We start from the raw sequence: 230,686 nt of genomic DNA on the forward strand, positions 1-230,686 counted from the left end.
GGAAAGCGAACAATTGGAAGCCATCGTCAAGTACAGTACATACCAGAAAGAAAAGTCGAAGAAGTGGCAGCAAGATATTAGCAAGCTAGACAATTGGCAGTACGATGAGCCCGAAGATACATGGACGTGTGTGGCTGGTCGTAAACTGCTGTTTCGTTATGAATCAAAGGAAACGACAGAGAGCGGTTATGAAATTCGGAAACGGCATTACCGAAGTGCAAACTGCGAAGGTTGCCCGTTAAAAGAAGCTTGTACAAAGGCGCAAGGAAATCGTGAAATTACCGTAAGTATGAAGTACCTGCACTACAAGCGGGAGGCACGAGAGAAGCTCCAAAGCGAGGAAGGGTACGCCTTGTCGGTTCGGAGGATGATCGAGCCAGAAAGCGTATTTGGACAAGTAAAAAACAACCGGGGATTCCGACGTTTCCTGCTTCGAGGCCTGCCCAAGGTAAGCCTTGAGGTCGGGTGGCTTTCGCTTGCCCACAATTTGCTTAAGAAAGCCGCAATAGACCAAAAGCCAAAAATGGCGATGTAGGGATAACCTCCCTAGCATCGCCATTTTTTCGTTTTTTGCAACTATTCCATCCTAGCGAGCTGTCTCCTCTAGTGAGCACACCTACTTTTGAGACAGCCCCGTCTTGTCCTCCAGAGCTCTACCTAGCCGGCGCAGCTCATCCTTCTCAGCTTGGGACAGGAGCTGCTCGAAGTCCTGCACATAGATATCGCCCTTAGGACTTGGGATGACTGGCTCAGCCGCTTGAACGGTTGCTGATATTCCGAACCATAGGACGAGCAGCAGCGGAACCGTCCGCAGCATGCCCCTGATCAAGATCAGCTTCGCAGCAGCCTCGAGCCCGCTCATAACACGATGTCCCAGCTGGCTCTATTTGGATGGATAGTGCCTGCTTCGTCTGGAGAGGTATTGAAGTCTACCTTAGGCGCATCCTCGGCACCTGACGACGGCCTGAAGTATTCCTTGGCGTCGAAGCCCGTCATTCCAGCTATGAGATTGCCGGGGAACCTCTTGATGAGCCGATTGTAATCCGCCACAGCGTCATTGTAATCGCCCCTCGCGACCGCAATGCGATTCTCTGTGCCGGCAAGCTCATCCATCAGCTGTATGAACGCCTTGTCCGACCTCAGTGTCGGATAATTCTCGAAGATGACCAAGAGGCGGCCCAATGCGCCGGACAGCTGCTCATCTGCCTCAGCCTCTCATCTGGTGTGCGAGCTCCTCCAAGTGCTGCTCGAGCATCCGTTACTTCCTTTATGACTTCCTTCTCCTGCTTGGCTATGCCCTGTACCGTCTCAACCAAGTTGGGAATAAGATCATATCTGCGCTGGAGATCCACATTCACTCTTCCCCACTTCTGATCAACGGTCTCCTCTGCACTGACGAACTTGTTATAGCTGCCAGCCAGCATTGCACCTACTATGACGACAATGACCACCAATCCGATTATGGGCAGCAAGCAGCCCTTACCTCTCACATTCACACGAACACCCTCCTCGAGATCATTTTATTCTATGTATACCTTTCCCCTATCTCACTCTAACCAACACGAGGCCCCGGCTATATCTATACAGATTCACACCGAGGAACGGGAACGTCTATTCTACTCCTGTCACGAATCTGTTAATATAAGAGGCGGAAAGGATATGATCCTCCTATGAACAGACAACCAACCGATGAGAATCGTATAGCGGATGACCTAATCGAATTATTCTCCGGGAAGCAGGAGAGAACGATTGGCCCACAGCGTTCCTTGGCAGATCATCGCGGAGCCATCCATGTGGAAGTGACCCTTCGTCCATTCATCTGCGGCTTCGACAAGCAATGGTTCGGCGTGGAGCTTAGACTCGGTCCTCATCCTAATAAAATGTATATCGTTCACCGCATCCGTGACTTCCTCCGCTGCGTGGAACGGAGAGTTCCTTACGTGATGACCAGGCACTTCACATATGAACCCGAGCTGCATCGCTTCGATGAGGCGGATGCAGCCTTAATCAATGAGCTGTCGAAGGTGTATGCTTACGAATTAATGTATCGAGATACACTCTCCGGCCAAGTTCCAGGTTCACGTGCGGTGAGCGGGGATCGGATGCTGCTCATTCCTTCATTCGCTTGGGGAGACATGGAGCCTATGCTGTCAGATGCACCGAACGTCCTGCTTGCTAGTGAGAAGAATAGCGTGATGGAATGGGCGGTCACGGATGAGCCGTTGCCCCTCCTCTTCACTATTGATCAAGGGGAGCAGGAGCCCTATCAGCTTGCGATTGACGGCTTGGACCCTCTCATCTTAATGGATGACTACAGGCTGGTGCTGAACGAAGGCAAGGTCCACCGAATAGCTGCGGAGCAGAGCAAGAGGCTGCGGCACTTAATGAAGACACTAGGCTATGCAGGACAAGCTAAGATCTCTCTAGAGGCGAAGCAGATGGAGACCTTCATGCATAGTGTCATTCCAGGTCTGATGAAGCTGGGCCGTGTTGAGATGGCCGATTCCGTTGCTGACCGCATGCTGCATGCCCCGCTGAGAGCTAAGCTATATCTGGATCGTGTACGGAATCGCTTGCTAGCCGCGCTTGAATTCCAGTATGGAGATATCGTCATTAACCCCATTGAGAGCGCGGCATCAACGAGAGGATCGGAGCTCATCCTCGTGCGGGATGCAGAGGGGGAACGAGCGATTCTTGAGCTGATGGAGCAGGGTTCCTTCAACGTGACGGAATCAGGCTTCATGATGGACAATGAGGAATCGGAGTTCGACTTCCTGACGACCATTGTCCCTAAGCTGGAGGAGCGTCTGACCGTCTATGCTACTTCAGCTGTACGCTCTAGAATCCATACCGGACCTATGGATCTGGAGATTAAGGTTGAAGTGGATGAGCGGACAGACTGGCTTGACTTCAAGGTGGACATGGGTACGATCTCTGAATCGGAGATCCGTCAGCTGCTGAAGTCACTTCAGGAGAAGCGGAAGTACCATCGCCTCTCATCAGGAGCCTTGCTGCCGCTGGATAATGAGAGGTACCAAGCCATCATTCGGTATCTGAACGAGGCAGGACTGAAGGGCAGTGACTGGAGGGAAGGCGGCATTCGTATTCCAGCCGCTCGCGGTCTGGCCTTCCTGAACCTGCCCCTGCCTGACAAGGGAATTAAGCTGGGCAAGTCCTTCCGCAAGCTGCTGGACCATATGCGAAGTCCCGATCATCTTGACTTCCCTATTCCAGTTAATCTTGCTCCTGTGCTTCGCGACTACCAAGCGTATGGCTACCAATGGATGAAGACACTGGCCCATTATCGGTTCGGCGGCATCTTGGCCGATGATATGGGACTTGGCAAGACCATTCAGAGCATCGCCTTCCTTGTCTCCGTCCTGCCGCAGATGCGAGAGCGCCGAACCCCCTCTCTCGTCATTGCCCCTTCTTCCCTCATCTACAACTGGCACAACGAGCTGAAGCGATTCGCTCCAGAAGTGAAGGTGCTGCTGATGGAGGGATCGAAGCAAGAGCGTACGAGGTTGTTCAAGACATCCATTCATGAGAAAGCAGATGTCATCATCACCTCGTATCCACTGCTGCGACAAGACTTGAGCCACTATGCCAAGCTGAGCTTCCATACGCTCATTCTAGATGAGGCACAAGTGTTCAAGAATGACTCGACCTTAACGGCGCAAGCCGTCAAGTCCATTCAAGCTGACTATCGTTATGCACTGACTGGGACACCGATAGAGAATTCCCTCGTCGAGCTATGGTCAATCTTCGGGGCTGTATTCCCTGAGCTGTTCCCAGAGCGGAGAGAGTTCCAAGAGCTGTCGAGAGAGTCAATCGCGAGGAAGATTCGTCCCTTCATGCTTCGCCGCCTGAAGTCTGATGTGCTCAAGGAGCTGCCTGACAAGATTGAGACGATACAGTCGTCTAAGCTGCTCCCTGCGCAGAATAAGCTCTACGTCGCCTACCTGGTCAAGCTGCAGCAGGAGACGCTGAAGCATATGGAGGAGAAGTCGCTTGATCAGAATCGGATTCGCATATTGGCAGGAATTACGAGACTCCGCCAGCTGTGCTGCCACCCTGCTCTATTCGTCGAAGGCTATGAAGGCGGTTCTGGCAAGCTGGAGCAGCTGCTTGATGTTATCGAGGAATGCCGGAATGCCGGCAAGCGGGTGCTGATCTTCTCCCAATTCACAGAGATGCTGGGGATGATTAGCCGAGAGCTAGGGTACCAAGGGGCAGCTCACTTCTACTTGGACGGTCAGACACCTGCCCGTGAGCGCGTCCAGCTGTGCAGCAGGTTCAATGAGGGGGAACGTGAGCTGTTCCTCATCTCCCTGAAGGCCGGGGGAACGGGCCTTAATCTGACCGGGGCAGACACCGTTATTCTATATGATCTGTGGTGGAATCCAGCTGTTGAGCAGCAAGCAGCTGATCGCGCCCATCGTATCGGACAGAAGAAGGTGGTTCAAGTCATTCGGCTGGTTGCCCAAGGTACAATCGAGGACAAGATGTATGAGCTCCAGCTGAAGAAGAAGAATCTCATTGATGAAGTAATCAATGAGCCGGGCCATGAGTCGATTACCTCTTTTTCGGAGCAGGAGTTAAGGGAGATTCTGTCGTTGGAGTGAGTGGGGAATATAAGAACGGCGATTGTCCCTAGAGTCATACCTCAGGAGGAACAATCGCCGTATGTTGTGTTATTGGAATAAGACATTCCGTCTTCTATGCTTAAGCAGTTCGGGAAGAGCGACGCCTAGCAGGACGAGACCGACCCCAATCCACTGTAGTGAGCTCACGTGCTCACCTAAGACGATGGACGAGACAAGGACAGCTACTGGGAGCTCTGCCGCACCAAGTATACCAGCCATCCCCTCTCCCACATGGGGCACTCCAACAGCGAAGAGTACGGGTGGGATGAAGGCTCCGAACAAGCCCAGCAGCAAGCCGTAGAGCAGCAGACTATCCAGCAGCAGACCATTGAACAAGAAGGCCGGCGGGAACAAGATGAACACCAGCGCCATACCGCCCCCAAGCATCCATACACTGCGGTATGCTGCATGAACCTGTGGCATGACCTTACCGCTGAATAGGATGAATAGGGTGTAGCTTACGGCAGACAGCAAGCCCAGGACGACACCCATGAGCTCCAGTCTCCCTGTCCCCTGCTCCATAATTCCAGCTGCAAGCAGTGTGCCTCCGAACAAGACGAGAAGGGTAAGCAGCATCATGCCATTGGGCCTCTTCCGCTGCGTAATAGACTGAATGAGAACGCCGATCCAGGTGAACTGGAACAGCAGGATAATGGCAAGTGATGCTGGAATGTACTTCAATGATTGATAATAGAGCAAGCCTGTTACAGCTGTCGGTGTTCCTGCCGCCATGAGCAGCAAGCGATGCTTCCAATGTAGTCTTACGGGAGCAGCAGCTGACTCTTCGTGCCGATTCGAGGCAAGTTGACTTCTCTGACGAAGCTTCGTATAGAACGCAAGTCCGCAGGCTAGAATAAATCCTACGAACAGCTGGCTTCCTACCACCTCTCCAAGCGTATAGCCTTCTCCATAGGCGAGCACGACAATCGTAGATAGAATGCCATAGCTGACGGCTCCAAGCAATACGGATAACCTGTACTTCATCTTGATGATGAACCTCCTTCTGTTAATCTCATAGTTGTCTATAGATAACAAAAAACCTAACTCCGAATAGGTCAATGCTATGAGCAATGATCCATCTTCGTAGTTAGGAAGTTAAGGCTTCCCGTAGAAACCCTCACCCTGATGCTGCAGCTGTGCTGCCGTGAGGTTATACGATGAAATATTCAATTAGTCGTTGAGCACAACGCTCCATATATTACATGACAGGTTAGCTTATGTCAATGTTAAGTAATTGGTAAGGGCATTCTACCGTAAGCCTGTCTTCGGTATGCACGTCCGGTTATTGTGCCCGGAAGCCATACCCGCCAACGGATGCAATAGGATCGGAATCGGGCAGCAGCCCGGCGCTCTGACTTCGCATCATGACATCAACAAGCCATCTTGTGAATGGAGCGACATTCATCTCAGCCATAGCTTCCAGATCATAGAATCCAGCAGCATCTACTTCGATACCGTCTGGCTTAGGCTCCCCTGAGCTATATTCCATCGCAAATGCGATATACACGTTATGAACCACCCGCGGCTGGTCCCTGACCGCCACAATTCGGGTAACGACGGCTTCTACTCCCGCCTCTTCAAGCACTTCTCGAGCAATCGTGTCATGAATCATCTCGAGCTGCTCCACATAGCCGCCAGGATTCGTCCAGTATCCCTTGCCTGGATCTTGTGCCCTGCGGACGAGCAGGATCTTGCCATCTCTTGTGACGAGCGCCCCTGCCCCAATGCTGTAATTGCCCCAGTGAACGAAGCTGCAGCCTGCTCCTGTACAGGCTCTGCGGATGATTCCATCAATCTCTCTTGACTCTAGCGGCAGCCCGCATGTCATACAGAACTTAGCTTCCATTCCTTAACCCGCCTAACTAAGAAGTATAATGGTAGATGAGTAATTAGATGATCTAGTATAATGAGCGTTGTTAACGATTGCGTGAGATGAGCTTCGTCAGCAGCCGAATCGTCATCCAGAATCCGGATAGTCCGCCGAGAATCAGCCGAAGTCCGAGCCTCCTGGAGCGATAGTGGCGATACAGCGCCAGATGCGTATTCGACAGCGTCTCCACGCTTCTCTTCAGCTTAACGTGGAACGGCAGGCTCTTCCAAGTCTGAAGTCCAATACGATAATCCCTGTCGAAAAATCGCTTCATCTCCTCTATTCTCTCCTGCGGAGAGCCCTCAAGAGATAAGCTCTCGTATGCCTGCAGCGCTTCCTTCCCTACATGAGGCAGCTCCTCTCGAATGATGCAATCGAAGCGCTCCGCCTTCACCTGCATGATGAATGACTCCCACTCCATCTGCTCTTCTGCCGACAATGGCTTACTCTGAAGATAGGACTTCCCCATATAGGTAATGAGTATATCTGCGGTATCCAGCCTGCCCCACATGAGATCATTGGCGCGCCAGCGGCGATCCAGGAATCCTGCGAAGGCCGCAAGGTCATCGCTCACGAGCTTGGCGCTGCCGCTAAGGCCGAGCGTTGCTGCGTCCGACGAGCTGATTCGGAGCAGCTGGAGCTTGTTCATCTCCCCTTCATGTCCAAGCATGAGCGGGAATGCGAAGACGTCAATGGAGATGAATCTCCTTAGTGCTTCCTTCAGCTGAGGCCAGAGAGGGAGGTTGCCGTCCATCCCAAGTGCCTCAGCTATGGCCTTCTTGTGGCCGCAGCTCTGAATCGTATGCTCGATAGAGCTTGACAGACGATCGATTAGACTTCGGACCGCAGATTCAGACGGCTGCCCCCCGCATAGCTGCTGGAGCGCATCTTCCCAGCCTCTGAAGGTCCGCCGGTTACCCGATGATACGTGCCACCATTGCTGCTCCAGTTGACGAAGATCGTCGACGGCCGCCCAGAGCGCGGTTTTGTACCGAAGGAGAAGCGTAGTCTCGGTCTGCTCCTGATCGCTCAACTCCGACAGCCGCCCATTAATCTTCTGAATATGCAGCGTGAAGTAACGACAGATGAAGGAGATATCCGGTATTCTCATTCCGCCGATGAGCAGGCCAAGCTGCCCGTTGTCCTTCATTGCGGTTAGACTTGTCTTCACCGTTTGCAGAGCTGGCTCAAGTCCGCTTAGCTCAGAGCGATGTACGGTCTTAGCAAGGTAATAAGCTTGTAAGGATTCGAGCAGACTCTGCTCCCACTTCTCCATCCGCAAGCGGCAGTAAGGCAGGTAGGCTGCTATCTGTTCGACTTCCTGACTAGCATCTGCCTTAGCGATTGCCTCAAGAATACTCTTGAAGGAGTCTGCACGAGCTCGTTCATTCTGAATCGCGATGAGGTGATCGTAGATGGATTGGTATCGGGGTATTGCAAGATAACTGCTGAGCGCCTCCATCAGATCAGGCTTGGAGGTGTAGCGCTCCTCATTCTGGTTCAGATGGGTATCGGTTGGGGTCGGGTCCAGGAACAGCAGCCACCTGTCGACCTTACGATCAGCTGAGCGGCTGAAGATCGTATCGAGGACAGGCGCGAACGGCTTGTTATCTGTTAGCAATCCATCGTGAAGGTAGACCTGATCTCGGGGATCGTACTTGCTTGCATCGGGGTATACTTCATCCATGTCGAAGGCCTGTTCGGGAAAAGCCGCCGGCATTGCCGATGTTGCACGAGAGATGCGAGCCAGCAGATCATCGTTCTCCTTGCCTTCAAAGTCGTTCGTAAATGTACCGACATCTGTCCCTGCACCTGCGGCTCTACGGTACTTCCGATGGAACATCACTCCGTGAGTTAGACCTTCAATCTCTTGACCCTTGCTGTCGGATATCGCCCAGCGGCGGCCTCTAATATCACTGGCGGAGACGAACAGATCGAGTGTATGCACCTGACTCTTGCGTTCCTCTGCAAGGTTCGGCGACTGAGACGCTTGCTTCGACAGCTCATCGAAGCAGCCCTTCAACTCCCGCAGCATGAAGCTCCCGTTCAACAGGGTGTCACTAGCCCCGCCCTCGTGGTTGAGCAGATGCTTAAGATCTGCGGTATCTCTCCACAGCTTCTTCACGCCATTCAGGTCTGTGCCTGTAGCCAGAGCCTTCGATAGAAGCACGCCATTAATGCCGCCGGCTGAATTCCCTGCAATGATGTCGATGACAATCTCACTGTTCATCCGTCTCAGGAGATCGGTATAGCTATTCTGGTTGGAATCCGACTTCGCCCCTCTGCGCGCACGCGTTACGTGCAAGAGCTCCTCTGACACACCGTTCATGTACACCGCAAGCGATACGCCCCCGTATAACACGAGCGCAATTCGTATCTCCTTAGCCAGTTCCATTACAGATCCCTCTCCCTAACCAGATTGAGTCCGTCTATAATCAGGTGTCGTAGTCTGCGTCGAATTCTATTATATTATGATCAAGATCCGTGATATAGATCTGAGTGAACCCCGCCACGCTGTTCGGACGGGCTTCGTAATGAAGTCCTGCCTGTTCCAGGAATGCGATCGTCTCTCTATAGCTCTTCACCCATACAGCGAAGTGACCGTCAGTCGTATCGATGCCGCCTTCCCTGAGCGCCTCTCCATGGGGAGTCTCAATGAGATGAAGCTGCTGAGTTCCGATGGCATACCATACCCCTCTGGATTGGAATGGAGGCCGTTCAATCTCTTGCATGAGAAGCGTATTCGTGTAGAAGCTGCGAGCCCGCTCCAGATCTCTGACGGCTAAGCTCACATGATGAATTCTCTCCATCTGGATCATGTCAACATTCCCCCTCCATTAGTCCCGTGGATAGTCCACTCGCATGATGTCCATGAACGGCACCTTCGTGACTACATCTTGAAGCTCGATATGAACCTTGCCTGTTCGTGAGTCCATCCCTACAATAACACCGCGTACTGATTCTTCCCAGCCCCACACGGTGAGCTCGATGACAGACTTTTCTTGACTCGCTTCCGAGAGCTGGTTGCCGATTTCCTCCAGCACGAATTCGTCTCTCGTCGGTCTTTTTGCAACTTTTGCCTTCGCCATGCTAATTCCTCCAACCCCTTCCTATTCCAGTACGTATCTCCATGGATAATCGACAGCCTTCGTTATGCCGATACGAGGCGTAACCTGAATGCTTCGGCTCGTCTCTGCCCTCTCGAGCCATAGATTCTGGTCCGCACTGTGCATCAGATCATGGCCGTTCCACTGGAGATCAATTCCCATCGCCTTCGCCAGCCGGCCAGGACCGTCAATTCGCTTCACCAGCTTATCCTCATGTCCCTCAAGCAGCTCACCGCCGCGCAGCAGGACAGCCCCTACCCCTCCATCTTCATGGGCAATGATGTTCATGCAATGATGCAGCCCATAGATCAGGTACACGTAGAGAATTCCAACCTCTCCGAACATGAATCGGTTGCGTGGTGTCACAGCTCGGCTCGCATGGCTGGCGGGATCATCGGTCCCTCTATACGCTTCAGTCTCGGTTAGCCGTATACGAATCTGCTCATCTCCGACTCTCCTCACCAGATGGCAGCCTAGCAGGTCTCTCGCAACGGTACGGGTGTCTCTAGCCAGGAAGGTGCGTTCCGCCTTCATTCACTAACCTCCTGAATTGAATCCCTAATTCTGTGTTCCCCTATTTGACTTTACGCTCCCTTGGCATGATACCAGCAGCTCCGCTCAACAGTCTATATCCTTGTTTAATGGCATGCAGCAACCATTCCGGAACTTTCTTCCCCAGCATATAGGGATATAAGTTGCGATGCGCCCATAATAGCATGCTCCATCGGTTATCGTTGCCTTCTTGCACATATTCGGAGACGTCGATTACTTTACCGCGGCCGTTCTGCAGGAGGACGTTCTTGAGATGAATATCACGGGGGTTAAGTCCTCTGCTTCGAACGAGCGTCCTAGCTTCCTCTACATCATGAATGACCTGATCAGGAACCGGAATGCCTTCCGTCAGACATTCATGCAGCGTGACGCCTGGCTCATAGCTGAGGATGAGGTATCGGTCACCTTCCCCGTAGCATTGCGGGAAGTATGGAATACCCTGCAGCCGTTCATAGACCATTGATTCAAGCTTCTTCTTCTCCAAGGCAAGCTCAGAGTACATCTTGTAAGCATAACCTGGAGTTGAGGGATGGGTGAATACCGCAGCATCCGTTCCAATCCCGATACAGATTAGCCCATACTGCTCCGGTTGTCCGGTTAGAATCACCGGCTTGTTCTTCTCATTGCCGATAACGGCGATCTGCCGGAGTGCTTCTGCTGCTGTTGTGTAGTCCATGCTCATTGTACTGCCCTCCGTATACCGTTCCTACATTCTTCATTCCAGTTGTATACGTGATGGAATAGGTTGAAGTGCCGCTCAGATCAGCTTCTTAATCTGCACTTCGATAATAATGGCAGAATTGCTCATCCCTCGTATACCCGCAGCGCTCATACAACCGCTGAGCCTCTAGGTTATCCAGGGCGGTTGCCAGCTCCAGCCCCTTAGCTCTCATCCTCTTGGCGTAACGCTGAGCTTGGTCCAGCAGCAGCTGGGCAATACCTTGCTTGCGATAGCTCTCATGGACATAGAGATCATTCAGCAGATAGACACGCTTCATGGATACAGATGAGAATATCGGGTACAGCTGCGTGAAGCCAGCTAGCTTACCACTCTCTATATGCTGGACGATGAATAAGACCGACTCCTGATGCTCTAATCGCTCGAACAGGAATGCTCGCGCTCCGTTAAGGTCAGTTGCCTGCTCATAGAATACTCGATACTGGTCGAACAGCTCGGTCAGCGGCTCCAGATCTTCAATCGTTGCTTGTCTAACTTCATAGGTGTGCAGCATGGCTGGTCTCCTTATCTTATTATCATTCATCAGTTCAGAGAATCCATAATGGCATCCACATTGCTCTTGGCCCTGAGATTGAGTGCTCGCTTATCCTTCAGGCCATAATTCGACAACTCATGCCCAGGATCAACAATGAGCGGTTGCGCTATAATATTTTCCAATATGGTCACCGTTTCCTTAAGACTTCGCAATAGCAGAGGCTGAGGCATAATCGGTCTCAACTGCTTGATGATCGCCATCATCCGCTCCGCATACATTAATCTCACTATGCTGTCTGAGCTCATGAGATGACGAGAAGTGAAGACGATAATGTTCTCAATAATGAGCACATGCTTCACATTCATAGCTATGAGTTGAAGAGCCGAGACAGCATCCCAGTTGCGAATTGATAATTCACGAGAATGCTGCTCGATCATCTCCTGCCCCCACTCTATCTGGAGAGACTCAGGTACGTCATAGCTTTTGAACTCCTCGTACAAGCCATCTCGGTGCATCTGCACGAAGCTCCCGTAGTATTGAATATACAGCTCCTTAGCTCGTTCAGCCTGTTCTGTCATGGTGAATCACCTTCTCTGTCTCGTTCTCCGCTTCCGTTCTACTCTATCATATATTTTTTTGCTGATATTGACCACGAGCATATATAGGACAAATACGATGAATCCCATAAAAATATCCGATTCTACTGTTGACCAATAGAGATTTATCGTTTGTCGTGAGTCGTTTTGTATGAGGATAGACTGTTCATTTTTCAAATATGTAATGTCGCTTGCATTAGTAAAATTGTAATTCAAAACAATGTCCACCAGCAAAGGAAAGCTAACAGAAATAATCAATGCAATGATGATGTGCAGGATAACGAATCTCATCTCTATCACCCGCCAACGATTATTAGGAGTGCGACGGTCACTAGACATGCTCCTCTCTTTTTTTTGACAAAAAAAGCATCCAGAGAACGACCATCTCTGAATACTTAGGTATGTGCTCATTATAGCATCGGAAGAGCTTCGCATACAGCCTGTTCACTTCGAGCGAGGAGGCCTCCTGCTATATTCACTGAGGGTGCCTGTAATCAAGCCAATCATTCCGAACAGGATGATAGCTGTCTCGATCTGAAGTCCGAACTCATTAACTTCTTGCTGCTCATATAGAAGATGGAATAAGTAGTGCCCGGTCCATCCGCTAATAGCGGTATAGGTAAGCACTTGTATAACAGATCGAGCGGCCTGATCTCTCATTCGGCTGCAAGCCCGATCTATGATATAGAAGGTCAGGAAGTAAAAGGGAATGGCAGTAGAGCTGCCGATAAAAGCTGCAAATGGAGCTAGGTCCAGATGATGCGAAGCCCTAATCTTACTTCCCTCCACAGCTTCCAAAATCCAGAGTCCTGCCCCAACTTGCAAGGCATACAATAGGCTTAAGAAAAGCGTTCGGTTGGTGTCGTTCATTCCTATGTGTCCCGCTCCTCTCCCGAGGATAAGCTTCCTCCTAGCAGCTCCAGTCGAATGGTCCGGGCTCGCTCGGAGTGCGAATCCACGTACGAGCACCCGTTGGATGCTAGACTCTCGTACTGCGACTCAGTATGACCGTAGCATCCTGCTCTAATCCACTGGTCCATGAAGGATTCGAAGCTGAAGCCCAGTCGCTGGCCAAGCGTCTCTATGTCATAAGACAAGAATAGCACTTCCCCAGGCCGCAATCCTACATCAATGCCAAGATAACCGCCTGCCCCGTTGCGAGTGAATAGCAGGGAGTTATTCCAGATGTCAGCTGCAGGCCCCTCCTCCTCCATGCATCCGTCTTCACGCAATAGCTGATATTCGACTAGCTTGCTTAGATCCCACAGTCCATCATCGAGCAGGCCGCCGCTCTCTTCGTTAGGCATGCACCAATGGAAGTGTACCCTCGCGGAGAAGGTCAGCAGGATATTGCGATAAGAAGCTGGCAGCATATGCCCTAAAGCCTGCTCCACTTCCTCGATATCTGCAAGGGCAGCAGGAGGAGCTATGGACAAATGCCCGGTCCCTCCGCTCTGCTGGCAATAACTCAGAACCGAATGCATAAGAGAAGACCATTCCGCCGTGTTACATTCGAACCCATTAGCCAGCATAGCACCATACCGCTTGTCCGTGCCTGACTTCTCATAGCGCTTCCCGCCCCATCGAACCCAGGCTGACAGTTCAGAACGATGATGTGGAATCTCTTCCCGGTATTGGTCATTCTCCTGCAAGAAGGCTGTACCAGTCTCTGTTACTAGATACTCGACGGGCATTATAATCGGGTGTCGAGCATTCTTCGGCACGATATAGCGATGCTTGACTAGCTGCTCCTGGAACTTCAGCCACTCTACCGCGGTCAGCTTGTAATCTGCATAATGAAGCGGCTGTTGATGCCGTAGCTGATACAATACATGATACAAGAGTCTCACTTCATCGCCACCTTGTCTTAGATAGGGTTACCTGTCATCAGCTACCTCTTGGAGCGATTCTTCGCCGCCAGCAGCCGGTTCATCGTGACATTGGAATCTGGCAGGTTCTGATCTGGACTCTCATCCGGTGTCGTCTGCTTATCGGACTTGGGCACTGGCTGTCCTGCAGGTCGTGTTGCTGGTCTTGATGCAGGAGCTGCAGATGGAGCTGATGGACGAACAAGGGGTTCAGCAGCTGATGCCCCTCCGTTGTTCCCTGAACCGGAATAGAACTCCCCTGCTCGCTTGGTCCTCTCCTGTAGCCTGTTCATTGAAGCAACAGCCCCTCCTGTCTTCACAGGAACGGTTGACCGGTCAGATGCCAGCCGCTGACGCAGCCTCTTGCCGAGCTGCATCCACGCACTGGATAGTGATATCCTCCTAATCGCAATGTCCACTAACCATAGCAGCAAGGCTGCAGCCAGCCATTCATGCGTCATATCATAAGCTTGACGGTAAGGCTTCGGCTCATAGTCATAAGCGAGCGAAGCATCGTCTAACCCGAGCACTCGACCGCCTGTCAGCTCAGCTAGCCTCGCAAGCTTCAGCTTGCCATCGTCGCTTGACAGCCGATACTCAGGAGAGTACGGAATGACGAAGCCCGTCGTTGTCCCTCCTGCTGCTGCTCCACCGGCTCCTCCGGCAGAGGAACTGACCTGTCCAAGGTATACACCAGGCTCTCCGACTGGAAGCGAAGCCTCATATTCGCCTGGAGCAACTGGGATGGGCCGCAATGTCTGCAATTGTCCGCTCTCACCCTGAATAACGGCCTTCATATCGGATGAACCGGTAGTCCGACTTCCCTCTGCCCGAATGTGGAGCTTAGCTTCCTGACCTTCAAGCTTGGCGTCAATAGCGTACGGCTGACTCTCGAATTGCGGGAAGGTCCACTTGATCCACTGGGTGAGCACCTTGGGAAGGTCCGGCCAGCTCACCCACTCCGGGGCCCAGCGACCTGTCAGATCACTCGTCCATGCGACAGCACGGCCAGATCCGTACGCCCATCTAGATAGCAGCGGATCCCCTTCCGGAGTCAAGAGAGCTGTCTCAGCAGTCTCCTTCGCGGTCGTTGCCACATAGGCATTGACCCTCGGCAGTCCCCCCTTCCACAAGCTGCTCCAATTGCCGCCCCTGCCAATCTGCGGAATGAAGGTCTGCTCTACGATATAAGTCCGCGACATGAGCACGGTCTCTCTACTGAATATAGCGGGAAGCGTACTCTGATCCTTCGTAAAATAATACCTGCCCTTCGCTTCCTTCGCGAGCCGCTCCAATAACTGAACATCGGAGCCGTCACCGACCGCTACGGTAGACAGGGTGATACTATGATCCACCATGGATTGGGTTAGCTCGCTATATGGGCTGTTCATGCCCGACTGTCCGTCGGTGAGCAGAATAATGTGCTTGCGCTCAGCGGTTGATTCCAACTGCTTGGTATGGGCTGCATCCAGTGCGGAATAGATCTCAGTCCCTCCGCTTGGCTGAATCATTCCAATCTTGCTCAATACAGACTCTCGATCGGTCAGCTTCGTCGGCTCCACAATCCAAGCAGGAGCCGAGTCGAACGCAAGGACGCCGACCGTATCCTCTTCACGCAGCAGCTCCACCGTTCGCATGGCTGCCTCCTTGGCCAGCTCCAGCTTGCCATCACTCATACTGCCGGAGCGGTCGATGACAAGGACAAGTCCAAGCGAAGGAATCTTCCGCTTGCCCTTCAGATCCATATAGACGGGCAGCGCAGCTTCAATAGGTGTCTTGAAGTAACCGCCCAGTCCATAGCTGTCGTCACCGCCAAGCATAACTAATCCTACGCCGTAATCACTGACAGCCTTGCCTATCCAGTTCATCGGCTTCTCAGCGATGCGTGTAGCAGGTACATTGTTCAGCACAATGCTGTCGTAGGCCGCATATTCAGCTAACTCAACCGACAGCTGTTCAGGCGCAATCGTCGTATGCCCAATGTAGGAGGAGTCCAGCGCAGCCTCTATGTTGCCGGATGAGCCGGTGCGCCCCTCCACGATGAGTACAGCCGGCGGCCCGCTCACCTTGCTGAACGCATAGGAGATATTATTCTGCTCACGTTCATCGCCTGCGGCATAGATCTCGGCTCGGAAGCGATGGAAGCCGGGCTCGAGAGCAGTGCTCTGAAGCGCATATCGATTCTCACCGGCCTGAACATCCACAGTCGTCCTGGATATCTCTCGATTATCGGAGTATAATCGCAGCTCTGCTGAACCTGACAGCGTGCTGTTCACTGCAATCTCGAAGGTGAAGGTCTCTCCCTGTCGAAGACTCTGAGGAACTTGCAGCGACTCAACAGCCATATCGTTAGCTACAGTGGACGATAGAGGAACAACGTCTACCTGAATGCCTGCCTCCTTCAGCAGTCGAGCTTGTCGAAGCATATCTCCTGTATTCTCCTCACCGTCTGAGAGCAGAATGACTCGGCCTCCCCTGGTTCCGCTTAGCAGCCCAGATGCCGTATTCAGACCTCCTGCCAGGTTGGTGAAGTGATCGTTCAGCACCGTTCGGAAGGAATAACCACCGCTGCCCCCTGGAGAATTCGGTGAGAGAGCTCGTTCGACGACCGCGTCTAAGGCGGTCGTTACTATGGCTCCGCGGTCCTTGTCATCTCGTGAAGAATAAGCCTCTTGGATCCATTGTCCGATCGCCGCCTCTGCTTGTACGCTGGCTGAACGGTCGGCTACGAACACCACGTCTCTCTGCTTCACGAGCAGATAGGGCTGCAGCTGAGCTATCGCACTAATGAGCAGCATAAGGATCAGAGTTCGAATAGACACAGCAGCCACTCGACGTCCACCTTGCAGCCGGCTGGTTGCTCTAATGATCCACCAGATCCATAGGCTGCAAGGAATGATTAATAATAATGCCCACGGAGCTTCAGCCTGCATGCCCACGACGGTACACCTCCCATTCCCCCATAATCAGCAGCAGAATCAAGAGTGCCATCCAGCCCTGGATGCTGACCCATTGCTCCAATAGTGCTGACTGCGGCTTGTCCGGAGATGATTCTCGGACTTCACTAGCTGCCTCTGGTGCGAGGAGTTGTTGCTCGGTTCGGGCTAGCTCAGCACTCTCAGCCGCAGCTATTCGAACCGCCATGAACCGGCTGCTAATCACCTTGCCTTCCTCATTGCTCTCTCGGAGCTGATAGAGGCCGGGAATACCGGGAGCGTTCATAGACTGTGCTGCAGCAAGCGGAATGTCCATGTCTACCGGCTGCTTAGGAAGACCGCTTGAAGCATGAAGAGGTATCCACTCGGCAGCTGTGGTACTTGCTTGCAGAGTCACATCTATGGGAGCTCCAGCAGTGGCTGTTCCCAGATGCAGCTGCGAGCCGCCGCTCATCCATTCCACGGCTTGTGTAATCAAGACGGGGAATTCTGGCCGGAGCGGCAAGTCCGTCTCCTGCAGATCGAAGGTGAAGTGAAGCCGGGGATGTCCTTCCTTCATGCCTGCATAGATGGCAGGTACTCCGCCGTAGGTGACGATAGCATCCATCTCTGCCGTACGATCAACCTTCGCCATACGGCCGATATGCGTATCAGTGAAGGACAGGTAGGCGGTAACGGGATGCTGCTTCAGCTGAACCGCGGTGGAGACTGGCGCAGCTTGTCTATCTTCTGCCAAGGATGGATGCTCGATCATCCAGACAGGTCTTGAGTCTAGCAGCTTCGCCCATTGCTTGTCCTTGGAGTACTTGTCCGCTAAGCCGTCTAGCAGTATCCAGTCCGCCTCTGTATCCTTGCCGCCACTTGATGGGACATATTGATCCGGATTCAGCTTCGTCGTCTCCACCCCTGCGAGCTGCAGAGCCTTCTCCAGGAACAGATTCCCCTTCGTAACGAGCATTACCTTCACCTTGCTGGAGGCTGATCCGAAGCTATAGGCTGTATTATCCAGGGAATAGGGATCCCCAGCCTGCTCGATCTCCGCCCGATAATACGCAGCCCCCGGGAGGTTCTGAACGGCTGCATCCTTCCATTCGCCAGGGGGAATGTTGATCGTCTTGCTCGCTGCGGGCTGCTTGTCCTGTTCAAGGTAGAAGTGAACGGTCACGGTCTTCGACTCCGCTGAATCATTGTGAATTGTAGCCGTCCCATCCCAACTATCCTTACTGTCCTTGCTGTCCCCTGCAGCGGTTACACCATAATAGACAATGGAGGTATCATTGTTCGATCGGGTGACAGGTTCTGGAGTATGCACTTGCAGAGGAGCATTCAGCTTAAGCTCATTCATCTCTTCCGCATCATGAACCCGCATATCCGTCCAGTAATGAATCTCTCCCTCTTGCTTGTCACTGTACATAGCGTTCGCAAGAGACAGCGCTGCCGCGTGATCATTGTGACGGTAATCCGGCTCAATCGCGTTCAGCAGCTCCTTCACTTGGCTAGGATTACTGACCTTAGCAGCAATTAGCTGGGGCTGCTCCCCGGACACAATCAGTGTAATCGGCCTGGAAGCAGGCTGAGCGGATACCCAGCTGCCTGCTTCGGCAATCGCTTGCTCCAGCAGCGTTCTATCTCCTAGTGATGAGCGGGCAAGCATGCTGGCCGACCGATCAATGACGATCACGGCTTCACTAGTCTTGTCCGCTGGCCGAAGCCAGGCTGGATTCATTAGCGCGAGCACTAGAAGTACAGCCGCCAGCAGCTGAATCAGGAGCAGCAGCCGACTGCGCAGCCTCTGCCATGGCCGGTTCGCCTCCTGCTCTCGAAGCACTCGGTTCCACAGCATATGGCTTGCAATCGGCGTATCTTGATACGTTCTCTTGAGCATATATAAGAGCAGGATGGCCGGTATCGTTAAGAAGAACAGAGATGATAGCGGGGATAGGAAGTTCATGCTGTCCTCCTTAATGGATATGTAGAAGTCCAGCTTCGACAAGCGTTCGCTGGACCGTATACTCAACTGGTGTATCTGTATCTACGAACTGGTAGACTACACCATGCTCATGACAGATTCTCTCTTGCTCTTGACCGAACACCTTCACCTCATTGCGGTACTTAGCCAGCAATGGCTGGCTGACAGCGACCTCCTTGCCAGATAGCAACTCGCTGTCAATGAGACGCAGCTCACCGGTCAGCTCAGGATTAATCTCTTGGGGACTTAGCAGATGAATGAGGACGACCTCTTGGCCTGTAGAAGCAAGCATGACGAGCGTGTCCGCTAGTCCTTCCTCATACAGAGCATCGGTAATTAACCAGGTCACCCCGGCGCGCTGCGGTCGTCCCCTTGCCGTACGGAACGGAAGGGACATATCTAAGGCGGCAGAGTCTGCTAGCTCTGCTGAACGCTGTTCAGCGGCCGAATGGGAATAAGCGTTCGGAGCCGCATGGCTGTGCTCGCCGAGGAACGTCAGCATCTGCGGAATAGCGCCTCGCCCCCGAAGGATAGGCAGCTCTCCCGCAATTGTATGATTGAATAGCTTAACGGAGAGCCGATCCTCCCCAGACAACGCAGCATAGCCGATGCTGGCTGCCAGCCTTAATGCATAAGAGAGCTTGTTCGTGTGTGCAAGGCCATAGTTCATAGATGGAGATATATCCACATACAAGTGGACATGCAGCTCTTGTTCATCCCAATACTGCCTCACATAGGCTCGGCGGGTACGGCTATATACGTTCCAGTCCAGCCGCCGGATGTCATCCCCGGGTGAATATGGCCGATAATCCGCGAATTCTTGTGATCCGCCTAATGTGGATGAGCGCCGCTTCCCCGCCAGCGTCCCCTTCACTCTGCGTCCCGCTGCGACATTCATTCTCTCTAATTGAAGGAGCAGCACCGGGTCAGGCAAGAGCTGCTTAAGCACCGCTTCCAACGACAGCTTAGCAGTGGTCTCGCTTGTCATCGCTGCTCCTCCAGCACTTGAATAAGCTTGCTCGTAATCTGATCTGTGCTCTTACCTGTCGCTGTCGCTTCGTAGCCGAGCACGATCCGATGCCTCAGCACAGGCAGCGCCGTCTCCTTCAAGTCGTTCCAGGAGAGGTGCAGCCGTCCAGCGAATAAGGCACGAACCTTGCTCACGGCGATTATAGCCTGCAGCGCTCGCGGTCCAGCACCGTACCTGACATAGCGCTTCACTTCCTCAGGTGCATCCGGCTCGGAGGAGTGAGTCATCATCACTAATCTGACGGCTAGATCCAGCACATCTTCCCCAACCAGGACATCCTTAGCCGCACGCTGAAGCACGTTCAAGGTGTCCAGGTTCATGACGCGAGCTGCACTCGTCTTCTCCGAGGATGTCGTTCGTATGGCAATCTGCTTCAATTCCTCACGAGTGGGGTACGCGACGCCGATCTTCAGCAGGAATCGATCCAGCTGTGCTTCCGGAAGCGGATACGTTCCTTCCTGCTCGATCGGGTTCTGTGTAGCCAAGACGAAGAACGGCCGAGGCAGGGAGTGACTCTCGCCTCCCGCTGTCACTGTCCCCTCCTGCATCGCTTCCAAGAGAGCGCTCTGTGTCTTCGGAGTGGCCCGATTAATCTCATCGGCAAGGACAAGATTGCCGAAGATCGGTCCTGGCTGGAAGCGCTGGGAGGATGCTCCCTGCGAGCCGAAGTCTAGCAGTGTCGTTCCCGTAATGTCTGACGGCATAAGGTCTGGTGTGAATTGAATGCGGGAGTACTGGAGGTCCATCGTGTCCGCAAGTGTTCGGATGAGCATGGTTTTGCCAAGGCCGGGTATTCCCTCCAGCAGTGCATGACCGCCCGCCACGATGCACCATAGCAGCTGCTCGACAACCGTATGCTGACCGACAATCACCTTGCCGATCTCCGCCCTCAGTGCAGCAATGTGCTCCGTCATCTCATGAAGCTGTTCCTTCGTCTCTATCATCTTCAATCACCTCATATTAGCTTAACGTTAACGGTTAGGTTGAATCTCTTCGAAGTATTCCTTAACCCGCTCCTGCATGCTCTCCGGCAGCTGAGACCGGCTTAGCGCTTGCTTCGCTTCCGCATTATACTCGCTGAACACTTCGTCATAGGGACGAGTCGTTCCGTCAATCATCGGCGACTTGCCGCCGTACTGGATCTGGCCGCCGGTGGACGGACCGCCGTCTTGCTGGACGTTGCCGGACCCTTGCATGCTGCGCGGCGTCGTCACCATGCTGCGGCTGCCTGCGCCGAGGCCGGCGCCCTGCCCGCCGCTGCCCGAGCCGGTGCCGGTGCCCTGCCCGGCACCACGCCCGCTTCCAGTGCCGGCACCCTGCCCGGCACCAGACCCAGCGCCAGCTCCGGTGCCCTGCCCGGAGCCTGCGCCTTGCCCGGCACCGGGACTCTGTCCGGTGCCGGCGGGACCCGGGCTCGCACCTGCGGCTCCGCCAGGTGCGCCCGGCTGGCCGGCGGCGCCCGCCGCTCCCGCGGCGCCGCTGGGCCCTGCCGTGCCGCCAGCAACGCTCGGCGGCACGGCAAGCCCTTGGGCCGCCAGCTGCTCCGCCAGCGCCTGCCCTGCCTGGGCGAGCTGGCCCGACATGGACCGGGCCAGCGCCTCCAGATCGCCAGCGGTTAACTCGCTGGCGAGTGCGCTCTGCAGCGCATCGAGGCCGTCGCCCTCGCCGCTGCCTCCTGCCCCGGCTCCGGCCGCTCCACTCGAGCCGGCCTCGCGGGCTTGCTGCGCTGCCTGCTGCAGCGCTTCGGCGAGCTCCTTGCTCTGCTCGGGCTGCTCCGCTGCAAGCTTCTCCAGCGCCTTCGCCATCGCTTCGCGCTGCTCCGGGGTAAGCTTCGTCAGATCTTCTCTCAGCTCACTCACCGCATCCTTCATGCCTGCTGTATCGCCATCCTGCAGCGACTGGCCGAGCTTCCGCAGACTCGGCTCGCTGTTCATCGCCGCCGCCGCTTCCGACAGCCGCTCAGCGGACTGCTTCGCGGCCTCTGCCGTCTGCTCCAGCTTCTGCAGCGCCTCCTCCAGCCCCTCCATCGCCTCCAGCGGGTCGCTGCCGCTTGCCTTCAGCTGACTTCGCAGCTCCTCCAGCGGCTGAAGCAGGGCGAGCTCCGCTTCCTTCGGGAGCTCCGCCTGCTGGATCTTGGAGGAGATCTGCTCTGCCTCCTCCTCCATCTCCTTCAGCTGCTGCATCGCAGCAGCCAAGGCCTCAGCCTTATCCTGCATCGGATTCGGCCACACCAGGAGCATTGCTGCTGCTGCCATTGCCGCAGCCAGACCATAGACCATGCTCCGCCAGCGCTGCCAGGCGGGCCAAGGCAGCCGCTCTCTTAGCTGAGCGGTATAGCGAGCGGCCGCCTCTATCGCGGCCTCACGCTGCATGCGCACGATGGGACTAACCTTGTTGGTACCACTCCATGCATCCTCACTGGTTCCATTGCCCGTACCTATACCAGAGGAAAAACCGTCCAATGCCGTACCTATAGCATCCTGAGTATCATCCCGATCCATCGTCCGAGCTGCATCACGTACAGTAGCGAACTTGCTCATTCCTATCCCTAACCCTGCTATGCTGCCGACAGCCGCTAACATAGCCGAGAGCCATCCAGCATTCACGATGGGCAGCAAGCGAGATGTGGTGAGCAGCAGCACAGCGCCGATACTGCCGAAGAGTGTTCCTAGCATCAGATATCGGCATAGCGTGAACAGCGTTAACCTCTTGCGGACAGGTGTCAGCTCCTTCCGCAGTCGAAGCTCTGTATCGTCCTCCATATCGCCATCCCTCCTTATTCCCCTTGCCTATCTATTAACTACGCTCTAGGCCGAAGTCTGCGAATACTGAGCCAGAGCACACCAGCAGAGACCACGGAGAAGATGAGTATCCACTCCTGCCACAAGGCCATCGGCGCATACTTACCCTGCACGTTGCTAATGCTTGATGAGAATATTTCCTCTGTAATGGAAGGCTCTAGAATGCTGTAGAGTGCTGCTGCAGGGTTAAGCGCCATGATGTGCCCAATCCACGGGAAGGAGTAGGGAGGCGTTGACACGCGCGCCACGACTTGCATGACGACTACATACACCAGAGCCGTTCCAGCGAACAGGAACAACGTAACCCCATACGTAACGATGACCGAGATCATCGTCTTCTTGAACAAGGTAGAGAACAGAATACCGAATGAACCCAGCACAATCATGGTGACGATATAGAACATGAACACGAGCAGCAGCTGCTTGGGCGACACACCGCCGTACAAGAAGATCATGCTGTACACCGGTATCGTGCTGACCACGATCAGAATCATGAAGCTAAGGGATGATAACAGCTTGCTTAGAATGATCGTCGCCGAGCTCTGTTGTGTAGTCAGCAGCAGACTTAACGTCTGCTTCTCCCTCTCCCCGCTAATGACGCCTGCCGTTAGTCCTGGAGCCATGAAGGCAATTAGTCCAAGCTGAGCAAGGCTTAACATAATGAACAGCATCTTGCTCTGTTCGGGGTTGAACGCCTGGGTGCCGCCATAGTTCACTTGCGTTAAGTAGATTGCGCTTAGCCCCATTAAGCCGATGGCGAATAGGTAGGCAAGTATGGTCCACATGGAACGCGGAGTCCGCATACGCAGCCGGAACTCCTTATCCAATACCGGGTTAATCAGCTTGGAGCGCCAGCCTCCGCTGACGGACTTGGCCGCAGATTGATTCGTTGTCATTGAAGTCCTTCTCCTCCTCTTGTGATCTCCAGGAACACATCCTCCAGATTCGTCTGCGCTTCGCTGAAGGAGACCAGCTTGAAGCCGCCAGCTACTAAATTATGCAGCAGGGTAGACTGCTCCTCGTCTCCTCCTCCGAAGTGAATCTGAATGCCGCGCTCATCACGCAGCAAATGATGGACGAAGGGCTGATCTCCGAGATAGCTCTCTGCTTCATCCTCACGCTCCAGCAGTCGGATATGAAGGAATCGCTTCACGCGCAGTCGATTCTGTATGTCCGCTACATTACCTCTGGCAATCATCTCGCCATGCTCGATGACGCCAATCTCGTCTACCATTTCCGCAAGCTCAGGCAGGATGTGAGAGGAGATGATGATCGTTTTACCCATATTTTTCAATTCTCTTAATATCTCTCGCATCTCGATTCTAGCTCTAGGATCGAGACCGGAAGCCGGCTCGTCCAGGATGAGCAGCTCAGGATCATGAACGAGACAGCGAGCCAGACATAGCCGCTGCTTCATCCCGCGGGATAGCGTGTCGACATAGGCATCTTTTTTGTCACTTAGATTGACCAGCTGCAGCAGCTGTGGAATTAACTGCTCTCTCTCGTGCTTAGGAATGCCGTAGCTCGCACCGTAGAAGTGCAAGTACTCCGTTGCCTTGAATTGGTCGTATACCCCGAAGAAGTCAGGCATATAGCCGATGCGCTTCCGAACCTCGTTCGGGTACTTCGTCACATCATAGCCGTCTACCTTCGCTACACCTGCTGTCGGTATCATTAACGTTGCCAGGATAGACATCGTAGTCGATTTGCCCGCACCGTTCGGGCCAACGAACCCGAATACCGTACCTTTGGGTATCGTGAGGTCAATCGATTTCAAGGCTTGGAATGACCCGAACGTTTTGCGAAGGCCGGTAATCTCAATCATAGGTACATCAGCCTCAGAGGCTGCGGATATATTCTGTTCGGTCGGAGCAAGTTGCTGGCCGCTGTTCATTCGCTCTTCACGTCCCCTCTCAGCGAGATCTGCGGCAATCTCAGATCCGTATCATTATTAATCGTTACCTTCATGCGAATGACCATGCCTTCCACTAGATAAGGCGCGACCTTCCCAGGATCTACCGGCACATCTACCCACTGTTGCTTCTGTGCACTCCATATGCTCCAAGTAAGGTTCTGCTGCTGAGAGGCCGAATCGATGTGAACCGTCAATTCCTTATACTGGACTGTGCTTGTAGACGGTAGATTATACTCGAATTGCAGCTCTCCCTTCGTGGCGTACATGGCCCCATCTCCGTGATAGTCGACTCGTGTTGCCCCTTGCTCGGTAATGACAGGTGTGACCGTACCGAATGGCAATACCGTCTCCTGCTTCCCATCGGTTAAGTACTCCAGCTTCTGAGTCCACATCGTCAGGTTGTCCGAGCGCACTTCCTTGCCATTCACCTCATACATCGGCTCGTGGTCATAGCTGAAGGCGATGATCTGCGGGGAATTAGGAGATATCCCGCTGTTATTCCGGCTGTTGTTCATCATGTTCTGATAATATTGATCAAGCAGCTCGCGCTCTCTGTGGGCTTCGTCATTCGTGTTAATGAAGCTGCCATTAGGTTGATTGTTGTTCGGGAATATCATATATCCCAGTGGATAATAGCCATTATTCGACAGAGGAGCAGCTGCCGCTGGGAGCTTGACTACTCCGCTCTCCTGCTTGTCTAGTTCCCCGATGGAATAGACTTGTCCGGACATCACGACATGGACATGCTTCAGATGGTGATTCGTCTCATTCGTCACGGTTACTTCATAATCTCCTTGTACCTTGCGCGACTTGATGAGGAAGCTTCCTGCCTGATCTCCAATAGGCTCGCTTGTCACCCAGGCCTTCCTGGTTGACCAATAAGGAACGCCCTGCCAAGTAATCTGCGCAGCATCCTTCTGTGAGCTGACCTTCGTCAGGCCGGCCAGGTCCACTCCCCCTCCCCCCATTCGACCTTGATTACTGCCATAGGAGATGAGAGACTTCTCGTCCTTATACTTGACTTCCACAGTCCCGCCTTGAGGCATGAACACACCAATCGCACCCGTTCTTACCCCGTCACCTCTGCCAGTCAGCTCTACCACTTGAATGTTATGAGCTAGGATCTGCCTCTTGTCGTCCGCACCGAAGTAGAAGATAACGATACCCGTAATGACCGACACAGCGGGAATGAGCCACCATGCCCATTCACGCTTGTCTCTCTTGGCAAGAATGACGTATAGAACCGGAGCCACAATAATCATGTAGATGATGAAAATAACAAGCAGCAGCTTAAAGTCAGGCGGCTGTATCGATGGAAAATAATCAATAATATTTTGCAAGCCGTAAAATAACTGATTGTTGTTCAACCCGCTTGGAAGAGCACTTAAGTTGTTCTTCAGCAGCTTCGCCCATAACATAGGGCTTCCGGACCAGGAAGCTAACGGCTCTAGAGACGGATCGAAAGCAACATATAGAACCGTTCCCTTGCCCATAGGCTTGCTAACCGCGAGGGGGATGCCTCCCTCTGCGAGGAGAATCTGTCCGTCAGCAGCTGTATCACCCTTGGATAGAGTGACCGTGCTGTTCAGCTCAAGCGGCTTCCCGCCCGCTAAGGATAATGTGCTGGCGGAGGTCAGAGAGGCAGTCCCGCCTGGCTTCACTGGTGTGATCGACTCGAACGCTCTCGCCGTCTTGTCATAGCCGGCGCCTCCCGCCAGGACTAGAGTTCCTCCACCCTGAACCCAGCCGTTAATGGCCTTAACCTGCCTCTCGGACCAGCTGGACGTTGCCGTATCATTAATGACAATGGTTTGGAAGGAATCTAGGAGAACGGCTGACTCGGGAAGCTGCTCTTCCTTAATTGGAATGATGGAGACGTTATAGCCTCTCTGATTCAGAGCAGGCAGGAAGTTCAGCGTGTCTGGATCGCGAGAGATAACCCCAATTGTGTTGCTGCTCAATGGATTACTCTCTAAGTAACTCTGTCCTTGGCTATTAAGAATCGGTATACGAGTTCCTGACTTCTTCGACCCTTGGTAGAAGTTCACCTCATTCGTATCCTTATTCAACTGAATGCCTGGCAAGGCGAGCGTGTAGGTCATAGGGGTATGCTTAGGGAGCTCCGCCTCTACAGCATAATCCGTTGTTGTTCCGTCGAATGGCGATAAGGCAGACAGGACGATCTCGCCCTTCAAGTCCTTGTCTGTGTTATTCGTTACGGTCAGTCTTACAGGATACCACTCCTGATCCTTGGTCATTCCGTTGTAGCTTACTTCAGCTTCCATCTGGAGCCGAGGCTTCGGCTCCTCAGGCGCAGCCTGTATAGCCCCGGCGCCCTGCAGCCATATTCCCGCTGCCATTAAGCACAGCAGCATATAAGCGATGGCCCGCTTGCATAGATTCCCATAGTCAATCACGATTCTGCCTCTCTCCATCCTCTATGTATTATATTCATCCTAATATTAACGAATTTTCCAGACCAATAGTTGCTAACTTCTGCCTATATCGACAAAAAAAACCGACGCCATCAGGCGTCGGGTTATTCATTATTGCCTATCATTCTATTCGGTACGTTTAATTGTCCTGTATGGTTGGCCTGGTCCAGCGGAGACGGAATGACTCATACTTACGCTCAGGCGGACACACCTCCAAGCTGCCGAAGAAGCGATGAATGGCATGAATCTGCGAGTCATGCGCTTGCAGCGCCTTAGCCTTCACCTTCCAATACGGTTCAATATCCAGTCGGAAGCTTCCTTCCCCATCGCCCATGCCTTGCACATCGGCATAATATAACCGCTTCACAGACGGACATCTTCCGCTTAGAACCGCCGCTGTTGTTATGTAAGAGATGGCGATATGATCGGGATGCTCGTTGCCCCCGTTCTCTGGGAACGTGTACACTTCACTGGGCTTATGCTCATTAAGGAAGGCTGCCACTTCATCTATGAAGCTGCCCTCATGGACGGCATTCAGCTTCCCATCTTCATGACCTAAATAATTAACGGCATTAATTCCGAGAATATGTGCCGCTTCCGTCATCTCGGACTTCCTAAGCTCTGCCAATTGTGCGTTGCTGTAATGCCCGTAGCTGCCGTTCTTCTTCCCTGCGTCTCCGTAGGTTGCCAGCAGCAGCACGGGATGATTACCCTGATCCGCTAACTGTCTAATGAGCCCGCCGCTGAGGAAGGTCTCATCATCCGGATGAGCGTACACGAATGCTATGGTCTCTCTCATGATGTAACCAACCCCTTGTCTTCATTCTATATGCTAAGCTGGTGCTTCCATCCCGAAGGCTGACCATTCTTCCTTCGTCGGGCCATAGACACCGGATACCGGCAAGCCTGCTCCCCGCATCAGTACCGTAAGTTGACCGCGATGATGGACTTCATGACGGATGAACACTTCTAACGTATAGCCGTTCTTCCATTGGTAGCCGAACACTTCATGCTCCTCTTGCAGAGATTCATCTGTCCACTGAGCGGCAACGGCCTCAAGTACACTCTCCTTAGTCCTGCGATAGGCTTCGGCAATATCGGCTGCGCTTGTAAGCTGCTGCGGCTGGCCATCAGGAAGATTCAGCTGCAGGCCTGTAGGTGCCAGCATGCTGTTCGGCGGGACTAGATGATTAGCTAATTGGCCAATCGTGCGTCGTTCGGGATCGATTGAATATTGAAGGGATTCGTCAGTTAACCGATCAAGCAGGCGCTGTGTAGCTTCGGACTCATTCGTATAATCCTTCACGAAGTCTTCAATAGTTGTGAACATGGACATGGTAACAGCCTCCAATTCATTATGGGCAGTGATGGGATACCGTACGTCAATCCCTCACATACAATATACACGACATTGACTGACAGCATACTGTCAGTCATGATACATGCCATACATGATTGAATGCGCATGCTCTGTTGATCTTCGGCACAACGGTTCAAGCCGCTGCCAAGTGAGTATCTCCACCTGACAGCGGCTTAAGGGCAGCCATTGCTGGCCTCATGCAGCAATTGAACAAGCCGGGCACGTCTCGCTAATGTCTAGAGGACACCTTCCAGGAACAGCAGATTGCGATAAGCGTACTTGCTGCTTCTATACTTGAAGGTTAGCGCTGTGCCCGAACTCTCTACTTGAACACTCTTCAGTGCGCTGCTCTTCACCTTGGAGCGGACAATCCGCTCCAGATGATCAGAATGACCGTCCCGAATGCTCCTGACTACTGCCTCTCTGTAAGCTGGACGATAGGCCAAGGCTCTGTAATACGGTATGACAGCCCTCGCAAGCCTCCGATGCACATTCGTCTGGAACTTGAACTGCACTGTACCAGGGGGAATCGTCGTTCCGTTCGTGTATCCATAGTCTGAGCCTCTGAATCCGAAGGTAATGAAGTATCCGATACCGTTCGTTCCGTAGGCCAGCCTCCCTAGCTCAGCAGACACTTCACTGAGGAGCTTCTTCATGCTGTCTAGATCTGCATCTACCACTGCTGCGCTCCACTTAGCCGCATAGGCCGGCCTTGAAGCTATCGCTTGATAGAACGGCAGCATCGTCCTAGCTACCTTGCGCAATATGGCTGAGCTTACTTGCTGTTGCGGCCTTCCCTTCCCCACCCTTGAAGCAGTGGCACACTTCGGCCGCTTCATGATTGGTCTTACCCGTGAGGTCAACAACACGGTTGATGGCTTCATTAGCCCTACTCCCCTCTCGGAGATGATGGATCATCATCTATTCATGCTCCCTATAGACTATGAGTCACTGGGCCGAGAGGATTGGGCGGACTGCTAAGCGAACCCTCATGCTTGCTGGAGATTCTTGAACTGATTGTAGAACATCTGGCGGTAGACGCCTTCCTGGAGGATGAGCTCATCATGTGTACCTTGCTCCACGATGGCTCCGCGGTCTATGACCATGATTGAATCTGCATCTCTAATCGTATTCAGGCGATGTGCAATAATGAACGTGGTTCGCCCCTTCATGATCTGGTGCAGCGCATCCTGTATATGAAGCTCGGTTCGAGTATCTATGCTGCTGGTAGCTTCATCTAGAATGAGGATAGATGGCTGCGCCAGGAGGACTCGTGTAATGGCAAGCAGCTGACGCTGCCCCTGGCTCAGATTGCCGCCGTTCTCCGACAACAGAGTATCGTATTGCATGGGCAGTCTGCGGATGAATCCATCCGCATTCGCCATTCTGGCCGCCCTCACAATCTCTTCCTCTGAAGCTTCTTCCTTCCCATAGCGAATATTCTCCTTAATCGTCCCTCTGAACAGATAAGTATCCTGCAGGACAATTCCGAAGCTCTGTCGAAGGCTACCGCGCGTGTACTCGCGTATATCTCTGCCGTCAATCATGACCTTCCCGCCTGATAGCTCATAGAATCTGGTCATCAGATTAACGATTGTCGTCTTGCCAGCCCCAGTCGGTCCTACGATTGCAGTCCTGGTTCCGGCGCTTGCTCGGAAGCTAATGTCCCTCAGCACCGGCTCTCCCGGCTTGTAACCGAAGCTGACTTGGTCGAATATGACCTCTCCTCTAGGGTGAACCAGCTCCACCGAGCCTGCCTCATCGGATACTTCCTCCGATTCATCCAGCACCTCGAATACCCGCTCTGCTCCTGCTAATCCAGATTGAAGCACATTGAACATATTCGCCAGCTCATTAAGCGGACGAACGAATTGCCGGGAATAACTCAGGAAGCTGGCAATGACACCGATGGTGATCATCTCCTGAACAGCGAGTATTCCGCCGACAAGCGCGACTGCAGCGAAGCCAAGATTGTTAATGACACCTAACAGCGGCATCATGAAGCCGGACCAGATCTGCGCCTTCGTCCCGACCTCTGTCAGCCTGTCATTCCCTGCCTTGAACTCCTGAATGACCTTCTCCTCTCGATTGAAGGCCTTCACGACAGTTAACCCGGATATGGTCTCTTCCATGAGTCCGCTTAGATGACCAAGCTCCGATTGCTGCGCCTTGAACAGCCTGCTCGTCCTCTTCGTTACGGTTCGAGCCAGCAGGTATACGAGAGGGACGGTAAGCAGGCAGGCAAGGGTCAGCAGAGGGCTGAGGACAAGCATCATGACGAGAGAGCCGACGATGGCTATGCTTCCTGTAATCAGCTGTGTAATGGATTGCGAGATCGTCGTGCTTACATTGTCCGTGTCATTGGACAGCCTGCTCATCACTTCTCCGTGGCGATGCGTGTCGAAGTACAGCAGAGGCAGCTTCTGCAGCTTGTCGAACATAGCTGTCCGAAGCGACCTCACGATCCTCTGAGCAATTCCGGCCATCAACCAGCCTTGCAGGAAGGACAATACTGCATCTACAGCGTAGGCGGTTAGCAGGACAGCAAGCACCAGTTGCAGCAATTCCCAGTCTACTTCACCTGGTCCAGGAGCCATGGCATCAATCGACCGACCTATGAAGTAGGGAACGAGCAGGAGGACTAGCGCGTTCACCAGGATAAGGGTGAATACGGCACCTAGCCTTCCTCTCTCCTTCCCTATGTAAGTCCATAGCCTAGCTAATGTGCCCTTGAAGTTCGCGGGCTTCATGACAGGCTTGCCCCTTGCTGCGGCGTAGCCTGAGCCTGATGGCAGTGCGGAAGGCGGCATAGGAGAGGCATTAGCAGCAGACTCTGCGCGTCTAGCCTCCGATGGGTTGTCTGCCCCCTGCTTCATGGGCTAATTCCTCCTTCCCTAGCTGAGACCGGTAGATCTCCCTATAGACGTTACACTCTTGCAGGAGCTCCTTATGGCTGCCAATGCCTGCAACCTCGCCATCCTCTAGGACAATAATCTGATCTGCGTCCATGACGGAAGTAATGCGCTGAGCAATGAGGATACAAGTGAGGTCGCTGGCATAGCTCCGCAACGACTCCTTGATGGCCGCTTCCGTCGAGGCGTCTACCGCGCTCGTGCAATCATCAAGGATGAGAATCTCGGGCTTCCGCAGCAGCGCTCTTGCAATAGAGATTCTCTGCTTCTGCCCCCCTGATAAGTTGACGCCGTCTTGACCAATTCGAGTATCGTACCCGCTCGGGAAGTCTTGGATGAAGGCATGGGCTGCAGCAAGCTGAGCGGCATGCTCCACTTCCTCATCTCCGGCCTCCTCATTGCCCCAGCGAATATTGGCTCTAATCGTTCCGGAGAATAAGACGGTCTTCTGCGGCACGATGGCCACCCTCTCGCGGAGAATAGCAGGATTCAGCTTGCGCACGTCGACTCCGTTCACCCGAACCATGCCGGAGGACGTGTCATAGAATCTTGGAATGAGCTGCACCAAGCTCGTCTTGCCTGACCCTGTGGAGCCTATCAGACCGATCGTCTCGCCTGGCTTACAGCTAAGCTGGATGCCCCGCAGAATCGGTTCGCCCGATTGGCCCGCATAGGAGAAGCTGACATTGTCGAAGGAGATGTGGCCTCGTCCCTCCATCTGCTCTGCAGCGTCCTCATCCCATGTCATCTCATTCTCTGCAGCGAATACTTCACGGATACGCCCGGAGGAAGCCTTAGCCCGAACGTACATATTCAGCACGAAGGAGATCATCATGAGGGAGAATAGGATCTGCGTCATATAATTGACGAAGGCGACCGTCTGGCCTACGGGCATCTGCCCCCCATTGATCCTCATACCGCTGATCCAGATTACAGCAGCGATACCTAGATTAACGGTTAAGGTAATGACAGGGTTGAACACGGCCATGGCTCGAACAGCAGCTGCGGCCTCCTCCTGATAATGTTCATTGCTGCTATTGAACTTAGCCGATTCGTAGTTAGAGCGGCCGAATGCCTTGACGACACGAATGCCCGACAGATACTCGCGCATCGTACTGCTGAGGAGATCCATTGCCTGCTGCACTCGCATGAATCGGGGGAATCCCATCTTCATATTGAGCGCGATGATTCCTCCGACAATAGGGACGACGATGACAAGCACGACTGCGAGCTGCGGATTCAAGTTCACCGCCATAATCAAGCTGCCTATGCACAGCAGCGGTGCCTTGACGAAGATTCTCATCATGCCGTTAACGAAGTTCTGTACTTGCGTCACATCATTCGTCAGTCTCGTCACGAGGGAGGCCCGGTCGAAGCGATCGATGAGCCCGAAGGAGAGCGTCTGTATATGCCGGAACAAGTCATATCTCAGCTCAGAGCCGAAGTTCTGTGACACTTGGCTCGCAATGATGTTCCGCCCTGCCGCCGCTAACGCCCCGCCTGCGGTAAGCAAGAGCATAATGCCCCCGAGGCGAATGACCCCACTTATATCCCGTTCCGCAATGCCTTCATCTATGATGAGCGCCAGCATCGCAGGCTGCAGCAGGTCAACGGCAGCTTCGCAGGCTACCAGCAAGACAGCGAGGCAGAATCTGTTCCCATACTTGCTCCTATACTTGCTTAAGTATCGAATCGCTCATCCCCCCTCCTTCGCCGCGAATAATCCGAGTACATATTCCAGCGCCTCCAGCTCATCCCGGCCTCGTGTGCGCAAGCATACGATCGAGCCTGCCTTAATGGGCAGCAGCAGAATGCCGAGTAGGCTCTTCACATCAACGGTATGATCCGAATCATTGTACGTGAAGGACAAGATAATATCCGAGATGAAGCGTGACGCCTTCACGGAGATAGCAATTAACTCCTCGCGTTCCAGATCAGCAGCAATGCGGAATTCATGTACTCGCATAGCATCGGCCCTCCACCCTTTTTGTGCAAGCGGTTACAAGTCAAACATTGTATGTTCTATTATAGCAGTCATTGATTGATCTATTAACAAAAAAATAAAAAAAGAGCAAGACCTCAACCAGCTAGGCCTTTGCTCCCATTCTAATAGTTAATGGCATAAATAATAACCGGGGTTAACTAAGCTGGACGTAAGATGTGCCTCTCTCCAGATGAGGAATTCCCTTGTCCTTAGCCGATTCCCGGTCAATCATGCAAATACGCTGCAGCCAATCCTCCGGGCTAATGAGGGCATTCTCTGCTTGGACTAGGCGATCGGCATGCTCAGTAACATTATCATAGCTGCCAAGCTTGCGAACGACTGCGACATACTTCACAACGAGTTGCCTAGCTGCTCCCGGGTTGTAGTTATACCTAGCGACCAGCGCGTCCACAATTCCGCGTTCATAGAGACTCAGCCGAATATTCGTTGTCATAGTAGATCCACCTTCCTCCTGCATAGATATTGTACCCAACGAGCCGAAGAGCTGACTCCCAGTCCTCCGATGAGAAGACTACTTGATTGCCAAGCCGCAGAGAATCAAGCCTTCTTCCTCTGGAACCCCGTGTTATCTGATCATAGAACCACGGGACATCCTTCTTCAATTGTACTGCTTCTACGATAATTTTACCAGTATCGCTGTCCGCCATTGGACCAATAATCAGATCCGGATGACTCGGACAAGGATCGGCTCCCTTCTCGTTCACGAGTCGGTGCTTCATAATGAATTCAGCCCAAGCAAGCGACTCGCTGAGGAAGATTAAGGGCTCGGTTCTCTCCGGAATGGAGGTCAGCTCAAGCTCCAGCACACAGGCAAGTTGTTCCTCGAACAGTGAGCTGCGAGCAGCCTTCATCGCCCACTTCCTCGCTTGAGCAGCTGATATCGTCGTGTAGAACCCTTCTCCGAAGTCGCGGCCTGTACGCCAATATCGACTGTCAAGCAGCTTCCTCTGGAAGGCTGGTACGAGCTGGCTAGTTGTGCCATGGTATAGCCGCTGAGGTGTAATAATATCCATCGTTCGTGTAGGATCTCCCTATATGAAGTCTAGGCTTGACTGCGAATGAGCCGAGCTGACCGCTCCAGCTTCTCCGCTATATATCGCTTGCTTCCATCATTGCCGTTACGCTGATCGAATAGATCGGCTAGCCGAGCAGTCTCCTGCCGCACCCATTCCAGAGTCATCTGGTCCGGCACAGCCAGCTTCTTCCTTCGCTTGCGCGTATGCCATTGCTCCATGAACAGCAGCGCCGACACCAGATAGAGGAACCGGTCGCGATCTACTCTTGTCTTAAGCACATAAGGAGCTGATTGCTCGAAAATCTTCACTGCTCGGTTCATATCCGTAATCGTGTAATATTCCAGATAGTCTCCGTAGCAGTCCATATCCCCTTGACCACCATTCAGCAGGCGATACCCCTTCTTGCCTAGTCTCGCTGCCTCTTCGGCGTCCCCGTTCTCCAACAGAGGAATGAGCACCTCGCTGTAGGTTGCCTTCGGAATGGAACGACAGACCATCTTCCCCTCTAGAATCGGCTTCAGCGTTCGCAGCCCTCTCTTGTAGTGCCCTCTGTGCATATGATACTCGCCGAACGCGTGCTGCTCGCAGGCCGAGCAGTCGGACAGCCCGTCTCGGCGGGCTTCCTTCCACTTCTTGTAGTACTCAGCTGCCTGCGCAACCTCACCGCTTGCTTCTGCGAAGCGGTATAGATTCTTGTAATAGGGGCCTAGCTTGTAGCCATAAGCTTCGCACTTCACACGGAAGTCCTCGAAGACAGCTTCAATCTGTTCACGGGATAACCGCGGGAACCGCCAGATCTGATGAAGCACCCACTTATAATGCCACATGATCCCATTGTGAGGATACTCTCCCGGGTGCTTCTCGAACTCGGCCAGACACCAGGAGAAGGAGACGAGCATTCTCTCCTGGAAGCCCGCTTCAATGGCTGCATCCGTATAAGTCATTCGGGCTTCATAAGCATCCTGCTTGGTCAAGTACCGGTCAGCGAGCTGAATCGCTTCTTCGAGCAAGGTAAGCCTCTGCAGATTGCTAGGCATATCCCAAGCTCTATTCGTTAGTTCATCGTATCGTTCCTTCATGCCTGTCCACCTGCCGGCAGCCCCAGATTCAGGAAGGCGAGGAAGGACTCATTCATGAGCCGCAATTCCTCTGCACTCAGCGGGTAATTACCCATCAGCAGCGACTGGGTGTACAGCATCTTGACTGTAAGCTCCTGCAACGCAGGGGGCTGCTCCTCCACCATACGGCGAACAATCGCGTTATTATAGTTGAAGCAGAGCTGGGCGTAAGGCACCTCGTACAGCTCATTCGTTACCATATCCACGATGCCGGTGAACAGCTCGTTCACGTGCTCCCTGCTGTTCTGCGCCATACGGAGGAAGCTAATCTCCTCATTCGTCGTGTACAGCATCGGAACGTCGGCAGGCTCGAAGTAACGAATGGCGGTCCGGCACTGATACGGCTTCAGAGCCTTATCAGCAAGTGCGAGGAAGCCCTGCGTCCGCTCCGAGTCTTCACGATCCAGCTCTTGGAACTGCTTGAAAAACTGCAGCGGATCAATGACAGTGACGATGACCTGCGGATGCGCCTCGGATAAGTTCGCAATGAGCTCGAAGTCATGCACATAACCGCCATTGACGACCATAAGACCCTGAGCCTTCGCCACACGAGCCACCTGTCGGAATTCATCCAAGGTTGAGGTAAGCAGAATGTGCTCCGCTTGCTTCACCATATCCAACCCTTCCATCGTGCCCATGGATGTCTCGAAGCTGAGATGGTTGATGAACAGCCTGTACAGCTCCTGATCCTCTACGGCCATTGACTTCAACGACTTATAGTGAACGCGGATGATCTGTCGAAGCAGGTCTAGATTCGTCTCAGCGAGCTTCACGAAGTGAGCCTTAATGCACTCGCCCAGCTCTTCCCTGACATTCAGGAAGAGGTCATTCTCGTAGAACGCCTCACGCGACGCTGTCGGGCGAAGTCCGTTCGTGTTCAAGATACAAGTGACGAAGAAGGCCCATGGCGGCACGATATTCTCCATACGGTCGGATAGCAGCATGTTCTTCAGATACACCTTGTGCCGCTTCTCCGCCTGCAGGCTGAGAGCATGCGGCAGCACATATGCAACCCCCTCTACTTCGCCAATAGCAGACTTCAACTTAATGACATCCAGGCATGGCTGATACAGATGATCGCGTGAATAGGCCATTGCATCCTCACGGCTCATCTGCCACGGCGGAAGTGAGTCGTTCATCTGTCGCTCATAGGAATCCTCCACCAAGTAGATCGGCGTCTGCAGATACAAGCCGTAATGCTCGATCAGCTCGCTTATCTTGTAATACTCGAAGTATTCCTCGTACTCTTCCTTGCATGTGAGATAGACCGTCGATCCGATCGGAACCTGCTTGTCCAGCTTACGAATCGTATAGGTGCCGTCCGGCCTTCCGCGCCATTCAAGGGAATCCCCTTCCAGCGCAGAGCGCGTGATCAGTACAATCTCATCGCTGACGACGAAGCAAGCGAGCAGACCTACACCGAACTGTCCGATATAATCATCCGCCGCGTCCTGCTCCTCCCGCTTAGACGTATGGCCAATCTGCGAGAGGAATTGCTCGATCTCATGATGCGTCAGCCCAATGCCGTTGTCATAGACGGCGATCGTCTTGGAGGAATAGAGCTCCACGCTCACTCTCGGCTGGAAGGCTTGGCCTGTCCGCTTGCGCGCGGTAATGGCATCTACCCCGTTTTGCAGCAGCTCGCGCATGAACACGCCGGGATTGGAATAGAGATGGTTCGACAGCAGGTCAATCATCCCTTGGAGATTGACTTGGAAGTTCTGATTAGACATGTAGGATACCCCTTGCCTATAGCATAATTGTGGTTGATTGGACAATTTTAACCGATAATGACAGCCTTGAATAGAGTTACTAGTGATATAGAATGTGAAGATAGTATAATAGGGAAGATTCATTCTAACTCGTACGGAGGCAGCCCCCACTGTGAAAAACATCCTACAACTCAACACCATCTTCATAAGTATCATCATGGAGGCTATTCCCTTCATTCTCATTGGCGTGCTCGTATCCGGCTTCATCCAAATGTTCCTGACAGAACGCTGGATTGCTCGAGTGATGCCTCGCAATCGCGTGCTGGCAACGATGCTGGGCTGTGGAGTTGGAATCTTGTTCCCTTCCTGTGAGTGCGGGATCGTGCCGGTGACGAGGCGCTTGCTCGGCAAGGGTGTTCCGCTACATGCCGGCATCGCATTCATGCTGACCGGACCGATCGTGAATCCTATCGTTCTCATCTCGACCTTCATCGCATTCGGCAATGATTGGCGGATGGTGCTCATTCGCGGCGGCATGGCCATGTGCGTCGCCTTCTGCGTCGCTCTGCTGCTGTCACTGATGTTCCCCGTGCTGCCGCTTCGAGTGAAGGAGCCGCTTGCTTCGGGAAGTGTGGTTGGCACGGAGGCCCATGCTGCTGTGGGGATTGTTCGTAAGCGATCGGTCTGGGGTCAGATTCAAGGTGTCATTGCGCATGCAATCGACGAGTTCTTCTCCGTTGGCAAGTACTTGGTGTTCGGTGCGTTCCTCGCTGCTTGTATGCAGACGTTCGTTCCCACCTCCACGCTGCTGCACCTGGGCGGCAATGCAGTAACTTCTTCACTAGTCATGATGGGACTAGCTTATACCATGTCATTATGTTCTGAGGCTGACGCGTTCATCGCCGCTTCCTTCCGGAGCACCTTCTCGACTGGCGCATTATCCGCTTTCCTCGTCTTCGGACCTATGCTTGATATTAAGAATACGATGATGCTGCTCGGCGCTTTCCGAGTGAAGTTTGTCCTTGTATTAATCGGATTGGTTAGTTTGTTCACCTTGGCAGGATCATTGCTAGTTGGGAGGCTGTTCGGATGATGCGATTTTTCATAATGTTCGGCTTCGCCCTCATGTTCTATCTCATTCACTTGGAAGGCAATCTGAATAAGTATATCAATACGAAGTATGCTTACCTGTCGATCATCGCAATTGTGGTATTGTCGCTGCTTAGTCTATATGAGTTCGTACGAGTGTACCGGTTGGAAAAAGAGGCTGAGAGACGAGCGGTGATGAGGAAGGCTGACGGCGAGCGAGCGTCGGTACAGAGCGAGACTGGGGAGTGCAGCGAGTGCTGCGTGGATACTCATGTGCACAGGCGCGGGGATGGTGAGGGTCATGACCATTGTCATGATTATGCCCATAACCATAATTACGACCACGGCCATGATCATGATGACCATCATGGTCATTCCCATGAGCCGAAGTCGCAGCTAGTACGCAATATAGGCTACCTGGTCCTGTTGGTTCCCATCTTGACGGGCATCCTGCTGCCTGTGCAGACGCTCGACTCCAGCTTCGTGAAGGCGAAGGGCTTCTCCTTCCCCATACTCGAGGCTTCTGCGGACAATCCGGGGCAGCATCAGTTCCTGAAGCCGGATACAAGCATCTATTACGGGGCGGACGGATATGAGGAAGTGAAGAACAAGGAGCTGGCGGAGTTTCTGAACTGTAAGACTGTGAACTTGAGCGATGACGACTACTTGAAGGGTATGGAGGTTATTTATAACTACCCTGGCCGCTTCATGGGCAAGACGATCAGCTTCGACGGATTCATCTACCGAGGGGAGCAAGCGAGTGCGAATCAGTACTTCGTCTTCCGCTTCGGCTTCATCCATTGTGCGGCGGATTCAGGTGTGTTCGGCATGCTCGCAGAGTTCCCCCAAGGAACCCAGCTGCCAGACGACAAGTGGGTACATGTGACTGGTCGGCTCTCCTCTATGCTGTACCAGCCGTTCAAGCAGACCATTCCTATGCTACAAGTGACGGAGTGGAAGGAGCTTCCGACCCCTCAAGATCCTTATGTATACCGCAAGTTTTAGTCGGCAGCCCCCTCTACCACCCGGCCCCTCATCCAGTTGCATTTGTGCATCTGGATGGCGCGCCCGATGTGGATGGCCAATCCCAGTGCCAGCAACGCCAGATTTTGGCGCTATTACTCCAAGCTAGCATCCTCCGTCGTCTGCAACGCCAGATTTTGGCGCTATTGCTCCATACTTGGAGCAAGGGACGTAAGTTATGTTGAATTAGGTGCATTTTTGCACCTGGATGACGCGATAGCTGGTTCTGACACCTCATTCAGGTGCATTTTTGCACCTGGATGGCACACTGGCCGGGGCCAGCCCATTATTCAGGTGCATTTATGCTCCTGAATGAGGCGCTCGTCAGGGATGGCCTGAGCTAGACCCTGCAGCATCAGATGCTGATGCTTCCATCCTCATTGACCTCTGCCGAGCCCACAGCAGCAACAGATGGCTGAGATTTTTTCTACCAAGGGACCTTACTTCCCCTCTCCCTCCCGCTGCAGCAGCTCCTTCACCAGCTTCTTGGGAGCAGCTAGCAGGTAAGCATCCCTAATCAGCTCCTCCAGCTTAACCCAGTCGTCAACTGCAGGCTCTGTAATGGACACCCATCCGTGCTGGCCGATGTAAGGCGTCTTGTAGAAGCGCTCTTCATGCAGTAGAATGTCCTGTGTCAGCTTGTCCGACTTGAAGTGAAGATTAGCGGAGCCGTTATCCTCACCCATCATGGTGTAAGACTTCCCCCTCACCTTGAATACAGTATGTCCGAACCCGTCAATGATCTCCGCCGCTTCAGGCAGCTCAGCGCAGATGCTCCTCACTCTCCTAATCATATCCAATCCCAGCGAAGACTGAATCATTCTCTGCTCTTCCTTCCCATTCGTCATCCAGTCCACCTCTTCCATCCTATATAAGAAGGTTGCATTCCAGCGACCATTCTCTGGAATACAGCCTCCCCCTTAACCGAGATCCCTTATAAAATCGAACTAAGCGAGATCGTGCCTCGAGACACGGTGCTGCCTTCTGCAATCTCCACCACAAGCCGCTTCGTTCGATAACCTGCAGCAGCAACCTCCAGCTGAACCTGCCTCAAGTCATGATTCACATAAGCTAACGGAACGACGAACTCTCCATGCGTATCTGTCATCGCGCCGACCATAGAATGTACGAGCCGTTCCGCATGTGAAGGAGGTATTCCAGCCCAGACAGCCGCTCCGGCAACCGCTTCCTTGGAGTGATTCTTGACCACACCTCTTAGCAGAGTTACATTCTCAGGGTAGGGATATAGCGCATTAGGCTGGAGAATGATTCTAAGTTGAGAGAACTTCTCGGGCTCATCCTCAATAGTGAGGGTGACGGTCTGCTTCTTGTAGTACTCCGCCTCTACGACGACCGAATACACACCAGGCTCTAGATCACAGTAGTAGAAGTAGCCGTTCCGGTTCTCCCGTGCTTCTATACCAGATTCGTGAAGACGCAGTCGAACGGCTCCCACCGCCCTGCCATCCTCGGATAAGTAGTCCTTCAACTGAATCGATGCGGAGAGCTGGGTAATCTGTTGGTCCGAAGATAATCCCTGTACACTGCTCATGATACTCCTCCTATACTCGTCGCTCCAGTATTCATACCACACGAGCACCTTCCTACCATGAAGTGCCCGAAGCAACCTCATCTTATTACAGATATTGTAAGACTGTCATTAGTCTTAAGCCCTAATCCCTGCTAGTTCTTAACGTCTGAAAATAACAACCTCAGCCTGTCGAAATGGCTGAGGAGAAGGAAAAACATCGATTTATGGCGTTGTATCGGGCTGAACGACAAAAACCTCATCAATTGGCCTTAAGCCTTGTGAGCTCTCCTTCACATTTTTGGAGATATCCTCGAAGTATGCCTTAATCTTGCGGCATTGAATGCCTCTCGGCATCGTATCCCATGGCGCCTTGCTTATCTTGTCATATGGCTCAAGTACGTCCTTGAATCGAATGATCCAATAATCAACAATCTTGCGATTAACGCCTCGAATCTCCCCGCTGTTGATAAGAACCTCCGGGGAAGCAGGGTCATTCGGCTTGAAGCGATACAGCTGTGCCCAGATGACCACCTCTAGAGCAAGCTGGTATTGATCACGAATGAAGGAGGCCGGCGGCAGCTCCTCCCACTGGAACACCGTGAGGAAATCCTTCAACTCCTTGCGGGTATAGGGCTGCCCTGCCCGCAGGACGGCAATAATATGCGACTTCTGGAACGCTAATGCCGTCCGGTTGCGGCTGACGTAGGACTGGGCTGCCTTCAAGAGGGCCACGTTCGGCGTATCAGTCGTTTTCAGCGAAGATCCCTTCACCTTAGCGGCCAATTGCTTCCAGTTCTTAATCGCACTCTTCACTTGACTGGCTGCTGTATCAGGCGCCTTCGTCACAATATCCGTGACCGACTTGGCGAACATGGCATAATCCTCACTTGCGAATCGCTTCGTACTGCTTACATGGTCTTGAATGATGGATCTAATGACCGTCTGGCTGTCCTTCTCCGCTCTCGCCATACCGATCAGCTGAGCACCGTAGTCCGTCTTAGGCAGGCGGTCATAGACGGCCTCCCACACAAGTGTTTTCGCACAGATAACGCTCGTAACTTCCTTGATAAGAGGAGTGAGCACATGCCCGATAATGCCAACTTCCCATAGATAGACGGAGAGCAGCTCGAAGAGTACATCTTCGATGGTGACATTCTTACCTTGTTCAAGCACTTCAATTCGCTTGTCCTGCACTTGCTCAGCGGCCAGCAGCGCTGCATCGACGATAATCTGCTGCCGCTCCATCTGAATGTGGAAGGCTTGCTCGATGTAAGCAACGGCTGCTTCCACATCTTGAGCAGAAGCTATGCCCGTGACCTCCTCGGAAGCCTCAGCCACAATCGTCCCGTTACGTGTGGAATGTCCGACAAGCGCGCGTTCTGACAATACATCCTGAGCCGATGAGACACGGCTATTCAATATATCCTTCATCTTCACCCTCCATAGATTCACTAGATTCGCGGAGTATCGGACTCATCATATCACCCTTATTACTTGGACGTATACGGAACTTTATCCTTAAGATGGAAGATATGGATTGGGAGGAAGGGCCTAGTGTTCGACAGTATTTTTTTTTGCAATCAGAAGTAGAGTGCAGTACACTACGAGAATAGAAGAAGATGATCGATAGGAGGATGAATATGGCTGAGCAACCGCTCTTGGAAGGGAACCCTCAAGCGGGTGAAGTGCTAGAGATTCTAATTCGGACGACACATCATCTTCACCGCCGATTCGAGATGAATCTAGCTTCCCTTGGTACGCCGCTGCAACTGACTGGCCCCAGGCTTCGCGTCCTGCTGGCAGTATCCGAAGCGGGCAAGATAAGAATGAGCGATCTAGCCAGCAAGATTGGCATTCAAGCGAGGACGGTAACGCAGTTCGTTGATGCATTGGAGCAGGAGGAATTGCTTGTCAGATTGCCAGATCCCGATGACAGACGAGCTACTCTGCTGCAGGTGACGAGCAAGGCACAGCCTTGGATGGACCAGTCTCGTGCCATCATGGACAAGGCAGCAGAACCATTGCTTGCCGCACTTCCAAGTGAACAGCAGACTCAATTAATGGAGCTTCTGCTTAAGCTGACTCCTCCTCGCGATGGGCAAGGAGATTGCTGCTCATAGGTTACAGGTATACAACAGAAGGACAGCCGCGCTGACGTATTGCGCGGCTGTCCTTCTGTTTTTTTTCATAATGATAGATCAGCTATTCCATTATATAAGCGAGCAGGAGCGCGGCTGTGTTCACGATTGCATCGGCATGCGTCCGCTCCATCCCATGAGAGGCATGGACCCCAGGGCCAATCAGGGCGGCGCGGATATTGCTGCCTCCACGAAGAGCCGCTGTTGCATCTGATCCGTAATGCGGGTAGATATCAACTGCGTAAGGGACAATCTCACGCCTAGCCAGCTCAATCATCCTAGAAGTCATCTCATAATCATACGGTCCGCTCGAATCCTTCGCGCAGATGGAGACGTCCATCTCAGTAGCTGACAGGTCATCGCCCAGCGCCCCCATATCTACGGCGATTAGCTCGGTAATATCAGCAGGAATATGTGAACTGCCGTGCCCTACTTCTTCGTATGTGGACAAGATCAGCTTAACGGTGCGAGCTGGCTGCTTCCCTTCTCTGGAGAACCACTCCATCAGACCGAACAAGGCGGCTACGCTAGCCTTGTCATCCAGATGCCTGGACTTGACGAAGCCATTAGGCAGCACCCGCGGACGGGCATCCCATGAGATGAAGTCTCCGACAGATATGCCCAGCTGCTCTGTCTCCTCCTTCGAGCTCACCCGTTCATCCAAGCGAACCTCCATGTTCGCTTCCTCTCGCTTCCATTCCTTCGCATCGGAGTACACGTGAACAGACGGCTTCGTAGAGAGGACAGTACCTTCATACGTTCTGCCGTCCCTAGTGTGAACAAGGCAATATTCCCCTTCTACTGTATGCATTAAGTAACCTCCGATCGGCGTCATTCGCAGCATGCCGCTAGGCTTAATGGATCGAACCATCGCCCCCAGAGTATCCACATGCGCAGAGATGCCGATGACGTCACCTGTCTGGTCCTTGCCAGGTATAGTAATGATGCCATTGCCCTTCGGCGTTCGTTCGAGCTGGAAGCCTAGCTTATGTACTTCCTCTTGCACTAGCTTCATGATATCCATACAGAATCCACTTGGACTCGGCGTCTGAAGCAGCTTGACTAGCAGATTAATCATATATTCTCGGTTTAATTGCGGCTGAAGTGCTGCTCCCATCATGCTGTTCCTCCTTCGTTGCGGTGTACGTTCCGCTCTTATCGCTTATGTAGTCGTTGTTGCTCCACTATTGTACTACAAGGCTGGCGGCATTATCTATTTTTGGAGGATGAACCGCAACCTTTGTCCACCGCATACGTCTTAGTAGTTGTTGCCATTAATGGAAGAGAGGGTTTCCGAAGCATGATGAACAATAACCGTAAGATGATTCTCAGAGGGTTAACACTAGCTATTGCCGCCACCGTATTAAGCTCCTCACCAGCTTCAGCAGAACTAACGGACAATGAGAGTGTGGAATGGACGAATAAGGTGTTTTTCGACAATCTCCCTGTTGCCCTGTTCGCTGCCCCTCAGATCGTGAACGGAACGATGATGGTGCATGGGAAGGATCTGTTAGAGGGACTAGGTTACTCTGTTCGATGGAATGAAGCGGACAAGAGCCTTCGTGCCTCGCACAAAAACAGACCACCCCTCACCTTCTCTGCCGGACGACTGGAAGCAAGCATTGGAGAGGTGGAGGTCAAGCTGCAAGCTGCCCCCTACTTAAGTAGTCAACGCATGTGGATTCCTCTTCGAGCAGCGGCAGAAGGCGCGAATCTGACGGTTAGCTGGGATCCTTCGCAGCGGCTTGCCACCGTCCATGATCCCTTAGCAATGCTTCGCTTCAGCATCGTGACACGCACCGATTACGGTGTAATGGACTCCGCTGACAAATTATGGAGCTTCATGCATAAGCAATGGAAGACAGACGCTGACTTGATGTTCATCCCGCCTGTTCATTATAACCAGAAGATTAATGTGATGATCGCTGCCGGAGACCTTCCCGATCTGGTGTTAGTTGATGATCTGTATCGGTTCCCGCAAGACATGCTCGAGAGCTTCACTCTGGATCTGACGAATGAGTTAGAAGCGTTCCCTCAGCTCAAGAAGTTAGCCGAACCCATCCAGACACGTGCCGGGAAGCTGATTGGGATTGCTAGACCCTACGATTCGCACAATGCCCTCTTCCCAGCGATCCGTCAAGATTGGCTTGACGTGCTGGGACTATCTCATCCGAGAACGATGGACGAGGTCTATCAGGTGCTGGAGGCATTCACGAAGCTTGATCCTGACGGCAATGGGAAGCACGACACCCCTGGTCTCAGCGGATACATGACAGCAGACGGACTAGGCTCGCTATCCTGGGTAGAACAAGTGTATACCAGCAGTCCGGATCGGTTCTCCTTGCATAATGGACAAGTCGTTGACCACGCAGTCAGTCCCGAGCAGACCGAAGCGCTGCGCTGGCTGACTAGAGCCTATGCAGACGGCCTAATCGATCAGGAATTCCCTATCGCAAGCGCGGAGTATGCATGGCAGCGTCTCACGAATCATCAGTCGGGCTTCGCGGCAATGACCATTCAGGAAGCGGCCTCCTTGACTACGAAGGAGATGGAGTGGGTGCCGCTAGGCCGCTCTCAGGCAACTAGCATGAGCACACCTGTATCGCCATGGAACTCTAATGGCAATGGTGCTTATGTTATAACGAGGATGGCGAAGGTTCAGCCTTCTCAGCTTCTAGGTTGGATGGATCGTGGACTAGCGATGTCGGAACGAGATAGCTGGGATGAGTTGAAGGAGCTGGAGGAAGATGACCTTGCTGCGGTTAGCAATATCTGGGGCGAGGAGAATCTGCTGGAATCTGTGAACCAGTTACCTGGACTTACTCAGGAGCAGCAGCAAGCCTACAAGGCTGTCATTCAAGATTGGAAGAAGACATCGTATGAAGGAACGACCCTTCCTCAGGCACGACAGGTACTGACTTCCGCCAAGTATGCCGACATGAATCGCAAGCTGCATCAGCTTAAGGTGAAGGTCATCCTTGGCGCGGTATCAGTGCAGGAGTGGGACCGCTATGTAAGTGTGATGAAGCAATCCAAGATCTATGAAGAGATGATTGCCGAGCTCAATAAGTCTATATAATAGCAGCTAGCCATACGCGATATGCACTTGAATGGCGGGATGCGAGGAGTGAAGCTCCGGGCTAGCCTCTTCCAACTGCTGTAGCATCACATTCCGATGCTACAGCTCCCAGCTAGCCCACTCCGAGCGCTGCAGCATCACATTCTGATGCTATAGCTTCCAGCTAGCCCACTCCGAGCGCTGCAGCATCACATTCTGATGCTACAGCTCCCAACTAACCCGCTCTAACAGCTGTAGCATCACATTCTGATGCTACAGCTCCTAGCTAACCCGCTCTAACGGCTGGAGCATCACATTCTGATGCTATAGCTCCCAGCTAGCCCACTCCGAGCGCTGCAGCATCACATTCCGATGCTACAGCTTCCAACTCTCATCGCGGGCTCATCCAGGTGCAAAAATGCACCTGAACGACGTCGCCCGCATCTCCGCGGGCTCATCCAGGTGCAAGGCTGTCTTCTTCCCTTACATACTGAACCGCTGGCGGTACCCGCACTTGCGGCACAGCTCCTCCACCACTTCGCGGCGCGAGAAGCCGTCATAGAGTTTGTTCGCCCGCTCCCCCTCCACAATCTCGGAGAACGGCCGCTCATGCAGGTTACCGAGGTTGATGACCCCTTCCCCATCCAGACAGCAAGGAACAACCGTGCCGTCCACGAGCACGCCGGCTTGGTTGCGAAGCGCATGGCAGAAGCCCTTTCCCTCGTCCTCCTTCTCCTTCAGGTCAGGCCATTCGAACTCATGGTCCTGATTGAGATAGACCCGATCCGTCAGCTTCAGCCCGCTGCCGCGAACGAACTTTTCTTCAATGTTATAATCGAGGCCGAACGCGGCCTCCAGCTTGTCCAGAATCTCTCGATTCCGGTTCCGCTGCAGATTCGTTGCATTGTCCTGCGTTAGATTCCATAGGCGCAAGGAGAAGATAATCGATGTACGTTCCAGCGCTTCCTTAATGAAGTCGAGAATCGTCCCGACATATCCGTCCTTGTCCACGGAGCCTTCATGGCCGTCGAAGGAGTGGAGGGAGAAGTTCATTTGGCGAAGGGCAGGCTTCGTGAGGAGCTTTTGTTTGTTTTTGGCAATAAGCGTGCCGTTCGTCGTAATATTCACCTTGAACCCCTTGTCATGGGCCAAGTCTAGCAGTTGATCCAGCTTCGGATGCAGGAGCGGCTCTCCCTTAATATGCAGATAGATAGAGTCGGTATGAGGACGCACCTCGTCGAGTGTCTTCGCGAAGTCATCCACCTTAATGAAGTCCTTGGCCCGCTGGGTCGGAGGGCAGAACGAACAGGCTAGATTGCACACACTCGTAATCTCAATATAGAACTTCTTGAACTTCTTCATCTGTCGGATAAGCTCCATCTCATGATAGGATATCCCCTATTATAGCAAGACTATCCTAGCAAAAGAAATGATAGACTCATCCCAGCAAGCTCTTATGTATCCAGATCGCAGCCTGAGAGCCGTCGCCCATCGCAATAATGGCTTGCTCCGAATGGGCAACGAGATCACCAGCAGCCCATATATGGGGCTGGTTCGTAAGCTTCGTGCGCGGATCTACAGCAACATGCCTGTTGTTCATTACCTCCACACCTAACATCAGCGCCAGCTCCGTACGCACCTGATTGCCTCCGAACGCAACGAAGGCATGCGAAGCTTCGACCATATCCCCGCTAGCCAGCCTCACAGCCGATATCTCGCCTTCCTTATGCAGCACTTCGCTTACTGAAGCATCCACCCTCGCTATTCCTAATTGTTGAAGCCTTGCAAGCTGCTCCAGCGAGATCGAAGCTCTGTCATGATTAATATAGGTAAGGTGCGGTGTCCAGTAGCTTAACACAATCGCCATCGAGGCACCCGCATCGCCGGAGCCAATGACAAGGGTCTCCTTCCCTCTAACCTCGTAACCGTCGCAATCCGGGCAGATATAGATGGAGCTTCCGAGGCACGCTGCCAACCCCTCAATCGAAGGGATTCGGTCCTTCACCCCCGTTGCGAGGAGCAGCCGCCTACCATGATAGGAAGTTCTCTCACCAGCTTCATGATCAACCGTATTCAGCACGAACAGTCCGTCTTCCTCCCTGCTCGCGTGAACGACCTCACCCTGGACGAACCGAACACCAAGCTCCTCTGCCTGACGCCTCCCCCTTGTCCGAAGCTCCTGTCCGCTGACTCCGTCAGGCCAGCCAAGCATATTGTGATATTTCTTGCAGATCATCGATCTCCCTTGTCCGCTATCAATCACAAGCACGCGATGCTGATATCGCCCCAGTTGAATCGCGGCCTGCAGACCTGCAAGTCCCCCGCCTACGATGATGCAATCCTCATCCACGCACACACAGACCTCCCGCTGACGTCATGAATTCTATGTTCATACTGTGCGCTGTTTATACTTATTTAATTCTCTGTTCCATTCCTGTTAAGCTATTCCTTGTATACTTACACCTGACAAGACTTGCAAGCAGGAGGCATACCGAATGAAAATAATCTTAATCACCCTGACAGCCCTTATCCTAATGAGCAGCTGTCAATCCAACACCGATAAGGATGTGAAGACGATGCCAACAATTAATCGATCTCAAGAATTAACCTTCATTCGTGCAGCGGAGGAAGGAGATCTGGCTGCCGTTCAGCAGGGAATCGAGCAAGGAATTGCTATCGATGCGCAGGATAATCGCGGACGGACGGCGATGCTTGCAGCAACACACGGGGATTACCCTGACGTCGTGAAGGTGCTGCTGGATGCTGGCGCGAATATGCACCTGCAAGATGACCTGCAGGACAACCCCTTCCTCTATGCAGGAGCAGAGGGGCTGCATGCGATCTTGAAGCTGCTCATTCAGGCCGGTCCCGATCTGTCAATCGTGAACCGATATGGAGGGAATGCGCTCATTCCCGCAGCGGAGAAAGGACATGTAGACAATGTGCGGCTCCTGCTGGAGGAGACCGATATTGATGTCAATCATGTGAATCGGCTCGGCTGGACCGCGCTGCTCGAAGCTATTATTTTAAGCCGCAGCGGCAGTGCTCAAGAGCAGATTATCCAGCTGCTCCTTGACCATGACGCTGACGTTACGCTTGCGGACAATAAGGGCGTCACTCCCCTTCAGCATGCGAAGAGCATGCGTCTGACGAAGGTCGTTCAGATGCTTCGTGATGCTGGGGCTGCCCAGTAATGGCTTGCCAGCAAGTGGTACAGACTATACGTTAGACCCGCATAAGCCTAAGAGTGAGTCTGCCATCCGGCATCGCTTGCGCTTAGGCCTCATGCTAATTATAACTATATGAAGGAGCCTTCCTCATGTCCATTCGATCAAGACTCCTCGTCTCCTATACCTTGATGCTGATCGTCACCATTCTCATCTTCTTGACGGTTGCCTTCTTCATTACCGTCGCGGTTACGGGAGATACGCAGAGCGTCAAGCAATTCTATACCATTCACCTCTCCCTAGACCCGCTAACGACGGAGCAAGACAACGTATTCCAAGAGCTCAAGTATATAGCGAAGGAGCACCCCGAGCAGCTAGCTGAGCCTGACGTGCTTAGTCAGTACGACCAGCGGCTGCGCAAGCTGAAGGGTGCTCTGTTCGTCCGTCAGGAGGACCGGATCCTAGTCAACGCTCCTACCTTGGGCTTGCCGAAGCTTGGCGTACATCTTCCTCCATACGACCTGGACAACTTGAATATTCGAGATACGATGAATATTGGGGATCGTTTTTTTGCCTACAGCAAGTATGATTACCTCCTGTCCGGCCAGCGTAGCAGCCTGTATGTCATTCGTGAAGTCAGCCCGTTCACAGCCATTGTCAGCCAGCTCCTCCCCCTGCTCGTCTCCCTCTTGTTCGTCCTGCTTGTGCTTGCCAATGTGCTGCTGTACTTGTACGTGACCCGAAGCATGATTAAGCCGTTGCATCTGCTCACGGAATCGGCGGAGCGCATTAAGCAAGGTGACCTCGACTTCCATATCAGGAACGATGCCGGAGGAGAGATTGCCCGTCTAGGAGCCGCGTTCGAGGAGATGAGACAGAAGCTGAGGGAATCGGAGCAGCTTCAGGTGCAGTATGAGCGTAATCGCAAGGAGCTGCTCACGAACATCTCCCATGATCTGAAGACCCCCATCACGACGATTAAGGGATATATTGAGGGCATTCGTGACGGCGTGCCGGAGACACAGGAGATGATGGATAAGTATGTGACGACTATCTACAACAAGTCAGTAGATATGCAGAAGATGATAGACGAGCTGTTCCTCTACTCCAAGTTGGACCTCAACCAATTGCCATTCCACCTGCAGCAGATGGACATTGGCGGCTTCCTGGAAGAGCTGATTGAAGAGCTACGCTTCGATTACGAAGCGTCTGGAGTTACGATAGAATGGGTTAATCTTACAGCTCATTCTATTCAGGTGAGGATGGATCCGGAGAAGCTGAAGCGTGCGATTGCGAACGTGATGGAGAATAGCGTGAAGTATATGGATAAGCCGGATAAGCGGGCACGGGTTACCTTAAGTGCAGAGCCTCACTGTGTCTGGATACGTGTACAGGACAATGGGCGCGGCATCCGAGCGGACGCTCTCCCCCATATCTTCGAGAGATTCTACCGGGCGGAAGGCTCACGGAATACGAAGACTGGCGGCAGCGGACTTGGACTTGCCATTGCGAAGCAGATGTTGGAGGGGCATGGCGGGACGATTAGTGCCGAGAGCGAGCTTGGACAAGGTACGATCATGAAGCTAGTGCTGCCTAGAATGGAGGAATACACGGGTGAAAAAAATTCTAATCATAGAAGATGAACCCGCCATTGCAGAGCTTCAGAAGGATTATCTGAAGCTGAACGGGTTCGAGGTCGACATATCGGGTGACGGAGACGAAGGTCTGCGCCTCGCATTGACCTCTTCATACGACCTAATCGTATTAGACCTGATGCTTCCGGGCATCGACGGCTATGAGATCTGCAAGCAGATTCGGGAAGATAAGGAGGTGCCTATTCTCATCGTGTCCGCCAGATCCGAAGAGATTGATAAGATACGAGGCTTAGGCGTCGGGGCAGATGACTATATGACGAAGCCCTTCTCCCCTAGCGAACTGGTTGCGCGAGTGAAGGCGCATACGGACCGATATGAACGTCTGCTCGGCAAGGCGGGCAAGAGCGGCAGCAACGGGAAGAGCGGGCAGTCCAATGAATGGATTCGCATTCAGAGCCTGGCGATTGACCTCACCTCGCGGAGGGCCTATCTTGCGGAACGGGAGCTTGTGTTCACGGCGAAGGAATTTGATTTGCTCGCTTTTCTGGCTCAGCATCCTAATCGAGTGTTCTCGAAGGAAGCGCTTTTCGAGAAGATATGGGGGCTGGATGCACTTGGAGATCATGCAACGGTAACCGTGCATATTCGGAGGCTGCGGGAGAAGATTGAAGAGGACCCGTCTAATCCCGTCTACATTGAGACGGTGTGGGGCAATGGCTACCGGTTCACGGAGTAGAGCTGCGAAGCTTAAGATGCTGTTAAGAAAGATTTAATCTGTCGTTCTCTTCCCGTTCAGAGTGATGCGTTACGATAGATCTCGTAGACATCATACGTACAGGAGGATGACAGAATATGAAGAAGACGGTATTGACGTTAGCGGTGGCAGCCGCATTAACCGCAGGTGCTATCGCACCAACCCCCGCTATCTACGCGAAGTCTGCAACAGGCAGCCATACGGATATGGGTCAGGTTGGCGGAGATAAGCGCGCAGCGATGCAAGCTTTGCTCGCGGCGAATGGAGGCAAGTTCATGCCCCAACTCCAGATCATCCAAGCTGAGCTGGTGGATCATGTAGCGAAGCTTATTAACAAGAAGCCCATCATCGTACAGACTTGGGTGAACAACTATGAAGGAGATAAGCCGGCAACCCGTGGCCAAGCAACAAGACTAGTCATCAAGGCTATGAAGCACTTGCCTTCTGCTGCTGCAGTCGTCACAGATCTAGAGGCAGTTAATCCTATAACGCTTCAAGTGACATTCTCTGCCCCGTTGACCGCAGACGATGTGAATCTGGAGCAAGCGAAGAAGAACTTCCAATTCGACAATGGCATGACCATCTTGAATGTTCCCCAATTGAAGAACGGAGCGGTATCCACCTATATCGTTCCGGTGACGGTGCAGAAGCCGGGCAGCACTTATACGCTGTCTTACAAGGGCAAGGCTGCAGGCAGCTTCAAGGCGGCGACGAACAAGATCGAGCTAAGCTCCTCCAAGCAGGTAGCGATGGATACTTTCGAGCTGGAATCGTTCCGGGACCAGGGAGTTACAGACTATGCTTATATCGTGGAAGCTTACTACGGCAGCCGCGGCGGCCAGGAGATGAGCCTGGATGTGAATAACCGTTATCATGGAAGGCCATACCAGATTATCTCTTCGCTGCGGGACAAGCAAGTGACCATTACACCTGAGGGCGGACAGCCAATCATGGCGAACTATGTGCCCTATACTCAAGCAACCGATGGCCGTCAAGCACCGAAGTTCCGTCTAGCAGGCGGGGCCAAGCTGCAAGCTGGTGTGAAGTACACGGTGTCCTCCGAATGGGCAACGGTGAAGGAAGCTTCGTTCATCGCGAAGACGATCGCTCCGCTTGAGATTGCTGCTGTTACTGCGCAGAGCGAGACCGAGCTTGCTGTTAAGCTGAGCATGGATCCTATGGACGAGCTGTTCTCCGGCCGCAGTGTAACGCTGACTGACGCTGATGGAACGGTGCTAACCGCAGCCTACAAGGTGACCACGCGCAAGGGTGACACGGGAACATTCACCCTTGCTGGCGGAGCGAAGCTTGCTAAGGGTGTTAAGTATGAGGTTGAAGCTGCTGGCGGCTGGGCTGTTGACCGAGGCGTTACGATAACGCTGAACTAATGTACGTGAAGAAGCTCTATTCCTATCTATGTGAGATGAGGAATAGAGCTTCTATTAGGTTCATTGGCTGCTGAGCAAGCTCGTGTGTGCTTACCTTGCTCGCCGTCGATACATAAGGCTTGCTAGCAGCACACCTAGTATCAGACCGGAGATAGGTGTTAGCGACCAAGATCCCAAGGGAGTAGCTCCTAATAATTCAATTGGGCTATTACTCCATATAGGCTGTGCACTGCGAATCCTAGCAACACGGTACCTGATACGCGGTTGATCCATACGAACAGACTTGCGTTCACTCTAGCTCGGAGCCAGCCCACCATCATGCATAGCAGCAGCCACCATAGGAGCGAACCGGTAAATATTCCAACGACTAACGCAAATGAGCCGGCTGAGCTCGCTTCTCCCCCGCTCAAGCCTGCAAATAGGCCGGCGAAGGATAGGATGGTAAGCGGGTTCGTCAGGGTAAGCACAAGAGTGCCGGCATAAGTGTGTATCAGCGTACGCGGAGAGCCCACCGCACCGTCCGGCTTGTCAGATACAGGTGAACGATACGTTCGAATGGCGAGATAGAGCAGGAAGATCCCCCCTGCAAGATGAATCCATAGCCATTGCTCGGTAAGATATTGTGACAGCACCGAGAAGCCTGAAGCTGCGATTATGCCGTAGATGACATCTGCAGTAGCCGCCCCGCATCCTGCAAGGAAGCCGTGTAATCGGCCTCGCAGCAAAGTGTGTCGGATGCATAGTATGCCTATTGGTCCTACTGGTGCTGCTATTGCTAACCCAATCGATATACCTCGTAACCATAGTTCCATGAATGCCCTACTCCTTCAACGCGCTTGCTACTAATTCCGTATAGATCTTCGAACCTTGAGCCCCTAAGTGAACGCCATCCTTGCCCATATATTCGTTATGCCCTTCACTCGCCTGGTGCCAGTCCACAACAGTCGTGTTATTAAACTGAGCAGCGGCCTTCACAATTGCTTCGTTAACCGTCTCTTCCCAAGGCCGAGGAACTCGAGCCGTAATGAGCAGCACTTGATCGGAATCCTGGAGTGCATGCAGGAGAGCCATCAGCTGCTTATCCTTGAACGAACCGTTCGTACCAAGCTCAATAATGATCCTATTGCCGAGCTTACCGCTCTGCTGCAGCTTGCGTACCAATTCCAGAGCATCCGTCATCTGGCGACCAACAGCTGCTTCAATATGAATACCTGGGAGCCTCTCTTCCAGATATGGCTGAACGCCGAGCAGTACAGAGTCTCCGATGGCCGTCACTCCCTTGCCCGACTTCATGATGGTCTGAGGCTCGCCCGTTGGACTTGCACCGAAATCCTCTCCCTCTGAATCTGTTACTGACACGTTAGTATCGGGGTTGTCATTCGTAACTGGCGGAGCAGGGTGTCCACTGGCTTCATCCTTGGTCTGTGCTGCCCCCTCCTGCTCTGCTGGCTGCAATAGCTCGCTAACCGGCTGAGAGAACAGCTTCACTGTACCGAAGTAGGAGAGATTCAGCAGCAAGACAGCTGCGAAGCAGGCAACAATGAGCTTCACAGGCATTGCGAGGGTCGATCGACCCTTCCTGCTCCAGTCCTTCCACATGATCTCGATGCCGCCCTTGCGAATCGGTGCTTCTATGTAACGATAGGATAAGGCTGCAAGCGCAATGATAACACCGACTTGAACCGCTGCGCGCGCCATATGGAGCCTCCCATCATCAGATGCCCCGGAGGACAAGACAATGACCGGATAGTGCCATAGGTAGATGCCATAGGATCTGACGCCAAGCCAGCGGAGAGGCTTCCAGGACAGTGCCTTCCCTAATAGAGAGACAGGATGGACGATGACCGCAATGAGGATGGCGGAAGCCAGCGACAGGAGCACCATACCTCCTCTGTACAAGAATGCGTCATAGTCGTTCACATAGCCCATCATAATAGCAATCGTTGCTATGGCGGCCAGCCCTGCAGCGTCTAACTGCAGCCTCACGGGCCTACTCACTCGTTCAGTTAGCCTTGCGCTCGGCCACCCTATCGCTAGGGCCGCTCCAATCAACAACGCGAATAGCCTTGTATCTGTCCCATAATACACTCGGCTAGGATCAAGCCCTGGTTCATATAGAATGGCCATGGCAGCTGCAGATAGGGCAGCCCCAGTGAGCAGCAGTCCAGCAAGCTTGTTCATCCGCATCGTATAGCGTAAGGCAAGAGCTAATAGTATCGGCCATAAGATGTAGAACTGCTCCTCTACCGCCAGTGACCAGATATGTCCCAGCGGTGAAGCCGGACCGAAGCTCTCGAAGTAAGAGACTTCATGATAGATTAGCCACCAGTTGCTCACATAGGTTATGGCGGGCAACAGATCAGGCTGCAGCACGGACCATCTCGATGGATCGAATAAGGCGATCCAGACGCTGACGAGCCCAATCATGACGAGGAATGCAGGCAGCAGACGTCTCGCACGCCTGATCCAGAAGTCCTTCATATCAATCTTGCCCAGCCGCTGCCATTGCGAGAGTAATAGATCCGTAATGAGATAGCCGGACAGCACGAAGAAGACGCTAACTCCGAGCAATCCTCCAGGCATCCATGGCAGATGCAGATGGTAGGATATGACGGATAGGACGGCAAGCGCTCTCAGTCCATCCAATCCATTGATGTAACGGCCCTTGCCGCTGCGGTTGATCATGGTGCTTACAATCCCTTCACATAGGTATATCTTAGATGTAGGAATGATGTTAATCATTCGTATATGTATCTTACGGTTGACACTCGCACACACGCACACACAAAAAAAAGACACTGCCTCACGAGACAATGTCCGAATTGCATAGATTATTAGCTTACCATCACAGCTGCAGGAGCGCAAGAATAACTCCAACTACGAATCCACATAACGCACCGTTCACACGAATCCACTGCAGATCCTTGCCAATCTTCTCCTCAAGCATACTGACGAGCGCCGCATCGTCCATCTGATCCAGATTCTCCTTCACCAGCTTGCTGATGCGATAGTGATTGTCCTCCACCAGCTGTACGATGTAGTTCAGCAGGCGATTCTCCCACTGCTTCAACATCTCTGTGTCCTTCTCCAGCATCCTAACTGTGTAACGGTACAAGGTGAAAAGCTTCCTGCCTCCGTTCGCCTGCTCCGTCTCAAGCTTGTCCAGCAGCAGCGAGCGAAGTTGTATCAGCTGTGTGAGAATGAAGGATGAGGCATCCTCCCCTTCAATTACTCGTACAGCCCAAGCCTTCATCTCGGCCAGCTTCCCTTCATCCTCCGTCAGCTGGAAGAGCTGCACCCTGATCTCTCGCAGAATCGTATCCCGGTACGTATTCTCATCATCCTGCAGTCCGTTAATACCAGACACCAGCATACCCTGAAGCATACCGCCAAGCTTATCGTCATCCATGAATCCTGCGAAGGCTTGGAAGGCGAAGCCCATGAGTCCCCCCATCTTCACTTCCGCAAGCTTCTCATTCGCTATTCGGCCGAGCATGAGCTTCGTATCTGTGCGCTGTGCCCATTCAGAGGCTCGACCTAGGATGAAGTCGAACGCCCGCTCATCATAGCCTTCATTCATCACTCGAGTTAGTATAGCGTCAGATGCCTGCTTCACGTTCGCTTGTCTGACATAATCAGCAGCAGCTGCCTGCACTATAGGAACAAGCGGTTCAAGCGAGATTCTAAGGATGAACCCGCGAAGGGCTTCCAGTATGCTTCGTCGGATCTTCTTCCGTCCAACCATCTTCGTTATGTACTTGGAGCCGAATGCCAGCAGATTCAGCTTCCGCAGCTTGCTCTCGATGCTCTTCTTGTTGAGCAGCTCATTCTCCATAGCAGAGATTAGAGATTGTACAATCTTGTCTCGATTGCGCAGCAAGAGTGAAGTATGCGGAATGGGCAGGCCTAGCGGATGACGGAACAGCGCAGTGACTGCGAACCAATCCGCAATACCACCTACTAGCCCTGCTTCGAATCCGCCCTGGAGCAGCATAACCCAGGTTGACTCTGGCAGGAACAGCGTAACGATGAAGCCCGCAGCCATGAAGGCTAAGGATAAGCTGGCTAAGTATCTAGAGTTCATATTCGCATTCCTCCTCCCCCTATATTAACCACTTATACATAAGAACATCATCCACATAGCGTCCATCTAGATAAAATTCCCCAACTAACCGCCCCTGCTCGGCAAATCCACAGCTCTCGTAGAAGGAGATTGCCTGTTCATTCGTAGCGAGCACACGCAGTGCCAGCTTGGTTCTCCCTTCGGAAGCAAGCTTCTCTTCCAACGCCTCAATTAGCATGCGGCCAATTCCCTTCCGATGATGGCTGCTGTGGACACCAATATTGAGCTCTGCCACGTGTGAGTTGCTTGGCAGCGGAGTTGAGGCTCGGTAACCAATATAGCCGCATACCGTATTGCCCATCACAGCGACAAGCAGACTGCCCGGCGGATTGCTATCTTCGAACTGCTGCTCACTATCGAAGTGAATGGGCACCGGCGCAGTTAGCGGGTTCCATAATTCATTGTCCAACTGCATGAGTTGAGCGGAGTCAATCCTTGCAGATGGTCTAATCTGTATTCGTTCTTCTCTCACGGCCTGACACTCCTTCATACTTCATTCGAACATTCATTCGGTATGATCATCATAACTAATTACCTGCAGCATTTGCAATGATCCTAGGTCCAGCGTTTCAATCCCTGCTCAGCGGGTATATGTATGTCATAAGGTCAACCACATACACGAACAAGGAGGAATTACAATGAGAAAATCAATGCTATGGTCAGTAGTTGGTGCAGGTGCAGCTTATCTTCTAAGGAACAAGGATGCTCGTCAGAAGTTAATGAATCAATTCCAGAAGTTCTCCTCCAAGGGAAGAACATCGCATTCAGTCGACTCTATGAGCAAGCCTCTATAAGGTCGAGAAAAAGATAAGCTGCCAATGGTCATTGACCGTTGGCAGCTTTTTTTGCGAGCAGATAGTTATTCTTCTGTAAGATGATCTGTATCGTCAGATCTAAGGTGCTCCTCCTACACTTGCTACTCTCCAGAACGGTCCCAGCTTTTTGAGATAGAATGCTTCCAGTTGGTTCCCTGTCTGCTTGTCCACGAACTTCGTTGCGTTGTATAGGTGCCCGTATCTAGGATCTTCACGTTCTAGGTTAGTAATCGTAGACTGGAAGCTATGTATAGGCTGCAGGCTGGTGAACATATAACTGCGAATAACGAACTGAGGCGACAAGGAGCCAAGAACGAGAATGGCAAGGATAAGCAAAATAATGGCTATCGTTATTGTCAAGTTACGTCTTCTCGACACAGGTCAGTCCTCCCAAATTCTAACTGCTTGGAATTAGAAACTTCTTAAACCCTCTAACCACATCTCCAGCATAGCCAATAGATTCATAAAAGCGATGCGCTTCCTTGCGATAAGCGCTCGATACGAACATAAGGACGGTGCAGCTCTGCTCCCTTGCAATGTCTTCTATGGCTGCCATCAGCAACTTCCCTACGCCGAGGCCTCTATGAAGATCAGAGACAATGACATTCTCAACAACCATAAAGGGCTCACAATCTCCAACTAATTCATAACAGGTCACTCCCATGACAGACCCAATCAGTTCATCGTTTTGGTAAGCCCCTATCAGCGTATAGTCTGGGGTTTCTGCCATCTTGTGATAGACCGTTAACATTTTATCGTGATTGGACAATTGTCCCGTTAACTGCTCATATAACGCACCTAGCTGTGGCAGGTCTATCTCTTGAACTTTTTTAATAACGATCATGCTCCACCTCTTAAGATCTCATTCATATTCGACATACATTACCTTCTTCAACAAGCTCAGTTGGTATCCATTATAACAGACGATCCATATGCTGGAAAACAAATAAACAGAGTGCATGAACCCTCCGAATGAGCTCATACACTCTGTCTATCATGATTGCACTGCTGGTTAACACCTACATTCTCACTGGTCCATTAGGGTTGCTGGGCTTCGGCTTGCTGCTGAATAGCTGCTCTCCGTAGTTCTTGCTCTCTGCCTTCGTCCTTCCCTCACGCCAGAAGGCGAATGTCGCGTTAATCTCACCACCTAGAATGATGATGATGGAGGACAGATATAGCCAGATTAAGAGGACGATGATGCCTCCGAGACTGCCGTAAGTCTTCGTATAGTTACCGAAGTTGTTCACATAGAAGGAGAACAGAATGGACGTTACAATCCAGCCGACTGTAGTGAAGATGGAGCCCGGCAGCACCTCGCGGAACGTTAGCTTCCGATTAGGCGTCATTCGGTAGAGGAGCAGGAATACGACACACATCCCAAGTAGAGGTATGGCATACTTCACAATTCCCCAGATCATCTCGAAGCCCGCAGGGTAGTTCATCCACTCGAACAGATATTCCCCGATTGACTTGCCGAATACGAGCATCAGCATAGACAATACGATTACGATGGCTAGTACCATTGTCGCCAGCACAGCAAGGCCTCTAACCTTCCAGAAGGGTCTTGTCTCTTCTTCATCATACGCCTTATTGAGCCCCTTAATGACCGCATTCACACCATTGGACGCTGCCCAGATGGTCGCCAGCATCCCGAATGACAGCAGCGCCTGGCTCTTATTAGCGGTCACCTCGTCCAGAATGTTCTGTACAGCTGCGCCCGTCTCCTGAGGCAGAATTCGAATGAACTCATGAATGACACTATCCTGAGACAACTGCATGAAGCCAATAATGCTTATCAGGAAGATAAGGAACGGGAAGAAGGCAAGGATGAAGTAATACGTCAGCTGAGCACCGAGAGCGGGCACTTCATCATCCCTGAACCGGTAGATAAGATTACGGGCAAAAGGAATAGCTCCAAGCTTGCGCTTCATAAACAGGCCTCCATCTCATAACAAGTAACTAGCAATTACTTACCCGAGGAAATGCTATGCCAAACGCCGCGTACATCGTTTAACAGGAATAGCCCCTCTTGATGCTTCAATGGCATGTCAGAAGGGCTCTCATGATACCTGCTATTCAGTTCATGCTAATCCTCTTTTTTCCCCCGGCCCTTACCTCGATCCTTCTTGTTGTCGTTGTTCCCCTCATCGTTATCATTGTCTTCTTCATCATCACGCTTATGCTTATCGCGCTTCTTGTCCTGCTTATCCTCGTGCTTCTGCCTGTCTTGCTTATCGTTATCTTCCTTGTCGCTCTTCCGCTCGGACTTCTTCTTATCCGAGATGAAGCCTGGCACAACCGGGAACTTCATTACCGGCTCTCCTTCCAACGAGGCGGCCATCAGCGCTTGGAATACGATAGCAGCTGCCTTGGATGAAGTAGTCAGGTAGTGATTGCTGTCTGTCTGGTCGTAACCTAGCCACACTGCTGTAACAAGCTGCGGGGTGTAGCCGACGAACCAATTGTCCTTGGCTCCTCTCCCACCCGTGCCTGCCATCTCCGTCGTCCCGGACTTGCCGGCAATCTCTCTTCCATCAACAGCTGCAGCAGTACCAGTCCCTTCCTTCGTTACCCCTGTCATCATGGCGGTCATCGTTCGGGCAACTGAGGAATCCATCACCTCAGTCGTCTTAGCTTCCTTACGCTCTGCGAGCAGAGTGCCGTCCGCAGATTCAATTCGTACAATTGAATAGGACTCGTTCCGAACGCCGTCATTCGCGAATGCTCCGAACGCTTCTGCCATATGCACCGGCGCTACCCCTTCCTGAAGTCCGCCAAGAGCAAGCCCTAATGTCCGATCCCCGTCAACGAGCGGAATGCCGAACCGCTTGGCAGACTCCATACCTTCTGAGATGCCAATCTCGTTCAACAGCTTCACCGCTGGCACATTGTAGGAGTGAATGAGCGCTTCATAGAGAGTCACCTCTCCATGGTAGGCGCCTCCTGCATTCTTAGGCGCATAACCGCCGAAGTTAACTGGCTCATCAACTATCGTGTCGTCAGGCCGATAGCCCTTCTCCAGTGCAGGAGCATACACGGCAATCGGCTTCATCGTAGAGCCAGGCTGACGCTTCAATTGAACTCCTCTGTTCAGGCTGCGGAATGGCTGCTTGCCTCTCCCGCCTACAATGGCGCGAATCCCGCCATCTCTCGGATCCACTAGTACAGCTCCGCTCTGCAAGAGCTGATCATCCTTACTCTGTGGGAATAGGCTCGAATTCGCATACACTGATTCAGCTGCCTTCTGCATCTTCGAATTCAGAGCCGTATAGATGCGCAGTCCGCCATGCAGCACTTCACTCTCGGTCAGTCCATACTTCGTAATCGCTTCTCGAATGACAAGATCTATGTAATACGGATAGTTCATCTCATCAATTCGATTCGGCCTTGATTCCAGCAGGTTCACCGGCTCCTTAGTGGCCTTGCTGTATTCGACGTCCCCAATGAGCTCCTGTTCCTTCATCAGTCCGAGCACTAGATTGCGACGCTCCTGTGCCTTCTCTAGGTGTTTGTAAGGCGTGAGTGCCGACGGTGCTTTAATGAGTCCTGCCAGCAGAGCCGATTCCGCTACAGTGAGTTCCTGCACCGGCTTGCCGAAGTACGTTTTGGCCGCACGCTTAATTCCCCAAGCTCCTTCGCCGAAGTAGATCTGGTTCAGATATAACTCCATAATCTCATCCTTGGAGTAGTTCTCTTCAATCTTCGTTGCGAGCAGCACTTCGTTCCACTTCCTAGACCACGTTCTCTCATGAGAGAGGAAGACGTTCTTAGCAAGCTGCTGGGTAATCGTGCTGCCGCCCTGTACCGTTCCCCCGGCTGTAAGATTGGTATAGAATGCTCGGCTGATAGCCCGCATATCCATCCCGTCATGCTCGAAGTATCGCTTGTCCTCGACCGCAATGACCGCATCAATCATATGCTTAGGAATATCCGCATATGGGATCACTTCAATATTATTCAGCGACACACGGCTCGATTCACGGCCTTGCTGATCATAGACAATGGTTGCAGCGGGAAGCGGCTTCTCCAGCTGCTTCACGTCCTGGGCAGCTACTAGGACGCGGAAGGTCACCAGACCTCCAATGATAGCAATGCCCGCAGCAGCTCCAGCAATGATTGCAGCCTTTTTGAAGTTGAACTTTCTTTTGGGATCCAGCTTTTTATTTGAATGTACAGCAGCAATTCTCATCGTTACTCCCCCATCTCTCTATCCTTGCCTTTATCATTCTAACTAGTGACTTTCTTATTTGAAGCATCTCACACTGTTCGAATTCCGTCTCCGTTTTGGGTAGGTAGTGTGACGATTTCCATTATTTGTTCTCTTCATGTCCTTTCTTCCGAATCTGCTTATGGTGCTTCTCACCCCATTCCTTAGCCTGAGCCGTTGCGATCGCAATAGCCCTTGATTCTTCATAGCCATCCTCTAACAGGGCATTGGCAATCTCTATCGCCTTATTCCGAACCGGCGCCATGAAGTACTTGAGTGATTCAGGATATTGGTCTCTGTTCCAAGGCATGCCTCTCCCTCCCTTCCTCCGCCTATCCCATTCAGGACTATATCATCTATTATCCAATTACCTAACGTTGCAAACCATGTACATGCTTGAAGAGCGCTAGGAAGCCTCCAACTTAGCTAGTCTCCAGCAAGCTTAAGACCGCCAAGCGGTCTTAAACCCACCTCCGCACCCTCTCGCGAGCAACTTAAGACTCCCCAGAAGTCTTAAGCACCCCCGCGGCCTCCAACTTAGCTAGTCTCCAGCAAGCTTAAGACCGCCAAGCGGTCTTAAACCCACCTCCGCACCCTCTCGCGAGCAACTTAAAACTCCCCAGAAGTCTTAAGCACCCCCGAGATCTTCAACCTGTGAGTCCTCCCCCGAAGCCTCCACCCAACCATCACGCACAAAAAAAAGACTATCCTTAGGCCAATAAGCCTAACTGGACAGCCTTCTCTCCTCCAAGCAGCCTTAATCAACTCTAAGCGCTAATTCCATAACGAGGGCGCTTAGCCAGGTATTGCATATATTGCATCTGAGCAATATCATCATCTGGATAACGTTCCAGATAGACCTCGAGTTCCATAATCGTCTCTTCCACTTCGCTTACTCCGAACTTCTCGTTGAGTTCATTCATTCCAATTGCAATCACAATCTGTTCCTCCTGTAGTGCTTACGCGAATAGTATGGGTTATATCATCAGCTCTCTAAGGTATGCTACGTGTCTGATGAATATTACCCACTAATTCGCAGTTCGAATCGGATCCGAGCTGCCATGCTCCTCCGCTGAATGCCAGGCATCCGCTTCATCCAGTCGATCTGCTGCAGATGAAGGAAGAATCTCCTCTTCAACTGGTCGATCTTGAGCAGAAGTCTGCTCACTGGCATGCACGATGCAGTAGGGTGTAGATGGGACCGCTTGCAGACGCTCGAATGGGATATACTCCCCGCATCGCTCACAGACACCGTAGCTCCCTTTCCCTATTCGGCCTAGAGCAGCGTCTGTATCCTCCAGCTGTCTCTTCGACCGTTCATCCAAGGCAAGATCTCTCTCCCTCTCGAACGTCTCTGTCCCTAGATCACCAGGATGATTATCATAAGACGACAGATCACCGCTTGCCTCTCGCAAGCTATCCTCTTCGCCTGACACTTCTCTTCCGTTCAGATGCTCAAGCAGCCCATTCTTCTCGTCAACTAGCAGCTGCAAAAGCTCCTCTAGCTGTGATTCCTTCAGATGTCTCATGGGTCAACCCCCTATAGATGTTGGATTAGTGTTACAAAAGCTCTAGCCGCCTCAACCGAAGATTGCGGATTCTGACCCGTAATGAGATTCCCGTCTACGACAACATGGGGCTCCCAGTTCGGCTTCTTAACAAATTCCGCTTCCAAGCTGCGCAGCTTATCCTCTAGCAGGAACGGCATCGCTTCCGTCATCCCTACTTCCTGTTCCTCTTCATTCGTGAAGCCCGTTAACCGCTTACCCTCGACTAATGGATTACCGACATCGAGCTGTGCTCCAACAAGGCCCGCTGGTCCGTGGCAGACAGCTGCAACGGGCTTGCCTGCCTTCGTGAAGTCAGTAAGCAGGTTCTGCAGATGCGTATCTCCGGGGAGATCGAACATGGCACCATGTCCTCCGGGCAGGAATATTCCTGAATACTCCTTGGCTGTGACAGCAGACAACGGAACTGTCACGTCCAGCAAGGGGGCCAGATCATTCCATTCTGCTGGGATGCCTTCCTGAATACTGTTAGGATCTATTGGAGAAGGACCGCCTAGAGGGCTTGCGATCGTTACGTCATAGCCTTGCTTCTCGAACTCTACATAAGGCTCTGCGAATTCAGACAGCCATAGTCCTGCAACCTTCCCGTCCTGCAGCTGTTTCCCATTGGTTACGACGATAAGTATCTTGTGTTCTGACATCCTCGATCACTCCTTTTAGCCGTCCATTAACCTTCTCACAGGAAGCCGAATCAGGAATGAGAGAATTCTCATGAACTTTTCATAAAAAGGTGCAACCTTATACGAGAGTGGCCTTCACGCTCTCAGTGGGAATTATTCCCTTAAAAAAACCTGTTATAGTTAAGCTCAGGTAAACGAAACATACTCATCGGAGGGATAACGAACCTATGCAACTTAAGAGAATCTTCAAGCATATAGCACTAACTACAGCAGTATGCACGACATTGATTACTGGAATAGCCTTCAACCACTCGAATGAAGCCGAAGCAGCTACAGCGGCAGCGAACAAGGTCATCACAACAGGCAAAACATACTTAGGCGTTCCTTATCAATTCGGAGCACCAGCAGGCGTTACATATGCGTTCGACTGCTCCTCCTTCGTACAATATACATTCCTGAAGAACGGCATCTGGCTTCCTCGCACGTCCGCAGGTCAGGCCAGCATGGGCAAGCCGGTTGCCAAGGGCTACCTGAGCGTCGGAGACCTCGTCTTCTTCAAGACGAACGGCAAGTCCATCTCCCACGTCGCGGTCTATGCAGGCAATAACAACATCATTCACAGCGCTAGCAGCAAGGGTGTATCGATCACTTCCCTCAATAATAGCTACTGGAAGAGCAAGTATGTGACCGCACGCCGTGTGATTAAGTAGGTCCCTGCTGAATACCAAGCACATAATATGACCACCTCCGGGTAAAAATAGGAAAATGCCAATCCTATGGAGGTCATGTCATGGAGCAAACAACGAACACTAATCAGCCTCGCCTATCGTATGAGGAGTTCCAACAGCAAGTGAAGCAGCGGGATGAGCAGATGCAAGCCGAAGCCCGGCAAGCGATTCTGAACTCTGGTGCCGACCGCAACTCCTTCAAGATGCGTGATCTAGTCATTCAGCTTGAAGGTCTGACACAGGAAGTGCAGAATGCGCATAATCAGTTAGAAGCACAGATTAATGCGCAGCAGCGTCAGCTCAAGATTGTGCAGAAAAAAATCGAGGACATTACGCAGCAATTCCGCTCGACCATTCCTGGAGCCAGCGGCATGCTCCAGTAACCATAACGAAGACAAAGCCCGTACACGCTGTACGGGCTTTGTTGCGCATATTCCGTTATAATAGAATTCAACTTAATCAACTGGACAGGAGGATAATGGTCACAATGAGCTCTAAGGAAGTAGAAGAACAAATTATACAAAGCTATCAGCGAGATGAACAGATGATGATCCTCATCTTCGCTCAATGGTGCGTGAACCATGATCTCGATCCCAAGGCCTTATACGTGCGCGCTTATCCGAAGCAAGCCGCTAATCCTTCCCTAGAGGCTGCAATCGCCCTCACGGTATCCAAGGAAGAGTCAGGTGACGTTCCGGATGATACATTACTGAACGTCCTCTCCCTCTTCGGCAACGAAGAGCTGGCCTTCATCGTCAGCGAGGAGATCAGCCGGAGACCGCGCAAGTAGCCAGTCAAGCATGACAAATAAGCTGCCCAGCAGGATTATATCCTTGCCGAGCAGCTTATTCGCATACCTCTTCACAACTCATGAATCGTTACTTCGCTGCGAACGAGAAATCTAGCATTCGGTCCAGCCTGCCCTATCCCCTTGGAGATATAGTAGCTGCCATAGTCCGTCCTGTGCAGCCCTTGATAGATGCCGTCTGCCACCAGCTTGCCCTTATTGACGAATCGGAAGAGGAACGGGATGTGGAACTGCATGCCATGAAGATGCCCAGCCATCAGATAGGTGTAAGGTCGCTTCATGAGCGGATCAAGCACAATATTGGGATTATGAGTGAGAACGATGATAGGCTTGTCTGAAGTAACCTGCTTGAATGCATCCTCCACCCTGCTCTTCTCACTGCCATAGTCATCTATCCCGACGAGCTGATAGTCTCCAAGGTCTACTGACTCGTTGTTCAGCACTCTAACTCCGAAGGATTCCATAATCTCTAACAGCTTGGCAAGCCCGGATGCATTCAGGCGATGGTCATGATTGCCTAATACCGCGTATACCGGGATACCAGCCAGACAGATCCTCTGAATATAGCGGCGCACCGCAGGCAGATGTCTGCTCTTCTGTGTGAAGTCTCCCGTCAAGAAGATAACATCAGGGTTCGCTTCCTCAATGACCTCGCTTAGTCGTCTAGGTGATATGCGCAGTCTCTCGACATGGATGTCACTAATCTGCAAGGCTCGCAGCTGGATGCCTGTCCAGTAATGAACATGCTCCACCTTCAGCCACTGGGTAGGCAGGATGAGCAGCAGATAGAAGATCATTGCAGCAATCACGCTAAGAATGGCGATGGTCAATGGTTCAGCCTCACTTTTTGAATTTATTTTGAACCGCAGGCAGATGTCTCATGCTGCGATGCATCTCTCCGTTGCAGATCGGGCACAGCTGTGGGGAAGCAGCGAATTCCTCTCTCACCCATGCTTTACATTCCGCGCTTTTACATTTGTAGATTTTCGTAGGGATGAGCTTCACATTTGTTTCGTCTTTTACTACCGCCAACTGATATACAACTCCATTTCATACTATATATAATAAGGCCTCATTCAGCCCATACACAAGATCATAATCATACCTAGAATCAGGTACCAATTGCAAGTGTCAGAACCTTACAAGCGCTAGTCTGAAGTGACGGCAATGGATGGCTTGGTCTGCCACCTGTTGTATGTTATAATCACATGCACAATAGACTGATAGTCGGAGGCTCACACCTATGCTTACCTATGAACAGAAGATTGCTATCCTGGATTCCTTCCCTGAGCTGGAGCGGAAGAACGTATCGTTAGGGAGAGTCAATTACCATTATCCAGACAGCGGCTATGATAAGAAGACGGTCGCCTATCATCTCCACCCCAATGGCAACGGATTCGTCTATGCCGGACATCTATATGGATATGAGATCGATGATAAGGGCCTTGTCAACATTCGAGACTATACGGAGGAAGAGCTGCGAGCGATCGTCTCCTCATCCATTAGATCATTGACGAACGGCAGGCCGAAGTCTGCTGAAGCTGCCGTCAAGCCCGTACAGGATGAACGTTGGATCGGTCCGGATGACGTCTATCTGACTGTGAAGTATGACAACGAGCTCTGGTATATATATGCCGGCGACAGTCTTGAGATTGCCTTCGAGACCTTCGAGGAAGTAGAGGAATATATGCTCGAGGAAGGATTCGCCAGATTATCGAATGTATGAATCGGATTACGCCAGTAATGAATCAATAACAGCCCGGCTGAATGCGCAGATGCAGCGCGTTCGCCGGGCTGTCGTTCATCTATGGAAGGGAGCCGCTTATTCTTCATCCTCCGTAATGACCACCGTTGCTCCTGTAGTCTGTGCAGAACCTTCTACCCGCTCACCACTAGGAAGAACATACCGGAAGGTCAGGGCCGCTATATTCGTAACCGTCGAATTCACGGGTTCGAACACCGCCAGAGCACGGAACCGAAGCTGCGTACTGCTCCTAGGCTGAATGGTACCCAGCGGCACACCCGTGACTAGATTAGCCCCTACTATCGTACGACCCTCATAGGATACGCTGTCAGGCACAAGCTGCAGTCCCGCGGGAAGGAGATCAACCAAGGTTGCTCCCTCAAGAGGATTAAGCGAGGGATTCGAGATGTCAATAATGAAGGTAACCGTGCCACCCACGAACACCTCTCGCACATCTGCTGACTTGACTAAGGTTGGCGGTGCAAGCACTTGGACGATGGCTTGATTCGATTGTACCGTCTGCTGGAGCTGCCTGCCGCTTGGCAGATCGAAGTCGAATACCATGGTCGCTTGGTTCACCAGCTGCCCCGTCGGCGGATAGGACACGACCTGGAACTGGAACTTCACCTCTGCTCTACTCCTCGCTTCAATGGTGCCAAGGACCAATCCTGTGAACGTGTCTGCCCCTGGAATAGGAACGCCTAGAACGAGGGAGTTGCGGAGGAATACAGCCCCGGGAGGCTCAATGTCGAACCAAGTGGCGGTCGCATTGAAGTTGCTGCTATTATTCACTTCAGTGAAGTATTGCACAACGTCCCCTACGAAGGCATAGGTTCTCTCCGCTCGCTTGGTAACTGTAATGACAGGGACTATGATGCCAATCTGTACCGTATTAGATACAATCTGCTGTGTTACTCCGTTCACTGTGAACTGGGCGGTCACGAAGTTACTGAGAGTTCCGCCTGCAGGAGGAGATGTGCCGACATCCACCTGGAAGGTCACGGTTACGGTACCGCCCGCCGGAATGGTTCCTATGTTATAGCCTTGAGATAGATTCGCGGTCGGTTGAGGAATGCCATTCACGATTACGCTCCCAGGCACCTGTGTGCCCCCTGTAGCTGAGTCTGTTACAATGACGTTCGACGCCGGCAGAACTCCGTTGTTCGTAAGCGCAACGGTGAAGGTTGCATACTCTCCAACGGAATAGACAGGCGCTGCACTGGACTTCACCGCAACTACCGTGAAGCTTACGTTCTGAATCTGGACCAGATTGGATACCGCATTCCCCGATCCTGCAGGTCCGCCTGGCTGCTGGAAGGTGTAGCTGGCATTCGCCTGATTATCGAAGAATTGGGTTGGCGGAGCACTAGTAAGCAGTACATCATAGGATACGACCACGCTGGCGTTAGGCGCTGCATTCACAACGATGCCAGCCGTTGGATTGCCACCTGCAACTAAGGCTCCATCCACTCTAGCAGTGCCCGGGACGAAGGAGCTGTAAGCATTAAGCGGGTCTAATACGGTCACGGTCGCAGCAATATTGCCAGAGTTGTGTACGGTAACTGAATAATTCACGGTCTCGCCAACTACTGCTGTGCTGACCCCTGCTCTCTTAACTAAGGTAATAATCGGTTGGAATACTGGAATCTCCACCACATTGGAGTAGGATGTACTCGTGAAGGCTCCAGAGGTGAACTGAACCACTCCCTGGTCCTGCAGGATGTTAGGACTTGGTACGCTCACTACTGTTACTTGGAAGGTAACTGGAACGGTTGCAGAGGCGGGAATACTGCCTACCGCTATACCTGCGACAGGATTGGCCGAGGGGTTCTGCACGCCGCTTACCGTTACACTCCCTGCCACGAAGGTGGATCCTTCAGGTATTGGATCCGTTACAATTACATTCGTCACCGGACCAAGAGAGACGTTCGTAACATTAAGTGTGTAGGTGAGGACTGTACCGATGATGGCTGACGTCTGATTAGCAGCCTTCGTTACCGTTACTTGAGGTGCAGATACTGGAATCAGTACACTATTGGACGTCGTGACACGAGGGATGTCTCGGTCTTGCACTTGGAATACGTAATTCGCTTGGAAGTTATTCCTCAGGAATCCTAAGGGAGGAATCGAGGTAACAATGGCTTGGAAGCTAGCAATAACTTCGCTGCCTGCTGGGAGTATGCCTACGGGAATGCCCGCAGCCGGGTTCGCTGATGGCTGGCTAACACCGTTAACGATAACAGATCCAGGAATGAAGGATGTACTAACGGGCAAGGAGTCATCCAAGGTCACGTCAAGCAGGTCAACATTACCAGTATTCTCAGCCTTAAGGGTGAATGTGACGGTATCACCGACCTGCACAGACGATCTGTCTGCAGTCTTCAATGTCTCAATCTTAGGTTGAATGACTGGAATCTTAACTTGATTAGAGGGAACGAAGGTCGAGATCGGCGGTGTATTCGGAGCTGGCACGAAGTCGTAGCTGACGAATGCTTGATCCCGTATCTCATTCGGATTCGGCACTGTTGTTACGGTCGCCTGGAAGGTAACCGTGGATGATCCGCCTGGAGGGAGATTAGGAAGCGGGAATCCATTGAATGGGTCAGCCAGAGGGACAACCGTTCCGTCCACCCGGACACTCCCTTCAATGAAGTCAGTAGCCGGAATCTGAGAATCCAGGAACGATATTTTAGTCGCGGTGACACTGCCATTATTCTGTATGACGATAGAGTATTCAATCGTATCCCCAACAAGAGCTACGATCTGATTCGCAGACTTCGTAACGGACAGAATGGGATTGTTAATGTCAATCTGGATGCCAATGCCATCAACCGCGTAGCCATCACCCGAAGTTCGAAGTTGGAATAGAGCTGAAGTCTGGTTGTTCACCAGCGTACTGGAGATCGTCACATTCGTAATATCCCAGCTCTGACGTCCTCCTATAATATTCGAACCTGGATTGCCATTAATCTGGTTGCGGAGACCGAAGGTTCCAGTTGTATCCAGCAGACCTTGATCATTGTTGATCTGAGAGGCGAAGAAGTTATCCGCCAGGTTATTAGGACCGGATAAGGCAGTTATTGTGTTCAAGGTTGGGCCGAACAAGGCCTGGTCTCCCGTCTTGTTCGCATCGCCTTCCTGGGAACTGATCTGCGCCCGTCCGTTCAGACTACCTTCGAATGGGGTAGCGAAGCCAGTTATGACCGTATCGACAGGGCCCTGCGTTGCTTGAATGAGTACAAGTCCTGCACGCAGAGATAGATTACGGAGCGGCTGGTTCAGATCGCGGTAGACAACCGCAAGCGTCCAACCTGCGTGATTACTTGTAGGATCAGGAATGACAATGGTTCCTGCAACCCCTGCTGTCGCATAGGCTCCTGCACCACCTGCTGCTATGAGGGCAGTGACATCACTTGTTCGAACATAGAAGAATACATTGGCCGATGGACTTGCTGAGAATGCGGTCGCAGGATCTGGCGAGACGTTGAACGTTCCTTGCGGAGTCGTGAAGGCTACAGGCTCGTTGATGAAGGCGCTCAGATCCACCCCTCCGTTAATGTAGCAACCGCCCCAGATGAGCTCCGCGTAGAGAATGGTGCTCCCTGCTGGAAGGACTAAGTTTGCTTCCGAACGATTCAAGCGGAAGTTATTGGTTGTCCCTGCCGGATACGTTCCGAAGGTTAAGGAATTATTGGTCGTGACGAAGGCCCCGATGGAGTCTTCCCTCCCCGGAACCCCAACCGTATTCGATCTGCTGAGGCCCAGTGTGTTCCCAGTGAAGGTAATGGCCCCGTTATCATTCTGGAAATATCGATTCACAAAAGGCATGTTGTCTAGCCTCCTCTGCATGCTCTTAACAATATACGATTGTATGTGACATCAAGCTGTTTAGAACGTCAGACATCGATGTTAACCTTATTGACTTGTCCTATTTTGCAGCTATATGCTAGTTAGAGCTATAAGAGTAGAGACATGAGGGGAATAAGCAAATGCGTATATGGAAGGCAAGCAAATGGCTTGTCATGGCGGGTATGGTTGGAGTATTGACGGGATCGGCCTCTGCTCTCTTCCTAGCAAGTCTAGATCTTGTTACTTCGGTTCGACTGTCCGAGCCATGGGTTCTATGGCTGTTGCCGTTGGGAGGCGCTGCAATTAGCTATCTATATCAGAAGCTTGGCAGATCTGCTGGCGGAGGGATTACCTATATCATTAGCGTTGTATACGACCGCAGCATTGGAGTTATACCGCTAAGAATGGCCCCCATGGTGCTCATAGGCACCCTCGTTACGCATCTATTCGGAGGATCTGCCGGCAGGGAAGGAACAGCCGTTCAGATGGGAGCCAGTCTGTCGGAATGGATCGGTCAGCATCTCCGCTTGGACGGATACGGGAGAAGAATCATTCTGCTGTGCGGGTTAAGCAGCGGCTTCGGCTCTGTGTTCGGAACACCTCTAGCAGGGACTCTGTTCGGTCTTGAGGTGCTGGCAATCGGAGTTATCCGTTACGAAGCGCTCCTCCCTTGCTTCATTGCCAGCTTAACCGGTCATCTGGTCACCGAAGCATGGGGCATTCAGCACGCGGGATACTCCATAGGCGCGGTCCCGCCACTCACCCTGATTCTGGCAGCTAAGCTCGTCGCTGCTTCCGTATTGTTCGGTCTGACCGGTTCCTTATTCAGTACGCTCCTGTCACTCATGAAGCGAGCGATGACTCGGCTCATCGCTAACTCCGTATGGAGAAGCTTCGTTGGAGGAGTCATGATTATTGGTCTGGTCTATGTAACAGGTACGAGGGAATACTTGGGACTGAGTCTTCCCCTCCTTGAACGTTCCTTCGAGACGGGCTTGTCCCCCTTAGACTTCCTGCTCAAGCTGCTATACACCGTAGTGACACTTGGCTCCGGGTTCCAAGGCGGAGAGGTTACTCCCTTGTTCGTCATCGGTTCGACGCTAGGCAGTTCCTTGGCAGAGCTGCTGTCTGTATCGGTTCCCCTGCTCGCTGCGATGGGTCTAATCGCTGTCTTCTGCGGGGCCGCGAACACCCCACTCACTTGCTTCGTGCTCGGTATCGAGTTGTTCGGATCCGAAGCGATGCTGTATCTGTTCATTGGGTGTATGGTCAGCTATGCGGTGTCGGGGCATCATGGCATCTACCGCTCACAGCAGATTGAAGTACCCAAGCATCGCCTTCATTAGTGAATGATTGGCGTTCACCCGTTCATTGTGTACAATTCTGCTAGAATTGCGGACACCCCTTGTCATTCTCTGAATATACTATCTAGTAAATCGTTCTTAGAAGAGGTGATAGTGGTATGGCAGACTCTATTCAGAAGCATCCGATTATGGGACCGAATCAAGCGAATCTAGACCAGATTGTGACCTATATTCGCAAGGTTAACCCCGTATTCAATACCGAGATTGCGAAGCAGTTCCTGGATGTCGGACAGAAGTACGGTGTACGCGGCGATGTGGCCATCGCGCAATCCATTCATGAGACCAATTGGTTCCGCTATGGCGGCGATGTCCTGCCATCGCAGAACAACTATGCAGGATTAGGGGCGACGGGAGGAGTTCCCGGCTTAAGCTTCCCTACCATTAAGGAAGGGGTAACTGCCCAGATTCAGCATCTCTATGCCTACGCAGTGAAGACTCCCCTTCCAGCAGGCGAAGTGCTGGTAGATCCAAGATTCAAGCTTGTCACTAGAGGCTCTGCTCCGAATGTGGAGGACTTGGCGAGCAAGTGGGCCGTTCCCGGCTACAATAAGACCAAGTACCCTTCTCTCGAAGCGGCGTTGCTTGCCGGAGAGAGTTATGGACAATCTATTATGAAGCTGTACGATGGTATAGTCACCACACAAGTGGATCGCCCACTGCTTGTCCTGGACGCAGGCCATGGCGGAACAGATCCTGGTGCGGCAGCGAACGGGGTTGTCGAGAAGACCGTCACGCTTGATCTCGTGCAACGTATTGCTCAGAAGCTTGGGGCAGCCTATCAGGTTGACATCAAGCTAACTCGGAGCTCTGATGTATATGTGGCCCTGTCCGATCGTGCAGCACAAGCGAACCAATGGGGAGCAGACCTGTTCTTGTCTATGCATCTTAACGCGGGAGGCGGCGAAGGATATGAGTCCTACGTCTATCCAGGCACGAAGACGGGAGCGGCTGGGATGAAGCAGAGTGTGATTCATGATGAAGTGATGAGCTATCTAACTACTCTCGGAGCAGCCAATCGTGGGAAGAAGGAAGCGAACTTCGCCGTGCTGAGAGAGACAAGAATGCCGGCTGTCTTGTTCGAGAATCTATTCGTTGACCATCCGGTTGATGCATCACTGCTTAAGAATCCGGCTGTCATTGACCGGCTGGCGGATCAATATGTGAAGGGAATTGCCAAGGCAATGAGTCTGGCTATCGTAGACCCTTATCCTCCTGGAACGCCAGCGTACAAGAAGGATGCCGTCAACTGGCTGTATTCACAGGGCTATCTAACCGATGAGAGCTGGAAGAAGAAGGTCGATGAGCCTCTGCCGCTATGGGCAGAAGCCATAATCTTGAAGAGGATGTTCGAGGATACCGTCTAATAAGACGGTCAGCCCGGATGGAACCCATTCAATCCCGCTGCACTTCTTGTGCAGCGGGATTGATTATTGTATAGCCGGCCATATGACTTCGTGGAACAGCTCTCTGGACCGAATGGCATCGTTGCGAGTAGTGACCTTCTTCCTAATGACAACAACCGCCTGACGCTCTGGGATAACGATGAGATACTGTCCTCCATGGCCGAATGCGAAGTAATAGTCTACTCTTCCGTTAGCTGCTGCCGGAGATACCCACCAGTGATAGCCATAATGTCCGTAGATGGGAGGTTGATAATTGCTTAATGCACGATGGTGTACGGCGGTCGACTCCTTGATCCAAGACTCAGACACAATATGCTGCCCATTCCAGCTCCCCTGCTGCAAGTACAGCTGTCCGAATCTAGAGAGGTCATCTGCAGTTAACAGCAATCCCGTCCCGCCCTCTTGTACCCCGTCAAGACTGCTCCATCTGCTCTTATGTATCCCAATCCTTGTGAGGAGATGCTTGACCGCATAAGCCTTCGTCGACATGCCGGCAGCCTTCGAGAGCAGGTATGACAGCAGATGAGAGCCTCCAGAGTTGTATGTATAAGCACTTCCTGGCTCATGCAGGAATGGACGCTCCAGCAGATATTGTAAGGGATGCTCCTGGTTCACCATCTCCCGATAAGGCTTGTCGAAGTCAGGCCAGTCCAGACCAGGAGTCATCGTAAGCAGATGCTTCAGGCTCACTTCCTCAATTCCAGCACGGGCTCTGCCAAGCAGCTCTCTAGGCAACAGAGGCGCAATGGGCTGATTCACATTAGGGAAGATGCCTTCTTGTATGGCTATGCCGACTAGTGCAGAGAGAATACTCTTCGTACAGGAATAGAGCGAGCCAAGCCCGTCCTTGCCTCCCTCATGCCACTCCCACAGCACCTGGCCATGTTGTCTCACGACGATATTCTTGAATGGATGGGATCGCAGATGCTCATCCAGATCGGTAGTATTCAGCTTCATGCGATTAGCTTGCCCGAATGAGGCTCCCGCCATGTGCATATCCATTATGCCAGCTTCTGACGGCATTCATGTTGCCGCAGAACAATACATAGCCTCGCTGCCGTTCGATAGGCCAGCGACTGTCTAGCCTGTTCATCTCCACTCCAGAAGCTCTGATCGCTATATAGCTCCAAGAGTGTATGCTGTGCTGCTCCGGCAGCTGGTTCCTCTTCCGCTAGAAGCGCTAGACAGACGGAATAACAGAATCCTTCATATACTCTCAAGGTCTCTATTTTATAAGTCAGGTTCATTCCAAGGCGCACCTCTCAATCTTAAGCTCTACACGAATTCCATCTTACAGGACTACAGGCAGAGAATGGTTACGAAAAGGTTAATATCATCGAACTTCCCCGACTATGGTCTAATTGAAACGAGTCCATAATCGGAGTATGATAATACGATACTATTCATACACAAAAAGGACTGATATCGCTCATGGGTTATGATTTTCTGCTAGGGGCAATCGATGAGATTGGGTATATCGCCTTCTTCCTCGCCCTATGTCTTGGCCTTATCGGACTGCCAATTCCGAATGAAGTGGTCATTATGACTGGAGGAGCGCTTGCCGCATCCGGCGTAATGGACCCGATTCCTGCCTATATAAGCACCTTCCTTGGCATCTGCTCCGCGATGAGCTTCAACTATGTAATTGGTCGATTCGCCGGGAAGCATCTGTTCGAGCGGTTGAATCGCAAGAAGAATATGGATAAGTTCCTTGACACCTCGAACAGACTAAGCGAGAGGTATGGCGGTTATGCCATCTCCATCTCCCTCTGCTTGCCTGTCCTGCGCCATGTCACCCCTTATGTGCTAGGGATGAACAAGCTGCAGTTCCTGAGATTCGCACGATTCGCTTATCCCAGCGCCTTCATATGGACGATGATTTATTTCCTCGTCGGTTCCTACGTTGGGGATAATATTCAACATATTGGCGATTACATCTACAAGTATGGCGTAATCATTGCCCTTATCCTTGTCCTCGGCCTCGCCTTGTATGCAGGTGCTAGGTTCATGCGTATACGCAAGGAGAAGAATGATATTCATATGTAAAAGAGCTGGCTGCACTTCTAGCATAAGGCAATGAACAGAAGTCGGATAGTACTAAGTTCGTATGGTACCTCTCCAACCCTATTAAGTGGACATACAAAAGAGGACGAGCGCTAAGATTAGCGGCTCGTCCTTTTTTTGCTGAACATTAAGGTTATTCTCTTGTAGGAGTAAGTCAGCAGCCACGCACCCAAGAAGGCGGTGAAGAAGCCTGCGATGCTGTATAGATGATAGGAGATCAGGTCACTTGGCGGCTCCACCTTCACTCTCCACAAGGTAAGAATGCCCGGATGGGTGAAGTAGATGCCGAAGGAACATACTCCGATTGAGGTTAGCAGCTTGCTTGGCCAGCCATCCTTGCGAATCACCCACGTTCCGACGATGATTAGGGTCAATCCAGCTGCTAATCCATATAGATGGAATATAAGGTGGTACCAGAACATATCGAATCGAATGGAGTTCTGCAGGAACATGCCTGTATAGAAGACCCCTGTAGCCACAGTGAGCAGCAGCACGAACCCCGAATATCTCATCAGCCAAGCATGAACCATGCGGTAATTCATCCCGATCCATGCACCGGAACAGAATAAGGCGATATAGGTCATCGCTAGTGCTGCACGGTGAGGTACAGGCTCTACCCAATGATGGTAGCTGTAGAAGGCCAACTGAAGCACCCAGCCTATTGTGAGGAGGTGACGCTTGATGAACGCGGAGCTCTTCACAGCGGTCATGATAATCGGGAACAGCAGGTAGAACTGGATAATAATAACCATGAAGTAGAGCTGGTAGTAGGCCTTGCCCCAAGGCAGCAGCTTCACGAATGCCTTCCAATCGAAGAACAAGGTGATGGGATCGGCCAGCAGCTGTCTGAAGAAGTAATAAGCAATCGAGCATAACAAGTACGGAATGAGGACGGATCTAAGCCTGCGGTAATAGAAGATACCAATCTGCTTCCCATCCCACTTATCTGTGTAACGATAGAACAGAACGAGTCCGCTCACGAATAGAAATACGGGAACAGCGAACGAGCTTAACGTATTCACAATAAAATACAGTGTATGGGAATCTGTCCCTGACGGAAGCTGCCCCACCCCTTGCGAAGTCGCATGAATAAGTACGACAGCAAGGATAGCACCTGCTCTAAGGATGTCTAATTCTCGTAACTTCAAATGTAGTTCAACTCCTGGAGAAAATCTATCTTGCTGCTAACGCTGTGCCTGCTAATCAATTCGCCTGCCCAAGATAATAAGGTCTCGCTCAATGCCGTCTAATCTGGCTACTCTCGGCAGGTGCCCCCAGCCTTCGAAGCCGTACTTCCGCAGCAGTTGAAGACTCGGCTCGTTGTGACCGAATACGAAGCCAAGCAGCGTCTCAATACCGAGCGATGGACAGATGGCTATCGCTCGTTCCATTAACACCTTCCCTAGCCCCCTGCCTCTATGCGTCTCCGAGATGTAGATAGACACTTCAGCGGTGGCGTTATACGCCGGTCTGCCGTAGAACGATTGGAAGCTCAGCCATGCGATAATCAGGCCGCCTTCCCTAACGACCCAGATCGGCCGGCGATTCGGCGAATGCTGCTCGAACCACACTTGCCTCGCTTCCACGGATACCGGTTCCAGATCAGCGGTTACCATCCTTCCGGCAATGGTAGAATTGTAGATCTCTACAATAGCGGGCAGGTCTTGAATCTCGGCATCTTCAATGACATAGGATGGGGTAGTATGTGCTTCCATCGACTCTGTCAACCTCCTGTACGTCATAATCCTTGCTCCCTATTGTGCCATTATGTAGATTGTTCTGTATCCTCATTCGAGCCCTCTTCATATGTCGCCGCTTCTTGATTAGGCAAGTAGCCCTGCAGCGTATAGAATTCGCGATAGAGCTGCAGCAGCTCGGCTTCCTTCTCTTGAATAATCTTCGCCAGCTCATCCATTCGCTGCACGATCTCCGATGTGTCCTCATCTCTTCTGATTGCTTCTGTGCTGCAGCCGAAGGTCTCCTTCGCCCAGATCTCAGCTGGAATTCGTCCGCTCTTGCGATAGATACTCGTGAATGTATCGAAGATGGCATTAACCGTCTGTCTCCGCTCATAGCTGAGGACGCCTAATCCGTCCTTGGTGTACGATACAGCCAGCATGAGCTGGAAGTCGTTCAGCTTGCCGCGAGCCTGCTCGACTCGGTCAATCTCTCCAATGAGCACGGGATAGATGGACCGGAACAGCTCCGCTTCGGTTAGCATTTCTTCTTGGGTGATTATGGGCCGATTCTGCATTCCACCACATCCTCTCGATTAGATTCATCCCTATATTGTATTCTATTTGGTATCGCTAGCGCAAAAAAGTTGTTCCCACAACATGCTATCCAAAATAAGGAAGTCCTCCCTAAACGAAAAAGGTGCCTGCTGTGAAAACACAGAAAGCACCTTATGTATAGTCGTATTCGATTACAAATTCATTCGATACAGCTTGTCATCACCAGCTTGAGGCGTTCCTCTGCCATCGGTATTGTTCGTAATGAAGAGGAATGAACCCTGATGAAGCCGAATGTCTCTAATCCGCCCCAGATTCTGAAGCAGCACCTCCACTTGAGATTGACCCGAATCCGAGCCCGAATCAGGAGTATATCTAATGATTCTCTGCCCAAGCAGGGTGGCAACAAGCAATCTGCCAGAAGAATCAGCCGTCATCCCTGAAGGAGCAAGTGCCACATCTCCCGTATGATAGAGCGGTGGCTGCATGCCATCCTTCTCCTCATCCCCTATGATTAGGGGCCAGCCGTAATTCGTCCCTGGCAGGATGCGATTCAGCTCATCATGCCCGCCCGGTGAACCTGAGGGACCATGCTCAGAGCTGTATAGAACGCCATCCTGTGTCCATGCCAGCCCTTGAGGATTGCGATGACCGTAGGAGTAGATGTAGGAGCCAGGTATCGGATTATCATCAGGCACTTCACCGGTTAAGGTCATGCGAAGGATCTTCCCTGCAAGCGAGCTCTTATCTTGTGACAGCTTGTCCTGGCGAGCATCCCCTGTTGTGACATAGAGCATACCGTCAGGTCCTATAGCCAGTCTCCCTCCATTGTGGAAGATAGCACCAGGGATTCTGTCTAGAAGCAGAGCTGTCTCTTCCCAGACCGACTCCCCCAATATGAGAGTGACAACTCGCCCGAAGATCTCTCCGTCCTCTTCATAAGTATAATAGCTGAAGGCCTTAGTCTCTCCATGGTCCTCAGGATGAAGAGCGAAGCCCAGGAACCCTGCCTCACCTTCTTGGTACAGCTTCTTCTTCAGACTCACCTGCTGCCTGGATGCCTGGCCGTTCTCTACCATCACGATGCTGCCAGGCCGTTCACTAATATAGAGGACTTCCCCCTTGAAGTCGATTGCCCAAGGAGTACGCAGATCTTGCGCGACTACTTGGGCACCACTCGAGTCCTCTGCCGGCATGGAAGGGCTCCAGCTCGGATTCCCGTCAGTCACAGGCTGAGGCGACTTCGAGCAACCTGACATGCACAGACAGAGGATGAGCATCGCATATAGGTAGGTACAACTCTTCACTTGAACCCCCCTTTACTCCTTCGAGGCTTGCTCCTCTTCCTTCTTAAGCGCTCCCTCTGCCGCGGCAATTAGAGACTCGTACAGGTCATCATCCTCTTCGATCCGATCCTCCATGGCGAGCAAGTATTCCTCCTTGCCGGATTCGCTCCGGAAGAAGAGGCCATATGCGTATTCCTTGTTGCCTCTCTTCCTCTGAAGGGCGATCTCATATTGGTTCGGATCGCCCTCTGCTTCGAATTGAACCTTGCCGACATACCCGTCTTCCTTCGTGTAAGTCATCTCTGCACCAATAATGGTAATACGGCTTGAATTCATCTGTGTTAACCCCTTATCTTGTCATAGTATTAAGGACTTAGCTGATTAATCTGATTAAGCAGCTCATTCAGCTTGTTAAGCGTCGCTGGAATGCCGGTCTCCTCGATCGCTACCTTCCCTTGTTCGATGCTAGCGAGTGCCTTGTCTATCCCTTGCTCTAGCTGAGCATTGTACGAGACAACGGAATTATGGATGTCCTTGGCATATTCAGGAGCTTGGAGCTCTCCGAATTGTACCACATCTTCCTTCATGTCGAGCAGCTTCTGCTTCAGATCGGTTCTTGCATCCACATCATTAACGGCCTTCTCAGCAAGAGCATTCACATCCTGCCCGAATTGGTCCAAGGATTGCAGATAGTCCGTCGATGCCGTAGCATAATCCAGTGTCTGTCTGGCTTGATCCACAACTCCGCATCCCGCTGCCACCAGCATCATTACGATTAACAATAGACCCGTTAGCTTTCTGTTCACCATCATCACTCCATCTTCCTAGTATGGTCACCCACTTGCTTCCTATAACCCCGTAATACCCCTGCGCCACTTCATTGAAACGATGGATCATGCTAGAACGCCTATTCACCCTCATGCATACTCTACTATACGGCTGCCTAGCGGGCAGGTTCCCGTGTATGTCTGGAGAGGGTGATCGTATGGTCGTTCAACTGACGGCGCTGCACTGGGTGTATCTAGCCTTAATCATCGGTATTATCGGATTAATGGTAATGAGGCGTGATACAACTATTATCTGTGTGGCGGGTATCTTCGTCATTGGTCTGTTCGCGACAGAGTCGCTAAGCGGTTCTGTAAGCGGTATATTCAACAGCTTCATCTACGCAATCAATGAATTGATAGGAACGATACTCATTATATCGATTATCGTTGCTATGAGTCGAGTATTAATCCGTACGGGCATCAACGAGATGATGATCTCGCCGTTCACCCGGTTCCTCCGTACACCGACACTTGCCTTCTGGGGAATCGGTCTTATTATGATGGTCACTTCCTGGTTCTTCTGGCCGTCTCCTGCAGTCGCGCTCATTGGTGCTGTGCTGCTGCCGGTAGCCCTTCGCGTAGGTCTTCCCGCATTAGGCGCGGCTATGGCGATGAACTTATTCGGCCACGGTATTGCCTTATCTGGGGATTATATTATTCAGGGAGCCCCGAAGTTAACCTCTGAGGCAGCAGGTATCCCCGTTAATGAAGTCATGGCGGCCAGCATACCGCTTGTCCTCGTCATGGGCGTCGTGACGACTGTCGTTGCCTTCTGGATGATGCGCAGAGATCAGAGGCTGGGCACATGGAGAGACGGGCTCGTCGCTTCCCCTGTCCATCCAGCAGCAACCGTAGACGACGGTGCTGACCAAGAGGAATCAAGACTGAGCCGGCGGTCGAAGCAAGTGCTCGCGATACTCATCCCCCTCTTGTTCGGAGCAGATGTCATCGTCATGTTCACGTTGAACTTGCAGGGTGGAGATGCGACGGCACTCGTCGGCGGCACTGCCATGCTCATCTTGATCCTCATCTCCATGCTCACCCACGGGAGCCGCGGCATGGAGCAGACGACCCGCTATCTGATAGAAGGCTTCACCTTCGGCTTCCGCGTGTTCGGTCCCGTCATTCCGATCGCCGCCTTCTTCTACCTCGGAGACTCCGGCTTCGTCGCGATGTTCGGTGAAGTGCTGCCAGCAGGCTCTCATGGAAGTGTTAACGACCTCGGTGTTGCTCTAGCTAATGGCGTGCCTGTGAACGGGGCGGTAGGAGCTGTCACACTGACGACGGTTGGCGCGGTTACCGGACTTGACGGCTCAGGATTCTCCGGCATCTCGCTGACAGGCTCACTTGCCCAGCTGTTCGCTGGGGCAATCGGCTCAGGCCTCGCAACACTGACGGCATTAGGCCAAGTTGCTGCCATCTGGGTTGGCGGAGGAACGCTCATCCCTTGGGCACTCATTCCGGCTGCTGCGATCTGCGGGGTTGACCCGTTCGAACTCGCCCGCCGTAATCTCAAGCCGGTCGTCATTGGGCTCGTGGTTACCACAATAGTAGCCATGTTCCTCATCTAGAGATCAATGGACAGCGAGAAGCCCGCATTCCCTAGAGTAATGGGAATGCGGGCTCCTTACATGAATAAGTTAGGCTTGCGTGCTCTTCTCTTCCTCAATAAGCTGTACCTTAGCTGGCCAGAAGGCCGACTTGCCAAGCAAGGAAGTAATGGCTGGCACTAGGAATGGACGCACGATGAACGTATCCATCAGCACCCCAATCGCGGTAACTAGACCGAATTGGACAAGCACTTGAATCGGAAGGGTCGCCAGGACCGCGAATGTAGCGGCTAGTATTAACCCCGCAGAGGTAATGACGCCTCCTGTCTCCGCAACTCCCTCACGAATAGCTTGACGGAGCGGCATAATCTTGCGCTTCTGCCAGATGCTTGAGATCATGAAGATATTGTAATCTTCACCAAGTGCAACGAGGAAGACGAACGCATAGAGCGGAATAGAGCCTTGAATGGCATCAGCTCCCATGAAGTAATGCAGAATAATCCATCCGAGTCCGAGCGCTGAGCCGTAGGATAGGATGACAGTCGCCATCAAGTACACCATAGCGGTCACGGAGCGCAGATAAGCGACTAACAGCACCATAATGAGCACGATGACAATCGGGATGATGACGAGCGTATCACGGTCGGTCAGCTCCTTGGTGTCATACTGCGTTGCGGTCTGGCCGCCAACCCATACCTTATCTTCGGCGTTCGCAACACCTGCTTGCTCGAGAGCCTCAGCTGCCTGTTCACGAAGTACAGGAATGGCTTCCATCGCATCCATGGAGTACGGGTTGATATTGAAAATAACCGAGAACGATTGCAGATTCGGATCATTCTTGCTCGGAACAGCCTCTCCAACCGAGCTGACCTGACTCACTGCTGCAAGCTCGTTCTTCACCTCTGCTGCGGACTTGCCGTCAGTCTGTACAACAACGGTTGCCGGAGCCAAGTCACCTGGTGTATAAGCTTCCGAGATGACCTTGAATCCTTCACGGGAAGGCATATCCTCTGGGAAGGAGGATAGAATGTCATACGTGAACTTGATCTGTGTAGCGAAGCCTGCCAAGATGCTGAGGACAACGACACAAGTAATGACGACTGTCCATGGTTTACGAACTACCAGGTTGCCCACCTTAGCACCCAGCTTACGGCTGTCATCCCGGCGCTTATACACCTTGCCCTTCTTCCGGGCACGCTCCTGCTCCATCTCCTCCGTACGAGGAATGAACGGGTAGAACGACGCCCGTCCCAGCAGCGAGAGCAGCGCGGGTATGAGCGTCAAGCTTGCGATCCCCATAATAAGAATAGACAAGCTGAATGGAATCGCGAACCGATGGAAGGCGCCATACTTCGCTGCGAGCAGCGCGAATAAGGAGAGTACGACAGTGAATCCACTCATTGCAATTGCACCTGAACCATCCTTGAATGCCTTGCGCAGTGCGATGAACTTATTCGACTCCCTAGTCAGCTCTTGACGATAATGAGAGATGAGGAACAAGCAATAGTCCGTGCCTGCACCGAACAACAATACGGTCATAATAGAGATTGCTTGCGAATCAACCGTGATCCAGCCTTGATCAGCCATCCACCCAAGCAGCGGACTGGTGATGAAGTAAGCGAAGCCAACCCCAATCAGCGGGACGATTGCTAATATGGGTGAACGGTAGATAATCAGCAGCAGGATAAGGACGAGCAGGACCGTTGCGATGAGCAAGGATACATCGGCTCCTTCGAACAAGCCCGTCGCATCGACGGCAATACCTACAGGTCCCGTCACCCTTACGCTAAGCTCGCTCCCATCGTCAATTGCGGTCTCGAACGGGTCCTTGCCGCCTACTGCAGCCGTCACTCGTTCCTGAATAGCTGTGACGTTCTCCTTGGATACCTCGGTATCGGTTGTCTCCTCGAAGGAGATGGGCATGACGAATGTCGTTCCATCCTTGGAGCCCATCTTCGTCAGGGCAGGCGGCGGCAGCTCATGAAGCGGCGCCATCCCGATCTGACTCTCCAGAGGCTTCTCGCTCAGCTCCTTGGAAGTTGCCTGTATCGCTTGGTAATCTTCGGGAGTTAATCCTCCCTCGCGATGCCAGACGACTAGAGCAGGAATACCAGATGAACTTGGGAACTGCTCCTTAATAATCTTGTCAGCCAATACGGACGGACTATCTGTCTCCAGATTGGGAGCATTGTTCGTCTCCCTCTCTCCTACTGCCGGCAGCAGCATCGTCAGCAATACCGCTGCAGCAATCCATACGACCAGTGTGACCCATCGGCCGCGACGGCCTGCAACGAGGTCGCTTATCTTCTCTAACATAATATTGAATCCTCCATTTCACTTTTAGCTTCATTTGTTATAAAATAATGCTGAGCTCGAATTAATTATATATACCCGAAGGTTAATTAACAATGATTAATTTCAACATTTTAATGAACAGAGGTTGAAGCGATGGATAAGCAGCAAGCTAAGCGTAAGCCTGGCCGACCTAAGCGTACCGATACCGCCCATACGATGGAGCAGATTTTGCATACGGCATCCGTCTTATTCATGGAGATTGGATTTGAGAAGGTGTCCCTCGATAGCGTCGCTAAGGCTTGCGGGGTCACGAAGGCAAGTGTTTACTATTATTTTGACAACAAGGCGATCTTATTCACGGAATGCTTGCTCTTCGTACTTGGAATTGCTAGACGTTCAACTGAGAAGCTAATGACGGAGGATGGCCCTCTCTATAACCGCTTGCTTAAGGTAGCAGAGCGGCATATGCAGAATACGTACGTGGACTTCGAGACGATGATGCGAGAGGCTGCTGAAGGGCTGAATGAGGATCAGATTAGCCGCATTCGCGAGGGAGAGAGCGCTCTGCATACTGTCCTGCAAGGAGCCTTCCAGGAGGCCATCGATGCCGGAGAGATTCGAAGTGCGGATGCCGAGCTGCTGTCCCACAGCTTCACGGCCATGATGACCGTCCGTAACCGCAAGGAGGTCGTGAATGAGCACCGGTCAGCGGAGCAAGCAGCTAAGGAGATTATGCTGCTGTTCTGGCATGGAATTGCACCTATTGGGTCTAATGGACAAGCGACGTAAGCTCAATCTATGAACATTGTGAGAACTTGTCCCTAATCCCCCTCACATCCGATATAATAGCAGGAAGTGGTCACTTCAAGACCCAAGTTCATTCACTTACGGAGGGAATACAATATGTGGAAAACCCCCATCGGCCGCCTGCGACTAGTCGGTCTATATGAAGGAATCTCCTTCTTGCTGCTGCTCCTCATCGCGATGCCGCTGAAGTATCTGGCTGATATTCCTGAAGCAGTTGCTGTCGTCGGCTCGCTGCATGGCGCATTATTCGTCTTGTACATGCTGGCCCTGGCTCATGTCACATTCGTGAAGCGCTGGTCCATCTTCAAGGTTGGCAGCTCCTTCGCAGCAGCATTCGTGCCATTCGGCACATTCATCCTTGACGCGAAGCTGCTTCGCCGGGAAGCTTAGTTTCATTATTTACTTATCATGTGAAAAAAGCCTGTAAAGACCATCAACCGATGTCTTTACAGGCTTTTTTGTGGCACACACACGCATCATTCTTATAGAATAACGAAAATGAAGAACAGCGCTGCAATAATAAAACGATAGTAAGCAAACCAAGACAAGCTCAGCTTCTTCAGCAGGTTAAGGAAGGTTACGATGGCAATCATGCCGACGATGAATGAGGTCACTAGTCCGATTAAGAATAGAGGCAGATCCGCAGCAGTCAGGAAGTCTCGGCTCTTGATGAGATCGACGCCGGATGCGCCAAGCATGATGGGCACCGACACGAGGAACGTGAATTCCGCTGCCGCCTTCTGACTCGTGCCGAACAGCATGCCACCTGATATGGTAGAGCCCGAACGAGAGAATCCCGGCCACAAGGCTAGAATCTGGAACAACCCAATGATGAACGCTTGCTTGTATGTGATATCATCGAGCTCCTCGGCTGTCACCTTCCGCTTCACCTTATCCGCGACGATCATGAGTATACCGCCAGCGACGAGACCGACCAGCACGGTCGTCCAGCTGAACAAGTAATCCTTGATGAAGTCACGGAAGACGAATCCGATTAGAGCCGCAGGAACCATCGCTACGGCGATATGTACCGCATTCAGACCGCTTCCCGGCTTCAGGTCGAAGCGAAGCAGACTTAAGAATCTCTTCCAATAGAGGACGAGTACAGCGAGCACGGCTCCCAGCTGGATTACAACTTCGAACGTCTTGGCCCGATCTCCATGGAAGTCCAGCAGCTCGGCCATCAGAATCATATGTCCTGTTGAAGATACAGGGAGGAATTCTGTCAGTCCTTCTACGATACCCATAATTATTGCCTTGATTAGATCATCCAATCCTTACCACTCCTTACCCAGTATCTAATGCTCCATCCAACCTGCATGCAATCCTGTAATATGATACCACAATGAATGTCCACATGTCGCCTTCCCTTAGCCCCACTTCATAGACGCTGTCCGCGCCTCTTCCCCCTTCACTGGATGCTGCTGATCTCTATTTTCATGAAAAAAAACAGCGGCTGCTCCCATAGAGAAGCAGCCGCTGCCGTACATCGTGCAAGTAGAGTTAATTGACTCGAATCTCCATCCGGCGAATTCGGTTAGGATCCTTCTTCCGAATAATGAAGGTCAGGTTGTCGTACGTCCACTCCTGATCGACGGGAAGATCGGACTGTTGGCCGAACAGCCAGCCTCCGATGGAATCCACATCCTCACTCTCGAGATTGCTGCCGATGACATCATTCACTTCACTTAGAAGCGCAATGCCGCTGACCATATACCGGCCGGGCTCGATCATCTCAATCTCCTTCACTTCGTCAGCATCGAATTCATCGCGAATCTCACCGACGATCTCCTCAATAATATCCTCAATCGTGATTAAGCCTGAAGTGCCGCCATACTCATCCAGCAGGATAGCAATATGTACACGCTCCTGCTGCATCTTCTTCAGCAGCGTCTTGATCGGCATCACATCAGGCACCGTCATGACCGGCTGCAGTAGCGAGCTGACCTCAATAGAACGATTGCTCTCATACTGGAGGAAGAATTGCTTCGTATTCATAATCCCGATAATGTTGTCCTTGCTTCCGCTGGCTACCGGGAATCTGGTGTATTGTTCCTTCTTGATAATGGCGATATTCTCTTCTCTTGACTTATCGACGAACAGGCACACCATATCTGTACGAGGCACCATAATCTCACGCGCCAGACGCTGATCGAATTCGAAGATACGATTCACATAGCCGTACTCGCTCTTGTTGATCTTGCCGCTCTCATAGCTCTCTGACAGAATGATTCGAATCTCCTCTTCGGAATGAGCCTCATGCTCCTTCGCAGGCCGGAAGCCGACTAGCCGAACGAGCGTGTTAGCCGAGCCGTTAAGCACCCAGATGAAGGGATACATCACCTTGTAGAAAATAATAATGAGAGGAGCGGTAATCTGACTGATCTGCTCCGCCTTAATGATGGCAAGCGACTTCGGAGCAAGCTCGCCGAGTACAACGTGGAGATAAGTGACGACTATGAAGGAGATGGCGAACGTGAGCACATGGCTCAGCTCCCCATGAATGCCGAGCTCCTCGAACAGCGGATGAAGCAGCTTCTCCGCGGTCGGTTCACCGAGCCAGCCTAGTCCGAGCGCTGTGATCGTGATCCCGAGCTGACAAGCCGACAAGTAACCGTCCAGATTGTTAACGACCGTTTCAACCGCTTTCGCATTTTTGCGGCCCTCCATGACCATTTGGTTCACTTTGCTGGAACGAATCTTAACGATTGCGAATTCGGTAGCTACGAAGAAGGCCGTGAATACGAGAAGCAAAGCGAATAATAGCAGATTAAGCAGCATGAGTATCTCCTCTTTTACAATTTGAACTTATCCAATAGCGAGTTCATATGAACTCATTATACGAACATACCTATAACTTTTACAAATACCAGTACCCGCCATATCGGGCGAATAATCATCGTATTGGTAGTTTTTCAGCTAGTAACACCCCTCTTCCCTATAATTGATGCTTTGACATCGTTCAATCGAGGTTTTATGATGAGTTCATCAGAACTCCTAAGCTAAGGTGGTGCAGCGGAAGTGGAGACCTTCACCCTCACTCGCAAAGATATGGCAAGCTTGCTGGTTACCCTATCAGGCAAGACAGCATCCAAGTTACCTCTGCAGGTGCTTCAAGATGCCTGGAGACGATATCACCAAGAGGAGATCAAGTCTGGAAGCAACTTCACTTCCTTCTTGTCCACATCGCTTCCTCCTGTGCTCGAGAAGATGATCAAGTCAGCAGCTAAGGTGGATGGCTTCTCTCTTCATGATATTGTTGCCTTAGGCAGTCAGATTGAATACACGCATATGTCGATTACATCCGTTCAGAACTGGGTGAAGCGTGACTTCAAGTCGTATCTTGGCGCTCCTAAGGAAGGCAAGAAGTATTCTCTTAACCAAGCTGCCCTGCTGTTCATCATCGAGGATCTGAAGTCCACGCTAGACTTCGAGTCCATTCGCAAGCTGTTCGACATCCTATTCAGAGATTCCGCTACGGATGAGGACGACCTCATTCAGCCATTGGAGCTCTACTCCGCCTACTCCACCCTATTCGAGGAGATGGAGGATCATTATGAAGAAGTGGTGTGCAGCAGAACGGATACCCGAGGCTTCGATGCGGTGCTCGATCAGCTATATCGTCAGCGTGCAGAGCACGTCGTTGCAGGGATGAAGTCACTAAGCTTGATGCAAAAAGAGGCCGTACGAAACGCGCTGATCGTAGCGCTCATCTCCGTACAGACCTCTTACTTCCATTCTCTAGCCCGCCGTTATGTGAACGGCATGGTATTCCTCCGAGACTTGGAATAAGGCTGCAGCAGCCTAATATCCAACCTCAACTTAGACGGTCGTTCACGTCATCCTACCAAGGAACGTCGTCATCCTTAGCCTCTGCAGCAGCAGCAGCCTGCTGGGCCGATGTGTACTCCCGCGGCTCATCATCCGGTCGGCCTCGGCCAATATGCTCCATAATGTCGGTTAGATCAGGCGGCTGAAGCAGTTCAATCGGCGACTTCCCCTTCTCGAACAGGAAGTTGTCTCCTTCAATGACGACCACATAGCGCCCATTGTGCTTCGCCATATGGATTCTGCTGCCGAAGTCAGCGAGCAGCCCTCTCACCGACACACTATCCAGCTTGAAGGAGAAGCCAAGGTCCGGCTTCTGCTCGACTAGCACGGCGGACGCATTCGCAACCTGCTCATGGGTCCAATGCTCATGAAGCTCCCGCTTCTCACTTGACGCCCATACCTCGATCGCATTCTCTTCCTCGCGTCGCTCTGCCCCTTCGTCTCCTTGCCACTTCTGCTCCATGTAATCCTGAACCATCTCCATGACCTGCTCGCTGAACACCTCTGGAAGAGGCTTCTCATAGGAGACGAACTTCAGGAAGTCCTCGAAGTATCTCGCGTGTGAAGCTTGGTGAATCTTCAGCTCCGCATGCTCCAGCACACCTTCCTCCGGCATGTGGGGATACAGAATCGACTTAATATTCTTCGCGGAGATCGCCATCTCCACCCGTGAGATGAGGCTCCTCTCATCAGCGATACGAGCAATATTGGGCTCGAAGTCGCACTTGAGCAGGAACAGGAACGGCTCGTCGAAGTAGGTGTTGAGCTTCGCTCTTGCCATAATCAGTGCTCCACCGCGGACGGCAGCGGTGTCCATATAGGTACGGATGAGCTCATCTGCAGCGCCGAGGTACTGCTCCTTGTTGTCCGCTTCCCGCAGCCGCTGAATGAGATTGTAGTTCGGATTGCTATCCAGCTCATATCCCGGCTCGACGATGAATCGTCCGACCTTGGTCGGTGCGGACTCCGTGCTCGGATTACGTTCAGCCTTGCGCTTCAGGATCCGCTTGAACTCACTCTCTATGAACTTCTTAATCTCGCTGTCCTCGTAGTCATATTCATCGAGCGTCTGGAAGTGCTTGAACTTCTTCGCTGAGCCGCCCTCTTCATCATCTGTCGTCTGTATGACATAGAATGATAAGTATTGCATCATTAAGTCCAACCGTCATTGCTCCCTTGTACGATAAGATGTCTCCTTAGCATAGCATATCTTCCCTCTCCGGGTCATGACCTTCAGCAGCCTCGCCCGATTGTAGCGTTGAACCAAGATGCACGGCAGATTAGCAATCAGCGCATAGACGAACATAATGACAAGCCCAAGAGCATCGTTGTACAGGGTGAACAAGGGAACAGGCAGCAGCATACACCAATGCGTCCACTCTCCCCTCCTAGTCTCGGTCACAAATCGCTGCAAGTAAGCAGGGCTTCGGGAAGCTAGATGAGCCTTCGCGAAGCCTTGCTTGAACCAGGCTCCACCATCGGGCAGCTTATCCTTCCACCTGTGGATGGCGAAGGCTCGCTCGTAGAAGGCTCCGCCCGCTTCGAAGGCCCGCAGCCTGGTCAAGGCGGTCTCCCGCTCGAAGAGACGAGCGGGCAGCCTGACCGCTATGAAGGCGCTGAGCAGATGCAGCGCCGTCCATACGATGCCGTTCAGCAGCCACATGCCGCTTGAACTTAGGGATATTCCAAGGCTAGCTAACATCTATCGACCTTCCCTTCCAGTTCACCTTGCGCATGATATAGGAGCGGAATAGCGCATAAGCGAACAAGACAAGGAAGAAGAGCAGGTACGCGGGATAGAGCAACTGGGTTAGCCTGCCGAACGACCCGGCGCACCTAAGTCCCCTCCCTAGGGATCCTGCAGAGAGTAAGTAGACAGCAGCAGCTGCAAGCGGGCTAACCGCAGCTGATGCTGGAATGACGATGGACTCTGCAGCTGTAATCGCCCCGCCAATCAGCGCGGTAATCCAGATGACGATCAGGATGAGCCTCCATAGTGATGTCGCGCCAGCACCGAGTGCAATACTCTTAACCCAGCCGGTCATCAGCTCTCTGAAGCTATGCGGGTACATACGGAATTGCAGCACTTGCTTATCAACTAGGCCATAGACGGAGAGACCGCATCGGCGGAATCTCTCCCCTAGCCTCAGATGCTCCAGCACTTCGGAGCGAATGGACATATGCCCCCCCACGGCATCGTAATCCTTGCGGCTGCATGCCGCACAAGGTCCGAAGCTGCTGCTTCGGCCGGGGAACAGGCTTAGCGCTCCGCTGCCAGCGAGCAAGACGACATTGAATAGAGCAGACCACTGCTCACGCAAGGTTGGCGCATCATGGTATGGCTGAATCGTGACATATCCCCCCTTGCGGTAGAGCAAGGAAGACAGCTGTCCGATGAAGCTTGGCTGGGGAATCGTATCGGCGTCGAGGAAGACGAGATAGTCTCCCTCAGCTTGCCTTGCTCCGCTCCAGCAAGCCCAAGACTTGCCTTGCCAGCCGTCCGGTAGCGGCTCCGCACGTACAACTCTTGCTCCTAATGCATCAGCAGTAGCTGCTGTAGCATCCTCTGACGAATCATCGACGACGATAATCTCCAGCGGTCGGAGGGTCTGATTGCGAAGCAGAGGCAGCAGTACAGATAAGTTATGCTCTTCGTTGCGTGCTGGAATAATGATGCTTAGCTGCATCCCTTGCGTATTCGTGCCTTGCTGACGCTGCTGACGCTGGTGACGCATGCCCCTCCAGCCTGCTGCGGGACGGAACAGGATATAGGTTAGACCCAAGCCTAATAGTTGAATGAGCAGACTCCATGTCATCGAGCTGACAACCCCCCTCTGTATCATCTCTTGAGATTATGTTACTAGCTTCTCTACTAGATGACCTATGAACCGTTTTTTCATATTTTTTTCACAATGATTGTATTACTAGCCACCAATGCGTACAGACTTGGAATTAATGACAAGGACATATAGTAACAATTGCTTACAACGGGGTCGTGCTGGTTAACCGACATGAAGAGAACAACTACCTACTACTATTAATGTCACTATACAAGTCCATTAGTCAGCAGTATCGACAGATTGGACTTCATTGAATCAGGAGGAACAAGATGAATAAGAAAAAAGTTATCGTCATCGGCGCGGGACTTGCAGGACTATCCGCAGCGATTCGTCTGCGTGCAGACGGTCATGAAGTTATTGTACTGGAGAAGAATGAGCGAGCGGGCGGCAAGCTGAACATTCGGGAAGGGATGGGCTATACATTCGATACGGGTCCATCCATCCTGACGATGCCATGGGTGCTGGAGCAGCTGTTCGCATCAGCCGGCCGGGAGCTCGAGGATTATATGAAGCTGGTCCGTGTTGAGCCGCAATGGCGGGCGATGTACGAGGACGGCCGAATCATTGATCTGCTAGGCGACTTGCCGGATATGCTCAGCCAGATCAGCGACGTGTCCCCCCGTGACCGGGACCAGTTCCTGAATTACTTGAACTATTGCCGCAAGCAATATGAGCTGAGTATGAAAAGCTTCTATAGCCGCAGCCTGTCCGGCCTCACGGATCTGAGGCAGCAGCATACGTTCGGAGAACTGCTGGCGATGGAGCCGCTGAAGTCGATGGCGCAAGTGACGGAGCAGCATATTGCTCATCCGCAGCTTCGTCAGTTGTTTAACTTTTTCATCATGTATGTGGGGTCATCTCCGTATGCGGCTCCGGCCGTGCTGTCTCAGCTGATCTACGTGCAGATGGGGCTTGGCATCTACTTCGTCGAGGGCGGGATGTACAACATTGCGCGCGGCATGCTGCGGCTGCTGGATGAACTGGGCGTGGAGGTTCGGACGAGCAGCGAGGTGCTGGATGTGCTCATGGAGGGTGGACGAGCAGCGGGTGTGCGGCTTGCGAACGGCGAGATTAGAGGCGATATCATTGTGAGCAATCTGGAGGCTATTCCAGCGCATCAGTCGATTCTAAGCGGACATCCACAGAGTGAGATTATGGTGCAGAAGCTGCACAAGTTCGAGCCGTCGGTATCCGGACATGTCATGCTGCTGGGCGTGAATCGTCAGTATGAGCAGTTCAAGCATCACAACTTCCTGTTCTCCGAGCAGCCGGAGCGTGAATTCAATGATATGTTCGTTCGCAAGACCCCTACTCTGGACCCTACCGTCTACGTCGGCATCTCTTCGAAGACCGATGCGGCCCAGGCTCCGGATGGCAAGGAGAACTGGTTCGTGCTTACCCATGTCCCGCCTCTGCGTGATGGCGAGAGCTGGGAGCCATACCGCGAGACGTATCGGGAGCTGGTGCTGAACAAGCTTGAGCGGATGGGCGCGGTCGGCTTGCGGAGTCATATTGAATGGGAGCATTCCTTCATTCCAGATGACCTAAGATCTCTGTATGGGGCGAACGGCGGCTCCATCTATGGAGTCGTGACCGACCGGAAGCTGAACGGCGGCTTCAAGATTCCAGCTCGCAGTCCGATGGTGGACAACCTCTACTTCGTCGGCGGCTCCACTCACCCGGGCGGCGGCGTCCCGATGGTCACGCTCAGCGGCCAGCTCGCCGCCGACCTGATCCGCGAGGACCTGGCGAAGCAGGCCGCTATCTAGCCGCAGCGCCCCGCCAGGGCTCGCGCAGGCGGGCGCGGCGCAGGGCGCTGTTGCCGCTAGGTGCGGGCCGCGTTAGTGCCGCTAGGGCAGGCGCGGCCGGACTAGCGAGGCAGGGCGCGGGCGGGCTCAGGGCGCTGTTGCCGCGAGGTGCGGGCCGCCTGCGGTGTAAGATGATGTTGGATCCGGACGAGGAGTAGGCGGTCCAGGGTGGGGGCGGTTTAACGCGGATTTTCCTTGTTAAGTCGGTGCACCTAGCTGGTGCCGGACGGTTTAACAGGGATTTTCCGCGTTAAGACGCGGTGAGCAGGTTAGTATAGAGCTCTCCATAGGAGTTAACGCGGATTTTCCCTGTTAAGTCGGCACACCAAGCGGTGTCGGACGGTTTAACAGGGATTTTCCGCGTTAAGTCGTGGTTAGCAGGTTAGTCTGAAGCTCTTCGTAGGAGTTAACATCACAGGTTGCTCTCCTCCAACATGAATTACTCCACCATTACTTCATCCTCCTACTCTCAAGCACGACCACCATAGGATAAGCAACTATTAAGATAATAGTCCCATAGCTAGACTGCTCCAGCGAGCTTCGGAACCTAGCGACAGACCAGCCGTCCTCCCCGATGATCCAGTAAGCAACCTTGTTGCTTATACCGATTCCGTCTTGAAGGTCTGGACTTAAGCTGGACAAGTAGTTATGAGTCAGACAGATAACCGCTAACAGCGCCACACTGATCGACATGAGTAAGCATCTCGAGAACGGCTCCTTCACTCCCGCCTTGAGGAACACAGCCATAGAGAGCAGGACGAAGACCACACTTCCAACTAGATAGAGCATACACACACCTCCAAGTTTACTCATAAGAATCCAACACACTACAACCTCTTGCCGAAGAGTAGGACCATAAGCTACTCTCCACTAACTGCTTCATTTCTACGCTTCACCCAGGTACCAGTTACCCCTTCTCCTATATTTTAACAATTCTGCTCTACGAAGATAGTCGGCTTATCTCCCCCTTAAGTTGCATGACCTATTTCCCTATTATATAAGAACACTTGTTCGATTAATCATTATCATGTAATATAGATATACAATTGAAAATCCTGGGTGGGCATGGTCTCCTTGCGACTGTTGGAGGGAGGTGATGCCATGGAGGTAAAAGATGCCATTACGATCATGTTCCTGTTCGGAATGTTCATACTTGCTCTTCTTACTTACATTCATGCGACGCATAAGAAAAAGTAAAAACCCACCCTACGATTGAACGCCGAAGGTGGGTTAATACTTCCTGTAGGACTTAGGAGGGCGAACCATCCAGAGCCAATTGTCTGACCAAGTGTTGCTGCACTTGGTCTTTGATAATGCCTATACTATCATAATTCTGACAGGTCATCAATTGGCCCGTGAACGAACGCCTCCAGCTATGTGCAGTCTACTTGTCCTTACCGAGGAGGACGATCAGTCCATCACTCCCTGACAAGCTCGCAACTCGCGACTCGCCGACATTCTGCCCATACCACGTCTCAGCGACGTGCCAGCCCTCTTCGAGACCCAGCTCGACTTCCCGTCTCTCAGGAGAATAATTGACCAGCACAGCTACACGCTGGCTATCGTCGATTAGATGCTCTGTTACGCCGACGAACGGATTGTCCAGCTTCACAATCTTGCCGGACTTCTTCATCTCATGCTGCAGCTGTGCATACACCTGCCAATACGGGCGCTCCTCAGGACGATATACCGTCTCTCTTGCTTGAGCGAATGCCTGCTCAATCGGAACGGACAGGAAGTATACATTGCCCTTGCCATAAGATGCCTTCGTGAACACAGGATTACCGTCCGGCTCTGAAGCCAGCACCTCTGCCCGCTCATTGTTCAGCTCCAAGCGGAACGCGCTCGGCACCTCAAGGCGGGTTCCACTAGACAAGAGAACCTCTGCAGATCCCTCACGCCGTCTGCGATTGTGCACCCGCACCCCCGTGAGCTCAGCGAAGTTCAGCGTATAGCCGTCATTCGTGGATAAGTAGAGATCAGCTCCGTCCTGCACCTTGCTTAGCAGAGCTTCCCAGCGCTGCTTCGGCACGCCCTCTACCCCGCTCAGCGATGGCAGCAGGTAGACGTTCGCATCCTTAAGCGGCTGATCCTCGAACTGGAAGGTGATGTCCATGCCAGCTTGCTTCCCTAGCAGGAAGGTACCGTAAGCGACGGCCCAATGATCCTGAGCGCTGTTGATGATGCAGACCGCATCCACGATTCGAGGCGGAAGCTCAGCTAGAGGCAGCTGCTCGATGACCCTCTTCAATGCGGCTAGCTCCTGCAGTGCCGGCTTGACGCGTCCATCCTCTGTCATGAGCCCTAGCTCGCCCTCGCAAGCGACCCAATCATATGGCGCATGCTGAAGCTTCGTCTGGTCGTTCGCGCACCACCAGAGGAGCCCTTGCGACCCGTGCGCCCATTGCGTCAGCATACTCGAGCGGGCGAACGCAGCGGCGACCTCTTCACTGCACACCATAGGCCCCATCGTCCCCATCTCCTCGGCAAAACAAGGCTTCCCAGACAGATCCGCGTAGAACGAGTTCTCCGCTGCTGCGTGTACGATCGGCCTCATCGAGTCGATAGGATCCACGTCCGCGTACTCGGTCCAGAATGGGTACGGATGTGTCGTCAGGATATCCGTCAGCTCTCCTTGGTCCTGCATCGTCCACTTGCCAGCCGGCTTCAGACTGTGCATCCCCGAGATGAGCGGACGGCTGCTGTCCGCGCTCTTAATCGCATTCGCGATGGAAGACGTCCACAGCCACGCTTCTTCCCTTGAAGCGACCTCTCCCATCTCATTGCATTCATTGCCGAGATCCCAAGCTACAATCGCCTCGTCATTCTTCATCTCCTGGATGAAGTAGCGAACGAATCTCACCTGCCACTGAATCGCTTCCGGGTCAGTCAGAATGGGCTTGCCGGCAAGTGCAGGAGGCACGAACAATCTGCCGCTCATCCAGCCGGTAATGAGGCCGACAATAATCTTAATGCCATATTGGTCCGCAAGCTTCGTCAGTACGCGGAATCGATCCATCATGACGACAGACATGCCCGCACGGCCAGCTTCACTGTCATCCAGCCGTTCCTCGCCGAACCTCGCCCCTCTTGGCTTGCCTCTCCCTCCGTACAGCATCGTAATGGGTTGGAAGTCCGGCCATAGCGGGAACACACGGATGATATCAATGCCCGCCTCCGACAGCCGCTTGAAGTCCAACTCCACCATCTCTGGCCGCCAATCCGACCACATCGCTGTCCCTGCATGGGAAGTCCAATAATTAACCCCTATGAAAAAACGCCTGTCCACCTTCAATAGCTTCTCTTGCTGCATGAACAAATCCCCCTCATTGACATGGTTATGACATTCTAGCTCTATCCTAAACCGGCCCGCCCCTGTTAAACTATAAGAATGACAGACAATAATATAAGGATTCTATCATCAGAAGGCGGTCACCCCATTGAAAGCTTACTTTGAATCCAACAAAAATCGCTCTGGAGGACTAGAACATCCCTTCTATGCCGCACAAGTGGCCACTGACGGAGAAGGCTATCAGATTAGCCACCATTGGCATTATCATATGGAATGGCTGTATTTTACCGAGGGGGAGGCTACTCTGCATCTAGGGGACGAGATCGTCCCTATCCGTGCGGGTCAGGTTGCCGTTATTCCGCCTTGTGAGGTTCATGCGGTCACGGTCCAAGAGGGAGTTCGCTCGAGTCATTACGTCGTGGGATACGATCCGGAGCTGCTCCAGCCGATGCCGAATCTTGCTCTGCAGCTGCGATATATTCTGCCCTATTCGCCTGCTTGCACAGCCGCGCAGAAGATCATTACGATTCAGGACGATGATCTTCCTCTGATTCATACTCTCATCACGACTGTGTACAAGGAATATGCGGGACAACCGCCAGGGTACGAGCTTGCCGTTAGTGCCGTCATCTATCAGCTGGTGCTGTGGCTCGTCCGCAATCAGTCCTGGCTCCAGTTGATAGCCGAAGGCACGAACGCCGTCAGCCGACTAGGCCAGCTCGAGCTTGCCCTTCGATATATGGATCAGCATTCCCATCTGAAGCTGACTGCAGAGGAGATGGCAGATAAGAGTGGAATGAGCTATAGTCACTTCGCCAGAACCTTCAAGCTCATGCTGCGAACGTCCTTCACCTCCTATCTCATTGCCCTGCGTCTTCGCAAGGCGGAGAGAATGCTGCTGAGACCGGAGCTCACGATCACCCACATTGCGCTCGAGACGGGGTTCAATGACACGTCTTACTTCATTAAGCTGTTCAAGCAGCATAAGGGATTGACACCCCAGCACTATCGCAGCCGAATGCTCGGCAGTCAAGTATAGTATAATAGACGAATCACTACAGATTACGAGGTGCCACCATGGCGATTAGCTTCACATCATCCATTAAGTCCAGATTACAGAGAGAAGTGACTGAACTCGAGCAGACCCTCACGCAGCAGAGGAGCAAGAGAGCTCGGGCCGAGGCGAAGATCAAGCAGCTGGAACGAGGCGTGAAGCTTAGCCACTCCGCAACGGATCTTAGCAGCAAGCTTACGCAGCTTAACAAGCTGACGGGACAGCTCGCAGAGGGCAAGCGCAAGGAGACCGAGCTAGCCAGACAGCTAAGGCTGAAGCAGGCCGAGCTTAAGGAACTGCAGGCGAAGCCGGCTGTCGATTCCTAGGCATATTGGTTTACAAAAAAAACCAGCCACGGCCAAAATGGTCGTTTTCGCTGGTTTTTCTTTTTATTTAGGAAGCTTGTAGGCTGCCTCTTGATAGGAGAAGCACGGCTTCTTCTCAACATCCGCATAACTGCGATGCCAGATAGGTGAAGCCGCCGGCGACATCGGAGGGATTAACCAAGACCATCTCCCGGTCACTTCCCTGCCGCTGCTCTGCTCGAGCTTATCGAAGCGCATGAACTGCTCCGCGGCCGTGTGGTGGTCGACGATGCTGACTCCATGCTTCTTGTAGGAATGGATGACCGCCACGTTCAGCTCGACTAACGCACGATCCTTCCACAGCGAGGTATTCGTAGATGTGTCTAGGCCCATCAGCTCCGCCACCTGCGGCAAGGCGTCGTATCGATCCGTATCGGCCAGATTGCGGGCGCCAATCTCGGTCCCCATATACCAGCCGTTGAACGGTGCTGCCGGGTACCGAATGCCGCCAATCTCCAGCATCATGTCGGAGATGAACGGCACGGCGTACCACTCCAGCTGCAGCTTCCGCTCGAAGTCATGAAGCTCAGGGTGGGACAGCGGCACCCGCAGCACCAGCTCGTCCGGAATGGGGAACCATCGCGGTGCGCTTCCGCCCATGGAGATGACGAGCGGCAGCACGTCGTACCTCGTGCCTCTTCCTCTCCATCCGATCTTCAGGCATTCCTCCGTGAACGCGACAGAGGCTGGATCGCCAATGACACGTCCATCCTCACCGCCTTCCCGATAGCCAGCATAACGAACAAGCTGATGATTCCAGATTCTCAGCTGCTTCTCGCGGCTGGCTTGCTCCGGTGCGAATACGGTAAGGGCTGAGCGGACCTTCCCGCCATTCGTCGCATAAGCCATATGGCGGAAGATCGCCTTCGCCATCTCCTCCTCCGTACCTACCCTGCGGGCATCGAACACCTCTAGCGATTGCCAGTACAGCCTCCCTATACAGCGGTTGCTGTTGCGCCAAGCCAGCTTCGAGCCATAGCACAGCTCTTCATAGGTATGTGTGTAATAGCCGGTGTCCGTTAAGGACTGAGCGACCGCTTCCCTTCGCTCTGCGGTCTCCACTACCGACTTGCCCAGCTCTCGGTAACAGAGGCTGATGAATTCGTCTGCTTCTCTATTCTGCTCCTTCTGCCTTGCTTCCGTTAGCATTCTGCCCACTGCTCTGCGCCAGCCTCTCTATAATTCTCCGCTTGCGGTAGAGCATCTTGGATGCTTCCGCCACATCATTCAACATCCCCCGATTAATGATGGCACCGAATAGAATGCCCGCAATCGGAATGAGCTGGAACAGCTTCTTCCAGCCGAAGTTATCTCGATAGGCGGCTACGACCTCTCTCCAGCCTTGCAGCTGAGAGAGCATCTGCTGACCGCCCTTATCCTGGCCGAATACAGATAGCTCGGCCAGGATGGCACGCTTGCCTACGATATCCGAGGAGGCGAATTGCAAGCACTTCACAGCGAAGATCCGCTCTGACTTCTGCTTGGGGTCATAGCCGTAGGCGATGGCGATTTCTTGGATGATTTTCAAGGAGAGGCCTAGAATAGCTGGAATATCTGCCGCAAGGGTGAAGATTCCTCCAATCCCTGTAGTTGCACCCTGAATCGTAGCCAGATTAGCCCTGGAGGATGACAGTTCATCTACTGTGCGGTCCATAGCAATCAGCGGTATGATCGCCGCTGCCGAATGGTTGCCTGAGGATAACGTCCCTGCCTGGATGCCTGCATGATGCTCCAGCTTGCTTAGAATACTTCGCTCAGAGATCAGATATTGACCGCCCGTCTGAATATAGCTGCCAACCTCATCTACCGCCGCACCCAGCTTCTGCTGAATGAACTTCGGCGTAATCTTGTCGAGCAGCAGGAACGGCAGACGCCCCAGCTTCTCCCAGAACCACAAGTCGTTCTGCTCCTTCTCCCACCCTTCAACCTCAAGCAGCGCAGTCCTTAGCTGATCGTCTGATTCAAGCGGGTCGTACATAATCCATTCGATAGGCTCTATTGACTCTATTGGTTCTACTGGTTCTATAGATTGCGCGGATGCCGCTAATCCAACTGGCGCATTCCGCTCATGTTCCTCATTCACAGCCACAGCTCATCATCTCCTTGCTCAAGTAGTACGACAGCTGCGTCCAATTGGATGCAGATCCGGCAATCTGTCATCATTCGTTCACCGATCGGCTCGTGAGGAGCAGGAGGATGAAGGAGATGACCGCCATCGCGATCGTCCACGTCCATGCCAGCCCCAGATGACCCGAATCGACCGCCACGTAGATGGCTGTAGGCACAGTCTGCGTCCGACCAGGGATATTGCCTGCAATCATGAGCGTCGCTCCGAACTCGCCAAGTCCACGCGCGAAGCCGAGCAAGTAGGCGGCAGCGACCGAACGTCTGGCCAGCGGCAGCGCAATATAGCGGAACACTTCCCACTCGCTCGCTCCAGCGGACCGCGCAGCATCCCCCAGCCTCGGATCGATGGAGGCGAAGCCCGTCTTCATCGTCTGATACACCAAGGGGAAGGCCACGACCACTGCCGCAATGACACCAGCCCCCCAGGTGAAAATAATCGTGAAGTCGAACAACCGCTCGAACGCTTGTCCAACCCAGCTGTTCCTTCCGAGCGCCATGAGTAATATGAATCCGACTACCGTTGGCGGCAGTACGAGAGGCAATAGCATGATGGTCTCAATCGCCGTCTTCCCGCGCCAAGATCTCCTGCTCATCAGCCAGGCAGCGCTAATGCCGAGCAAGGCAGCGAGAATACTTGCAACGAGCGATATACGAACAGACAGCAAGACGGGAGTGATCCACTCTCCCCAGTTCCACTCCGACATCCCGTTCACTCCGATTCCCATGATGCTAACCATTATAGCCTTCCACGTCCCTGAACAGCAACAAGCCGGCTATCCATTGGTTGGATAGCCGGCTTATTGTTCATGAAGCTTAGGAGAGCAGAGTCGTCAGATCTCCTCGATAGAGCAGCCGAAGCTGATGCAGCGCTCTCGTACAGCCCACATAGAGCAGCTTCGCATCCTGCGGTTCGTATTGCTCGGCTCCCGCATCCGCTACGAGCACGGCATCGAATTCCAGGCCCTTGGACAGGTAGACGGGAACGACCGTTACCCCGCCTTCGTAAGCGGGCTGCTTGCTCTCGACTAGGGATACCTGGTGTCCTGCCTCGAGCAGATAGTCGTATAGAATTCGGCACTGGGCAGCTGTCCGCCCGATGACGGCTATCGTCTCGTAGCTGCCGGACTGCTCCCAAGCCCGTACAGACGCTTGCACCTGGCTGAGCCATTCCTCATCGCTTACTCTAGTCGTATCCACAGCATCTCCGCTTCGGAATACGGGCACCGCTGCCTTCACTTCCCCATCCATCGCGCCTAGAATTCGATTGGCGAATTCGATAATCTCCATCGTCGAGCGATAGCTTCGGTTAAGCTCGAAGAAGCCGGTCTGCTCCTCGTCGAACAGGCAGGTCAGCTCCTTCCAGCTATAGATGCCGGAGTATGCGTGAATCCCCTGCTGCAGATCGCCGAGCACCGTCATGGACGGCTGGCGCTGGCACAGCTTCAGCGCTTCGAGCTGGAATGGGGAATAATCCTGAGCTTCGTCAATGACGATATGGTCGAAGGGCGATTGAGTCAGCCCGTTCATTCTTAGCTGTATATAGACGAGCGGTGCCAGATCCTCCGGCTGCACAAGCTTCTTCTTCAGCCTGGCAGCCGCTGCTGCTGCCATTGCAGGAGGCACTGGTGAAGCTAAGACCGATACCGCGTCTGACGGCTTCCCGACGAATAGAGATAAGTACAGCTGCAAGGCGGTGAAGGATGGAATCTTCTTCACATAAGCGTTCAGCTTCGCCGTTGCTGCTGAACGAATCTTCTTATCCGTGACACCGCGTGTCTTCAGCTCGGATTCCAGCCAGCGCCGGATTCGGCTCGCCAGCCGCTCCCTCTTCTTCATGAGAGGCTCGTCACCGTAGTCGGTATCGTACCACTCTTGTATGGTGGACGGACGAAGGCGGAAGCCTACGAGCGGCTCGAATGGCACCTCGGGTACGAGATAGCTCTCCAGCTCCTCCAGACGCTTGTCGACAACTGCCTTGAAGGCAAGGCTGCCCAGCAGCCGTCCGGACGCCTGAGCCATCTCTTCCGCGGAGCGATGCTGCTCGAACCAGTCATTCAGCGTCTCCTCCGAGCTCCTGAGGCTAACCGCATCAGGCAGCTGCTCCAGCGACCACTCAGCGAAGGTCGTCTGCTGAATGTCACCTACACCTAGCTCCGGCAGTACGCCGGATATATAGTCCAGGAACATCCGGTTCGGCGCGAAGATAATCATCCGCTCCGCTTGTATCCGGCCTGCATATTGATACAAGAGATAAGCAAGCCGATGGAGCGCGACCGTCGTCTTGCCGCTCCCCGCGACGCCCTGGATGAACAAGGCCCTGTTCTTGTCGGCCCGAATAATCTGATCCTGCTCTTGCTGAATAGTCGAGACGATATCGCGAAGCCGGTTATCCTTGTTCTCTCCCAGCCGGTACAGCAGGAATTCGTCGGTTACCGACTCTTCCTCTTGCCCTCGAACATAGCTGTCGACCATCCTTACCAGCTCGCCTTGGCGAACCATCAGATTCCGCTTCAGATGGACATGCCCGCTAATCTCACCATCAGGTGAATCATAGTTAGCCGCCCCTTCTCCTCCAGTGAAGGAGTAGAACAGGCTCGCGACTGGCGCTCTCCAGTCAATGACGAGCAAGTCATTGCTGCCGCCCTTCGCAACTCCGGCCTTGCCGATATACAGCGGCTTCAGCTCTCCCTTCGGCAGCTCCTCGAAGTCAATGCGGCCGAAGTATGGCTCCTTCCGAGCAATCTCCAGCCTTCTCTCCCGATCCTCGCGCTGCAGCTCGAGCATCTGCTCGGTGAAGTCATTGCCTGTGTAGGCAGGACCAATTGCCTTCAGCTGAGCTCGAATATCTTCCATCGTAGCTGCAAGGCGCTCCTGCTCTTCTTGATAGGCACTTTGAACGGTCATAGTCAGTTACCTCCCAAGCATGGACGGCTGTCGCCGTCCTCAGTATTCATGCGAGATAACAGCCTACCATAGATGCGCTGAGCAATGCAATAGCATTCTTGAGCACACTTCAACACACTTCAACGCATGAGTTGATGTACTTAGACTAAGAGGTCGTAGCCCAGCCAGCCAGCGATATACCAGCTCATAACGAGGTTAACGATGAGAAGTAGAGGCACACCAATCGTGAAGGAGCGATGCTTCGTCTTGTGATGCCAGACTCTCATTCCAATCCATGCGCCTAACGCTCCTCCGAGCGCACATAGCAGGAACAGGCTCCGCTCAGACAGCCTGCGGCGTCCCCGCTTCTTCGCTCGCCCCTTGTCAACGCCCATCGCGCAGAACGCAATGAGATTGATGATCGCCAAGTAGATAAGTAGAACAGCTAATCTAGTCTCCATGGTTACCCCCCTTCCTTCCTCGGACGAACTCTATTCGTTGGCACAGCCTCGAGCGGATTGTCCGGCCAGTAATGCTTCGGATAACGGCCCTTCAAGTCCTTCTTAACCTCGAAGTAGGCAGTCTGCCAGAAGCTGGCGAGATCCTGCGTCACCTGCACCGGTCTCTGCGAGGGGGAGAGCAGCTTCAGAGTAACCGGCAGCCTCCCCTTGGCGAGCCTCGGCGTTGACAGCCAGCCGAACACTTCCTGGAGACGGACGGAGATAGACGGCGCCTCGGGATTGCTGTAGTCGACCGGAACCCGCGAGCCGCTTGGCACCGTAAGGTGGGTCGGCACCTGCTCGTCCAGCTCCAGCCCTTGATGCCAGGTCAGCAGCCCCTGCAACAGACCTACCATGCTAAGACGCTGTAGATCCGAGCGGCTTCGCATGCCATACAGATGCGGGAGCAGCCAATCCTCCAGCGTCTCGAGCAGACATTCCTCAGAAGCGTCCGGCCATGAGGAATCCGATCGGTGCATGAGCTGCATGCGCGCTTGAAGCTGCAGCGCCTGCTTGTTCATCGGCAGCAGCGCAGATAACCCTTCCGCGCGAATGCCTTGGAGCAGGGCGGAAGCGACCTCTTCAGGGTCAGCACTCTGCAGCTGGGTCTCCTTCAGGATGAGCGCCCCGAGCATAGTCCGCAATCTAGAGCGGACGGAGCCCGACGCGGAGTCCCACACGACCAGCTGCTCCTTCCTAATCCTTGCTCCACACCATTGCTCGATATCGGATAGCTGCACGTGCGCTGCCAGCCGAATCCGGCTCTCTGTCCCCGAATCCTCCAGCTCAGCAGCAACGAGATACGGAACTTGAGAGAGCGGCTGCAGCTCCGGCAGTACCGCGCCTCTCCCCCCAGAGAGCAAGTAGCGCCCGTCGCTGCGTCTCTGTGCAATCCGATCGGGGTACGCGAACGATAATAACAAGCCTATCGCCTGATGGGAATCCAGTCCACTAGTCTGAGCGGGCGGCCGCTCTATTCCCGTCTCTAATGCGGCAGCGATTAGTCCGCGCTTCAAGCGGCTTGCTCCTTCCCTCATGCTGTGCAGTCTTGCTGAATCCACCCTGCCTCCTGCATCGCCTCTTCCTTGCAGCAGATGGAGCCTAAGCAGCAGATCGACGCTTCGCTCCTGCGGAAGCAGATCTCGATCCTCGAGCAGGACGGCCAGCTCGCAAGCGAGCTGCTCGCAGCCTAGGGAGACGGATTGCAGCAGCATGCAGGCTAATCGTGGATGAACCCCGAGCTGTGCCATCTGTTGTCCTAGCTTCGTTGGCTTGCCGCTTCCATCCACGGCCTCCAGCAATCTCAGCCTCTCCAGCGCCTGAACATAAGCGCCATGAGGTGGCGGATCCAGCCACTGCAGCTCATTCGGGTCGTTGATACCCCATAGCAGCAGCTCAAGAGTAAGAGGCATGAGATCAGCCTCCATCATCTCAGGCGTATGGCTGGCCGGCAATTCCCGCTGCTCTTGCTCTGTCCATAATCGGTAGCAAGCGCCCGGACTAAGACGGCCTGCCCGCCCTCTCCGCTGATCGGCAGACGCCTGAGACACCCTGACCGTCTCCAGGCGGCTCATTCCTGTGCGAGGAGAGTAACGGGGCACTCGCATGAGCCCGCTGTCAATGACGACGCGCACTCCCTCCACCGTCAAGCTGGACTCCGCGATAGATGTAGCAAGCACCACTCTGCGGCGTCCCTCTGGATCGGCCTTAATCGCGGCAGCCTGCTCCTCCAGTGACAGCATGCCATGCAGCATTCTCACTACCAATGAGTGATTGCTTCTGGTTGCACCTGCAGCCTGGTGAAGCCTTGCAGCTGTCCGCCGAATCTCTCGCGCGCCTGGCAGGAAGACGAGCAGGTCTCCCTCTTGCTCTCTGAGCGCTCTCTCGATACAGGCGGCAACGGCAATGTCTTCACGGCCCCTCTCCTGTGAGAGACGTTCCGAGGCATAGAACGTCTCCACCGGATATGTCCTGCCTCTGCTCATGACGACAGGAGCATCTCCCAGCAGCTTCGCTATAGGCTGCGCGTCAAGAGTAGCTGACATGATGAGGATACGCAGATTCTCCCGCAGCAGACTCTGCGACTGCAGGCTGAGCGCAAGTCCCAGATCCGCCTGCAAGCTGCGTTCATGGTATTCATCGAATAGAATGGCACCGACTGCATCTAGAGCGGGATCGCTCTGCAGCATACGGGTCAACACCCCTTCGGTGACGACCTCGATTCGAGTCTTCGGCCCCACCTTCGTGTCCAGCTTCACCCGGTAGCCTACCGTCTCCCCAACACGCTCTCCGAGCAGCTCTGCCATGTAGAGGGCAGCTGAGCGTGCAGCGAGCCGGCGAGGCTCCAGCACCACGATGCTTCTTCCCGCAAGCCAAGTCTCTTGCAGCAGAGCGAGCGGCACTCTCGTTGTCTTGCCCGCTCCGGGCTCCGCTACTAATACTGCATTGCTGCTCTCCCGCAGCTTCTCCAGCAGCTCTGGCAATACTTCATCTATAGGTAATGGCTTGTCATTCATCCTCATCCTGCTCTCCCCTACTTCACTAGCTGAATCATCTGCGCGACGGGCCGGTTATCTCCCGGCAAGCTCTTCTCCTTCGACCGCAGCTGTGATGATCCGTCTCCATCGAGGAAGATTCCGTCGACCAGGCTGCCTTCCCCCACCGTCTCCACAATAGCTGTGCGGAAGTCGGCGATCGTACCCTTCGTCGAGCTAACAACCAGGTAGACGGCTCCAGCACGGTCATAGACAAGCGCAGAGCGAAGCCGTGCATCATCCGGGAACGGTACATGCTCCGCCTCTGTGACTGCTTCCCAGCTCTCATCACTTCCTAGATTCATAGAGATTCCGCCCTGCGCCCAGAATCGGTCTGCATCCGTTACCTTCAGCTCAGCAGCCTGTGAGACGACCTGCACGGACAGCTTCCCTGTCGCGCCGTCCCAGACGAGCGTCCCTCTCGCATACTTCGCATTCTCACTGCCTGATCCGTAGCCGCCTGCCGGATTGCCGACCGGGTAACCGTCCACTACCGCAATGCTGAGCAAGTCCTCTCCGTAGAAGAACCCTCCGTTCACTCCATATTCCTTAACAAGCGTCACATTCTGCCTGGCAGCTGCCAATGTGATATTGTCCGGGCGTGTCTTCAGCCAGTGGAGGCGGAAGCCATTCGTCGCGACTGCTTCCGAATACGCATACTCGGTTGCTGGGACACTTAGGCTGCCAGCACTGCCTCCTTGTCCACTTGAGGTGAAGCTATAGAGCATGTATGCGAACAATGCTGCCAGGAACAGGATCAGCACACCAAGGATGGCTGCTGTCATCCCTATCTTGCGCCTCTTCAACTTCAACTGTGCCTCATGATCTAGTTCGTTAACATTCAACTGTAATCCCTCAATTTCCATTCATAATTAGACTAGTGTCTCTATGATAGCATCATGCTCACGGCGATAGGCGGCCTGCTTCGACTCTGACTCCGCGACCTCCAATCGCAGCTGCTCCTGCAGAGGTCTCGCCAGCCTTAGCTGGGCCAGCACATTCTCCTGCGATTCCTTAATTCTACCTTGTACAATCCAATCTGTAATCAATCCGTCGAAAAAATAATCAGCAAACACAGCCAGCTCACCTATCGGCACCTCAAGCGTAGTCGCCCGCTCCAGATCTGCAAGCTCAGCCTGCAGCCGGCTTAGTGTATGGCGCGCCTCATGTATGGCTTCTCTGGCTTCGTTAATCTTGGAGTGCTTAATCGCAGTCGTCATGGTGCCTCCCCCAAGCATATCCCAAGTTCCCCAATTCTCAGCTGAATCCAGCCAGTCACTCGCTCTCTCCAGCGCACTTACGAGCTGGTTACACGCACCGCTCGCTTCCCTCAGCTCCTTGTAGTGCCCAAGCTCATTCGTCATGAGCGTATCCAGCTGCCCCAGCTTGAAGGCAGCATCAGAGCCGCTCTCGCGAATGAGCTTCTCCTTCTCTCTCAGCACATTCACGTACGCCCGCTCTGAACCGGATACTTCGCTCAGACCAGCCCCAACGCTCCGGCATTCCCCCTCCAGCTTGGCTAACTCCTCTCGCGCCTCCTGCAGCTTCAAGCTGACGGCAAGCACCTGCTGACGCTCGAGCTCCAGCTGCTCCTCCTTGCTCCGCAATATGGAGTGGAACAAGCTGGTCCAAGAGAGCTTCATCAGCTTCTCCACATCTTCCTGCTCCAGGTCTAACTGAACTTCAAGCTCCGTTACTCGGCGCCGCTCAGCCCCAATGCTTGTGTTCAGCAGCTTCTGCCTCCTATGAAGCTCTCTCTCCTGCTGACTTGCTTCGCGAAGCTCCTCCAGCTTAGCATTCACACGGTTCAGCACTTCATTCATCATGGCCACTCACCCTTCCCAGCGTTCTATTCCACCTATACGCATGAAGCAGTTGTTACGGCTCAATGACCGGTTATGAGAATTCTAATAGCTGGATTATATTTTCCTCAGGAATATTCTATGAACCCCCTGCCCTATGCTAGACTCGGAATACAGCTGCTATAATACACCAATGACGGAGGAATCGTACAACGATGAAGAAGCTGCTTATTGTATTCACTCTACTAATCACAGCCTATGCCGGAACAGAATCCCACACCGCAGAGGCAGCAACTACCTTGAAGCCAGGCACCTCGGGCACGGAAGTACAGGATCTGCAGTTCCGGCTGCAGACGCTGAAGTACTTCCCATACGGCACAACCGCCTATTATGGAGAGGTAACCAAGAGCGCGGTGAGCAAGTTCCAGGCGAAGCACGGACTGACCAGCGACGGCATTGCAGGCCCTCAGACGCTGAGCAAGCTGAACAAGGTGTCCTTGAACAAGAGCGACGTGACCAAGCTTGCTCGTATTATATATGCTGAAGCCAGAGGCGAGACGTACCCAGGGCAAGTGGCCATCGGGGCTGTCGTCCTTAATCGGATGCAGTCGCCGCTCTTCCCGAAGACGGTATCCAGCGTGCTCACTCAGCCGAATGCCTTCACGGCTATGAAGAATGGCCAATTCTGGCTGAACCCGAACGGCAAGGCATATGATGCTGCCAAGGATGCCGTGAGGGGCTCTGACCCGTCGAAGAACGCCTATTACTTCTATAACCCCGCTGCCACATCGTCCGCATGGTTCGAGAGCCGGGTGACGACGGCCAAGATTGGCAATCATGTGTTCAAGCGCTAATTCATCCCTTATTCGATGCGTAGGCAGAGCCTGCTGATTTGCGGAAGGTTCTACACAAGTAATAAGGCCGCCCATCTATTGGTTGGGCGGCCTTATTACTACTTACTTATCCTTCTCTCTCATTACTCTACCTTAATAGTTCAGCAACCTCATGGTAACCATTCTTCTTCGCCAGCATGAACGCCGTTGTTCCTTCAGCATCCTCGTGGCTGGCCTCGACTCCTGCTTCCAGCAGCAGCTGAACGATACTCATGTTCCCATTGCTTGCCGCAGCCATCAGTGGCGTCCCCCCGTAGCTGTCTGGAAGGTTGGAATCCGCACCTTGTTCGATTAATACCTTGACCGCTTCAATATAGTCATTAGAGATGGCTCTAATCAGTGCAGACTCCTCCATGTAGTTCTGAATATCCGGATCAGCTCCATGCCCCAGCAGCACTTGAATCATGTCTGTTCGGTTGTCCTGCGCAGCCCACATTAATGCTGTCCAACCGTCAGAATCTTGATAGTTGGCATCGGTTCCTGCAGACAGCAACGCTCTAATCTCATTCAGATCTCCTTCAGCAGCAGCTCTCGTCAATTTGCTTCCATCATCCATTTCATACACAGCATCAGAAGCAGTATCTATCATGTCATTAACTTTCACAATACCTATAATTATAGATACGATAGCTATAATACTCACCGCTGCGGTAACGAGAAGAGCTTTTCTTGAAGCTCTGCCCCAGTTCACAGCCGCTTCCCCATAGAATTGTTGAAGCTCGTGTATACGCTTAGGCAGTGTAGGATGAGTGGATAGCTTCTCTACCAACCAGATGAGTAATCCTCGTTCCTGGCTGCTCTGATACAAGTATTCCGTACGATTCACTTGTCTGTACAGCTTCTTGCCAATTGCAAGTATCGTTAGTCCATTCATGGCAGCTTCTTCATTATGGGCATAATACGCTGCCATCCGATCGGATGTATATTCGCAAGCACGGGAGTAAGCTTCAGCAACGAACGGGAAGCATAATGCCGGCATAATGAGAAGCTGCTTCGTAATATGCTTACGCTGAATATGTGCTAATTCGTGAGCAATGACGAAGGTAAGCTCCTCCTTGCCTTGCTCATTGATTAATTCGAATAATTCGGAGTATAGGACAACCATATTGCGGCCTAAGTAACGGGTCGCGAACGCATTAAGCATCCCGCTGGATTCCATTACGTAGATATCGGGAATTTTGGCTATTCCCATCCTAGCACATAGCTCCCTAACGTTATCATATACTTCTGGGAATTGCTGTGCGCTTAATTTGACCCCATTGGAACGTATGTGTGCCATGTTAAGTGCATGAATGAAGAACATAATCATGATTCCCGCAACTAAAAAAGGGATTCCAATCATGCTGGCAAAAATACCTATGTACGTGATCATACTGGAAATCAATGCAAAAACAAAATATCTTTTTTCTTGCTTATGTACAAGCTTATGTTGAACGATCTCTTGCTGCAAGGTCAACGCTCCCTCTAATTCTATGAATTTCGCCCCTGATCATTCTATAGATTAGCAGTTAAGATTGCCATATGAATATAATGGAACTTCTAATTATGATACTCGAACTCATCATTACCGACTTTATCAGAACCTCCTCCTCGCAGGAGGTTTTGTTTGGCTTGGGGGAGGATAATATAGAGTGTGAGAATGAAAAGTAACGAGAGGCGGGATGATTTTGGGGTTTATTTTCATCATACTATATGGAATCATCATGCTGCTCGTCGTTGAGATTGCCGTCGTCCTGCTGAACATTACGGGCCTTGATCGTGACATCTCGCGATTCCAGGCGATCTCCATGCTCACGGGGACCGGCTTCACCACGCTGGAGTCCGAGCTGATCCTTCGCCACCCTACTAGACGGAAGATCGGCATCTTCCTCATCTTATTCGGTGCCTTCTCTCTCGCTGTTATCATATCAACAATCAGCAATATATTAGCGGAGAGCTTCCGTATTACACAAGTGTCTGTTCTCATTGCCATTCTCAGCCTGCTGCTGCTGCTCGTGAAGCGTCCTCAGGTTCAGAGAAGCATCTCTTCCCGGTTCCACAAGCATATGACCAAGGATATGGAGCTGCATGAGCTCCCCGTGCAAGAGACGCTGTATCTCGATGACGAGGATCTATTCTGCAGCGTGACGCTTCACTGGGAATCAGCCTATAATGGCAAGGAAGCTGGACGGCTGCTGGGTGCAGACGAGGATATTAATCTGCTCTTCATCCGAAGAGGAGAGATTCACGTGCGGAAGAATCGGTTCTCAGAAGCTCTCGTGGCTGGGGATGTGCTCTATCTATACGGCAGGAAAGAGGAGATCAAGCGGAAGTTCAAGGCGGAGATGGAGGAAGCGCAGGTAGCTGCGGATGACGCAGGTATATCGAGCTTAACTTGAATGAGGAAGCCCCATGGCCGGTTGGCCATGGGGCTTATTCATGTGTGATTATCTGGTTAGAGCGGGCTGCTGCGTTCCGGTTGCCTCTTGGTTATTGCTCTCCTGCACCTGAGGGGGATGATTAATCAGGTTGAAGATCTCCGCCCCGACCTGGTCGCGATTCTCGAGAATCTGCAAAGCCAGCTTGCGCATCTGGATCTCCGTCTCCAGGAGTGTGTTGCGCAGCTCCTTCTCCCGCACGGTCTCCGACTGCAGGTTGCGCGAGTACGTATCCAGCGCCTCCCCTTGGCCGAGCAGCGCTTCCACGACAATGCCATCGGTCCGCAGCACGTGCCGATTAGCGGCAAGAATAATGCCCGGCACGTCAATGGTTGATCCCGAGGCACTCTCGTAAGTGGAGACATAATCCTTCTTCACTCGGAGGTACTGCGTGAGCGGAATGACCTGGCCATTCTCATCCAGGAACGGCTCCTCCTCCACGAAGGAATGATGACGATCCTGATAGTCGAATATATTCGTCAACTGATGAAGAATTGCATTCCTGACTTCAATCCGCTTATCTGCTACAATCGTCTGGGCTAGCAGCGCGTCAAGCTGAGGCAGAGTAACCTCTTGATAGGTGTTCTTCTCTTCCCCATTCACGGTATCGGTACGGAAGAAGCCAATTCGAACATCTACGAGATGCAGGAACGTAATAAATTCTTGGTTCATCTGACGGAAGACGAAGTTAAGCGTCCGGCTCATATTAATGTTCTCGAACTCACGAATAATGGCCGTCTCTTCCGTTGTCGTTGACTTCTCTTCATACGTCGTATTAATCTGAACGTCCCGTCTGGCCGAAGCCTTCGCGACATGCTTCTGGGTCGTGTTCACGACGTTCTTCGCGAACTGCTCGCGTGCGGAATTCGTGCCGCCGCTGTAGCCCGCGCTAATGGATGCACTACCCCATCCCCAGCTTACGCCGGCTTCACCTTCAATCTTGTACTCGTTGCTCTCGTTATAGTTCTTCTTGTCAGCTTGCTCCCTCGCAATCGAGTTCTCGAATTCTTCGGAGATTTCATCCGTTACGGAATCAAGAATCGTTGCAGCGCTCTTCGCTGTGGTCTCATTCTGTGCATAGGAGCGAATGGAGATTTTACTGCGCTCGCCTGGCAGCAGGGAGAATGTCTTAATCGTGCGGCCCGCTCCATAGTTCGCCAGATAGGAAGACATCCGGTAGGATTCGACGAGGATGATTCTTTTCAACCGGGAGTTGACCTCTGGCAGGATGTTGACATTCACCGCTACTGTCGTCTCCGTCTTGTTATTCGCCCGGTCGACCGCTCGCGCTGTAATAATATGAATGCCCGGCTCTGTCACCTTCAGCGTCGCCTTCCACTGGGACCAATCATCCGGCCCATTCTCAGCGGCTCTGACGTAGACCGGCACTTGGTCCAGCGATACCTCCACCACTTGAATGCCGCCGGCATCGGCTGCCGTGCCGAGTACTTCGATGATGCAGCCTTGCGTGAAGGTACCCGCAAGCTCTGCTGAGTTCTGAGGAGAAGTAATGCCAATAGTAGGAGGAGTTGAGTCTACGCTAACGGTCAAGCTTGTTGTTGCTGCATTGTTCGCTGCGTCATAAGCCTTCGCTGTGATGGCGTGCGTACCAGCATGGATCGCGATCGTCTTCTTCCAATGGGCATACCCATCGCCGGAATCAGCCTGTATAGGTGCTTCATTATTGAGGATGATCTCTACTCTAGCCACACCGCGGTCATCGGACGCAGTACCCTCCACGACGAGGTTCACGACAGGACTCTCCCCTGCCGTCAGCAGCTGGCCGGCTGTTGGAGACGTTATCGCAATTGCGGGCAGCGTGATGTCTGGTGCTGGCGCCAGGTTCACTTGTACATGTATCGTTCGGGATGCCTTGACCTTGCCTGCGCTATGGACGGCTTCGGCGGTAATACTGATTCTGCCGCTGCTTGTGATGACCACACCGCTAAGTGACCACGCTCCGGTTGAAGGGTCGAACGATGCGGCTTGATAGGCGGCTCCTGAACCAACCTGAACACGAACTCTGGATACGGAGCCAAGTCCGCTGTCCATCCATGCCTGCCCTTGAATGGTAAGGGACGTACCTGAGTGGGTGCCGGATACGACCGCTTCCGGGGCAGGTGCTGTGATTGAGATGCCCAGCAGCACCGGATCTGGTTCCGGCTCCGGGTCCTGGTCTTCGATCGGACGCAGGGGCATGATCCCGCCCTCATCGTCTACTTGCGGGAGCCTTCTAAGGGAAGCTTCGCTGCTGAACGCGCCTGCTTGAGATTGGGATTCGTGAATCGATTCGGAGACTTCACCCTCTGCGGAAGGAGAGGCGAACACCAGCGGCTCGCTCGCTGCGTTCTTGTCATAGAAGACATAAGAATAGGCGCCCGTCAAGGTGCGGGTAATATTCAGCTTCTTGCCTTCTTCTGACTTGCGGAGCACGTCCTCGGGAGTGAGGCTCTGGAACTTCTCCGTCATCCGTTCGCCTGAAGCCTTAGCTTCCAGGAGAGCGTCAATCTGAGCTTGCACGGGTGACTTGCTCTGAGGATAGGTGCCCTCTGGCGAGGATTCACCTTGTGCTTGTGAGGCTGATACGGCTTGCAGGGAGCTGCTCCTTCCGCTTGCACTCTCATTAATGAAGTAATGGTCGGGCAGCTGAAGATCTATGAAGTTACGGCCACTGTATGCGGTCGGTTCGGGCACATTATAGCTGAGTACAGGGGCGACACCTCCTGGCTGCAGCTTAATCATCGGTTCTTGATTGTCTTGGGTTGATGCTTGGTCTTGCTTGAATTTAGACATTCATCCGATCTCCTTTACCTGATATGGATTTTACTTCCATCTATATTGTCCGGATTTCGCCGCTTGCCGTGAAGTGTCTAATGTCAGCTTTCACCGCGCGATCAAGGTAGATCAGCCTAGTTCCAGACTCCTGATTTGTCGCCTTTTTCTGACAAGTAATGGAGTTGCGACTGGTGTGAGGGCACTTGCAAGGGGAGTGAGGCAGGCCCTTTGCAGCGGGCAGCGTTAGATGACATTAGAGGTCATTTTTACCTCTAATATCTCTCAAACCAACCATTTGGATGAAATAGAGGTCATTTTTACCTCTAATCACCCTCAAACCAACCATTTGGACGAAATAGAGGTCATTTTTACCTCTATTTACTCTCGAACCAGCCATTTGAATAAATTAGAGGACATATTTACCTCTATTTACCTTCAAACCAGCCATTTGAATGAAATAGAGGTCATATTTGCACTCTCCTCATTACTCGGTTCATATTCCATTCTAGAGTACTCTCCCGTGTGATAACCAGTTGAGAAGCGATTTTCAATCAAGGTTACGGCAGTTAGCTCATGGCTTATCTATTAAGTAAAAGGCAACAATATTCTGCTCATTGATAACAGAATGCAATAAGCTGGAGAACTTCGGATCACTCTTCCTTATCGCTTGCTCAAGCTCCTCTTGCAGTGGAACGCGATTCACTAGAGATATACTGACGAATACGCCCGTAAGCAACACAATGAGAGCAACAACAGCCAGTGGCATCTTCATCCGAACTGCGATTAGCCCACACCTCCAACATGCTCATAGAAAATAATTCGGTTGCCGAACGGGTCCTGCACCAGAATCTCCTGTGTGTTCCAAGGGGTACTCTCCAGCCCTGGTCGAGCATACTTGTAGTTCTTGCTTAGCAACTGCTCGTGCATCTCCCCGATCCCCTGCACCTCAATCCGAACAGCACCGCCAGGCGTCGCGTCTCCATGATGCTCTGAGAGATGCAGACAAGCCTCACCTAACCTAATCTGCATATACAGCGGCATCCCCGGCTCGAAGCGATGCTCCCAGTCAATCGTGAATCCCAAGAACCGTATATAGAACTCCTTAGCTCTGCTCTCGTCGAACATACGTAGAATGGGTGTCACCCCTCTAACGATCGTCATTCCACCATCTCCTATCCTTCTTATACTACAACTACACCTTCAGGAAGCTGCTCATCATAGACCCCTCACTTGTAGATTCTACGATACTTAAGCACCTGTGGGTCGTAGACTTCAACATAGCCGCAGTTCATACAAGAGACGAACAGATATTCGTTATACTCCATATCCATTAGTCTGCTTAGTCCCGTGCCGCTCATGGCCACTTCCCTTACCTCACATTCATCATGCTTGCACTTCATACATTCAAACGTATTGGCCAGTTGGTCTTCTACACCCCGTTCATTGTACATCTCTTCTGATGCATTATCCCATTGGCCTGATTCCACTCCCCCTGCCGCCTCATGCCTATCATCAGAGTCCACTACGCCTTCCACCAGCTCTGTCTCGGTTACCTCTACCAGGTGCTGCGGCATAACCTCATGCCTGCATACTGGGCAGATTGTGCCATCAAGCTCAACTTCGCTGCTGCACCATGGACATTCAATCATTACTGCCACCTCCGCTTCATTCTCCCAACAACGACTTCCCTAAGCTGAATCCCGCGAATAAGCGTCCGCCGCTTCGTTCAAGCTGGCCGCTAACGAATGAGCAATATCTAGATTTATCCCTCAGCCTATATAAGTCAGATAATGCTGCAGCCAACTCGTCGTACAGGGAGGTATCCATCTGCTTCATCAGCCGCGGGACCCACTTCCCCTTCCCCATCCAATGCCCGTGCTTGACTAGCACATAATTGCACAACTTATTCGTTAATTCATGGGCTATGAATAACTGCTCGTCATAATCGTCGGAGCCTTCAAGATCGTCCAGCAGATCTGTTATAAAATACCGCTCCAATCGGTCTTCTGCCTCCGTGAACGGAGAAGGACCTTGAAGCAACAGGCTGCTCGCTTCCTCTTGGATACCTGCAGCCGCTCCCACCGTGTCACGAAGTACAACTCCTTCTGAGCACATCCTTGGCAAGGACGGTATCCGCCTAGATCTATCACTTGCCCAGTACTCCTTCAACGAGCAATCGTTGTGAACGAACAGCTCAATAGGCCAGCCATAGGCGAAGACCGATTCCCTATAAGCACTCTGCAGATCGGGTTGCAGAACGACGATATCCAGATCTGACGTTGCAGTCGCTTGGTCTCTCACAACGCTTCCTGCTAATAACGCAACCGTCGAGTGAGGGAGCTCTTCATTGACGAACATCGTCGCGGCCTCGATTGCCTTCTTCATACCACTCATTCCTCCCACGCCAACGCAGACCTTCCAGAATGACAGTCAGATCGCTCCACTTACGAATAACCCCATATGCCTGAGAAGGCTCGTTATAACCCTTATCTTCCTTCCAGATCCCGATCATTCCTGCGCTCTGGCTGGCTTCCACATCACTCTCAGGATGGTCCCCTATGTAGACGCATTCCTCCGGATCAGTCTGCAGCATACGAGCTGCTCTCATGAAAATCTCACGATCCGGCTTCCTCAAACCTTCAGCCTCGGAAATTAAAATAACATCGAAGTAATCCCTAAACCCCAGGGCATCAATATTACTAGACTGGAAGTCGGTATAGCCATTCGTAATCAGGCCTAACTTGTAGCCTTGCTCGGTTAGTTTTTTCAACATCGGTATTGTACCCGGAAAGGCTGCAGCATGAGCTGGGAAGCTCCGCTTGTAGTCAGCAAGAAGATCCTCCCAAGTGAAGGGAAGACTGAACTCGCGAATCAATTGTTCATACACCTTGTCTTTCCACACATAGCCTCGGTGGTCTAATTCTATGAATCTAGCAACAAGTGCATCTCGATCATTGCAGTAATTACAGAAGAGCCTATCATATTGATTCTCGATGAAGCTTAGCAGCGATTGATCCCGATTAAGGAGCGTACCGTCGAGATCTAACAGAATGGATCTAACGTTCCCTATGATTATCCCTCCTCACTTACAGAACCTGAATACATTCCACCCGATTACCGAATGGATCCCGGAATTCAAATCGCTTGTAACCCGGTATTGGAACGGCTTCAAGAATCTCTATTCCTTCTCGCACCAACAGCCTCTCGATCGCCTGCAGATCATCAACTTGGTAAGCTAGATGAGCCTTGGTAGCCAAGCGATCAACCCCCTCTTCCGTTCCAATGTGCAGCTGTTGATGTCCGGCCAGCACCCACAATCCACCTCTTCCCTCGAGCGAGGAAGGCTTCGCTATCTCTTGCAGTCCCAGCACTCTGCAATAGAAGTCTCTGGCTTCGTTCTCCTTATCTCTCGGAATGGTGATCTGAGCATGGTGAATTCCCTTTATCAACATCTAATCATCCCCTTGCGTACATGTTTACTTATGTCTATCTTTGTAGTCCTTGTTGGCATTTCTCATATCATCTGCGAATATTTTGAGGAAGCGCTTCGTGGCCGTGTTATCCTCAAGGAAGACACCCCAGAACATAAGGGATAAACCCACGAGGATGAAAAACAAAAAATATTCTTCATATAATCTGGTATTTATCATCGCTCCAAGGAAGAGTATGCCGCCCGCTAACACTTTTTTCACCTTTGTCACTCCCCGTTACTTATTCTCTTGCTCCTGCTTCTCCAAACGATCGATTATCCCCATTATTCCATTCCCAGTTCATGGTGTAAACAGAAAAAAACACCTCCACAGGTGAAGGTGCTTAACCTCATATTGACGATCGTCCTGTGCTTATCGGTCTTCAATATTACCGTCAGGCAGCAAGAAAACAATCATAAAGCCCAGAAACACTTCAACAATATCCATCGCCGTCTGCTTGCCATTCCACACTTCAGATTGCCACATGGCGAACCATTCGGAACCAATGACAATGAATCCGAGGTACCAGATACAGAATGCAAGCAGGAACATATAGATGCCGAGGGACTTAGCACGTTGGAAGGTGCCAAGCGTTCTTCGAGCAACTCCGAGCATTCGAACAACCGTCACCCAGCCGAGCAAGGCCACAAGCCCTTCAGCTGTAATTAAGGCAATATTGGCGATCGTATGAGCCGCTTCGCTCGTAATGGCGCGCCACATAAGCTGGTTGCCTTCGAAGGTCGTATCCATCGACAGGACATGCTTGACGAATTGATAGTTGGAATCATAATCCATGAGATTGCCCAAGAACACGAAGGTGACGAACAGGGTCGGCAGCAGGATGACGCATATTTTCAGATATCGCAGCGAGAGTGCATAGGTTCTCAACAGTATCCCTCCATAATGTTCCTCCTACCACTGTGCCCTTCCTGCCGTCAAAAAATACAAGCTAATAAGCTTATGTGTATTGAACTTCAATTAGACCCTTCGATAACTCCTTCCTCGCTTGTTGACTCCTTCTGCTCTGCCAACTATGATGGGAATAACTAACACATCTCTGTGAAAGGAGATCTTCGATAATGGTTAGAATACAGACTCGATTCGCCCGGCCTCCCTGTTAAGAAGCAGCTTGCAGCTCGGAATCCCGTGCCCCGCCGCATGTCCAATTCGACTCATCTGAAGAATTGGAACATGAGAGGAGCTCGCCATGAATTACCGTTACAATCTTCGTATCTTATACGCCTTCCGGTTCATCTCCAGTCTCATCCCAGCCTATGTCATTGAGCGATTGTACTGGGAGGAGCGCGGTATGACGATTCAGATGGTTGTCTACACCGAGATCATCTATGCCTTAACCATCATCCTGCTTGAAGTGCCGACAGGAATAATCGCCGATCGGTGGAGCCGTCAGAGAATGCTAGTTGTTAGTGCTCTGTTCGGCTGTACAGAATTTGCGATTCTGTTAGTCGCAAGCGAGTTCTGGCACTTCGCCGCCGTTGTGTTCTTGGCTGGTATCAGCCGCTCCGCCAGCAGCGGGGCGGAGAGTGCACTGCTCTATGATTCTCTGCTGCATCAAGGGAAGGCCTCGTCGTTCGAGACACATGTAGGCAGATTGAATGCCTTTGACATCCTCTCCGCCATTACCGCCGCCTTATGCGGGAGCCTGCTTGCCGGACATTATGGCCTCGAGCTGAATTACTGGATTTCACTGTGGAGCGCAGCTCTTGCCTTGCTGCTGACCTTGCTCTTAAGGGAGCCTCCTGTTGCCAAACAAACATCAGAAGATTTGGAAGCGACTCATTCCATTCCAATGATGGAAGCGGTACGGGTTTGTTTTCGATTTTTCCGAGGGAATGCGGGGGTTAGTCTCGTACTCATGTCTGGTATGATTACCGGTGCTGCGATGACCTACATCGAGGAATTCTGGCAGCTGTATGCGAAGGAGCAGTACGTTCCTGTGTACTTGTTCGGCGTATTATCTGGAGCGATTATGCTGCTTCAGATGCCGGGCAACCTGCTTGCTCACCATCTTGTGAGACGGTTCAACCCCAGGATGCTCATCCTAACGGTGTGTGTAGCCTTCGCTGTCGGATTCACACTCATTGCGACGAGCCACAATGTCATCGGACTGGCCGCCATGCTGATGATCTGCCTGTTCACAGGTGTCATGGAGCCGATTACTTCAGGTTATCTCCATCACCGGATTGGTTCTACTATGCGGGCGACGATGGATTCCTTCCGTTCACTTGGCGAGAATGTGGTTACTACGGCAGCCGGCCTCGGCTTCGGCTACTTTGCAACCCGATCGGATGTGTTCGGCGGTTACGGCTTCATTGCTGTGCTGTGCGTCACTTTCTTGCTGTGGCTGATCCCAACGTATCGTAAGATCGTATAGGGTGAAAATAAAACGGACCTCTGCAGACCCTTGTGGGGTCGTGGAGGTCCGTTTTCAAGCTTCTTGTTTAAAAATTACTCTACGAATTCCGAAGTGAAAGTAACCTTAGCTAGCGATTCGGGGTTAATCCATTTGCTGCCCCTTTATCACCTATTTAGATTAATTGTCGTTTTATCCATGTTCACAGGACTCAATACAATGGTATCTTCATCAGTCCACACGGCTCTATTCAACCTTAATGCGTCTTCTGATGAAAAGTTTGAGTCATCGAACATAACTACTATACTTATATGACTTCCTTGCAACTCTTTCATTAAATATGGAACCTGATTCACTTTTCTAAAAAATTTATAAAAATGATTCTTCTCTCCAAGTACGGCAATCCTATGTTCGATTAGTAACGTTGAAGATTTATTGGGTGATGTAACAGAATGATAATGCGGATTAAGAATGCCAGTCATTATGCTGTAACCAATCATTGGAAAAACAAAAAGCAAAGCTAGAGGGAAGAAAATCCATTTCCGTTTACTTAAGATTCCTGCTGTCACCAATAACAACATATTTATGGCTAAGACCAGCTGTAGTTCGTATTGACGGAACTCGGTCAAATGATATCCATTTACTCTCATCCCAATAAAAACGAAATCTATCAAGAAGATAACTAAAACGATGTATACGATCGGGTCTTTAAGCTTATTTTTCAACTACACGCCTACCTCCTAAATAAGCAGCAAATACAAGGCAAAACCCAATGCACAACAACCATCCCCAGTCTTCGTAAGAGATCATTACGATCAGTTCCCAAGCATTGGATGGGCCCGAATTAGGACCGTCACTGTAAGGATAGTCGGCAAGGACAGGTAGAACACCCCATGCCATGAATAACACGCCAAGTAATGATAGGAAGTAAACGATCGCTTTTTTCATCCCATAATCTCCTTCATTCACTTCTTCAATACTCCTGAATACATAGAGTGCTCATCAGCATGAATCTCGATGACACGCTTCCCAACAACTCGATTATCCTTATAGGCAGTGACGTTAATCACAACTTCACCGTTAATTCCTTCCCTTGAGGCCTGACCTTCGTATTCATCTGACTCCATAACAGGAACTTCCCTTCAGAAGCTCGCAACTTAATCTTGTCAGCATCCTTACATTCGATTGTGATCGGGAAGCCCGGGACACTGCTCATCAACATCGAATATTGACCAAGAGGGAATTCTACCTCGGGTGTCATCACGACTGGCGCTCCATCTGAAGCGTAAGCGGTGATAACCAAGTTCTGAAGCATACCGGTATGTCCGATGCTAGATTCTTCTGTACGTTGAGCAACCGACCATCCCCCAACAGCAAGCAGCAGTACAATGACACAAGAGGCTGCTATTCTAATTACCATATTATGTAAGAATTTATCTCTTGCAGGAGATGCAGCAGCTTGCTTCTCAACTCTGTTCCTGATCGTTCTTCTAAGCTCATCACTCACCTGTATGTCATCCATCCCTCTGGCATACTTAGATCTCCACGACATTCTCTTCCATACCCCCTTCCAACTTTGCCTTCAGAAGCTCTCTTGCGCGCTTCAGCTGTGTTCGAATGGTTGCTTCCTTCATATCCAGCAGCGGCGCTTTCTCGTAAGTCTTGTATCCTTCATAATAATACAAATGAATGACCGTTCGATATTTGCGCGGCAGGGAGAGAACAAGGGCAACTACATCTACGCTCACCGCTTGATCATACGGTATTGGAACCTCCGCTACTGGAGAGAACCATCTCCTCCAAGGGCTCCTTAAGACGTCTCTGCAGGTGTTCATCGTTACTCGAATGATCCAAGCCTTCTCATGTTCAGCATGATGGAAGGGGTTCCTGGCTCTATGGAGCTTCATGAATACCTCTTGACATACATCCTGTGCATCCGCCATATTCCCAAGGTTAGCGACTGCCAAGCGCAGCACCATATTCCCGTATCTATCCATCAAGAGGGCTAAGTCATTATTCTGATTCATCTCTATATCGGCCAATCCTCCCCCTCCTTCTAACCATAACACGTAAGTTTTAAGGGTAATGTTTCAATTGTCGTATTTATTTTCACAAAAAAAGTACGCTTCAACGAAAAAGAGCCCGTTATAGGGCTTATTTTTATTTGAATAATAAAAACTGCCAATCTAGGACTGGCAGCTTCATTTTGTTGAATGGGTTTTGGTAGTTTTTTGTTTTTTTCAATTGGGCGGTCATAATATTCTAATGTTTAAAGTAGTTGTACGAAAAATCGTTCATCTCGCATCTGTTGCAATTCATAGTAAACCAGTCGTTACAGATTTAGGTTATAGCTTTGCACATCCAGCCGCCAAACAGACCGGTAGAATAAAAACGGGTGATATTTCCGAATCCGGCCTGTGCGAGCAGGCGTTCGATCTCGCTATCTGAAATGAACGATATTTTCATAATACCTCTGCCCATTTCTTCCACTCTAGAAGGCTCCCACCCTGCACCTAGAAAAAAGGTTTTCCAGACGTTGATTCTATCTTGAAGCTCTGCACTCTCGCGGTCTCCATAGGCAGTAACAAGCACCAAAGGGGCTCCCGGCTTCATATATTCCTTAATAGACCTTAACAGCTTTAATTTATCCTCTTCCGCTTCGACAAAGTGTAGCACGAGAATGCAGGTTGCCGCATCAAATCCCGATTGTGGCAGAGGGAGATCATCTATCGTTCCGCGAGTGAGAGTGACGCGGTCTTCTATCCCTAGTTGAACAGCCTTATGCTGTGCAATCTTATGCATCTCCTCGGAAGGATCAATTCCGGTCCATGTCCAACTGGAATTAGATGGTCCCCAAGCAGCAAGCTCATTTCCCCCTCCAGCGCCGACGACGAGTATGGACGCCTCTCTGCCACCTAAGTGTGCTCGATAATAGGATTCAATCATTGATAATAACGTATCATAGGTTGGAACTGATATTCGAGTGATCTTGTCGTAAGCAAGGGCCTTCTCGGAATTGTAAGTATAGTCTTTATTCACGTGTTTATTACCTCCATAGATCTCTATTCGTGTGGATCGTATCCAAGCGTTGTTAAGGATTAGTGTGCAAATTCCTCTTCCGTTAGTTCCAAGTTGATGCTGGCTGCAGCCTGACTGCCGGAAGCGGCAGCAATAATAAGTTGAGAAGGGCTGCCCGTTGCTGCCTCACCGGCTGCGTATAGCCCTGGCACTGTGCTTTTGCCACATGAATCGGTTAAGATGCCGCCAAGCTCTGTTAACTCGTAGCCAAGAGATACCTGGAAGTTAATATACGGCTTCCACTCAGGTGTGATGAAGCCTCCAGTCCGATCAATCCGTGAGCCGTCTTCCCACTCAACCTGCTTCAACTTGCCATCTGTCCCATGGAACGCGGCTACCTTGTGCTCTATAACCTGAACACCGCGAGCATGAAGCTTCTGCTTCTCTTCTTCAGTCAATATCACTTGACCATTCGTGCATAGAACGAGATCTCGGCTCCACTGATAGATCAGCTTAGCCATATGGTAGGCCCTTGGATGACCAGCCAGCACAAGGAGAGGTTGATCCTTGAGTTCCCATCCATCACAGTAAGGACAATGAAATAAGCTCTGGCCGTACATCTCGGTAATACCTGGGATTGGAGGGAGTGTCTCCTTGAGTCCAGTCGAGATCAACAGCTTACGGCATTCAACCATCTCACCGTCTTCATTCATAATACGGAATCCACCAGGCAGCCTCTGAATATCTGTTATCGTTCCCGATTGATATTCCACTGAAGGATAGCCAAGCACCTCTTCGTAAGCTACTCGGCGGAATTCAGACGGTGTGATGCCATCCCGAGTAAGGTAGTTATGGGAAGCGTGTGTAACTGCATTTCGGGGCTTGCCATTGTCGATTAAGAGGACGCTTCTTCTCGCCCTTCCAAGCAGAAGGGCTGCGCTTAACCCCGCGAGGCCCCCTCCTATAATGACACAGTCATATCTCATGCATTACCCTCTCCTTTAGGTGATTTTGTTATATTCCGGATATTATAGATTCAATATATCTATAATAATGGTATTAAAAAAACGGATTTCACTCCGTTTTTATCTCTTTTGCCAAGTCCGCTATTTTTTTGCTAGCTAAGTACTCTTCCATCTGCCGCTCTGCGTCCATGACGACCTTCTGAATAACACATTCCTCACCGTGATCCATATTGCACTCTAAGAACGAGGCCGTACCTTCAATCGCGTGAATGACCTGCAGGAAATTAATATCCTCTTGATTTCGTCTAAGCCGATATCCGCCATTCACCCCTGGCGTCGATTGAATTAATCCGGCCTTGACAAGCTTGGTTAGCATTTTAGACAGATAGGTCTGTGATACACCGAGCTTCTCCGCCAGCAGCTGGACCCCGATTGGCTTGTCAGGTTCCGCTGACACCAGATAGAGCATCACATGCAGCGCATAGTCGGTAGCCTGAGAATATTTCATTCAGCACCTCCATTAACGACTTCGTGTATCTATAATAACTATAATCGATTGGATATGCAAATATAACTTGTTTTCCATTAGGATCTACTACAGCATATAACTATGTACTCATATCTTTTTCACCGAGAATTTGAACAAAACGTAATAAATAACCATCAGGATCCATAACTAAAAATTCTTTTTGTCCCTTTAACTTGTTATGTGCTCTGTACCAATTCTCCTGAATATCGTATTTAATTGGATAACTATGCTTTTGAAGTAGTTCATAGATTTTATCTACATCGCTTATGATTAGTTGAAAAGTCGCTTCAAACTATTCGCTCCAATTACACAATATTTTTTAAACCTTCCACTCAAACCACCGAGCATGCCCATCTGTTTCTGCCAATACGAGAGAATGCTCCTGGCCATCTAAATAATAATCAAGATGGAGTGCTCGATCCCATATATTGTTGTACAGATGGAACAAATCTCTTTTATGTCCAATACCAGATATTACATGAATCAACTTCATTTTATCCTCAACAGAAAATTGGTTAGCAACATGAGTGTGAAAAATACAAAGTACATCCTCAGAAGAAATTTTAGAAGCCAACTCACTCAGCAGTTCAATTCCGTTACCTTCAATTAATGTCATTGATTCATGTTGGGATATTACAGCCGCCTTATCGAGGAATAACATTCTTTCCTTATGCTCAGGCCATATTAACGATTTTAGCCATAACTGATCTCCAGAATCATTTAGCTTGTTAACATGCAAGTCTACACCGATTCTCGATGTAATAGGTGGTGTTTCTAAAAGCATATATGGGAGGCGATCTCCTCTAATTTCTGAAGCAATTGACAAATTCGATCCGCTACTTCCGTATTCCCCTTCCAATCCATCGTAAGTGTAACTATATTTATCCCACAACAACTGTAGTCCTGCACTTGTTCCGATTTCAATTAACGCCATAGATGATTGAGCAATATTATAAATATAACTAAAAGCAGGGAATAAATAAGAACATCTTCGAACCTCATTCGTCTGCACCAGCTTAGATTGCAGAAGTTGAATAATCTGGCTCTTGTGAGAGGCACAGAAATCTTTGAAATATGGAAACACTTTATCATAAGTCCGAGGTTGATCTACAATACTTCCGTAAAAATCTTTTAAAGAATGATCTGTCCCTTTAAGAAGTAAATAGTGGATTGATGCAAAGAAGAGGTTTGGTACAGGTTGACCTTTCCTGCATTCAGCAGCAATCTCAATTAATTCATTGTCATTAGCAATTCTTATAGCAAGATGCTCATAAAGAGCGCTTGATCCGATGCACTCCCTGCTAGAAAATAAAATAAATTGTTTGGATAGGTCACTGATTGTCAAATCGATCCCTCCACCCTTTTCAGATGAAGAGAGTGTATCATCTCAAGCTCATTAACAAAACCTCTATATATTTATTAACTATATAGAATTTATTTATCAATTATCGTGCTGTGTCCGAACCGCCTCATACACCGTCTCATAGACGAGGCGGCCTATGGCATTGCCAATCGTTGTCGCTGCTCCTGCATACGGATGAACTACCCCTAATTCTGAACGCTGGCTTACGGCCAGCACGATGGCATCGGTCGTCGTTCCGGTAGCCAGCAGGCCGTTATCCGGGTCCACAATGCCCAGATCCTGCAAGGCAGCCGACTTCGCCTCCACTGCAGTGATTAGGGCATTCACCATCGCTGAGTCCGTCATCGCACCGTTAACGGCGATTATCGTGTTAATCGTTCCCGGACGATAGGCGGAGAAGGTCGGTCTTGGTAGCCCTGAACGAGCAGCGTTGCGAGTGCCTGCCGTCGTACAGGAGATGAGATGACAGCAGTCGCCGTCCTCCTCGAGGATGGAAGCATGAGTCAGCTTCGCTGCAGTTAACAGTCCAACTGTCCGTTCAGCCGAATACCCCCATTCAGCCAGCCGGCTCTTCATGTCCTCCTCAGGATCTGTCCCTCTATAACTAAGCGGAACTTCCCAGTTCACGACCCGCTCACCGTGAGCGAACCCGCCCAGGTTCACCGAGCTGCTCAGCATCCGAAGTGTATCAGGGCTCTCCAGCACGATTCTCTCCTCCAGCAGGCTGATTGTGAGTCCGGCCCAGCCTTCACTTTGATACACCCTATTGCCCGTTCGAAAAGGCAGCGTCATCCCTCATCCCCCTCGTCGATCCCCATAATTCGTCGAATAGCAGGAATGTTAAGGTGCGCTCTCGCCTCTGCAGCCAGCCGATCGAAGGCAGCTTCCCTCCGCTCCCGGAATCGCAGCTCTGCAGAGAGCGGCTCCCAACCTCTTGCTCTCCGCACCTCATTGAGCCATCCACGGCGATAGTCGTCATTATGAAGAATGCCATGGACGAACGTGCCCCAGACTCGTCCATCTGGCGAGACAGCCCCTTCCGCATAATCCGCTTCAGGTTCAGCCTCACCCTCTCCCGCTAATTCGGATCCAATCACTTGCTCGCGCAATAAGAGCGGCTGCTCCTGGTACCGGTGCCAGGTGACTTCGCCCATATGAATCTCATATCCATCGATGGGGTAGCCATCTGTCTCAGCCCTCATCGTATCCCCTGCAGCAGTGCGTAATACTCCGTATAATCTAGCCGTCCCCTGAACCCTAACGGTTCGCTTAACCTGCGAGAACGTCACATCGAAGGGGAACATACCAAGCCCACCAGCAGCTTCCACTGCAGACTCCACGCCTACAGGGTCCAGCAGCCTCTCACCAAGCATCTCATATCCCCCGCATATGCCGACTAGGAAGCCTCCTGTTGCGACATGCTCCAAGACCAAGCTTCGAAGTCCTGTATCTTCCAGCCATAGCAGGTCTTCGATTGTATTCTTGCTGCCCGGCAGAATGATCACATCAGGTCTCCCCAATGCTTCAGTCTCTTCAATGAATCTCACTCGGACGTCTGGCTCGAACCGAAGTGGGTCCAGGTCGGTGAAGTTCGCGATGCGAGGCAGTCGAATGACGGCGATATCGAGTGTGTATCGATCATCAATATCATCCTTCCTATCCTGCTCCCATTGCTGACTGTCCAAGGACAATGAATCCTCATCCTCCAGCTCCAGGCCGCGCATATACGGCAGGACGCCAAGCACCGGCTTCCCCGTCCTCTTCTCCAGCCAATCCAGACCAGGACGAAGCAGTGACACATCGCCGCGGAACTTGTTAATGATGATTCCCGCTACACGCTTACGCTCCTCTGGTTCCAGCAGCTCGAGCGTCCCGACTACGGAAGCGAACACACCGCCGCGGTCAATGTCCGCCACTAGCAGCACAGGCGCATCCGCCCAAGCGGCCATCCGCATATTGACAATGTCCCGATCCTTCAGATTAATCTCCGCCGGACTTCCTGCCCCTTCCAGCACGACAACATCATAGCTGCTCCGCAGCCGTCCGATTGCTTCTCTCACGACAGCTTCAGCCTCGGTCAAGTATCGCTCACGGTACTCTCTAGCGTCATAATCCCGCAGCGGCACCCCATGAACGACAACCTGAGAGGACATCTCTCTCGTCGGCTTGAGCAAGATCGGATTCATATCTGTCGTAGCGAGCACGCCGCAAGCGTCTGCCTGCATTCCCTGCGCCCGGCCAATCTCCTTGCCATCCCAAGTGACGTAGGAGTTCAGCGACATGTTCTGAGACTTGAAGGGAGCCGTCTGAAGCCCATCCTCCTTGAAAATCCGGCACAAAGCCGCAGTCAGCAAGCTCTTCCCGACATCAGATGCTGTGCCTTGCACCATGATGGTAGAAGCTTGCCGCTTATGTGACTCTCCTCCTCTAGCAGAGGTGTTCGAAGCTATCCCATCATCTCGTTCACTCACTTCGCTTGCCAAGCACTGCCGAAGGACTTGAATCAGCTTCTCATTATCAGCTCTCCGCTTGATGGCAATCCGGCAATAGCTGCCACTCAGCCCCTCGAACTTCCCTCCGTCACGGATCAGAATGCCCTGCTTGCCCATCCTCTCTTGAAGCTCAGCTGCTGTCAGCCCCTTACCCTCGGGCAGTCTGAACAACATATAATTCGCTGCTCCAGGAATGACGGTGCAATCCAGACTGGACAACGCCTTCGACAGCCATGGTCTCTCCTCTGCCAGCCACTGTCTCGTTGCCTCCGCATAGCTATTGTCACCCAATACGGCTTCACCAATTGACTGAGCCAGTGAATTCACGCTCCATGGCACCTGCAGCTCTCGCAGCCTGGCAATCTCGTCCGGATGTCCGATGATGTAGCCGAGGCGGATACCCGGTATGGAGTAGAACTTCGTCATCGACCGGATGACGAACAGCTGCTTATTCACAGCAGCTTCCCGCACCAGACTGTAGGTCTCCTCGTCAGTCACGAAGTCCATGAACGCCTCGTCCACTGCTACTCTAGCCCCTGCCCTCAGCAGCCTGCGAATATACTCCGGCTTAACGAGCCTGCCCGTCGGATTATTCGGTGAACCGATGAGCCAGAATGGTGCCTCTGCCTTCACCGCTTCGTCCACCTGCTCCTCCTGCCATTCGAATCCATACTCCTCATTCAGCTGCACGGCCTTAACCGTGCCGGATGCCTTGCGCACCGCATCCCCATACTCACCGAAGCATGGCACAGCCAGCCCAGTGACGCCTGCCCCGTGGACTCGAGCCACTAGATCTATGAGCTCTGCAGCCCCATTCCCTACAAGCACTGCATCGTCCGTAACCCCATGGTAAGCAGCCAGCTTAGCCCGCAAGCCTCTTATCGCAGGGTCAGGATATTGACCAATAACATCCGCATAATGAAGAAGAGCCTCTCTCACCGAAGGAGGAGGACCCAGAGGATTCATATTCGAGCTGTAATCCAGGAATTCATCTTGGGGTACTCCGAACGCTTCGGCAGCCGTTCGGAGATCCCCGCCATGTCCATATCTCTCAAGCATAGATAGACCACCTGCTCCTTTTTTTAACTAGTTAGATCAAGCATGACAACGAATAGCAGCAGCATCTCTATCCACTCGTTCAGCGCGCCATAGGTATCGCCAGTCAACCCGCCAAGCTTGCGGCTCATCCATGACGCTGCGATTGCGCCGAACAGGGTGGTCAGGAGAGCAGGCACGGCAATGAGCAGGACAAGATCTATGCCCGCGATGCCGCATGCGTAACCGCTAATACCCGTAATCGCAGCTGCGATCACGAATCCAAGCCCAACATGCCGAAGCCTTGCCCCTTGGAACTTACTCCCTATCCCTTCCCCTGCTCTGGCTCCTGGCCAGCATACAATCGCGGCAGACATCCACCATCTGCTCCATACCGGAATACTGATTAGGAAGGGAATGACGGTAACTAAGCGAACTTCAGCCGCATACAGCTCAGCTAGCACGGCGAACTTCAGCAGCAGCAGCAGTACAGCCGCCAGTACGCCCATCGCGCCCACTCGGCTGTCCTTCATAATCTCCAGCATTCGCTCTCTTGAGCGGTGGCTGAGCAGTCCGTCCGCTGTATCCATCCACCCGTCGAGGTGCAGTCCTCCACTCAGTATCAGCCATAGAGCCAGGAGCAGCACGGCCGAAGGAAGCTGCGGCAACGCCGCTAACTCCAGCAGCCCATAACAGACAGCAATAATTCCTCCAATAAGCCCCCCGGCAAGCGGATAATAGCTGACACTGCGAGAGAGTACCGCCTCATCGAAGGGAACGGAGACAGGGACAGGCAGCCGGGTTAGAAATTGAACAGCCGCTACAGCACCTTGAAGGTGAAGCTTGAATAGACGAATAACCATCCTGCCAGCACTCCTGCCAATAATAGTAGACTTACTAGATATAACAACCTAATGGTACGCTTAATATCCATCGCCTCAAGTGGACGATGCGGCCAGCCCATGCGCGCACGCTCGCTCTGCTGACCGAAGTACCAGTTCACGCCCCCAAGCTCAATGCCAAGAGCGCCAGCAACCGCTGATTCAGGGATGCCGCTGTTCGGACTCGGATGCTTGTGTGCGAATTGCCGAATAGCCCCCCAAGCTCTGGGTGCAGACAACCCTCTGCTCAGCGCCGCTGCTGCAACAAGCAGCAGCCCGGTTAACCTTGCAGGCAGCCAGTTCAGCACATCATCGGTTCGTGCAGAGCACCAGCCGAACTCTCTATACTTATCATTCTTGTAGCCTACCATAGAATCCAGCGTATTAGCCGCTCGATAGAGCATGGCCAGTGGCGCTCCCCCAAGCAGGGCATAGAATAGCGGCGAGACCAAGGCGTCTACCGTATTCTCGGACACCGTCTCAATCGCCGCTCGGGCAGCTTCCTGCTCATTCAACTGCTGGGTATCCCTGCCGACAATATATCCGGCATACTTACGCGCCTCTTCGAGCCGTCCTTCTACCAATGGTTGATATACCTGCATGGCAGCTTCCTTCAACCCCCGTACCGCAATCGTCGTGGAGATGAACCAGGCGCTGACTGCATAGCCTAACCAAGAATGAACAGCTGCTGCAGAGTACGTAATGATGAACATCACGACGAAGGAGAGGGCTAGTACTACGACCGTCAGTACGATGCCTCCGCTTCTGCGGGACAGCCTAGAGGCAAGCAATACTCGCTCCAGTCTCTTAATCAACCTGCCGATATGTATAACCGGGTGAGTGGGCCATCTCGGATCGCCTATGATCCAATCAATAATAATCGCAGCTGCAAGGATGAGCAGAATCTCAGGAAGGGTGTACAGCATTAACATCCTTCCCAATCCTCCCATTGGAACGCGAGCCGCTTCATATCTACAGGAATGCCTGCCGTCACGAGAAATACTTGCTTGCAGACGGAGGCAGCGCGCTGATTCAACTGCCCTGCGGCGTCTCGGAACTTCCTGCCGAGTGCATAGGCCGGAACGACACCGCTGCCGACTTCATTGGTCACGAGAATGAGAGGATACGGATAGCTGCGAATGTCCTCTACTAATTCATGGATGATTCGTTCCACCTGCCGCATGGCTTGCTGGTCATTGCCTAATGAAGCTTCCTTCGCATACTTGAATCGGTCGACAGCCTGACCATCCCCATCCGCATCTGCATCTAGATCTGAATCCGCTCCTATATCCTCTTCCAGCTCGAGCAATTGATTGGACAACCACAGCGTTAAGCAGTCCACCAGCACGACCGAAGCCCGCTCTCCGCGAGCAATCTTCAGCTGCTGCAAGGCGGACAGCTGCTTCAGCAGCGAGGTCAGCTCCATCGGCTCCTCCACCGTCTCCCAGGGGAAGCCCGAGGCTTCCCGGTCCTGCTTGTGCTTGCCAATCCGATCCTCCATCTCACGATCCCACACTCGACTCGTGGCGATATAGATTCCGCTCGAGGCGCTGCGCATCGCAAGCTGTTCGGCGAAGGAGCTCTTCCCGCTTCGTGCTCCTCCAGTAATTAATATAGCCATATTGCCGTTACGACCGGGACACGCCGGCGCTCTCGAAGGTGGCCATCTCTTGCATGAGCAGCATTGCAGCGTCAATGAAGTGGAAGCAGAGCACCGCTCCTGTTCCTTCACCAAGCCTCATATCCAGCTGAATCATCGGGGCTAGCCCTATCGATTCCATCACCTTCAGATGACCCTGCTCCTGAGAGAGATGAGATGCAATCATATAGGAGACGGCATGCTCGGACAAGCGGGAAGCGACGAGAGCAGCAGCTGAGGAGATGAAGCCGTCTATGACGACTGGACAACGATGCATAGCAGCACCCAGTATGACGCCGACTAGCCCTGCAATCTCAAGCCCGCCAACCTTGCCGAGCACATCGAACGGATCGCCCGCTTCAGGCTGGTTCACCTCGATCGCACGCCTCACCACTCGCACCTTGTGAAGCCATACTTCATCGTTAATTCCCGTTCCGCGGCCAACGGTCTGCTCTGGACTCAGACCAGTCAGTACAGCAGCAATTGCCGCGCTAGCGGTCGTATTGCCGATGCCCATCTCCCCTGTCGCGAACAGCCGATAGCCCTTCGCATACAGTTCGTCAACTATCTCGACGCCATGCAGAATGGCCCGTATCGCCTCTTCCCGGTCCATTGCCGGTCCCTTCGCCATGTTCGCCGTACCGCTCCGCACCTTCCGCGTAGTCAGCTCCGAATGCTCCAGCTCGCCCTTCACCCCAATGTCTACACAGTACACATCAGCTCCCGCCTGTCTGGCCAGCACATTCACTGCCGCGCCGCCGCTCAGGAAGTTAAGCACCATCTGCGGTGTTACTTCCTGTGGAAATGCACTGACGCCTTCCTCGCAGACACCGTGATCCGCAGCCATCACGATGACCGCCTTCTTCGACAGGTCCGGCCACAGCAGTCCAGTCGCTCCCGCAATCTGACGGGCGATCGCTTCCAGCTTGCCTAAGGAGCCGGGCGGCTTCGTTAATCCGTCGGAATGCCGATCCGCAAGCCTCGCAATCTCTTCGTCAAGCGGCCTTATCTCTCCAATAGCGTGCGCCAGTCTTAAGCACTGATTCTCATTCATCCCCCACTCACATCTCCCCTGCTAGTAATCTATTAATCCATCAATCTACTAATATGATCTACCGTTCTATTAATCTACTATTCTACTAATTAGTCATTCAATGAATCTACTAACCCTATCCCTGGCATCCGGACAACATGCCATTAGAACGGCTTACCGCCAGTATCCCCTCTAGTCTGCAGCAAGACCTGCGGAACATGAAGCTGAGGATGAAGGATAATAGCCGTATCCGTGCCGTACACTTGCTTGATCATCGCCTCTGTTAGCACCTCGTGTGGTGTTCCGATCGCCTTAGCCCGTCCTTCATGGAGCACCATCAGCTCATCGCAATACATGGAGGCTAAGTTCAGGTCATGAAGCACCGCTACAACAGTGAGCCCACTCTCTCGCTGCCACTGCCTCACCGTGTCCAGCAGACCCACTTGATAGCCGATGTCCAGATAAGTGGTAGGCTCATCCAGCAGAATCACCTTCGGATTCTGAACCATCAGCTTCGCCAGCGCAGCTCGCTGTCTCTCTCCGCCGCTTAGCTGATCCATCCTGCGATGCTGCAGCGCTAGCAGTCCCATCGCTTCAAGAGCGTGCTGAATGGCAGGCTCTGGATCTCCGGGCTCATCTCCGAACCAATTCTGGAACGGATATCTCCCCATCGCAACCACTTCACGCACCGTGAAGCCAACCGGCGGAAGACCTCCTTGCTGCAAGACAGCTAGCCGCTGAGCCAGTTCCTTGCGCGGATAGTCCGAAGCCGGACGCCCGTTCAGCAGCACCTGTCCGCTAGTCGGCTGCTCTACCCCGGACAACAGCTGCAGCAAGCTGGACTTGCCTGCGCCATTAGGTCCGATAATACCATACATCCGCCCGGCTTGGAATGAGAACGACAGTTCATTCAGTACGGTTGTCCCTTCAATGTCCAGACGGATATCACGAGCTTCAATCATGATGTGCCCCCTTGCTCCAGCTTCCGGCGATAGAGGAGATAGGCGAAGAATGGAGCCCCGATGAGCGCCGTGACGACACCAAGCGGTATCTCTCTAGGAGAGAGCACCATCCTCGCGAGCGTATCTGCCCACAGGACGAATATTCCTCCGCCGATGGCAGACAGTGGGATGAGCAGCCGATAGTCAGGTCCAACTAGCAGTCGGAGCAGATGTGGGACGACGAGTCCAACGAAGCCGATGACCCCCGACACACTGACGGCTGCAGCCGTAAGCAGCGTTGACCCGATTAACACAATAAGCTTCGTCCGCTCGACACGAATGCCCAGATGGGCCGCATGCCGCTCACCGAGCACGAACAGATTAAGCGCTTGCCCATACCTCAGCAGCAGCGGTATCCCAATAAGCAGGAAGGGAACGAGCATATAGACATTATCCCAGCTCCGCATGGCAAGAGAGCCCATGAGCCAGAATAGAATCTCGTTCACAACCCCTTGCGACATCGACACCATGAAGGAGACGAACGCGCCGAGGAATGCTTGCATAATAACTCCGGACAGAATGAGCGTCTCGATCTGCATAGCGCCTCTCGTACGGCTGAGCCAGAATACGCCAAGCAAGGTCGCCACCCCCGTTGCAAAAGCAACCAAAGGAATCGTCCACATTCCCATTGCCGCCTGAAATCCGAACAAAATTAAAAACGCTGCGCCGACAGAGCAGCCCGAAGCAACTCCCAGCGTATAAGGATCTGCAAGCGGGTTGCGCAGCACCCCTTGGAAGCCGGTCCCAGCAAGCGCCAAGCAAGCCCCGACGAGTACAGCGAGCAGCACACGTGACAGCCTGACCTGGGTCACGATAGCGATCTCTCCGGGAGACCACTTGCCTTCAGGGATGTCCATACCGGGCAGCTGGTGAATGAGAATTCCCCACACATCAACGAGTGATATACCCGCTGAACCGATAGACAGGGACACCATCATAGAAACAGCAAGAAGGAGCATGGCTGCTCCTCCGTATATCCATAGTTTGTGTCTCATCTGTATGCCTACCTACTTTATGTAATCAGGATGTATAGCCTTGGCCATCTCCAGCAGTCCGTCTGCCAGACGCGGTCCGACACGAACGAGCGGATCCTCCGTCAGAGCGAACATCTGCTTGTTCTTCACTGCAGCGATGACGCTCCAGCCTGGGCGGCTGAGGATGCCCTCTTCGATCGGGTTAGGATCAGCCTTCATATTCGGATAGAGAATCACTTCAGGATTCTGTGCAATGACCTCTTCAGGTGTTACCTCGAACCAGCCTGGCTTGCTGCCCGCAATATTAACTCCCCCGGCCATCGTCAGCAGCTCGTCCAGGAACTCACCGGAGCCGACCGTCCAGCCCGGGGAGAACTCCAGGTAGACCTTCCGCTTAGGAGCGTCCTTCACTGCATCATTCACTTGCTGCTGGACACTCTTCATATGCTCCGCAACCTTAGCTGCCTCACCCTGCTTGTCCATGATCTGGCCCATGGTCTCCACCTTGGCAATGACGGCATCATAGGTCTTCGGTTCAGAAGCATATACCTTAATCTTCAAGGCACGCAGCTGCTCGATCGCCTCCGAATTCATGGAAGAGGACGCGACGACCAGATCAGGATTAAGCGCCGTAACGGCTTCTATATTCGTCGTCATGTTACCTATCTTCGGCAAGGCAGCAGCCTCGCTTGGATAATTGCTGTTCTCGTCAACGGCGACGACTACATCCCCGGCTCCAATGGCGAACATGACTTCTGTCTCACTTGGCACCAGCGTCACCACCTTCGTTGGTGCGGTATCGAACACAAGCTCCGTATCCGTAGCATCCTTAAGCGTCAGCGGATAGACGGTAGCCTTCTCTTCGTTAACCGCGTTCGTGGTAGCTGGGCCGTTATTTACTGCCTCATTTTGGTTGTCGTTAGAGCTGGATGCGCCGCAAGCAGCCAGCAGGACCATCATGACAGCAAGCAGCATCGCGAGTCCTGTCTTCTCTAATTTGTTCTTCAGTTGCAAGTTTACCATGTTCCGTTGCACACTCCTACTTTGATTTTTTTTGCACCATAACATAATAAAAAAAGAGCATCCCCGACCATGTGTCCATGTGTCAGAAATGCTCAAACGTCTGCTTGAACAGAATTCAGGTCTCCCCCACTAGTAATATAGCGGGCAAGCCAGCTTCCAACACCTCCCTAAATCCACGTAGGTTCAAGCGTTAAGGATACAGGCAGGTCTCCTGACTCAGAGTTATCGCGAATTCGCGTCTTCCCAGGCTAACTAAAGGCCCAGTGACTTCGTGCTCATCGCTTGCCGGACAAGCAGCTCGTACGGCTGTCTTCATCCGGAATCTCCTTACAGTGGCGGGTCCGTGCCGGCTTCACACCGGGCTTCCCTATTAAGCTAATACGAGAGAATGACGGGCCTAACGCCTGCCACTGCTCTTCCTATCAGCACCTGTATCTATATGACTATGTAATTGTGCAGTAGTAACTATACCATCGCTTTCTCAGGTCTGTCCAGCCCTGTTCGCTTAGTTCTTCTTCGCTCCTCTTCCGCATACGTAACTAGGGATGAGCACTTGATCTAGGAGGATTGCCATGCTGACAAGGAACATACGATTCAACTGGCGGACGGTCCTGCTGCTCCTCGCGGCAGCCATCCTGTGTACATGGGCAGGGAGTTTCTTCATGAGGAGCAGCCAGACGGATGCTCCCCCCAAGACATCCCATCAAGTTGGGGATTGGAGAGCAGAATGGTCGATTGGACCTTATCCGGCCAAGGTGCTTGAGGCGAATACCTTCACCATACGGATGGTCAATTCCGAAGGCAAGCCTATGCAAGGAGCGGTCATTGCGGGCAAGCTCGATATGGTAGGAATGGTATGCGGCAATGTTGCCGTGGAGCTGAAGGAGACCTCACCCGGTGTATATGTCGGCGAGGGTGTTCCCCTCATGGCTGGCACTTGGTCTGCAAGTCTATCGGTTATGAGCCAGGATGGGACGTCAACTACTATGATTCGCCGCTTCAAGACGGTACATTAACTCCAGCTAATGCTACCAGAGCCAAGGCGTGAGGCTCGGTATGAGGCCATTCGCGGCGAGCCCTCGCAGGATCGACAGCACGCCTACTGCTGCGGCGCTTATCGTTCCTGCACGGCGCATGAAGCGCCGCCAGCGCTTGCCGGCATAAGCGGCAATGAAGCTGGCTGCTGCAAGCGCCGGGAAGGTCGCTAGGCCGAACAGCGCCATGACAGCTCCTCCTTGCCAAGGGGAGCCGGTTGCTGCTGCGTTCATCTGCATCGCGTAGGTTAATCCGCAGGGCAGATAACCGAAGGCAAGGCCGGTCAGCAAGAGGTGGAGGCTCTCCTGCCGCTTAGTAAGCTTGATAGGCTGCTCTGGGACGGCCAGCCTCTTGTGCAGGAAGGCCGATAACCCATGCATCAGCGGAAGCTGGAACCGCCGCCATAGCCAGAGCAGCAGGAGCAGCCCGCCCAGGATGGAGGCTGCTCCTTGCAGTCCCGCTAATCTCCCCGCCAAGTCCAGGAACGAGCCGGCAAGCCCCATGAGCACACCAAGCACCGTGTAGGACGTGACTCTTCCCACATTGTAGAGCAGTGTCGTACGCATGATGCTTGCCCTCGACTGCAGGGAGACGGAGGACACAATCCCTCCGCACATGCCGATGCAATGCGGCGCGCTGAGCAAGCCGGTTACGACAACTAGACCCCATTGCTCCAGTATCATGTCAGCCACCTGAACCTGCGGTCCATCCGGTCGATCAGACAGTCTAGCTGTTCAGTTACGACAACATGGCTCATAAGCTGCACCATCATGTCAGCCACCTGCGGTCCATCCGGTCGATCTGTCCGCTCAGCCGCAGCGCGTTGCCGACGACCGACACCGAGCTGAGTGCCATGGCGGTCCCAGCCATCCAAGGCTCCAATAACCCTGCCGCTGCGAACGGAATAATCATAATGTTGTACAAGAGCGCGAACATGAGGTTGCTTCTAATATTGCGAAGGGTCAGCCGGCTAATCTGAAGGGCTTCAGGAATTGCAGTAAGTCGCGACTTCACGAGCGTCAAGTGGCCGGCGCTCAGAGCCGCATCCGTCCCGTCTCCCATCGCAAGTCCGATATCTGCTGCAGCCAGAGCAGGAGCGTCGTTCCAGCCATCACCCGCCATCCCGACTCTCCGCCCTTCCGCCTTGAGCTGCTGAATGAGCGCTAGCTTCCCTTCCGGCAGCATGGATGCATGCAGCTGTCCGATGCCCGCAGCCTTAGCTGCAGCAAGTGCAGGAGCAGGATGATCTCCCGTAGCCAGCATGACGGTAATTCCATCTCTCCTCAGCTGCTTGACCGCTTGAATAGAGGACAGCTTCACTCGATCGGTTAGAGCAATTGAACCCATACAGCGACCTTCTTCAGCGACGAATAGGACGGTCTGCCCCGCTGATTCCCTGCTCTGTGCGAAGGCATGAATCCCTCCGCCCACAGTCCAGCCTTGCTCTGCCGCGAGCCTTGCATTGCCAATACCGATTCGCTTGCCGCCTATGCGCGCAGCTACTCCCTTGCCCGGAATCGTCTGTGTATGCTCGGCAGTAGGAGGCACTAAGCCGGCATCCGCTGCAGCTGCAGCAATCGCCTTCGCCAGCGGATGCTGTAATTGCAGCTCCGCCGCAGCGGCTAGACGGAGCAGCGCTTGGCGTCCGCCCGGCATCTCTGTATAGATGCCGCTTACGACCGGCTTACCCTCTGTCAGTGTCCCCGTCTTGTCAACGACTAGCGTATCCATTCGCGACAGGCGCTCAAGTGCTCCCGCGTCCTTCACTATGATCCCCCTCTTCGCCAGCTTGCCAGAGGCGATGACGAGGGAGATGGGAGCTGCGAGCCCCATTGCGCAGGGACATGCGGCGAGCATGACTGCGATGGCACAGACGAAGGCATGTGCCGTATTGCCAGGGTCCAGCAGTGCCCACCACAGCACGAAGGTGAGCGCTGCACAGACTAGCATGGCGGGCACGAACCAGCCCGCCACCCGGTCTACCTGGCGTCCGAGCTCGCTCTTGGACGCCTGCGCCTGCTTCACGAGCTCGCTAATCCGGCTGATAAGCGTCCCTTCCCCTGCTGCGATCGTACGTATGCGAAGGCTGCCGCTAATCGCTTCGGTTCCTGCTAGGACGCGGTTTGGGTTTTTTCTCAACACGGGTAAGGATTCTCCAGTCAACAACGCCTCGAGCACATCTGCAGAACCGCTCAGTACAATGCCATCCACTGCAATGGTCTCTCCAGCCTCCACGATGACGATATCACCTTCCCGAACGAATGCCGCCCGGATCTGCTCATGCTGGCCTGCTCGTTCAACCGTCACCATATGATTAAGCAGCTTATGATACCCGTCGACTTCCTGCTGAGCTCTGCTCGATGCCGCACCTTCGAGATACTTGCCCAGGAGCACGGCTGTAATGACAACGGCCGACGTCTCGAAGTATAGCGGAAGTTCATGTCCCCCCCTATCCGTGCCAAGCCCTCCGGTCACCACCATATAATGACTATAGAGATAGGCTGCTGTCGTCCCAATCACCACCAGCACGTCCATATTCGCAGCGCGCTGTCTCAGTGCATGATACGCTCCGAAGTAGAAGGGCATGCCGACAGCGAACTGAACCACAGTCGCCAGAGCAAGCTGGAGCCAGGGCTGCAGCAATAGCTGTGGTACTGGAATAGCCGACAGCCATTCATAATGGTGAGTCATGGAGGCTAGCAGCGGAAGGGTCAGCAGGATGGACAGCCAGAGGCGGAGCCGAAGCGACTTCAGCTCCTGCTGCAGACTGCTCCTTCCTGACTCCGGGACAGCCGCATGGAAGCCAAGCTTGCCAATCTGGCTAATCATCTGACTCTGCTCGACAATTGCCGGCTGATATTGCACCCAAGCCGTACGTGCCGGGAAGGAGACCGATACGGCTTCGACCCCTTCCATTCGACGCAGCGACTTCTCAATTCGAGCCGCACATGCGGTGCAACTCATTCCTTGCAGCTGGAGATCTATGACCTGCACCGTGGAGTCTGTATTCATACTCACTTGCTTCACCCGCTTCTCAGGCCGCTCGAAGGTTCCTTGCGACTAGTTGTCCTGCAATACACTATATGTGGCAGGAGGGGTAAGCATGATTGGAGGTTGTGAATGTTAACAAGCAGACGTTATACGAGCTTACGATCCGTCTCATTACGAAGCACGATCTATCTATTACGCGACAGGAGATAGCTAAGCATATTGCTGCACTGGAAGAAGCAGGTCTTGTATAGTTGACGAGGAGGGATAAGTATCGAGTCGTTATTTTCAACAATGAACTTCTTGAGAACTTGTTGAAGAGGTGGGTAGAGTAACGGTTAGGAACCATTCAGGACGAATGTGATCGCTGTATCAGCAGAAAATCTCCGCGGATGGTATCCCGGCAACAATGTTGGGAATTGCAGATATTCATTCCGAGTATAGACGATTGTTGGAGAAGGGCGTGAAGTTCACGGGTGGAGCCGACCACAATGGGCGAACTCACCATAGCGCTCTTCGATGACACATGCGGCAACCACATTCAGATGGTGGAGAAATAAAAAAATGGAGCTGCCCTCTATGGTCTATCATTACCTTAGAGGGCAACTCCGCATATGAGGACTAAACCGTGCTAGAATCCTGAGGCTTCATGAATTCCTCAGGATGTAATCTGATGTATGCACCTATGCTCGCGAGTATAAGCGGAGAGGCAAGGTTGAACTTCTGTTGAAGGCTGCTGAAGGCTGCACGCAGCTCTGCATCCTGCTCCAGGTCCGCCTCATACACGTTGAAGCCTTCCAGCGTCCTTGAATAGCCTCTACCTTGCAGCTCCTGCTCGACCTCTCCTATGGCATGAAGCATCGCGCTCTCACCCCAGAATTGAAGGCTGCGCAGCAGCCCTCTCCAGCGATCTGGCTGTGCATAGTAATAAGCGCTCCACCAATAGAACTCGGACAAGGAATTCCTGGCGTGATTATATAACGACCGGTAAGCAAACAGGGCAAGCTGCCCCTTCGTCAACCTGAGGAACAGCTGCTCAATCAAGTCCGGATTCTGTGCCTGGTGCTCCTTGTACAGGTCAATGACAGGACTGATGCACGCGTTGCTCAAGGCATCGTCATCCAGCTCGAGAAGCGCAGTCTGTATATTCATCCTTGCTCGGAGATCGGTCAACTATTCCCCCGCTTCCACTACGCTCGGCCACTGCAGCATCCCGCCGGTCATATTAATGACCGAATATCCATGAGCTTCAAGGAAGTCGCATGCGCGTCCGCTGCGTCCACCGCTGCGGCATACCATGATGACCGGCTGCTCCAGCTGGTCGAATTCCTTCACACGAGCTTCCAGCTCCGACAACGGGATATGGACGGCTTGCTTAATATGTCCCTCTACCCATTCCTCGCGCTCTCTCACATCTACGATGGTCAAGCGATCGCCTTGCTCCAATTGCTGAACTACCTCTTCAGGGGTTATGGCTGCTGTCAATGTGTCCATCTCCTTAATATTCACTCGATATTGCTTCGATCACGATTGCAGAACGCGAATCTGTCCTTCCAGCCCCGAGCTTCCATCATCATACAGTACCGAAGGCTGTGTCTCCTTGTATTCGACCTATATTGTAACGTTCAAGTATCGACGGTGTCCAGAGGTCATCGCATTCACATAGGAAGAGAGGCTCCGCAGCACGGAGCCTCTCGCTTCCTACCCATGTTCCTGTCTAGATGCGAACGGCCGTGCCGCTAACCGCAACCATCAGCATCCCTTCGCGCACCACTTCATAATCAATATCAATACCGACGATCGCATTGGCCCCTATTCGTGAGGCTTGTGACTTCATCTCGTCGATCGCGACATCACGCGCTTCCTTCAGCTTGCCTTCGTAGGCTCCTGACCGCCCGCCGACAATGTCCGTAATGGAAGCGAAGAAGTCGCGCACCACATTCGCCCCCATAATGGCCTCACCTGTTACGACACCCGCGTACTCTTGAATCGGACGGCCCTCGATCGTTGGCGTTGTTGATAATAACATGAACATAACCTCCTCGCGTACTGGAATGAACTCATGGAATACCTTGACTTCTTAACTAGTACGGGACTTCATGCCACAAGTTGCAACAGGTTATGACTGCCCACTACCTATGCGTCTGTCTCTTGGTAATTCACTTGAATGAGCTCATTCGACCGGCTGTTCACCCGAACCGCCACTTGAACACCGAATTCACGCCCTGACTTACGTACAATAAGCTTGAACCTCTCCTCCGCCTCACTGCTGCTAATGACTCTGCGCCCATCGTAGCGGTAATCGACGATCTCCGCTTGGTACTTCTTCGACGTCTGCTCTACCGCCACTCGTCCCCACTTCGCATAGGCTGGCTCTGCATGAGCTGTGCCCGCAAGCGGCATAACGCTAGCCATGAAGCTGCTGCTGCCAATTAGCAGGGCTGCTGCGATTAGATATGATTGTGCTCTCATTGACCATGTCACCCCCTATGGATTCTATTGGTAGGTTGACCCATGGCAGGATAAGCTATTCATATTGGGCTTGCTCCAGCAGAGGAGAATACATCATGAGCGCTTGATTGCTTGTCACTAGTTGATCCTCTATGCACTCACCCGCCTCGTTCCAGATTCGGCGGCAGATTCGGTTACTTCGTGTATAGCCTCCCCATGGATTAGAGCGGATGTTATGCTCGCTCTCATTATTCCGCTGAAGCTCCATATCCACGTTGCGCAGCTGCCTCATCAGCGGTGTCTGATGGGTATGGATGAGATATGGCAAGTCCGCGTACTCTCTCGTCTTGGCCATCTTGCGGCGTGACCTGATCCACTGTAAGTATCTTTTGCCAGTGAACCATAGCTTCCCTAGCTTCTGTCTGGCCGGTGAACGCTTGACTGGCTTAAGCCTGCTATTGTACAGCATCTCATCCGCGACCTCCTTCGTACATTTCCTTCCATCCCATTATAATACAAAAAAGGTGGTATCCCAGCAGCCTTTTGGGCTTAGGGATACCACCTTGTACTTAGGAAAGGTTAGGACTAGGAGCCTCGGCGAACCTTCGCTGGCGGAAAACCTCCTACCGTCATCCTGAGCCTTGCTGGACGATGGACGCCATCCTGGTGCATTTTTGCACCATATCGTGCTCGACCAGCCTTGCTGGACGCCATTCTGGTGCATTTTTGCACCATATCGTGCTCGACCAGCCTTGCTGGATGCCATCCTGGTGCATTTTTGCACCATATCGTACTCGACCAGCCTTGCTGGACGCTATTCTGGTGCATTTTTGCACCATATCGTGCTAGGCGGCTAGTGTGAGGCCACAATGCTGCCCTTAACACGACATCTCTGTTTCCAATCCTTCCACTAAGCAGGGAGCCGAGGACTTAACACGGATTCCCCGTGTTAAGTCCTCCTTCCTTCAGGCCAGCTCTACCCTTACACTTCTTCCGCTGAACGCGGCTTGCGCTTGCGATTCAGGAACTCGTACACGACTGGTACGATGATTAGCGTCAGCAAGGTGGAGCTGATGAGTCCACCGATGACGGTAATCCCGAGTCCCTTGGAGATGAGGCCGCCGGATTCGAAGCCTAGCGCCAGAGGGGACAGTGCACCAACAGTCGCAATCGCGGTCATCAGAATCGGGCGAAGTCTTGTGCCCGCTGCTTCGAGCAGGGAGTCCCGGATGGACATGCCCTCCTTCTCCTTCTGAATCACTCGGTCGATGAGGACGATCGCATTCGTGACGACGATACCGATCAGCATCAGCGCACCAATCATTGCGGTAACGCTCAGTGTCTCGCCGCCAATCCACAGTCCAACTAACGCGCCGATTACGGTGAATGGCAAGGAGAATAGAATCGCGAACGGCGTGACTGCGCCGCCGAACGTAATGACCAGCACGAGGTAGACGACTGCTATAGCTGCAAGTATAGCCAGCCCTAACTGCTGGAAGGACTCGTTAATCTGCTCCGTCACTCCGCCCATCTCAACGTCGACGCCAGCAGGAAGCTTCATCTCATCAATCACAGTCTGGATGTCCTTCGATACCGCACCAACATCCTTCGCTGTGACATCTGCCGTAACCTCTGCATAGATTCGGTCTGTCCGGCGAGTAATCGTATTCGGCGACTCGTCGTCCTCGATCTTGACGACATCCTTAAGGGCAACCTCGAAGCCAAGAGGAGAGGCAATCTTCACTTGCTCCAGATCTGACTTGTCCTTATAGCCCTTCTCTTCCACCTTCACATACACATTCAGCTCTTCGCCGTCCTTCTCAATCTTCGTCAGGACAGGACGCTCGCGCGTCGGGCTTAATGCCATCGCTACTTGACCTGCCGTTAGGCCATAGCTGCTGAGCTTCTTCTGGTCTGCAACGAGGTGATACTGCTGATAAGTCTCTGACAAGCTGGAATCAATGTTCTTCAGATCTTCATTATCAGCGAGCTTGTCAGTGAGCTCCTTCGCAATCGGCTGAATGGTCTTCATATCCGGGCCGTATACGAGTATGGAAGTACCGCTTCCTCCCAGACCTCCGCCTGTGAAGTCCTGCTCCTTCCATTCGCCCTTGCCGCCCAGTCCTTCAAGCAGCTTAACGACATTCTCCTTCTCCGCCGCGAAGTCCTCGAACTCCTTGTCATACACCAGGTTGAATAGAGCCTGCTTAGAAGCGCCCGGTGAGAACGGATTCTGCCCGCCGATGCCGTACTGGATAATGTCAAGTCCATTCTCTTGACGCTTCATCAATGCCTTCTCAGCATCGAGCGCCATCGTCTTCACTTGCTCCAATGTCTCACCTGGAGCCGGGTTGTAGCTAACAACCATCGTCTTCTCCTCGTCTCCAGACAGGAAGCTGACGCCGATGACCGGGATGAGGAACAGACTGCCTACGAGCAGCAGGATGGCTAAGCCGAATGCGGCTAGCTTATGATTCAGTGACCAACGCAGGATTGACTTGTAGCCTTCTGTTATTCTGCCTGGCTTGTCATGATCCGCCTTGCCCGGCTTCAGTCCATTGCGGAACATCATATGTGCCATCATAGGGACGACGGTAATCGCAACCAAAAGGGAAGCTAGCAGTGCGAACACAATCGTAAGTGCGAACGGCAGGAAGATCTCACCAATCATGCCGGACACAAGTCCTAGCGGCAGGAACACCGCGATCGTCACGATTGTCGAAGATAAGATAGGCACGAACATCTCACGAGTCGCGCTAAGAATGAGCGCCTTCCCCTTAAGCGGCTCGCTTGCCATGGACATTCTTCGGTACACATTCTCGATGACGACGATGGAATCGTCAATCACTCGGCCAATGGCTACCGTCATCGCGCCAAGCGTCATGACATTCAGCGTAATGTCCATCTGGTTAAGGACCAGCATCGCAATTAGGATCGACAGCGGAATGGAGATAACTGCAATAATGGTCGAGCGAATATCCCGCAGGAACAACAGGATTATGACAACCGCGAACAAGGCACCGATGATGGCCTTGCTGAGCATCGTATTCACGGACTCTTCGATCGGCTCGCCCTGGTCAAGTGTGTTGACGAAGACGAGGCTATCGTTATCCTTCTCCAGCTGCTTCACTTCATCCTTAACGGCATTAACGACTTCAACCGTATTCGCATCAGCAGCCTTCACGATGGAGATACCGATCGCATCCTCCCCATTCGTGCGAGAGATGGATTCCGCCTTGTCAAGTACCTTGATATCAGCAACCTCACTTAGCTTCACCGTAGGAAGCTGAATGGCAGGGCCGTTAGCAGCACCAGCGCCACTGCCTACACCAGCCGCTCCGCCAGCTGCACCGCCTGATGGCGCCCCGGCTGGAGGCTGCATCGCACCTCCGGTAGAACCCGGCATACCAGCGCCCGGCCCACCAGCAGCGGCACCAGCTCCGGCTTGACCACCTGGCACGAGAGGAATCTCTACATTGTTCAGATCATCTTCGGACACCACATTGCCGTCCAGCAGAAGCGTTCTCTCGGTATCTCCGAATTCATAGATGCCAAGCGGCACCGACACGGCCGACCCTTGAATGATCCCCTTCACCGTCTCTTCGGTCAGTCCGAATTGCTTCAGCTTGTCCGCCTTGAAGGCAAGCTCAGCTTCCTTCACATTCTGTCCGGACACTTGTACACTCGCTACTCCTTCAAGCCCTTGCAGCGTTGGCAGCACGTCACTCTCTACCGTGTTCGTGAGCTGCTCCAGACTCTGCTTCTTGTCGGAGACACTAAGCGAGATGACCGGGAAGGAGTTCAGCGAGATCCGGGAGACGTCCGGGTCCTGCACTCCTGCAGGGAAGCTGAGGTCCGACAGGACATCCTTCACCTCTGCTGTTGCCTTCTCCATGTCCGTGTCATAGTTGAATTCAATGACAACGGAAGAGGCATTCTCATAGGAGGTAGAGCTAACGACCGTGACCCCGTTCAGATTGCGGGTACGCTGTTCGACCGGCTTCGTAATCTTCTCCATGACCTCTTCCGGAGCAGCGCCGGGATAGACCGTTGTTACACTTACGATTGGAATCGTAATATCCGGCAGCGTCTCCATCTTCATATTCGTTCCGGCATATAATCCGGCGAACAGGACGAGCAGAGTTAGTATCCATAGTGCGAATTTGTTGTTCAGTGAGAAGTTAATGATGCTTTTCATAATTCGTGCATTCCTCCTGTAATCTTCCTAGTGCCATCTATATCTTAAACCGATAGCCGACGCCCCAGATCGTCTCAATGTACTGAGGCTTCGACGGATCGTGTTCAATCTTCTCTCGTAGCCGCCGAATGTGGACGGTGATGGTCGCAATGTCGCCCAGCGAGTCCAGCCCCCAGATCCTCTCGAACAGCTCTTCCTTGTTGAAAACCCGATTAGGATGCGAAGCAAGCAGCAACAAGAGTTCATACTCCTTCGAAGTGAGCATCACTTCTTGGTCATGAATCGTAATTCTACGGGAGGTCTTGTCGATGACGACGCCTCTAATCTGGATAAGGTCCCCGCGAATCAGCTTGTCTCCAGTTAATCTCTCATACCTCGCGAGATGGGCCTTCACACGGGCGACAAGCTCGCTTGGCGAGAAGGGCTTAATCATATAATCATCGGCACCAAGCCCTAGTCCGCGTATCTTATCGATATCTTCCTTCTTGGCGGATATCATAATAATCGGGATATTGTTCACCTGCCTAATCTGTCTGCAGATCTCGAACCCGTCAACCTTGGGCAGCATCAGATCGAGAATGATGAGATTATAATCCCCGCCCAGAGCCTTCTGCAGGCCAATATCCCCTCTTCCTTCAATCTCAGCGGTGAAGCCATGGCTCTCTAAGTAGTCTCGCTCCAGCTCGGCAATGGATCGCTCATCTTCAATGATTAGTATCTTGCTCATCTCTCTTGCATCACCCGCCATTCTGCCTTATGCTCCGGCTCTCGGAAGCGTGAAGGTAAGCCTCGCCCCGCCCTCTGGTCTATTCTCCGCCCATACTCTGCCTCCATGTCCTTCAACCATCTGCTTGACGATAGCAAGGCCGAGTCCGCTCCCACCTGTCTCTGAGTTACGGGACTGCTCTGCACGATAGAATCGGTCGAAAATATACGGGAGAGCCTCTTCCTCGATACCCGGCCCCGTATCCTCAACCGTGATGAACGCCTCTTCGTCGTTCGCATGAACTAGGACGGTTATGGCCTTGTTCTCTTGAAGCGAGGACTTCACCTGCAATTGAGATTGCAGGTCCATATACTTGACACTGTTATCAATGACATTCGTCAACACACGGCTAAGCTTCTCAGGGTCGGCCACAACCATAATCGTCTCTGGAGGAAGGGAAGTCGTAAGCGTAATGCCTGTCTTGTCCAAGTCGAACTTCATCTCTCCGACCATATCAGCTGTGAATGAATTCACATCCAGCGGAATGAAGTCGTAAGCAACGGTCTGAACATCCAGCTTCGAGAACAGAAATAATTCATCAATCAGCTTGTCCATCTCGTTCGCCTTGCGATAGATGGTGCGGATGTATCGATCCTGCTTCTCCTCAGTGTTGGCTACACCGTCCAGTATCCCCTCCACGTAGCCCTTAATCGCCGTGATGGGAGTCTTCAGGTCATGGGAGATATGGGAGAGCAGCATCTTCCGATTGTCCTCGTATTGCAGCGTCTGCTCGATGGAATGCTTCAGTCTCAGCCTCATCTCTTCAAATACCTTGCTCAGCTCGCCTACCTCATCCTTCGAGGTAGGAATGACTTGATAGGTCAGATCGCCGTCCTTAATATGCTGAACACCGGTCTTCAACGCTTCGATTGGCTTAATAATTCGCCTCGATACGTAATAGGTCAACAGCAAGCTTGTAAGTCCTATAATCGCCAGCACGACGACGAGCGAGATCGGATGCCAATAGACGGGAACAGATTCATATCTTCGCAGCAGGATGGCTTCCCCTTCGCTGCCATCCGAATAGCGGAACGCTATCGAATCCGAGGTGAACGGGTAGTGATTGTAAGTCATGCGCTTAGGGGGAGATATCAGCAGCTTAGACCAATTCTCCTGTGGCGACAGCCTCTGCAGGTATGGCGAGACAGATTCCATCTCTCCGTTCCTTGCTATGAGAAGCCCTACTGCTACACGGCCCAGCTTGTCTTGAACGTTAGAGACATAGGCTTCATCACCCAGCTTGTCCGGCTCGTTCTGAACGACATAGGATACTTCACCAATGGCTAACGCTTGCCGGTAATCCAGATTTTTCTCCTTCTCGAAGTAATCTCGCACGTCCTGCTTGCTGTCGGTGAAGAACAGCAGCAGCACCATAACGGTGCATATGAGAATAATCGGGAGAATAACAATCATTAGCAGATAAGATAAGTAGAGCTTCACCCTTATGGACATCACATCACGCCTTATACTGGTTCTAGGTTTTATCATACCTCCTATTTCTAAACGAATTCGGAACGATTTCTTACAAAATTATTACATTGAAAAAGAAAAAAACTGCCACGCTGGTCATAGAAACAACCAGTGGACAGCCTAAACGATAATCTTATAGTCGACGCTTGAGCGAAGCAGGTTGGTTACCCGTACTTAAGCCTCTTCCTTGCTTCGCTGGCCAGCTATACCTAGTCACTAAGGTAATGGTCAACGTCAGCAGCCAGATATGCAGCAGCCAGAGCTCATCCTCCAGAATAATTCGAAGTCCCAAGTAGTCCGTTAGCTTGTATAACCCCATAACGAGCAAGAGTGCGCCGATACTCAACCAGGCCTTGCTTGTTCGGCCATACTGACTCCTGATGCGTAGTAACGAAGCAGCGTAGACACCGAACAGCAGGCATGAGAATGGAGCAACGATCCAGATCCCGAACCATAGCGGGTCCTCCGCCGACATCACCTTCACAGTGAACAGACACGCACCAATGCTGAGCGCATGAAGCCAGATCAGACGCTTGGTTCTTCTGCTGCTTAGCGGTCTCCTGTCCCTGCCCGCTCCCTCTCGCCACCTCACCCACTTCATGAATAAGAGCAGGAGCGGCACGGCGAGTCCTAGTCCTGAGAAAAACAGCTGCATGAGCTGATAGAGCGGCTCACCGTTAACCTTGTGCTGCCGAAGATACGGTAACATCTCAACGAAAATTCCATCGACATGCGTCCAGTTGTCCATGAAGATATGGGTGAGATAGCCGATGAACAAGGAGAGCAGGTACCACATCTGCTGCGCCGTGCTCCTAATCGGCCATGGCCGGATCATGTCCTTCGCGAATTGATCCAGCCCTCCAGTAGAAGGCAGCAGGGCCGGCAAGGCAGGCTTCATGACACGATGGAAGGCATATCCTAAGCTGAGACATAGAGGTATACCAAGGAGCAGGAAGCCAGGCAGGGAGTGGCCAATCGTCTTATTCGACTGCAAGGCAACGAAGTATTCCATATCGGGAGCCATACTGCCAAGTACGAGTCCCGTAACGCTGAGTGAAGGAACGATTCTGCGCAGCGGCACAGAGAATAGAGGATGAGACAATGTGAACGGCAATCCGATAACCTCCTTGCCCTTACTAATTACTGCTATTGCAGCGCACCGAACTTATTAAGCGGCCATATTCGAAGGACCGCCTTCCCTTCGACACTAGATAGATGAATCGGGCCCAGCACGCGGCTGTCTTGGCTGTTCTCCCGATTATCACCCATGACGAACACCTGTTCATGGGATACCTTGTAAGGCATCTTCATTCCCTCGGCGAAGGTTAGTCCCTTCACATAGGGTTCATCAAGCTTCTGCCCGTTCAAGTATACCAGGCCATCCCGCATGTCAAGCTCATCTCCTGGAAGAGCAATGACTCTCTTAATTAAGCGAAGCTCACTCTCCGGTCCATTAATAATAATAATATCTCCGTGCTTAGGTGTGGTGAAGCGATAGCTCCACTTGTCCTCAATGAGTCTCTGACCGGCAACTAACGTGTTCTGCATCGAGATGTTCTGCACTTCGGACTGCGCATAGACATAGGTCTGAATCAGCAGAGCTGCCACAATGGCAATCGTGAGGGACATCGTCCATTCCATCAGCTCCTTCACCCATCTGGGGCGTGCTTGCCTAGCCTCTGGATGATTCATACGGTCACTTCCTTAATTTATGAAAATATTGATCTATTGTAGTTCAGGTTAAATTAGGGATAGCTCCTCTGTCAAATATGACGTATGATGTGACAAGTGTTCATCCGTTACCGCCACCTATGGCGGGCTAAGTAAGCTATGAGACAAAAGGTCTAAAAAAGGTGGTGGCAGTATTGTTCATAAAGGCGGCCTATCCTCGTGTTGTATTCATGATCGTAACGATTATGTATTGGATCTCCATGTATATCTATGTGCCTGTCCTATCCCCTTACCTTAGCGACAGAGGGATGTCGCTGCAGCTTATTGGAATCATACTCGGCAGCTACGGCTTCGTCCAGATGCTCGTTCGATTCCCAGTAGGGCTCAGCTCTGACCGATGGGGCAGGCGCAAGCCATTCCTGGTCATAGGCTTGCTGTGCGGCGGGCTTAGCTGCGTTCTCTTCACCATTCCGGGCAGCTGGGTCTGGCCTCTCGCAGGGCGGATTGTTGCTGGTGTGTGTGCGTCTACTTGGGTAGTGTTCACGGTGATGTACGCAGGATTCTATGCGGAGGGCGATACGACTCGTGCGATGGGCAATATTAGTGTCATGACCGTAACGGGGCAGCTCATTGGGATGGGGCTAAGCGGCTGGCTTGTGCATAGCTACGGGACGAAGGAGATGTTCCTCGTCGGAGCCGTTGTGGGCCTGCTAGGGCTGCTGCTTGCCTTAACGCTTAGAGAGCCGGATCGAAGGGACGCCGGGCGTGTGCCCATGTCACTGAGCAAGCTGAAGGAGGTCGTGCGTACGAAGACTCTCCTGCAAGTATCGGTGCTGTCCCTGCTTGCTCACGGCATCCTGTTCATTACGATGTTCGGCTTCACTCCGCTCAAGGCTGAGCAGCTTGGAGCCAGCGCGCTGCAGCTCACGCTCATCGTGTTCTCCTTCATGGTCCCTCATGCCTTGGCCTCATTCATCACAGCGGCACGGGTTGCTCCTCGGCTTGGCCACTGGCGAACCGTGCTCGTTGGCTTCCTGCTCAGCGGGGGCTGCACGATTGCGATTGCATACTCCCCCAGCCTGGAGTGGCTGATGGTAACCCAAGCAGTGAACGGGTTCGCTCAAGGCATGACGATCCCGCTCCTGCTCGGATTGTCCATCCGCGACGTCGCACTGCCTGCTCGTGCTACAGCTATGGGCTTGTACCAATCGGTCTATTCCATCGGCATGTTCGCTGGCCCGTTCGCCGCTGGCTGGCTGAACGACAATCTCGGGCTGAACAGCGGATTCTGGCTGGGCGGACTGCTCGGTGCTGCCGCTGCTATGCTCGCCGTCTGGTGGGAGGCGTCTGACCGCCGGGCGGCCTCTCGAAGCTCCAGCACGTCCAGCAGCTTGGAAGGATAATGTTAACGTGCAGACCTGTATGCTAGATCTTCGATGCCAAGAAGAGCATCGAGAATAGGATGGCGGCAGCGGCCAGGAGCCATATATCTCTGGTGCCTATTCGAACGACGAACCCTCTAGTCGGCTTCACATCCGTGCGGCCGAAGCCTCTAGCCTCCAGCGCATCAGCCATCTGCTCCGCTAGGCGGAGGATAGAACGAAGATAAGGAATGAGTATCATGCGGAGCATCGAAGGAGGGACAGAGCCTAACGCTGCTGTACTCTTGCCGCGTGCTCGTGCAATTCGAGAGAATCGGACCCATTCTCCTGATAACAGAGGGATGAATCGGAACAGCAGAGTGACCGTAAGCGCAATCGATGAGATCGGGACTCTGAGCCGTGCCGTCCAGCCGAATGTCTGTTCCAATGCTCGTTGCACACGCAGCGGGCTTAATAGATTCATCATAGGCAGCCCGATTAGCATAACCAACCACAGCAGGCCAACATTATGGAGTGTATCCGCAGCTCCCCTCCAATCGAAGCTCAGCAGCTGACCAGCTCTCCCCTTCCCGATTCCTCCGACTAAGGCTATCATCAGCATGAAGGTTAGATAACCCCGGATGACTGCTCTCCAAGGATACAGTAGACTTCTGATGGGGATTAGAATTACTCCGGTTACTCCTGCCGCGACTGCTGCCCCCCACCAGCTGTTCTGCATAACAATCCCAGCAGCGACGATCAGATAGCTTAGCAGAATTGCCCGCGGGTCATATCGCAGCCATCGCGGGGGCTCGTAATGGGGGGCAGGCATAGCATCACTAACAGAATCACTAGAAGCTTGACGAACATCATTATCAGAGCCCGCTAATGCTGGAGCCTCGCTGCGTGAGGCAGCCCCAGGCGGCACCGCCGACTGCCTCTGCGAGGTCCGCCCGCTATCGCTGCCGGCGGCTACCCCAGGCGGCTCCGCCGCCAGCCTCTGCGGCGCCGGCCGCAGCCCGGCCCCCGCCAGCGCCGCCGCAAGCTCCTGCGGAGACGGCCACATCCCGGCCCCCGTCAGCTCCTGCGGCGCCGGCCACATCCCGGCCCCCGGCCCGCTGTCGCTGCCGGCGGCTACCCCAGGCGGCTCCGCCGCCAAGCCCGCTCTGCGCAGCAGCGCCAGCGTGCGCAGCGCCTGCGGCGCAGTCGCGCCGTGCGCGTGGGCCGCTGCCCACTGCGCCGCGGGCGCCGCTTCGCGGATTCGGCCGTCCGACAGCACGACGACCTCATCCGCAAGCGGCAGCAGCGCTCCCGCGTCGTGTGTGACCACGACCGCTCCGCGCCCCGCCGCCTTGTGCGCGGCCAGGATCGCGCACAAGCGGCTGATGCCTTCGGCGTCGAGCCCCGCCGTCGGCTCATCTAGCAGCAGCCACTGCGGCCGGCAGGCTAGCAGACAGGCAAGGGCAAGCCTTCGCTGCTGGCCTCCGCTCAGCGTCCAGGGATCCCGCTCCAGCAACTCCTCAGGGAGTCCGACTGCTTGCAGCGACTCCGACACTCTTGCGGCATAATCATCCTCTGTTATTCCCTTCTTATAGGGCCTTAACGAGTATTGTAATTCTTGTCTAACCGTGCTAGTGAACCATTGGGATTCAGAATGCTGGAGCGCTATACCTACTTGCAGCAAGGCAGCACGGTTAAGCTTAGTCCGCCGCATAGTCCGGCGAATAGACTTCTTCCACAGCAGTTCATCTCCAATATGAATCAATCCTGATTCCAACGCCCTAAGACCGGCTATTGACTCTAGCAGAGTAGACTTGCCTGAGCCGTTATGCCCAATGACCAGTGTAAGATGTCCCCTCTGGAATTCAACGTTAATATCCTGAAGCAGCAGAGCCTTCTGATCCCCGTTAACATGAACGGATAATCCTTGAATGCTGATAGGGTTCAAGTTACGGGTGAATGTGCTCACTGCAACGACGTCACTCCCCCCCTCTACCATCTTCTGCTGGCTATGGTCCCTACTCAGCTGGCTCTCTCCTTCCTTCACCAGAATTGTATCTGCATGTAGCGTGTCTACTTGTTGTGTATCCGCATGATGCATATGTACTTCTTGTGTATCCACGAGATTCGTGTCCACAATACTCTTCTTCCATCTCAGATTGTGCATATGCTGTCTGTTCATCGCAGCTGCTCCACCGCCTTCACCAGTGCCTCGGGCGTAGTCGGCAGAGGATGAAGCGTGAGCCCCATCTGTTCCTCCAGTGCCCATGCGGTCTGAACGATGTAAGGAGCTACCATCCCAATTCGCTCGCAGACACTCTCGCCATTCACCGACACTCCCACACGGATTCCTTCACTGCCTTCAGCCTCAGCTCCAACTATACCTTTTCCTTCTGCTGTAGCTCCTGAGCTTCCTTCATCTCCAGCTGCCCCATTCTGTACCATGTCCGTCCGCCCTCGAGTGTAGAAGCCCTCAGTCGTACCATCATAGATGAGTCTGCCTTCCTTCATAGCTGCCACGCGATCCCCGTCTCGGAGCTCTTCCAGCCGCTGAGTAATCCATATGACAGCGGTCCCAGTCGCATGAGCCTTCCGAACCCGCTTCATGACAAGCTCACTTGCCTGTGGGTCCAGCATGGAAGTCACTTCATCAAGCACCAACCATGGCACCTTAAGCGCCAGACAACCTGCTATGGCCGTCAACTGCTTCTGTCCGCCGGACAGCGACTGAATGGGTTGATGTCTCCGGTCATACAGCCCTGTCTCCCTAAGCGCTCCTTCGACCATTTCAGGGATGGCACTTCCCTCTACTTCATGCTGCTCCAGCATGAGCAGCACATCCTCCCAGGGCGTTGCACCCAGCACAGACGTATCAGGCTGCTGCATGACCATTGGAATGGCATGTCTGCTGAATTCTCTCCCTCTGCTTAGATGCCCGGTTAGATTCTTCGTACCGAAGCCGGCAAGTACACGAGCTAGCGTACTCTTGCCTGAACCGTTAGGTCCGACGACGGTGACCCACTCTCCCTCCTTCAGGACGAAGTCTATATCCTCGAGGAGCGGTTTGGCAGTGCTTGCTTCAGGGAGCCTATTATTAAGTACAGATAACTGCTCTAGTTTGATTAGAATTTTTTGCAAAATTAATTCACCCAACCTCTTCCCCAATCCATATGGCTGTGATACAATCCCAATTGTTAACCTTGAATTAATATAAGTGGTTAACATTAAAATAGCAATCGAAATAAAGGAGACGGATCATTCTATGTCAAGCAATATCCGCAGTATCGTGTACATCGCCTTATTCGCAGCCATCTTCGTCGTCATGAGCTCCATTACCATTAAGATTGGCTCACCTGTTCCGATCACGCTGCAGACTCTTGGTGTCATTCTTGCAGGCGCGTTCTTAGGCCCACGCAACGGCTTCCTCAGTCTGGCTCTTGTGGTCGTCCTAACAGCCATTGGTCTTCCTCTATTGCACGGTAACGGAGGATTGTCAACAGTCTTAGGTCCTACAGGAGGATTCATCTTCGCCTTCCCCTTCACCGCACTATTCATCGGCTTCGCAGCCAGAGCGATTATGAACAGCAAGCTTGCTGCCATAACCGGCAATCGTGTCATGACGTTCCTCGTCCTGTTCGCTGCCTTCGAGATCATTGGCTTATTCGCTTATGTACCTGGTGTGCCTTGGCTTATTCACGTGCTCGATTGGAGCTTCCAAGAGGGGCTCGCTAAGGGGATGTATCCGTTCCTCATCGGCGATGCGCTTAAGGCTCTGCTAGCAGCGGTCATCGTCATCGCTCTGAAGCCTTATATCTACCAGATTCAAGACTCGACACGTCCTGCATCCAGCTCTTCATCCCCAACTGCCACTCATCACTAACCTATAGCTTGTGTCTGTTAAAAAAGCCGCATTCATCGATCATCCAAGATCGAGAATGCGGCTTTTTTTTAAGATGAGGAATGGCATCGCACGTAATCGCTTGACCTACAGAGACATCCGGTAGATCTCGAGGACGTCCTCCTTCGTCAGCTTGCGGAAGTTGCCCTTGGTCGTACCGCGAGTTGCCTTCTCCGCCATCTCCTCCAAGCGGCTATCGTCAATCCCGTAATGAGCAAGTCTCGATGGAGCCCCCAGAGAGCTCCAGAACGTACGAAGCGCTGCAATACCAGCTTCAGCAACTTCACGATCCGAGCGTCCCTCTGTCCCGATGCCGAACACCTCTACCGCGAATTGGCGGAAGCGCCCGACATTCGCATCCAGCACGTAGGTCATCCAATTCGGGAACAGAATGGCGAGCCCTCCACCATGCGGAATATCATACACAGCTGAGAGTGCATGCTCCATGTCATGGTTCGCCCAGTCGCCCTGGACACCCATAGACAGTACACCGTTAAGCGCCATCGTGCCGCTGTACAAGATTGTCTCACGAAGTTCGAGGTTAGTTAGATCCTCTATGAGCAGAGGAGCTGTCTTCACGACCGCGCGGAGGATGGATTCGCAGAATCCGTCCTGCACGGGTGTATGAGCATCATGATGCCAATATTGCTCCAGCACATGGGACATCATATCCACCATGCCGTATACGGTATGGTCCTTCGGAGCGCTAGCAGTGAAGGCTGGATCGAGTATGGAGAAGGCAGGGAACACATGGGGGCTTCCCCAGCCATGCTTCTCCAAGGTGTCCGGGTTCGAGATGACAGAGCCGGAATTCATCTCCGAGCCTGTAGCTGCGAGGGTAAGGACCGTCCCCAGAGGCAAGGCGGATATGACCGCTGCCTTCTTGGTAACAACGTCCCAGAAGTCCCCGTCATAATGTGCGGCAGCTGCAATCGCCTTGCCGCAATCAATGGTACTTCCCCCGCCAACTGCGAGTACCCAATCGACATTCTCAGAGCGACATAGTGCAGCTCCGCGATTAACCGTACTTACACGAGGATTCGGCTCCACTCCGCCTAGCTCAGTGATGACGCAATCTGCTTCCTTAAGCTTCGAGATCACTTCATCATAGAGGCCGTTACGCTTAATGCTTCCGCCTCCGTAGAGGAGAAGAACTCGGTTGCCGTACTTCTGGACTTGAGCGGGCAGCTGAGCAAGCTGTCCTTGTCCGAACAGTAGTCTAGTTGGGTTATAATAAGCGAATGGCTTCATGGGCTGCTGATCTCCTCCTTCGAATCAATCACATTCCTCTGGTGCTTCCACCTTAGTATCTTCAACCGTAATTTTCTCAGACACCGTCTCACGTACAATGGATACGACCAGCTGGAGCAAGTAGTTAATATCGGACTGGCTCTGCTGGAACTCTGCTACGATAGGAATCTCATCAAGCTGATCCTGCAGCTCCTCAATCTCCTGCTCAATCTTAGCGACCATCCCTTCGTTCTTGAAGGTCGTCTGGAAGGCGACTAGCTCCTTCTGCTTCTTCTTCATGGTTGCGATTAGCCCTTGAACGCGATCATTGCCTACAATCTGCTGCTCCGCACGGCGATAATGCTGTACCTCTTCGGAGGTGTAGATGAGATCCGCCAATTGCTTGGCCTTGTTCATAATATCTTCACGCACGAGCAGGTCTCGTGTATCGAAGGAAGGGATGCCGCAGCCCCCTTCGTGATTGTGATTGTGGTCGTGATCATGCTTGTGATCTACTGCTTGATGCTCTGACATCTTATATTCACTCCTGCGTTATAGTTTAAGATACGTATACATTGCCAGCATACCCCATTATAGCATTACGGCTGAAGGATATCTATCGCCTGCACAGCAAGGCTGACAGAGCTAAGCATGCCTCTGTCAGCCTTGTTAGTTGCGATGATGAATGCTCCCTACGCAATGATTACCGCTTGGTCTCCGTTCTTAATGCCTGCTGCATTCGCCTCATCGGTATCAATATGCATGTCGAGCGCATATTCGGGTGACACTCTTGCGACCACATTCTCGAATACGACTCCCCGTTCCCCTGCGAACCGAACGCTCAGCTTCTGCTTGTCCACAATGCTCCAAGCCTCTGCATCACTTGTGTGCAGGTGAATATGACGTGCTGCAACGATGACTCCTTCTTCCAGGACAACTTCTCCTGCGGGGCCTCTCAAGGTTACACCTGCCGAGCCTGCGATATCTCCGGACTCACGTACAGGCGGATTCACTCCAATGGAGAAGGCATCCGTCCGTGACACCTCTAGCTGAGTTCTCTTCCTGGCCGGACCTAGTATACGGACCTTAGGGAAGCTGCCCTTCGGGCCAATGACTTCTACCGTCTCACCAGCGGCATATTGGCCGGGCTGGGACAACGGCTTCCATTCAGTCAGCTGGAAGCCTTCACCGAACAGTATGCTAATATGTTGTTCAGACAGATGAATATGTCTTGCAGATACGCCTACCGGCACGATTTTCTCTTGGGTTGTCACTTGTCATCTTCCTCTCGCTATTACGGTTATCGGGTACCGACAATTACAATGGTATGGGTCTGATGTATGTAGCATGCTCTACTTGATTACAAAAGCATACGACCGCTAGGGTCGTATGCTCATCGTAAGCTACATTATTTGAATTCAGCTAGGAGCTTGTCGAACTGCTCACGCGATAGGGTCGACTCTTGTCCTGCCAGACCTGTCTCGGAGAAGCCAGGAACAAGATCTTCATACGACTTGCGTTCCTTGTTCTGGTAGATCAAGCCGGTTACCATTCCGTTCGTCTCCATAATCTTCGTCATGGCGGCGATCCGGTTCGATGGGTCATAGTCAGGGAATTGCTCCAGGTTCACAATATTCTCCTTGAACCAGTCATACGTGTTCACCTTGTTGAAGGTCACACAAGGACTGAAGACGTTAATTAAGGAGAAGCCTTCATGCTGGATCCCTTGCTCGATGAGTGAAGTAAGCTGCTTCAAGTCGCTGGAGAAGGATTGCGCGACGAATGTTGCACCTGCGGATAGAGCAATCTCTAGCGGAGACAGTGTCGTCTCAACCGAGCCTTCAGGTGTGGACTTCGTCTTGAAGCCCTCCGCGCTGCGCGGGGAGGTCTGCCCCTTCGTTAGTCCGTAGATCTGGTTATCCATGACGATATAAGTAATGTTCAGATTACGACGGATAGCATGAACGGTGTGGCCCATACCAATGGCGAAGCCATCTCCGTCACCGCCGGAAGCAATGACCGTCAGATCACGATTGGCCAGCTTCACGCCTTGCGCGATAGGAAGCGCGCGGCCGTGAATACCGTGCAGGCCATAAGCGTTAATATATCCGGAGATTCGACCGGAGCAGCCAATGCCGGAGATGACAGCCAGATTCTCTGGCTCTAGACCTGCGCTTGCAGCAGCACGCTGAATCGCCGCTTGTACGGAGAAGTCTCCGCAGCCTGGGCACCAGTTCGGCTTGACATTATTACGGAACTCTTTGAATGTAGCCATCTTAGCTCAACTCCTTGCAAGCTTTGTACACATCGGAAGGAAGGAACGGGTTGCCGTCGTACTTCAGCAGGCTGCGGATTCGGTCCGCGTGGCCGGCATGCATCTTGATCTGCCCGGCAAGCTGAGCCGTAGCATTGTTCTCCAGCACAATGACCTTCTTCGCACTCTGCAGGTGAGGAAGCAGCAACTCGGTCGGGAAGGGATGAATCTGGCGAATCGTAATATGGTTCGTCTTCAGCCCATCCTCAGCCAGACGAGTCCTTGCTTCGTCAATCGTTCCGCCAGTGGAGCCCATGCCGATAATGAGCAGGTCTGGCTGGTCATGCGGAGCATCTACTCGAATCGCATCTCTGATGTAGACACCATTCAGCTTATTCAACCGCTTATCCATCATATGCAGACGATTGATTGCGCTCTCTGAAGGGCGGCCCGTCTCGTCATGCTCTACGCCAGTTACGTGATGAATACCGTTCTTCGCTCCTGGGAGTATTCGCGGCGATACCCCGTCCGCTGTAAGCTCGTAACGCTTGAACAGAGAATTGTCTTCTCTAGCTTCCGCCTCGCGGACCAGCTTGCCGCGCTTAATCTCTATAGAATCATAATCCAGTACATCACAGGATTGCTTGCCGAGTGATAATTGAAGATCCGTCATCAGGATGACTGGAACTTGATACTCCTCGGACAGGTTGAACGATTCAATCGTGTCGTAGAAGCAATCCTCGATCGATGCGGGAGCGATAACAATCTTCGGAATCTCTCCATGTGTACCGTACACCATCGCGTTAAGGTCAGACTGCTCCTGCTTCGTTGGCAGGCCAGTAGATGGACCGCCGCGCTGTGTGTCGACAATGACGAGCGGCGTCTCGGTCATGCCTGCGAGTCCAATCGCCTCCATCATCAAGGAGAGTCCGGGACCTGCTGATGCCGTCATCGTACGAACACCTGCATAGTTCGCTCCGATGGCCATCGTTACCGCAGCAATCTCATCCTCTGTCTGAACGACGGTTCCGCCGAACTTAGGAAGCTTCTTAATGAGGTATTCCATAATCTCTGAAGCCGGTGTAATCGGATACGCAGACATGAGCCGGCAGCCGGCAGCGACTGATCCCAGACCTATTGCTTCATTCCCGATCATGAACAGCTTCTGTGTTCCATCCGCTTCCGCAAGCTTGAATTCTTCAATCGGACCGCCTGCCTGCTCGAGCACGAATTCTGCACCGCGTCTTACGGCTTCGATGTTCTTCTCTACGATAGCAGCTCCCTTACGTCCGAACTCCTCTTCAACCGCCTTATTGAATACTTCGATAGGCAGACCAAGCAGCGCCCAAGACGCTCCGGACGCTACCATGTTCTTCATTAGAGAGGTTCCCAGCTCTTCCGCAATGGAGGTAATCGGTACGGCGAACAGCCTTGCCGCTATCCCATCAGGTACTGTGGGATTGAACTTGGCATCCGCAACAATTACACCGCCTGTGCGCAGCTCATGGGCATTCAGGTCAATACTCTCTTGGTCGAAGGCTACCAGAATATCGAGGTCATCTGAGATGGCTCTAATCGGTTGTGTAGAGATTCTAATCTTGTTATTCGTATGTCCGCCCTTAATGCGGGATGAGAAATGACGATATCCGTACAGATAATAGCCTAACCGGTTGAGCGCCGTGGAAAAGATGCGGTCGGTACTTTCAACGCCTTCCCCTTGCTGTCCGCCGATCTTCCAAGACAATTGACTAATCAAAATGCCCATCTCCTCTTTGTACTGAACGTATAATATGGCAAGTAGACTACATCCAATAATAGTTAAACCTATAACAGTCATCATAATTTTATGTTTGTAAAGGGTATATTGCAAGATGTAAACGCTATTATAAAACATAGCCATTTGAGATGGATCCTATATCAATTAGAGATGGAATAGTTAACCTAACCGCCGTCAGTCTGGCAGATTCTCGCTTAGGAATCGCATCGCGTTCCCGCTTAGGAAAGCGTTGGCCTGCTGTTCGGAGTAGCTTCTGAACAAGGCGTTCTTGAGCCTGTACACTTCACCAGGATGAGTTAACCCGCTAACATATGTGTCGATCCCGTCGAAGTCTGAACCTAGCATGAGATGCCTCTCACCGCCAAGTCCACATATGTAATCAATATGCAGCAATACATCATCAATGGTGACCGTCTCAGCTTGGCTGACGAAGTAAGGAACATAAGTGATACCTATAAGTCCTTCCATCGCAATAATCGCCTTAAGCTGCTGGTCAGTTAAGTTGCGCGGATGAGGGCACACTGACTTGGCATTAGAATGCGAAGCAATGAGCGGCTGATGAGTGAGGTCGGCCATCTCCCAGAAGCCGCGTTCAGATAAGTGGGACACATCAAGCAGTATACCCAATGTATGACATTGTTCAACCATCTGCTTCCCGCGATTCGTCAGCCCCCCTCCTCTAGCTTCCATCACTCCGTCCGCTGCCCAGTTCGCATGATTCCAGGTAAGGCCCGCAGCGCGAATTCCCAGTTGATGCAGGATGCGAAGCATGGCCATACTTCCCTGCAGTCCGTCTACTCCTTCAAGCGACAGCAAGGCCGCAATCTGTCCCGCTGACTGTGCCTCCTGAAGCTCTGTCTTGTTCCGAACGAACTTCATCCGCGGGCAGCTGAGCACATGCCGATGGAATAAGTCTATACTCTCTAGGATGGGTACCATCCCTCTATCCATCTTACTAGGAATATAGATAGCGAAGGTCTGAAGCGACGCACCCGACTGCTCCAACCGCTCATAGGTTACATCCAGCCCTCCTGCTGTAGGATTGCTGAACGATAATCGATCATTTTGCAGCAACTTGTACAGTACATCACAATGAAAATCTGCGATTTTCGTCGACTCATTTCTCACCATCATCACCTGCTCTCCAATAATCAGCCGCGACTTATCTGCGATTCGCGGGTCATCTATGATAAGCAAAAAACCTGTCTACGAAGTAAACAGGTTCAATCATTAAGGTCATGGCACCATCCACCGTTAGCTTCTTCTATCTGGGTTCTACAATGAGCTTGATGGCTGTGCGGTCTTCTCCATCGATGACAATGTCAGTAAATGCAGGAATACAGATTAGATCCACCCCGCTTGGTGCCACGAATCCGCGAGCAATAGCGACTGCCTTGACCGCTTGATTAAGTGCACCAGCCCCGATAGCTTGCAATTCAGCGGCACCGCGTTCACGTAACACGCCTGCGAGTGCGCCTGCAACGGAATTTGGATTAGATTTTGCTGAAACTTTTAATACTTCCATTCAAAAGTACCTCCCTCGGGAATGATGGATGGATTCCACTATTAAATAGTATTCGAGAGAGGGGAAATAATTCCTGCTTTTGAACGGCCATTTCACAAACTCTTCTGAATTGTCCGAACTTTTCAAAGATTCAAAAGTTACATCATCAGCCATTCATCTTCCGTTAAGCGGATCTTCTCAATCTTCTTGGCTGTCCCAGTCGCATCATCAATCTGAACAGAGATCGCATGCAGCTGCCAAGCTCCTTCGTCCACAACGAATCGGACGGGCATCTGGGTCAGGAATCGATGCAGCACCGCTTCCCGCTCCATGCCAAGCACTCCTTCCATAGAGCCAACCATGCCAACATCGGTTAAGTACGCAGTACCGCCTGGCAAGATATTATCGTCATTCGTCTGCACATGTGTATGTGTACCTACTACGATTGATGCTCTTCCGTCCAGGTACCAGCCCATTGCAATCTTCTCAGAAGTGGCTTCCGCGTGAAAATCAACCAGCACATGGTTCGTTCTCTGCTTCGCTTGCTCAATCAATTCATCAGCCTTGCGGAAAGGGCAGTCAATCGGCGGAAGGAAGGTTCGCCCTTGCAGATTGACAATTGCCAGCTCCTTGCCGTTCGCCTTAATGAAGGCGATACCTTGACCAGGTGCTGCTGAAGAATAATTCGCCGGACGGACGATTCGAGGCTCGTCGTCGATCCATTCGAATATATCCTTGTTGTCCCATGTGTGGTTGCCCATAGTAATGCCATGAATGCCCCATTCATAGAATTCACGGGCAATCGTTGATGTAATTCCACGACCAGCTGCAGAGTTCTCCCCGTTCGCGATGATGATATGCGGGTTATACTTGCTCTTCAAGGCTGGCAGCACTCTCTTCACTGCACTCCGCCCTACATTGCCGACAATGTCTCCAATAAACAATACGTTCACTTCGGTAGTCACTTCCTCTGTTCTATATAGAAAAAGGGAGAAGTGGCTGCCAGGCAGCCACTTCTCCGTTCAAGCTATGAGCTTACTTCGCATATTCGACGGCGCGAGTCTCACGAATAACCGTAACCTTGATGTGTCCCGGATAATCCAGTTCACTCTCGATCTTCTTCGTAATGTCACGTGCCAGTCGGAATGCTTCCGTATCATCGATCTTCTCCGGCTGTACCATAACGCGCACTTCACGACCGGCTTGAATCGCATACGACTTCTCAACACCCTCGAAGGACTCAGAGATTCCTTCAAGCTTCTCCAGCCGCTTGATATACGTCTCAAGCGTCTCTCGACGAGCTCCAGGACGGGCAGCTGACAAGGCATCAGCAGCACCGACGAGCATGGCAATAACGGAGGTTGCTTCACAATCACCGTGGTGAGAAGCAATACTGTTAATGACAACCGGATGCTCCTTGTACTTCTTGGCAAGCTCCACACCGATCTCGACATGAGATCCTTCAACCTCATGGTCAAGCGCCTTGCCGATATCATGCAGCAAGCCAGCACGCTTCGCAAGCGTGATGTCCTCGCCCAGCTCGGCAGCCATCAGTCCAGTCAGATAAGCAACCTCCATAGAGTGCTTCAGGACGTTCTGACCATAACTTGTCCGGTACTTCAGTCGACCAAGAATCTTGATGAGATCAGGATGCAGACCATGAACACCAACCTCGAAGGTTGCTTGCTCACCATACTCCCTAATCCGCTCATCCACTTCCTTACGGGACTTCTCAACCATCTCTTCGATCCTTGCAGGGTGAATACGACCATCAGCGACGAGCTTCTCAAGTGATGTACGAGCGATCTCACGTCGAATCGGGTCGAAGCCCGACAATATGACCGCTTCCGGTGTATCGTCGATAATGAGATCGATACCAGTCAATGTCTCCAAGGCACGAATATTCCGGCCTTCACGTCCAATAATACGGCCCTTCATCTCTTCATTAGGCAACGATACAACCGATACGGTCGTCTCTGCCACATGATCAGCCGCACAACGTTGGATCGCGAGGGAGATAATATCACGCGCCTTCTTGTCGGCTTCTTCTTTGGCCTGCTGTTCGATCTCTTTGATCATTTGCGCCGTCTCGTGACGTACTTCTTGCTCAACATTCGAGAGGATAATCGACTTCGCATCTTCCATCGTCAAGCTCGAGATCCGTTCCAATTCGGTAATTTGCTGCTTGTAGATGGAATCGATCTGTTCTTGTGTCTCTTCGATCCGCTTCTCTTTGTTGGCTACCAACTCTTCTTTGCGCTCTAGCGCTTCTAACTTTTTATCCAGCGACTCCTCTTTCTGAAGTACACGTCGCTCCAGACGTTGTATTTCGTTACGTCGCTCCCGAATGTCTTTTTCAGCTTCCGAACGGAGTTTATGGACTTCGTCTTTCGCTTCCAGCACGGTTTCCTTCTTCTGAGCCTCCGCTTCCTTCTTCGCATTATCTACAATGACGGTTGCAGCTTGCTCAGCGCTTGAGATTTTGGCTTCGGCGATAGACTTTCGCAGGAAATAACCAGCGGCAAAGAAAATTGCGCCAACAACGAGACAGATCAAGATCCAAATCATATCAGGCATCTTGTTCACCTCCTCGTTGCATGCACCAAGGCAACCTTGGGATGATATTTTGTTGTTTTTTAGCCGGTTTCTATACCGCTTCAACGACTAGCTAAGAAATTTGACGAATAAAATCGATTTGGATCAATTTTTGGAAGGAAAATTGATTCAAAAAGAAGGAATACTCCCTCATTTTATCTTTTGGCAAAATCAATTGTCAAGCATTTGCCCATCATCATCATCTTCCATATCGTCAATAGTGCCTGCGGCAACCTTCTTAATAGCTTCCTTAGTGATATCTCCGGGGAATCCTCTGCGCATTAGAAAACCCATAAGCTTCCTCCGGCGTTCGAAATTTTCGCCTTTTAGCGTACGCCATTTTTTCTCAGCGGCTTGTTCAGCTGCTGCAAGCTCCGCTTCCCAGTCCAGCTCATTAGCCGCTTCAGCAGCTGTTCCTTGGTCAATCCCTCGCTGCTGCAGCTCCTGCTTAATCCATCTTCGCCCCTTCTGACCTAGACGAAGGCGCTGAGCCGCGAATTGCTTGGCATATTCTTCATCATCTACTATACGCTCTCGTTCTAAACGTTCGAGCGTATAACTAATCTCCTCCGCCTCAAATTCCTTGCGCTGCAAATACTGCTCAATCTGCTTCTTCGTTCTGCTCTTCAGCCCCAGATAGGTGCAAGCCATTGCATAGGAGCGATAGCGCTTATCTTCCTTCGTAATGTGCTGGAGCTCATCGCTGGTGAAGGACTGCCCCTTAAGCAGACGGAACTTAATAAGAATATCTTCGTGCACGGACAGCATCGGTTCAGCAGCGCCGTCCACATAGATATGGTATCTGCGGCGCTCCTTGCGATCCTGTTCAACTGAAGTAATCGAATAGCTCGTATTGCTGTCATCCGTTGACTCACTGTTGTGGAGTTCCTTATTCACTGCACCGTATCCTCTCTTCCCAATGACTTGACTTCTAACCTCTTACATCAGAGAGAAGTCCATCATAATAGCATAGAGACTGTCTGCGTGAATGAGCATTCACGTGACAGTCTCTATGGCTACCTTAATCTAGTTCAGACTCATCGAAGTCATCGTCATCATCGGTTGAGACAGCAGCAGCTGTGGCGGCTGCAGCCTGCATATTCGTAGCTTCCCGAATCTGATTCTCTATGACGGACGAGATATCCTTATGATCCTTCAAGAATTGCTTCGCATTCTCACGGCCTTGGCCAAGACGCTCGCCATTGTAGGAGAACCATGCTCCGCTCTTCTGAACGATGTCCATCTCGACGCCGATATCGACGATGCTGCCTTCCTTCGAGATGCCTTCACCGTACATGATATCAACCTCAGCTTGCTTGAACGGAGGCGCTACCTTGTTCTTGACGACCTTAATCCGAGTCCGGTTACCAACCATGTCATTACCTTGCTTCAGCGTCTCAATCCGGCGAACATCAAGTCGAACACTGGAGTAGAACTTCAATGCGCGGCCGCCTGGCGTCGTCTCAGGGTTACCGAACATGACACCGACCTTCTCACGAAGCTGGTTAATGAAGATAGCAATCGTCTTCGACTTGCTAATTGCACCGGACAGCTTGCGTAGTGCTTGAGACATAAGCCGAGCTTGCAATCCGACGTGGGAATCCCCCATATCGCCTTCGATCTCAGCCTTAGGAACTAGTGCAGCGACAGAATCTACAACAATAATGTCAACGGCACCGCTTCGAACGAGCGCTTCAGCAATCTCCAGCGCTTGCTCGCCCGTGTCAGGCTGTGACAGCAGAAGCTCGTCGATGTTGACGCCAAGTGCGCGAGCGTACAATGGGTCCAGCGCATGCTCAGCATCGATGAAGGCTGCTTGTCCGCCGACTCGCTGAACTTCAGCAATCGCATGAAGAGCCACTGTCGTCTTACCGGATGATTCCGGTCCGTACACTTCAATAATTCTTCCCTTCGGGAATCCGCCAATGCCAAGAGCGATATCTAAAGCAAGCGCACCGCTGGATACGGTCTCCACTTGCATTCCTGCTGCTTCACCTAACTTCATAATGGAGCCTTTACCAAATTGTTTTTCGATTTGGCGCAATGCCATATCTAATGCAGCGCGACGATCCGACAATTAACCCACATCCTCTTCTCCATTTATAATCTAATGATACCCTTTTTACGAACGCTTGCCAAGCCTTTTTTCGAACATACATTCGTTTTTTTGTGGCTGTTGACCCCTCCGGAGGGTGTATGAGAACAAAAAAAACCGCAGCAAAGTAAATTCTTCGCCACGGTTCTTCCGTTGATTAGTGCTATTATACCGACAATGTGTCGAGTTGACAAGCTATTATGCGGAATAAAGTGAACCATGCTGAGTCCTCACACACCTCACACACTAACTCTGCTGCAGATGCTCCTGCTCGCGGATGGCCTGCCACAGTCGATACAGCACAGCCTTGACCGCTCTAAGCCGAATCATGCTGCGGTTCCCGCTTAGATGAGTCGTATGCACGATGGTTGCCTTGCCTCGCTGGGCTATGGCGAAGTAGACAAGCCCTACCGGCTTCCCCTCCGACTCCGCTGGACCTGCAACACCTGTCAGCGATACGCCATAGTCGCTATTCGTCATCTCGCGAATCCGCTCAGCCATGAGCGCCGCTGTAGACTCACTGATTGCACCAGGCGCATCCTCGCCTTCGAGCTGCGACATGGGTATACCCAGCATGACATGCTTCATCTGGTTCGTATAGGTGACAACGCCTCCGATATACTCCCCGCTGCTGCCCGGAACATTCGTAATCAACTCGGAGAATAGTCCGCCACTGCAGCTCTCCGCGCTCGCAAGCTTCTGCTGTCCTGCCCGCAGCAACCGGACGACCGCTTCCTCCAGCGGAATGTTCTCTTCGGCATAGAGATGGTCACCGACTCTTGCCTGAATGGCTGACACCGTTGCATCGATCCGCACATTAGCCTCCGTCAGGGAAGCGGCCTTCGTAGATACCCGTATGGCTACCTCTCCCTCCTTGGCATAAGGAGCTATTGTAGGGTCGGTCTGCGCTTCTATGAGATCCAACAGCTTATCCTCGAGCGTTGACTCACCAATGCCAGCGAACTTCAACAGACGGGAGTAGAGCGGCTTCTCATCGCCTAACAGCTTACGCAGCCATTCCTTAACGGGACCATCGAACATGGGCTTCATCTCTCGCGGAGGTCCTGGAAGCAGCACATAAGCTGTCTCAGCAACCTTCAGGGCATTGCCAACAGCAAGTCCTGCCGTATTATCCAGAGGGTCGCTCCCCTCAATCATGAGCGCCTGCTTCTTGTTGCTCTCGACCATATGTAAGCCTCGCGATGAGAAGACATGAGCAATCTTCTCCATGGAAGGCCCATGAATGTAGAGGCCAAGGCCAAGATCGGCTGCGAGTACGTCCTTGGTCAGGTCGTCCTGTGTAGGTCCGAGACCGCCAGTGAAGATCAGCAGATCCGCTCGTCCCCTTGCCGTCTCAATAGCATGTCGGAGCCGGTGCGAATTATCTCCTACGACCGTCTGGAAGTATACATCGATTCCAAGCTCCGCTAGTCCTTGGGACAGATATTGAGCGTTCGTATTCACAATCTGGCCAAGCAGCAGCTCCGTGCCGACTGCTATAATCTCTGCCTTCATTCCACCATCTCCTCCATTAGCATGCCAACGTATAGTATTCCAGGTAAGCTTGTCCTATACTAACAGCCTCGCGTTGATTGAGTGCACCACGCCAGTCAAGGAAGCCGCATACTAGCGGCCTTGAAGGCAAAAACATCCTCCTGCGGAAGCAGAAAGATGTCTCATCATTCTATACCTGCCAACACCTGCTAAGACGGCTTTGAATGGTTACTCCACCGGAATCAGATGCTTGTTCTTCACGAAGTAATCGATACCGGAATACACCGTAATGAGCGCGGCAGCCCAAGCCGACACTAAGTCGAAGCGGAAGTCGATGAAGTTGAACGGGAAGTTGTTCAGCAGAATCGAGATAATCATCGTAATCTGAATAGCCGTCTTCCACTTGCCCCATGCGCTTGCGGCCATGACGGAGCCTTCCAGCAAGGCAATCTGACGAAGACCTGTTACAGCGAACTCGCGGCTAATGATAACGATAGCGATAAGTGCATCCAGCTTGCCCATAGAGACGAGCGAGATGAGCACAGCGGCAACTAGCAGCTTGTCCGCGAGCGGATCCAGCAGCTTCCCCAAGTTCGTGACGATCTTGTTCTTCCTGGCGATGTAACCGTCCAGTCCATCCGTACTAGCAGCAATGATGAAAATAACCGCAGCAATAATCTGGTTGTAGGAGATCGAATATTCTTCGAATTCCAGCTGGCCTAGATTAAAGTTGACAAGCAAGAAAACCATAATAATCGGCACGAGCATGATGCGGACGATCGTTATTTTATTGGCCAAATTCATTAGATTCCCTCCCCTGACAAGTCGAACTCGAAGGCATGCGTGACACGAACCTTCTGAATCTCACCGATGCCTGCCCGGCAGCCGGTAATGAATACTTCTCCGTCTATCTCCGGAGCGTCGTATTGAGAGCGGCCGATATAGACATCACTGCGCCCGTCATAACGCTCCACCAGTACATCAATCTCGCGTCCGATATACTTGCTGCTGTTGTCCCTTGATACTTGGCGCTGAATCTCCATAAGGGTGTTGACACGCCACTCCTTGACCTCATCCGGCACGTGATCGGGAAGCCTCACAGCTGGCGTATCCTCTTCACTGGAGTAAGCGAACACACCGAGCCGATCGAACTTCATGTCCCGCACGAAGTCACACAGCCGCTCGAAGTCCTCCTCCGTCTCACCTGGGAAGCCGACGATTAGACTCGTGCGCATCGCGACGTCTGGAACTGCACCTCGAATCTTCGCAACAAGCTCTCTCGTATCCCGCTGCCTGCCGGGACGTCTCATCCGCTTCAGTATGGAATCTTCGCTGTGCTGGAGAGGCATATCGACATACTTGCAGATCTTCGGATTCGCTGCAATCGTCTCAATGAGCTCGTCTGTGAAGAATCCAGGATAAGCATAGTGCAGACGCACCCAAGCAATCCCTTCTACGTCACTGACCCTATTGAGAAGGGTTGGCAGCATGAAGGAATCATACAGATCCGTGCCATAGTTCGTGGAATCCTGTGCAATTAAGCTGACTTCACGAACACCTTGGGCAGCGAGTCCCTTCACTTCCTCCAATATGGATTCCATGGAGCGGCTCCTGAAGCTGCCTCTCATGATGGGAATGCTGCAGAACGTACACGCATTGTCGCAGCCTTCCGCAATCTTCACATAGGCGGTATATCGAGGAGTCGTCACCATCCGCGGAAGCTTCTGGTCATAGTCGAACAACGGGTTCCCCACCTTGATTGGCTTCTTCCCGCGCAGCGCTTCATCCACGATGTCATTGATATGGTGAAAATCTCCCGTACCGACTATGCCGTCAATCTCCGGCATCTCTTCCATGAGCTGCTGCTTGTATCTCTGAGTCAAGCAGCCCGACACGATAAGCGCCTTCAGCTTGCCTGATTCCTTGAAGTCTGCCATCTCGAGAATCGTGTTCACCGACTCTTCCTTAGCGGCATCAATGAATCCGCAAGTATTCACAATAATAACGGTTGCATCATTCGCTTCATCTACAAGACGATAGCCTCTCTCGTGCACAAGGCCTGACATAATCTCGGAATCCACTAAGTTCTTCTCACACCCAAGTGTGACTACCTTAACTCGTTCTGTCATCTATGTATCCCCCAGATCCTCTCTGCCAAAAACTATCTCATCAAGTATAATACATGCCCTATCACGTGTCAAAATCGACCAAATGCAAGCAAATCCAAGCGAAAGCAGCTAGTGCAGTAATGTCTCGTCCATGTGTGATACTCGACATGAACACAAAATCCCCATCTCCACTGCTGTAAAAAGCAGGAAAATGGGGATGACAGACCATTAACGGTAGTTCGTAAATTGAAGCTCAACAGTCAAGTCGGCTGCTCGCAGCATAGCCATAACAGCTTGAAGATCATCACGGCTCTTGCCTGTTACACGGATCTGATCGCCTTGAATCTGGCTCTTCACCTTCAGCTTCGAATCGCGAATCATAATATTGATCTTCTTCGCATTGTCCTGATCAATACCTTGCTTCAGCTTGATGCGCTGGCGAACAGTAGCACCCGATGCAGGCTCAATCTTGTTGTAATCAAGGTTCTTAATCGGAATACCGCGCTTGACCATCTTAGATAGCAGAATGTCAATAACGCTCTTCAGCTTGTATTCATCCTCGGAAGCGACAATGAGATCTTCCTTCTCCAGCGCTATACTGCTCTTACTGCCCTTGAAGTCGAAGCGTGTCTCGATCTCCCGCTCCGCCTGGGTAATGGCATTCGTTAATTCTTGCATCTCCACCTTAGAGACAATATCGAATGAACTCTCACTCATCTATAACACTCCTTCTATCAACGAAGCTTCTTATTGTATTATTCAGCCGGTGTGTCCCCGCCAGGGCTAGGGGAAGCAGCCGTATCTACTGCCGGATTCAATTGAACCTTCTTCGAGTTGGCTTCATCACCATCAGGAACAACAACACCGTCCACCAGCAGCTGCACGAGATCAGCACGTCCCACATTAATATAGATAGGCTGTGTCAGGTCATAGCTCAAGATGGTACCGTCAGGGACAGTCTTGTACTCAAGCTTCTCCCCCCGATTGCTGCCGGTTCTAACTTCAACCCAGTTCGGACCGCCGCTCACCTTAATTTCCACTTTGTGTGTCCCTGCTGGGGCAACCTCATAGTGTTCTACTTTGCCTTTTCTCTGAGAGAAGGTCACCGTAGTTGCAGATTGAGCAGGCGTTGGCGTTGGCGAAGGGGTTGGACTCACAGTTGGATTCGCACTGTTGTCATCGCTTGTCCCCTCTGTCTGCTGCGGAGTCGGCGTAGGGCTCGCATTATCCGTAATAGGTGTATTCTCATCTGCCTTCTCAGTCCCATTATTGTTGTTAATTATGAAGATATAGACAACAACTAAGATGAGAATGAGGAATGACCACATCATAATGTTGAAGCCGATTCTCCCCATTCGGTCGGAAGCTCCCGCCTGCACACGTCTAGGCGGCCGAGCCGATGTGGGCTCAAGCGAAGGTTCAACAGGAGCTGAGGGCACCTCATGCTGATATAGCCTTAGCACCTCATCAGGATTAAGTCCAACCGCTTCGGAATAATTCTTAATGAACGCCCTGACGTAGAAGCTGCCAGGAAGAACGCTATGATCTCCGCTCTCAATAGCCTCAAGGTATCTCTTGCGAATCTTCGTAGTCTCCTGTACATCATCCAGGGTTAAGCCATGTTCTTCTCTTGCCCTGCGAAGCAATGCGCCTAAGTCAGACATGCCCGCACCTCCTTCCTTCTAGAAATCTGAGTAATTGGCAGTGAATGTCTCATACGTAATTTCCTCATCTGGTGTATTGCGCAATTCAATAATGATGTCAAAATGGCTGTAATCATAGTGGGACTCCTTGATAAAGATATCCGGGTGCTCGATTACCTTCGTAGAAGGCATCGCCATAATCTCTTGGAGCAGTGTATGATGCTTCTCATTGGAACGAATCGTGCTGACAATACCGTCGATAATGAAGATATTGTTGTCATTCATCTCTTCCTCAGACAGCTGGCTTCGGACCGTCTGTCTCAGCAGTGTCGAGGACACGAACGTCCAGCGCTTGTTCGAGCACACACTCCCTGCAATGATGGATTCGGTCTTGCCCACACGCGGCATACCGCGCAGCCCGACCACTTGGTTCCCGTCCCTCTTGAACACTTCACCGAGGAAGTCAACCAGCAAGCCAAGCTCATCCCTTGTGAACCGGAACGTCTTGCGGTCATCGGAGTCCCGTTCGATGTAACGGCCATGGCGAACGGCCAATATATCTACGATAGTTGGCGTACGAAGCTTGTTGACCGTAATATTGTCGACCTTCTGGAGCATTTTGCCGAGCAGTTCTATTTTCTCTTCGTCATCGGTCTGGAGCAGCATCCCTCGCGTCCGATCCTCCACACCGTTAATCGTCATAATATTAACTTCCAGCATGCCTAGCAAGGAAGCGATATCACCGAGCAAGCCAGGTCGGTTTTTATGTATCTTGTATTCCATGTACCATTGTTTTTTTTCCAAAGCAAGCACCATCCCGGACCATATATATCTGAGCTACCCTTGGTTTTACCCAAAAAGAGCTTCCATAAAGCTTAATTCTACAATTTTCGTCACAATCCTGCAACTATACAGCAAACATTGCAGAAAAGCCTCCGTTGGGGGAGGCTTCTCTGCTCGTTGAAACGGCTGCTGCAAAAACAATAGAATTACGAGTGGTTCTGTACTTGGGCCAGCTTCACCATTAAGGTTGCAATTGTCTTGCGCTCTGCTTCATCGCCCACGTCCCAGATTTCCTTCAGAACGCGCTCTTCATCATTCTTCGGATCTACCTTCGCATCCAGGAATGAACCGATCTCGTACGCTAAGTTCGAGATCGTCTCATCGTTTAAGCCGATTTTCTTACCTTGCTCTACACGGGATGCTAGAAATTGCTTCCAAGTATCGAAGTCAGACAACACGGTATTTGACATGCCATTCGCCTCCTGTAAATTATGATTCATTAAGCTCAGGGTCAGTGAGAGGAATCAACAACAGAGGTATTGTGTGCGAATGGCTATGCCTTTATACGAATGACCTGGCTAGTGCTAATTGTTGCAAGTGCGTATAAGACTAGTTACGTGTGCCAACCGCCATTGGGTGAGATAACTTGTCCCGTTATATAGGAAGATTCAGGCAAGGAGAGGAAGTAGACAAGCGAAGCAATCTCATCAGGCTGCCCGAATCGTCCTGCAGGAATCTCTTCCTGAAGCGCGGCCTTCTCTTCAGCATCCAGATTGTCAAGCATAATGGTGTCTACTGCTCCTGGAGCTACCGCGTTGACGGTCACGCCTGATGGTGCCAATTCCTTAGCGAGCGCCTTCGTGAAGGCGTTCATCCCGCCCTTGGTAGTAGAATACAGCACCTCGCACGAAGCTCCGGACATTCCCCAGATTGAGGAGACATTAATAATTCTGCCATAGCGCTGGGCAATCATGGACGGCATGAATAGCTGGGTGCATAAGAACATACCCTTCAGATTAACCGACATGACATCGTCCCATTCCTGCTCGCTAACATCCGCAAGCATGCCATAGTGAGCAATGCCCGCATTGTTAATGAGAATATCGGGAAGCATACCATGCGCCTCCAGCTTCTCCCTCATCCGAACGAGCTGCTCCTTGGAGCGCAGATCCGCAGTTACGGTCATGACATTCGCGCCAAGCCGCATACAACGCCTTGCCGTATCATTAGCGGATTCATGTGATTGCGAATAGTGGATGACGATATTGACCCCTTCCGCCGCGAAGCGCAGCGCAATCGCTGCGCCAATGCCGCGGCTCCCCCCGGTAATCAAGACCGTCATCTGCTGCAGCGGCTTCAAGCCCCAGGCTTCTGGACGATGGATACCGCCAGTTGATTGAAGTCGAAGTGCTCGCGGAGGCGAGCGTTCGCTTGCTCGAGAGTACTATTCTCATAGGCGCTTAGAACGTCGAACATGTCGGAATCACGGAACCGATATCTGGTGAATTCTCCGGCGATTGCTTCAGGGGAGTTAAGCATGCGGAGGTATCCTCCGATTTTTTTGCGCTTGGAACGCTCGAATGCAGCTGGCTCGAGCCCACTGTCCAGAGCTTGTAGAATGCCCTGCTTCACTCGATTCAACAATTCATCTGGATCGTTCGTATCCCCTCCGATGACAGAGAACGAATAGTCGGTGGTGGAATTGTATTCCTGCCCGAATGAATCCGAGATCAGACCATCATCGTACAGGTCCTGATACAGCTTGGAACTCGCTCCCAGCAAGGTCTCGAGCATGAGCTTCGTCACGACCTCCTGCTCCAGCAATGCTGCACCAACAAGACCCGTCACCTTATCCTTGAAGCCAAGCATACACTTGGACAGCGACACGGGAAGGTGAATGACTTGCCGAGGAATCTTGACGGAGACCGGCTCTTCCTCGAACGATCGCTTGATAGGTCCTTGCTGATCGAAGGTCTTACTCGCTTGATTGCTGCGTACAAGCTCGAACACTTCTTCAGCCTTCACTCCGCCAACCACGAATAGAATCATATTGCTCGGATGATAGAACGTCTCGTAACACTGGTAGAGTGTATCCTTGTCAATCTGACGGATGGACTCCACCGTTCCAGCAATATCGATATGCACGGGATGATTATGATACAGCGCATCAATTAATCCGAAGTAGACACGCCAATCCGGATTATCCCGATACATATTGATCTCTTGTTCGATGATGCCCTTCTCCTTCTCCACATTCTCAGTCGTGAAGTAAGGGTTCTGAACGAAGTTGATTAACGTCTCAAGGTTAGCATGAATCTGCTCAGTAGCTGAGAAGAGATACACCGTCCGATCGAAGCTGGTGAATGCATTAGCTGAAGCACCTTGTGAGGCGAATGTAGCGAAGATGTCCCCTGTCGGCTCCTCGAACATCTTGTGCTCCAGGAAGTGAGCGATGCCATCCGGCACCTTAATGAGAGGCTGCTCCCCTACAGCGAAGTGATTGTCCACCGAACCATACTTCGTGGAGAAGGTCGCGTATGTCTTCTGGAATCCTTCCTTCGGAAGGACATACACCTTCAGCCCGTTCGGCATCTCTTCGTAAAATAACGTCTCTTCCACATTCGGATAGGTCAATGCTTCCATAATGCTACTCCTCCTCCCCGTCACGCAAGAAGTATATCGTGTCAAGTTCAGTCTTATTCGCCACTCGAACGATGTCTTCAGCTGTTACAGCTTGCACCAGATCAAGCAGCTCCTGAGCCGTACGAACCTTGCCCGACAGCACCGCATTGAAGTCATAAGAGATCATCTCGTAAGCAGAATCCTGCACCTCACGGAGATGATTGGCAATCATCGCCTTCGTCTGATTCATCTCGAGTTCAGACAGCTCACCTTGCCTCATGCTCTCCAGCTGCTCCTTAATAATGGTGACAGCTCGCTCATAGTTGGCAATCTCGATGCCTGATTGAATGGTTAGAATCCCCTTATGTCCATCCAATCTGGAAGCCGCATAATAGGCCAGACTCTGCTTCTCCCGTACGTTCAGGAACAGCTTGGAGTGTGGATACCCTCCGAGGATTCCATTGTAGACAAGAGCAGCAGGGTAATCCTCATCTCCGTATCCGATATTCGTTCTAAGACCGAGGTTCAGCTTGCCTTGACTCACTTCCATCCGTTCCACCACTGTCTTCACCTGGTCGATAGGATGGATAACATCCGGCTTGCTGTAGGCAGCAGCCTCTCCCTCTGCCTTGCGCATCTGGAACGATTCCGATACGAGCCGCTGAACCTCCTCAAGAGTTGTATCACCAACTACGTACAAGTCGAATGAAGCCTTCCCCAGCCACTCTTGATACTGACTGTAGAGAGCTTCCGGAGTTAAGTGATCCAGATCCTCTAACCGACCCAGCGCATGCAGGCGATAAGGTTCATCCGCACACATCTCTTCCAGGCAGCGCTCTGCTGCATATCTAATCTTGTCGTTGACGATAGCTTCGAGTCGCTTACGCAGTGTAATCTTCTCTGCTGCAACATACTTGGTTCGGAATACATCTCCGTCCTTCGCTGGACTGGTCAGCACTTCGCCAAGCAGCTTGATTGACTCCGCTAACAGCGGCGTATTAGAAGTAACGAATCGGTCATTAATGACATCCATCCGGAATTGCACCACTTGCGCGTCGCCGCGCTTGTACACATCGAAGCCGAAGCCCGCCCCGTACAAGTCATCCAGCCTCTCGCGGAAGGCAATCGTCTCAGGGGTTGAAGCTGTCCCCCTCCTCAGCACGAATGGAGTAAGCGCTGTAGCTGTGACCGTTTCTTCAGTCAGCGGGATGCCCGCGAATAAGGATATCGCGTACGTTTTGAAGCGCTTCGTCGGCAGCACATGCAGCCGAATGCGGGGTGTTGCCCCTCGCTCGAATTGACTCACGGGTAGTAGCTCCCTTCCCTTGTATCTGCCATTTATAAGTCAATCTATTCCAGTTCTCAAGGTCCTATTCCATTCTAACTCATGTGAAAAGAAAGAAGCAACCAGAGCTGCACAAGGCATGCCCGGGCTGCTTCCTGGGTACTGTTTTACATACAGAAAATATGCTTGCCAATCGTCTTGACCTGAGGGCGAGACCAGATCCACTTGGAAGTAGCCGTCACCGGGTTGAAATAGTAAGTACATCCGCCAGTCGGGTCCCAGCCGTTAATGGCATCCTCAACCGCTTCCTTAGCCTTGGCATTAGGAGTCAGCCAGATCTGTCCATCTGCTACGGCCGTGAATGCGAGAGGCTGGAAGATGACGCCGGAGATCGTATTCGGGAAGCTCTGCGACTTCAACCGGTTAAGGATGACTGCCGCAACTGCAACCTGCCCTTCATAAGGCTCTCCACGAGCTTCTCCATATACAGCGTTAGCCATAATTTTCAGATCATTCGCAGACAGGTTTAAGTGGTTGTTCTTGGGCAGATTGCTGTCTCCGCCGCTTTTTTCACTAGCGCCTGATTCTGGCTTCTTCTGAGAGGAAGCTCCTCCGCCTGGTGAGTCCTCTGCGGTTGGCTTCCAATCCTTCGTTGCCTCCCACAGCTTCAGCTTCGTCTTCGACCCGACCACTCCATCGGACTTTATACCGAATTTCCATTGGAACCAGGTGACTGCATTTTTCGTATCGGTACCGAATTGACCGTCAACCTTGCCCTTGAAGTACCCCAGATATTTCAGGCGCCCTTGCAGCTCATATACATCCTTGCCCGAAGAACCGTATTGCAGCTGGGCATTGCTGAATGTCTCTGTTGCTTCTCCGTCTCCAGCATGCAGGAGAGTGAAGGTTCCGAACAACAGGAACACCATAACGACAGTGAGTGCAATCAATCGATTTCTCATAGCTTCAAGTCTGCCTTTCTCTTGCAAGTTAGTTGGCTTAAGGTAGCCTTACCTAACTCTAGTATGAGATAGCAGATGTTCTTCTATGCACGATTCATCTTCATTCCATGACGGCTTAAGAGGGTATGCGGCTCGCTTGAAGCTGGTCGATCGTCATTAGAACTTCCCTCGGCTTGCTTCCTTCATAAGGGCCTACGATTCCTCGCGCCTCCATCTGGTCAATCAGTCTGGCTGCCCTAGTGTAGCCAATTCGCATGCGGCGCTGCAGCAACGAGACCGACGCTTGCTTCGCATCCACCACGATCTGAACTGCCTGATCATACAGCTCGTCCACAATCTCTCCGTCGCTGCCTTGCTCATCATCAATCTCAGGCACAAGGTCTTCCTTGTACTCCGCCTCTGCCTGATCTCTAGCGTAGCTAACCAACGTCTCCACCTCTTGGTCAGAGAGGAATGCCCCCTGCACACGAATCGGCTTGGACATGCCGACGGGCAGGAAGAGCATATCCCCTCTGCCCAGCAGCTTCTCCGCTCCTGCCATATCCAGAATCGTCCGTGAATCCACCTGTGACGATACACCGAAGGCTATGCGTGAAGGGATATTCGCCTTGATTACTCCCGTAATGACATCTACAGAAGGCCTCTGTGTCGCGATAATGAGGTGAATACCCGCTGCACGAGCCATCTGGGCAAGCCTTGCAATGGAATCCTCTACATCATTCGCTGCAACCATCATGAGGTCAGCAAGCTCATCGACGATGACGACGATGTAGGGAAGTACCGCTGCAGGATTCTCAGCAACGAGCGCATTGTATCCTTCGATATTCCTCGTTGCAGACTTGGAGAACAGCTCGTACCTCTTCTCCATCTCGACAACAATCTTCTTAAGCGCAAGCGATGCACGCCGCGGGTCCGTAACGACAGGTGCCAGCAGATGCGGGATACCGTTGTATACGTTAAGCTCAACCATCTTAGGGTCAATCATGAGGAACTTCACTTCATCTGGAGCTGCCTTGTACAGAATGCTTGTAATAATCCCGTTGATACAGACGGACTTGCCAGACCCAGTAGCTCCTGCAACGAGCAGATGGGGCATTCTCGCCAGATTGCCGATAATCGGCATCCCCGATATATCTCGTCCGAATGCAATGGACAGCTTCGATGGCGCATTCTGGAATGGCGCAGTCTCCATCACTTCTCTCATCGTAACGACCGACACTTCCATATTCGGCACTTCGATTCCGATTGCAGACTTACCTGGAATAGGTGCTTCCATTCGAATATCCTTAGCAGCTAGCGCTAACGCAATGTCGTCGGTCAGACTGACAATACGGCTAACCTTCACTCCAGTAGCCGGCTGCACCTCATACCGGGTTACTGCAGGACCTCTGACGACATCCAGCACCTTCGCCCGAACTCCGAAGCTCTCAAGTGTTGCCTCTAGCTTGCGGCGGGAATCCATGGAATCCGCCCCTTCGCTCGTGCGGCCAATCAAGCTGGGCTTCGTAAGCAGGGAGAATGGAGGAAGCAGATATGGCTTCTCCTTCGGATGCTCGGTTCCTATTGCAGTAGCTGCTGAGCCCTCAGAGCTAACTTCACTTGTTACGATCGCGGGCGACTCGCTATTCACTGCTCCATCGACGGCATCATCCGCTGCTAATGGGACTTCCTGGCCTAGCGTGTGGCTGCTTCCAGATTGGCTTGGTACGGCTAGACTAGCCTCAGCATCATCGTCATCATCTCCGCCCGAGAGCCTATCCTTGTGAGGGAGGCTTGTCGCATGAGGCTGCGCCTCAGCTTGCCATGGCTCAGACCAGGGAGCCGCCTGTTCTATATTCTCGTATACATCCCTTAAGTTATCGCTAGTCATTCCTGGGTTCGAGGCGTCCTCTTCCCAAGCCGGATGAGCCGCGCTGCGCTGGTGAGATTCTTGGTAGATCAGATCATCAGGAGGCTGCGATTCATCCCAGTCCTCCTCCCAATCCTTAGACCAGTGAGGTCTAGCTGCCTGAATCCCTGAAGCTCTCCCCGCTTCCTCTTCGTCCATCAGCCATTCATCCTGCTGGTGGGCTGGACGCCCCTTCTCGGAAGTCTCTTGTCCCGGCGTCAGCCATGAGAAGAACAAGGAACGCTTCTTCCGGGCGGGACTAACGGCGTACCCGTCATAATCATCATCCAGATCGTTATCATCCGAGTCGATTACAGCTTGTTCTGGCTTCCTGCCTCTGCTCCCTGGACCTGATGGAGGGACTGGCACGGCAGCCGGTCTTGGTCTCTGTGACCACTTCGCAGCCATCAACCGAATTAGTCTCGTTCCTCTCTTCCTTACCATGCGGATTAGCTCCACGTAGGACTTGCCTGTCATCAGCATTAGGGAGATTGCGAACATGACGATCATCATGAGATAGGCTCCATAATAACCGAATAAGGAGAACAGGATCGTATATTGAATCGCTCCAACGTAGCCCCCGCTAATATCCTGCTGCGTCATGCCTGCTTGAGCACGGTTCGCATCCGAGGTCAGCAATGAGGATCTGATGTCCGAGGTTAATTGGTTGAAAATAGCGCCGGATGTCTGTTCAATAGCCGGATTCTGATTAAACTTCTGCTGAATCTCCTTAATTGAGCTGTTCAGCGTAAGAGCAAGTACAAGCAACAGGATGCCTGTCTTCTTGTTCGACCATCCCTTCGGCCATACTCTCTTCACCATAACGGCGAGTCCAACATAGATACCTACAAGAGCAAGCACAAAATAAAACTTGCCCAGTAAGAGACCGAACAGCTTGGACAGCGAGCGGCCGACTGTAGCCTCACCTGAGAAAGCAATGACCGATATCGTAATGAGCAAAATGCCATACACTTCGTATTTCAAGCTTGTTGCAATAGAAGATTTCTTCTTTCTCCGTTTGGCCAAAATTCGTCACCTCTGATAAAACATTATACCATAGGTGGATGAATGTTCCTACATGACGGAGGGCACAGCTTCATCATTCTTGCGGTGGAAGTCCGTACTGAATGACGGCACCTGGCGCATATTGCGGATTCAGATAATCATTGAGACTGCATTGCAGCAGCCTGACAACCTTAGCCATGCCTGGAGCTATCGGCTCCACCTGCATATGAACACCTTGAATCCACAGCTCCTGGTAAGGCTCTCGTTCATCATCCATTCCGTTCAATACAATCTCTAATGGCATTGCCGTATACAAGGTCATGAGAGGACAGCCTCCTTGCTCTGCTTCTTCTCCTCAATCAGACGGTTTAGTTCCTGCAGAGCTGCTCCTAAGCCTCCAATTGCATCAATTAGTCCATGCTTTACAGCATCGGCCCCAATGACGGTCGTGCCGATATCACGAGTGAGTTCTCCGGTCTTGAACATGAGCTCCTTGAACTTCTCCTCGGTTACGTTGGAATGAGAGGTAACGAATCGAACAACTCTCTCCTGCATTTTATCCAGATATTCGAAGGTCTGAGGAACTCCAATGACAAGTCCATTCAGCCGAATCGGATGTATAGTCATAGTTGCAGATTCAGCAATGAAGGACTTATTCCCTGATACAGCAATCGGTACCCCAATGGAGTGTCCGCCTCCCAGCACAAGGGTGACCGTCGGCTTCGTAAGGGAGCTAATCATCTCTGCAATCGCCAGCCCGGCTTCTACATCCCCTCCTACTGTATTCAGAACGATTAGAAGTCCCTCAATCTTCTGGTTCTGCTCGGCTGCCACTAACTGAGGGATGAGATGCTCATACTTCGTTGTCTTGTTCTGAGGAGGCAACACCAGATGACCTTCCACCTGTCCAATAATGGAGAGGCAGAAGATGTTGGACTCTGCTGTAGGAACGGTGGTCTGGCCTAGCTGCTGAATGGCTTCCATGACCGGATTAGCCTTCTTGTCCGTATTAGGGTCGGGCTGTTCACCTGTCACCTTCATCACGATAGCCGATTGTTGTATACTCACTTGAATCATGACCTCCTTAGGATAATAGGGCTCGTCATAGTATGAGGTGAACAATGGATATTATGCACCAAAAAAGAGGCTCATGAAGCCCCTTATCTATCTTCAGGGTCTTCATGAGCCTCTTAATGCTGGTGCTGTATAACTAGGTTGCGTTCAAACTATACTTCCATAATGATAGGCAGAATCATCGGACGGCGGCGAGTCTGCTCGTAGAGGAAACGTCCCAGAGCATCCTTCACATTCGTCTTCAGTGAAGCCCATTCATTCACCTTGTCGCTCATCAGCTTGTTAAGCGTAGATGTGACAATGCGGTTCGCTTCATCCAGCAATCCTTCGGACTCACGCACATAGACGAATCCTCTTGAGATGATGTCTGGACCTGACAAGATCGCTCCATCTTGCTTGCTGAGGGTAACGACTACGACGAGAATGCCGTCCTGGGAGAGAAGCTTACGATCTCTCAAGACGATATTGCCGACGTCACCTACACCAAGGCCATCGATAAGGACATTACCTGCCTGTACCTTGCCAGCCTTGCGTGCATTGCCATTCTGGAATTCGACGGTATCCCCGTTATCAATGACGAAGATGTTCTCCTTCTCAATGCCAACGGCTTCACCAAGCTGTGCATGCTGACGAAGCATACGATATTCGCCGTGAATCGGAATGAAGTACTTCGGACGAATGAGGTTAAGCATCAGCTTAAGCTCTTCCTGGCTGCCGTGACCGGATACGTGAACACCGGATACGGAACCTGGTCCGTAGATGACATGTGCACCTAGACGGAACAATTCGTCTACAGTACGGCCTACATAACGTTCATTACCTGGAATCGGAGTCGCAGCAATAATGACGGTATCTCCTGGCAGGATATCTACCTTCCGGTGAGTGGAGCGAGCCATACGCGTCAGCGCCGACATCGGCTCGCCTTGGCTGCCTGTGCAGAGGATCACTACGCGATCAGCGGCAAGCTTGTTCACTTCTTCAGGCTCTATAATCATGCCCTCAGGAATGTTGAGGTACCCTAGCTCTGATGCGATGCTAACGACATTAACCATACTGCGGCCAACGACAGCAATCTTGCGGCGAGTTGCTATCGATGCGTTAATAATCTGTTGAATTCGGTGTACATTAGACGCGAACGTTGCGACGACAACGCGTTGGGTGGACTTGCGGAAAATATCCTCGAGCTCTTCACCGACATTCGCCTCAGAAGGCGTATATCCGGCACGCTCTGCGTTCGTGCTGTCCGACAGTAGCGCAAGTACTCCGCGCTTGCCAATCTCAGCCATACGCTGCAGATCAGCATACTGTTCATTAACCGGTGTATGGTCGAACTTGAAGTCGCCCGTATGAACGACGGTTCCTTCCGGAGTGTCCAGGCATACGCCGACTGAATCCGGAATACTATGATTGGTGCGGAAGAAGCTGGCGCGAATCGAACCGAGCTGAACTTCCGAATCGACGTTAATTAGAATCCGCTTCGTCTCGCCGAGCAGCCCTGCTTCCTTCAGCTTGCTCTCGATTAGACCTAGCGTCAGCTTGGTGCCATATACCGGAACATTCAGATGCTTCAGTACATATGGCAATCCGCCGATGTGATCTTCATGGCCGTGAGTGATGAGAATCGCTCTAACCTTGTCCCTATTCTCTGTTAGATAAGAGATGTCCGGTATAACGATATCTATTCCCAGCATATCTTCTTCAGGGAACTTGAGCCCTGAATCGACAACAACAATATCGTTGCCGTATTGAATGACGTACATATTCTTACCGATCTCGCCTACGCCGCCCAATGCAAAGATTAGCAGCTTATCCTGGTTGTTCTTCTTCGACAAGTGTATCTATACCTCCTACTAGTTTCGTGAAGCAATTGCTTCGTAACATGTGTATTAGTCCGTCGGACGCCGCTCCTGACGGTTATTCATTCCTTCAACTTACATAAAATGCCGCACCCAGTCACTTGAACTCATTATACATGAAGAAAAAGATGGAACACAAGTGAAACCCATGAAAGGTATGTAACCGTTAGTTTTTCCCTAAAAAATAAAACCGATGCTGTACGCACCGGCTGCAGTCAATTAGATTGATCTACCCTTTATACCAGCTTGCTTATGAATGTCTTCTCTGATTCCGTTGCCTCTACGAGTGGAAGCCTTACTCCGCCAACACTCATACCCTTAAGCGTAAGTGCGTACTTCACCGCGACCGGATTCGGCACGGGATGAGGGCAGTTGAATAGACCTGAGAACACAGGGTAACACTCCCGGTGCAGTTCAGCAGCCTCTGCTACCTGGCCTCCCACATAAGCCTCAATCATACGCTTCATCTTCGTCCCAACAATGTGCGAAGCTACACTTACAACGCCATATGCCCCTACAGACAGTGCTGGCAGAGCAGAGCTGTCATCTCCGCTGTATACTCTGAATCCAGCTGGAGCACCAGTAATAATCTGAGTGAGCTGTTCCAGTGAGGCACAATCCTTCGTCGCAGCTACGTTAGGCAGCTCAGCCAGTCGGAGCGTGGTCTCTACGGACAGGTTCACCCCTGTTCTACCCTGAACATTATAGAGCATGACAGGCAGAGAAGTAGCTGCTGCAATAGCTGCGAAGTGCTGATAGAGTCCCTCTTGGCTTGGCTTGTTATAGTAAGGCGCAACCAGAAGTATGCCATCAACGCCGGCTTCCTCAGCCAATTGCGTCAGATGGATGGAATGGGCCGTATTGTTGCTTCCGGTTCCGGCAATAATTCGGCAGCGTCCAGCAGCACGCTCTACCGCATAGCGGAACAGCGCCAGCTTCTCATCATCAGACAATGTAGGTGATTCGCCTGTTGTTCCGCATACAACGAGACTGTCACTTTGCTGCTCGCCGATTAGATAGTCAATCATCTCTCCGGCTGCTGTCCAGTTAATCTGACCATCTCCATCGAACGGCGTAACCATCGCGGTTATAAGTCTCCCGAACTCCATAATTTATCCTCCTATAGTTTTTCCGTAGGAAAAACTGACTTCGTAAGCATTAGCTTTGTTTTTCCGTAGGAAAAACTGACTTCGTAAGCATAAGCTTGTTTTTCCGTAGGAAAAACTGACTTCGTAAGCATAAGCTTGTTTTTCCGTAGGAAAAACTGACTTCGTAAGCATAAGCTTGTTTTTCCGTAGGAAAAACTGACTTCGTAAGCATGCTGCGTCTATTTGTGGAGCTCGAACTTGTTGTGCAAGGCGCGCAATGCGCCAGCCATATCCTCTTGACGGACAAGCACCCAGATGGTCGTATTAGAGTCCGCCGATTGCAGAATCATGATTCCTTGCTCGGTTAACGCTTCAACGATACGGGCCATAATGCCAGGGACCCCGTTCATCCCTCCGCCTATGACGGATACCTTCGCACATCCGCGTACGGCATGCGGCTTGTATCCGATCTCATCCAGCACTTCCAACGCTCGCTCCGCATCGTGGTCGAACACCGTGTAAGCGGCTCCTCCAGGAGTAACATTAATGAAGTCGACGCTGATATGATGCTTGGCCATTGCCTGGAATACTTGCAGCTGGACATCGTTCTGACCATCCAGAGCATGAACGGATATCTGCGTAACCCCGCTCACATGAGCGATGCCGGTCACATGGCGGTCCTTCACTGCGGCGCTTAATCCGATAGGCTGAAGGTCCGTCACTAATGTACCCTCATCTTCAGAGAAGGTGGATCTGACGCGGAATGGAATTCGTGCTTGCTGGGCCACTTCCACAGCACGGGGATGGATAACCTTAGCACCCAGATGAGCCATGTTGCAGATCTCCGCATAGCTCACAATCGACAATGGACGCGCATCTTCAACTATTCGAGGATCAGCGGTCAGTATTCCGTTCACATCCGTGTAGATGTCAACCATCTCCGCATGCAGCGCGGCACCGATTGCCGTAGCCGATGTGTCACTGCCCCCACGTCCTAGTGTCGTTACATCGCCCTCTTCAGTTGCTCCTTGGAAGCCTGTAACGATGACTACCTTGCCTTCGCCCAGATGCTTAATAATGGGATCAGGTGCAATGGAAGTAATTCGTGCTTGGCCGAAGCCATGGTCCGTTCGAATGCCTGCTTGACCGCCAGTCAGTACGACAGTCGGAATGCCCCTGGCATGAAGCAGACTGCATAGAGTTGCAGCAGATATGATCTCACCGCAGCCTAGCAGCAAGTCTCTCTCCCGTGGCGGAATGACACCCCCGCTCTCCCGAACGAGCTCAAGCAGAGTATCCGTTGCATAGGGATCTCCGCTTCGACCCATAGCGGACACGACCACCACAATGTGATAGCCGTGTTCTTGTTCTCTAACGATATGTCTAATTACATGATTGCGAGCGTAGTCGGTAGACAATGAAGTGCCTCCGAACTTCTGAACCAGGATGCGCATACTATTCCTCCGTACCGATCCTTATGATGTCTGACTTGAAGCCTATTGGTAATTCTTCGGAGTATTATTGACCGATAGCGATGTATTCTGCGATCTGTACCGCGTTCCATGCTGCGCCCTTAAGCAGGTTGTCTGATACAATCCATAGATTAAGACCGCGCTCGGTACCTAGATCTCTTCTTAGTCTTCCTACGAATACATCAGGCTTGCCGGCTGCTTCTGTAGCCAGCGGATATTGCTGAGCTGCTGGATCATCTACAAGCGTAATGCCCGGAGCATTCGCCAAGAGCTGCTTGACATCTTCCAGATCGTAGTCATTTTTGAGTTCTACATAGACGGACTCCGAGTGACCGTATACGACTGGAATACGTACACAAGTAGCCGTTACTTGAATGGACTCATCGCCCATAATCTTCTTCGTCTCGCGAACCATCTTCATCTCTTCGAGCGTATAGCCGTTCTCTTGGAACTTGTCAATCTGCGGAATCGCGTTGAATGCAATCTGGTGCTTGACCGGCAACGAACCAACCGGAAGAATATCTGGGTTAACTGTATCACCGTCCAAGGAAGCACGGGTCTGGCGGAGCATCTCATCAATGGCGCGGCTTCCTGCCCCCGATACAGCTTGGTAAGTAGAGACAATTATCTTCGCAATGCCATACTTGTCTTGAAGAGGCTTAAGGGCTGCAACCATCTGAATAGTCGAACAATTCGGATTAGCAATCAGTCCCTTATGCTCGTTGATCTTCTCGATATTCACCTCTGGAACGACAAGGGGAGTCTCAGGGTCCATTCGGAAGGCGTTCGTATTGTCTATGCACACTGCTCCATGCGCTATCGCATGAGGTGCAAGCTCCTTCGTCACGTCGCCGCCTGCGCTGAACAAGGCGATCTCAACACCTCTGAAGCTGTCAGGAGTAGCCTCTTGTACGAGAACTTCCTTGCCTCTGAACGTTAGACGGGTGCCTGCCGACCTGGCGGAAGACAGCAGCTTCAACTCATTGATTGGGAATTCTCTAGACTCAAGCAGCTTAATAATCTGTTCCCCTACTGCACCTGTTGCGCCAACTACGGCAACGTTAAACAATTTCTGATTCGACATCTGTGTCGTCTCCCCTCCATGGATGAATAACCGCTTCCCTTCCCCCTTGGGAAAAAGTCTACGGACATTAATCAAATGCTATGTCCATATCTCATCTGTATAGCAAACAAATCGAAACGGTGACCGGCCAACAAGCGGCTAGTACCGTTTCGTATCCTTCAGCCCGTTAAATCAATAAAGGCTGCAGCTGCTTGCCTTGAAGAGCGGATTCGCATGTCTCCATGACTAGATCCATCTTCGCTACGAGTGAGTTCGGCTTCTGAACTGGATTGTCTTGGCCGAATGGAACGAAATAAATATGTTTAGCCACTAGCAGCTTAGCGATGTTCGCGGCATTCAAACCTAACCCGTCATTCGTGGAGATTGCGAGCACGACCGGCCTCCCGTTGCGCATCTGCGCCTTGGCCGCCATCAGCACTGCACTGTCAGTCATCGCATTCGCTAATCGGCTTGTCGTATTCCCCGTGCATGGGGCAATGACAAGAACATCGAGCAGCTTAGACGGACCAAGCGGCTCCGCCTCTACGATGGTAGAGATAATATCATTCCCCGTAATAGCCTTCAGCTGTGTCTGCCAATCCTCTGACTTCCCAAACCTTGTGTCTGTTGTCATAATTGTCTGCGTGACGATCGGCACTACACTAGCGCCTGCATCGACAAACCGCTGTATAAGAGGCATTACTTCTGCCAATGTGCAATGTGAACCTGATAAGGCGTAACCAACCGTACGTCCGGACCAATTCATATCCCATTCCCCCGCTCTGTCGAATCATCCAAAATCAACTGACATAGACATTCCGCTATGATACGTCCAGCTGTCTTGGGTGCTACGACACCGGGTAGACCGGGTGCGAGCATCGCCTTGATTCCCCGCTTCTCGGCGAACCTGAAATCGGTTCCGCCAGGCTTCGAAGCAAGGTCAATAATGACGGCACGCGAGGGTAAATTGGCGATAATTTGCGCTGTGACTATCATAGTCGGAATTGTGTTAAAAAGCAAGTCAATATTCCTTGCAAAAGAGACTAAATCCTTGATGTAGAAAGGCTTAAACCCCATCTCTAAGGCACGCGCAAAGTGCTCTGTACGTCGCACTCCGACGAGCACATTCGCTCCTAGACCTTGCAGAGTCCTAGCTAACGTAAAGCCGGTTCGGCCGAATCCGAGCACCATGCTGGCTGAGCCGTGAATCGTAATATCCGTGTTCTGAATCGCCATCATAAGGGCGCCTTCTGCAGTCGGAATGGAATTATAGATCGCTACATCATCCCGGTCGAATAATTCAATGAGCTCAATCTGTTCATTGTTGCACAATTGCCGCAGATAAGGCTTAGCCATGCCGGCATATACCTTGCAATGCTTAGGCAAGCGCTTGATATGCTCCTCTGTCAGCTTCAGCTCACGGTCACTGAACACAGCTGGTATAAGTCCCGTATCATCGGTGCCGACAGCTGGCAACAAGAGTGCATCAATAGCATCGAACAGGGTAGGTTCCAGTTCAGCCTTAATCGCGCCGTCAAGCGGCGAATGTAATCCTTCGAATCCAACAACCGTCACGGTTGCGTCCAGCTCTGTGAGCTTCCGAATGACCTCTAGCTGTCTTGCGTCTCCGCCGAGCAGCAAGATCTGAACTCCTGTAAGCATGAAGGGTCTCACTCCTTTCTGCACCTCGATAACAACATCTTATGCCCCAGCCCAGATGAGGGTGAATAGGAAGATACAAAAAAGGACGACTAGCCCGCCTAAACGGGTTAATCGTCCTAAGTAAAACATTACACACCTGTATGACCGAATCCGCCAGCTCCGCGAACGGTATCAGGAAGCTCACTGCTCTCCTTAATGGATACGGCAGGAACGACCTGGAACACCATCTGCGCAATTCGCTCACCGCGCTCAATCGTGAACGGCTCTTGCCCCAGATTCACGAGCAGCACCTTCACCTCGCCGCGATAATCGGCATCAATCGTTCCCGGGGTATTCAAGCAAGTAATTCCATGCTTGTAAGCGAGGCCGCTGCGAGGTCTAATCTGCGCTTCAAGCTCCGCAGGCATCGCCATCGCGAAGCCTGTCGGGATTAGCTTCCGCTCCCCTGGAGCAAGGACAACTGGCGCAGGTACAGCCGCTTGCAGATCGAAGCCTGCAGCCCATTCCGACATTCGTGCAGGCAGCGCCAGCTCCTCATTGCCTTCTAGCCGCTTAAATAATACTTGATACAAATCGGTCCCTCCCTAATTGTGATGCAGCCTTATCCGTGGAACCGACCATCGCGACAGCGAACGGAACGGAGAGCAGCCTCTTCGTTACCTCTTGAACATCGTTCATCGAGACATTGCTAATTCGCTGCAACAGCTCATCAAGCGTATAATGGCGTCCGAGCATGAGTTCATTCTTGCCAAGCCGATTCATTCGGCTCGATGTGCTCTCCAAGCTGAGAATAAGGCTTCCCTTCAGCTGTTCCTTGCCGCGGTGGAGCTCCTCTTCACTCAATCCCATCACAGACAGCTCGCCAAGCTGCTCCATCGTTAGATCGAGCACCTCCTTCGTCAGCTTCGGAGCCGTGCCCGCATAGACGGTGAACAAGCCCGAATCAGCATAGGAGGTATGATAGGAATAGACAGAGTAAGCAAGTCCCCGCTTCTCTCTAATCTCCTGGAACAATCGGGAGCTCATCCCTCCGCCAAGCGCATTATTAAGGAGAATCATAGCGTAGATCTGCGGGTCTGTTATAGAGCAGCCAGGGAAGGACAGGCAGATATGGTTTTGTTCGGTTTTTTTCTTATAGAAAATATAATCGCCTTGGAACTCCGGCTTCTCGATCTCCTGCTCCTTGCCCTTGTTCGAGAACCTGCCGAAGTGCTCCTCTAACAGAGCGAGCAGCTTGCTCTCTTCCACATTGCCGGCGACGCTGATGACGGTCTGGTCAATGCCGTAGCGATCTCCCATATAACGTCGCAGAGTATCCGAATCCATGGCAGTGAGCCGCTCCTCCAATCCTAGTATGGAGTAAGCGAGCGGGTGATTGCCGAACGCCGCGCGGGAAGCCTCGTCATGAACCTTGTCATCGGGAGTGTCTTCATACATGGAGATCTCCTCCAAGATGACGTTCTTCTCCTTCGCCAGCTCTTCTGCATCCAGCTGAGACTCGAAGAACATGTCTGCAAGTGCATCAACCGCAATCGGAAGATGCTCGTCAAGCACCTTGGCGAAGTAACATGTATACTCCTTCGCTGTGAAGGCATTGACGTTGCCGCCGATACCGTCGAACAGATCTGCAATATCCTTCGCCGTGTGGCGCTTCGTCCCCTTGAATAACATATGTTCAATGAAGTGAGAGATTCCGTTGTTCTCCGGCGTCTCGTTCCGCGAGCCGGTCTTCACCCATATACCGAAGGATACGGATCGTACAGTAGGTATGTATTCCACGACAACACGCAGTCCGTTGCTTAATGTATATTTGTTCAAATGTATGTCCTCCTAGACTACGAATGAGACTCCATAGTAGTGTAACAAAATTAAGGTCGCCCCTCAACCGAAGGGGTCACTCTGTCAGAAGAGAGCGTGCTCGTAACGGTGTCAATGGCGTAGCCTCTGCTTCTAGCAGCCGCAATCATTCCCGGCAGAGCATCTCGCGAGGAAGCTGTTGGATGCATGAGGATAAGTGCGCCGGGCTCAAGCTTAGCCTTAATCTTGCTCACAATTGAGCTTGGCGTCGGCTTCATCCAATCGACCGTATCGATCGTCCATAGGACGGTCTTAAGCCCTAACTGGGACGCTACCTGAACCGTCATTAGATTATAGTCGCCAGATGGCGGAGCGAACCACTTATTGTTCACCTCCAGCTTCTCCTTCAGCAGATTCTCGGTCTTCGCAATCTGCGCATAAGCAGCCTGACGGCCAAGCTGGCTCATATTGGGATGGGAATAGGCATGATTGGACAGTTCGTGTCCTTGCGCCTTAATTTTCTTCGCTAACTCTACGTTATTCTTGAGCCAAGTCCCATCCAGGAAGAAGGTGGACTTGACCTTCTCACGATCGAGCGTCTCCAGTATGGCCTCAAGGTACTCATTGCCCCAAGCTACGTTAATCATGATTGCCACCATCGGCTTGTTCTCGTTGCCGCGATAGATCGGCTGCGGTCCAAGCTGATCAAGGCCTATCTTAGGGGGGATCTGCTTATAGTAGTAGATCAACGGCTCGGATGACGGTGATTCAGCCGCTTGCTGTACAGTCTTCTCCATATCAAGCTCCAGCCCATTATAGCCTGGGATAGCCTTCCATACACGATCAACGCGCGCATCTACGGGCGGGATGTTACGCTCGTTGGCTACAGCGGTTAGATGCTCCCTGAGCTTAGCTTCATCCCATCGTTCAGCGTTCGCACTCTGAACTTGATCCGTAATGCCAGCCGTCTTCGTCTGCTTCAGGAACGTCAAGTAATTCGTCATTCCACTATTGGTCTGTACAAGAGTCAGCAACAGAATCATACAGCCGATTGCTGCAGCTGCTATTCTCATTCTTCTCACCGTATCCGTCCCCCCTAAGGCATAAGCCACCTCATCAGCTGTCCCTAACACAACACTTGCTCCATCCTATGAGGGGTTGGACGAGTTTATGATGACATGCCAAAAAAGAGTCAGACAGAATCTGGCTCTCTTAAGAAACGGACTTATGGGACTTCGTCGTGTACGATAAAGTTATTGTGCAGGTACTTGAGGAGCTAGTGTTGCCTTGCGGGATAGATTGACGCGGCCTTGCTGATCGATCTCAGTTACCTTGACTGTAATCTGATCGCCAACGTTCACGACATCCTCCACCTTAGCTACACGTTCATTCGCCAGCTGGGAGACGTGAACCAAGCCTTCCTTGCCAGGCAGAATCTCAACGAATGCGCCGAACTTCTCTACACGCTTCACTGTACCGAGGTATACTTCGCCAACAACTACTTCCTTGACGATTCCTTCGATAATGCTCTTCGCCTTCTGATTCATCTCTTCGTTCGAAGAGGCGATGAACACCATACCATCCTGCTCGATATCAATCTTAACGCCGGTCTCTTCAATAATCTTATTGATGATCTTACCGCCGGCACCAATGACATCACGAATCTTATCCGGATTAATGCGCATCGTCAGAATCTTAGGCGCATATTGCGATAGGCTTGTACGAGGAGACGACATCGCTTCGGTCATCTTGCCAAGTATATGCATGCGGCCTTCGCGGGCCTGTTCAAGCGCCTGGCTCAGAATGCTGCGATCGATGCCATCGATCTTAATGTCCATCTGAATCGCTGTTACGCCTTCAGCTGTACCGGCAACCTTGAAGTCCATATCGCCTAGATGGTCTTCCATCCCTTGAATGTCGGACAGAATCGAGAAGTGTTCGCCGTCCTTAATCAGACCCATCGCGATACCAGCAACTGGCGCCTTGATCGGCACCCCGGCATCCATCATCGCAAGTGTGCTTGCGCATATACTTGCTTGGGATGTCGATCCGTTCGACTCCAGCACTTCGGATACCAGACGAATCGTGTAAGGGAAGTCCGCCTCGGATGGAATAACCTTGGACAGAGCACGCTCGCCTAGTGCGCCATGACCAATCTCACGGCGTCCTGGCGGACGAAGAGGTCTAGCCTCACCTACGCTGAACGGCGGGAAGTTGTAATGATGCATGAAGCGCTTGGATTCCTCGAGGTCAATGCCATCGAGAATCTGAACATCGCCTAGTGCTCCTAGAGTACAGATGCTGAGAGCTTGTGTCTGACCGCGTGTGAACAAGCCGGAGCCGTGCGTTCTTGGCAGCAGAGCTACGTCGCACTCAATTGGACGAATCTCCTCTGGCGCCCGTCCATCCGGACGAACCTTGTCATGCGTAATGAGTCGACGCACTTCTTCTTTCACGATATCATAGAGCACTTCCTTCACGTCAGAGAGAAGCTCAGGAGTATCTACATATTGCACTTCGAAGTGTGCGACGGCTTCGCTGTTCACAGCATCAATGGCTTCTTGGCGAGCATGCTTCTCTGGAATACGAATGGCTTCAACCAGTCTAGCAGATGCGAATGCCCGAACTGCTGCATTCACCTGCTCGTCTACCGCATGAAGCTTCACTTCCATCTTCGGCTTGCCGGCAAGCTGCTGCAGCTCCTCTATCTTCGCAACGATATTCTTAATCTCATCATGACCGAACATGATCGCTTCAAGCATGACATCTTCCGGCACTTCGTTCGCTTCCGCTTCTACCATCATGATGGCATCCTTCGTTCCGGCAACGACGACGAAGATATCGGTCTTCGCTTCCTGTTCCACAGTCGGGTTAACGATGAATTGGCCATCAATCCGGCCAACACTTACGCCGCCGATAGGACCGTTGAATGGAACATCAGAGATGGACAGCGCCGCAGACGTACCAACCATAGCAGCGATATCCGGAGGACAATCCTGGTCTACGCTTAGAACCAGGTTAACGATCTGAATATCGTTACGGAAGCCTTCTGGGAAGAGAGGACGGATCGGACGATCTGTCAATCGGCTCGCCAGTATAGCCTTCTGGCTTGGACGGCCTTCACGCTTGATGAATCCACCTGGAATCTTACCTACTGCGTAGAGACGCTCTTCGTAATTCACCGTTAATGGGAAGAAGTCGAGATCCTTCGGGCCGGATGAAGCGGTGACGGTACACAAAATAACGGTATCGCCGTAACGTACCGTAACTGCTGCATTAGCTTGCTTTGCAAGTCTGCCTGTCTCAATCGTGAGCGGCCTGCCTCCAAGCATCATTTGAACTTGTTGCAATCGGGTTCCCTCCTTAGGGGTATGTATTTCACAGATTTGAACCTATCCGAACGATAACCATCGGTATATTACAAAAAGCAACCTGATATTGCCACACCGGTAATTCCCGGGCGGCAAGACAACCAGGTTGCTTCTCGTGACGCGTCTGTTATCGGCGAAGACCGAGCTTCTCAATCAATGCGCTGTAACGTCGTACATCCTTGTTCTTCAGGTATGCTAGCAACTTACGACGCTGACCTACCATCTTAAGAAGACCGCGACGGGAATGATGATCCTTCTTGTGCTCCCGAAGATGTTGTGTCAAGTTAACAATGTTCTCCGTAAGGATAGCAACTTGAACTTCTGGTGACCCTGTGTCACTCGCGTGTGTCTTATGAGTGTCAATCAACTCGTGCTTGCGTTCTTGTGTAATAGCCATCCTAGTTCACCTCCTATTCAATAATCGCCGTTAGCCTCGCCATCGCCAAGTGAGAGCGAAGGGCCAAGCTAAGGTTAAGTGCTTCATGCTTCAAGAGCAATTCACAACGCTTGTAAGTATACCATATCCCGAAGTCTAAAGTAAACTCTTATGTTCCTGTCCTACTCAATTCCGAACTGACGCTTCGCTGTTGCAGCATCCACGCCAATCTGCTCGATGAGCTCATGCACGGAGCCGAACTTCTGTTCAGGACGAAGGAATGACAGGAACTGCACACGAACCTCATGACCATATAGATCCCCATCATAATTGAACAAGTGTGCCTCCATGACGGGTTGTACACCACCTTGCTTGAACGTTGGCTTATTCCCGTGATTCAACACCCCGTAATGCCAAGCTCCTTCATAATGTACTCTGACCGCATAGACGCCAAGCCTCGGAATGACATAGGAATGAGACAAGTCCAGATTAGCGGTAGGGAAGCCGATCGTACGCCCTCTCCCGTCGCCATGAACGACTGTCCCGATGACTTCGTAAGGCCGGCCAAGCAGATCCGCTGCCAGCGTCACTTGCCCTTCACTCAGAGCTTGACGAACATACGTGGAGCTGACCTTCGTTCCCTTGTCGCATAACGGCTCAACAATCGTAACCTGAAGGTCGGGGTACCCCAGCTCACGAAGAGCTTCCGGAGTGCCTTGACCTTGATAGCCGAAGGTGAAGTCGAAGCCTACAACGACCTGCTTCGCTCCAAGCGGACGAAGAACCTCATCTACGAATTGCTTGGGCGTCACAGCCGCGAAGGACAAGTCGAAGCGTACGACGTATACCATATCCACGCCAAGCGCGGCGAAGAGCTCCAACTTCTCCTCCAGTGGTGTTAAGCAGGTGAAGTAATGCTCGCCTCGGGCAAGCACTTCACGGGGGTGAGGGTGAAAGGTCATCACCGCAGACTGCATGCCGCCCGCCTTCGCTGCCTTAACCGCCTCGCCGATTACGTTCTGATGGCCCCGGTGGACGCCGTCGAAGTAACCGATCGCCAGCGACAGGGCATGATCCGATGAGCTGCGCTCGGATAGGTCTTCTATAGGATAAGATAGTGAGATGATCTCCATCCATAACACCTGCATTTCATTGTTATTGAATCCCTAAGACGTCCATCTATGAGGACTGACCGGCGAACACCTTAACCGGTCTCAGAACAGATGAGTCGGCATCCTGCTCATAGATTCCGATGAACCGCCCCGATTCATTATATACGGTGACAAGATTGTTATCATGCGCTTCAGATTGAGCTTCAGCTTGAACTTCAGCTTCGGCTTCGGCTTGAACTCGGCCAAGTACGTCCGTATGGATACGGTCATAAGGGAGCTTCTGCCCCTGAAGTGCAGCCTTCTCAAGTCCTTCGTTAATCTCAACCCGCTTCAGATGGGATAGCGCACTGTCCGCAGGAAGAAGCTTGCTCTCCATCTCCCTTGCAGCCGCCAGTTCAGCAATCTGCTCAAGCGTCAAGCAATCCTTCTCGGTGAAGCCGCCAGACATCGTCCTAGTGAGACCTGCCATGGCGGAAGGAACTCCTAGAGCCTTGCCGATATCCACACATAACGTTCGGATATATGTACCCTTGGAGCATACCGCTGTGAAGGTTATCGTTGGACGAGGCTGGTTCAGCTGCATGTCCAGCAATTCTATCTCATAGATCGTTACCCGGCGCGACTTCCTCTCCACGGTAACCCCTTCCCTTGCCAATTCATACAGCCGCTTGCCGTCTACCTTCACGGCTGAGAACATAGGAGGAACCTGGTCAATCTCGCCCACGAAGCTGCGAAGAGCCTGGTGAATATCTTCTTCAGTCAGCGTAACCTGAGCTGCTTCTTCGATGATGTTGCCTGTCGTATCCTCCGTATCTGTAGCCACTCCGAATTGAAGAACGGCTCGATAGGCCTTCGGTCGATCTTGCAAGTACTCGACAACGCGGGTTGATCGGCCGATGCAGAGCGGGAGCACTCCCGTGACCATAGGATCAAGTGTACCCGCATGTCCGATCCGCTTCGTGCGCAGGATGCCCCGCACCTTGGCCACGACATCATGAGAGGTCCAGCCTGCCGGCTTCCATACCGCTAATATACCATCCATTCGTTTAATTCAACGCCTTTCTAACCGCTCCAACAATATGCTCTATTGCATCAGGTATCGGTCCGTTCATTCGGAGACCGGCTGCTCTTACATGACCGCCTCCGCCGAATGACTGGGCAACAGCAGCGACATCGGCAGCTCCTGCTGAACGAAGGCTGACCTTCACCGAGCCGTCCTCGGTCTCCTTGAGCAGAATGCCAACTTCAACTCCATCAATATTCAAGGCGTAGTTGACAAGCCCTTCCAGGTCTTCGGGAACAGCCCCAGTCTCCTTCATATCATCCTTAGCCACGTATAGCCAGCCAATTCTCTGATCCTCTGAGAAGGTTAATCGGGATAGGCCTCGACCGAGCAGCTTCAGCTTAGCCATCGTCATCTTCTCTAGCAGGTGATCTGCAATTCGATGACCCGATACTCCAAGCGCTAGCATGCGAGAAGCGATCTCCATCACATGCGGTGTCGTATTGGAGTAACGGAAGCCCCCCGTGTCGGTCAACAACCCGGTGTAGATGGCCGTTGCACAGTCCAGATCGAGCGGAATCTGAGCCCTCTCTATGAGATCATATAAGATCTCTACAGTAGCTGCTGCGTCCGAACGGATGACGTTAACGAGACCGAATCCGTCATTCGTAGGATGATGATCGATGTTAAGCAGCTTCGCATGCGGGGCGAAGCAACCGGCAACGTCACCAATCCTGCGGAAGTCTGCACAATCCACTGTAATAACATGAGTGAATAACTCCGAAGGCGGAGTCAGCTTGTAATTAATAATAGTAGAGTAAGTATATAAATAGCTTAACCTCGAAGGCGCCTCGCCTTCATTCATAAGTACCGCTTGCTTCCCAAGCTTAGAAAGCAGCCAGCCGACAACGGATGTGGAGCTTATCGCGTCGCCGTCTGGCTGTACATGGGATACTACGAGAAATTGTTCGCCCTCTTGAAGGAAGGCTAGCGCGTCATCCAACTGCTGATGATAGGCAGCGACTTCCGTCATGAAGGAACATTCCCGTCATTAATACGATCCAATAATGATTCAATTCGGCTGCCGTACTCAATGCTGCTGTCGAACTTGAACAACAGCACTGGTGTGTGGCGTAGTCTCATACGCTTGCCCAGCTCGGAACGGATGAATCCCGTTCCTCTGGCCAGCGCCTTTAGTGTCTCTTCCTTCTGCTCATCGCTGCCAAGCACACTTAGATATACCTTCGCTTGCGACAAGTCATTTGTTACCTCAACACCGGTCACCGTAATGAAGCCGATGCGCGGATCCTTCAGTTCGGAACTGATAATTTGGCTGAGCTCTTTTTTAATCTGCTCGCCTACCCGGCCCACGCGGATTTTTGCCATATGTTGATCACCTCTCTACGGTTTCCATGATGAAGGCTTCGATAATATCTCCTTCTTTGAGATCATTGAAGCGTTCCACGGTAATCCCGCACTCGTAGCCTTGTGCTACTTCCTTCGCATCGTCCTTGAAGCGCTTGAGCGAGTCGATCTTGCCCTCGTAGACGACTACGCCGCTGCGAATGATACGAGCTTCGGCAGAACGGGTAATCTTGCCTGAAGTTACCATACAGCCGGCAATGGAGCCAACCTTAGTAACCTTGAACACGTTACGAACTTCAGCCGTACCGATTACAGACTCTTTGTAGATTGGGTCAAGCATACCCTTCATCGCTTGTTCAATCTCTTCGATGACGTGGTAGATTACGCGGTGCTGACGGATATCAACCTTCTCTTGCTCCGCTGCTGCTTCCGCCTGAGGCTCAGGACGTACATTGAAGCCGATGACGATTGCATTGGACGCAGAGGCGAGGTTAACGTCGGATTCCGTAATGGCACCGACACCATTATGAATAATCTTAACCCGTACGCCTTCAATATCGATCTTCTGCAGGGAGCCCTTAAGCGCCTCGGAAGAACCTTGAACATCAGACTTAATAATGACGTTCAGGTCTTTAATTTCACCTTCTTTGATGTGTTTATACAGATCATCGAGAGTGACACGAGTATTCGCTCCAAGCTCGGATTGACGATGCTTGATTGCACGGCGGTCAGCAATTGCACGAGCCTTGCGCTCATCCTCGAACACCATGAATGGATCGCCAGCTAGAGGAACTTCCGTCAGGCCTGTAATCTCTACCGGTGTTGACGGTCCAGCTTCCTTCAGTCTGCGTCCCTTGTCATTCACCATCGCGCGGACACGGCCGAAGCAGTTACCTGCGACGAAGGCATCGCCAATCTTCAGTGTTCCATGCTGTACGAGTACGCGTGCGACTGGTCCCTTGCCCTTATCCAGCTCGGCCTCGAGAACCGTACCGCGAGCACGCTTGTTCGGGTTAGCCTTGTAATCATTCACTTCGGCAACGAGCAGAATCATCTCAAGCAGCTCTTCTAAGCCAATGCGCTGCTTCGCAGATACATTAACGAAGATGGTGTCACCGCCCCACTCTTCCGGTACGAGCTCGAACTCCGTAAGGGATTGCTTAATCCGGTCAGGATCAGCGCCTTCCTTATCAATCTTGTTGACCGCTACGATAATGGGCACTCCTGCTGCCTTAGCATGGTTGATGGCTTCAACCGTCTGAGGCATAACGCCGTCATCTGCGGCAACCACGATGATGGTAATGTCCGTCACTTGCGCTCCACGGGCACGCATCAAGGTGAAGGCTTCGTGACCTGGGGTATCCAGGAATGCAATCTTCTTATTGTTGATCTCGATCTGATAAGCACCGATGTGCTGCGTAATGCCGCCTGCTTCGCCGCCTGTTACATTCGTGTGGCGAATTGCATCGAGCAGAGTCGTCTTACCATGGTCGACGTGACCCATAATCGTAACGACAGGAGGACGAGCTTCCAGATCTGCATCTTCATCCTGCTCTTCTACATTCTCGAACGTATCTTCTTCAACCGGAATCTTCACTTCAACTTCCACGCCATACTCGCCGGCAACCAGTTGAATCGTATCCAGATCCACCTCTTGGTTAATCGTAGCAAGTACGCCTAAGAAGATCAGCTTCTTAATGACTTCGGAAGCATCCTTATGAAGCAGCTTGGCGAATTCGCCAACGGTCATATTGCCGCGAACGATAATTTTCTTAGGTGTGTTGTCAATTTTCTCACGTGGAGGCTGTTGTTGACCTCTGCCTCTGCCGCCCTTGCCGCCACGGTTATTGCCCTTGTAGCCGCCGCCGCGGTTGTCGTCGAAGCGGTTCTGACCCGGCTTGCCTGATCGATTGTTGTTGCGGTTATTAGGACCTCCGCCGTTGCCGCCGCGGTTGAAGCTGTCTCCCGGCTTGTCGGACGTACGGCTCGGAGCCGGACGGTTGTTATCGAACGTACGGGCTGGCGCTCCGCCTTGACCTGCACCTTGCGTACCTTGGCCTGCCGGACGGCTGCCAGCTGGACGACTGCCTTGACCGCCGCTGGAATAGCCGCCGCCGCTAGGACGGTTCCCGCCTTGACCGCCGCCTTGGCTTCCGCTTGGACGACTGCTTCCGCCTTGGCCGCCAGCTGGACGATTACCGCCCTGGCTGCTGCTGGATGAGGAAGGACGATTCTGTCCTCCTCCAGTGGAAGGACGGTTCTGGTTAGATGATGGACGGCTGCTGCTTGCTCCGCCTTGACCGCTCTGACTGCCTTGGCTGCTGCCCCCGCCTTGACGGTTTTGGCTCTGGCCGGAGTTCGCGGATACCGGACGGCTTCCTTGCTGATTAGATGGACGTTGTTCTCGCTGCTGATTTTGGTTTGGTTGCGTTGTTGTTTTGATAGAATTCATAGGCCCCTGTCTGTCTTGAGATATAGTGATGCTAGCCGGCTGCTGTGGCTGCGGCTTGTTCGTTGCTTGTGCGGGAGTAGAGGATACGGTCGCAGCAGCGGAAGTCTCTTGCGCACGCTTAGCGGCTGCGGTTGTCTTGATGTCACGGAAGAAGCCTTCCACCTTGCCGACCATCTCATTCTCCATTACGCTCATATGATTATTAACGGGCAGATTAAGCCGTTTAAGAATCGTTATAATTTCCTTGGAGCTCATATTGAGCGACTTCGCATATTCGTATACGCGGAGCTTATCTTTATTGTCCTTGCTGTCCTGTTGACTGGTCAATATTATCCACCTCCGAATGTTGGCTCAGATGACTTGCGATCATTTGTCCGAACTTGCTATCCGTTACCGCAATAATGACCCTCTCCGACTTGCCGATGGCATGCCCAAGAGCAGCTCGGTCGAAGGCTATAGCGAGTGGTACTCCATAGGTGCTGCACTTGTCGCGGAACTTCTTCTTCGTATTATCCGAAGCGTCCCCTGCCACGATGACCAGCTTGGCCTGACCCTTCTGCACCGCCTTCAGGACGATCTCATCGCCCGTCGCCAGCATCCCTGCCCGCATGGCCATGCCAAGTGTTGATAATGCCTTAGGACTCTTCATCCGCATGCTCCTTGCCAGCCAGGAACTCCTCTTCCACCGCAATGAAGTCCTGTTCTAATTGATCATAGATCAGAGCGTCTACTGGATGTTTGAGCGCACGATCGAATGCTTTTGATTTTTTGGCCAGCTTGAAGCAGCTGACCTTCCCGCATAGATAGGCTCCGCGTCCTGCCTTCTTGCCCGTAAGATCGATGAGCACCTCATCCGCAGGTGTTCGGACCACACGAATCAGCTCTCGCTTCGGCATCATTTCCTGGCAAGCAATACATTTGCGCAGCGGTACTTTTCTCTGCTTCAACGGGATCCCCCTCCTTACCTTGCAACTAGCAGGCGCTTAGGCCAAGTCAATGGAGACGGAATCCTGATGCATCGTGCCTTCCGTTGTCCGTGGACGCCCGTATTCCTGCTCCGCTTGCGTCTCGCTCTTAATATCAATCTTCCAGCCCGTCAGCTTCGCAGCCAGACGCGCATTCTGACCCTTGATACCGATCGCCAGCGATAGTTGGTAATCAGGCACGATGACTCGAGCCATCTTCTCCGCTTCGAATACCATGACCTCAAGCACCTTGGACGGGCTGAGCGCATTGGCAACATACTCATCCACATTCTCCGACCAGCGAACGATATCAATCTTCTCGCCCTTCAGCTCGTTCACAATCGTCTGTACACGCATCCCCTTCTGTCCTACGCAGGAGCCGACCGGATCCACTTCCTCATTGCGGGAATGAACCGCGATCTTGGAGCGGAAGCCCGCTTCACGAGCAACGGAGCGAATCTCCACGACGCCGTCATAGATCTCAGGCACCTCAAGCTCGAACAGCCGCTTCAGCAGGCCAGGGTGAGTACGGGATAGTATAATCTGAGGACCCTTCGTCGTATTCTCGACCTTCGTAATGAAGGACTTGACGCGGTCTCCGTGCTTGAACTTATCGGTAGGCATTAATTCCGTCAGCGGCAGCACCGCCTCTACCTTACCCAGATCGATGAACAGATTGCGCACATCCTGACGCTGCACAATGCCATTCACGATATCCTCTTCCTTGTCGATAAAAGCGTTATAGATCAGCCCGCGCTCCGCTTCCCGAATACGCTGTGTAACCACTTGCTTAGCCGTCTGAGCGGCAATTCGTCCGAAGTCGCGAGGCGTCACTTCAATCTCGGCGATATCGTCCAAGTGGTAATGCGGGTTAACCTCGCGTGCTGCTTCGGCCGTAATCTCAAGGCGCGGGTCAAGCACCTCATCAACGACTGTCTTGCGTGCGTATACTTTAATGACGCCTGTGTGGCGATTAATATCAACACGGACGTTCTGCGCGGTATTGAAGTTGCGCTTGTAACTGGAGATGAGCGCTGCTTCAATCGCTTCCAGCAGCACGTCTTTGGTAATGCCTTTGTCTCTCTCAATTTCCGATAATGCTTCAATAAAGTCCATGCTCATTGGAATGGAGTTCCCCCTTTCGAATCTAACAACAGAACCTGCAGCACCTAGAATACGATGGCTAACCGCGCGCTGGCGACCTTGGCATAAGGAATCGCCACCTTCTTCTTGCCGGTCTGCACAACCGCTTGATCATTGTCAAAAGAAAGCAGCCGGCCTTCAAACTCCTTAGCTCCCTCAATTGGCTCATAAGTGGTTATGTAAACTTGCTTGCCTACCGCTTTGGCAACATCCTCGGCTTTTTTGAGCGGACGCTCAGCACCAGGGGATGATACCTCGAGGAAGTAGGCATCCGTAATCGGATCATTCTCATCTAACTTCTCGCTTAAATATTCACTAATACGGCCGCATTCGTCGATATCGATTCCGCCGTCCTTGTCTACGAATACTCGGAGGAAATAATTGCTTCCTTCCTTCACGTACTCAACATCGACTAGTTCGAAGCCCTGGCTGTCTACGAATGGACGAACCATCTCTTCAACTACGGATTTGATTTTGGATGTACTCAAGTGGATGTGACCTCCCGAATTGGACATGCGAAGTATGGCGAGACATGGGCTTATCCTGATACACGAAAACAACGGCGCCTATATGCTGCGTCGTTGAATCAGCTATTCATATCATGTCAATACAATATGCCCGATTCAAAAACGTAAAGAGTGGGTTTCCCCACTCTTCTGCATCAAAAAGTCTCTATTACCATCATTGCCACAAAAATTATAACATAACCGCGTAAAGTGTGACAAGAAGTCTTTTCATCCAGCACGCTAGAACAAGGATAATTGATTGGATTCCGGCAAGCCGCGGAAGCATCCCATTCCGTTCAATACCTCCACAATCGTCTTGCTGGCCTTGGACTTCATCTGGAAGTCCTCAACGGACAGGAACTCCCCGTCTTCCCTGGCTGCCGCGATATTGCGGGCTGCATTGTCCCCGATGCCGGCAATCGCTGCAAATGGCGGGATGAGCGATTCACCATCTACGATGAAGTCCGTGGCATGGGAACGGTACAGGTCAATCGGCTTGAAGGAGAAGCCGCGCGCGGTCATCTCCAGTGCCATCTCGAGCAAGGAGACGGAATTCTTCTCCTTCGGTGTAGCTGCGAAGCCCTTCGCTTCAATCTCCATCAGCTTGCGCATAATCGCTTCATAGCCTTGGCACAGCAGCTCCAGGTCGAAGTCCTCTGCTCGCACCGTGAAGTATGTTGCATAATAAGCGATCGGATAATACAGCTTGAAGTAAGCCGTCCTGACTGCTGAGATGACATAGGCTGCCGCATGCGCCTTCGGGAACATGTACTCGATGCGCAGACAGGAGTCGATATACCAGCCTGGCACCTTGCAGCGCTTCATCTCCTCAATCCATTCCGGCGTAAGCCCCTTGCCCTTCCGCACACTCTCGGTAATCTTGAACGCTAGACCCGCGTCCATTCCCGCCTTGTAGATCAAGTAGAGCATAATATCGTCACGGCAGCCAATAACGGTCTTGATGTTGCACGTGCCGTTCTTAATGAGCTCCTGGGCGTTGCCGAGCCATACCCCCGTGCCGTGGGACAGTCCTGAGATCTGAAGCAAGTCAGCGAATGAGGTTGGCTGCGTCTCTTGAAGCATCTGGCGAACGAACTTCGTCCCCATCTCCGGTACTCCGTACGTCGCTACGGGCGTACGAATCTTCTCCGGCGATACCTCGAGCGCCTTCGTCGAGTTGAACATGCTCATAACCTTGGGATCGTTCATCGGAATCGTCGTTGGATCAACGCCAGTCAGATCCTGCAGCATTCTCATCATCGTCGGATCATCATGGCCGAGGATATCGAGCTTCAGCAGGTTCGCATCGAAGGCATGATAGTCGAAGTGAGTCGTCTTCCATTCTGCATTCACATCATCGGCAGGGAATTGAACCGGCGTAATATCCTCCACTTCAATATAATCCGGTACGACGACGATCCCACCCGGATGCTGACCTGTGCTGCGCTTCACTCCCGTACAGCCGCTGGCGAGCCTGTTCAGCTCTGCCCCGCGCCACTTCTTGCCGTTCTCTTCCTCGTACTTCTTGGCGAAGCCGAACGCCGTCTTCTCCGCTACGGTTCCGATCGTTCCAGCCCGGAATACGGCCTTATCCCCGAACAGCACCTTCGTGTAGTTGTGGGCTTGCGGCTGGTACACCCCAGAGAAGTTAAGATCGATATCTGGCACCTTGTCCCCCTTGAAGCCGAGGAACGTCTCGAACGGAATGTCCTGTCCCTCGCCCTTCATCGTCTTGCCGCAATTCGGACAGGACTTGGGCGGGAGATCGAAGCCGCTCGGCACGCTGCCGTCCAAGAACCATTCGCTGTAACGGCATTCCTTGTCCAGACATAGATAATGCGCTGGCAGAGGATTAACTTCCGAGATGCCGAGGAAGGTTGCAACGACTGAGGACCCTACAGAGCCCCGGGAGCCGACGAGATAGCCGTCTTCATTCGACTTCTTCACGAGCTTCTCTGAGATCAAGTAGTTCGCTGAGAATCCATACTTAATAATCGGGACAAGCTCCTTCTCCAGACGAGCCACAACGACCTCAGGCAGCTCTTCCCCGTACATGGACTTAGCCGTGTTGTAGCAGGTGCTTCGAATCTCTTCATCTGCACCTTCTAGGATTGGGGTGAACAGCTTGTCTGGGAACATCTCGTACGGTTCGAATCGTTCGGCGAGCTCTACCGTGTTAGTGACGACCACCTCATAGGCCTTAGCCTCTCCTAGATAAGCAAATTCCTTCAGCATCTCGTCCGTCGTCCGGAAGTGAGCATCCGGCTTGCGCATCCCCTTCAGCGGACTGAAGCCGGTAATGCCGCCAATGGTAATATCGCGGTAGATCTTATCCCGCGGATTGAGATAATGCACGTTGCCCGTTGCGATAACGGGCTTGTTCAGCTTGTAGCCGATCTGGCAGATGCGCCGATGAGCCTGCTCAATCTCAGCGCGGCTGCCTACGAGCCCCTTCTCAACAAGATGCATATAGAAGTCGATCGGCTGAATCTCGAGCACATCATAGAACAGCGCAACTTCCTCTGCTTCCTCCTCCGACTTGTTCAGCACCGTCTCGAAGAACTCGCCCTTCTCGCAGCCGGATATAACGAGCAGCCCTTCTCTAAGCTCGGTTAGCTTGCTCTTCGGAATACAGGCTACACGCTTGAAGTGCTCGGTGTGGGATAACGAGATGAGCTTGAATAAGTTCTTCTTCCCCGCAGCATTAAGCGCGTATATATTGCAATGGAACGGACGGGAGTTAGACAAGTCGATCCCGACATAATCATTCAGCTGATGCAGCCCCGTAATATTGCGCTGAGCCGCATCGCCGATGAGGCCGTACAGCACGCCGCCCAGTGCGATGGAGTCATCAATTGCCCGGTGATGGTTCTCCAAGCTGACCTTGTACTTGTCCGAGAGAGTATTAAGTCGATGATTCTTCATCGAAGGATGCAGGAATCTAGCTAGCTCAAGTGTATCAAGTACAGGATTCAGCACTTCAGGCAGGCCGAGCGACTTGCAGTTCGCCTGGATGAAGCCGATATCGAATCTGGCGTTATGAGCGACGAGCACCGCATCTCCGATGAAGTCAATGAATTCACGAAGCTTCGGCTCAAGCTCAGGTGCATCCCGCACCATCTCATCATTAATATTCGTTAACTGCTGAATATGATAGGGAATCTTCTCATGTGGATTAATGAAGGTTGAGAAGCGATCCACTTCCTTGCCCTCCCGCATCTTCACACCCGCAAGCTCAATAATGCGGCTGTTGATGACGGATAGACCAGTCGTCTCGATATCGAATACGACATATTCTGCTGTCGCGAGCTGCTCCTCGCGCGGGAGCAACACCATCGGAATCGCATCGTTGACGACATTGGCTTCCACGCCGAACAGCACCTTAATGCCGTTCTTCTTCGACGCCTTGAACGCATCCGGGTAACATTGCACATTGCTGTGATCCGTCACCGCTATTGCTGGATGGCCCCACTTCGCCGCAGTCTTCACATAGGTGCCTACCTGCGTTACCGCATCCATCGTGCTCATCGTCGTATGAAGGTGGAATTCAACCCGCTTCACTTCCGCATTGTCCTTGCGCTCCGGCGGTGACGGTACTTCATGGAGATCATTCGGCATCATGACGAGCTCTGGCTCCTGCATGAAGCGGTCATATTCGATGCGGCCCCGAGCCTTAATCCACTTGCCATTGGACAGCAGGCTGAGTACCTTCACATCTTCCTTCGTCTTCGCGAACATCTTCATCGCCATGGAATCAGAGAAGTCGGTTACATTGAATGTGAACAAGGTGCTGCCGTTACGCAGCTCCTTCACATCCAGTCCGAACACCATCCCTTGGACGGTCAGCTTCTTCTCCTCTTCCCGAATGTTCATGAGGGGAACAGGCTCTTCGCGTATATCATAGCCGACGGCAAGACGGAGATTCGCATCTTCCTCAGCGGAGCTGAAGCTCTCCGTCTGTGCGCTCGCCATAATCTGCTGGACCGCCTCGCGCTCCTCCTGAACGATCTTCTGAGCGAACTGCTCGTACACTTCTTGCCTGGATTCCACGATCGCGACTGCCATCTTCACCCGGCAAGCTCTGCCGAATTGCTGGTCGAAGTACTTCACAATCTCCTCGTCGATCTTCTTCTTCTTGGCGAGCTCGAGACCCGTCCCATCGTGGAACGTGACCGTCACCAGATCATTGTCTGCCTCGAGCACCGCTCGCTGCAGCCAGCCATTGACCGAAGCAATCTCATCCTGAGCCCATTCCAGGAAGGAGCTCCAATATTCCTTGACGATGTCTGAGGTTGCCGTTGAATCCTCATAGCTGAACTTGAATGACGTAGCTGCGATATGAGCGAACTTGTCCTTCACTAGCTGTGTTAAGACGTGATAGGCCTTGGAAGGAACCAAGGACGTTTTGCGGATGCAAAACGTCCATTCTCGATTGCTGCTGCTCACTATAACTTGCTCTATATATCCATCTGCGTAATAGGCTTGAATTAATTCTTGCGGCAGCTCCGCTTGCTGCATGAGCAGCTCGAAGCGATGCCGCTGGTCCCCGGTTGAGCTCATGTCTACCTCCCCTTGCCACCCGATAGCTGCCGATTAATAGGCTCGGGCAAAAACAACCGTATGCTGCGCTTCTGCTTCACATACAAGGCACTTCGTCTTCTTCACAGCAGGCTCGAACGGAATGTTGCGGCTAGTGGCGCCGGTCTCTTCCTTCACCTGCTTCTCACAAGCGGCAGAGCCGCACCAGCCGGCGTTCACGAAGCCGCGCTTCTCTTCCATGAAGGCCTTCATCTCATCCAGCGTATCAACGGACTTGAAGTTGTCTTCACGGAACTGCTTCGCGCGCTCGAACATGTCGGCTTGAATCTCTTCCAGCATCCGTTCGACTTCCGCCGCCAGATTGTCTTGAGCGACGATTCGCTTCTCTCCAGAGATTCGGGATACGAGAACGACTTGTCCATTCTCCATATCACGAGGTCCGAGCTCCAAGCGAAGAGGAACACCGCGCATCTCATATTCGTTGAACTTCCAGCCCGGGCTTACATCGGAACGGTCATCCACGCGAACGCGGAAGCCTGCCTTCTTAAGCTCTGCATGCAGTTCATCCACACGTCCCACTACTTGCTCACGGGTCTTCGCCGGACCGATTGGAATCATAATGACTTGTGTTGGAGCCACCTTCGGCGGCAAGGCTAGTCCGCGGTCATCTCCATGCACCATAATCATCGCGCCAATCAGTCTTGTACTTACGCCCCATGAGGTCGTGTGCGCGAATTGAAGGGTATTCTCCCGATCCAAGTACTTAATATCAAATGCGACTGCGAAGTTCGTTCCCAGATAGTGGGAGGTGCCTGCTTGTACCGCACGCCCGTCCTTCATCATCGCTTCAATGGAATACGTGTCGACCGCACCGGCGAACTTCTCTGACGGCGTCTTCTGTCCGACTACAACTGGGATGGCCAGGAAGCTCTCGACGAAGTCCCGGTAGATCTCCAGCATCTGCATCGTCTCTTGACGCGCTTCTTCTTCCGTCTCATGAGCCGTATGGCCTTCCTGCCATAAGAATTCACTAGTCCGCAGGAATGGCAGCGTACGCTTCTCCCAGCGTACCACGTTAGCCCACTGGTTAATCAGCAGCGGTAGATCCCGGTAAGATTGAATCCACTTCGAATACATGTGTCCGAACATTGTCTCTGAGGTTGGACGAATGGCGAGACGCTCCTCGAGCTTCTCTCCAGCTGCTTCAGTTACCCACGGCAATTCGGGATTGAACCCTTCGACATGCTCCTTCTCCTTCTGGAAGAAGCTCTCAGGGATGAACAACGGGAAGTACGCGTTGCGGTGCCCCGTCTCCTTGAAGCGGCGATCCAGGTCACGCTGAATGTTCTCCCACAGCTCATAGCCCTCAGGGCGGAAGACAATACAGCCTCTCACTGGAGAGTAGTCCATGAGTTCCGCCTTCTTAATAACATCGATATACCAACGTGAGAAGTCCTCGCTCTGAGGTGTAATCTCACTGACGAATTGCTTATCCTTGGACATAATCTAATTACTGCTCCCCTCGTACTAATCGCAAGATATCATTATAAGTAACGACCAACATTAGCAGCATAAGCATCGCGAAGCCGATGAAGTGCACCATGCTCTCTCGATTGGGATCAACCGGGCGGCCGCGAAGTGCTTCAACCCCGATGAAAATAAGGCGGCTGCCATCCAGTGCCGGCACCGGCAGCAGGTTGAATATACCGAGATACAGACTGAGCAGCGCTGTCCAGGACACTAACTGGGTTACTCCTTGCTCCGCAATCTGGCTTGTTACTTGTGCGGTCCTCACAGGACCACCAAGATCATCAAGCTTCACGTCGCCGAATATGATCTTCTTGAACCCTTCGAATATGCTAATGGTCATCGTCTTCATCAGCTTGACAGATCCGCTCATCGTCTCTCCGAAGGTGGCGGGTCTTGTTGGGTAGTTAGCCGATACACCAATCTTGCCGACACCTTTTTCATTCGGAACAGGAGTCAGCTTAATCATTAATGGCTCCCCATCGCGGATAACGGCCATCTCAATCTGCTTGCCTGGCGACTTACCAATAAGTTCAATCATCTTGTCATAATTCGTACCGATCTTCTCTCCATTAATGGAATCAATCACATCGCCCTTCTTCAATTCAGATTGCGATGCCGGCATTCCCTTAGACAATTGGACAACAATGAGGTGGTCGGAATCCTCCTTCGGGATGCCAGCCATCTGAATGTAGAGTGCGAACAATAGGAAGGCAAGAATGAAGTTCATTAGCGGTCCTGCAAAAATAGCAAGCGCACGCTGCCCTACCGTCTTTCTCCCGAATTGCCGATCGAGCGGGGCAATCTGAGTCTCTCTGCCCTTCGTAATCATAATGGCAGCAGGATGAACAGGGAATTGCTCCACTTCACCCTCTACTTCCATCCTGACGAACAGATCCTTCTCCAGATCGACAGCAACGACTTCGCCGCGAATGACATTGCTCCGCTCATCGAGACGATCCAGATAGAGCCTGGTGACTTGCCCATCCTTCACTCGTACGGCAATCGTCTGCCCGGTCTGAATCTCAACAATCTCCGGATCTTCACCGGCCATTCGCACGAACCCGCCTGCAGGAACTAACCGGAGGGTATATCTGGTCTCTCCACGCTTGATAGAGAACAGCTTGGGACCGAAGCCGATTGCGAATTCACGGACTAAGATGCCTGCCCGCTTCGCAAAGTAATAATGACCCCATTCGTGAATGCTCACGATAACGAAAAAAACAAGCACAGTCAGAAACACTACTTGAATGAGATGCATTCTATATCCTCCTAAAGGTAGCACAACACTACGTAAGCTTAAGGCCGCTCGCCTGGGCGAGCCTGTACCTTAGATTATCATTATTCGGCTGCCCGGTTCAAGAGAACCCTCAGAGGCTAGTACGCTTCACTTACTATTAACCTGTTGCTGCTTGTCTTCTCGCCCAAGCATCAATGTCCGCAATCGCTTCAAGGCTGTTGACCTCAGTCACTTGATGCTTGTCAAGAACAGTGGCCAGAAGCCTCTCAATATCGAGGAAGTTAATCTCACCTGCTAAGAAGCGAGCTACAGCAACTTCATTAACCGCGTTGAACACCGTAGGTGCGGATTGCCCAGCACGTCCGCAGTCGAAGGCAAGCCTCAAGCACGGGAACCGCTCATAATCCATCTGGCGGAAGTTCAGGCTTCCAATTGCAGCTAGATCCAGCCGCTTCGTAGGAGTCGGCTTCCTGCTCGGATACGTTAAGGCATATTGAATCGGCACCCGCATGTCGGGCATTCCCATCTGAGCAATAATGCTGTAGTCCACATACTCCACGAACGAGTGGATGATACTCTCTGGATGAATCAACACATCAATCTGATCGTAGCCCACGCCGAACAGCCATCTAGCTTCAATGACCTCAAGCCCCTTGTTCACCATGGTAGCTGAGTCGATCGTAATCTTAGCCCCCATCGACCAGTTCGGATGGCTCAGCGCTTGCTCCACTGTAACGCCCTCAAGCTCAGCTCTCGTCTTGTCGCGGAACGATCCGCCCGATGCTGTCAGTGTAATCTTGTTCACTTCACGCGAGTTCTCTCCGTTCAAGCACTGATAGATCGCTGAGTGCTCGCTGTCGATAGGCAGGATGGCAACTCCCTTCTGACGAGCTCTCTCCATGACCAGATGTCCGGCTGTCACTAGAGTCTCCTTGTTCGCCAGTCCGATCGTCTTACCGGCATCGATCGCCGCAAGTGTCGCAGCCAGACCTCGGCTGCCCATGATCGCAGTTACAACTAGATCTGCGTCCCCCTCCGATGCCACTTCTATGAGGCCTTCTTCCCCATATACTACCTTAATATGGGAAGGCAACCTGCCACGAGCTTCATGTGCCAGCTCTGCATGAGCTACACAGACGAGCGAAGGCTTGAATTGCAAGGCTTGCTGAACGAGCAGATTAACATTGGAGCCGGCCGATAGGGCAACGACCTCGAATTGATCCGGGGAATGCGCAATAATGTCAAGGGTCTGTGTTCCGATGGAACCGGTAGACCCTAGAATAGCTATCCTAATCACCAGTACACGAACTCCCCTCTATCTCTAGCACAGAATAGATCACGATTGTTAAGTCGGCAGCAGACCGACCAGCACCAGCAGCGGGAACACGATAATCCAGCTGTCGCAGCGATCCAGTACACCGCCATGGCCTGGCAGCAGCTTGCCCGTATCCTTAATGTCACGAACACGCTTATAAGCGGATTGTATCAGGTCACCGAACTGACCGGCTATTGCCGCTAACAGTCCGAACATTAACGCTTCCGGCAGCTCGAGGACAGATGGCTCCATCCATGAGCCAATAACAGCAACGACTAGAGCAAGCAGGATCCCGCCTGCAGCCCCTTCAATCGTCTTGTTCGGACTAATGGAAGGCCATAACTTAGTACGGCCAAGAGCACGACCGACGAAGTAAGCTCCAATATCAGAGGCCCAGATGCAGCCGAACGCGAGGAACGTCCAGAATAGCCCATCTTCACCAGCCTGTCTCACTTCGTTCATTGCGGCGAATCCATATCCTACATACAACGCGCCGAGCAGCATTAAGGCAGCTCCGTCTATCGTGGTACGATTCTTCGTAATGACCGTAACCGCTAAGAGCAGGAAGGCCAGCATCCATATGATAGTGAGGACAGACGGAGCCGTTACGCCTAGCTCGTCCCATGGAAGCACAAAAAGAAGCACACCCGCATAACCAAGCAAGGAGGCGGGATGGTGCCATCTGAATCCGTTCATGGTCACATATTCTGTAAATCCAATTATCGCAAGCAGAATTAACAAGCCTGTGTAGAACCAGCCGCCTGCAATTGTCAGCGCAACGAATAACGCCCCTGCTAATACTCCTGTTACGATCCGTTGTCTCAACGTATGTCACACTCCATTATGTGAGGACCCTATACACCGCCATACCGCCTTGCACGACGTTGGTATTCCCTAATAGCCTCGTAGAAATGCTCCTCTGTGAATTCCGGCCAGTATACATCAGTGAACCACATCTCACTGTAGGCAAGCTGCCAGAGCATGAAGTTGCTTAGCCTGAGCTCCCCGCTTGTTCGAATGAGCAAGTCCGGATCAGGTATGCCGCTGGAGAGCAATCGGCTGGACATATAATCCTCATCAATTGCTTCACAAGTTAATTGACCCTGCTGAACCTCAGCAGCCATGTCCTTAATCGCTTCGAGCATTTCCTTGCGGCTGCCGTAGTTAAGTGCAAAGTTCAGTATGAGTCCCGTATTATTTGCTGTTCGTTTGATGGCTTCTTCAACGGCATCCAGCGTATAGTCAGGCAGGTCGCTCTTGTAGCCCATCATTTTCACTTGAACATTATTAGCGATAAGATCATTCAATTCTATCTCAAGGAATTGTCCTGGAAGCTTCATTAAGAAGTCGACCTCCGCCTTCGGACGCTTCCAATTCTCCGTGGAGAAGGCATACAGGGTTAAGTATTTGACACCGATGCGATCGGCTGCCATCGTTATGTGCTTGACTGCTTTCATCCCGGAATGATGACCAGCCATACGTGGTAAGCCGCGGTTCTTAGCCCAACGGCCGTTTCCATCCATAATGATTGCAACATGCTGCGGAACATTATCTGAGGAGAGCGGCTGCGCGGGCTGTGGGGACGATTTGCCTAGTCTGGCCCATAGTCGCTGTAACATGGTTGTTCCTCCCACCCGGATTTCAGAAACCAAGCCCCACCTGACGGAGGGGCTTTAATGGTTTTTAGACTTCCATAATTTCCTTTTCCTTGACAACGAGCACCTTGTCCACCTCGGCGATGAATCGATCGGTAGCCTTCTGAATATCTTCCTGATGACGGCGTGATTCATCCTCGGAGATATCCGTCTTCTCCATCTTCTTGATGTCATCATTGGCATCACGGCGGATGTTACGAATCGCTACCTTAGCTTCTTCCCCGTACTTCTTCGTCGTCTTCACGAACTCCGCACGGCGTTCCTCAGTTAGAGGAGGAATGGAGATTCGGATGGAAGTTCCGTCATTAGATGGAGTAAGACCAAGGTCTGACTTCATAATCGCCTTCTCAATGGATGAGATAGAGGTTTTGTCCCAAGGCTGAATGTAGAGTGTTCTTGAATCCGGCGTGCTAATATTAGCCAGCTGGCTGATCGGGGTTGGGGCCCCGTAATATTCAACTTGAATGCGATCAAGCAGAGCAGGTGTTGCACGTCCTGCACGCAGAGTGGCAAGATCCCGCTTCAGGGCGCCAATCGCTTTTTCCATACGCTCTTCTGCATTTTTTTTGACCGTTTGTGGCACTACCCTACACTTCCTTTCACGATTGTTCCGATTTTCTCACCGAGCACAACCCGCTTAATATTGCCTTTCTCTGTAATAGAGAATACAACAAGCGGTATGTTGTTATCCATACATAGGGAAGAAGCGGTTGAGTCCATAACTCCTAGATTACGATTAAGCACCTCGAGGTAAGTCAGCGTCTCGAACTTCTCAGCTGTCGCGTCCTTGAACGGATCGGCCGAATAGACCCCATCTACCTTATTCTTCGCCATCAGGATGACTTCTGCTTCAATCTCAGCCGCTCGAAGCGCGGCGGTTGTGTCCGTGGAGAAAAACGGATTCCCGGTACCTGCTGCAAATATAACGACGCGGCCCTTCTCCAGGTGTCGGATGGCACGGCGTCTAATATAAGGCTCAGCAATCTGCTGCATAGCAATGGAAGTCTGAACGCGAGTTGGAACCTCAATCTGCTCTAATGCGTCCTGCAGGGCGAGTGAATTCATAACCGTCGCAAGCATGCCCATGTAGTCAGCCGTCGCCCGATCAATCCCCTTCGCTGTGCCTGCAATGCCGCGCCAGATGTTGCCTCCGCCGACTACAATTGCTACTTCAACGCCTAGTTCGATGACGTCCTTGACTTGATCTGCAATAGAAGCGATGACCGAAGCCTCAATGCCGTAACCTTGTTCCCCTGACAATGATTCACCGCTTACCTTAAGAACGATACGTTTGTATACGGGTTGTGTTCCCACCGGTCTCTACCTCCATCATTCACCTTCAAGAATCTATATATAAGAAAACTTCTTTTTATACAAGCAGGCGGGGCCTTCGCCCCGCCCCGCTCATGCGCTGCGATTACAATTTAGCTTGGGACATAACTTCTTCAACGAAGTTGTCGACTTTTTTCTCAAGACCTTCGCCTAGCTCATAGCGAACGAAGCGACGAATGGAGATGTTCTCTCCGATTTTGGAGATCTTCTCATTCAACAGCTGATCAATCGTTACATCTGGGTTCTTGATGAACGTTTGCTCAAGCAGACAGAACTCTTCGTAGTATTTGGAGATACGGCCGTCAACCATTTTTTCAACGATTTTCTCAGGCTTGCCTTCGTTCAGAGCTTGTGCCTTCAGAATCTCGCGCTCTTTCTCCAGCTCATCCGCAGGTACTTCTTCACGGCGTACGAACTTAGGATTAGCAGCAGCAATCTGCATAGCAATATCTCTTGCGAACTCACGGAATTGATCTGTCTTCGCAACGAAGTCTGTCTCGCAGTTCACTTCCACGATAACGCCGATACGGCCGCCAGCATGAATGTAGGATTCCACTACGCCCTCAGTTGCAATACGGCCTGCTTTGTTAGCCGCTGCAGCAAGGCCCTTCTCACGAAGGAATTCAATAGCTTTGGTGATGTCGCCATCCGTTTGATCAAGCGCCTTCTTACAATCAAGCATCCCTGCTCCGGTTCTTTCGCGAAGCTCTTTTACTGCACTAGCACTAACTGCCATAAGTAAACCCTCCTGATATCTTCTCGTTATGTTGGTCAACCATTATGCACAAGTCACATTTGCGTTCAAAAAAAGGGCGGTGAGAGGTTGTGCACCTTCTGACCACCCTTGTACGGTTCATTCAAAATTAAGCTGTAGTCTGCTCGCCTTGGTTAGCTTCTACAATTGCATCAGCCATCTTCGATGTAAGCAGCTTAACAGCGCGGATTGCATCGTCATTACCAGGGATTACATAGTCGATCTCGTCTGGATCACAGTTCGTGTCAACGATACCAACGATAGGAATACCAAGCTTACGAGCTTCTGCAACAGCGATACGCTCTTTGCGAGGATCGATGATGAACAGAGCGCTTGGAAGACCTTTCATGCCTTTAATGCCGCCAAGGAATTTCTCTAGACGGTCTTTTTCCTTGCGAAGGATAATAACTTCCTTCTTAGGAAGCACTTCGAATGTGCCATCCTCTTCCCACTTCTCAAGCGTCTTCAGACGATCAATACGCTTCTGAATAGTCTGGAAGTTAGTCAGAGTACCACCCAGCCAACGCTGGTTGATGTAGAAGTTGCCGCAACGCTCAGCTTCTTCCTTAACGGAATCTTGAGCTTGCTTCTTCGTGCCGACGAACAGCATAGTGCCGCCTTCAGCAGCGATGGAGCGAACGAAGTTATAAGCCTCGTCAACTTTTTTAACTGTTTTCTGCAAATCGATGATGTAAATGCCGTTTCTTTCGGTGAAGATATAACGATCCATCTTAGGGTTCCAACGACGAGTCTGGTGACCGAAGTGTACCCCAGCTTCTAGTAGCTGTTTCATGGAAATAACCGCCATACCAACAACACCTCCTGTTAGTGGTTTTTTGTAGTGCTCCGCCGCCCATTTCATCTCCCGCCAAAACTCCTGAAACCAAGAGCACCGTTGGCGAAATTAATAGGCGTGTGTTTTTAACACCGTCAATTACTATAACACATCAGTCTACTCCATGCAAGACAACTTTGAATCATTATGTCGTACCGTTGTACTAGCTCTTCGCCAGCCTCTGCTTAGCCTTGTCCGGGTCCAGCGGAGTACTGGTAATGACCTTCATTACTTCACTTGTTGACAGCCCGGGCTTGAGCTCGAAGTAGCCCGCTCTAACCAGCTTGCCTGACTGCTCCATCTCCTTGATAAAAGCAGCTTGGTCACGCAATACACCGTTGCTGTGAAGCAGCTTCGCAATTCCAGTCAAGTCGCTGTTCGGGATAATACGTACGATAACCGGCTTGTCGGGAACAACGTCAGCAGCAGGTGTTGTCTCTGGCTTACTTGACGGCTTCGGAGAAGGCTTGGGCGATGGCTTGGATGTGGACTGCGGTGCAGGGGAGCTTGAGCCTTCACTCGCTGCTGCTTGAGCCGCGGCTGCTGCCCCCTCAGCTCTTGCCGTGCTGACCATCTCATCCAGCTGAGCCTGCGTGTAGGTCTCTTCCACTTCGCTAGTCTGCTCCGCAGGGAGGGTTAGTGCTCGCTGACTCTGCTCGCCTACAATCATGACTTGAAGGAGCAGAGCTCCTGCAATCATGCCGGTACCAAGACCAACCAAGAAGTTACGGTTCCTAAGCACGATAAGCCTCCTCCTGCTTGGCTAGTCCAAGTATGAGCTGCACTTCGCCCTTGTTGAGACTTAGCTTCTTAGCGATGGCTTCAATGGACTTGCCTTCCTCATACAGGTCGAACAACAGCTTATATCGGCTCTTGATCGCACGCTCGGCAAGATCAGGCTGATCTGCATGGGAAGGTGACTGTGACTGTATCTGTGATGCTGTCGCATCGAGATCGGCCTGTGAGGCCGGCAGATCGATCGCAGTCGCTGCTTGAATTGCCTTCCTGTCCGCCGCCTGCTGACAGCGCTGAAGCGCCTCTTCCAGCTGCGTGCACTTCAGTTCCAGCTCCGCAATACGAAGCTCCTTCAGCTGCTGATCCTCTCTCGCTTCCTCTTGCGACTTCGCAACCAATGCTACTAGCTCCTGGTTATCCTGTTCCATATTATCCATGAATTGCTCAAGCGCAGTCTCCATATTCTGTATCGTCCTGTCTGGCTGCGCGCTGCCCTGTCTCCTCGGAAGTGCAAGTCCGCACACGAGGGTGAAGGCGCCGAGCAGCAGGACGTAATGCCAAGGTTGCATAGATGATCACCAGCATTCCATGTAATTAGTGTTCACAGCGAGATATCAATGATGTGGCCCTTGTACGGATGACTCGGCTCACTTCCGTCGGAGCTTGCCTCACTAGAGGAATCCTGCTTGTCTGGCTTGGATCGGCGTGAAGATTGGCCTTCTCCTTGCCCTTGGTCTGCCTGACTTCGGATCTGAAGCCCAGGCGATTGCTCCACACCTGTGCTCTTGCTGCGCAGCTCTTCGGTCTTCTTAAGCGATTGCGCATTCATCGTCGTCTGTTCCGCAGTAATACGATGCTGAGAATGACTCTGCATCGCTCCCGAATCCTGTGATCTCGGTACGGATACTTGGAGATCTATAGCCTTGAAGGTCATCGTTCATCCTCCTAGTTAGCAGCGGTCGATTAGCTCCATCTAACAATTAGCATCTGAATTCTAGCATCTAGTAATAGGGCAGCAGGACAATATCCCCTTCGGAGAATCGGAAGGACACCCTTGCAGCGGAATCCTTGACGAATCTGGTATAACGCCCGATGACGATCTTCGTCCCTCCATAGACTGTACTTAGTACGTCTACCTTCGCACTCTCTGCATTCTCTAGAGTACGTTCAATATCCAAGATACGCTCTCTCGTCTCATCCATCTCGAGCTGGGATTGCCGCTTCGTTGCCGTAAGCTTAATGCGAAGCGCCATCTTGTCTGGAGTCAATTGACCTAGTGAAGCTAATTGATCAAGGAGGACGAGCGCCTTATCTGTCTTGTCGAGACTATCCATCAACGACTTAATCTTCGAACGGAGCTCGCCAAGCTCCTGGCGATACTCAGGCTTCACTCCAACCTCAATGGCAGTTACCGTTGCCATCGTATTGCCAATCGTACGGGCCTTCACAAGATCCCCAGCCTGTACGGATCCTCCGACTATTAAGCCCTTCGATCCTAAGCAGATAACACTTCGTCCGGCACGGACATGAGAGTGCATAATGCTCTGACCGACTAGCACGTCCTCACCGGCTACGACGTTGCCATCTTGTATGAAGGAGCTCTTCACGTTTTTTCCTGCCTTGACGAGTCCCTTGTTGCTGGCTAATATTCCACCTGTAATCTCAATCGAGCCTTCTGACTCAAGCTCGGCCCCTTCTACTCCCCCGACCACCCGGATGTCACCCGAAGCTTTTACTTTGAAGCCGGTAAGCACGTTGCCGCGAATCACGACCGTGCCTACGAAGTCAATATTGCCCGTCCTATAATCGACATCTCCATTGACCTCATATACCGGGAAGACATTGATCTTATCCTTGTCCGTCATCGTGACTAGTCCGTCAATGGCGGAATAGAGAGCCGATTGATCTCCGTTCAGGACTACGTTCTTGCCAGCCTTAATTCTCGCCTGCTTACCCGCCTTAGGAGGAAGCTCTTCTCCTGTTACCGTCTTGCCAGGCAGGCCTAGCTGGGGTTCCATTCGCTCGGCAACAAGCTGGCCTCGCTTGACGTTCTTAAGCTGAACAATCTCCTTGAAGTCTACCTTGCCATCCTGAAGCTCAACCGGTCGATGGTCAGGCTCAAGCTCCATATCATGCACCATCTTGATGCTTCCGTCCTTGCCTTCACGTACAGGTTCTCCTTGAGCAATCAAGGTCTGCTCCTTGTAATAGACAATTGGATTCTTGGCAATCTGTCCAATGACATCCAATCGGAGTCCGTAGAGAACACCATGGCTGCGTACGTAACGCTCTAGCTGCTCAGGAAGACATTGGAATTCATCATTTAATCGGCTGAAGGTGAGATAGGCGGATAACTTATCCGCGGACACTTGTATGCGTATATACGAATCCAGATTAGACTCTTCCACAGTTGTTCTCCCTTTCTGCTAACTAATGCTGCATGAGCGCTTCTTTTTGCTTGGCCAGAGCTCCTCGCAAGCGAAGGATGGCCTTGGAATGTAGCTGGGATATGCGTGAAGGGGAGAGTGACATCACTTCAGCGATTTCGCTTAACGACAGTTCATCATAATAGAACAGAGAGACGACAATTCTCTCTTTCTCAGTAAGCTTTTCTATTCCTTTGACTAGCGACTCTTTCAAGTAGAACTCATGTACTTTATGATCAGGATTCTTAGCTTTCTCATCAATTAATAGAGTTAGCCGAGTCTCCGATTCTTCCTCTCGGATAGGGTCTTCCAGAGAACACACGGTTGTGATGGATATCTCTTGCAGCATCGTTGTGAATTCCTTCTCACTAATACCTAGGTGCTTGCTAATCTCCGCATCCGACACGGAGCGGAGATGTCTCTGCTCCAGCTGTCCATATGCCTCTTCAATCTTCTTAGCCTTCTCCCGAACGGAACGGGGCACCCAATCCCCAGAGCGCAAGCCGTCAAGAATAGAGCCGCGAATACGCCAGGAAGCATACGTCTCGAATTGAAGACCGCGCTCATAATCGAACTTATCAATCGCATCAATGAGTCCCATCACGCCATTGCTGTATAGATCATCTTTTGATACATTTTTTGGAAGGCCAATGGCGACACGGCTCGTAGCATAGTCAACCAAGGGCAGATATTGCTCAATCAGATCCTTCTTTGCATCAATATCCTTTTTTTCTTTCCATGCCCGCCACTTGTCCATATTAAGCAAATGCGGCGTTTTCGGCTCCATCATACCTCTCACCCTCCCGTCAGGTGACGTACTGCTCTGGCTAATTCCTCAGGCTGCTTGTTCTGTGTCGATACCAGCTGCGGGGGATTGAGCGGTCGGAACGGAATTCCTTCAGCGTCGAGCTGCTCCTTGTCCGTAACCGAGTCCCCCTGCTTATTGCCAGTACCCAGATTCGACTTCAACAGTTGATGCAAGTCTTCACCTTCATCAGGCGTATGATAATCGAGATGGCTGCCTCTGCCATCCATCTCCTCACCTAAGCTCTCCTGCAGGACAGGAGGTCGCAGGATGAATGCCAGTGCTGCTCGCAGCGCATAGGCCAACAGGAAGAATGCTGCGAAGGCATACATACACCGGATACTAGTGACAGCTAGAGGGTTCTTGCCAAGTGAGAATAATGCAGTTAATAAGGTCCCTAGCAAGCCTAAGCCTGCATTCCACCGCCATGTTCCAATCATGTTAGATCTCCTTTGTACCCAGCTGTACGCTGCGAATAGACAACATGCCGCTGCTGCTGTCGAATTCAATCGTTCTTCCGTAGTTGCCTCCCGTATCTGAAGCCGCCACAGGAATGGGATACTTCTCAAGTATCATCGAGCATGCTTCGGCATTGCGCGGACCAATTCGCATCGAATCCCCGCCAGAGAAGGCGAACATTTGGGCACCTCCTGCCATTTTGCCAACCATACGCTTCACTGCCGCTCCTGCTTCTGCCATCTGTCTAAGCAGCTCAGGTATAGCCGTATCCGCATACTTAGCGGTGTTGAATACGGTATCTCTCGCAATCTCAGATGAAGGAAGCATAATGTGCGCCATCCCGGCAATACGAGTGACAGGGTCATATAATGTTAATCCAACGCAGGAGCCGAGCCCTGTCGTCTTCAGAATGGCACCATCTCTAGCGATCTTGAGATCTGCCATTCCTACCTTAATAACTGTCAGCTCCGTCATTCCATCGAGACCCCTAACGCCTGGAATATCATGGAGAAGGACTCCGGATCGGGAATAAGGAAGAAGTGTCCCTGCAGCGCCTCCTGACCTTCGAGGAACTTAGTCTCTATGAGCAGGGCCGAATCTCCCATCTCCCCGTATTGCAGGACGCCGTAACCGAGTATAGCTCCCGCCATGTCCATAGCTATGGATGGGACGGTTGGCAACAGGTTGAGCTTCGTGAAGTCTGCCAGTGAGGACAAGTAGGAGCCGGCTAGTATGTTGCCGATCTCGCATAAGGCCGATAGTTCCAGCTCGTTGTACTCATGCGGGTCATCTACATTCATGGAGAGCAGCTGACTTAGCAAGCGATGGGCGGAGGGCTCCTCAACGATGAAGAACATGTTGCCGGGAGCATCCCCCTCTACTCTCAGGAAGATCGCAATGACAACCTGCTCAGACCCTCCTACTCGCTCGGCGATCTCATCGAAGGGAACGAGGCTGACCTTCGGCACCGCCATATCGACCGGCTTGTCCAACAGCCGAGATAGTGCCGTTGCCGCATTGCCTGCCCCGATATTGCCCACTTCCTTCAACACATCAAGCTGTGAAGCTTCGAATCGATTGAACAGACCCACCGTTATACCTCGATCTGCTCTAGCTGAATGATCTCGCTCTTGTTCAACACTTCTGCTAGATTCAGCATGATGAGCAGACGGCCTTCTCCAAGCTTGGCAATACCGCGCAGATACTTCGCCTTAACGCCACCTACAATCTCAGGAGGGCTGTCTATGGTATCCGTATCAATGTCAATCACGTCATTAGCTGAATCGACAATGAAGCCAACCTCAAGATCCTGTACAGCGACGACAATAATTCGTGAGTTCTCCGTCACGGCCTGTTCTTGTAACCCGAACCTTCCCCGCAGATCAATGACAGGGACTACGACTCCGCGAAGATTAATGACTCCCTTAACGAATGATGGTGTCTTCGGAACACGGGTAATCGCGGACAGACGCTCAATAGTTCTCACTTTATCCACTTCAATGCCGTATTCTTCATTCAGCAGAGCAAAGACGATGACTTTCAATTCTTCTCCCATATGGACCCAGCCTCCTTATTTAATTAGCGCGTTCGTATCAATAATTAAGGCAACCTGACCATCGCCTAGAATGGTAGCTCCTGAGATAGCTTCAATGTTCTTAAGATAGCCCCCTAATGACTTAAGGACGACCTCGCTCTGACCGATGAATTCGTCGATGAGGACGGCTGCCCACTTATCCCCCTTGCGGATAACAATCATCTCTGTCTCCAGCTCTTCCAACTCACTGTAATCCGGAGCGTCCAGCACTCGGCTGAGCGAGACGACAGGAATGACCGAATCACGGAACTGAATCATCTGGTTGCCGTGGACGCTCAGCAGCTGATCCCTTCGGACGATGCCCGTCTCTACAATTGAAGACAACGGTATCGCATACTTCTCGGAACCAAGCTTAATTAACATGGCTGATATAATGGACAATGTAAGAGGAAGCTGCACAGAGAACTTCGTCCCTCGTCCATATACCGAATCAATGGTCACATTGCCGCCGAGTGAAGTAATCTTAGACTTCACAACATCGAGTCCAACGCCTCTTCCCGAGATATCCGAGATCTTGTCTGCGGTACTGAACCCAGCTGCGAAGATCAGCATATGAACCTCATCGTCCGACAGATTCCTCGCCTGCTCCTCGGTAACGACTCCATTCTTAATGGCGGTATTCAATACTCGTTCCCGATGAATGCCGCGACCGTCCTCCTCTACCTCAATGAACACATTGTTGCCGCTGTGATAGGCACGCAGATGAATCGTTCCAGTCTCAGGCTTACCTGCCTGAATGCGCTCATTCGTCGTCTCAATGCCATGGTCGACCGAATTGCGGAGCAGATGGACAAGCGGGTCGCCAATCTCATCAATAACGGTGCGGTCAAGTTCTGTATCCGCTCCCGTAATGACCAGCTCAATCTTCTTATCAAGCGACTTCGCCAGATCCCGTACCATGCGGGGGAAGCGATTGAACACTGAATCTACAGGTACCATGCGCAGCTTCAGCACGATGCTCTGCAGATCTGAGCTCACTCGGCTCATATGCTCGACGGTCTCCGTCAAGTCCGGCCGCTTAATCTCGCTCGACAGCTGTTCTAGACGAACTCGATCAATTAACAGCTCGCTGAACAAGTTCATGAGGGTATCCAGACGCTCTATATCAACACGGATCGTCCTTGAAGCTTGCGCGGCAGGCGGTGAGGTCTGCACTCTTGCTCCGCTTTCCGGCTTCTCTTGCGGCTTAACACCTGCAGGAGCCGCTGTCAGAGGAGCAGCCGTCTGTGTACTTGCAGCCGCTTCAGATGGACTGGCAAGCAGAGAGAGCGACTCTTGATCCAGCTTGGTTACAACAACTGACTCTATCTCGGATATATCTGAGATCTGATTATGCAGCTCCTCGTCACTCCACCGTGAGATCGTGAAGACGGTGAAGTACCGATCGAACTTCTCCTGCTCCAGCTCTTGGACGGATGGTTCGGACTTCACAATCTCCCCTCCGCCTTCAAGCAGATTGAATACCATGAACGCACGAGCCGCACGCAGGACACAATTCTCCTCAATCGTCACTTGAATGTGATACACATGATGACCGCTGTCTATGGATTGCTGCATAATGGAAGTCTGATATTCATCCAGTTGGAGGCCGCTGCGCTGCTGGGTTACTGATGGGAGAGCTTGTGAAGACTGGGCAAGTCCCTCCTGCAGTTCTTGAGATGCGGCAGCAACCGCATCTCCTCCCTTATAGTCGCTCTTCAGAATGACCTGCAATGAAGCTACAATGGCAGTTACATCAGCCTTACCGGTACCTCCTCCTACGATGTCCTGCACCATCGCTTCGAGCGCATCCAACCCTCTGAACAAGGTGTCGAAAATAAATCCGTCCATCTTCAGCTTGTTGTTACGGACCAGATCCAACACATTCTCCATCTCATGCGTCAGCGATGCGAGATCCTCGAAGCCCATCGTAGCTGACATTCCCTTAAGGGTGTGGGCGGAGCGGAAAATCGTCTGCACGATGCTAAGGTCATCGGGAGTACTCTCAAGGGCTAACAAATTCTCATTAAGGGCCTGCAGGTGATCATTGGATTCATCAATAAACATAGACAAATACGCGTTCATATCCATTCCCTTGCACCTCCTAGTTAAGACTAGCTATTAAACTGTAAGCTTGCTCATTCTATTGTCACGGATTGGGTTAAAAATGAAGCGATCTCGGACAGAGGCAATACCGTGCTCGCAAGTCCAGCTTCAATGGCCGATCGGGGCATTCCATATACGATGCAGGACTCTTCTGCCTCCGCTATAGCCGATACCTCTCTGTGCTCCTTCAGCTTCTGAAGACCCTTAGTGCCATCGCTTCCCATTCCCGTCATAATGACCGTATGCAGCTTCAATTCTGGATAACTCATTAGAGATTCGAACATGACATCAACAGAAGGGCGATGCCCGCTGCGGGGCGAATCATTGGATAAGGAGATATAATAGCCTGCCTGATCCTTGGATAAAATCATATGATAGCCCCCAGGTGCTATATACACGGTTCCAGCCTCGACCCTATCGTTAGGCTGAGCCTCAACAACCCTCAGTTCACTGAAGCTGTCCAGCCGCTGTGCCAGCGATCGTGTGAACTTAGGCGGCATATGCTGGACGATGAGCACAGGTGCAGACAGTGTCTTCGGTAGAGCTGTTATGACCTCATGCAGCGCCCTCGGCCCGCCTGTAGATGTGCCTATTGCAATGATGTGCTTGAAGGGAGCTGAGCTTCGAGCAGCGCCTTGGCTCACATTCGGCTGCTTCGCAGATGAAGCAGCTTCACCTATTGTCTTACTTGACGTATAGGCGGTCGCAGCTTCCTTAACAGGGTCAGCTGCTGATTCACGCTTAGGCTTCGATTCGCTCTTGGGAACTGCAGCCAGCGGCTTATGAGCCTTCTTCGTCACTGGTAATTCGGCTGTCTTCCGTTCAGGCTCAGACAGTAGAGAGGGTGGCAGTGTATCGTACCGTTCAGCAGCAGATGGCAGCAAGCTCTGGCGGAGCGGCTGCACCGTTCTCTTATGCACCGCGATTCGCAGCTTATCAAGCAGAAGCTCTCCCACTTGGTGGATGTCGGGCGATACGGCACTCATCGGCTTGCGAATGAAGTCGAACGCACCATACTGCAGCGCCTTAATCGTCTCCCTCGTGTTCTCTTCACTTATGCCCGAGAGCATAATGATAGGAGTAGGCGCCTGCTTCATGATGTACTGAAGAGCGTCAAGCCCGTTCATCTTCGGCATCTCCAGATCCATCGTAATGGCATCTGGCTTATGCTCTCTTACTGCAGCGATAGCTTCCAGGCCATTGGAGGCAGTGGCTACGACGATGAAGTTCGCATCCCGCACAATAAGATCACTGAAGATTTTCCGCATGAAGGCGGAATCATCTACGACAAGTATTCGATAAGGCGTCAATCGCATGCATCCTTCCTGCTTCATTCCGAATTCCAAGGATTATCTAGTAAGTCTCAGCATTTTATGTATGAATCCTTTGACACCCTGTCCTCCAGTACGAGGACGATCAATCTGCAGGAAATTCTCTGCGATAGCCTGGGTTGCCTTGGAAGCTCCGCATGCAGGGTAGGCGACGATGAATGGCACCTGGCGCTTCACTGACCTTGATACAAGCGGATCATCAGGTACGATTCCTAAGATAGGCAGTTTCGTGTCTAGGAACCGTTCAGCCGCCATGCTTATTTTGTCAGCTGTATGCTTCCCTTCACGATCATCCGATGCTCGATTGACGACAAGCTTGAAGTCAATGTCGAGATCCATATTCTTAATCATCTTGATAAGGGAGTAAGCATCGGTGATGGACGTTGGCTCAGGTGTCGTTACGACGATCGTCTCTTGAGCTGCTGTAATGAACTTGACGGTCTCCTTGGACAAGCCTGCTCCCGTATCGAATAGGATGACATCGTAACGATCCTGAAGCTTTTCAATCTCCTTGGCAAAATAATCAAGCTGCTCCGGTGTCAGCTCAAGCAAATCCTTAAACCCTGAACCGCCGGCAATGAAGTGCAGTCCTTCTGGTCCTTCCTGTACGATCTCCCAGATCGTCTTCTCTTGCTTCAGCAGATGATACAAGTTATAGCGCGCATGAACTCCCATCAGCACATCGATATTCGCCATCCCAATATCCGCATCGAACACCAGAACCCTCTGCCCCAATCGCGACAACGCTAGAGCGAAGGCTAGACTGAAGTTGGACTTGCCCACCCCGCCCTTCCCGCTCGTTACGGTCACGATTCGAGTATTCCGGCTGTCTGCGGCTCGATTGCGATTCTGAATGAGGTGTCGCAGAGCTTCGGCTTGATCACTCATCTTCAGACTCTCCTAGCAAGAGCTGAATGTAATCCTGGGACCGGAAGTGACTAAGATCATCAGGCACGGTCTGGCCGCTCGTCCAATATGAGGCCTTCCAGCCATGAAGCAGAATCAGGTTAAGGATTGTTCCATACACCGTTGTCTCGTCCTGCTTCGTGAACACCACTCGCTCAACCCCGTACTTGGAGAACCTCTCAGCAATAGCAACCATGTCCGTGTACTTAGAGGTTAAGCTAAGGACGAGATACGTCTCGCTTCGCTCGCTAGTGTGAAGCAAGGAGATTACTTCAGATACATGAAGCTCGCTGCGGAAGTTACGTCCCGCCGTATCCATGAACACCAGCTCGCATGCTTGGAGCTGGGTATATGCTCTAGTCAAGTCGGATGAAGAGAATACGACCTCAAGCGGCACATTCAGAATGTTAGCGTACGTTCTAAGCTGATCCACCGCTGCAATTCGATACGTGTCCGATGTAATGAAGCCCACACGCTTGCTGTGCTTAATCGTCTGTTCCGCGGCGAGCTTGGCGATCGTTGTCGTCTTACCCACACCGGTTGGACCGACGAAGTGCACGACCTTCGTCGCTCCCTCAAGCACGTGCCCGACCGAAGGAGCTAGCCACTGCTCCAGGATGTCCTTAGCAGCTTCCCATACCTGAGCAGCTGTGCAGCCTTCCTCCACTAGAGAGAGCTGATGCTTAACCGCTTCAATCAACTTCTGAACCAGTTCTCCTTCCACCTCTTGCTCGGACAAGCGAGCCGCGAGCTTAGCAAGCGCAGCTGGCAATTGTTCTTCCGAGCTCTGCTTAGCCAGCTTGACCACCCATTGCTTCAAGTCTCTGAGTTCAGTCATGAGTTCAGCTTGCTGACCCTGTGAGGGGTCTGGCTCGCGGAGCGGTCTCTTAGTAAGTGCAGCGGCTTGCTCCAGAGGTACTGGCTGGGCTGCGCTGGGCTTCTCCTCAGCAGCAGGGGATGGCGATACTGATACTGATGCTGATGCTGCAGCCGCAGAAGCCGTGGCCGCATTGCCTCTCCCCATCGCTTCTACTGCAGCCATGACCAGCTGCTGGGCGTTCCCCTGTGTCACTGGTGGAGCAGAAGCAGGCTTCTTCGGCTGCTGCATAGCAGCAGCACTGCCCCCAGCCCCCTCTTCGACAGCTGCAATGACCTCAATCTTGCGCTTCTGGAACATTCCAATGAAGCCGCCGACTCGAATATCCTTTGTGTTCAGAATGACAGCGTCCTTGCCAAGATCATTGCGAATCAATGGAATCGCCTCAGGCAAGCTGTCAACCAGATACCGCTTCACCCTCATAGATTGACCACTCCTACGCTCTGTACTTCAATGCCTGGTTCAAGCTCGCTGTACGAGAGCACCGGTACATCCTGCATCGTTCTCTCTACAATCTGCCTCAGATACATCCGAATCGTAGGAGAGGTGAGAACAACTGGCTGCTGACCCGACTGAATCTGACGAGTCACCTGCTCACTTAGCTTCTGATAGATCTGCTGGGTAGCAATCGGATCCAGTGCGATGTAGCTTCCTTGCTCGGATTGCTGGACAGATTCCGCAATCTTCTTCTCCAGCGACGGTCCGACCGTTATGACACGAAGTGTGTCACTGCCTGGGGAGAACTGCTGGGTAATCTGTCTGGACAATGATCCTCGTACATATTCAGTGAGTACATCAGGGTCCTTCGTATAATGACCATGGTCCGCCAGCGTCTCGAAGATCGTAACCAGATCGCGTATCGACACTTTCTCCCTAAGCAGCTTGGCCAGCACCTTCTGTACATCGCCTATCGATAGTATGGAAGGAATTAAGTCATCCACTAGTGCCGGATAAGTCTCTCTCACATTATCAATGAGCGCCTTCGCTTCTTGACGGCCAATTAACTCATGAGCATGGCGCTTAATAATCTCGGTCAGATGCGTCGCTACGACAGATGGCGGATCAACGACCGTGTAGCCGGACAACTCCGCTCTCTCCTTCGTGGGCTCATCAATCCATAGGGCCGGTAAGCCGAAGGCAGGCTCTGTCGTCTCGATGCCAATAATTGCATCGTCCTCGAAGCCTGGACTCATAGCTAGGTAGTGATTCAGCAGCAGCTCGCCGCGCGCAACCGTGTTGCCCTTGATCTTAATGACATACTCATTCGGGCGAAGCTGAATATTATCCCGAATTCGGATGACTGGAACGACTAGCCCCAGCTCGAGCGCACATTGCCTGCGTATCATAATGATGCGATCCAGCAGATCTCCTCCCTGCTGCATATCTGCAAGCGGGATGAGGCCGTAGCCGAATTCGAATTCAATCGGATCAATCTGCAGCAGCGAGATGACACTCTCTGGACTGCGAACCTCTTCAATCTGCTGCTCTTCGACCAGCATCTCCTCCTGCTGCTGCCGCATCGTTAGATTACGACTCATCCGCCATGCGCCGAATGCAAGTATGCCTGCGAATGGCAAGGTGCGGAATATACCGATTGGAGTGAATATCCCCAAGAGTGCAATCGTTCCAGCTACGACGTAGAGCAGCTTAGGATTCTGGAACAGCTGGGAAGTAAGATCCTCTGCCAGGTTCCCTTCAGACGCTGCTCGGGTCACGATAAGACCTGCAGCTGTAGAGATGAGCAGAGCTGGAATCTGGGAGACGAGACCGTCACCAATGGTCAGGATGGAATACGTAGATAGAGATTCCATGAACCCCAGCCCATGGATGGCCATCCCAATAATGAATCCGCCAATCAGATTGATTAACAGGATAATAATAGAGGCGATAGCATCTCCCTTGACGAACTTGCTTGCCCCGTCCATGGCTCCGTAGAAGTCAGCCTCGCGTTCTATCGTTGAGCGGCGTTCACGAGCTTGCTGTTCGTTAATGAGGCCAGCATTAAGGTCTGCATCTATGCTCATCTGCTTACCAGGCATCGCGTCGAGGGTGAATCTTGCTGCTACCTCTGCGACACGCTCGGAGCCCTTCGTAATGACGATGAACTGAACGACTACTAGTATGAGGAACACGACGAACCCTATCGCAATCTGTCCTCCGCCAACCCAGCTTCCGAAGGTCGCGACGACCTCACCCGCATAGGCATGCGAGAGAATGTGCCTTGTGGTGGATACGTTCAGCGCCAGCCTGAACAGGGTCGTAATGAGCAAGATCGCCGGGAAGATGGAGAAGTCGAGCGCTCGGCGTGTGTTCATTGCAATGAGCAGTATCATTAAGGCCAATGAGATATTGACGATCAGTAGAATATCCAGTAGTAGAGTAGGGATCGGGATAACCATCATGAGCACGATGCCGATAATTCCGACTAATATGATTAGGTCCTTTGGTTTCATGACGTGAGCCTCCTCCCGAATTCGATTATGATGACTTTGCTCGTCCTTTTAGCTTATATACATATGCCAGTACTTCAGCCACAGCTTGGAACAGGTCTGCCGGGATCGCATCCCCGATTTCAGCCCGATCGTATAACGCTCTGGCCAGCGGCTTGTTTTCCATCGTTAGGACACCATTCTCTCGGGCAACCTCTCTAATCTTGAGAGCTACATGATCCATCCCCTTCGCGAGGATGACAGGAGCTTCCATCTTAGCCGGGTCGTACTTCAGCGCGATGGCGAAGTGCGTCGGGTTCGTAATGACGACATCCGCCTTCGGAACCTCTTGCATCATTCGCTGCAAGGCCATACGCCTCTGCCGTTCACGAATACGTCCCTTGATAATCGGGTTACCCTCCGACTTGGTGAATTCGTC

Annotated in this window: 217 protein-coding genes, 3 pseudogenes and 2 riboswitches (1 of these 222 cut by a window edge); of the genes and pseudogenes, 34 read left to right on the top strand and 186 right to left on the bottom strand. The window is 52.1% G+C overall.

Going from position 1 to position 230,686, the window contains the following annotated elements; genetic code table 11:
• On the top strand, positions 1-535 hold a 535-nt coding region (locus ACFO9Q_RS00005; protein WP_379177369.1), incomplete at its 5' end, for a transposase.
• Positions 536-616: 81 nt separating this feature from the next.
• On the opposite strand, the gene ACFO9Q_RS00010 is transcribed toward ACFO9Q_RS00005, so the two are convergent.
• Together ACFO9Q_RS00010 and ACFO9Q_RS00015 are read right to left on the bottom strand one after the other, a co-directional pair.
• Positions 617-862 carry a hypothetical protein gene (locus ACFO9Q_RS00010; protein ID WP_379177371.1) on the bottom strand — a complete coding sequence of 82 codons (246 nt, stop codon included), beginning with the start codon at positions 860-862 and terminating at the stop codon, positions 617-619.
• Positions 859-1,424 (bottom strand): annotated as a pseudogene (locus tag ACFO9Q_RS00015) (LemA family protein). Before ACFO9Q_RS00015 ends, ACFO9Q_RS00010 begins: the two are co-directional and overlap by 4 nt.
• A gap of 246 nt (positions 1,425-1,670) precedes the next feature.
• Between ACFO9Q_RS00015 and ACFO9Q_RS00020 the strand changes: the two are divergent.
• Complete coding sequence (locus ACFO9Q_RS00020) at positions 1,671-4,625, top strand: DEAD/DEAH box helicase (protein WP_379177373.1); 2,955 nt, start codon at positions 1,671-1,673, stop codon at positions 4,623-4,625.
• A 69-nt stretch (positions 4,626-4,694) separates the two neighbouring features.
• Here the strand turns inward: ACFO9Q_RS00020 and ACFO9Q_RS00025 are convergent, their stop codons facing one another.
• From ACFO9Q_RS00025 to ACFO9Q_RS00165, 29 genes are all read right to left on the bottom strand, one after another.
• Entirely contained in the window at positions 4,695-5,630 is a 936-nt protein-coding gene (locus ACFO9Q_RS00025) for an EamA family transporter (RefSeq protein ID WP_379177375.1), read from the bottom strand.
• 80 nt (positions 5,631-5,710) lie between these two features.
• Positions 5,711-5,824, bottom strand: a riboswitch (purine riboswitch).
• 104 nt (positions 5,825-5,928) lie between these two features.
• Complete coding sequence (locus tag ACFO9Q_RS00030; protein WP_379177377.1) at positions 5,929-6,492, bottom strand: NUDIX domain-containing protein; 564 nt, start codon at positions 6,490-6,492, stop codon at positions 5,929-5,931.
• A 70-nt stretch (positions 6,493-6,562) separates the two neighbouring features.
• Positions 6,563-8,911, bottom strand: coding sequence for a patatin-like protein (locus tag ACFO9Q_RS00035; RefSeq protein ID WP_379177379.1), 2,349 nt, complete (start codon positions 8,909-8,911; stop codon positions 6,563-6,565).
• Between the two features lie 40 nt (positions 8,912-8,951).
• Positions 8,952-9,335 (bottom strand): VOC family protein, encoded by a 384-nt coding sequence (locus ACFO9Q_RS00040; RefSeq protein WP_379177381.1) that lies wholly within the window; start codon positions 9,333-9,335, stop codon positions 8,952-8,954.
• Between the two features lie 18 nt (positions 9,336-9,353).
• Positions 9,354-9,605 (bottom strand): YolD-like family protein, encoded by a 252-nt coding sequence (locus tag ACFO9Q_RS00045; protein ID WP_379177383.1) that lies wholly within the window; start codon positions 9,603-9,605, stop codon positions 9,354-9,356.
• A gap of 21 nt (positions 9,606-9,626) precedes the next feature.
• Entirely contained in the window at positions 9,627-10,157 is a 531-nt protein-coding gene (locus ACFO9Q_RS00050) for a DNA-3-methyladenine glycosylase (RefSeq protein ID WP_379177385.1), read from the bottom strand.
• A 40-nt stretch (positions 10,158-10,197) separates the two neighbouring features.
• Positions 10,198-10,857, bottom strand: coding sequence for a serine/threonine protein kinase (locus tag ACFO9Q_RS00055; RefSeq protein ID WP_379177387.1), 660 nt, complete (start codon positions 10,855-10,857; stop codon positions 10,198-10,200).
• 88 nt (positions 10,858-10,945) lie between these two features.
• Positions 10,946-11,407, bottom strand: coding sequence for a GNAT family N-acetyltransferase (locus ACFO9Q_RS00060; protein ID WP_379177389.1), 462 nt, complete (start codon positions 11,405-11,407; stop codon positions 10,946-10,948).
• A gap of 29 nt (positions 11,408-11,436) precedes the next feature.
• Positions 11,437-11,967: a hypothetical protein gene (locus ACFO9Q_RS00065; RefSeq protein ID WP_379177391.1), complete on the bottom strand. Its 531-nt coding sequence runs from the start codon at positions 11,965-11,967 to the stop codon at positions 11,437-11,439.
• 462 nt (positions 11,968-12,429) lie between these two features.
• Positions 12,430-12,855, bottom strand: a complete 426-nt coding sequence (locus tag ACFO9Q_RS00070; protein ID WP_379177392.1) for a hypothetical protein — start codon at positions 12,853-12,855, stop codon at positions 12,430-12,432.
• A gap of 2 nt (positions 12,856-12,857) precedes the next feature.
• The gene (locus ACFO9Q_RS00075) at positions 12,858-13,835 is read right to left on the bottom strand and encodes an SMI1/KNR4 family protein (protein ID WP_379177393.1); all 978 of its coding nucleotides are present in this window, start codon (positions 13,833-13,835) and stop codon (positions 12,858-12,860) included.
• Positions 13,836-13,876: 41 nt separating this feature from the next.
• The gene (locus ACFO9Q_RS00080) at positions 13,877-16,786 is read right to left on the bottom strand and encodes a VWA domain-containing protein (RefSeq protein WP_379177988.1); all 2,910 of its coding nucleotides are present in this window, start codon (positions 16,784-16,786) and stop codon (positions 13,877-13,879) included.
• Positions 16,776-18,740 (bottom strand): VWA domain-containing protein, encoded by a 1,965-nt coding sequence (locus tag ACFO9Q_RS00085; protein ID WP_379177395.1) that lies wholly within the window; start codon positions 18,738-18,740, stop codon positions 16,776-16,778. The genes ACFO9Q_RS00080 and ACFO9Q_RS00085 overlap by 11 nt, the downstream gene beginning before the upstream one ends.
• Before the next feature lie 10 nt (positions 18,741-18,750).
• Positions 18,751-19,746, bottom strand: a complete 996-nt coding sequence (locus tag ACFO9Q_RS00090; RefSeq protein ID WP_379177397.1) for a DUF58 domain-containing protein — start codon at positions 19,744-19,746, stop codon at positions 18,751-18,753.
• Entirely contained in the window at positions 19,743-20,732 is a 990-nt protein-coding gene (locus ACFO9Q_RS00095) for an AAA family ATPase (protein WP_379177399.1), read from the bottom strand. Before ACFO9Q_RS00095 ends, ACFO9Q_RS00090 begins: the two co-directional genes overlap by 4 nt.
• A gap of 27 nt (positions 20,733-20,759) precedes the next feature.
• Positions 20,760-22,550, bottom strand: coding sequence for a hypothetical protein (locus ACFO9Q_RS00100; protein WP_379177401.1), 1,791 nt, complete (start codon positions 22,548-22,550; stop codon positions 20,760-20,762).
• 38 nt (positions 22,551-22,588) lie between these two features.
• On the bottom strand, positions 22,589-23,485 hold the full coding sequence (locus ACFO9Q_RS00105) for an ABC transporter permease (protein ID WP_379177403.1): 897 nt from the start codon (positions 23,483-23,485) through the stop codon (positions 22,589-22,591).
• Entirely contained in the window at positions 23,482-24,414 is a 933-nt protein-coding gene (locus ACFO9Q_RS00110; protein ID WP_379177990.1) for an ABC transporter ATP-binding protein, read from the bottom strand. The genes ACFO9Q_RS00105 and ACFO9Q_RS00110 overlap by 4 nt, the downstream gene beginning before the upstream one ends.
• A gap of 65 nt (positions 24,415-24,479) precedes the next feature.
• Positions 24,480-26,921: a hypothetical protein gene (locus tag ACFO9Q_RS00115; RefSeq protein WP_379177405.1), complete on the bottom strand. Its 2,442-nt coding sequence runs from the start codon at positions 26,919-26,921 to the stop codon at positions 24,480-24,482.
• 157 nt (positions 26,922-27,078) lie between these two features.
• The gene (locus ACFO9Q_RS00120) at positions 27,079-27,738 is read right to left on the bottom strand and encodes a PIG-L deacetylase family protein (protein WP_379177407.1); all 660 of its coding nucleotides are present in this window, start codon (positions 27,736-27,738) and stop codon (positions 27,079-27,081) included.
• A gap of 33 nt (positions 27,739-27,771) precedes the next feature.
• Complete coding sequence (locus ACFO9Q_RS00125) at positions 27,772-28,275, bottom strand: DinB family protein (protein WP_379177409.1); 504 nt, start codon at positions 28,273-28,275, stop codon at positions 27,772-27,774.
• 260 nt (positions 28,276-28,535) lie between these two features.
• Positions 28,536-29,183 carry a hypothetical protein gene (locus tag ACFO9Q_RS00130; protein ID WP_379177411.1) on the bottom strand — a complete coding sequence of 216 codons (648 nt, stop codon included), beginning with the start codon at positions 29,181-29,183 and terminating at the stop codon, positions 28,536-28,538.
• Between the two features lie 105 nt (positions 29,184-29,288).
• Complete coding sequence (locus ACFO9Q_RS00135; protein ID WP_379177992.1) at positions 29,289-31,109, bottom strand: ABC transporter ATP-binding protein; 1,821 nt, start codon at positions 31,107-31,109, stop codon at positions 29,289-29,291.
• 31 nt (positions 31,110-31,140) lie between these two features.
• Complete coding sequence (locus tag ACFO9Q_RS00140) at positions 31,141-32,904, bottom strand: ABC transporter ATP-binding protein (RefSeq protein WP_379177994.1); 1,764 nt, start codon at positions 32,902-32,904, stop codon at positions 31,141-31,143.
• Between the two features lie 3 nt (positions 32,905-32,907).
• A complete protein-coding gene (locus ACFO9Q_RS00145; RefSeq protein ID WP_379177413.1) occupies positions 32,908-33,177 on the bottom strand; it encodes an HPr family phosphocarrier protein in 270 nt (89 codons plus the stop codon).
• 172 nt (positions 33,178-33,349) lie between these two features.
• The gene (locus ACFO9Q_RS00150; protein ID WP_379177415.1) at positions 33,350-33,649 is read right to left on the bottom strand and encodes a hypothetical protein; all 300 of its coding nucleotides are present in this window, start codon (positions 33,647-33,649) and stop codon (positions 33,350-33,352) included.
• A complete protein-coding gene (locus ACFO9Q_RS00155; protein WP_379177417.1) occupies positions 33,618-34,229 on the bottom strand; it encodes a DUF3990 domain-containing protein in 612 nt (203 codons plus the stop codon). Before ACFO9Q_RS00155 ends, ACFO9Q_RS00150 begins: the two co-directional genes overlap by 32 nt.
• A gap of 29 nt (positions 34,230-34,258) precedes the next feature.
• On the bottom strand, positions 34,259-35,311 hold the full coding sequence (locus ACFO9Q_RS00160; RefSeq protein WP_379177419.1) for a hypothetical protein: 1,053 nt from the start codon (positions 35,309-35,311) through the stop codon (positions 34,259-34,261).
• A complete protein-coding gene (locus ACFO9Q_RS00165; RefSeq protein ID WP_379177421.1) occupies positions 35,308-37,083 on the bottom strand; it encodes an HSP90 family protein in 1,776 nt (591 codons plus the stop codon). Before ACFO9Q_RS00165 ends, ACFO9Q_RS00160 begins: the two co-directional genes overlap by 4 nt.
• A gap of 196 nt (positions 37,084-37,279) precedes the next feature.
• Here ACFO9Q_RS00165 and ACFO9Q_RS00170 point away from each other — a divergent pair, with 196 nt between their 5' ends.
• Together ACFO9Q_RS00170 and ACFO9Q_RS00175 are read left to right on the top strand one after the other, a co-directional pair.
• Positions 37,280-38,155, top strand: a complete 876-nt coding sequence (locus ACFO9Q_RS00170) for a permease (protein WP_379177996.1) — start codon at positions 37,280-37,282, stop codon at positions 38,153-38,155.
• Positions 38,152-39,156, top strand: coding sequence for a TIGR03943 family putative permease subunit (locus ACFO9Q_RS00175; protein WP_379177423.1), 1,005 nt, complete (start codon positions 38,152-38,154; stop codon positions 39,154-39,156). The genes ACFO9Q_RS00170 and ACFO9Q_RS00175 overlap by 4 nt, the downstream gene beginning before the upstream one ends.
• 458 nt (positions 39,157-39,614) lie before the next feature.
• Here the strand turns inward: ACFO9Q_RS00175 and ACFO9Q_RS00180 are convergent, their stop codons facing one another.
• From ACFO9Q_RS00180 to ACFO9Q_RS00190, 3 genes are all read right to left on the bottom strand, one after another.
• Positions 39,615-40,022 (bottom strand): MmcQ/YjbR family DNA-binding protein, encoded by a 408-nt coding sequence (locus ACFO9Q_RS00180; protein WP_379177425.1) that lies wholly within the window; start codon positions 40,020-40,022, stop codon positions 39,615-39,617.
• 86 nt (positions 40,023-40,108) lie between these two features.
• On the bottom strand, positions 40,109-40,726 hold the full coding sequence (locus ACFO9Q_RS00185; protein ID WP_379177427.1) for a hypothetical protein: 618 nt from the start codon (positions 40,724-40,726) through the stop codon (positions 40,109-40,111).
• 201 nt (positions 40,727-40,927) lie between these two features.
• On the bottom strand, positions 40,928-42,136 hold the full coding sequence (locus ACFO9Q_RS00190; RefSeq protein ID WP_379177429.1) for a hypothetical protein: 1,209 nt from the start codon (positions 42,134-42,136) through the stop codon (positions 40,928-40,930).
• A gap of 209 nt (positions 42,137-42,345) precedes the next feature.
• Here ACFO9Q_RS00190 and ACFO9Q_RS00195 point away from each other — a divergent pair, with 209 nt between their 5' ends.
• Positions 42,346-42,825: a MarR family winged helix-turn-helix transcriptional regulator gene (locus ACFO9Q_RS00195; RefSeq protein ID WP_379177431.1), complete on the top strand. Its 480-nt coding sequence runs from the start codon at positions 42,346-42,348 to the stop codon at positions 42,823-42,825.
• An 82-nt stretch (positions 42,826-42,907) separates the two neighbouring features.
• Here the strand turns inward: ACFO9Q_RS00195 and ACFO9Q_RS00200 are convergent, their stop codons facing one another.
• A complete protein-coding gene (locus tag ACFO9Q_RS00200) occupies positions 42,908-43,960 on the bottom strand; it encodes a M42 family metallopeptidase (protein WP_379177998.1) in 1,053 nt (350 codons plus the stop codon).
• Positions 43,961-44,143: 183 nt separating this feature from the next.
• On the opposite strand from ACFO9Q_RS00200, the gene ACFO9Q_RS00205 reads away from it, so the two are divergent.
• The gene (locus ACFO9Q_RS00205; RefSeq protein ID WP_379177433.1) at positions 44,144-45,922 is read left to right on the top strand and encodes an extracellular solute-binding protein; all 1,779 of its coding nucleotides are present in this window, start codon (positions 44,144-44,146) and stop codon (positions 45,920-45,922) included.
• Between the two features lie 462 nt (positions 45,923-46,384).
• On the opposite strand, the gene ACFO9Q_RS00210 is transcribed toward ACFO9Q_RS00205, so the two are convergent.
• Together ACFO9Q_RS00210 and ACFO9Q_RS00215 are read right to left on the bottom strand one after the other, a co-directional pair.
• Positions 46,385-47,263 carry a radical SAM/SPASM domain-containing protein gene (locus tag ACFO9Q_RS00210; RefSeq protein ID WP_379177435.1) on the bottom strand — a complete coding sequence of 293 codons (879 nt, stop codon included), beginning with the start codon at positions 47,261-47,263 and terminating at the stop codon, positions 46,385-46,387.
• A 76-nt stretch (positions 47,264-47,339) separates the two neighbouring features.
• The gene (locus tag ACFO9Q_RS00215) at positions 47,340-48,251 is read right to left on the bottom strand and encodes an NAD(P)/FAD-dependent oxidoreductase (protein ID WP_379177437.1); all 912 of its coding nucleotides are present in this window, start codon (positions 48,249-48,251) and stop codon (positions 47,340-47,342) included.
• Positions 48,252-48,396: 145 nt separating this feature from the next.
• Here ACFO9Q_RS00215 and ACFO9Q_RS00220 point away from each other — a divergent pair, with 145 nt between their 5' ends.
• The 4 genes from ACFO9Q_RS00220 to ACFO9Q_RS00235 all read left to right on the top strand — a co-directional run bounded on the left by ACFO9Q_RS00220 (position 48,397) and on the right by ACFO9Q_RS00235 (position 52,805).
• Positions 48,397-49,095 carry an ankyrin repeat domain-containing protein gene (locus ACFO9Q_RS00220; RefSeq protein ID WP_379177439.1) on the top strand — a complete coding sequence of 233 codons (699 nt, stop codon included), beginning with the start codon at positions 48,397-48,399 and terminating at the stop codon, positions 49,093-49,095.
• A 125-nt stretch (positions 49,096-49,220) separates the two neighbouring features.
• A complete protein-coding gene (locus ACFO9Q_RS00225; protein WP_379177441.1) occupies positions 49,221-50,711 on the top strand; it encodes a sensor histidine kinase in 1,491 nt (496 codons plus the stop codon).
• Positions 50,683-51,399 carry a response regulator transcription factor gene (locus ACFO9Q_RS00230; protein WP_379177443.1) on the top strand — a complete coding sequence of 239 codons (717 nt, stop codon included), beginning with the start codon at positions 50,683-50,685 and terminating at the stop codon, positions 51,397-51,399. The genes ACFO9Q_RS00225 and ACFO9Q_RS00230 overlap by 29 nt, the downstream gene beginning before the upstream one ends.
• 116 nt (positions 51,400-51,515) lie before the next feature.
• Complete coding sequence (locus ACFO9Q_RS00235) at positions 51,516-52,805, top strand: hypothetical protein (RefSeq protein ID WP_379177445.1); 1,290 nt, start codon at positions 51,516-51,518, stop codon at positions 52,803-52,805.
• Positions 52,806-52,993: 188 nt separating this feature from the next.
• On the opposite strand, the gene ACFO9Q_RS00240 is transcribed toward ACFO9Q_RS00235, so the two are convergent.
• From ACFO9Q_RS00240 to ACFO9Q_RS00255, 4 genes are all read right to left on the bottom strand, one after another.
• Positions 52,994-53,617: a LysE family translocator gene (locus ACFO9Q_RS00240; RefSeq protein ID WP_379177447.1), complete on the bottom strand. Its 624-nt coding sequence runs from the start codon at positions 53,615-53,617 to the stop codon at positions 52,994-52,996.
• Positions 53,618-53,624: 7 nt separating this feature from the next.
• Positions 53,625-55,490: an acyltransferase family protein gene (locus ACFO9Q_RS00245; RefSeq protein ID WP_379177449.1), complete on the bottom strand. Its 1,866-nt coding sequence runs from the start codon at positions 55,488-55,490 to the stop codon at positions 53,625-53,627.
• Positions 55,491-55,650: 160 nt separating this feature from the next.
• Complete coding sequence (locus ACFO9Q_RS00250) at positions 55,651-56,889, bottom strand: DUF445 domain-containing protein (RefSeq protein WP_379177451.1); 1,239 nt, start codon at positions 56,887-56,889, stop codon at positions 55,651-55,653.
• Positions 56,890-56,908: 19 nt separating this feature from the next.
• The gene (locus ACFO9Q_RS00255; protein WP_379177454.1) at positions 56,909-57,400 is read right to left on the bottom strand and encodes a GNAT family N-acetyltransferase; all 492 of its coding nucleotides are present in this window, start codon (positions 57,398-57,400) and stop codon (positions 56,909-56,911) included.
• Positions 57,401-57,566: 166 nt separating this feature from the next.
• On the opposite strand from ACFO9Q_RS00255, the gene ACFO9Q_RS00260 reads away from it, so the two are divergent.
• Complete coding sequence (locus ACFO9Q_RS00260) at positions 57,567-57,722, top strand: hypothetical protein (RefSeq protein WP_379177456.1); 156 nt, start codon at positions 57,567-57,569, stop codon at positions 57,720-57,722.
• A 99-nt stretch (positions 57,723-57,821) separates the two neighbouring features.
• Here ACFO9Q_RS00260 and ACFO9Q_RS00265 read toward each other — a convergent pair whose 3' ends face one another.
• From ACFO9Q_RS00265 to ACFO9Q_RS00300, 8 genes are all read right to left on the bottom strand, one after another.
• Positions 57,822-58,121, bottom strand: a complete 300-nt coding sequence (locus ACFO9Q_RS00265; protein WP_379177458.1) for a hypothetical protein — start codon at positions 58,119-58,121, stop codon at positions 57,822-57,824.
• Positions 58,122-58,140: 19 nt separating this feature from the next.
• Positions 58,141-58,587, bottom strand: coding sequence for a GNAT family N-acetyltransferase (locus ACFO9Q_RS00270; protein WP_379177460.1), 447 nt, complete (start codon positions 58,585-58,587; stop codon positions 58,141-58,143).
• 175 nt (positions 58,588-58,762) lie between these two features.
• Complete coding sequence (locus ACFO9Q_RS00275; RefSeq protein ID WP_379177462.1) at positions 58,763-59,677, bottom strand: YihY/virulence factor BrkB family protein; 915 nt, start codon at positions 59,675-59,677, stop codon at positions 58,763-58,765.
• A 155-nt stretch (positions 59,678-59,832) separates the two neighbouring features.
• Positions 59,833-61,935 (bottom strand): transglycosylase domain-containing protein, encoded by a 2,103-nt coding sequence (locus ACFO9Q_RS00280; protein ID WP_379177464.1) that lies wholly within the window; start codon positions 61,933-61,935, stop codon positions 59,833-59,835.
• 121 nt (positions 61,936-62,056) lie between these two features.
• On the bottom strand, positions 62,057-62,263 hold the full coding sequence (locus tag ACFO9Q_RS00285; RefSeq protein WP_379177466.1) for a DUF2188 domain-containing protein: 207 nt from the start codon (positions 62,261-62,263) through the stop codon (positions 62,057-62,059).
• A gap of 457 nt (positions 62,264-62,720) precedes the next feature.
• Positions 62,721-62,891, bottom strand: a complete 171-nt coding sequence (locus ACFO9Q_RS00290) for a hypothetical protein (protein WP_379177468.1) — start codon at positions 62,889-62,891, stop codon at positions 62,721-62,723.
• 90 nt (positions 62,892-62,981) lie between these two features.
• Positions 62,982-63,482 (bottom strand): TraR/DksA C4-type zinc finger protein, encoded by a 501-nt coding sequence (locus ACFO9Q_RS00295; protein WP_379177470.1) that lies wholly within the window; start codon positions 63,480-63,482, stop codon positions 62,982-62,984.
• An 11-nt stretch (positions 63,483-63,493) separates the two neighbouring features.
• Positions 63,494-64,162, bottom strand: coding sequence for a type 1 glutamine amidotransferase domain-containing protein (locus tag ACFO9Q_RS00300; RefSeq protein WP_379177472.1), 669 nt, complete (start codon positions 64,160-64,162; stop codon positions 63,494-63,496).
• Between the two features lie 206 nt (positions 64,163-64,368).
• Between ACFO9Q_RS00300 and ACFO9Q_RS00305 the strand changes: the two genes are divergently transcribed.
• The 3 genes from ACFO9Q_RS00305 to ACFO9Q_RS00315 all read left to right on the top strand — a co-directional run bounded on the left by ACFO9Q_RS00305 (position 64,369) and on the right by ACFO9Q_RS00315 (position 65,659).
• Positions 64,369-64,851, top strand: a complete 483-nt coding sequence (locus ACFO9Q_RS00305; RefSeq protein WP_379177474.1) for a C40 family peptidase — start codon at positions 64,369-64,371, stop codon at positions 64,849-64,851.
• Between the two features lie 80 nt (positions 64,852-64,931).
• Positions 64,932-65,252 (top strand): hypothetical protein, encoded by a 321-nt coding sequence (locus tag ACFO9Q_RS00310; RefSeq protein WP_379177476.1) that lies wholly within the window; start codon positions 64,932-64,934, stop codon positions 65,250-65,252.
• A gap of 104 nt (positions 65,253-65,356) precedes the next feature.
• Entirely contained in the window at positions 65,357-65,659 is a 303-nt protein-coding gene (locus tag ACFO9Q_RS00315) for a hypothetical protein (RefSeq protein WP_379177478.1), read from the top strand.
• 71 nt (positions 65,660-65,730) lie between these two features.
• Here ACFO9Q_RS00315 and ACFO9Q_RS00320 read toward each other — a convergent pair whose 3' ends face one another.
• On the bottom strand, positions 65,731-66,507 hold the full coding sequence (locus ACFO9Q_RS00320; protein WP_379177480.1) for a metallophosphoesterase: 777 nt from the start codon (positions 66,505-66,507) through the stop codon (positions 65,731-65,733).
• Positions 66,508-66,517: 10 nt separating this feature from the next.
• Complete coding sequence (locus ACFO9Q_RS00325; protein WP_379178000.1) at positions 66,518-66,682, bottom strand: cold-inducible protein YdjO-related protein; 165 nt, start codon at positions 66,680-66,682, stop codon at positions 66,518-66,520.
• A gap of 238 nt (positions 66,683-66,920) precedes the next feature.
• On the opposite strand from ACFO9Q_RS00325, the gene ACFO9Q_RS00330 reads away from it, so the two are divergent.
• The gene (locus tag ACFO9Q_RS00330; RefSeq protein ID WP_379177482.1) at positions 66,921-67,403 is read left to right on the top strand and encodes a hypothetical protein; all 483 of its coding nucleotides are present in this window, start codon (positions 66,921-66,923) and stop codon (positions 67,401-67,403) included.
• A 96-nt stretch (positions 67,404-67,499) separates the two neighbouring features.
• Here the strand turns inward: ACFO9Q_RS00330 and ACFO9Q_RS00335 are convergent, their stop codons facing one another.
• Positions 67,500-71,249, bottom strand: a complete 3,750-nt coding sequence (locus ACFO9Q_RS00335; protein ID WP_379177484.1) for a DUF7507 domain-containing protein — start codon at positions 71,247-71,249, stop codon at positions 67,500-67,502.
• Between the two features lie 161 nt (positions 71,250-71,410).
• Here ACFO9Q_RS00335 and ACFO9Q_RS00340 point away from each other — a divergent pair, with 161 nt between their 5' ends.
• Both ACFO9Q_RS00340 and ACFO9Q_RS00345 read left to right on the top strand, forming a co-directional pair.
• On the top strand, positions 71,411-72,616 hold the full coding sequence (locus ACFO9Q_RS00340) for a voltage-gated chloride channel family protein (RefSeq protein WP_379177486.1): 1,206 nt from the start codon (positions 71,411-71,413) through the stop codon (positions 72,614-72,616).
• A gap of 116 nt (positions 72,617-72,732) precedes the next feature.
• Positions 72,733-73,998, top strand: coding sequence for an N-acetylmuramoyl-L-alanine amidase (locus ACFO9Q_RS00345; protein WP_379177488.1), 1,266 nt, complete (start codon positions 72,733-72,735; stop codon positions 73,996-73,998).
• 63 nt (positions 73,999-74,061) lie between these two features.
• On the opposite strand, the gene ACFO9Q_RS00350 is transcribed toward ACFO9Q_RS00345, so the two are convergent.
• Both ACFO9Q_RS00350 and ACFO9Q_RS00355 read right to left on the bottom strand, forming a co-directional pair.
• On the bottom strand, positions 74,062-75,039 hold the full coding sequence (locus ACFO9Q_RS00350) for a serine hydrolase domain-containing protein (RefSeq protein ID WP_379177490.1): 978 nt from the start codon (positions 75,037-75,039) through the stop codon (positions 74,062-74,064).
• Positions 75,039-75,284: a hypothetical protein gene (locus ACFO9Q_RS00355; protein ID WP_379177492.1), complete on the bottom strand. Its 246-nt coding sequence runs from the start codon at positions 75,282-75,284 to the stop codon at positions 75,039-75,041. Before ACFO9Q_RS00355 ends, ACFO9Q_RS00350 begins: the two co-directional genes overlap by 1 nt.
• A gap of 184 nt (positions 75,285-75,468) precedes the next feature.
• Here ACFO9Q_RS00355 and ACFO9Q_RS00360 point away from each other — a divergent pair, with 184 nt between their 5' ends.
• The gene (locus ACFO9Q_RS00360; RefSeq protein ID WP_379177494.1) at positions 75,469-76,083 is read left to right on the top strand and encodes a DedA family protein; all 615 of its coding nucleotides are present in this window, start codon (positions 75,469-75,471) and stop codon (positions 76,081-76,083) included.
• A gap of 116 nt (positions 76,084-76,199) precedes the next feature.
• On the opposite strand, the gene ACFO9Q_RS00365 is transcribed toward ACFO9Q_RS00360, so the two are convergent.
• The 6 genes from ACFO9Q_RS00365 to ACFO9Q_RS00390 all read right to left on the bottom strand — a co-directional run bounded on the left by ACFO9Q_RS00365 (position 76,200) and on the right by ACFO9Q_RS00390 (position 80,430).
• The gene (locus ACFO9Q_RS00365) at positions 76,200-77,249 is read right to left on the bottom strand and encodes an acyltransferase (RefSeq protein WP_379177496.1); all 1,050 of its coding nucleotides are present in this window, start codon (positions 77,247-77,249) and stop codon (positions 76,200-76,202) included.
• Between the two features lie 51 nt (positions 77,250-77,300).
• A complete protein-coding gene (locus ACFO9Q_RS00370) occupies positions 77,301-77,816 on the bottom strand; it encodes a GNAT family N-acetyltransferase (protein WP_379177498.1) in 516 nt (171 codons plus the stop codon).
• A gap of 50 nt (positions 77,817-77,866) precedes the next feature.
• Positions 77,867-78,355, bottom strand: coding sequence for a hypothetical protein (locus ACFO9Q_RS00375; protein ID WP_379177500.1), 489 nt, complete (start codon positions 78,353-78,355; stop codon positions 77,867-77,869).
• Between the two features lie 171 nt (positions 78,356-78,526).
• Entirely contained in the window at positions 78,527-79,639 is a 1,113-nt protein-coding gene (locus ACFO9Q_RS00380) for a PQQ-dependent sugar dehydrogenase (protein WP_379177502.1), read from the bottom strand.
• Between the two features lie 12 nt (positions 79,640-79,651).
• A complete protein-coding gene (locus tag ACFO9Q_RS00385) occupies positions 79,652-79,954 on the bottom strand; it encodes a hypothetical protein (protein WP_379177504.1) in 303 nt (100 codons plus the stop codon).
• Positions 79,955-79,983: 29 nt separating this feature from the next.
• Positions 79,984-80,430: a DUF6376 family protein gene (locus ACFO9Q_RS00390; protein ID WP_379177506.1), complete on the bottom strand. Its 447-nt coding sequence runs from the start codon at positions 80,428-80,430 to the stop codon at positions 79,984-79,986.
• A gap of 173 nt (positions 80,431-80,603) precedes the next feature.
• Between ACFO9Q_RS00390 and ACFO9Q_RS00395 the strand changes: the two genes are divergently transcribed.
• The gene (locus tag ACFO9Q_RS00395; RefSeq protein ID WP_379178002.1) at positions 80,604-82,016 is read left to right on the top strand and encodes a hypothetical protein; all 1,413 of its coding nucleotides are present in this window, start codon (positions 80,604-80,606) and stop codon (positions 82,014-82,016) included.
• A gap of 69 nt (positions 82,017-82,085) precedes the next feature.
• Here the strand turns inward: ACFO9Q_RS00395 and ACFO9Q_RS00400 are convergent, their stop codons facing one another.
• Complete coding sequence (locus ACFO9Q_RS00400; protein WP_379177508.1) at positions 82,086-84,311, bottom strand: MMPL family transporter; 2,226 nt, start codon at positions 84,309-84,311, stop codon at positions 82,086-82,088.
• A gap of 132 nt (positions 84,312-84,443) precedes the next feature.
• Between ACFO9Q_RS00400 and ACFO9Q_RS00405 the strand changes: the two genes are divergently transcribed.
• Entirely contained in the window at positions 84,444-85,079 is a 636-nt protein-coding gene (locus tag ACFO9Q_RS00405; RefSeq protein ID WP_379177510.1) for a TetR/AcrR family transcriptional regulator, read from the top strand.
• Between the two features lie 114 nt (positions 85,080-85,193).
• A complete protein-coding gene (locus tag ACFO9Q_RS00410) occupies positions 85,194-85,487 on the top strand; it encodes a DUF3817 domain-containing protein (RefSeq protein ID WP_379177512.1) in 294 nt (97 codons plus the stop codon).
• Between the two features lie 92 nt (positions 85,488-85,579).
• Here ACFO9Q_RS00410 and bacA read toward each other — a convergent pair whose 3' ends face one another.
• The gene (bacA, locus tag ACFO9Q_RS00415; RefSeq protein ID WP_379177514.1) at positions 85,580-86,371 is read right to left on the bottom strand and encodes an undecaprenyl-diphosphate phosphatase; all 792 of its coding nucleotides are present in this window, start codon (positions 86,369-86,371) and stop codon (positions 85,580-85,582) included.
• A 229-nt stretch (positions 86,372-86,600) separates the two neighbouring features.
• Positions 86,601-87,878 carry a hemolysin family protein gene (locus tag ACFO9Q_RS00420; RefSeq protein ID WP_379177516.1) on the bottom strand — a complete coding sequence of 426 codons (1,278 nt, stop codon included), beginning with the start codon at positions 87,876-87,878 and terminating at the stop codon, positions 86,601-86,603.
• A 240-nt stretch (positions 87,879-88,118) separates the two neighbouring features.
• On the opposite strand from ACFO9Q_RS00420, the gene ACFO9Q_RS00425 reads away from it, so the two are divergent.
• Positions 88,119-88,889: a DUF1836 domain-containing protein gene (locus ACFO9Q_RS00425; protein ID WP_379177518.1), complete on the top strand. Its 771-nt coding sequence runs from the start codon at positions 88,119-88,121 to the stop codon at positions 88,887-88,889.
• Positions 88,890-88,941: 52 nt separating this feature from the next.
• On the opposite strand, the gene ACFO9Q_RS00430 is transcribed toward ACFO9Q_RS00425, so the two are convergent.
• From ACFO9Q_RS00430 to ACFO9Q_RS00440, 3 genes are read right to left on the bottom strand one after another with little or no spacing between them, the layout of a single operon-like run.
• A complete protein-coding gene (locus ACFO9Q_RS00430) occupies positions 88,942-90,090 on the bottom strand; it encodes a DUF3900 domain-containing protein (protein WP_379177520.1) in 1,149 nt (382 codons plus the stop codon).
• A 3-nt stretch (positions 90,091-90,093) separates the two neighbouring features.
• Positions 90,094-90,630, bottom strand: coding sequence for a glycosyl-4,4'-diaponeurosporenoate acyltransferase (locus ACFO9Q_RS00435; protein WP_379177522.1), 537 nt, complete (start codon positions 90,628-90,630; stop codon positions 90,094-90,096).
• On the bottom strand, positions 90,620-91,744 hold the full coding sequence (locus tag ACFO9Q_RS00440) for a glycosyltransferase family 2 protein (protein ID WP_379177524.1): 1,125 nt from the start codon (positions 91,742-91,744) through the stop codon (positions 90,620-90,622). Before ACFO9Q_RS00440 ends, ACFO9Q_RS00435 begins: the two co-directional genes overlap by 11 nt.
• 293 nt (positions 91,745-92,037) lie before the next feature.
• Here ACFO9Q_RS00440 and ACFO9Q_RS00445 point away from each other — a divergent pair, with 293 nt between their 5' ends.
• Entirely contained in the window at positions 92,038-93,537 is a 1,500-nt protein-coding gene (locus ACFO9Q_RS00445) for a phytoene desaturase family protein (protein WP_379177526.1), read from the top strand.
• Between the two features lie 489 nt (positions 93,538-94,026).
• Here ACFO9Q_RS00445 and ACFO9Q_RS00450 read toward each other — a convergent pair whose 3' ends face one another.
• Entirely contained in the window at positions 94,027-94,365 is a 339-nt protein-coding gene (locus ACFO9Q_RS00450) for a hypothetical protein (RefSeq protein WP_379177528.1), read from the bottom strand.
• Positions 94,366-94,677: 312 nt separating this feature from the next.
• Here ACFO9Q_RS00450 and ACFO9Q_RS00455 point away from each other — a divergent pair, with 312 nt between their 5' ends.
• On the top strand, positions 94,678-94,773 hold the full coding sequence (locus ACFO9Q_RS00455; protein ID WP_379177530.1) for a putative holin-like toxin: 96 nt from the start codon (positions 94,678-94,680) through the stop codon (positions 94,771-94,773).
• 187 nt (positions 94,774-94,960) lie between these two features.
• Here the strand turns inward: ACFO9Q_RS00455 and ACFO9Q_RS00460 are convergent, their stop codons facing one another.
• On the bottom strand, positions 94,961-96,889 hold the full coding sequence (locus ACFO9Q_RS00460; protein ID WP_379177532.1) for a cellulase family glycosylhydrolase: 1,929 nt from the start codon (positions 96,887-96,889) through the stop codon (positions 94,961-94,963).
• A gap of 127 nt (positions 96,890-97,016) precedes the next feature.
• Here ACFO9Q_RS00460 and ACFO9Q_RS00465 point away from each other — a divergent pair, with 127 nt between their 5' ends.
• Together ACFO9Q_RS00465 and ACFO9Q_RS00470 are read left to right on the top strand one after the other, a co-directional pair.
• Entirely contained in the window at positions 97,017-97,907 is an 891-nt protein-coding gene (locus ACFO9Q_RS00465; RefSeq protein WP_379177534.1) for a helix-turn-helix transcriptional regulator, read from the top strand.
• 38 nt (positions 97,908-97,945) lie between these two features.
• Positions 97,946-98,248 (top strand): hypothetical protein, encoded by a 303-nt coding sequence (locus ACFO9Q_RS00470; protein WP_379177536.1) that lies wholly within the window; start codon positions 97,946-97,948, stop codon positions 98,246-98,248.
• A gap of 63 nt (positions 98,249-98,311) precedes the next feature.
• Here ACFO9Q_RS00470 and ACFO9Q_RS00475 read toward each other — a convergent pair whose 3' ends face one another.
• The 8 genes from ACFO9Q_RS00475 to ACFO9Q_RS00510 all read right to left on the bottom strand — a co-directional run bounded on the left by ACFO9Q_RS00475 (position 98,312) and on the right by ACFO9Q_RS00510 (position 108,157).
• Entirely contained in the window at positions 98,312-99,436 is a 1,125-nt protein-coding gene (locus ACFO9Q_RS00475; protein WP_379178004.1) for a nitric oxide synthase oxygenase, read from the bottom strand.
• Positions 99,402-100,265: an EcsC family protein gene (locus ACFO9Q_RS00480; RefSeq protein ID WP_379178006.1), complete on the bottom strand. Its 864-nt coding sequence runs from the start codon at positions 100,263-100,265 to the stop codon at positions 99,402-99,404. The genes ACFO9Q_RS00475 and ACFO9Q_RS00480 overlap by 35 nt, the downstream gene beginning before the upstream one ends.
• Before the next feature lie 181 nt (positions 100,266-100,446).
• Positions 100,447-101,118, bottom strand: coding sequence for a molybdate ABC transporter permease subunit (gene modB / locus ACFO9Q_RS00485; RefSeq protein ID WP_379178008.1), 672 nt, complete (start codon positions 101,116-101,118; stop codon positions 100,447-100,449).
• A 109-nt stretch (positions 101,119-101,227) separates the two neighbouring features.
• A complete protein-coding gene (locus ACFO9Q_RS00490) occupies positions 101,228-103,318 on the bottom strand; it encodes a HelD family protein (protein WP_379177538.1) in 2,091 nt (696 codons plus the stop codon).
• Positions 103,319-103,458: 140 nt separating this feature from the next.
• Complete coding sequence (locus ACFO9Q_RS00495) at positions 103,459-103,758, bottom strand: DUF1294 domain-containing protein (protein WP_379177540.1); 300 nt, start codon at positions 103,756-103,758, stop codon at positions 103,459-103,461.
• Between the two features lie 2 nt (positions 103,759-103,760).
• Entirely contained in the window at positions 103,761-106,313 is a 2,553-nt protein-coding gene (gene hrpB / locus ACFO9Q_RS00500) for an ATP-dependent helicase HrpB (RefSeq protein WP_379177542.1), read from the bottom strand.
• A gap of 17 nt (positions 106,314-106,330) precedes the next feature.
• Positions 106,331-107,116 (bottom strand): hypothetical protein, encoded by a 786-nt coding sequence (locus ACFO9Q_RS00505; RefSeq protein ID WP_379177544.1) that lies wholly within the window; start codon positions 107,114-107,116, stop codon positions 106,331-106,333.
• An 87-nt stretch (positions 107,117-107,203) separates the two neighbouring features.
• Positions 107,204-108,157 (bottom strand): hypothetical protein, encoded by a 954-nt coding sequence (locus ACFO9Q_RS00510; RefSeq protein ID WP_379177546.1) that lies wholly within the window; start codon positions 108,155-108,157, stop codon positions 107,204-107,206.
• A 191-nt stretch (positions 108,158-108,348) separates the two neighbouring features.
• On the opposite strand from ACFO9Q_RS00510, the gene ACFO9Q_RS00515 reads away from it, so the two are divergent.
• Positions 108,349-108,987: a cell wall hydrolase gene (locus ACFO9Q_RS00515; protein ID WP_379177548.1), complete on the top strand. Its 639-nt coding sequence runs from the start codon at positions 108,349-108,351 to the stop codon at positions 108,985-108,987.
• 127 nt (positions 108,988-109,114) lie between these two features.
• On the opposite strand, the gene ACFO9Q_RS00520 is transcribed toward ACFO9Q_RS00515, so the two are convergent.
• On the bottom strand, positions 109,115-110,398 hold the full coding sequence (locus ACFO9Q_RS00520) for a M48 family metallopeptidase (protein WP_379178010.1): 1,284 nt from the start codon (positions 110,396-110,398) through the stop codon (positions 109,115-109,117).
• A gap of 289 nt (positions 110,399-110,687) precedes the next feature.
• On the opposite strand from ACFO9Q_RS00520, the gene ACFO9Q_RS00525 reads away from it, so the two are divergent.
• Positions 110,688-111,404: a hypothetical protein gene (locus ACFO9Q_RS00525; protein ID WP_379177550.1), complete on the top strand. Its 717-nt coding sequence runs from the start codon at positions 110,688-110,690 to the stop codon at positions 111,402-111,404.
• A 48-nt stretch (positions 111,405-111,452) separates the two neighbouring features.
• Here the strand turns inward: ACFO9Q_RS00525 and ACFO9Q_RS00530 are convergent, their stop codons facing one another.
• The 8 genes from ACFO9Q_RS00530 to ACFO9Q_RS00565 all read right to left on the bottom strand — a co-directional run bounded on the left by ACFO9Q_RS00530 (position 111,453) and on the right by ACFO9Q_RS00565 (position 118,576).
• On the bottom strand, positions 111,453-114,236 hold the full coding sequence (locus ACFO9Q_RS00530; RefSeq protein WP_379177552.1) for an Ig-like domain-containing protein: 2,784 nt from the start codon (positions 114,234-114,236) through the stop codon (positions 111,453-111,455).
• Between the two features lie 765 nt (positions 114,237-115,001).
• Positions 115,002-115,379 (bottom strand): glyoxalase superfamily protein, encoded by a 378-nt coding sequence (locus ACFO9Q_RS00535; RefSeq protein WP_379177554.1) that lies wholly within the window; start codon positions 115,377-115,379, stop codon positions 115,002-115,004.
• Between the two features lie 65 nt (positions 115,380-115,444).
• Complete coding sequence (locus tag ACFO9Q_RS00540; protein ID WP_379177556.1) at positions 115,445-115,867, bottom strand: zinc ribbon domain-containing protein; 423 nt, start codon at positions 115,865-115,867, stop codon at positions 115,445-115,447.
• 16 nt (positions 115,868-115,883) lie between these two features.
• Entirely contained in the window at positions 115,884-116,603 is a 720-nt protein-coding gene (locus tag ACFO9Q_RS00545) for a nucleotidyltransferase domain-containing protein (protein WP_379177558.1), read from the bottom strand.
• Positions 116,563-117,294 (bottom strand): HAD family hydrolase, encoded by a 732-nt coding sequence (locus ACFO9Q_RS00550; protein ID WP_379178012.1) that lies wholly within the window; start codon positions 117,292-117,294, stop codon positions 116,563-116,565. Before ACFO9Q_RS00550 ends, ACFO9Q_RS00545 begins: the two co-directional genes overlap by 41 nt.
• Positions 117,295-117,304: 10 nt before the next feature.
• Positions 117,305-117,667, bottom strand: a complete 363-nt coding sequence (locus ACFO9Q_RS00555; protein WP_379178014.1) for a VOC family protein — start codon at positions 117,665-117,667, stop codon at positions 117,305-117,307.
• Positions 117,668-117,694: 27 nt separating this feature from the next.
• Complete coding sequence (locus ACFO9Q_RS00560; protein ID WP_379177560.1) at positions 117,695-117,910, bottom strand: hypothetical protein; 216 nt, start codon at positions 117,908-117,910, stop codon at positions 117,695-117,697.
• 150 nt (positions 117,911-118,060) lie between these two features.
• Positions 118,061-118,576 carry a DUF2165 family protein gene (locus ACFO9Q_RS00565; RefSeq protein ID WP_379177562.1) on the bottom strand — a complete coding sequence of 172 codons (516 nt, stop codon included), beginning with the start codon at positions 118,574-118,576 and terminating at the stop codon, positions 118,061-118,063.
• Positions 118,577-118,895: 319 nt separating this feature from the next.
• Here ACFO9Q_RS00565 and ACFO9Q_RS00570 point away from each other — a divergent pair, with 319 nt between their 5' ends.
• Positions 118,896-120,083: an MFS transporter gene (locus ACFO9Q_RS00570; RefSeq protein ID WP_379177564.1), complete on the top strand. Its 1,188-nt coding sequence runs from the start codon at positions 118,896-118,898 to the stop codon at positions 120,081-120,083.
• A 146-nt stretch (positions 120,084-120,229) separates the two neighbouring features.
• On the opposite strand, the gene ACFO9Q_RS00575 is transcribed toward ACFO9Q_RS00570, so the two are convergent.
• The 17 genes from ACFO9Q_RS00575 to ACFO9Q_RS00655 all read right to left on the bottom strand — a co-directional run bounded on the left by ACFO9Q_RS00575 (position 120,230) and on the right by ACFO9Q_RS00655 (position 136,015).
• Positions 120,230-120,787 (bottom strand): hypothetical protein, encoded by a 558-nt coding sequence (locus ACFO9Q_RS00575; RefSeq protein ID WP_379177566.1) that lies wholly within the window; start codon positions 120,785-120,787, stop codon positions 120,230-120,232.
• Positions 120,777-121,010 carry a hypothetical protein gene (locus ACFO9Q_RS00580; RefSeq protein ID WP_379177568.1) on the bottom strand — a complete coding sequence of 78 codons (234 nt, stop codon included), beginning with the start codon at positions 121,008-121,010 and terminating at the stop codon, positions 120,777-120,779. Before ACFO9Q_RS00580 ends, ACFO9Q_RS00575 begins: the two co-directional genes overlap by 11 nt.
• A gap of 118 nt (positions 121,011-121,128) precedes the next feature.
• Positions 121,129-121,614 carry a hypothetical protein gene (locus ACFO9Q_RS00585; RefSeq protein ID WP_379177570.1) on the bottom strand — a complete coding sequence of 162 codons (486 nt, stop codon included), beginning with the start codon at positions 121,612-121,614 and terminating at the stop codon, positions 121,129-121,131.
• Complete coding sequence (locus ACFO9Q_RS00590) at positions 121,598-122,104, bottom strand: sigma-70 family RNA polymerase sigma factor (RefSeq protein ID WP_379177572.1); 507 nt, start codon at positions 122,102-122,104, stop codon at positions 121,598-121,600. Before ACFO9Q_RS00590 ends, ACFO9Q_RS00585 begins: the two co-directional genes overlap by 17 nt.
• A gap of 298 nt (positions 122,105-122,402) precedes the next feature.
• Positions 122,403-123,101, bottom strand: coding sequence for a class I SAM-dependent methyltransferase (locus ACFO9Q_RS00595; protein WP_379177574.1), 699 nt, complete (start codon positions 123,099-123,101; stop codon positions 122,403-122,405).
• Between the two features lie 59 nt (positions 123,102-123,160).
• Positions 123,161-124,066 carry an NAD(P)/FAD-dependent oxidoreductase gene (locus ACFO9Q_RS00600; protein WP_379177576.1) on the bottom strand — a complete coding sequence of 302 codons (906 nt, stop codon included), beginning with the start codon at positions 124,064-124,066 and terminating at the stop codon, positions 123,161-123,163.
• An 88-nt stretch (positions 124,067-124,154) separates the two neighbouring features.
• Positions 124,155-124,553 (bottom strand): RrF2 family transcriptional regulator, encoded by a 399-nt coding sequence (locus ACFO9Q_RS00605; protein ID WP_379177578.1) that lies wholly within the window; start codon positions 124,551-124,553, stop codon positions 124,155-124,157.
• A 340-nt stretch (positions 124,554-124,893) separates the two neighbouring features.
• A complete protein-coding gene (locus tag ACFO9Q_RS00610; protein WP_379177580.1) occupies positions 124,894-125,919 on the bottom strand; it encodes a DUF2332 domain-containing protein in 1,026 nt (341 codons plus the stop codon).
• Positions 125,920-126,015: 96 nt separating this feature from the next.
• Complete coding sequence (locus ACFO9Q_RS00615) at positions 126,016-126,729, bottom strand: adenosylcobinamide amidohydrolase (RefSeq protein WP_379177582.1); 714 nt, start codon at positions 126,727-126,729, stop codon at positions 126,016-126,018.
• Positions 126,726-129,488 carry a cobyric acid synthase gene (locus tag ACFO9Q_RS00620; RefSeq protein ID WP_379177584.1) on the bottom strand — a complete coding sequence of 921 codons (2,763 nt, stop codon included), beginning with the start codon at positions 129,486-129,488 and terminating at the stop codon, positions 126,726-126,728. The genes ACFO9Q_RS00615 and ACFO9Q_RS00620 overlap by 4 nt, the downstream gene beginning before the upstream one ends.
• 23 nt (positions 129,489-129,511) lie before the next feature.
• Positions 129,512-130,327 carry an adenosylcobinamide-GDP ribazoletransferase gene (cobS, locus tag ACFO9Q_RS00625; protein ID WP_379177586.1) on the bottom strand — a complete coding sequence of 272 codons (816 nt, stop codon included), beginning with the start codon at positions 130,325-130,327 and terminating at the stop codon, positions 129,512-129,514.
• Entirely contained in the window at positions 130,285-131,277 is a 993-nt protein-coding gene (cbiB, locus tag ACFO9Q_RS00630) for an adenosylcobinamide-phosphate synthase CbiB (RefSeq protein ID WP_379177588.1), read from the bottom strand. Before cbiB ends, cobS begins: the two co-directional genes overlap by 43 nt.
• On the bottom strand, positions 131,271-131,966 hold the full coding sequence (cobU, locus tag ACFO9Q_RS00635) for a bifunctional adenosylcobinamide kinase/adenosylcobinamide-phosphate guanylyltransferase (RefSeq protein WP_379177590.1): 696 nt from the start codon (positions 131,964-131,966) through the stop codon (positions 131,271-131,273). Before cobU ends, cbiB begins: the two co-directional genes overlap by 7 nt.
• Positions 131,967-131,973: 7 nt before the next feature.
• Positions 131,974-133,038, bottom strand: coding sequence for a nicotinate-nucleotide--dimethylbenzimidazole phosphoribosyltransferase (gene cobT, locus ACFO9Q_RS00640; RefSeq protein ID WP_379177592.1), 1,065 nt, complete (start codon positions 133,036-133,038; stop codon positions 131,974-131,976).
• Between the two features lie 143 nt (positions 133,039-133,181).
• Positions 133,182-133,979: a heme ABC transporter ATP-binding protein gene (locus ACFO9Q_RS00645; protein ID WP_379177594.1), complete on the bottom strand. Its 798-nt coding sequence runs from the start codon at positions 133,977-133,979 to the stop codon at positions 133,182-133,184.
• Positions 133,976-135,013, bottom strand: a complete 1,038-nt coding sequence (locus ACFO9Q_RS00650; protein ID WP_379177596.1) for a FecCD family ABC transporter permease — start codon at positions 135,011-135,013, stop codon at positions 133,976-133,978. Before ACFO9Q_RS00650 ends, ACFO9Q_RS00645 begins: the two co-directional genes overlap by 4 nt.
• Positions 135,014-135,025: 12 nt before the next feature.
• On the bottom strand, positions 135,026-136,015 hold the full coding sequence (locus ACFO9Q_RS00655; protein WP_379177598.1) for an ABC transporter substrate-binding protein: 990 nt from the start codon (positions 136,013-136,015) through the stop codon (positions 135,026-135,028).
• Positions 136,016-136,198: 183 nt separating this feature from the next.
• A riboswitch (cobalamin riboswitch) is annotated at positions 136,199-136,438 on the bottom strand.
• A 149-nt stretch (positions 136,439-136,587) separates the two neighbouring features.
• Here ACFO9Q_RS00655 and ACFO9Q_RS00660 point away from each other — a divergent pair.
• Positions 136,588-137,031 carry a FixH family protein gene (locus ACFO9Q_RS00660; RefSeq protein ID WP_379177600.1) on the top strand — a complete coding sequence of 148 codons (444 nt, stop codon included), beginning with the start codon at positions 136,588-136,590 and terminating at the stop codon, positions 137,029-137,031.
• A 12-nt stretch (positions 137,032-137,043) separates the two neighbouring features.
• Here the strand turns inward: ACFO9Q_RS00660 and ACFO9Q_RS00665 are convergent, their stop codons facing one another.
• Together ACFO9Q_RS00665 and ACFO9Q_RS00670 are read right to left on the bottom strand one after the other, a co-directional pair.
• The gene (locus tag ACFO9Q_RS00665; RefSeq protein WP_379177602.1) at positions 137,044-137,733 is read right to left on the bottom strand and encodes a sulfite exporter TauE/SafE family protein; all 690 of its coding nucleotides are present in this window, start codon (positions 137,731-137,733) and stop codon (positions 137,044-137,046) included.
• A gap of 85 nt (positions 137,734-137,818) precedes the next feature.
• Positions 137,819-140,062 (bottom strand): heavy metal translocating P-type ATPase, encoded by a 2,244-nt coding sequence (locus ACFO9Q_RS00670; RefSeq protein WP_379177604.1) that lies wholly within the window; start codon positions 140,060-140,062, stop codon positions 137,819-137,821.
• A gap of 113 nt (positions 140,063-140,175) precedes the next feature.
• On the opposite strand from ACFO9Q_RS00670, the pseudogene ACFO9Q_RS00675 reads away from it, so the two are divergent.
• Positions 140,176-140,373: pseudogene (locus ACFO9Q_RS00675) on the top strand (transcriptional regulator); the annotation flags it as partial.
• Between the two features lie 35 nt (positions 140,374-140,408).
• A pseudogene (locus tag ACFO9Q_RS00680) lies at positions 140,409-140,598 on the top strand (VOC family protein); the annotation flags it as partial.
• 61 nt (positions 140,599-140,659) lie between these two features.
• Here ACFO9Q_RS00680 and ACFO9Q_RS00685 read toward each other — a convergent pair.
• The 10 genes from ACFO9Q_RS00685 to lepB all read right to left on the bottom strand — a co-directional run bounded on the left by ACFO9Q_RS00685 (position 140,660) and on the right by lepB (position 150,615).
• Positions 140,660-141,211 carry a hypothetical protein gene (locus tag ACFO9Q_RS00685; RefSeq protein WP_379177606.1) on the bottom strand — a complete coding sequence of 184 codons (552 nt, stop codon included), beginning with the start codon at positions 141,209-141,211 and terminating at the stop codon, positions 140,660-140,662.
• The gene (locus ACFO9Q_RS00690) at positions 141,212-141,532 is read right to left on the bottom strand and encodes a rhodanese-like domain-containing protein (protein ID WP_379178016.1); all 321 of its coding nucleotides are present in this window, start codon (positions 141,530-141,532) and stop codon (positions 141,212-141,214) included.
• 223 nt (positions 141,533-141,755) lie between these two features.
• A complete protein-coding gene (locus ACFO9Q_RS00695) occupies positions 141,756-142,067 on the bottom strand; it encodes a YbjQ family protein (protein ID WP_379177608.1) in 312 nt (103 codons plus the stop codon).
• A 107-nt stretch (positions 142,068-142,174) separates the two neighbouring features.
• On the bottom strand, positions 142,175-142,510 hold the full coding sequence (locus ACFO9Q_RS00700; RefSeq protein ID WP_379177610.1) for a DUF3889 domain-containing protein: 336 nt from the start codon (positions 142,508-142,510) through the stop codon (positions 142,175-142,177).
• A 55-nt stretch (positions 142,511-142,565) separates the two neighbouring features.
• The gene (locus ACFO9Q_RS00705) at positions 142,566-142,958 is read right to left on the bottom strand and encodes a hypothetical protein (protein WP_379177612.1); all 393 of its coding nucleotides are present in this window, start codon (positions 142,956-142,958) and stop codon (positions 142,566-142,568) included.
• A gap of 513 nt (positions 142,959-143,471) precedes the next feature.
• Entirely contained in the window at positions 143,472-146,687 is a 3,216-nt protein-coding gene (locus ACFO9Q_RS00710) for an efflux RND transporter permease subunit (protein WP_379177614.1), read from the bottom strand.
• Positions 146,688-146,724: 37 nt separating this feature from the next.
• Positions 146,725-147,414, bottom strand: a complete 690-nt coding sequence (locus tag ACFO9Q_RS00715) for a response regulator transcription factor (RefSeq protein ID WP_379177616.1) — start codon at positions 147,412-147,414, stop codon at positions 146,725-146,727.
• A gap of 27 nt (positions 147,415-147,441) precedes the next feature.
• On the bottom strand, positions 147,442-148,941 hold the full coding sequence (locus ACFO9Q_RS00720) for a sensor histidine kinase (protein WP_379177618.1): 1,500 nt from the start codon (positions 148,939-148,941) through the stop codon (positions 147,442-147,444).
• A gap of 115 nt (positions 148,942-149,056) precedes the next feature.
• The gene (locus ACFO9Q_RS00725; RefSeq protein WP_379177620.1) at positions 149,057-150,037 is read right to left on the bottom strand and encodes a DUF4184 family protein; all 981 of its coding nucleotides are present in this window, start codon (positions 150,035-150,037) and stop codon (positions 149,057-149,059) included.
• Between the two features lie 32 nt (positions 150,038-150,069).
• On the bottom strand, positions 150,070-150,615 hold the full coding sequence (gene lepB, locus ACFO9Q_RS00730; protein ID WP_379177622.1) for a signal peptidase I: 546 nt from the start codon (positions 150,613-150,615) through the stop codon (positions 150,070-150,072).
• Between the two features lie 173 nt (positions 150,616-150,788).
• On the opposite strand from lepB, the gene ACFO9Q_RS00735 reads away from it, so the two are divergent.
• A complete protein-coding gene (locus tag ACFO9Q_RS00735; protein WP_379177624.1) occupies positions 150,789-151,997 on the top strand; it encodes an MFS transporter in 1,209 nt (402 codons plus the stop codon).
• Between the two features lie 22 nt (positions 151,998-152,019).
• Here ACFO9Q_RS00735 and ACFO9Q_RS00740 read toward each other — a convergent pair whose 3' ends face one another.
• Positions 152,020-154,137: an ATP-binding cassette domain-containing protein gene (locus ACFO9Q_RS00740; RefSeq protein ID WP_379177626.1), complete on the bottom strand. Its 2,118-nt coding sequence runs from the start codon at positions 154,135-154,137 to the stop codon at positions 152,020-152,022.
• A complete protein-coding gene (locus ACFO9Q_RS00745; protein ID WP_379177628.1) occupies positions 154,134-155,093 on the bottom strand; it encodes an energy-coupling factor ABC transporter ATP-binding protein in 960 nt (319 codons plus the stop codon). The genes ACFO9Q_RS00740 and ACFO9Q_RS00745 overlap by 4 nt, the downstream gene beginning before the upstream one ends.
• 124 nt (positions 155,094-155,217) lie before the next feature.
• Between ACFO9Q_RS00745 and ACFO9Q_RS00750 the strand changes: the two genes are divergently transcribed.
• Entirely contained in the window at positions 155,218-155,835 is a 618-nt protein-coding gene (locus tag ACFO9Q_RS00750; RefSeq protein WP_379177630.1) for a biotin transporter BioY, read from the top strand.
• Between the two features lie 105 nt (positions 155,836-155,940).
• On the opposite strand, the gene ACFO9Q_RS00755 is transcribed toward ACFO9Q_RS00750, so the two are convergent.
• The 70 genes from ACFO9Q_RS00755 to flhB all read right to left on the bottom strand — a co-directional run.
• Complete coding sequence (locus ACFO9Q_RS00755; RefSeq protein ID WP_379177632.1) at positions 155,941-157,104, bottom strand: iron-containing alcohol dehydrogenase; 1,164 nt, start codon at positions 157,102-157,104, stop codon at positions 155,941-155,943.
• Between the two features lie 24 nt (positions 157,105-157,128).
• Positions 157,129-157,617 carry a RicAFT regulatory complex protein RicA family protein gene (locus ACFO9Q_RS00760; RefSeq protein WP_379177634.1) on the bottom strand — a complete coding sequence of 163 codons (489 nt, stop codon included), beginning with the start codon at positions 157,615-157,617 and terminating at the stop codon, positions 157,129-157,131.
• Positions 157,618-157,775: 158 nt separating this feature from the next.
• Positions 157,776-158,357 (bottom strand): phosphate propanoyltransferase, encoded by a 582-nt coding sequence (gene pduL, locus ACFO9Q_RS00765; protein ID WP_379177636.1) that lies wholly within the window; start codon positions 158,355-158,357, stop codon positions 157,776-157,778.
• A 134-nt stretch (positions 158,358-158,491) separates the two neighbouring features.
• On the bottom strand, positions 158,492-159,358 hold the full coding sequence (locus tag ACFO9Q_RS00770; RefSeq protein ID WP_379177638.1) for a 2-oxoacid:ferredoxin oxidoreductase subunit beta: 867 nt from the start codon (positions 159,356-159,358) through the stop codon (positions 158,492-158,494).
• Between the two features lies 1 nt (position 159,359).
• On the bottom strand, positions 159,360-161,093 hold the full coding sequence (locus tag ACFO9Q_RS00775) for a 2-oxoacid:acceptor oxidoreductase subunit alpha (protein WP_379177640.1): 1,734 nt from the start codon (positions 161,091-161,093) through the stop codon (positions 159,360-159,362).
• 195 nt (positions 161,094-161,288) lie between these two features.
• Positions 161,289-162,248, bottom strand: coding sequence for a dipeptidase (locus ACFO9Q_RS00780; protein WP_379177642.1), 960 nt, complete (start codon positions 162,246-162,248; stop codon positions 161,289-161,291).
• A gap of 130 nt (positions 162,249-162,378) precedes the next feature.
• A complete protein-coding gene (gene spoVS, locus ACFO9Q_RS00785; RefSeq protein WP_027084382.1) occupies positions 162,379-162,639 on the bottom strand; it encodes a stage V sporulation protein SpoVS in 261 nt (86 codons plus the stop codon).
• Between the two features lie 137 nt (positions 162,640-162,776).
• Positions 162,777-163,571: a TIGR00282 family metallophosphoesterase gene (locus ACFO9Q_RS00790; protein WP_379177645.1), complete on the bottom strand. Its 795-nt coding sequence runs from the start codon at positions 163,569-163,571 to the stop codon at positions 162,777-162,779.
• Between the two features lie 82 nt (positions 163,572-163,653).
• Complete coding sequence (gene rny, locus ACFO9Q_RS00795) at positions 163,654-165,195, bottom strand: ribonuclease Y (RefSeq protein WP_379177647.1); 1,542 nt, start codon at positions 165,193-165,195, stop codon at positions 163,654-163,656.
• Positions 165,196-165,384: 189 nt separating this feature from the next.
• The gene (locus ACFO9Q_RS00800) at positions 165,385-166,110 is read right to left on the bottom strand and encodes a regulatory protein RecX (RefSeq protein ID WP_379177649.1); all 726 of its coding nucleotides are present in this window, start codon (positions 166,108-166,110) and stop codon (positions 165,385-165,387) included.
• Positions 166,111-166,234: 124 nt separating this feature from the next.
• On the bottom strand, positions 166,235-167,290 hold the full coding sequence (recA, locus tag ACFO9Q_RS00805; protein WP_379177651.1) for a recombinase RecA: 1,056 nt from the start codon (positions 167,288-167,290) through the stop codon (positions 166,235-166,237).
• Positions 167,291-167,554: 264 nt separating this feature from the next.
• Positions 167,555-168,823: a competence/damage-inducible protein A gene (locus ACFO9Q_RS00810; protein ID WP_379177653.1), complete on the bottom strand. Its 1,269-nt coding sequence runs from the start codon at positions 168,821-168,823 to the stop codon at positions 167,555-167,557.
• Between the two features lie 207 nt (positions 168,824-169,030).
• Positions 169,031-169,606, bottom strand: coding sequence for a CDP-diacylglycerol--glycerol-3-phosphate 3-phosphatidyltransferase (gene pgsA, locus ACFO9Q_RS00815; protein WP_379177655.1), 576 nt, complete (start codon positions 169,604-169,606; stop codon positions 169,031-169,033).
• Positions 169,606-170,931, bottom strand: a complete 1,326-nt coding sequence (rimO, locus tag ACFO9Q_RS00820; RefSeq protein WP_379177657.1) for a 30S ribosomal protein S12 methylthiotransferase RimO — start codon at positions 170,929-170,931, stop codon at positions 169,606-169,608. Before rimO ends, pgsA begins: the two co-directional genes overlap by 1 nt.
• Before the next feature lie 207 nt (positions 170,932-171,138).
• Positions 171,139-171,627, bottom strand: a complete 489-nt coding sequence (locus tag ACFO9Q_RS00825; protein WP_379177659.1) for a YajQ family cyclic di-GMP-binding protein — start codon at positions 171,625-171,627, stop codon at positions 171,139-171,141.
• 38 nt (positions 171,628-171,665) lie between these two features.
• A complete protein-coding gene (locus ACFO9Q_RS00830; RefSeq protein WP_379177661.1) occupies positions 171,666-172,574 on the bottom strand; it encodes a RodZ domain-containing protein in 909 nt (302 codons plus the stop codon).
• An 18-nt stretch (positions 172,575-172,592) separates the two neighbouring features.
• Complete coding sequence (locus ACFO9Q_RS00835) at positions 172,593-173,357, bottom strand: DUF3388 domain-containing protein (RefSeq protein ID WP_379177663.1); 765 nt, start codon at positions 173,355-173,357, stop codon at positions 172,593-172,595.
• Between the two features lie 185 nt (positions 173,358-173,542).
• Positions 173,543-173,806, bottom strand: coding sequence for a DUF3243 domain-containing protein (locus ACFO9Q_RS00840; protein WP_379177665.1), 264 nt, complete (start codon positions 173,804-173,806; stop codon positions 173,543-173,545).
• 143 nt (positions 173,807-173,949) lie between these two features.
• The gene (ymfI, locus tag ACFO9Q_RS00845; RefSeq protein ID WP_379178018.1) at positions 173,950-174,678 is read right to left on the bottom strand and encodes an elongation factor P 5-aminopentanone reductase; all 729 of its coding nucleotides are present in this window, start codon (positions 174,676-174,678) and stop codon (positions 173,950-173,952) included.
• A 14-nt stretch (positions 174,679-174,692) separates the two neighbouring features.
• Positions 174,693-175,979 carry an EF-P 5-aminopentanol modification-associated protein YfmH gene (gene yfmH / locus ACFO9Q_RS00850; RefSeq protein WP_379177667.1) on the bottom strand — a complete coding sequence of 429 codons (1,287 nt, stop codon included), beginning with the start codon at positions 175,977-175,979 and terminating at the stop codon, positions 174,693-174,695.
• 4 nt (positions 175,980-175,983) lie between these two features.
• Positions 175,984-177,264, bottom strand: coding sequence for an EF-P 5-aminopentanol modification-associated protein YfmF (gene yfmF, locus ACFO9Q_RS00855; protein ID WP_379177670.1), 1,281 nt, complete (start codon positions 177,262-177,264; stop codon positions 175,984-175,986).
• A gap of 146 nt (positions 177,265-177,410) precedes the next feature.
• Complete coding sequence (sleB, locus tag ACFO9Q_RS00860; protein WP_379177672.1) at positions 177,411-178,205, bottom strand: spore cortex-lytic enzyme; 795 nt, start codon at positions 178,203-178,205, stop codon at positions 177,411-177,413.
• A gap of 115 nt (positions 178,206-178,320) precedes the next feature.
• Positions 178,321-181,119 carry an FtsK/SpoIIIE family DNA translocase gene (locus ACFO9Q_RS00865; RefSeq protein ID WP_379177674.1) on the bottom strand — a complete coding sequence of 933 codons (2,799 nt, stop codon included), beginning with the start codon at positions 181,117-181,119 and terminating at the stop codon, positions 178,321-178,323.
• A gap of 73 nt (positions 181,120-181,192) precedes the next feature.
• The gene (locus tag ACFO9Q_RS00870) at positions 181,193-181,420 is read right to left on the bottom strand and encodes a YlzJ-like family protein (protein ID WP_379177676.1); all 228 of its coding nucleotides are present in this window, start codon (positions 181,418-181,420) and stop codon (positions 181,193-181,195) included.
• The gene (locus ACFO9Q_RS00875; protein WP_379178020.1) at positions 181,417-182,139 is read right to left on the bottom strand and encodes a ClpP family protease; all 723 of its coding nucleotides are present in this window, start codon (positions 182,137-182,139) and stop codon (positions 181,417-181,419) included. Before ACFO9Q_RS00875 ends, ACFO9Q_RS00870 begins: the two co-directional genes overlap by 4 nt.
• 185 nt (positions 182,140-182,324) lie before the next feature.
• Entirely contained in the window at positions 182,325-184,004 is a 1,680-nt protein-coding gene (locus ACFO9Q_RS00880; RefSeq protein WP_379177678.1) for a ribonuclease J, read from the bottom strand.
• Positions 184,005-184,264: 260 nt separating this feature from the next.
• Positions 184,265-185,137, bottom strand: a complete 873-nt coding sequence (gene dapA / locus ACFO9Q_RS00885) for a 4-hydroxy-tetrahydrodipicolinate synthase (RefSeq protein WP_379177680.1) — start codon at positions 185,135-185,137, stop codon at positions 184,265-184,267.
• 218 nt (positions 185,138-185,355) lie between these two features.
• Positions 185,356-186,570, bottom strand: a complete 1,215-nt coding sequence (gene dapG / locus ACFO9Q_RS00890; protein WP_379177683.1) for an aspartate kinase — start codon at positions 186,568-186,570, stop codon at positions 185,356-185,358.
• A gap of 64 nt (positions 186,571-186,634) precedes the next feature.
• Positions 186,635-187,672, bottom strand: a complete 1,038-nt coding sequence (locus tag ACFO9Q_RS00895) for an aspartate-semialdehyde dehydrogenase (RefSeq protein ID WP_379177685.1) — start codon at positions 187,670-187,672, stop codon at positions 186,635-186,637.
• A 166-nt stretch (positions 187,673-187,838) separates the two neighbouring features.
• The gene (locus ACFO9Q_RS00900; RefSeq protein ID WP_379177687.1) at positions 187,839-188,417 is read right to left on the bottom strand and encodes a dipicolinate synthase subunit B; all 579 of its coding nucleotides are present in this window, start codon (positions 188,415-188,417) and stop codon (positions 187,839-187,841) included.
• The gene (gene dpsA / locus ACFO9Q_RS00905; protein ID WP_379177689.1) at positions 188,414-189,313 is read right to left on the bottom strand and encodes a dipicolinate synthase subunit DpsA; all 900 of its coding nucleotides are present in this window, start codon (positions 189,311-189,313) and stop codon (positions 188,414-188,416) included. Before dpsA ends, ACFO9Q_RS00900 begins: the two co-directional genes overlap by 4 nt.
• Positions 189,314-189,441: 128 nt before the next feature.
• The gene (gene dut, locus ACFO9Q_RS00910) at positions 189,442-189,885 is read right to left on the bottom strand and encodes a dUTP diphosphatase (protein ID WP_379177691.1); all 444 of its coding nucleotides are present in this window, start codon (positions 189,883-189,885) and stop codon (positions 189,442-189,444) included.
• Complete coding sequence (locus ACFO9Q_RS00915; protein ID WP_379177694.1) at positions 189,866-191,131, bottom strand: M16 family metallopeptidase; 1,266 nt, start codon at positions 191,129-191,131, stop codon at positions 189,866-189,868. The genes dut and ACFO9Q_RS00915 overlap by 20 nt, the downstream gene beginning before the upstream one ends.
• A gap of 50 nt (positions 191,132-191,181) precedes the next feature.
• Positions 191,182-192,183, bottom strand: a complete 1,002-nt coding sequence (locus ACFO9Q_RS00920) for a polysaccharide deacetylase family protein (protein ID WP_379178022.1) — start codon at positions 192,181-192,183, stop codon at positions 191,182-191,184.
• 180 nt (positions 192,184-192,363) lie between these two features.
• The gene (pnp, locus tag ACFO9Q_RS00925) at positions 192,364-194,445 is read right to left on the bottom strand and encodes a polyribonucleotide nucleotidyltransferase (RefSeq protein WP_379178024.1); all 2,082 of its coding nucleotides are present in this window, start codon (positions 194,443-194,445) and stop codon (positions 192,364-192,366) included.
• A gap of 163 nt (positions 194,446-194,608) precedes the next feature.
• The gene (gene rpsO, locus ACFO9Q_RS00930) at positions 194,609-194,878 is read right to left on the bottom strand and encodes a 30S ribosomal protein S15 (RefSeq protein WP_197933845.1); all 270 of its coding nucleotides are present in this window, start codon (positions 194,876-194,878) and stop codon (positions 194,609-194,611) included.
• Between the two features lie 161 nt (positions 194,879-195,039).
• Positions 195,040-195,990, bottom strand: a complete 951-nt coding sequence (locus ACFO9Q_RS00935) for a bifunctional riboflavin kinase/FAD synthetase (protein ID WP_379177696.1) — start codon at positions 195,988-195,990, stop codon at positions 195,040-195,042.
• 46 nt (positions 195,991-196,036) lie between these two features.
• Positions 196,037-197,011, bottom strand: coding sequence for a tRNA pseudouridine(55) synthase TruB (truB, locus tag ACFO9Q_RS00940; RefSeq protein ID WP_379177698.1), 975 nt, complete (start codon positions 197,009-197,011; stop codon positions 196,037-196,039).
• Positions 197,012-197,015: 4 nt separating this feature from the next.
• Entirely contained in the window at positions 197,016-198,005 is a 990-nt protein-coding gene (locus ACFO9Q_RS00945) for a DHH family phosphoesterase (RefSeq protein ID WP_379177700.1), read from the bottom strand.
• A complete protein-coding gene (gene rbfA / locus ACFO9Q_RS00950; protein ID WP_379177702.1) occupies positions 198,002-198,358 on the bottom strand; it encodes a 30S ribosome-binding factor RbfA in 357 nt (118 codons plus the stop codon). Before rbfA ends, ACFO9Q_RS00945 begins: the two co-directional genes overlap by 4 nt.
• 7 nt (positions 198,359-198,365) lie before the next feature.
• Complete coding sequence (gene infB / locus ACFO9Q_RS00955) at positions 198,366-201,116, bottom strand: translation initiation factor IF-2 (RefSeq protein ID WP_379177704.1); 2,751 nt, start codon at positions 201,114-201,116, stop codon at positions 198,366-198,368.
• The gene (locus tag ACFO9Q_RS00960) at positions 201,085-201,438 is read right to left on the bottom strand and encodes a L7Ae/L30e/S12e/Gadd45 family ribosomal protein (protein ID WP_379177706.1); all 354 of its coding nucleotides are present in this window, start codon (positions 201,436-201,438) and stop codon (positions 201,085-201,087) included. Before ACFO9Q_RS00960 ends, infB begins: the two co-directional genes overlap by 32 nt.
• Positions 201,425-201,736: an RNase P modulator RnpM gene (rnpM, locus tag ACFO9Q_RS00965; RefSeq protein WP_379177708.1), complete on the bottom strand. Its 312-nt coding sequence runs from the start codon at positions 201,734-201,736 to the stop codon at positions 201,425-201,427. The genes ACFO9Q_RS00960 and rnpM overlap by 14 nt, the downstream gene beginning before the upstream one ends.
• 36 nt (positions 201,737-201,772) lie before the next feature.
• Entirely contained in the window at positions 201,773-202,876 is a 1,104-nt protein-coding gene (gene nusA / locus ACFO9Q_RS00970) for a transcription termination factor NusA (RefSeq protein WP_379177710.1), read from the bottom strand.
• Positions 202,877-202,923: 47 nt separating this feature from the next.
• Positions 202,924-203,385: a ribosome maturation factor RimP gene (gene rimP, locus ACFO9Q_RS00975; protein ID WP_379177712.1), complete on the bottom strand. Its 462-nt coding sequence runs from the start codon at positions 203,383-203,385 to the stop codon at positions 202,924-202,926.
• Positions 203,386-203,643: 258 nt separating this feature from the next.
• Complete coding sequence (locus ACFO9Q_RS00980) at positions 203,644-207,963, bottom strand: PolC-type DNA polymerase III (RefSeq protein ID WP_379177714.1); 4,320 nt, start codon at positions 207,961-207,963, stop codon at positions 203,644-203,646.
• 33 nt (positions 207,964-207,996) lie between these two features.
• Positions 207,997-209,445: a proline--tRNA ligase gene (gene proS / locus ACFO9Q_RS00985; protein ID WP_379177716.1), complete on the bottom strand. Its 1,449-nt coding sequence runs from the start codon at positions 209,443-209,445 to the stop codon at positions 207,997-207,999.
• A gap of 7 nt (positions 209,446-209,452) precedes the next feature.
• On the bottom strand, positions 209,453-210,730 hold the full coding sequence (gene rseP, locus ACFO9Q_RS00990) for an RIP metalloprotease RseP (RefSeq protein ID WP_379177718.1): 1,278 nt from the start codon (positions 210,728-210,730) through the stop codon (positions 209,453-209,455).
• A 136-nt stretch (positions 210,731-210,866) separates the two neighbouring features.
• Positions 210,867-212,006 carry a 1-deoxy-D-xylulose-5-phosphate reductoisomerase gene (locus ACFO9Q_RS00995; protein ID WP_379177720.1) on the bottom strand — a complete coding sequence of 380 codons (1,140 nt, stop codon included), beginning with the start codon at positions 212,004-212,006 and terminating at the stop codon, positions 210,867-210,869.
• A gap of 48 nt (positions 212,007-212,054) precedes the next feature.
• Positions 212,055-212,849 (bottom strand): phosphatidate cytidylyltransferase, encoded by a 795-nt coding sequence (locus ACFO9Q_RS01000; RefSeq protein WP_379177722.1) that lies wholly within the window; start codon positions 212,847-212,849, stop codon positions 212,055-212,057.
• A 29-nt stretch (positions 212,850-212,878) separates the two neighbouring features.
• Positions 212,879-213,643, bottom strand: a complete 765-nt coding sequence (locus ACFO9Q_RS01005; RefSeq protein ID WP_379177724.1) for an isoprenyl transferase — start codon at positions 213,641-213,643, stop codon at positions 212,879-212,881.
• A gap of 64 nt (positions 213,644-213,707) precedes the next feature.
• Positions 213,708-214,262, bottom strand: coding sequence for a ribosome recycling factor (gene frr, locus ACFO9Q_RS01010; protein ID WP_379177726.1), 555 nt, complete (start codon positions 214,260-214,262; stop codon positions 213,708-213,710).
• Positions 214,262-214,993, bottom strand: coding sequence for a UMP kinase (gene pyrH / locus ACFO9Q_RS01015; protein WP_379177728.1), 732 nt, complete (start codon positions 214,991-214,993; stop codon positions 214,262-214,264). Before pyrH ends, frr begins: the two co-directional genes overlap by 1 nt.
• Before the next feature lie 103 nt (positions 214,994-215,096).
• Complete coding sequence (gene tsf / locus ACFO9Q_RS01020; RefSeq protein ID WP_379177730.1) at positions 215,097-215,747, bottom strand: translation elongation factor Ts; 651 nt, start codon at positions 215,745-215,747, stop codon at positions 215,097-215,099.
• Positions 215,748-215,874: 127 nt separating this feature from the next.
• Positions 215,875-216,573, bottom strand: coding sequence for a 30S ribosomal protein S2 (rpsB, locus tag ACFO9Q_RS01025; RefSeq protein WP_379178026.1), 699 nt, complete (start codon positions 216,571-216,573; stop codon positions 215,875-215,877).
• A gap of 190 nt (positions 216,574-216,763) precedes the next feature.
• Complete coding sequence (locus ACFO9Q_RS01030; RefSeq protein ID WP_379177732.1) at positions 216,764-217,342, bottom strand: hypothetical protein; 579 nt, start codon at positions 217,340-217,342, stop codon at positions 216,764-216,766.
• Positions 217,335-217,904, bottom strand: a complete 570-nt coding sequence (locus ACFO9Q_RS01035; protein WP_379177734.1) for a DUF6115 domain-containing protein — start codon at positions 217,902-217,904, stop codon at positions 217,335-217,337. The genes ACFO9Q_RS01030 and ACFO9Q_RS01035 overlap by 8 nt, the downstream gene beginning before the upstream one ends.
• Positions 217,905-217,936: 32 nt before the next feature.
• Complete coding sequence (locus ACFO9Q_RS01040) at positions 217,937-218,269, bottom strand: hypothetical protein (protein ID WP_379177736.1); 333 nt, start codon at positions 218,267-218,269, stop codon at positions 217,937-217,939.
• A 67-nt stretch (positions 218,270-218,336) separates the two neighbouring features.
• Positions 218,337-219,743: a DUF342 domain-containing protein gene (locus ACFO9Q_RS01045; RefSeq protein ID WP_379177738.1), complete on the bottom strand. Its 1,407-nt coding sequence runs from the start codon at positions 219,741-219,743 to the stop codon at positions 218,337-218,339.
• 22 nt (positions 219,744-219,765) lie between these two features.
• Entirely contained in the window at positions 219,766-220,551 is a 786-nt protein-coding gene (locus ACFO9Q_RS01050) for a FliA/WhiG family RNA polymerase sigma factor (protein ID WP_379177740.1), read from the bottom strand.
• Between the two features lie 5 nt (positions 220,552-220,556).
• The gene (locus tag ACFO9Q_RS01055; protein WP_379177742.1) at positions 220,557-221,006 is read right to left on the bottom strand and encodes a hypothetical protein; all 450 of its coding nucleotides are present in this window, start codon (positions 221,004-221,006) and stop codon (positions 220,557-220,559) included.
• A gap of 1 nt (position 221,007) precedes the next feature.
• Positions 221,008-221,499 (bottom strand): chemotaxis protein CheD, encoded by a 492-nt coding sequence (locus tag ACFO9Q_RS01060; RefSeq protein WP_379177744.1) that lies wholly within the window; start codon positions 221,497-221,499, stop codon positions 221,008-221,010.
• Positions 221,496-222,116: a chemotaxis protein CheC gene (locus tag ACFO9Q_RS01065; RefSeq protein WP_379177746.1), complete on the bottom strand. Its 621-nt coding sequence runs from the start codon at positions 222,114-222,116 to the stop codon at positions 221,496-221,498. Before ACFO9Q_RS01065 ends, ACFO9Q_RS01060 begins: the two co-directional genes overlap by 4 nt.
• 2 nt (positions 222,117-222,118) lie before the next feature.
• Entirely contained in the window at positions 222,119-222,580 is a 462-nt protein-coding gene (locus ACFO9Q_RS01070; protein ID WP_379177748.1) for a chemotaxis protein CheW, read from the bottom strand.
• A 15-nt stretch (positions 222,581-222,595) separates the two neighbouring features.
• Positions 222,596-224,689 (bottom strand): chemotaxis protein CheW, encoded by a 2,094-nt coding sequence (locus tag ACFO9Q_RS01075; RefSeq protein WP_379177750.1) that lies wholly within the window; start codon positions 224,687-224,689, stop codon positions 222,596-222,598.
• Positions 224,690-224,736: 47 nt separating this feature from the next.
• Positions 224,737-226,020, bottom strand: a complete 1,284-nt coding sequence (locus ACFO9Q_RS01080) for a protein-glutamate methylesterase/protein-glutamine glutaminase (RefSeq protein ID WP_379177752.1) — start codon at positions 226,018-226,020, stop codon at positions 224,737-224,739.
• A gap of 33 nt (positions 226,021-226,053) precedes the next feature.
• On the bottom strand, positions 226,054-226,923 hold the full coding sequence (locus ACFO9Q_RS01085; protein ID WP_379177754.1) for a MinD/ParA family protein: 870 nt from the start codon (positions 226,921-226,923) through the stop codon (positions 226,054-226,056).
• A complete protein-coding gene (flhF, locus tag ACFO9Q_RS01090; protein WP_379177756.1) occupies positions 226,916-228,241 on the bottom strand; it encodes a flagellar biosynthesis protein FlhF in 1,326 nt (441 codons plus the stop codon). Before flhF ends, ACFO9Q_RS01085 begins: the two co-directional genes overlap by 8 nt.
• Entirely contained in the window at positions 228,238-230,271 is a 2,034-nt protein-coding gene (gene flhA, locus ACFO9Q_RS01095) for a flagellar biosynthesis protein FlhA (protein ID WP_379177758.1), read from the bottom strand. The genes flhF and flhA overlap by 4 nt, the downstream gene beginning before the upstream one ends.
• Before the next feature lie 25 nt (positions 230,272-230,296).
• A protein-coding gene (gene flhB, locus ACFO9Q_RS01100) for a flagellar biosynthesis protein FlhB (RefSeq protein WP_379177760.1) crosses the window boundary here: on the bottom strand, positions 230,297-230,686 show its 3' end. It continues 723 nt past the right edge of the window; the window shows 390 of its 1,113 coding nt (coding positions 724-1,113); its start codon lies off the right edge, out of view; the stop codon is at positions 230,297-230,299.

The sequence above is a fragment of the Paenibacillus sp. GCM10023252 genome (assembly GCF_042653305.1).
Taxonomy (GTDB): domain Bacteria; phylum Bacillota; class Bacilli; order Paenibacillales; family Paenibacillaceae; genus Pristimantibacillus.

What these genes read in the sequence shown, in the direction of transcription:
- ACFO9Q_RS00010 (WP_379177371.1), bottom strand. Translation starts at nt 862, where the DNA reads ATGAGCGGGCTCGAGGCTGCTGCGAAGCTGATCTTGATCAGGGGCATG.
- ACFO9Q_RS00020 (WP_379177373.1), top strand. Translation starts at nt 1,671, where the DNA reads ATGAACAGACAACCAACCGATGAGAATCGTATAGCGGATGACCTAATC.
- ACFO9Q_RS00025 (WP_379177375.1), bottom strand. Translation starts at nt 5,630, where the DNA reads ATGAAGTACAGGTTATCCGTATTGCTTGGAGCCGTCAGCTATGGCATT.
- ACFO9Q_RS00030 (WP_379177377.1), bottom strand. Translation starts at nt 6,492, where the DNA reads ATGGAAGCTAAGTTCTGTATGACATGCGGGCTGCCGCTAGAGTCAAGA.
- ACFO9Q_RS00035 (WP_379177379.1), bottom strand. Translation starts at nt 8,911, where the DNA reads ATGGAACTGGCTAAGGAGATACGAATTGCGCTCGTGTTATACGGGGGC.
- ACFO9Q_RS00040 (WP_379177381.1), bottom strand. Translation starts at nt 9,335, where the DNA reads ATGATCCAGATGGAGAGAATTCATCATGTGAGCTTAGCCGTCAGAGAT.
- ACFO9Q_RS00045 (WP_379177383.1), bottom strand. Translation starts at nt 9,605, where the DNA reads ATGGCGAAGGCAAAAGTTGCAAAAAGACCGACGAGAGACGAATTCGTG.
- ACFO9Q_RS00050 (WP_379177385.1), bottom strand. Translation starts at nt 10,157, where the DNA reads ATGAAGGCGGAACGCACCTTCCTGGCTAGAGACACCCGTACCGTTGCG.
- ACFO9Q_RS00055 (WP_379177387.1), bottom strand. Translation starts at nt 10,857, where the DNA reads ATGAGCATGGACTACACAACAGCAGCAGAAGCACTCCGGCAGATCGCC.
- ACFO9Q_RS00060 (WP_379177389.1), bottom strand. Translation starts at nt 11,407, where the DNA reads ATGCTGCACACCTATGAAGTTAGACAAGCAACGATTGAAGATCTGGAG.
- ACFO9Q_RS00065 (WP_379177391.1), bottom strand. Translation starts at nt 11,967, where the DNA reads ATGACAGAACAGGCTGAACGAGCTAAGGAGCTGTATATTCAATACTAC.
- ACFO9Q_RS00070 (WP_379177392.1), bottom strand. Translation starts at nt 12,855, where the DNA reads ATGAACGACACCAACCGAACGCTTTTCTTAAGCCTATTGTATGCCTTG.
- ACFO9Q_RS00080 (WP_379177988.1), bottom strand. Translation starts at nt 16,786, where the DNA reads ATGCAGGCTGAAGCTCCGTGGGCATTATTATTAATCATTCCTTGCAGC.
- ACFO9Q_RS00085 (WP_379177395.1), bottom strand. Translation starts at nt 18,740, where the DNA reads ATGAACTTCCTATCCCCGCTATCATCTCTGTTCTTCTTAACGATACCG.
- ACFO9Q_RS00090 (WP_379177397.1), bottom strand. Translation starts at nt 19,746, where the DNA reads ATGACAAGCGAGACCACTGCTAAGCTGTCGTTGGAAGCGGTGCTTAAG.
- ACFO9Q_RS00095 (WP_379177399.1), bottom strand. Translation starts at nt 20,732, where the DNA reads ATGATAGAGACGAAGGAACAGCTTCATGAGATGACGGAGCACATTGCT.
- ACFO9Q_RS00100 (WP_379177401.1), bottom strand. Translation starts at nt 22,550, where the DNA reads ATGGAGGACGATACAGAGCTTCGACTGCGGAAGGAGCTGACACCTGTC.
- ACFO9Q_RS00105 (WP_379177403.1), bottom strand. Translation starts at nt 23,485, where the DNA reads ATGACAACGAATCAATCTGCGGCCAAGTCCGTCAGCGGAGGCTGGCGC.
- ACFO9Q_RS00110 (WP_379177990.1), bottom strand. Translation starts at nt 24,414, where the DNA reads ATGATTGAGATTACCGGCCTTCGCAAAACGTTCGGGTCATTCCAAGCC.
- ACFO9Q_RS00120 (WP_379177407.1), bottom strand. Translation starts at nt 27,738, where the DNA reads ATGAGAGAGACCATAGCATTCGTGTACGCTCATCCGGATGATGAGACC.
- ACFO9Q_RS00125 (WP_379177409.1), bottom strand. Translation starts at nt 28,275, where the DNA reads ATGTCCATGTTCACAACTATTGAAGACTTCGTGAAGGATTATACGAAT.
- ACFO9Q_RS00130 (WP_379177411.1), bottom strand. Translation starts at nt 29,183, where the DNA reads ATGAAGCCATCAACCGTGTTGTTGACCTCACGGGTAAGACCAATCATG.
- ACFO9Q_RS00135 (WP_379177992.1), bottom strand. Translation starts at nt 31,109, where the DNA reads ATGCCGCCTTCCGCACTGCCATCAGGCTCAGGCTACGCCGCAGCAAGG.
- ACFO9Q_RS00145 (WP_379177413.1), bottom strand. Translation starts at nt 33,177, where the DNA reads ATGCGAGTACATGAATTCCGCATTGCTGCTGATCTGGAACGCGAGGAG.
- ACFO9Q_RS00150 (WP_379177415.1), bottom strand. Translation starts at nt 33,649, where the DNA reads ATGACAACGAATATTCGGCTGAGTCTCTATGAACGCGGAATTGTGGAC.
- ACFO9Q_RS00155 (WP_379177417.1), bottom strand. Translation starts at nt 34,229, where the DNA reads ATGGATATTATTACACCTCAGCGGCTATACCATGGCACAACTAGCCAG.
- ACFO9Q_RS00160 (WP_379177419.1), bottom strand. Translation starts at nt 35,311, where the DNA reads ATGAAGGAACGATACGATGAACTAACGAATAGAGCTTGGGATATGCCT.
- ACFO9Q_RS00165 (WP_379177421.1), bottom strand. Translation starts at nt 37,083, where the DNA reads ATGTCTAATCAGAACTTCCAAGTCAATCTCCAAGGGATGATTGACCTG.
- ACFO9Q_RS00170 (WP_379177996.1), top strand. Translation starts at nt 37,280, where the DNA reads ATGGAGGCTATTCCCTTCATTCTCATTGGCGTGCTCGTATCCGGCTTC.
- ACFO9Q_RS00175 (WP_379177423.1), top strand. Translation starts at nt 38,152, where the DNA reads ATGATGCGATTTTTCATAATGTTCGGCTTCGCCCTCATGTTCTATCTC.
- ACFO9Q_RS00180 (WP_379177425.1), bottom strand. Translation starts at nt 40,022, where the DNA reads ATGACGAATGGGAAGGAAGAGCAGAGAATGATTCAGTCTTCGCTGGGA.
- ACFO9Q_RS00185 (WP_379177427.1), bottom strand. Translation starts at nt 40,726, where the DNA reads ATGAGCAGTGTACAGGGATTATCTTCGGACCAACAGATTACCCAGCTC.
- ACFO9Q_RS00190 (WP_379177429.1), bottom strand. Translation starts at nt 42,136, where the DNA reads ATGAAGGATATATTGAATAGCCGTGTCTCATCGGCTCAGGATGTATTG.
- ACFO9Q_RS00195 (WP_379177431.1), top strand. Translation starts at nt 42,346, where the DNA reads ATGGCTGAGCAACCGCTCTTGGAAGGGAACCCTCAAGCGGGTGAAGTG.
- ACFO9Q_RS00200 (WP_379177998.1), bottom strand. Translation starts at nt 43,960, where the DNA reads ATGGGAGCAGCACTTCAGCCGCAATTAAACCGAGAATATATGATTAAT.
- ACFO9Q_RS00205 (WP_379177433.1), top strand. Translation starts at nt 44,144, where the DNA reads ATGATGAACAATAACCGTAAGATGATTCTCAGAGGGTTAACACTAGCT.
- ACFO9Q_RS00210 (WP_379177435.1), bottom strand. Translation starts at nt 47,263, where the DNA reads ATGAAGAAGTTCAAGAAGTTCTATATTGAGATTACGAGTGTGTGCAAT.
- ACFO9Q_RS00220 (WP_379177439.1), top strand. Translation starts at nt 48,397, where the DNA reads ATGAAAATAATCTTAATCACCCTGACAGCCCTTATCCTAATGAGCAGC.
- ACFO9Q_RS00225 (WP_379177441.1), top strand. Translation starts at nt 49,221, where the DNA reads ATGTCCATTCGATCAAGACTCCTCGTCTCCTATACCTTGATGCTGATC.
- ACFO9Q_RS00235 (WP_379177445.1), top strand. Translation starts at nt 51,516, where the DNA reads ATGAAGAAGACGGTATTGACGTTAGCGGTGGCAGCCGCATTAACCGCA.
- ACFO9Q_RS00240 (WP_379177447.1), bottom strand. Translation starts at nt 53,617, where the DNA reads ATGGAACTATGGTTACGAGGTATATCGATTGGGTTAGCAATAGCAGCA.
- ACFO9Q_RS00245 (WP_379177449.1), bottom strand. Translation starts at nt 55,490, where the DNA reads ATGATCAACCGCAGCGGCAAGGGCCGTTACATCAATGGATTGGATGGA.
- ACFO9Q_RS00250 (WP_379177451.1), bottom strand. Translation starts at nt 56,889, where the DNA reads ATGAACTCTAGATACTTAGCCAGCTTATCCTTAGCCTTCATGGCTGCG.
- ACFO9Q_RS00260 (WP_379177456.1), top strand. Translation starts at nt 57,567, where the DNA reads ATGAGAAAATCAATGCTATGGTCAGTAGTTGGTGCAGGTGCAGCTTAT.
- ACFO9Q_RS00270 (WP_379177460.1), bottom strand. Translation starts at nt 58,587, where the DNA reads ATGATCGTTATTAAAAAAGTTCAAGAGATAGACCTGCCACAGCTAGGT.
- ACFO9Q_RS00275 (WP_379177462.1), bottom strand. Translation starts at nt 59,677, where the DNA reads ATGAAGCGCAAGCTTGGAGCTATTCCTTTTGCCCGTAATCTTATCTAC.
- ACFO9Q_RS00280 (WP_379177464.1), bottom strand. Translation starts at nt 61,935, where the DNA reads ATGAGAATTGCTGCTGTACATTCAAATAAAAAGCTGGATCCCAAAAGA.
- ACFO9Q_RS00285 (WP_379177466.1), bottom strand. Translation starts at nt 62,263, where the DNA reads ATGCCTTGGAACAGAGACCAATATCCTGAATCACTCAAGTACTTCATG.
- ACFO9Q_RS00295 (WP_379177470.1), bottom strand. Translation starts at nt 63,482, where the DNA reads ATGAGACATCTGAAGGAATCACAGCTAGAGGAGCTTTTGCAGCTGCTA.
- ACFO9Q_RS00300 (WP_379177472.1), bottom strand. Translation starts at nt 64,162, where the DNA reads ATGTCAGAACACAAGATACTTATCGTCGTAACCAATGGGAAACAGCTG.
- ACFO9Q_RS00305 (WP_379177474.1), top strand. Translation starts at nt 64,369, where the DNA reads ATGCAACTTAAGAGAATCTTCAAGCATATAGCACTAACTACAGCAGTA.
- ACFO9Q_RS00310 (WP_379177476.1), top strand. Translation starts at nt 64,932, where the DNA reads ATGGAGCAAACAACGAACACTAATCAGCCTCGCCTATCGTATGAGGAG.
- ACFO9Q_RS00315 (WP_379177478.1), top strand. Translation starts at nt 65,357, where the DNA reads ATGAGCTCTAAGGAAGTAGAAGAACAAATTATACAAAGCTATCAGCGA.
- ACFO9Q_RS00330 (WP_379177482.1), top strand. Translation starts at nt 66,921, where the DNA reads ATGCTTACCTATGAACAGAAGATTGCTATCCTGGATTCCTTCCCTGAG.
- ACFO9Q_RS00335 (WP_379177484.1), bottom strand. Translation starts at nt 71,249, where the DNA reads ATGCCTTTTGTGAATCGATATTTCCAGAATGATAACGGGGCCATTACC.
- ACFO9Q_RS00340 (WP_379177486.1), top strand. Translation starts at nt 71,411, where the DNA reads ATGCGTATATGGAAGGCAAGCAAATGGCTTGTCATGGCGGGTATGGTT.
- ACFO9Q_RS00345 (WP_379177488.1), top strand. Translation starts at nt 72,733, where the DNA reads ATGGCAGACTCTATTCAGAAGCATCCGATTATGGGACCGAATCAAGCG.
- ACFO9Q_RS00350 (WP_379177490.1), bottom strand. Translation starts at nt 75,039, where the DNA reads ATGGATATGCACATGGCGGGAGCCTCATTCGGGCAAGCTAATCGCATG.
- ACFO9Q_RS00355 (WP_379177492.1), bottom strand. Translation starts at nt 75,284, where the DNA reads ATGAACCTGACTTATAAAATAGAGACCTTGAGAGTATATGAAGGATTC.
- ACFO9Q_RS00360 (WP_379177494.1), top strand. Translation starts at nt 75,469, where the DNA reads ATGGGTTATGATTTTCTGCTAGGGGCAATCGATGAGATTGGGTATATC.
- ACFO9Q_RS00370 (WP_379177498.1), bottom strand. Translation starts at nt 77,816, where the DNA reads ATGGAAGCACATACTACCCCATCCTATGTCATTGAAGATGCCGAGATT.
- ACFO9Q_RS00375 (WP_379177500.1), bottom strand. Translation starts at nt 78,355, where the DNA reads ATGCAGAATCGGCCCATAATCACCCAAGAAGAAATGCTAACCGAAGCG.
- ACFO9Q_RS00385 (WP_379177504.1), bottom strand. Translation starts at nt 79,954, where the DNA reads ATGAATTCAAGCCGTATTACCATTATTGGTGCAGAGATGACTTACACG.
- ACFO9Q_RS00390 (WP_379177506.1), bottom strand. Translation starts at nt 80,430, where the DNA reads ATGATGGTGAACAGAAAGCTAACGGGTCTATTGTTAATCGTAATGATG.
- ACFO9Q_RS00395 (WP_379178002.1), top strand. Translation starts at nt 80,604, where the DNA reads ATGGTCGTTCAACTGACGGCGCTGCACTGGGTGTATCTAGCCTTAATC.
- ACFO9Q_RS00400 (WP_379177508.1), bottom strand. Translation starts at nt 84,311, where the DNA reads ATGTTAGAGAAGATAAGCGACCTCGTTGCAGGCCGTCGCGGCCGATGG.
- ACFO9Q_RS00405 (WP_379177510.1), top strand. Translation starts at nt 84,444, where the DNA reads ATGGATAAGCAGCAAGCTAAGCGTAAGCCTGGCCGACCTAAGCGTACC.
- ACFO9Q_RS00410 (WP_379177512.1), top strand. Translation starts at nt 85,194, where the DNA reads ATGTGGAAAACCCCCATCGGCCGCCTGCGACTAGTCGGTCTATATGAA.
- ACFO9Q_RS00420 (WP_379177516.1), bottom strand. Translation starts at nt 87,878, where the DNA reads ATGCTGCTTAATCTGCTATTATTCGCTTTGCTTCTCGTATTCACGGCC.
- ACFO9Q_RS00435 (WP_379177522.1), bottom strand. Translation starts at nt 90,630, where the DNA reads ATGTTAGCTAGCCTTGGAATATCCCTAAGTTCAAGCGGCATGTGGCTG.
- ACFO9Q_RS00440 (WP_379177524.1), bottom strand. Translation starts at nt 91,744, where the DNA reads ATGACATGGAGTCTGCTCATTCAACTATTAGGCTTGGGTCTAACCTAT.
- ACFO9Q_RS00445 (WP_379177526.1), top strand. Translation starts at nt 92,038, where the DNA reads ATGAATAAGAAAAAAGTTATCGTCATCGGCGCGGGACTTGCAGGACTA.
- ACFO9Q_RS00450 (WP_379177528.1), bottom strand. Translation starts at nt 94,365, where the DNA reads ATGCTCTATCTAGTTGGAAGTGTGGTCTTCGTCCTGCTCTCTATGGCT.
- ACFO9Q_RS00455 (WP_379177530.1), top strand. Translation starts at nt 94,678, where the DNA reads ATGGAGGTAAAAGATGCCATTACGATCATGTTCCTGTTCGGAATGTTC.
- ACFO9Q_RS00460 (WP_379177532.1), bottom strand. Translation starts at nt 96,889, where the DNA reads ATGCAGCAAGAGAAGCTATTGAAGGTGGACAGGCGTTTTTTCATAGGG.
- ACFO9Q_RS00470 (WP_379177536.1), top strand. Translation starts at nt 97,946, where the DNA reads ATGGCGATTAGCTTCACATCATCCATTAAGTCCAGATTACAGAGAGAA.
- ACFO9Q_RS00475 (WP_379178004.1), bottom strand. Translation starts at nt 99,436, where the DNA reads ATGCTAACGGAAGCAAGGCAGAAGGAGCAGAATAGAGAAGCAGACGAA.
- ACFO9Q_RS00480 (WP_379178006.1), bottom strand. Translation starts at nt 100,265, where the DNA reads ATGTACGACCCGCTTGAATCAGACGATCAGCTAAGGACTGCGCTGCTT.
- modB (WP_379178008.1), bottom strand. Translation starts at nt 101,118, where the DNA reads ATGTCGGAGTGGAACTGGGGAGAGTGGATCACTCCCGTCTTGCTGTCT.
- ACFO9Q_RS00490 (WP_379177538.1), bottom strand. Translation starts at nt 103,318, where the DNA reads ATGACCGTTCAAAGTGCCTATCAAGAAGAGCAGGAGCGCCTTGCAGCT.
- ACFO9Q_RS00495 (WP_379177540.1), bottom strand. Translation starts at nt 103,758, where the DNA reads ATGGAGACTAGATTAGCTGTTCTACTTATCTACTTGGCGATCATCAAT.
- hrpB (WP_379177542.1), bottom strand. Translation starts at nt 106,313, where the DNA reads ATGAATGACAAGCCATTACCTATAGATGAAGTATTGCCAGAGCTGCTG.
- ACFO9Q_RS00505 (WP_379177544.1), bottom strand. Translation starts at nt 107,116, where the DNA reads ATGACAGCAGCCATCCTTGGTGTGCTGATCCTGTTCCTGGCAGCATTG.
- ACFO9Q_RS00510 (WP_379177546.1), bottom strand. Translation starts at nt 108,157, where the DNA reads ATGATGAATGAAGTGCTGAACCGTGTGAATGCTAAGCTGGAGGAGCTT.
- ACFO9Q_RS00515 (WP_379177548.1), top strand. Translation starts at nt 108,349, where the DNA reads ATGAAGAAGCTGCTTATTGTATTCACTCTACTAATCACAGCCTATGCC.
- ACFO9Q_RS00520 (WP_379178010.1), bottom strand. Translation starts at nt 110,398, where the DNA reads ATGATCACGTACATAGGTATTTTTGCCAGCATGATTGGAATCCCTTTT.
- ACFO9Q_RS00525 (WP_379177550.1), top strand. Translation starts at nt 110,688, where the DNA reads ATGATTTTGGGGTTTATTTTCATCATACTATATGGAATCATCATGCTG.
- ACFO9Q_RS00530 (WP_379177552.1), bottom strand. Translation starts at nt 114,236, where the DNA reads ATGTCTAAATTCAAGCAAGACCAAGCATCAACCCAAGACAATCAAGAA.
- ACFO9Q_RS00535 (WP_379177554.1), bottom strand. Translation starts at nt 115,379, where the DNA reads ATGACGATCGTTAGAGGGGTGACACCCATTCTACGTATGTTCGACGAG.
- ACFO9Q_RS00540 (WP_379177556.1), bottom strand. Translation starts at nt 115,867, where the DNA reads ATGATTGAATGTCCATGGTGCAGCAGCGAAGTTGAGCTTGATGGCACA.
- ACFO9Q_RS00545 (WP_379177558.1), bottom strand. Translation starts at nt 116,603, where the DNA reads ATGAAGAAGGCAATCGAGGCCGCGACGATGTTCGTCAATGAAGAGCTC.
- ACFO9Q_RS00570 (WP_379177564.1), top strand. Translation starts at nt 118,896, where the DNA reads ATGAATTACCGTTACAATCTTCGTATCTTATACGCCTTCCGGTTCATC.
- ACFO9Q_RS00580 (WP_379177568.1), bottom strand. Translation starts at nt 121,010, where the DNA reads ATGAAAAAAGCGATCGTTTACTTCCTATCATTACTTGGCGTGTTATTC.
- ACFO9Q_RS00585 (WP_379177570.1), bottom strand. Translation starts at nt 121,614, where the DNA reads ATGTCGTGGAGATCTAAGTATGCCAGAGGGATGGATGACATACAGGTG.
- ACFO9Q_RS00600 (WP_379177576.1), bottom strand. Translation starts at nt 124,066, where the DNA reads ATGAGATATGACTGTGTCATTATAGGAGGGGGCCTCGCGGGGTTAAGC.
- ACFO9Q_RS00605 (WP_379177578.1), bottom strand. Translation starts at nt 124,553, where the DNA reads ATGAAATATTCTCAGGCTACCGACTATGCGCTGCATGTGATGCTCTAT.
- ACFO9Q_RS00615 (WP_379177582.1), bottom strand. Translation starts at nt 126,729, where the DNA reads ATGACGCTGCCTTTTCGAACGGGCAATAGGGTGTATCAAAGTGAAGGC.
- ACFO9Q_RS00620 (WP_379177584.1), bottom strand. Translation starts at nt 129,488, where the DNA reads ATGCTTGAGAGATATGGACATGGCGGGGATCTCCGAACGGCTGCCGAA.
- cobS (WP_379177586.1), bottom strand. Translation starts at nt 130,327, where the DNA reads ATGGTTATTCGTCTATTCAAGCTTCACCTTCAAGGTGCTGTAGCGGCT.
- cbiB (WP_379177588.1), bottom strand. Translation starts at nt 131,277, where the DNA reads ATGTTAATGCTGTACACCCTTCCTGAGATTCTGCTCATCCTTGCAGCT.
- cobU (WP_379177590.1), bottom strand. Translation starts at nt 131,966, where the DNA reads ATGGCTATATTAATTACTGGAGGAGCACGAAGCGGGAAGAGCTCCTTC.
- cobT (WP_379177592.1), bottom strand. Translation starts at nt 133,038, where the DNA reads ATGAATGAGAATCAGTGCTTAAGACTGGCGCACGCTATTGGAGAGATA.
- ACFO9Q_RS00645 (WP_379177594.1), bottom strand. Translation starts at nt 133,979, where the DNA reads ATGATTGAAGCTCGTGATATCCGTCTGGACATTGAAGGGACAACCGTA.
- ACFO9Q_RS00650 (WP_379177596.1), bottom strand. Translation starts at nt 135,013, where the DNA reads ATGAGACACAAACTATGGATATACGGAGGAGCAGCCATGCTCCTTCTT.
- ACFO9Q_RS00655 (WP_379177598.1), bottom strand. Translation starts at nt 136,015, where the DNA reads ATGGTAAACTTGCAACTGAAGAACAAATTAGAGAAGACAGGACTCGCG.
- ACFO9Q_RS00660 (WP_379177600.1), top strand. Translation starts at nt 136,588, where the DNA reads ATGCTGACAAGGAACATACGATTCAACTGGCGGACGGTCCTGCTGCTC.
- ACFO9Q_RS00665 (WP_379177602.1), bottom strand. Translation starts at nt 137,733, where the DNA reads ATGATACTGGAGCAATGGGGTCTAGTTGTCGTAACCGGCTTGCTCAGC.
- ACFO9Q_RS00670 (WP_379177604.1), bottom strand. Translation starts at nt 140,062, where the DNA reads ATGAATACAGACTCCACGGTGCAGGTCATAGATCTCCAGCTGCAAGGA.
- ACFO9Q_RS00690 (WP_379178016.1), bottom strand. Translation starts at nt 141,532, where the DNA reads ATGGACACATTGACAGCAGCCATAACCCCTGAAGAGGTAGTTCAGCAA.
- ACFO9Q_RS00695 (WP_379177608.1), bottom strand. Translation starts at nt 142,067, where the DNA reads ATGTTATTATCAACAACGCCAACGATCGAGGGCCGTCCGATTCAAGAG.
- ACFO9Q_RS00700 (WP_379177610.1), bottom strand. Translation starts at nt 142,510, where the DNA reads ATGAGAGCACAATCATATCTAATCGCAGCAGCCCTGCTAATTGGCAGC.
- ACFO9Q_RS00705 (WP_379177612.1), bottom strand. Translation starts at nt 142,958, where the DNA reads ATGCTGTACAATAGCAGGCTTAAGCCAGTCAAGCGTTCACCGGCCAGA.
- ACFO9Q_RS00710 (WP_379177614.1), bottom strand. Translation starts at nt 146,687, where the DNA reads ATGAAAAGCATCATTAACTTCTCACTGAACAACAAATTCGCACTATGG.
- ACFO9Q_RS00715 (WP_379177616.1), bottom strand. Translation starts at nt 147,414, where the DNA reads ATGAGCAAGATACTAATCATTGAAGATGAGCGATCCATTGCCGAGCTG.
- ACFO9Q_RS00720 (WP_379177618.1), bottom strand. Translation starts at nt 148,941, where the DNA reads ATGATAAAACCTAGAACCAGTATAAGGCGTGATGTGATGTCCATAAGG.
- lepB (WP_379177622.1), bottom strand. Translation starts at nt 150,615, where the DNA reads ATGAATCATCCAGAGGCTAGGCAAGCACGCCCCAGATGGGTGAAGGAG.
- ACFO9Q_RS00740 (WP_379177626.1), bottom strand. Translation starts at nt 154,137, where the DNA reads ATGAACAGACAGCATATGCACAATCTGAGATGGAAGAAGAGTATTGTG.
- ACFO9Q_RS00750 (WP_379177630.1), top strand. Translation starts at nt 155,218, where the DNA reads ATGTCAAGCAATATCCGCAGTATCGTGTACATCGCCTTATTCGCAGCC.
- ACFO9Q_RS00755 (WP_379177632.1), bottom strand. Translation starts at nt 157,104, where the DNA reads ATGAAGCCATTCGCTTATTATAACCCAACTAGACTACTGTTCGGACAA.
- ACFO9Q_RS00760 (WP_379177634.1), bottom strand. Translation starts at nt 157,617, where the DNA reads ATGTCAGAGCATCAAGCAGTAGATCACAAGCATGATCACGACCACAAT.
- ACFO9Q_RS00770 (WP_379177638.1), bottom strand. Translation starts at nt 159,358, where the DNA reads ATGGCTACATTCAAAGAGTTCCGTAATAATGTCAAGCCGAACTGGTGC.
- ACFO9Q_RS00780 (WP_379177642.1), bottom strand. Translation starts at nt 162,248, where the DNA reads ATGATGGTGAGAAATGAGTCGACGAAAATCGCAGATTTTCATTGTGAT.
- spoVS (WP_027084382.1), bottom strand. Translation starts at nt 162,639, where the DNA reads ATGGAAGTATTAAAAGTTTCAGCAAAATCTAATCCAAATTCCGTTGCA.
- rny (WP_379177647.1), bottom strand. Translation starts at nt 165,195, where the DNA reads ATGCCTGATATGATTTGGATCTTGATCTGTCTCGTTGTTGGCGCAATT.
- ACFO9Q_RS00810 (WP_379177653.1), bottom strand. Translation starts at nt 168,823, where the DNA reads ATGAAGGCAGAGATTATAGCAGTCGGCACGGAGCTGCTGCTTGGCCAG.
- pgsA (WP_379177655.1), bottom strand. Translation starts at nt 169,606, where the DNA reads ATGAATTTGGCCAATAAAATAACGATCGTCCGCATCATGCTCGTGCCG.
- rimO (WP_379177657.1), bottom strand. Translation starts at nt 170,931, where the DNA reads ATGACAGAACGAGTTAAGGTAGTCACACTTGGGTGTGAGAAGAACTTA.
- ACFO9Q_RS00825 (WP_379177659.1), bottom strand. Translation starts at nt 171,627, where the DNA reads ATGAGTGAGAGTTCATTCGATATTGTCTCTAAGGTGGAGATGCAAGAA.
- ACFO9Q_RS00830 (WP_379177661.1), bottom strand. Translation starts at nt 172,574, where the DNA reads ATGTCTGACTTAGGCGCATTGCTTCGCAGGGCAAGAGAAGAACATGGC.
- ACFO9Q_RS00840 (WP_379177665.1), bottom strand. Translation starts at nt 173,806, where the DNA reads ATGTCAAATACCGTGTTGTCTGACTTCGATACTTGGAAGCAATTTCTA.
- ymfI (WP_379178018.1), bottom strand. Translation starts at nt 174,678, where the DNA reads ATGACGGTCTTGATTACCGGGGGGAGCCGCGGCATTGGCGCAGCGATT.
- yfmH (WP_379177667.1), bottom strand. Translation starts at nt 175,979, where the DNA reads ATGGAAGCATTGACCTATCCGAATGTGGAAGAGACGTTATTTTACGAA.
- sleB (WP_379177672.1), bottom strand. Translation starts at nt 178,205, where the DNA reads ATGAGAAATCGATTGATTGCACTCACTGTCGTTATGGTGTTCCTGTTG.
- ACFO9Q_RS00870 (WP_379177676.1), bottom strand. Translation starts at nt 181,420, where the DNA reads ATGACCTTGTATACGGCAATGCCATTAGAGATTGTATTGAACGGAATG.
- ACFO9Q_RS00875 (WP_379178020.1), bottom strand. Translation starts at nt 182,139, where the DNA reads ATGAAGGTGACAGGTGAACAGCCCGACCCTAATACGGACAAGAAGGCT.
- dapA (WP_379177680.1), bottom strand. Translation starts at nt 185,137, where the DNA reads ATGGAGTTCGGGAGACTTATAACCGCGATGGTTACGCCGTTCGATGGA.
- dapG (WP_379177683.1), bottom strand. Translation starts at nt 186,570, where the DNA reads ATGCGCATCCTGGTTCAGAAGTTCGGAGGCACTTCATTGTCTACCGAC.
- ACFO9Q_RS00895 (WP_379177685.1), bottom strand. Translation starts at nt 187,672, where the DNA reads ATGTCGAATCAGAAATTGTTTAACGTTGCCGTAGTTGGCGCAACAGGT.
- ACFO9Q_RS00900 (WP_379177687.1), bottom strand. Translation starts at nt 188,417, where the DNA reads ATGAATTGGTCCGGACGTACGGTTGGTTACGCCTTATCAGGTTCACAT.
- dpsA (WP_379177689.1), bottom strand. Translation starts at nt 189,313, where the DNA reads ATGCTTACAGGAGTTCAGATCTTGCTGCTCGGCGGAGACGCAAGACAG.
- ACFO9Q_RS00920 (WP_379178022.1), bottom strand. Translation starts at nt 192,183, where the DNA reads ATGAGAATAGCAGCTGCAGCAATCGGCTGTATGATTCTGTTGCTGACT.
- pnp (WP_379178024.1), bottom strand. Translation starts at nt 194,445, where the DNA reads ATGATGCTTGGAGGCAGGCCGCTCACGATTGAGACAGGCAGACTTGCA.
- rpsO (WP_197933845.1), bottom strand. Translation starts at nt 194,878, where the DNA reads ATGGCTATTACACAAGAACGCAAGCACGAGTTGATTGACACTCATAAG.
- ACFO9Q_RS00935 (WP_379177696.1), bottom strand. Translation starts at nt 195,990, where the DNA reads ATGGAGATCATCTCACTATCTTATCCTATAGAAGACCTATCCGAGCGC.
- truB (WP_379177698.1), bottom strand. Translation starts at nt 197,011, where the DNA reads ATGGATGGTATATTAGCGGTATGGAAGCCGGCAGGCTGGACCTCTCAT.
- ACFO9Q_RS00945 (WP_379177700.1), bottom strand. Translation starts at nt 198,005, where the DNA reads ATGACGGAAGTCGCTGCCTATCATCAGCAGTTGGATGACGCGCTAGCC.
- rbfA (WP_379177702.1), bottom strand. Translation starts at nt 198,358, where the DNA reads ATGGCAAAAATCCGCGTGGGCCGGGTAGGCGAGCAGATTAAAAAAGAG.
- ACFO9Q_RS00960 (WP_379177706.1), bottom strand. Translation starts at nt 201,438, where the DNA reads ATGAAGAGTCCTAAGGCATTATCAACACTTGGCATGGCCATGCGGGCA.
- nusA (WP_379177710.1), bottom strand. Translation starts at nt 202,876, where the DNA reads ATGAGCATGGACTTTATTGAAGCATTATCGGAAATTGAGAGAGACAAA.
- ACFO9Q_RS00980 (WP_379177714.1), bottom strand. Translation starts at nt 207,963, where the DNA reads ATGAGCTCAACCGGGGACCAGCGGCATCGCTTCGAGCTGCTCATGCAG.
- proS (WP_379177716.1), bottom strand. Translation starts at nt 209,445, where the DNA reads ATGTCCAAGGATAAGCAATTCGTCAGTGAGATTACACCTCAGAGCGAG.
- rseP (WP_379177718.1), bottom strand. Translation starts at nt 210,730, where the DNA reads ATGCATCTCATTCAAGTAGTGTTTCTGACTGTGCTTGTTTTTTTCGTT.
- ACFO9Q_RS01005 (WP_379177724.1), bottom strand. Translation starts at nt 213,643, where the DNA reads ATGTTACAGCGACTATGGGCCAGACTAGGCAAATCGTCCCCACAGCCC.
- tsf (WP_379177730.1), bottom strand. Translation starts at nt 215,747, where the DNA reads ATGGCAGTTAGTGCTAGTGCAGTAAAAGAGCTTCGCGAAAGAACCGGA.
- rpsB (WP_379178026.1), bottom strand. Translation starts at nt 216,573, where the DNA reads ATGGCGGTTATTTCCATGAAACAGCTACTAGAAGCTGGGGTACACTTC.
- ACFO9Q_RS01035 (WP_379177734.1), bottom strand. Translation starts at nt 217,904, where the DNA reads ATGCAACCTTGGCATTACGTCCTGCTGCTCGGCGCCTTCACCCTCGTG.
- ACFO9Q_RS01040 (WP_379177736.1), bottom strand. Translation starts at nt 218,269, where the DNA reads ATGACCTTCAAGGCTATAGATCTCCAAGTATCCGTACCGAGATCACAG.
- ACFO9Q_RS01050 (WP_379177740.1), bottom strand. Translation starts at nt 220,551, where the DNA reads ATGATGGAGCCGAAAACGCCGCATTTGCTTAATATGGACAAGTGGCGG.
- ACFO9Q_RS01055 (WP_379177742.1), bottom strand. Translation starts at nt 221,006, where the DNA reads ATGATTGGAACATGGCGGTGGAATGCAGGCTTAGGCTTGCTAGGGACC.
- ACFO9Q_RS01060 (WP_379177744.1), bottom strand. Translation starts at nt 221,499, where the DNA reads ATGACGGAGCTGACAGTTATTAAGGTAGGAATGGCAGATCTCAAGATC.
- ACFO9Q_RS01070 (WP_379177748.1), bottom strand. Translation starts at nt 222,580, where the DNA reads ATGGGAGAAGAATTGAAAGTCATCGTCTTTGCTCTGCTGAATGAAGAA.
- ACFO9Q_RS01075 (WP_379177750.1), bottom strand. Translation starts at nt 224,689, where the DNA reads ATGGATATGAACGCGTATTTGTCTATGTTTATTGATGAATCCAATGAT.
- ACFO9Q_RS01080 (WP_379177752.1), bottom strand. Translation starts at nt 226,020, where the DNA reads ATGCGATTGACGCCTTATCGAATACTTGTCGTAGATGATTCCGCCTTC.
- ACFO9Q_RS01085 (WP_379177754.1), bottom strand. Translation starts at nt 226,923, where the DNA reads ATGAGTGATCAAGCCGAAGCTCTGCGACACCTCATTCAGAATCGCAAT.
- flhF (WP_379177756.1), bottom strand. Translation starts at nt 228,241, where the DNA reads ATGAGGGTGAAGCGGTATCTGGTTGACAGCTTGCCTGAGGCGATTCCA.
- flhA (WP_379177758.1), bottom strand. Translation starts at nt 230,271, where the DNA reads ATGAAACCAAAGGACCTAATCATATTAGTCGGAATTATCGGCATCGTG.